Genomic DNA, 230,686 nt, shown 5'->3' with positions numbered 1-230,686 from the left:
ACTTGTAATGAAAAGCAGGACGAATATTAAAAAGAACTACGGAAATTGCTCTTCAAATGATCTTTTTTTGGACTATATTACCTTGAGATTTAAATTATAAAAGATCCTTCGCTGCGCTCAGGATGACAGCATGGGCAGCTAACCAATTAACTACCTATTTATTAAAAGCCGTCATGGTGTGGGCAGGCCCAACGGTTACATAACTTTTAATCAGCTCTACGCTTTTATCAATCAATGCAGGGAGTTCTAATTGTTCATTCTTATCAAACAAACCCAAAACAAAATCAACTTGTCTACCTTTCGGATAGTCGCTACCGATACCGAAGCGCAAGCGTGCATAATTTTGTCCGCCACAAACCTCTTCGATGCTTTTTAAGCCATTGTGACCAGCGCTAGAGCCCTGTAGTTTTAGCCTCAGCTTACCGAGAGGCAATGCAAGGTCGTCAACAATCACCAAAACATTTTCTGGTGCTATTTTTAACTCCTTCATCCAATAGTTTACGGCTTTACCACTTAAGTTCATAAAAGTAGTTGGTTTAATTACATGGAGTTTACGTCCTTTAAAGCTTACTTCCGAATAATAAGCCAAGCGGATATTCTCGAAACTTCCATCTAAATTTTTAACCAGTTCATCGGCGATATCAAAACCAATGTTATGTCTGGTATGTGCATAATCTGGTCCGATATTCCCTAAGCCAACTATAAGATATTTCATGGAGCAAAGATAATAAAAAGGTTGAGGGCGGGAAGGCTGGAGGGCGGAAGGTGAAAAAGTCCGAAGTCAGGAGTCCAAAGTCGGGAGTCCATGCCGCGAATTTATTCATTTATTTTCAAACAGCTTCTTAATGGATTGCGGAGCGGTTAGCGTTAGGCGATTAGCAGATAAACTTGATATAAATAAAAAAGCGGTACAAAATTGCTTTTGCACCGCTTCCAAAATCTGTGAAATCACATTATCTGTGAAATCCTTGTACTATTTTTTACCTTTAGCAGCTTCAGTTTCTGCTTGTTTTAATGCTCTAGACATTGCAACAGAAACGATAGTATCTTCAGGAGTGTTGGTGATTACGTATTTCTCGCCTTTAAGATCGCGAACGCGGAATAAACTACCTACTTCTAATTTCTCTAAGCTTACTTCTACGTTTTGTGGCATATCAGCTGGTAATGCTTTAACACGTAGTTTACGTAATTTCTGGATTAATTTACCCCCCATTTTAACACCTGGAGAAGTTCCTGTTAATTTAACCGGGATCTCCATAACGATTTCTTTCTCGTCGAACAACTGAAGAAAATCGATGTGCATTAGTACGTCGGTAAGTGGGTGAAATTGAGTGTCTTTTACGATAGCTTTAGTTTTAGTACCGTTAACATCAATCTCCACAAAGTTTACATCCGGGGTATAAATAACATCTCTTAAGTCAGCAATAACTACAGCAAAGTGTTGTTGCTCTTTTCCACCATACAATACCGCCGGAACTTTACCTTCGTAACGAAGTTCCTTGGCATCGCGTTTCCCTACGTTCTCTCTTGGAGAACCGCTAATTGCGATTGTTTTCATTTTATTTTATTTTATATTTATTAGTAGTCAGTATTAAGTATCGAGTATCAAGATCTTAAGCCTTCAACCTTCTACCCTTTACCTTATTTAAACTCTTTTTATTGTTTGGCGTTCTGCGGCTGGCGTTTTAAGCGCTCATCCCAATACGCTCAACGTTATACTCTAAAAAGATCACTAATTGAGCCGTGCTCGTTTACATTGGCAATTGCCCTTGCAAATAAACTGGCTGTGCTTAGCACCCTAATTTTCGGACTTTCCTGTTTCAACGGGATAGTGTCCGTAACGATTAACTCGGTTAATACCGAATTTTCTACCGTTTCTATTGCTTTGCCTGACAATACTGCGTGTGTACAAACCGCTCTAACACTTGCGGCACCGTTTTCCATAATCAAAGCCGCAGCTTTTGATAAGGTTCCGGCAGTATCGCAAATATCATCGATCAATACTACATCCTGTCCGGTTACATCACCAATAATTGACATCGATTCGATTTCATTGGCACGTTTACGGCGTTTATCGCAAATAATTACCTCAGCATTAAAAAACTTGGCAAAAGTACGTGCCCTGTACGAACCGCCCATATCTGGCGACGCGATAGTTAAGTTTTTTAAGCCTAAGCTTTTGATATAAGGTACAAAGATTACCGATCCATCTAAGTGATCAACCGGGATATCGAAGAAACCCTGTATCTGTGCAGCATGTAAATCCATCGTCATGATGCGGTGGATACCTGCTGATTTTAATAAGTTAGCCACCAATTTGGCACCGATTGCTACACGCGGTTTATCTTTTCTATCCTGACGGGCCAAACCATAATAAGGAACAACTGCGGTAATATAATGTGCCGATGCTCTTTTAGCTGCATCAACCATTAGCAAAAGCTCCATTAAATTATCGCTGGGCTGATAAGTAGACTGGATTAGAAAAACATCACTACCACGGATTGACTCATCAAAAGAAGGCTGAAACTCTCCATCACTGAATTTGTGAATGGTTACGCTACCAAGTGGCTTGCCGTAATGTTCGGCAATCTTAAGTGATAATCCCTTAGAACCTGTTCCGGAAAAAAGCTTTACCGGGTTAAACTGCAATGGCATGGGTTCGTGTAGTTTACGGTTAAAAAAAATCGGATCATGTCCATTTAAAACATGATCCGACATTAAATTTTAGTTGTCCGACCTGGATTCGAACCAAGACAAACGGTACCAAAAACCGTTGTACTACCCTTATACTATCGGACAAAAACTTATCAAGGATATTCTCCTCGAAAGGGAATGCAAATGTAGGAACCTTATTTTAAATATGCAAGAGTGATTTTAAAATATTTTTAATTTCTTTCCTGCTGTTCCTGTTTGCGATGCAAAGATAAAAAAATCATCATATAGCGTGCAACATTTTCTTTTTTTATGCGACTTTTTTTACTACGAACCACTTAAATCATTTATTATCAAAGACTAAAATTAAACTATGAATTACTCAAGGATCAACACCATTGGAGGCTGGCTCTGTTTTATCGTTGCCGCGCTCACCTATATCTTAACTTTAGATCAATCTGTAAGTTTCTGGGATTGTGGCGAATTTATTTCTTCGGCTTTCCGAATGGAGGTAGTTCACCAGCCCGGTGCTCCAATAGTCTCCATGATCCAAAGGTTGTTTTCGGCACTCGCTTTTGGTGATAAAACCAAAGTAGCTTATTTTATGAATGTGGCTTCGGCTCTGGCAAGTGCAGGTACCATCCTCTTTTTGTTTTGGACAATTACCGCGCTGTCCAGGAAAACGGTCATTAAAAAAGGTGAAGAAATCACCAACCAAAAAATCATCGGCATTATGGGTGCAGGTTTTGTTGGGGCTTTGGCTTATGCCTTTTCTGACAGCTTTTGGTTTTCGGCCGTGGAAGCAGAAGTTTACGCCATGTCGTCGCTTTGTAGCGCTATTGTATTTTGGGGCATATTAAAATGGGAATCGCAGGCTGACGAACCCAAATCAGACCGATGGTTGCTTTTTGTGGCATACATCATGGGGATTTCTATTGGTGTACACATCTTAAATCTGCTAACCATCCCTGCATTGATATTTGTTTATTATTTTAAAAAGAACCCCTCTCCCAATTGGCAAAGCGTGTTAAAAGTATTTCTTATTTCAATCGCCGTATTGGCCGTGGTACAGTTCGGCATTATTCAGTACATGGTATCTTTTGCTGCAAATTTCGATTACTTTTTTGTGAATACAATGGGTCTGGGTTTTGGAACGGGTGTATTATTTTTTGCCGTTTTAGTGATTGGAGGCCTGGTTTACGGCATCCGCTATTCCATCCTCAAAAATAAAAGGGTATTAAACCTGGCCATGTTGTTCACTGTTTTGCTTCTATTTGGATACAGTTCTTTCGCCTTACTCATTATCAGGGCACAGGCCAAACCGAATTTAAACAATACCGATCCAGAGAATGCTTTTAATTTTCTGAGTTATGTAAACCGTTCGCAATATGGAGACAGGCCTTTATTATATGGCGAAAATTATAATTCGGAAAAGATCGACATTAAAGAAAGCGGAAAACTTTACAGAAAAGGAGAAACAAAATATGAATCAGCAGGAACAAAATCTGACTATGTTTTTGGCGATAAAACTTTAGCTCCACGCATGTACAGTGATAAACCCGAGCACATTAGGTTTTACAAAAGTTATATGGGTTTTGATGATGAGCATAAACCTACCTTGATGGATAACCTAAAATATATGTTCTCTTTCCAGACCGGACAAATGTACATGCGTTATTTTATGTGGAATTTTGTGGGCAGGCAAGACAATGAAGACGGGCAATTTGGCGGGAAAGATGGCAATTGGCTCAGTGGCATTAAACCTTTGGATGCGATCAGGCTTGGTGATCAGAAAAACCTTCCGCCATCCATTGTAGAAAACAAAGCATATAATAGATTCTTCTTTTTGCCGCTGATTATCGGTTTGATCGGCGCGGTTTGGCACTTTAAACGTAACCAGAAGGATGCGGGCGTTATTGGTTTATTATTCGTTTTCACTGGAATTGCCATTGTAGTTTATCTGAACTCAGTTCCGATTGAGCCGCGTGAAAGGGATTATGCCTATGTGGGGTCGTTTTATGCTTTTGCGATCTGGATCGGTTTAGGTGTATTTGGATTAAAAGACTTTGTCTTCCAAAAACTAACGCCTATAAGGGCCAGCATTTTTGCTTCGATTATTGCCTTATTCGGTGCGCCAATTATTATGGCCAACCAGGGATGGGACGATCACGACCGTTCTGATAGCCATGTAGCCAGAGATATGTCTGTCAATTACCTAAAATCGTGCGCCCCCAATGCCATTTTGTTTACTTATGGCGACAATGATACCTACCCGGTTTGGTACGCGCAAGAAGTAGAAAACATCCGTCCGGATGTGCGTGTGGTGAATTTAAGTTTGTTTACAGCCGATTGGTACATAGACGGAATGAAAAGAAAGCAAAATCAATCTGCACCGCTTCCTTTAACAATTAAGCCCAATCAATATGTTGCTGGTACACGTGATATTATGTATTATCAGGATTATAAAATCGCCCAGCATATCGAATTAAAAGAAATTTTAGATGTACTCTTATCTGATCATGACGAAGATAAAGTAACCATGACAGATGGTTCTAAATACAATGTGCTACCAACCAAAAACCTTAAACTGGCGGTAAGTCCACAGCAGGTTTTAGATACCGGAACCGTGCCCAAAGAAGATGCAGGCAAAATTGCTAGCAGTATGGAGTGGACTTTTAACCAAAATTATGTTACAAAAGGAACATTGGCCTTGTTTGATATTTTGGCACACAATAATTGGGAGCGACCGATTTATTTTACTGGGGCAATGCCAGATGAGCAATACATTGGGCTAAACAAATACCTGTATGTGGAAGGATTGAATAAAAGGTTATTGCCTTTGAAACCAGATACAGCAATTACGCAAGATTTTGACCGCGTAAACCTGAAACCGATGTACAACAATATGATGAATGTGTATGGCTTTGGCAACATTAAAAATGCCAACCATTTAGACAGGCAATCTGCTGATGATGTAACCATGTTCTCGAATATGTTTAACGGTTTATTAACCGGCTTGATAAACGAAGGTAAAATTACCGAAAGCAAAAAAGCGGCTAATAAATATTTTGAGGTAATTCCTGCTAAATTCTACAGTATGCGCCAGGTAATGAGCACTTATTATTTCACTGAAAACCTTTATCGTTTAAATGATTTAAACCGTGCAAATGCGATGATCAAAAAAACTGCCGATTACTTGGGCAGGGAATTAACCCATCTTGCTGATGTTTCAGAAAGCAAAAACCAGCTATCATCTGAGCAGGATGTACGTTTCTACCTTGGCTATTTAGGACAAATGGTAAAATTAACCGAGGTTTTTAAACAAGCTGAGCTAAGCAAAAGTCTTGAAAAAAAATACAATGATCTGATTGTAAGGTTTACCCCATTTGCAGCGGGTTAAGCTAAAAACATTCTAAATTTTAACCCATAGGCAGATTTCACCTTTCTGCTTATGGGTTTTTGCTTCTCCGATAAATTAAAATCCTTTATGTTAAAGGCATTAAGCCGTTAAAAATTGTTAAATCAATCCAAAAATTTACCTGTTTTATCGACTAGAATAGTTAATTTCGGCAGCATTTTTATGTGAAAACAATTTTTAATATCATTAAACAAACCAATGAATTATTCAAAAGTTAATAATATAGTAGGCTGGATCTGCTTTTTAATTGCTACACTAACTTACGTTTTAACCTTAGAGCCTTCTGCCAGTTTTTGGGATTGCGGTGAATTTATCGCATCGGCATTCAGAATGCAGGTTGTTCACCAGCCTGGTGCACCTTTGTTCTTAATGATCCAACGTTTCTTCTCCATCTTTGCAGCTGGAGATTTAACCAAAATCGCTTACTGGATGAACGTTGGTTCGGCTGTATCGAGCGGGGCAACTATCTTATTCTTATTTTGGACCATCACTGCATTGGCTAAAAAAACGGTGTTAAAAGCTGGTGAAGAACTAACAACCGGTAAATTGATCAGCATTATGGGTGCAGGTGCCGTTGGTGCTTTGGCTTATACTTTCTCTGATAGTTTTTGGTTTTCGGCAGTAGAATCGGAGGTTTACGCACAATCGTCGTTATTCACAGCGATTGTATTCTGGGCTATCCTTAAATGGGAAGCGCATGCCGATGAGCCACGTGCCGATCGTTGGTTACTGTTTATTGCCTATATTATGGGTTTATCAATTGGTATCCACTTGTTAAACCTGTTAACCATCCCAGCACTTGCTTTTATTTATTATTTCAAAAGAACAGATAAAGCAACAACATCGGGAATTATTAAAACCCTTATTGTTGGTATTTTAATCTTAGCGGTAATCCAATATGGTATTATCCAATACCTGGTTTCGTTCGGTGCTTATTTCGATTTATTCTTTGTTAACACATTAGGCCTGGGTTTTGGAACAGGCGTTTTATTCTTCGCTATTTTATTAATCGGCGCCCTGGTTTGGGGAATCCGTTATTCTATTAAACACCAAAAGAAATTATTAAACTTAGGTTTAATCTCTACTGTATTAATCATTTTCGGTTATGCATCTTTCTCGATGATTATCATCAGGGCAAAGGCAGATCCGAACTTAAATAACAGTGCCCCGAAAGATGCATTCTCTTTCTTAAGCTACTTAAACCGTGAGCAATATGGCGATAGGCCATTGGGTTACGGTCCTAACTACAACTCTGAAAGAGTTGGTGTAACCGAAGGAAAAACCATCTGGAGAAAAGGAAAAGAAAAATACGAAGTAGCCGGTAAAAAAACCGATTACGAATATAACAACAACACTTTATTGCCACGTATGTATAGCGATGACCCTAAACATGCGGCTTTTTACAAAGAATGGATGCGCTTAGATGATTCTAAAAATCCCAATCTGGTAGATAATGTTGGTTTCTTGTTCAGCTATCAGATTGGCTACATGTATATGCGTTATTTCATGTGGAATTTTGCCGGTCGCCAGAATGACGAGCAAGGCCAGGGTAGCGGACATGAAGGTACCTGGATTAGTGGAATTAAACCAATTGACGCCATGTTGAGAGGCAATCAAAGCAATCTGCCACCATCAACCGTTGATAATAAAGCATATAACCGTTTCTTCTTTTTACCATTAATTTTAGGCGTTATTGGTGCACTTTGGCATTTCAAACGCAACCAAAAAGATGCCGGAGTTGTAGCATTGCTATTCTTCTTTACCGGTATTGCCATTGTATTATACTTAAATCAAAAACCATTAGAGCCCCGCGAAAGGGATTACGCTTACGTAGGATCGTTTTACGCTTTTGCAATATGGATCGGGCTCGGGGCACTCGCCCTTAAAGAATGGCTATTTAAAAAACTAACGCCAACTGCCGGTGCCATTGGTGCAACGGTGATCGGATTATTAGCTGCACCGGTAATTATGGCCGAACAGGGATGGGATGACCATGACCGCTCTACAAAAATGGTTCCTCATGATATTGCCTTAGATTACCTACAATCTTGTGCGCCAAATGCCATCTTATTTACTTATGGCGATAATGATACCTACCCACTTTGGTATATCCAGGAGGTAGAAAATGTTCGCCCTGATGTGCGTATTGTAAACTTAAGTTTATTCGATACAGATTGGTACATTAACGGCTTAAGACAAAAACAAAATGAATCAGCTCCGTTGCCAATTTCGATGAAACCTGAGCAATATGTACAGGGAGAAAGAGATGTAATGCCATACGATGATTACAAAATTGCTGGTAGTGTTGAGCTTAAAAACGTAGTTGATTTGTTGCTGTCAAACGATGAAAGCGACAAAGTACCTATGCAGGATGGATCAAAATCTAACTTCCTGCCAACTAAAAACCTTAAGATTACGGTAGATCCACAGCAAGTAATCAGTACAGGGACGGTACCTGCTGCTGATGCTGCAAAAATCACCACCACAATGGATTGGAAGTTTAACAAAGGTTATGTTACTAAAGGAACTTTGGCCATGTTCGATATCCTTGCACATAACAACTGGAAACGTCCGATTTATTTCGCTTCTACAGTGCCTTCTGAACAATATAACGGCTTAGACAAGTATTTATACAGCGAAGGTTTGGCCATGCGTTTATTACCGCTTAAAGCTGATACGACAGCATCTGAAGATAGACCAGAGCAATTAAATACACCTGTATTGTACAATAACGTGATGACTAAATTTAAGTGGGGAAATATGAAAACTGCTAAATATTTAGATCCACAGTCATCAGATGATACTTTCATTTTCACCAATCTCTTCAGTAGCTTAACCAGCAGCTTAATTAAAGAAGGTAAAACTGCTGATGCCAAAAAAGTAGTGGATAAATATTATGCAGTAATGCCTGATAAATTCTTCGGCATCCGTACGGTTGTTGTGAAATTTTACATGGCTGAAAACTTATATAAGCTTGGCGAAACTGCCAGAGCTAATGATATTTTAGACAAATCAGGCGATTATATCAATAAAGAATTAAACTACCTGGCTGACATTTCACAATCAAAAGGTTTAACCGGATCGCAGAACATTCAAACTGGACTATACTACCTGGATAGAATGATTAAAACGAGTAAAGCTGCAGGCCAGGATAAATTGAGCGATAAGCTGCAGAAAACATTTAACAGTTTAGAAGGCCGTTTATCGATGTTTTTCCCACAACAGGGTCCACAACAGTAAACGGATCTTAAATAGCTTACAAAGCAGCTGCATTAATTTGTAGCTGCTTTTTTTGTTACCGCTTGCGCTCGTTTTTAACGAGTGCAAAATAGCTTTACGATTGCACCGTAAAGGATGATATAAATCTAAATTTCTGATAGGTCGTAAACACGACCAGCGATCTACACGCTCGTTAGAAACGAGTGTGAGCACAAAAAAATCCTGTTCAGCATTGCCAAACAGGATTCAAATTTATTTTAGTTAATGATTATTCGTTTACAACCCCCATCGCACAGAATTTATCAATCCGCTGTTCGATCAGTTTATCCGTTTTTAGTTTGCCTAAAGCAGCTAAATCTTTCACGATGTAATCTTTTAAAGTTCTGCCCATTAACTCTGGATCTTGATGTGCACCCCCAAGTGGTTCTGGAATAATACCATCGATTAATTTGTTGCCAAACATATCATCAGAAGTCAACTTTAAACATTCAGCAGCTTTCTCTTTAAAATCCCAGCTTCTCCATAAAATAGATGAGCAGGATTCAGGAGAGATTACCGAGTACCAGGTATGCTCTAACATGTAAACTTTATCGCCAATACCTATACCCAAAGCACCTCCTGATGCACCTTCACCTACAACAATACAGATAATCGGCACACGAAGAATAGACATTTCCAATAAGTTTCTGGCAATAGCCTCACCTTGTCCACGTTCTTCTGCCTCTAAACCAGGGTAAGCACCCATAGTATCGATAAAAGAAACAACCGGTTTATTAAATTTCTCAGCCAAACGCATTAAACGTAAAGCTTTACGGTAACCTTCTGGGTTGGCCATACCGAAATTACGGAACTGACGCTCCTTTGTATTTTTACCTTTCTGGTGACCAATAACCATTACCGTTTGGCCATTTATGGTAGCAAAACCGCCAATAATCGCTTTATCATCTTTAACCGTTCTATCGCCGTGCATTTCAATAAAATCATCGCAGATCATATTGATGTAATCGAGTGTTTGCGGGCGATCGGGATGACGGCTCATCTGAACCTTGTTCCAACCGGTTAAATTTTTATATAAGTTATTGGTAGTTTCATCTAATTTACCATCAAGCTCGTCTAAAGTGGCAGACATATCTACCTTAGTTTTTTCGGCAACTTGCTTAACCTTTTCTATCTGCTGAACTAAATCGGCAATAGGTTTTTCAAAATCGAATGATGTTTTTATTTGCTGCATAATTGAACCACAAAAATAAGTAATTATTTTTAGTTTGCAGTGAACAGTTTTTTGTTTGCGTTTTTGAGGGGATAAATCTGTTTAAGAGTTGACAACTTTATCATCATTGTGCCCATGAAAGTTGTCAACTCTAGAATTTCAAATTAGAATTTATTGATGTTTTATTATCAGTCTTTATAATTTGAAAAGCAATTGCAGTAATTCTTTTTTGAAAGCAGTCCTGCCATTTGCTTTAGCCCAGATGAAACCTGTGAAATAAGCAAGCACACCAAAAAATAAAATAGACGGTGCTTAAATCTGGGGCTATCGCGGCTGTCAGGTTTAGATTACGCCTGCCTGTGCTACTATGAGGGGTTTCCCTGCCACCGTCCTAACCCACTAGCCCTGATTGAAGCGGAGATCTTTTTTGGTCACCCTGAGCGGAGTCGAAGGGCAAAAAAGATCGGAGCGTAAAGCAGGACGAACGATAATTATTACACTGCAACTGCGCTCCAAATAAAACCCGAAGAATTATTTTATAAGAGTTGAAAAACGATCCCTTGCCCCTTCTAGAGGGGAAACATACACTTTATTCTTAAAATCCTTAAATCCTCTAAATCCTGGCTAGAACTTAGCGGCCTCGCCTGCTTTTGGTAATGCTTTTTTAATAAACTCACGGATGTGGTTATTGGCCGTTTTCAGATCGTCTTTACGTAAATACATCATGTGTCCGCTCCGGTAACCTTCCCAGCTCATACGGTCTTGCAATTTACCCGCAGCATCTAACTGCCACATGCTGTATTTCGCATTGAAATAATCGCAGGCACCATCGTAATAACCTGATTGTACCAATAAATGCAGGTATGGATTCTGTGCCATAGCCTGGCGGAGGTTATCGCCAGTCTGGTCGCCGGTTTTATCCCATGGGTAAACGGAACCGAACATATTGTACTTTAAATCGGTTTTATAATTCAGCTCGTTGCGGATGTACATATTGATGGCTGGTGTAAAGGAATGCAACCAGGAAGTTAGCTCTGCATTATAATCGGGTCCTTCGCCGGCACTCATTTTATCTATACCGCGATAGCGCGAATCTAACCTACCTACTGTAAAACCTTTATCTCTCAGCAGTTCTTTCCAAAAAAAATCAGTGGGTACATTGAGGTTGTAATCTAAAATCACTTTTTCTGAAAGACCAGTGTAACGGGCCATTTTTGTGGCAATGGCTTTCTTTTTATCGGCACTTAACATCCCACCCTGCGAAATAGCAGGGATTAATTCATTAATGGTAAAATTTTCAACCTCAGGAAGCATGGCTGTTAAATCTTTGCCCTGTAAATCGGCCGCAAGCGCCTTATGATACCAGGCTGTAGCTGCAAAATAGGGCAAACGCAAAGCCGCATCAACGGGGCCACTACGCTCAATACCAAGTTCTGTTGGCGAAACCAAAACCACACCGTTTAAATACATCCATTGGCTGTTTTGCAGCTCTAAAGCCAAACCCGAAACGCGTGTGGTACCATAACTCTCACCAATTAAAAATTTTGGAGAGGCCCAACGATTATTGCGGGTTACAAAAGTATTGATCCACTCGGCCAGGTATTTAATGTCGGCACGTACACCAAAGAACTTATTTGTCGGAACATCTTTACTTACCGCTCTCGAATAGCCAGTATTGACCGGATCGACGTAAATAATATCGGCAACATCTAAAATAGAATATGGATTTTCTTTATAACCATAAGGCTGCACCGGATAACCTTCGTCATCAATATTCAAAACCACAGGACCGGTATAGGCGATGTGCATCCAAACTGAAGCTGAACCCGGGCCACCGTTAAAAGAGATTACTAAAGGGCGTTTATCGCGATTTTGCACATCACTGCGTTCGTAATAAGTATAAAACAAACCTGCAATCGGCTTGCCATCTTCATCCCAAACAGGCAATGTACCTGTTGTGGCTTTATACGGAACAGCCTTGCCATCGATATTTACAGTGTGATTGGTAACTACCGAGCTCTCCACCTTAATTGTCCTTTCGTTTGCTGAAGATTTAGGTTCGTCTTTAACGGTAACCTGGGTAGTGGTTATGGTTTCTTTAGATTGGCTTTTTCTGGGTTGCTGTTGTGCATATGCGAAAATGCCCATGCTTAAAAATGTAGCGAGTATAAATCTGAATTTCATTGTTTTGGTTTGGTTTCTAAATATCAAACTATTGTGGCGTTAATCAAAAAGCACATTAGAAATGTTACCATAAAAGAAAAGTCTTGACGTTTGCCAAGGCTTTTAATTATTCATGTTACAACAGAATTTCTGATGAGTTTAAAATCGACGCAAAATGTAGCACAAACGTTTGCTTAAAATGTTATCCAAAATTTGGGAGCAAAAAAGCCGATACCGCAAATGCGGTATCGGCTGGTAAAAACTGATTTAACCGAGACGGGTTATTGTTTAATTCTCTTTTATCATTTTAAGACCAGAATCTCTTCATCTGACAACACCTTGTTCCAAATTTGCAATTCGTCTAACTTTCCTTTAAATCCGCCAACTGTTTGAAGCGGGAAAAACAAAGTTTCCGATTTACGCATTTTCGTTTTGTCTTTGTCTGTAAACACGATCCAGTTATCATACAACCGTTTTTCGAGTTTACCATTTACATAAAGACTGGTGCCTTTATTGGTTCCGGTTATGACGACGTGTGTCCAGCCATTTTCGGGCAAAGCATATCCAAAATCAATATCATAACCTTCCCTTGAAAAACCAAGTTTGCCCGTACCTGTCTGTTTTAATTTTACAGTAGCATTAGGCGATTTGAATAACACTGCATCATCCAAATTGTTGTTGGCAGGATTTATCCAAAAAGAAACGGTATAATTATATCCTATCTCAGTGTATGGTAACTTTGCATAACTATCTTTTCCTGAAAATGATAAAGCATTTTTTGAATATCCTTCTGCGTAAACAGCGCCAGTAGTTTTAATTTGATTGTCTTTTTTATCAAAGTTAAACTGGGCTGTAAATGGTGCATCTTTTTTAGATAGCTTTCCACTGATGTTTAATGACGGGCCTTCTCCTATCTTCTTGCTCAAAGCGTTAAAATCGTCGAACTTTAAAGTTGTCTCGCTTCCTCCCCACATCTTTTGTGCCAGTACCTGCATGGCAGGGAACACCCTATCGTGTACATCTTTTTCTGTAATTCCGTTGCCTACAATATCATTCCACACCGCAAAAGAGCCACCTAATATAGTAGGATCTCCAGGCTGAAACTGAACGTTTCCGATCATAGAAGGTGTCCATTTGTTATACAGGTTTTTAATATTGAGGTAATCGTAATAATAGCCTGCTGCAGGTACAATATATAGCCATCCGTCAGGCGTACTGATTTGCTTAAAGCCGAGTTTCTTCATTTCAACAGGGTTGGCATAACCATTATACCAGGTATTCATCACCACATTTTCTACTTTCACAGGAGTGGTACCTTTTGCATGTGTTAATGCTCCCCAAAGCCTAACATCTTTTCCAAAACCTTCTACATATTTAATCATACGATCGGTAAAAGCCCTGAAAACTTCCGCATCTTTTTTAGCATATTCATCTGTACCAATGTGGACCGCTTTACCCGTAAATACTGGTGTGCTCCCTGAAATATATTCTTTAAATACATTTTCCATAACCGTATAACTAAGTGGATTATGGAGATCAAGGTGATCCATACCATATGCTTTACTGCCAATTTCGGGAACTACCTTGGTAAAGGCCAGCGCATGTGCCGGTGCATCAATTTCTGGAATAATACGGACCGCATAATTATCGGCTAACTGTTGTAGCGCCATAAATTCCTTTTTGGTATAAGAACCATCTTTTGCCGTCAGCCCCGGGTAGGTTGCATTTTCTAAGCGGAAAGACGAATAGGTATCAGCCCAATTATCATTGAAGTATTTCTTAAAGCCATTGTCATTTAAGTGAATCTGAAAATCGTTCAATTTGTAGTACGACATGAATTTCACATAATCTCTTAAAAACTGCAGACTAAAGAACTTACGGCCAACATCGAGCACAAATCCGCGCACTTTAAACTCCGGATAATCTCTTGCCACTCCTTTGGGAATAGCATTTTTCTGTTCCAGTAATTGCAGCAAAGTTCTGGTTCCCCAGAATAAACCCTGATATTTTACTGCACTAATGGTAATATATTCATCTGTATTAAAGTAATATCCTTCTTCGCCAATGCTTTTATCTGTTGCGCTTAAGGCTAAAAAAATATCACCTTTTTTAGCCTTACCTTTCACAATTAACAGGCTAAAACCCAACTGATCTTTCAACTCTTGTTTTAAAATGCTGGCAGCGTTCTGCAACTGTTTTTCATTGGCGGCATTCAAAACAATTCTGCTTGCCGCAGTTAAAGAGAAATCGCCTTTACCACCATGCCATTCGCGCAAAGCAGGGATTACAAAAGGCTGTGGGTTAACACCACCGTCTGAAAATTTTCCTGGAACAAGAATCTGTTTAGATACATCGTACTTTATCGAATCGCTTACCTGACTAATCAGTTCGAAATACAGGTTGACATTTGTTGCAACCAGTGGCGTGGTAATATCGCCAGATGGATTTACTATTGGTTCGCGATTACTCCCCTTGAATACCAAGGAATAACCTTTCGGGCTTTCGGGAAAAATAATTTTCTTGTCGCCGGCCTTTATTTCTTTAATGTTAGGTACTAATTGAATAACCGTACTGTCGGTTTGACCGAATAAAAGACCTTGAGTAACAATAAGGAAACCAAGAGTAAATAGAGTGCTTTTCATGTATAAATAATGAATTTTTATAATTAGCGTTTAGCGTATTCCGTTGAGCACATTACAGTTTTATACTGAAGATGACGCACTTATCAGTTAAAGATAAACTAAACTTCTTTATACGCTCAAGTAAGTTTTGCGCAAACGTTTGATGAAAATGCAATAGCAAACAATGGAATAAAAAAGCCGACACTGCATAAGCAATGTCGGCTAGTAAAAAACCGGGATGATATAAATTATTTATCCCACCAAACTTTTCCTACCAGCTTATCGCCTCCTGGAACAGCGGTTGATGCAGCTTTATAATTTACCGCGTTAGTAACACCTTCGAAAAGTGGATAAGGAAAACGACGTGGGATTGAACCACCCGTATTGGTATTTGGGTATACAACAGGCACCAGTGCAGGAATACCTGTTCTTCTCCAGTTCGACCAGGCTTCGTAAAAATCGAGCATGGTAATGGTGTGTGCCCAATATTGGGTGCCAATCATCTCTAAACCATTGGCCGCTACATATGGATGGGCGCTTAAATAAGCCGCAGCATCCGTTCCGTTTACAGCCATTGATGCATCATATTGAGAAAGATAAGTCATTGCAGAAATTACACCGGCATTGTAATGCGTAGCAGCAGAACCCCCAATACCATAACGCTGTGCTGCCTCTGCCCAAAGCAATTCCGTTTCGGCATAGGTAAGGATAAAAGTATTACCATCTCTTTTTAACATACCCGGATTTGGGGATGAATAATCGGTAAAATCAGTATAAGAAGGGTCCTGACGAACATCTCTTCCTGCAATACCACTTAGATCTTTACCATTTGGCATCCCTTTTTGTACTGCAGGATTGGTAACAAAAGCAGGGTTTTGATCTTTAGTTCCATCGGTTAAATATAACTTGGTTACGGCCACCTTCCCCAAACGAGGATCGTTATTGGTTTTTAAATAATTGATGAATGTACTGCTCCATCTGGTGTAAAAATTCTCCTGGCCACCATCGCCTAATAAAACCTGGGCATTTCTATTCTGTGTTACACGGGCGCCATTGGTATCATGTTTAAAGAAAGCATTATCGGCATCGCCAGTCATGGTTTTACCAACTGCTTTATTGATGTAGGTCTGAGCTAAAGTGGCATCGGCCTTGGTTAACCGCATGGCCATACGCAGCATTAAACTATTTCCAAAACGTTTCCATTTCGCAATGTCGCCGGCAAAAACAAGATCGCCGGTTACTTTATCGCCACTTGCATTTAGGGCAGTACTCGCCTCATCAACCTCTTTTAACAGATCGGTATAAATAGCTTGTTGGGTATCATATTTAGGATATAAATTTGCTGTATAATAACCTCTTCCAGCATCAAAATAGGGTATATCCCCATATAAGTCCGTTAATCGCTCAAAAATCAGGGCTTTCCATATTCTACCCATCTGATAAACGTTGTTATACTGGGTTTTTCCCTTGGTAAACTCAACTAAATCGGCAGCATACTTAACCTGATCGGGATAAGCTTTTTCCCAGTATGCAGCGGTGTACCCTTCGTTAAGCATATATTTATCACCTGCCCAATAACCAATTACAGATGACATGCCCTGCATCATAGTAGAGGCATAGATTAAATTTCCCCGCCAGGTTTCGTAAGCAAAATCGATGCTTCCAGTGTAATTTAACTGAGCTGTAGATAAAAGAAAGTTTGGATTGTATTGCTCTTGTCCAACTGATGTTGGATCTGTATTAATTTTTTCAAAGTCTTTTGTACAACCGGCTATCAGGGCTAATCCAGATAATAAAAGTGGTACGTATAATTTTATGATCGTTTTCATTTTCAATTCGTTTAAAGGATTATAACTTAACACTTAAATTTAAACCATAGGTACGCACAGGCGGCACTCCGCCCAGCTCCATACCTGGAATGGTTGCATTATAGCTCGACTCGGGATCGATGTTGTCGGTTTTCTTCATCAGGATGAATAAATTACGGCCAACAAAACTCACATTTAAACCTTTAATCTTATTATTGAACATTTTTCCAGGAAAATTGTAGCCTAGAATGACCTGTCTGAATTTGATAAAACTTGCATCCTGCACAAACTGTTTTGATACATTATTGGCAAAAGTGCTGTAATAATTTGCCGCATTTATACCTAAAGCATCACGGTTTTCTAAAGTAGCCTGGTGCAAACCAAACACATAACCATAATAATCAGTAGCAGAGAAAATTTTACCGCCCCATTTGCCATCAATCAGGAATGAAAAGTTAACACCTTTGTAGTTAAACTCGTTGTTCCAACCAGCAGTCCACTTATTGTAGGCAGAACCATAAGGTTTCAACTCTCCTCTTTCAGGAATACCATTGGTATCTTTTATAATATTACCGTTAGCATCGTATTTATAATCGTAAGCCATTACCTGAGCAATAGCCAATCCTTCCAGATTTTGTAAAAAGCCCACATTACTTCTAGATGTTGCCAAAGGTTGTGAAGCCGTACCAGGTGCAAGCGTTAATACTTTATTATCATTATACGATCCATTTAAAGTTGATGTCCAGCTGAAATCTTTATTCTTTAAAACAACGCCCGATACTAAAGCTTCAACACCGCGGTTTTGCAACTTGCCAATATTTAAAAACGCCCCGTTATAACCGGTTGTGGTCGAAGTAGGAACAGCGAGAATCTCATCTTTAGATTTTTTGTTGTACCAGGTAAAATCAACACTTAGGCGATCGCCAAAGAACCTCATTTCTGTACCAACTTCAAGTTCACTTGCGCTGGATGCCTTTAAAGTAGCATTCGGAATTGCAGCATTTACTATGTTACCAAGCGAACTACCATTAATGGTTTCACTGCGCAGATTATAATAAAGCTGTGTTTGGAAAGGGGTAGTTGCCTGGCCAACATTGGCAAAACCTGCTCTTAATTTACCAAAACTCAAGAAAGATGGTTTCCATAATTCTGTGAAAACAAATGAACCGCTGATGGATGGATAAATTGTATTTAATTTATTATCTCTGCCGGGAGTGGCTAGGGTAGAAAACCAATCGTTACGTGCACTTCCTGTTAAATATAAAATATCTTTATAGGTTACTTCTAACGTTCCGTAAACAGATTGGGTTTCCTGATCAGTCTGGTAAACGGCAACTGCTTTCCCTCCGGTATTGGATAAATTATAAACACCAAAAATCTGGAAAGATCCGCCTGTATTTGTGGTTCCAGCACCTTTGGTACGGCGATAACTTGCTCCAAAATTAGGGGTAATTGAAAAATCGTCTATTTTAAAAGATTTACCAATCAACGCATCCACATTGATATCGGAGAATTTACTGATCTGTTCGGTGTAACCTCCATCGGCATCATAAGCGGTACCTGACGGGGTAACTGCAACGTAATTATCGTTATAGGAATCTCTACCTGCACGTGCCTGTAAAAACAATCCGTTATCAAAGGTATATTTTGCACTAATAGAGCTTAATAAACGTTCTCTTTTGGTATTGTGAATAAAATCATAGGCAGCAAACCAAGGGTTAGTAGCATAGGTATTACCTGTATTGTACGAAAGCTCAGTTTCATCAGATTTTTTGCCAGGCTTTAGCGTTTCAATATTTACACTGGTTGGTAAAAATGCTGCATTATAATTCGCATTACCTGCACCATCAGAAACCATTGGTCTATTTTTGGCCTGTTCTAAGATATAGTTAAAACGTGCATCAATCACCAGGTTCTTTATTGGATCGAAAGTACCGGCAAGAGTAAAATTCTGTCTGTTTAAACCAGAGTTGGGTACAACCGATCTATTGGTTAAATCACTTGCCGATAAACGCATTACGCCACCAGTAAACGATTTGTTTAATGCCAGGGTATTGGTAAACGTCCCTCCCGTCCTATAAAAATCTTCAATGTTATCCTCTTGGGCAGAATAAGGCCTGCTCACACCATCAAACTGAACTACATTAGAACCATCTAATCTGGCACCCCAACTTGAACTTCCGGTAGAAGCAGCAGCCAATTGCGTAGCTGGTTTCTGGCCGTTTACACCTTGTCCGTATATATATTGCCAGTTTGTTCTATCCATCACCTGCTCGGCAACATAATTACTGCTAAACTCAATATTGTTCCCTTTGCCACTTTTTGTGGTGATCAGGATTACGCCTGCTTTAGCTCTGTTACCATACAGTGCTGAAGCTGCAGCACCTTTCAAAACAGAAATGCTTTCAATATCGTCAGGATTTAAGTTGCTGATCGCATCGCCCAAATCTGGTGCGTTATCGTATTGACCTCCATTGTTACCAATACCAATTGTGCTTCCAAAACCAACCGGTGCACTTTCCATTGGAATACCATTTACAACATACAAAGGCTGACTTGATGGACCTAAGCTTGAAACACCACGGATGGTAACGTTAGTGGCAGCCCCAGCACCACCCGAAGTACCGGCAATATCTAAACCTGCTACTTTACCAACTAAAGAGTTGGTAATATTATTTTCCCTTGCCTGGGTTAACGTTTCACCACTAACCTGTGTAACCGAGTAACCTAAGGCCCTTCTTTCTTTTTTGATACCCAAAGCCGTAACCACCACATCGGTAAGCTGTTTGGTATCTTCTGATAATACGATATCAATATTGGTCTGCATACCGATAGCAATCTCTTTGGTTTGAAAACCGGCATAAGAAATGACCAGAATAGCATTTTCAGGCGCATTTAATGCAAATTTACCGTTCACATCGGTAGAGGTACCAATGCCTGTTCCTTTAACCCTAACACTTGCGCCAGGCAAAGCCCCTCCAAGGGCATCTTTAACGGTTCCCGAAATCGGGACTTCTTTATTTTTGCTAATTACGATTAAGCCACCATCCGAAACAGAATATTTCAGGTTGGTTCTGTTTAAAATGGCTGCCAATACATCAGTAACCAAAGTATTGGTTACAGTAATGCTTACATCCTTGTTTACCGGAACGTAAGAAGAGCTGTAAACAAAATGGTAACTGCTTTGCTGCTCAATAATCTGTAATACCCTGGCCAATTTTGTTTTCTTAACATCCAAAGAAATTTTTTCCTGAGAAAAAACCGATGCCGAAACATTAAGACAGGTAATGAAAACCATAATACAGGCTAGTTTCATTAGCATAATGAATTTTAGAAGCGCTTTATATTTTGGGCGCCCTTGCAGTAAGTAATAATAAATCATATTTTTGTTTTTTTGGTTGCATAAAGTTCTTGGCAGCAATCTGTTTGCGCATAAACTGCCATTAATTAATCAAAAGAGAAATTACAAGGGCGGTGCTCCAACACCGTCCTTTTTTCTTTCTATTTCGAGATGGTTACCTGTTTTCCTTTTATCTCATATTTAAAATTATTTTCAGTGTCTTTTAAAGCTTGTAAAACCTGTTCGATGCTTTCGTTTGTTATGGTGGCCGTAAAGCGGTATTTTTCTATTGAAGGATCTGTAAATCTGATTTCTACGTTGTACCATTTTTCCAAAACATTCCTAATCTCATCAAAATCCTGATCGTAAATTTCGATCCGGTTCTGCGTCCAGGCAGTTTCTACAATGGTGCTGTCTTTAATCTTGGTGTAATGGTTAATGGTAATTTCGGGCTGTAAAGCAGTAGGTTTAAGCAATTTGCTTTTTTGCTGCGGCGCAACGCTCTTGTAAAAAGTAACTTTCTGACTTGGTTTTAAAGTAATGGTTCCGCCATTTCCATTTACGGCTTCCATGGTAATTAAGCCACGGATTAAAGTTGCTTCTGAAGTTGTTTCATCAGGATATGCCTTCACATTAAAAGCAGTACCCAGTACATTGATGTTAAAATCGGCTGTGTGCACTTTAAAAGGTTTATTTTTATCGTGAGCCACATCAAAAAAAGCCTCGCCCGTTAGGCTAACCTCCCTGAATTGATCGTTAAAACCTTTGGTTACAGATAAAGAACTTTTTGCGTTTAATAACACCGATGTTCCATCCTGAAGTTTAATTTTTTTACGCTCGCCACTTTTTGTGGTAAAAGTATAAACCTCCGCTACCGCATTTTTCGTATTGTTGTACTTAAAGTAGGTGGTATAAACCAATACTGCGCCAAGCACTAAAACTAATGCGGCAGCTATTTTAAGCCATAAATAACGGTTCAGCTTAACTACTTTTTCTGCTGGAAACATAGTTTCCTTCAAACTTTCTGTCTGTTTATTTAATGGGCGTTTATTCCCGCTCAATATCACATAAAGTTTTTTTGCTTCTGCAATTACTGCAGCCTGCTCAGGGTGGGCATTAATGTACTTCTCCCAATATCCAATGCAAAGCTTATCGGTTCCAGCACAATACTGCTGAAAAGTACTATCGACAAGAAAATCTTCTGCATTGAATTTACTTCTATCAACCATTCTTATTTGCCTTTTATATATCAGTGCCCAAAAGCTTTACTTTTTCCTAAGGAAATTTTAACTTTTTTTTAACATAGCGGAATATGTGCTCTGAATGTAGGCAGGAAGAAGAAATTTAATTTGCAGGAATGCTATTTTTAAAGTTTATAAAGGGTCTTGTAAATATTTTATTGTTTAAATAATCTCTTTTTTCCAGGAAAGCAATTGTTGAAGCTCTTTGGTAAATGTTGGCCCTGCCATCCGCTTTACCTCTCTGCGTTTGGTGCCCGCTGCTGTCAGGTTTAGGTGGCCCTGGCTGTATTAATATTGAGGGTTGCAGGGAGCAAGACCGTTAAACCGCCAAGAACCACATATTTCATTATCTAAACCCGGTAGCAACGGAAATCCTTTTTATTGCTTAACGACAATATTTAACTGTAACGTTTATTTGCAATAAAAAGATTGAAGTGCATAACGGGGCTACAGCACCCACGGAGACAGGAATGTTTGTTTTCAAAATATAAATCCACTATCTCAAACAGGCAGACTGTGAGGATAGCAAGACTTCAGAAGTTTAAGTATTAATTTTTTGGGCGTTTTAACAAGTTATCCGCTGATCTTTTGGCTTCCCTTCGACCGGCTCAGGATGACACTAAAAGGATGCCGCTCCTATCGTTAACGCAGATTCTTTGTCCAAATGAGAGGTTTATAAAGGGATTGAGCGCCTGGGAAACTTCGGAGTTTTAAGTCAGGTTATTGATCAAGATTTACGCATTAAATTCTTTTCTAAGGATCTTTAGCGCGTCGTAAATGGTGTTATAGGCTGTTTTAATAGTCTGGTTGCTTTGCTCGGCAATCTGCTCGTAACTTAATCCATCAAAAAACTTCAGATGGATGAGCTGTTTTTGGCGGAAGGTCAGTTTTTCTAATGCATTTTTAAGCTGATGCTGCACCAGTTCGTCGCTTTGCACCTTTACAATAAACTCTTCATAACTCATTTCCATCCAATCGCCATCGGCCCCTGCATTAAAAAGCGCATCGTTAATTTTACGTTTTCTTTCTAATATCCTGAGCAGTTTGCGTTTAAGGAAAGTACGCAGATAGGCTTCAACATTATCAACACGGGTTAAGCTTTCGTGTTTCTCCCAAATGGTGGTAAAAACAAGGTCGGTAGCTTCACTAGCGGTATCGGCATCGGCACAAACTCTGATCCCGAAATTTACGAGCGGGTAATAAAGTGCTGAATAGAGGTCAAAAAACGCATCTTTATCGCCAACCCGTAACCGTTCCCATAATAAGTGATGCGCTAGTTTACTGTTCATTAACCTGTTAGTTGTTATCGCAATATTAACTAAAAACAACAAGATTATTACGTACAGATTTTACTTTAAAGCTACTTTACTAAAAATGTGATATTCTCCGGGTGCCAAATTTCTGTTATAGCTATTTGATGTAAGGTTAATGCTGCTTCCAACTGCATCGACCCAGGTTCCAGATGAACCAAAATCAATAGTGGCCGTCTGGTTCACTACATCAAAATTCCCGACCACTACAACCGTATTTGCACCCTCGTTTAACTTAATGTATTTAATTCCTCCTGTCAGGCTATAAGTTGAGTTTGTTGAATTAAAAATGGCATTGTTCTTTTTCAATCTGATAAATTTAGCGTAAGCATCATATAGTGCTTTACGGCTCGGATCGGCATAATAATCCCATCTAATTGGTTTTTCGCCTGTTCTTCCATTAAAATCGATACTGATATCATAACCCAGTTCTCCAAACTGCCAAATCATTTTTGGTCCGGGGATACTAAACAAAAATGCAGCTGCTAACTCTTCTCTTTTTAATGATGTAGCCAGATTCCCCTTAATCATATAATTACCTGATCCATTGCCATAACTGATGTTTTTAAAATTCAACCTTTCCTCATCATGACTTTCGCCATATCCAACCAAATTCTCTGATTTGGTAAAACCATGATTGGCATAAAACCCCCACTGAAAATTAGAATTATCTAACCAACCCATGCTTGCTTCGTTCATGTTGTAATTCATGTTGTTCCAAAGCATCATTCCATCGTCGGCTAAAACTTTTTCTTCTGCTTCTTCGGCAAAGTGCTCCAAAATCACATAAAAATTAGGATCTAAACTTTTGATAAAACCATTATAGTCTTTCCAAATTGCAATCCGCCCGGCATCGTACAATCTAAACTGGTCATCACCAGTTGTTGATTTCTGTGTAAATCCTTTCGACAGATCGAAACGGAAACCATCAATTTTATATTGCTGCATCCAAAATTTCATCACATCTTTCGAAAATTTCTTGGTGGCCTGGCTTTCGTGATTAAAATCGTAACCTACATTGAATGGATGCTTCGCATCAACATTAAACCATGGGCTATTTGTTGTTGGTTTTGTGCCATCGAAATACAATTGTACCATAGGCGACTGACCGAAGGAATGATTTAGCACCATATCCATAATTACGGCAATCCCCTTTCCGTGACATTCATCAATAAAATTCTGTAACGCCGTTTTGGTACCGTAATATTTATCAGGTGCAAAATAAAATGATGGATTATAACCCCAGCTTAAATTACCTTCGAATTCGTTTACCGGCATTAACTCAATTGCGTTTATACCCAAGCCGATCAGATAATCGAGTTTGGCCAGTGTTGAGGCATAATTATGATCGGTTGTAAAATCGCGGACCAGCAATTCGTAAATTACTAGGTTATCTTTTGTCGGACGGGAAAAACTGGTATTTTTCCAGGAGTAAGTTGGTTGATTCGCTTGCATTACACTCACAATCCCTGTTGTTTTACCAGTTGGATAGGCTTTTAAATTTGGATACGTTGCTGTAGTAATGTATTTATCATTATCAGGATCGAGTATTTTCTCGCAATAAGGATCGGCAACTTTTAAGTTTCCATCTACATAAAACTGATAGGCATATTCTGTATTGGGGTTTAAATTATCTACCTGAATCCACCAATAATTTCCATCTGGTGTATTTTTCATCGCTAGCGTGGCAGTAGACCAATCGTTAAATTCGCCAATTAGCGAGACTGATTTTTTACCTGGTGCATAAAGCGTTACAATAGCCGATGTTCCGTTGTTAATAAATACCGCGCCATCTTTGGCTGCTGCTGGTAAAGCTGCTGTTTGATTTGTTGGCATTGGCTCTATAACACCATCTGTTGATGCTTTTTTACATGCACTATTAAACGCTGTTATCAATAGAAACAGATAGAGGATGTTTTTTGCTTTTTTCGTTTCGTGCAGACACGAACCGAGGCGGTAAATATTTTTTTTCATTTGGTTAGATTATTATTGATTTTACCACAGAGAACACTGAGTTTTCCACCGAGAATATTAGTGGTCTGTGGGGGCACAGACCACGGAATAAACCATGTATTTATTACACCGATCTATTTTCTTCTAACCCAAGTTTAGAAGCCAAGACTTCATCGGTTTTCTTTGGTTCGCGGATAAACACATAACAGATTATAGCAGCGAGAATCATTAACCCTCCACCCAATTGAACAGCTAAAAGTCTATCGTTATTTAACACATTCCGCATTAGCCAACCGAAGCCTAGGGAGGCAATAATTTCTGGTAAAACAATAAAAAAGTTGAAAATACCCATGTAAATCCCGATTTTATCTTTGGGTAAAGATCCGCTCAACATGGCATAAGGCATTGAGAGAATACTTGCCCAGGCAATCCCCACACCAGTCATGCATAAATACAGCATATTTTTATCGTGCACCCAGGCTACGCTGATTAAACCAATGGCTCCACAGATTAAACAAAGGGCATGTGTAGTTTTACGGCCCAGCGCATCGGCAATTTTTGGAAGCACCAGTGCGAAAAGAAAAGTAATAACGCTGTAGTACGCGAGTGTTAAACTTCCAAAATCTGCACCATGCGCATAAACCGGATCGGCAGCATCTTTTCCGCCAAAAACATTCACGGCAACGGCTGTGGTATAATAAAACCACATTAGAAACAAACCTGGCCAGGTAAAAAACTGGACCAAAGAAACAATTTGCATTCTTTTAGGCATATTCCTTAAGGCATGAAAAATTTCCCTTGCACCACCGCCAAAACCTTTATTGCTTTCTTTTACTTTTTCTTTAAAATCTACATCCTGAGGTGGGTATTCTTTAGTGGTAAAAACCGTCCACAATACCGCGGCAAAGAAGAAAAAAGCGCCGATATAAAAAGAGAATTTCACGTTTTCAGGAATACTCCCCTGTTCTGCGGTATTGGTTAAGTGGAATACGTTGTTCATAAGCCACGGCAATGCTGATGCTACACTACCTCCCAAACCGATCATCATGCTCTGCATAATAAACCCGCGGTTAACCTGGCTATCGGGTAATTTATCGGTAACAAAAGCACGGAAAGGTTCCATTGCAATATTCCCAAAAACATCCAGAATCCAAAGTAAACCAGCGGCCATCCACAATACACTGCTATGTGGCATAAAAATTAACGCAATACTGCTTACAATGGCCCCGATCATAAAATAAGGTCTTCTTCTACCCCATTTTGGGTGCCAGGTACGGTCGCTCAGGTAACCAATAATTGGTTGTACCAATAAACCGGTTAAGGGCGCGGCCAAAAACAATAACGGAACCTGATCGGGATTCGCACCCAGGTTTTCGTAAATACGACCCATGTTTGCACGTTGTAAATCCCAACCGAACTGGATACCAAAAAAACCAACGCTCATGTTGATGATCTGTACGAGTGTTAATTTCGGGTTCTCGAATACTGTTTTTAAGCTCATTGTATTTGGTTTAAGCGCTAAGCGCAGGGCGCATGGCGTTATATTTTGATTATACTTAATGTTCAAATGCCGACCGCACGCCGCTTGACGCACCACTAGCGGTTAAAACGCTATCACCTGCGCGCTAACGGGCGTAACGGTTACGGGTATACTTGTTCCTGCCGGGATATTTAATTTTCTGTCTGTTAACAGATCTGTAACCGGAGATGAATGTTTAACTTTTAAAATCTGATCAGGGATTTCGATATTGGCGGTTAAGGTTTGTGTCCGATCGAAATTGGCCACTACCAATAAACGCTGTTTGCCTGAGTAACGGATAAAAGCATACATCCGGTTATTCATATTTCCTGTAACGGGCACCTCATAAATCTCACCATTTATTACCGCATCGCTGGTTGAAGTAACTTTTAATAACTGTTGGTAGTAAGCGCGTAATTTCTGCTCGTTTTCACTTAATTGTTTACTATCAAAAGCGCCATTATTTATCCATTTCTGGTGGCTTGGAACACCCCAATAATCGAAAATAGTGGTCCGGTTATCATCTCCACCAAAACCCTCTTGTCCTTTTCCCGGCTCGCCAACTTCCTGACCGAAATAAAGCATCACCGGCCCCGAGCCCAATGTTGCCGAAACAACCATTGCAGGTAAAGCGAGTTTGGCTTTCCCTGCAAATCCTGCTGATGCAATGCGTTCCTCATCGTGGTTTTCTAAAAAGCGCAACATGTGTTTGCCAAAACCAGCACTCTCTACCTGCCATACCTGTTTAATCGCAGCCACATCTGCAGTTGGTTCATTTCTGATCAGTTTTTTAAGTCCATCGTACAAACCCACTTTATCATACAGGTAGTCGAATTTACCTTCGTCTAAATATTGTTTGTAAACTTTTGGGTTGTAGGCTTCTCCGATAAAAATCAAATCAGGATTCACTTTTTTAACCTGTGGAATTACCCAGCTCCAGAAAGCAATAGGCACCATTTCGGCCATATCACATCTGAAACCATCTACCCCCTTATTGGTCCAATAAGTTAAAATATCACGCATTTTTAGCCAAACGGGTGGAATGGGATCGAAATACTGCTTTTCGCCATTCTGATAATCTACGCCGTAATTCAGCTTAATGGTTTCGTACCAGTCGTCGTATTTAGGCTGTGCAGAAAATACATTGTTACCGGTAGCTTTTGCCGGATTTTCATTAAACTTACCATCCTGTAAAATAGAAATAGGTGTTTGCTTTGCTCCACTTGTTGGTACTGCAAATGGCTGTCCAGGGTTATAATAAAAATCATTTCTGGCGCTAAATGCTTTGGTTACATCATCCTGGGCACCAAAATCGATTACATTTTTTGGTTTTGTATAAGAGTGGTAACTTCTGGCAACGTGGTTGGGCACAAAATCGATCAGCACTTTTAAGTTTTTTGCATGTGTTCTTTTCACCAGCGCTTCAAACTCCTTCATCCTGTTTTTAACATCAACAGCCAGATCGGGATCTACATCGTAATAATCGCGGATGGCATAAGGCGAGCCCGCTCTACCCTTTACCACATCGGCATCATCAGGCTTAATTCCATAGGTAGAATAATCGGTTAAACTCGCATGGGCAAGTACACCGGTATACCAAACATAATTTACGCTGAGTTCTTTTATACCATCTAAAGCTTTATCGGCAATATCATTAAACTTGCCAGAACCATTTTGTTCAATGGTACCGTAAGGAATATTTGTGCTGTTTTTATTCCCAAATAAGCGGGGCAATAACTGATAAATAACGATCTGTTTATCGTTCATTTTTGTACGCTGTTTTTGTGCAAAGGATAGTGTAGCGGGTATTATAAAGATAGAAAAAAGCGTCAACATCCTCCCCCTGCCCCCTCCAAAGGGGGACAAGACCAGGGCGATAAAATTTCTCTTATGAATTGAAGGCTGTGGGTTTTCGCTTCTTCCTTCAACCTTTAAACCCTCTTCCTTTCTCATACCAACGCTGCGTTATTTACTTCAATTTCGGTATTTCCGGCCAATTTATAAAACTGGTTTCTGATACCGATTTCTAAATCAATGGCTGCATTGTTTTTAATGTTGATGCCGTTCTCGGTGATATTGATTTTTAAGGTAGTTCCTCTAAAGCCGATGGTAAACGAAAAAGATTTCCATTTGCCCGGCAAGAAAGGATTAAACTGCAATTTCCCATCACGCACACGCATGCCCGCAAAACCTTCTACCACACTCATCCAGGTGCCTGCCATCGAAGTGATGTGCAGACCATCTTCGGTATCGTTGTTATAATCATCCAGATCTAAACGGGCGGTACGCAAGTAGAATTCGTATGCACGTGCCTCATCATTTAATTTCGCCGCTAAAATACTATGTACGCATGGCGACAATGAGCTTTCGTGTACGGTACGAGGTTCGTAAAAATCGAAGTTCCGTTTCAATGTATCCAGATCGTAATCCTCTTCAAAGAAATATAATCCCTGTAAAACATCGGCCTGTTTAATGAAACACGAGCGCAAAATCCTGTCCCAGCTCCACTTTTGATTAATTGGGCGTTCGCTGGCAGGAAGATCTTTCACCAAAGTTTGTTCTTTATCTAAATATCCATCCTGTTGTAAGAAAATACCCAGTTTTTCATCTTGTGGATAATACATTTTCTCGATGATATCAGCCCAATCGGTAAATTCCTTTTGATCGAAATTTAAGCTTTTTAATAAGCTGTTATATTTTTCTGGTTGTTGTTGTTTTACTATTCCGGCAGCTTCGGTTGCATATTTCATACACCAGGCAGCCAAAATATTGGTGTACCAGTTGTTGTTTATATTGTTCTCATATTCGTTTGGTCCGGTTACGCCAAGCATTACATATTGCTGTTTATCGTTGCTCCAGTTAACACGTTGTTTCCAGAAACGGGCAATCCCGATCAGTACTTCTAAACCAAAATCAGACAGATAGCTTTCATCACCAGTGTAACGGATATAATTGAAAATGGCGAAAGCTATAGCACCATTACGGTGAATTTCTTCGAAGGTAATTTCCCATTCGTTGTGGCATTCCTCACCGTTCATCGTTACCATAGGATACAATGCTGCACCGTCTTTAAAACCTAATTTTGCTGCATTTTCAATCGCTTTACCCAATTGTTTATGGCGATACACCAACAGGTTTTTGCTCACTTCCTGTGGAGCAGTTGCCAGATAAAAAGGCACACAATAAGCCTCTGTATCCCAATAGGTTGAGCCTCCATATTTTTCACCAGTAAAACCTTTCGGACCAATGTTCAATCGGTCATCTTTACCAGTATAGGTTTGAAAAAGCTGAAAAATATTGAAACGGATAGCCTGTTGAGCCGAAACATCACCTTCGATGATGATGTCGCTTTCTTCCCACTTATTTGCCCAGGCTTCGGTTTGTTCTTTTAACAAGGTATCGAATCCTTTAGCAGATGCTTTGGCAATTACCGATTTTGTTTCTTTTAAAAGTGATTCTTTTGGGTAATTTTCTGAAGATAAATTCGCCGCGATTTTAACCAAAGTGATCTCTTCATTCGCTTTAACATCAAGAGAAAAAGTTTGTCCCACAAATTTCTCTTTACGGAAAGCCTCAGGGTTGATGTCTAATTTCTCTGCATTTTTATACAGTTCGATATTACTGCCTGTACAAACTTCAAATGCTGTTTTCTTAGTTCTTAATTTAATGTAAGCTTCTGTTCCAGAAATTTCGTCCGCTACCTTATCCCAGAATTTTTCATCATAGTTGCTGTCCTGATTTTTAACGTCGCCATCAATAAAAGGCATTAACGTTAATCTGCTGTCGAAATTTAATGGCGTAATGCTATAACGGATGGCTCCAACTTCATCATCGGCAATGCTGCAAAAGCGGGTCGATTTAACTTTTAAGGTTTTACCACTTCTTAATTTTGCCGTGAAAGTACGCTCCAGGTATCCGGCATGCATGTTCAACACACGTTTAAAATCGCTTACCTCAGCTGTTGCCAAATCAAGGATTTCCTCATCTATTTTTACTTCGATACCTACCCAGTTAGCCGCGTTCAATACTTTTGCAAAATATTCCGGATATCCGTTTTTCCACCATCCCACACGGGTTTTATCTGGATAATAAACACCTGCAACATAATTCCCAGGTAAAGTATCTCCGGTATAAGTTTCTTCAAAATTGGCACGCTGGCCCATACGGCCGTTGCCTAAGCTGAAAATACTTTCCGAAATTTTATTTAAATGTGGATCAAAGCCTTCTTCGATAATATTCCACTCATCTGCTTTAATGTAATTTTTCATAATCGAGTATTGAGTAGCGAGATTTTAGATTTGAGACAATGTCCTCAACCTTAAACCCTACACCTTAAACCTATAAATTCTCTAAATCTTTAACTGTTAATTTGTCTAATCCGCTTACTACCACATCTGCCTGGCTAAGCACGCTTTTTTCACCGATACCGATGGCTTTCATTCCGCCTCTTTTTGCGGCCTCTACCCCAGCAACGGCATCTTCAAAAACCACGCATTCATCAGTTGCGAAACCTAAAAGTTCAGCTCCTTTTAAAAATACTTCCGGATCGGGTTTTGATTTGGTTACCATGTTTCCATCAACTATTTCATCAAAGAAATGAGCAAGGTCTGTCTTCTCTAAAATAATTCCCGAGTTTTTACTTGCCGAGCCCAATGCCAATTTATAACCAGCTTTGTGAATCGCCGTTAAGAAATCAACCGTTCCGGGCAAAACTTCGGCCGGTGTCATTTTAGTAATCATATCTACATACCAGCTGTTTTTTAAACTGGCAAGTTCTTCTTTTTCGGCATCGGTTTTATCTACTCCACCCCAAACGAGAATCTTATTTAAACTTTCTACGCGACTAACACCTTTCAACTGTTCGTTCTGCTCTTCTGTAAAATCGAAACCCATGGTATTGGCCAAACGTTTCCAGGCTTTATAATGGTAAACTGCAGTATCTACAAGTACGCCATCGAGATCAAAAAGACAAGCCTTTATTGAGGTAGAAGGCGTAAGGTTGAAGGTAGAAGGTTCTATATGACTATTATTTTGCATCTTTATTATAATTTTTAGTACGTATCAGGTTTCAAGGAGTAGCATTTTTTTGGCAATTGGCAATTACCTTCCGCCTTAAACCCTCAACCTTTTACCTTTTCTATCTTAGCTCAAGCACCAAAGTGGTCTTGGCTGGCACTTTTATATTTTGAAAATTGATGTTTTCACTTGTAATTACATTTTTAGCAGTTGTAATTCCTGCCGTTCTTTCGGCAAAGCGATCGGTATTTAATGTTTTTTCTTTTTCAGTGTTGTTTACAATAACCATTACTGTCCCTTTTGGTTCTTCATTGTAGCGGAAATAAACATAAATATCATCTTGCGGAATAAACTGCATCAATTTACCGGTTTGTAATGCTGCGCTGTTTTTGCGGAAATTGGCCAATGTTTTAACAAAATTGAAAGCTTCATTTTCTTTGCCTGTACGGCCATAGGCTATAAATTTGTCCTTTTTATCACCTTCCCAGCCGCCAGGAAAATCGGAACGGATCAGTCCATCGGGATTGGAAAAGTTTTTCATTAAAATTTCTGTTCCGTAATACATCTCGGGAATGCCCCGCATGGTTAAGAGGATGCTCATTCCCATTTTGTATTTATCGAAATCTTCGCCAACCATCGAATAAAAGCGGCTCATATCGTGATTATCTAAAAAGATGCAGTTGGTATTTGGGTTTTTATAAAGAAAATCGTGTGCCAATGTGGCATACAAACGGTTAATCCCGTCTACCCAACCGTTTTTGCCGTTTATTCCTTCGTAAATTGCATCTTTCAAAGTAGCATCGGTAATGCCTTGCAAATGGGTATCAAAACCGCGGTTAACCGTATTGCCACCAGTAAAAAAGGCCTGGTTAGCGACAGCAGTAACCAGTGTTTCGCCAAAAACAGATAAGTGCGGGAATTCTGCCTGAACTTTTAAAGCCCAATCGGCCATATAAACCGGATCGTTATATCCATAAGTATCCAAACGTAAACCATCAATACCAGCGTACTCGATCCACCAGATGTGGTTTTGGGTCAGGTAGTTTTGCACATAAGGATTGGTCTGGTTTAAATCGGGCATTGAAGGTACAAACCAACCATCTAACATCTGTTTACGATCTGCCGCAGAGGCGTGCACATCCATAACGGTCTGATCGCGGTAGCTCGTTTGAGTATACTTTGGCCATTGGTTTAACCAGCTTTTCATTGGCAAATCTTTATAAAACCAATGTTGAGTGCCAATGTGGTTATGCACAATATCTTTAATCACTTTTAATCCTTTGGCATGGGCAATTTCTACATATTTTTTGTAAAGTGCATTTGTACCATACCGCGGGTCTATCTTATAATGATCGGTTACTGCGTAGCCGTGGTAAGAAGCCTGTGGCATATCGTTTTCTACCTCTGGTGTCATCCAAACTGTAGTTACGCCTAAATCTTTCAGGTAATCGAGGTGGTTAATTACACCTTGTATATCGCCGCCATGGCGGTAGTACATGCTGTCGCGGTTTAATGCAGTTTCGGTTAAACCCTGAACCACATCATTGCTTTTATCGCCATTCGAAAAACGATCGGGCATTAAAAGGTATATAAAATCTTTATGGGTTACGCCCTGAATCCTGCCCGCACTTTTATCTCGGTTCTTTAATTCGTAAGTGTAAGTAAATATTTTTTTCCCATTAACAGCAAAGTTAATCGGGAATTTGCCGGCTTTGGCTGATGGAGCAATTGTTAAATCAAGAAATAGATAATTGGAATTTTCTACTTTATTTACCTTTACGAGTTTTACCCCTGGATAAGTTAAGGCCACGGTGGTATTGGCAATGTTTTCGCCATGAACAAGTAGTTGTAATTTAGGATTGTGCATCCCCACGTACCAGAACATTGGTTCTACCCGTTCCAGCTTTTGGGCAAGTAGATTGTTTGTTAGAAAAACAACCAGTAGGGTAAAAATGGTTGTTACCCTTTTAAAAAAGGAAGTATTAGTATGATTATAAATTGGAAACGGATAATTTGGATGGGTATGAGATCTGTTCATGCTAAAACTTTAAAGATTTTAAAAAAGCCCCGCAGTATGTAACTGCAGGGCAGATAATAAGGATTAGTTTTTAACCATTGTAGCTTTTTTAGCAGCTACATCTAAAGTAATAGTATAAGTTCCGGGAACAGTTATGGCAATGTTATCGCCTCCATTGGTCAAAGCAGTTAGGCTACCACCGAGATTAACTGTCCAATCGTGTTTGAACCTGAATTTCAATGCACCAGCGGTTAAGGTTGTTTTAACGGAGTAATTATTTGATTTTCCATCATTTACCACTTTCATGTCGGTATCATTGTTCCAGCCACCCAAAGTTGCGTCTCCAATAATCGACCATTCGTTCGGTGTTGAAAAAACTATGGTTTTGGCATTTAAATCAACTGTTACCTGTTTCACTATGGCATCTGGCGATTTTAAGTTATCGCCGGCGCTACTGCTGATTTTACCCGCACCCGCATCGCCATAGGCAACATCCCATTTTTTGGCAGGTGTGATTTTAAACTCCAGGTTTCCGGCGGTGTAAGCAATCATTCCGGTATAAATACCATTGCTTGATAACGAGATTAAACTGTCTGCAGTAGTAGGATCCCATCCTTGATAAGCTCCTGGAACATAAATCCACGCTGAAGCTAAATAAGGTGTAGCGGTTAAAGTGATCACGTTTGAGTAAGTTAAATCGTTTACGGCTGCACCCGATTTCAACCTCACTTCAACCTGGGCGGCAACGCCAACTTTTCCACCTAAAGCCAAAATCATGTTGTTGATCTCGGTTACGGTTGGCGCATAGCTTTTTGTAGTAACAACTACTTCTTTTGGAGCCGCGAAGTTCGTACCCTTTAAAGCGAACTGTAAGGTGGAGTTTACCGGCACCACATATCCAGATGAAGTAGCCAGTGGATAGCTTAATGTTAATGCAGCCTGCGCACCATTTGCCTGCACCAAACTCAAGGTAGTGGTAGAAGCGGTAAGCGTTCCTGCTGCCCCAATAATTGAAACCGTTTGGGTTTCGTCTTTTTTACACGACCAAAGCGATAGTGCCACAAAGCAAAAGGCCAAGGTTTTGAAAAATATTGATTTCATATCTTATTAAATATTAAGATTAATAACCTGTGTTTTGAACCAGATTCGGATTGGCAATTAAATCTGCTGCCGGAATCGGATAAATATTGCGGTAAGCAGGAATTGACGTTCCGGCTTTAACCCCACCTTTAAATGGCCATAAGTAAGTACCACCGGTAAATTTACCATAACGCACTAAATCTGTACGGCGGTGACCTTCCCAGTATAATTCGCGGGCTCGCTCATCCAAATAAAAATCAACAGTTAATGCAGCTGGAGTTAGATTACCTGAGGCATTGCCATAAGCACGTTGACGTAAGGCATTAACATACTCGAGCGCTTTTGCGGCATCGCCACCTGAACCACCACGTGCAACTGCTTCTCCGTAAATTAAATACTGTTCGGCCAAGCGAAAAATGGCAAAATCCAAAGAGCTGAATGTTCCATTTAGTGATGGAGGTATGGTACTGGTACCAATGATGTTTTTAAATTTTGTAACACGCAATCCATCTGTGAATACGCCAATTTCATCAACTGTATTTTTTGCACCGAAGAAAGTACCGCGTTTATCTAAAGTTCCGTTTGCATCTGGAAATAATGTAGGCAAATTCTGACGGGTCCTGTTGCCGCCCCAACCGCCGTTTGGCACGCCATATGATGCTGTACCCATATCAGCATTAATACCTGCATTGATCAGGAATGTGGTACCGCCATAATTGGTACCTGTTACACCATCATAGTTAATGGTTAATATATTCTCGGTATTGTTAATATTGTTATCGGCTTTAAAAAGATCCATGTAATTGGATTTTAAGCTGTAACCAGCAGCAATCACCTTGCTTGAGTAAGTAATGGCTTCTGTATATTTTGCAGTTCCGGTATAAACCTGCGCATTTAAATATAACCTGGCCAATAAAGCCCAATCAGCACCTTTATCTGCACGGCCATATTCGTTGCTGCGTGCATTGGCTAAATCGCCCTCAATTGCTTTCAGCTCTGATTCGATATAAGTAAAAAGGGCAGCCCTTTGGATCTGTTTTGGGGCTACTTTACCAATTTCATCATTTTCGGTAACAAAAGGAGGATTACCAAAGGCATCTAAAAGCACCCAATATTGATAAGCACGTAAAAAACGGGCTTCTGCACGGTACCTGGTAATATCTGCAGCGTCGGCACCTGTAATGTTGCGTGAAGCCAATTTATCGGCTGTACTTTCGCGAAGAAATTCGTTGCAAACCGTAATCTGTAAAATACTTCTTGAGTATAATCCCCTTAAAAACTGGTTATCTACACTTGGTGTACCGTAATCTAATTCCGGAATACCGGTATCTCCCCAGGCACAGATCGCCTCATCGGTTACCAACTCTTGTGAGGTCCAGAATAAACGCAGGAAATCTGCAAAACCCGAATTCAACCCACCGATATCACTATTGTCCGAACCCGTAGAACTGGTTAATGCATAAGCTGCATATAATTTAACCAAACCTCGTTTATAACCTGCCGGAGTAGCATAAACGGTTGCCGCAGTAACATCGTTGGTAGGCAATACGTTTAAATCTCCTTTTTTGCATGAATTTAATGACAACAATAAAACACCTGATGCCAATATTATTTTAAATGAGTTTTTCATTTTTTGTCTCCTTATTAAAAACCAACATTAAAACCTAAAGTATACGTGCGAGGGCGCGGATATAGGTTATAATCAATACCACCGCTCAACTCAGGATCTATACCATTGTACTTGGTTACGGTAAAAACATTTTGGCAGTTTGCCGATATCCTTAACGAGGCTGTTCCGGTTTTAGATAATTTACCGGCGTTGTAAGAAATACCTGCATTATCCATTTTCAGGAATGAAGCGTTTTTAATATAATAATCGCTTAAGAACTGGTTGTTCTGGAAATTGGTTGCCAGAAAATCTGTAGATGCATTGTTGATTACACCTGCCGGACTTAAGATATTCGCTCTGACACCAAAGTTTGACGAAACGTTATCATATATGTAGTTACCAAAGTTAGCCCTAAGCGACGTAGTAAAGCTCCATTTCTTGTAAGAAAAAGAAGTATTGAAACCCAAAGTAATGTTTGGATCAGGTGATTTATAAAAATACTGATCGCTGGTATTGATCACGCCATCTTTATTCAGATCTTCATAAACACCTTCTAAAGGTTTTCCATCTGCGTTATATACTTGTTTATACACAAAAAAAGATCCAGGGATTTGGTTAACGGCATTGTATTTTAAGGTAACACCGGTTCCACCTGTAATATCGCCCGCACCAACTTTCGAAGCAGGATCAGGATTTAAGGTTAGGTTGGTTACTTTTCTTTTGTTGTATGCAATGTTTACACCGAAATCCCAACTGGTGTTTTCGGTTTTGATTGCCGAGAAGTTTAAGCTTCCCTCAACGCCTTTAACATCCATATTACCCACATTTGTTGTTAACTCGTTGTTAAAGTTTGTACCTACCGGAATATTGATTTTGCTTAGAAGATCAGAAGTCTTTTTGTAATATACATCAATGCTTCCGTATAAACGGCCTTTCATAAAACCATAATCCAAACCTGCATTATAGGTGGTAGTAGTTTCCCATTTCAGGTCAGGATCGTAAGCCGCAGGAGTATAATAGTTGTAAAAAGTATTACCGATCTGGTATTGGCCGGTATTGCTATTGGCATAGTATTTAGATAGGTAATCGTAATAGCCGATGCCATCTTTATTACCTGTTTGACCGTAACTTAAACGAAGTTTTAAATCAGAAACCGATGAGCTGTTTTTCAAGAAATTCTCGTTTGAAATTCTCCAGGTAAAAGCAGCTGAAGGAAAATAGCCCCAACGATTTTTCTCTGCAAATTTTGAAGAAGCATCAGCCCTTAATGTTCCTGATAAAATATATTTATCGGCCAAAGTATAAATGAACCTTCCGTAGTAAGAAAGCAATTTATCGCGATCGGTAGAGAAAGGGAAAACAGGTGTTACCAATGCTTCGCCAGTACCTTTGTAAGAGGTAAAGTTGAAACCGGTTTTTGAGTTATCGTAATATCCGTAACCTGCAGTTACATCAAAACGGCTTTTAATACTTTCTACAGTGTGTGCGTAGTTTAAGTAAAACTCAGAAAGTTTGTTGGTTTCAGTATTCAGAGAATGGGTATATGATCCTGAAGTTGAGATGCTTTGTGCAGCATAAACCGGAATACGAACATCACCATAACCTTTAGACAGATCGTAACCTAAATTTAAATTAGCGTGTAATTCTGGTAAAAAGTGGAAAGAGTAATCGAAACGTGCGTTACCAAAACTTCTTTCGGCATTACCATTGTTATCGTTCAGCCTGATTAAACCTACCGGGTTGCGCGGTGCATTTGGATTTACGGTACCATCGCTTCTTAACCATTCGAAATAGTTACCAAAGCTGTTGTTTGCATTTACCGATTGTGTTGGATCGAACTGAATAGCAGCACCAACAGCACCGGCATTAGCAAAATGCGACTGAGTTAATGCACCTTTTAAGTTTAGGTCGATTTTTAAATGATCCTGGAATAATTTTGGCGAAATGCTGATTGCACCGGTTCCACGAGAAAAATGATCGGTAATCAAAAGGCCTTGCTGATCTAAATAACCAGCAGAAACACGGTAAGGAACCCCTTTAAAAGAGCCTGCAATGCTTAAACTGTTATCAGTAGAAAATGCGTTCTGATAAATTTCATCCTGCCAATCGGTATTTGAACTGCCCAGTAACGAAGTGAATTTTTTACCATCGTCATAACTTGCATTTGGGTTCGCATTTACGAAATCGCGGATCTGGCCTGAAGAAAGGATATCCACCTTTTTAGCAACCGTAGCGATTGAATTGTTGGTGCTAAAATTAAACACCGGTGCTCCTGATGCACCTTTTTTGGTCGTAATTAAAATTACCCCGTTCGATGCCCTCGAACCATAAATGGCTGTTGCATTTGCATCCTTTAAAACAGTAAAGGTTTCAATATCGTTCGGGTTGACCAATGATAATGGGCTTGGCGCATTACCGATAGCGTTACCACTGAAGGGAACCCCGTCAATTACGATAAGAGGATCGTTACTGGCATTTAATGATGCCCCACCACGGATACGGATCTGGCTACCTACTCCAGGTTGACCACTATTAGAGATAATGTTCACACCTGCCACCTTACCCTGAATTAACTGTTCAGGCGTAGTAATGGTACCTTTCTGAAAATCTTTCGAGTTTACAGTGGTAATGGATCCGGTTAGGTTTTTCTTTTCTGCGGTACCATAACCGATTACCACAACTTCATTCAGTTTTTGTGCATCGGGTGCCAATTGAAAATTAACAGTAGCATTTGCCGAAATGCTTACGGCTTTATCAAGGGTTTGATAACCGATAAAACTTGCAGATAACGTTATCGAACCATTCGATAAACCTGCAAGTTTATAATTACCATTGGCATCGGTTGATGTACTTCTTGTAGTTCCTTTTACAACTACAGAAGCGCCAGGCAATGGCAGGCCGGTTTCATCAAGCACTTTACCAGATACCGATCCGGTTTGTGCTTTTACCATTAATGCTGAAAAAACTAACAGCACCAAAAGCCCCTGTTTTAACAGGTAAAATACTCTCATATTTGAAGCTCGTTTAAGTATAAAAATTTGGTTAAATATTATAGTGATTTACACATAGGCCTAATTTACAGCTGTTAATGATATTTCAAAATTTATTTAAAAAATATATTTCTGGCCAAAATATCAACGAGAAAATCAGTATAAAAATTAGCTTTTCGCCAACATTGAAAATCTATATTAAATAGTTTTTAAATTTTCAATAACCTGATAATAAACAAGTTAAAAATGTTAAATTTTAATTTAAAGTGTAAATATTACACTAAGTCTTTTTTGAAGCCTTTTTCGGGAACGTTCCCGAAAAAATCAAGTCAAAATTCAGTCGTCTTTCGGGAACGTTCCCGAAAATCAGTCAGAATTCTGCGTATTTTACACTAAGTGAAGAAATTTTTTGAAAATTTTAAGCTGAAAATCATCCCGTTTTTAAGGACTTTTTTTACCCGTTTACGGTCGAATTCCGCTTGATAATTTTAGACGCTAAAACCACCTCGTTTGGCAGGTTCTTATCGGCATGACCGTCTAAAATAGTAAACAATAATTTAGCCGCTTCCTCTCCTATTTCGGTAGCAGGTTGAGTGATGGTCGTGAGTGAAGGATTTAACAAAGGAGCAATTTCCAAACTGGAGAAACTGATCACCTTTAAATCTTTGGGGATGTTGATATCGAGATCGTAACAAGCATAGTAAGTAGCAAAGGCCAAACGTTCTACTGAGGTAAAAACACCATCTGGTTTCAATTGCGTTAAAGCCTCTTTAATGATAATGCTATTTTCTTCGTAACTGTTACTGCAATCAACTATCAGATTTTCTTCGAAAGGAATCTGATGTTTGGCCAATGCATCAAGATAGCCTTGCATACGTGTTTTACCTATCGATAAACTTTTATTAACCACCAGATAGGCAATTCTACTGCAGCCCTGCTCTATTAAATGTTCCGTTGCCAGAAAACTGCTGTTATAATCATTAGTAATTACCCTTGGCGTATCAATGTCTTCGTAAATCCGATCGAAAAACACCAAAGGCAGCCTTTTACTGCCAAATTTATTGAGGTAATTATGATCGTCAGCTTCTCCCGAAACCGACATTACAATGCCATCAGCCCTGCCGTTGTGCAAATGGCGGATAAAAGTTACTTCTTTTTTATAATCATCATCCGTTACGTAAATCAGAATATGGTAGCCATTTTCTCTGGCTACACGTTCTATGCCGTGAATGGCCTGTGAGAAATAATTATTGGCCAATTCGGGTACAATAACGGCAATGGTTTTACTTTTTTGCTCCCTTAAATTACTGGCGTAGTGGTTGGGCTGATAGTTTAATTCTTTTGCTTTGGCTAGTATACGCGCTTTGGTAGCCCCATTAATGTCACTATTATCCCTAAAAGCCCTCGAAATTGTAGAAGTAGATAAATTTAAAGCTTCTGCTAACTTCTTAATATTAATACTATCCATTTTTGGCTATTAAACCCAATTAATTTGAATAAACGCTGTAAATATAAACTATAATTCTCCGAAATATTTTATAAGCTTTAAAATTATGCATTTGGTGTTCAATTTATAGCCAGTTAATCCGCTATGAAATTCAGGCTCATTTTTTTTTGATTAGCCAATGCCAAAATTCTTTAAATAAATATTCATTTTTTTTAAAACAAAAAGCATCTTTACCGCTTTAATAATTATACGCTTTTAATCATCATCTCATTTACCGGTTGCAAAACAAAACGATATGAAATAAAACTACAAAATGGGAAATAAGAAAATACTCATTGCCGATGACGATGAAGGAATTGTTGATGCTGTGACGATGATTTTAGAGGTGATGGGTTATGATGTTGAATTTACATATGATGGCGGAGCAGTAATAGATGCAGTAAAAAATAAGCCAGATCTGATTATGCTTGATATCTGGATGAGTGGACACGATGGCAGGGATATATGCAAACAGCTTAAAAACGACCCTCAGTTTAAGGAAATCCCGATTTTAATGATCTCGGCCAGTAGAGACATCAGGCAATCTGCCCTGGATGCCGGTGCCAATGATTTTATGGAAAAACCATTCGAAATGGATTCATTACTGAATAAAGTAGAAGTATTGCTGGATTAGCCTGATACTACCTAGAAACGTCACCCTGAATTTATTTCAGGGTCTTTTGCATGATGATCCTGTTAGGCAAAAATTAATAATGGTGAATCAATATTAAAAGAATTGCAGTTAAATGGATCCTGAAACAAGTTCAGGATGACGAACCTTAGGAAGGTCTACATAATAGAAACATAATGGTTAAATTTTCTGTTAACCAAGTTCCTTAAAATAAATCTGTTTAGGCAATTGCTTAAAAACAAACTCCGTTACATGGCAAAGCCAAAGTTTATGGTTCTTAAATTCTCCTCTAAATTTTTCTAACAGATAGTCGCCACCACCGCCCAAATTCTCTTCGCGCACATAAACAAGATCTAAAATTTCGGCATTTTCAATAGGCGTATCAGCCATCAGTAATTTGCATTCATCCCTGGTAATTGCTATCCAGTTCAATAATTCATCGGCACCTTCTACCATTTGCAAATCGGCTATATCTCCGCCCCATTCTGGTATATCGGCATACCATTCGTACTTTGCATTTTTATAAAAACGAATTGCTCTCTCCATATTTTGTAAAGAAAAAAAATCTAGATCAATAATCCTGATAAAAATCACGAAATTTAGATCATTGCATGTCTGATTCAACTCTACCGGTTTTAAGAAAAATAATTCATATCGATATGGATGCTTTTTATGCATCTGTAGAGCAACGCGATTTTCCAGAATACCGGGGAAGGCCCTTAGTAGTTGGTGGCAAGCCCGATAGCCGGGGCGTAGTTTCTACAGCCAGTTACGAAGCGCGGCAATATGGAATCCGCTCTGCAATGTCGAGCAGTAAAGCTTACCAGCTTTGCCCGACAGCAATTTTTGTGTACCCCCGTTTTGATGCCTATACCGCGGTTTCGAAAGCGCTTAGGGAAATTTTTAGTCGGTACACTGATATTATAGAACCCCTTTCGTTGGATGAAGCTTACCTTGATGTAACGGAAGACAAGCTCGGAATCGGATCGGCTATTGATATTGCTCAATCCATTAAAGATGCGATTAAAAATGAGTTAAACTTAACCGCTTCGGCAGGCGTATCGATCAATAAATTTGTGGCCAAAGTAGCTTCAGATATGAATAAACCAGATGGTTTAACTTTCATTGGTCCATCGAAGATTGAGGCTTTTATGGAAAAACTCCCGGTTGAAAAATTTTTTGGGGTAGGCAAAGTTACCGGCGCCAAAATGAAGGCCATGCAGATTAATACAGGTGCAGATTTAAAAAAATTGACTGAAGCCCAGCTTGTTGCCCAATTCGGGAAATCGGGAAGATTTTATTATAAAATTGTTCGTGGTATTGATGAACGCCCCGTTCAGTCGAATCGCGAAACCAAATCAGTTGGTGCAGAAGATACCTTTTCGGAAGATACCAATGAAGATTCGGTGATGCACGATCTGCTGAAACAGATCAGTGAAACCGTGGCCAAACGTTTGGAAAAATATCAACTAAGCGGAAAAACGGTAACCCTAAAAATCAAATTCGCTGATTTTAAACTGATTACGCGCAGCCGGTCTTTTGCTATACCGATAAACAAAGCAGAGGTAATTTATGCAGAGGCGATTAAACTTTTGGAAGAGGCCGCTATCGGCACAACACAGGTGAGGCTTTTAGGCATTACCTTATCACGGTTTTATGATGATGTTGAAATAGAAAAGCCAGAAAGTAATCAGCTGGAGTTTGAGTTTTGATGCTTAATACATGAATTTCGTGATTAAAGCACCGATTTCCATTATTTGAAGCGCAATGCCTCTGCAAATTAGCAAATGCCTTCCCGTTTTATGCTTATACGCTTCGCTGCCTCGTTCCTCGTTGCTGCAGGGTAACGCTTCAACCGGGGCTATTGGGCCAGAACGGTATTTTATTTTCGGGGTTGCTGGGTGCAGAAACCATGTGCATAAACCCGACAGCAGCGGCAGCCTCCGATTTAAGCTCCGGTTTATGTTATATTTTGGTGTGCTTGCTTGTTTCACAGGTTTTCTATCGGAGCTATAGCGAATGGCGGGACTGAGAACCTCCAAGAACCACAGGCCGACCATTTCCTAATTCTAATTGCTACTCAATAGCTTTTTTCTGCTTGCATACATAAGCTGTTTATTCGGTTTGTGAGAACACAGACTAAGGAATAGATTGCTATGGCCAACCCTACATTAAGTTTATGCATTTTTCCATTCGTGCCGTCACCCCGAATTCATTTCAGGGTCTTTATAGCGGGAAAGATGCTGATCCCGAACATTCGGGACAGCATGACGATCGCACTCTTATCAAACACAAAAAAAGCGCAGCAATAATTGCTGCGCTTTTAATTGTTATTTTAAGGGTAAAATTTATTTGCCAGCTAATTTATCGGCAAGCATTTTCATGTAAAAACCGCCCACCACACTCCGGGCTTTAAAGTTATCGCGGATACCCGTATTTGAATCGTAAAAATCGTTCAAAGGCACTCTCGATTCGGTTTCGATAGCATGTCTGTATACAGGATGTACCAAAGCTTCGAATTCTCTTTGTGTTGGTGCAAAAGTAGCGGTCCACAAAATCCAGTCGTTTTTAGTGTAGGCCTTTCTGCTATCCAACGGAATCCCGTATCTATTTTGTTTAGTGAGGTAATATTTGGTTTCGGTTTCGTATATCTTTTGCGGAAACAGATTTAACTTTAAAACTTTATCCCAAACCAGGTTGTACTTCTGGCTCCATGTATTTTTATTATCAAAAGTTAAGGCGTAGTGATCGCCAGCATCGGCCATTTCAATCCATTTTGGCACCATACTTTCGGCAATGGTCCTATATTTTTTAGCTATATCATCATAACCTAATGTTTGAGCCATCTGGGCATAACAGGCTATACCAACAATCGCTTTTACCGATAAGTTGGCATTACGGGCCAGGTGACCAGCAAAATCATCGGTACATAACTGCGTTTTTGGATCTAAGCCCTCTTTGGTTAAATAATCAACCCAGGTGGTTAAGGTTTTCCAATGTGCTTTAGCGTAATTGGCATTTCCCTGCGCTTTAGCAATTGCTGCAGTTAAAATAATCATGTTGCCCGATTCTTCAACTGGCATTGGCTCGCCATAAGTTTGCCCGTTTGCTAACGGATAAGTTCCCAGATCGTGCGCTGCCCAAGGGTGAGGATACTTTCCGCTTTCGCTGAAATAGAAAATACCATTCAACATGCCCTGTAACAGTTCGGGATTATAAATCAGGTACAATGGTGCTGAAGGGTAAGTTACATCAACGGTGTTGATAAAACCACCACTGTTGTTTTCTTTAGATAACCATAAAATTTCTCCTTGCGGGCTCTTTACCAAAGTATGTGCGGCAATGCTCTGGCGATAACCTAAAACACATAAATCGGCATATTCTTTACCACCTGATTTTAAGGCATCGGCATACAAAGTTTTGTTAAAAGCTTCACACTTCTGGATCACGTTTTTGTACTCATCAGCCGCAGCGGTTAGTTGTGCTTCGATGGTTTCTTTACCTGAGGTATTCCACCATGGCCTTAAATTTTTATTGAAGTATTGAACAGCATAAATTTCATCATAGCCCAGTTCAACATATTTTTCTACCGTAGCCTTACCTACCGCTCCAAAAGGGATAATGGTATTCAATGCAAGCATTTTGCCTTGTTTGGCGGTTGAAGCCGAATTGCCTTTTCTAAAAGCATCGGCAGCATCTTTTTCGGCCGTTACAAACTGGATGGCGTTGCTGGTTTTTGGTGCAGCTACGTAAAAGTAACCCCAATCAATGCGCATATCATCACTTGCTTTTTGAAGAATTGGCTGCTCAACCGTTCCCGTTTTTAATACCGATAATTTAGCGGTGCTGTATTTGCTTGCTGTAACTTCTTGCGTAGGGCGATAAACCGCAATGTTTGATGATGCACTGAGGTATACTTTTACCTGGTGCGTTTTACCATCATTTGCTTTTACCTGATAGGAAACATAAGAAACCGGACGTGCAAATAACCCTAAATCGTTCATTAACAAAGGCGAGGTAAAAGTTAATTTTAAATCGATCTTACCGCAGGTAAAGTTATAAATGGTTTGTGTGGCATTAATATCGACACTTTTTTGTTTAGCCAGCTGCACTTTTTCGGCATTGTCTTTTAGCTTTTCTACTAAACCAAAATCGAGAAAGCGGCCACCTGCAGTATTAATGAGGTGAATGGCAATTACATTCGATCCGGCTTTTAAAGCACTTTTATCACTATTGCTTAAGGCAATATATTGGAAATTATTTGTCCAGCCTTCTTTGGTATAGATTTTCTTTCCGTTTAGGTAAACCTCAATATTATCATCGTGGTTTATCTTTAAAAACAGTTCGTTTATTGATGCGGGATTAGCTACGTTAAAGGTTCTTCTTACCCAGATATCGTGCGATTTCCACAATGTTTTCACATTTTTGGCGTCATCTCCTATAGGTGCATTACCTGTTTGCCAACTGCTGGCGGTGTAGTTTGCTGCTTTCCAATCGCCCTGAGGTTCGGTTTCTGAATATTTTACATCGTAACCTTTTTCATCTGAAGCAGGTACAACCGTTTTGTAAGTAGTAGTTTCTTTACCTAAAAAGCGATAAATACCACCATCAACATTAATCATTCCTAAAAGCGAATGATCGGCTCCTGTCCAATGTTGCGTAGCAGATTCGTTTAATTTATCGGTGTTAGACCAAATACTGAAATAGGTATTGTGCGTAATTAAGGGATAAGCCGGGGCTTTCCGCTCCTGTGCCTTTAGCAAACCGCCCACAAACATGCAGCCCAGTATGCCTAAGAATTTTAAAGTGTTGGTTTTGTTCATAATTTGTGTGTGTATTGAAATCTGATTTATATTCTGGTTAGATTAACGCTTAGTTAAACGTTTTACTAATGTATAAAATATAATTTAAATTTTGCAAGAGAACCCAATCTTTTAATTGTCCAAATGACATTTAAAATTAATCCTCAAAAAAATACATGAAGTTTTTAAGCTCCATGTATTTTTCAAATTGTGCATAATCTATATAAACTAAGGCTGTTTTTTGTTGATTGTCCATTCGGCCAATTGAAACACACGGCTTCCCCTGTTCGATTTAATGTAAAGGCGGTAAAATTTATAAGCAACGTAGTTATCGAAGTGGAAAAGTTTAGTCTGTTTTCTGCTGCTATCGTTATTCTCCCAAGGACAAACCGTTACCGTATGCAAGTCGGTATACTGGATACCATCTAACGAGCCCTGCAAAATCCAGAATCTCGGATCGCGGTCTGGTGCATCATTACCCGAGGTAAGGGTATATGCGCCCACCACCTGTGGTGTTTTAAGCTCAAAAGTACACCTTTGCGTACCATCGAAACCAGCCTGCAAAAATTTGGTATTGATATCCTGATCCACCAGCTTTTTGGAACCCTCGCCAGAATCAGCACCGGCACCGGCCTCCAGGTTAACTGAGAATATGCCACCAATGGTTTTCATGTAATTTTCACCACAAATAGAATAATTTATAGTCGGATCGACCACACTAAGCAGCACTTCTTTTGCAGCAGAATAGCCCTGCCCATTTCTGGTTGTTAAAGTAACTTTATATTTGCCAGGGAAACGGTAGGTATGTTTTGGATTGACCTCGACAGATGTACTGTCATCTCCAAATTGCCACAATAAAGTTTTGTAATTTGTAGAGCTACCCGTAAACTGGTATTCTAAGAATTTTACGGTATCTGGCCTTACAAATGAAAAACCTGCTGTTGGCTTAGGTTCGTCTACCATCGGCACAACCACTTCTGCATCTTTCTTACACTTTACTGTGGTAATTACAATAAGTATTAAAAGAGATAGAATACTGAATAATCTTTTTACGTTATTTTTCATATCTGATTAATATTTAAGGCGTTGGAAACAATTGAGATTTTGGTATTACTCTTTTTGATAAAATATTCGGCACTTCAATTTCCAGATAAGCCTGTTGCCCGCCTACATTTTCGCGGTGATGCGCTTCAATGGTGTACCGTTTTCCGCGTTCTAAAAATATGGTGCCCTTACGTGTATCTTTATCCCATTGGGTTGTATAATCATTTACCAAAGCAACACCATTAACATATAGTCTTGAGCCATCATCCCAACGCGTTTGGTAGAAAGTATATGTGCCGCGTACCGGAGCTAAAAATTCGCCTTTCCATCTACTAGCAAAGTTATCCCTGCTTAACTGAGTTCCGCTAGCATTTTTTACATTGTCTGGCCATCCATCACCACTAAAGTTTATGGTTTCATCAACCCTCGTCACAAATGGAGCACGTCCATCGTCAGGATCTAATTGGGTGTTGGTATAATATTTTGCTGTTAAACCAGTACCGTTTCCGGTGATATAAGAGTTATTATCTAAATTTACATTAGGATCTACAATCACTATTAATTTATTCTTAGTTGGGTGAATTACATGATTGCTGGCCTCACTAATGCTGAAAGCGAATGCAAATTTTTTATTTGCAACAATGTTGGCGTCGAAAACCGGCCATGGGATCTGAAGTCTTACGACCGCACGCGAAGCTCCTGTAGCAAACCTAACCAAAGTATCAACGCTATAATCTTTAGCATCCAGGTGTATTGCATCTGCGGGTAAAGTTCCCCTGCCAACTAAAGTAGCAATGGTATCTATATTTTCTTTGATCTTAATATTGAAAGCTGTTGATGGTTGGTTTTCTAAACTTACAATAAGCGGAATTGTTACACCAGCGGGGCCTACAATGTAATCACCCTGGTACACTACATTATAGGTACCACCGCCATTTAAAGTTAAATAGTGTAGATCGGTAGGTTTTAACAGATCGGTAGTATTAATAATAACCATAATGTTAGACTTACCTGCAGCAATTTTATTTCCTTTACCGGGGGCTGAAAGCTTTAGCGCAAAAACAACTTTTTTACCATAATTACGCTCCAGTATTGATCGGCGAACAATAGCAACACCTTCACTGTTATCGGTTCCATAAGCCACGTTGATCACATTGGGATACTCTACCCCTGCAGATGGCATTAGAATTGCATTTGTAATGGTTCCTGCATTAATTAATTGCGTAACAGTATCGTTATTTAAAGTTAAACCTACCTGAAAGGCCTCCTCGGCAACGCCAGTTAAAGAAATTTTAAAAGGAACCTTAATGTATTCGTTATCTATGGAAACATTTCCGGCAACAATACCTTCTCCTGTTACACTTCTGGTATTAGGATCTGGCAATTTTAAATCATCTATTTGTGATTTGCGACAAGAATAAACACCAATGATGGCTAAACTTATCAATGCGATATATATAATTTTTTTCATTTTATAATATTTTAAATGATCAGTAAATCTGTTATTGATCTAACCAAACCCGGCCATCAAGCCCCCATGTTTGTTTATTGGCAATCTTTAACCAGTTTATAATCTGTGCAGGTATATCTGATGTTTGAGGAACAAATATGGCTAGTGTTTCTGGGGCCGGAGGGCAGATTAAATCGTTAAAACTCTCCCATGCATAGGTTCCCTGGAATTTAAAATCATGTGCCTGAGAACTTATATCTGCCATGATATTACCATTACCATCCGTTGCGGGCCAATACCCTACCAGAAAATTAAAGTATGGATGACTTTGATCAATTGAAGTTTGACAGGCATAGTTGCCGATCATTCCATCTGGAACAGAAAATTTAAAAAAGCGGATGTCACTTACATATACATCTGGTACTCCGTGTCCATTTCCATTTAAAAATCCCAATTTTAAAGGATTCGAATTTGCCAACGAACCAGAACCTGTAATATCGAACTCATTATTAAAGCTACCATTGGTATAGGTACGAACAAACCTTTGTCCATTACGCACCTCTATTTTTGCTGTTAAATTTGTCCATTTCCCCTTGGCAAAACTCCCCCCCCTACATTGATGGTAATCTCCATCTTTAGTACCTCGCCACTCAAAATACCAATAGTCTTCTTCTAAATAAATAACCCAGCCTACACTTGGGTGACCGCTAGACCACTCATTACGTTTACCTAAAACACTCGGCCAGAAAAATTTGTCTTCGTTCTTTTTAACCTTAAGTTCTATGGTCACTTTTGTAGTGTCATCTATGTTGTAAACATCTGCGTCAGCAGCATCAACCTGTGCCCTTACATCTTCCCCTTTAAAACGGATTGTTTTGCCTAAATACCTGTTACCGGTAAATGGCTTTGTTAAAATTCGTTTGTTGTAAGTTGGCGCATAATAAATTACAAATGAATTTACTTTTGGCTGGCTAAAAATGGTTTGGTCATCGGCATTTGAGGGTAATGTATATTGCCCACCTGCGCTCGATGCAATAACAACCAGCCATTGCTCATTGTTATAATTAGGACGTTTTTTTAATGCAGCCAGGATTTCACCTACAGCAGTATCGAATTTTTCGATAGCTGCTTTATAGGCAGGAAAAGAAACATCATATCCAGATGCTGCACCTGCCGCATTAACCCCTGTAAAATGGCCTACAACAACCGCCGCAGTATCACTAGTTAAATTGCCTATCAATCCAGCTTTAACGGCATCATCATCTGCCACCAGGCTACTCGCATCGGCTCCTGCATTTAACGATTTAAAAACCGTTGATGAGGTATAGGTAACAATTTTCGATTTTGCACTGGCCTCTTTAATCCTGTTGAAGATGATTGGGTAATTCTGCAGATTGTTATTCGTTAATGCATTAGTTGTAACTTTATGTTTATCTTTTTTAACGCCGGTTAACATGTCTGCCCAATTGGTTGCATCTTCGGTTGCATCAGGATCACTTAAACCTACCCACGAGTAGATAGCGTGCGGCAAAATCGCGTCGATATTTGGCGTATTTGCATCTAAAACCGATTGCCCCCTTGCTCCGTCAACAACCAAATAAAGCACCTTACGGTTTCCATATTTAACAGTTGTGGTATCGCTGGCATTTTTATCTCCAATTGTTCTTTCGAATTCTTTATTACAAGAAAATATGGCCGTGGTAATTATTGCTGCGATTAAGCCAATCAATAATTTATATTTTTTCATCATACTCATCTTAATTTATATCCTGGTTAGCTTCATCTATTATTCGATAGTTACTCTAATAATGTTGTATAATGGTAAATTATCAAAACGACTGAAGCCACCGATTAGCAATAGTGCTTTTTTACCATCTGCCGATTTGGTTTCGATCACATCAGATAGGCTACCATTAAAAGGACCTGTAGAATTGTATCCTTTTGCCAATGTTCCTGTTGGGGTTAAAACCATAAAGCCATTTCTGGTGATGCCATTGTATTTAATAAAATACCCGCTTACTACAATTAACCCATTACTAAGCTGCTTGGCAAAATTTGCTTGTCCACCTTCGAAGGCGAGAGATGTAAATGATTCATCTAAAGTTCCGTTATCGTTTAAAACCGCAACACCTACTGCTGCTTTACCGTTATAACGGGTAAAACTTCCGGTGATCACATATTTTTTTGTTGTTACATTGTAAGTACAAGAATATATGGCATTATCGGCGCCTGTACCTGGTGTAAAAGTAGGATCGATGCCACCATCAACATTTAACCTCACAATGCGGTTAGCTTGCTGACCATCGAAAGTGGTAAAATTACCAAACACAACCAGTTTTTCCAGCTTCTCTGCCTCAGTATGCATGTAAGTATACGCACGTCCGTTTGCACTTTCTTTTCCTTTATTGGTAGCAGTGTTAAAACGGAATGTTTTATCAAGACTGCCATCTAAATTAAAGCGTAAAATCTGCCGGATTTCTGTACTGTCCAATATTACAGTATCTCTTGATAAATCGTAATTAAACTTATCGTAAGTTCTTTTTACATAAAACCTAAAATCGCCGGTTGCTAAAATTTTTCCCTGGTGGGCGTATACATGGTCAATAAAACCATTTGTACCACCGTTAAACCTCGGAAACCATTTTTGTGTAACAGTATCGGTGACCGTTGGCTTTCTTTTTGTTTGAATTTTTATAGTGTCAATTGCTCCGCTGGTAAACAAACTGGTAATGTTGCTGATGTTTTCGGTACGTTGGTTAAATCCGGAAAAGCCACCTGCTACAATAAAACGGCTACCAATTTCTACAATACTGGCTAGGGGACCGTTGGATCCTCTTCCCGTACGGAAAGTACGATCATATTCTCCATCTAATGATGTTCTCGCGATCCGATTGATGGGAACGACCCCCCCTTTGTTATCAAAATTTGTAAAATTACCAACGACAATGTTCCTTCCATCAGGCATTTCGTACACCTGACTTACATAACCGTTGGTACCTGCTATGGCTTTGAAAGTAGGGTCGATCTGAATCAGCCCCTTTACGGTAAAGATTGGACCAATAAATAACTGGTCGCCAATAGCGATTGACGTTACACCCGTACTTCCGGTTTCGGGAACTTTAACCGTAATCTCTGTGGCAGTTACACTAACTACCTCAGCCTTTTCACCGTTAAACATAAAGGTCAATTGATCCTTATATTTATCAAAGCCCGAAGCTTTGATAACTACAGATGTACCTACAATTCCAACAGCAGGAACTGGGACATCAGTTTGTGAAATGGCCACACCTAATGGTGATTTAGCATCAGCATAAGGATCAGGGATCACATCATCTTCCTTTTTACATCCTTGAAAGCTTAAAGCAATCAAAGTGATTATTGTGAATATAAATTTAATTTTTTTCATCGTTTAATTTCTTGAGGTAAACCAGTTATGACTTATTTTGAGGGATCAGAAGGAGCTAAACCACTAAAATATACATCACTAAAAAAATCGCTCTCGTTAAAGCCAAAATAAGCACCGCCTCTTATGTCATTATAGGCCAAAGTATGTACAACGCCATTGGTAGGTTTTATATCAGATGATGCCACCTTGTTGATGTACCAATTATCATTAGGTTTTGAAGCATCAGGGATATAAGTTAGGTTTAATTGGCGGTACCCGATATATTTGATATTGTTTGCGGTACCATAGGTTACCCCAATATTTGAGATATTACCATTAAGAGAATAATACAGACCGCCCGGATAAACACTCTTAACATCAAAATCGATTTGCTGATAATCCTTTAACCTATTCACACCCTTAAACATGTAGCGTTGCAGATATCTCTTCCAGATTACCGGACTAATCTGATCCAGCGTTTTAACGGTATCTTTTCCTGAATAAAAAAGAAAATTATTTAATCCATCGGTTTTAACTGTTCCGATTGTTTTTTTAATTACCTCATCATCAGGTGCAAAAAAAGTAAAGTCCTCATTTGAAAAGGTACTCTCTAAACCTGCCAGTTTTACAATTTGGGCTATGGTATCAAAAGGTACTTTTTTAGCTTGTAAATATTGAAGCATATTCCCATTAAAGTTAGGATTGGCCAGGCCTCCATCACGATAATACTCATCACGTTTACAAGCATTTAATATCAGCAGTACAGCAGCACAAGCAAAAATTAGCTTTTTCATATATCTTTTGTTATAATAATTAATTACCACCATTAACCCAATAATCATTCAATTTCATAAATGGGTTGTTGTTTAGCGCACTTTGGTTAATTGGCCAGGTCCAGGCACCACGGCTAAATTTATCAGATGTAAGCACGTTGTAAGAATACTGACTATTTAAAATTCTCTTCGTTCTAACCAAATCGAAGTAATGGTGCCCCTCACCGATAAGTTCCCTTGAACGTTCGTAAAAAATAAATTCTTTAAGATCTCCATTTGAAGATGTATATGGAGATGCACCAGCGCGGCTCCTTACCATATTTACCAGTTTTATGGCTTCGGCATTTTCATCTATATTTGCAAGCGCTTCTGCCGCCAGCAGGAGTTCTCCACCATACCTAAAAATCATGAAGGTATTATCCGGATTGGCATCTTCCTCACCTACAATGAAAGAGTTCTTCGCATATTTTAATAACATGAACTTACCATTGTCAGCAAAAATATCCTCATTAAACCAGGTTGTGATCCTTTTGTCACCCCCATCCTGAAAAAGTTTCTGCATATATTCGCCCCTGTAATAAGCAAAACTTACGCGGTGGGTATATTCGGGTCTTTTGTATGGGTAATGCAAAAACATATCGGCAATTGGTGCAACATTCAGTACCGCATCTCCATAATTTATACTTTGATAAAATTCAAATAAGCTTTCATCCGAACGCCCCTTGATTACTGTGGACCAGTCTGATAGTGGCAATAACCGATAAGCATTACTTGCAACCAATTCCTTACCCAGATCTGCAGTAGCCTGATAATATTTTCTTGCGTTAGCTCCGTCAAAGCCTGCGTTCCACATATTCATTTCCATCATTAAAGCAATGATGCTGCCTCTACTTGCCCGAACGCCTTTTAAAGCAGGATCGCTATAGGTAAATGGAATTTGATTTTTATAACTATTTAAATCGGCAATACATTTATTTAATACGGATACAAAATTTTCGCGGGGTAAGGGTGTAGAATGAAATGCATCAGTATAATACACTACATCGCCAAATAACCGCACCATGGTAAAGTAACTAAGTGAGCGAATAAATGCGGCTTCAGCCTTAAACTGTCCTTTTTCTGTTTCATTAACTCCTGGAACACCCTCATCTAATTTCGTGATCAAGATATTGGCACCTTGAATTGCCCTGTAATAACCGGTCCAATCGGTTATTCTATCAAAATTATAATAGTCCCAAGGTTGCCCTCTTCTGATCAGGTTTAATAGATCATTTCGACCTAAGAACTCCACATATTCTCGGGAGGGGGCATTGTCAGACTGGCTTTCGTGCAATACCTCGCCCGATCTGTATTCTCCAACCGCACCAACGTAATGTGTTTCGTTTATTTTGCTAAAAACAATCCTCGACAAATCATAAATATTGGCAACAACATCTTCTTTAGTCTGGAAAAAGTTGTTTCCTGTTAGTTTATCTAAAGGCTGTATGTTTAAAAACTTTTTACATGAAGGCAAGCAAAAAGATGCTGCAATAACCAAAGTGTAAATAATAACTTTTTTCATAATAAATATTTTTAGTTGCCTGTATTAAGTTCTAAGTTTAAACCAATGTTGTAGGTGCGTGGCACAGGATAACCGTTAGAAATATCGCGACCTAATGCGGTTACGTTTTCTGGATTAGGGCCACTATACTTAGAAAATGTGATTAAGTTATTGGTAGAACCAAATATCCTTAAATTAGCCAGTCCGAATCTGCTTATCAACTTCTTATCGAACATATAAGAAAGCGTTAAATTGTTAATTTTCAGATATGTACCACTCTCCTGCCACAAGGTTTGATCGGCTCTTAATGGTTGTATATTTCCATAACGGCTAAAATCATAGGGGTATGGGTATTTAGCCACATCACCAGGTCTCTGCCAGATATTTAAATCACCTAATGGTACTACGGCATTTAGTGCATAAGGATCTCTCATGATGGCAATACGATCTGCAAGAGCGTTATTTAAGATTGTTCTATCCGCTGTATAACTGGCGTACATATTTAACCCCCATTTTTTATACCTCATGGTGAACGATAAACCACCTGTTAGCAATGGTTGTGAGTTTCCGGTAATTTCGTAATCTCTGCCATCCAGAATATAATCGCCATTTACATCTTTTAAGATCGGGTCTCCCCCGTAAAAGAAGGTATTATTTGTTTGGTATCTTTTTCCGGTAACCGGATCTACAGGTACATCCGCATCTGTTTTGTAAACCCCTTGGTTAATTCTTAAATAGTTTGATAGGGTATTTCTGCCTACACGGAAAACATTGTGCTGGAGATAACCAGAACCATCGAAGCGGATATATTGCCCATTATACTCTTCAGGCAGTTTTAACAGCACATCGCGGTTATAAGCACCGTTTATTGAAAAAGATAAATCGAAATCCTTGCTGGTAATGGCTTTTATATTTAAGCTAATCTCGGTTCCATAATTGGCGATACCCAAATCGTTACTCGCTAGTTTATTAAAACCTGTAGTATTTGATAAAATACGATCGAACAATAAATTATCTACCTTTTTAAAATAACTATCCACAACAATCGAGAATCTGTTTAGGAAACCAATGTCAAAACCAAGGTTATACTGACTTGTAGTGGTTGGCTTTAAGGCCGGATTTGGAATTAAATCGTAATTGATACCAATGGTTTGCGTATTGTTGTAATTTCCATTTAGGTTATAAATACCATAAATACTTTGAAGATTACCTGTTGGCACAATATTTTGGCCCCACGTTAGCCTTAAACTACCATAGTCTAACCATTTTTGATCGGTTAGCCAGTTTTCTTTGTTGAAATTCCATCTTAAACCTATTGAAGAGTTTTTAGAATATGGATTTTCCAAACCACTTGATGAGGTACCATCTAAACGGTAAGAGAACTCGGCTACATACTTTTTGTCATAATCGTAAGATAGCGATCCTGCGAAAGAGGCAATTGTAGCATTTTTATAGCTACTTAAAACCCCGCCACCTCTTGAGTAATAACCATCGAACCCGACTGGTCCCTGAAGCTGATCGTTTGGAATTCTTTCCTGCCGGCTTATTGATGATTGGGAACCCTGTTTATAAATTTCGTTAAATGTATTGATAAAGAAATTATGCTTTTCGCCTAATGTTTTAGCATAGGTAATTGCATTTCTATTGTATAACTGGAAATTTCTGCCATTATAATCATAAAGCTTGGCAAATGATCCATTGGCAGCAGCTGGTGTAAACGTAGTTTCAGTATCTGATGTATAATCATAACTTAAGGTAGAAGATGCTGCGAAACCTGGTATAAATTCGTAACGCGCATCAATATTTGCTCGTAAATTTCTGGAATTATTATCGTTCAGCGTTTGCAAAGCAGATAATACGCCACCGGATGCCTGATAAAAAGACGGGGGCGGTAAAAGTGTTGATGCCTGTCCGTTTGCAGCTACACCCGATTGAAGTAAGCCTGCACCGTTACCTTTATTTTGCTTACCTACTGAACCATTAACGAAACCGAAAAATCTAAATTTATCATTCGGTTTAAACTCCATGTTCATGTTTAAATTGTAACGGTTATAACCCGTATTTTTAATTACACCTTTTTCGGCATAATAGCCCATATTGGCTTTGTAATTAAATTTTTGATCACCACCGTCTAAAGCCAGGTTATGACTTTGGTTGAATGTAGTTTGATAAAATACATCCTGCCAATCGGTAGAGTTATTATAATACGCATTTAAACTATCGGCAAGAAAAGGGGTATTGCTAATTCCCCTGATCTGATTAATGGTCTCTGCGTTTAAAATAATTTGCTGAATTTTTAATTGGCGTTCTGAATTACCTCCTAATGTTTCGCGTAATTTAGGCGGAGCATTAACGAAAAAGTTCGATACATATTTAATACGCGGCACTTTAGAATTACCTCTTTTTGTGGTGATGATGATTACCCCATAAGCACCCCTGGATCCATACATGGAAGTTGCCTGCGCATCTTTCAGGATTTGGATATTTTCGATATCCTCCTGAGGGATTAGCGAAAGTGGGCTCACCCCGGGACCTTGCGTTTGAAAACCAAACTCTGCTGCCTTATCTGCATCTAAAGGCACACCATCAATAATATATAATGGCGAAGTAGGTTGTAAAAATGAATCGTTACCACTACCTGAAATACTTAAACTTGATAAACCACGAAGCTGTACCGATCCCCTAAAACCAGGGGCCCCGGTATTGTTCTGGATATTTAACCCTGGTACTTTACCCTGTAAAAGGGTTTCAATGTTTGATACCGGAATATCTGATACATCCTTACCGCTAAGCACCGTTACTGATCCAGCAGTTGTCTCTTTTGGTCTGTTTTGGTAAGCTACAATAATAACATCATTCAGATCTTTACGATCCTCGCTAATGGTTACTGTAATATTGGTTTGATTGGTAATTTTAACTGATGAGGTATTATACCCTAAAAATTTAAATAACAGTGTCCCTCCAACAGGTACGTTAACCGAAAACTTTCCATCTCCATTTGTTTGCGTTAAGCCTTTATTTGTGCTTTGCAGAACAACAGATACGCCTGGAACCCCCTGTTTGGTATCTTTATCCAGAACCCTGCCATTTACAATAATATTTTTCTCTTGCGAATAGGCATTCGTACAACATATTATACATACAATAAGTAATGTATATAAAAGTATATTTCTTTTCATAATATTAGCTTTATTGATCAACTATTCGTTAGCAAATTTTGGGTTCTCATTTTTGAAATAAAAGACGATTTCCCAGTCTCCAGCTTTATAAATAGCGAAATCGACACCGAAATTGGCCACCGTGCGCCCGCCCCCAAAACCAATCCGGGAGTAACTCAACTCTGCTTTTGCCCTCGATCCGCCTCTAGCATAAGATGTAGGGATTTCTACCAATGGTATCGGATAAGCAACATCATACTGGACATATTGATCGGTTTTCTGGATATTGAAACCATGAATCATTTTATCCCAAACCGTTTCATTGAAAAACTTAGGATCGATCGGTAAAGAATCTTTACCCAAAACCACTATGCGTAACGAATGGCCATTACCTCCTGATGTTAGCGGACGGATGTAAACAATTGCATCCTTTTTTTCATCGTTACTTTCTAATTTTAACTCAGAAGTAGCGCCGATCACATTATTTAAATAAGGGCGGATGTAATCTCTCAATTTTTTATCAAAAGGATGTTTTGGATCCGGAGCAGGTAAACCAGTGTAGGCGTTAAAATCGTTCGATGGTTCGTATGGACGCTCTCTAAAAGGTCTGATCTGAAAATCTTTAATCAGGCGCTCGCCACCGGTATTTTTAACCTTTACATCAAAAAAACGTGTATCCTGCGAAAAGTTGGTACTATCCGTCGGACGTGGTTTCAATATCTGGTTTGTCGCTGATGGCCATAAGATGAATTCACCTGATGACCGTATTTCGAATATCGGACGTGTTTCGATTTTTCTTTTTGCCTCAATTTCAGCCAGGCTTTTTTCTAAACCAGTATAAGGTGCTGTCCATACATAAGTTGGTGCCGTTGTAAAAAGATCGCTCACCGGCTTTCCATCCCCAAACCTAACGTTTACAATTTCGAACGTAATGGGATTGGTTGAGTTATCGCTGTTAAAGCCACCGATAAGATTGGTTCTTCCGATTATTGGCTCCAGAATTTTATTACTAAAATTCACATTATTGCTGATATAATCTTTCTCATCGGGTAAATCGAAAATCTTTTTACAGCTACTGCAAAGGGTTACAGCAAGTAAAAGGAGCGCAAAATATTTATATATGGTCGATTTCATCGGGCTATTTATTTTAATGTTTCTATTTCGCATCACTTATTTCGTTTTGTTTATGGTAAACTCAGCCAACTGGAATGTGCCACTGTTTCTGAGCTCGGTAATCACAATGCGGTAAAATTTGTAGGCAACCGTATTTGTACACCTAAATACTTTTTGCTGATATCTTTCTTCAAAGAAGAAGTTAGACCTTCTATCCAATTCTACCCAGTTTGAACCATCCATCGAGCCTTCATAAGTCCATGCTTTCGGATCTCTTTCGTTGGCATCATTTGCAGAGGTTAAGGTGTATACGGATGAAACCGCAGGTGTTTTAAGTTCAAACCTCATCCATAGTTCGCCTTGTAAGTCGGCCAGGAATTTGGTGTGATCATCACCATCGATTACTTTTCTCGAATTTTCTCCACTGGTTATACCTCCACCATTTTCGCGGTTTGATGAAAATATACCACCAATTTCAAGATAAAGGTTTGGTGGTGGTGGTACAAAAGTTAATCGGGTAACGAATTCGTCAAAGCCAAATACATGATCTGCACTGATCACGTGTACGACTCCATTTTTGGTTTTAATGTTATTTGATGAGGTTGTACTGGTTGCCCAGTTGCGAATGAATTTGCTTTTTTTGGTATTATCGAAATTAATAATCTCCGGTCCGGCACCAACCTGCCCAGAAGCCGATATTTTGGTTACACTCGCATGCATTGGATAACCAACATGTACACTTTTCAAGTCTAAACCATCCTGAAGTTTTAATGAATCGGTTGTTTTTTTACCTCTGATAATATAGTACGAGGTCATCGTATCTAACTGAACGGCATCAATATTGGCCAAAAAAAGCGGATCTTTATCAGATAGCTTCCTTAACGTATTTAAGTTCCGTAAAGCCAGTTGGAAGCTTGGATTGCTGACTGCAAATAGCGTAACATTACTATCGGTTAATGTTTTTTTCAAACCCATCCTGTCAATCGCTACAATAAGCGAATCGAAAACACCTGGTTTGCTTTTCAAATAATCGTAAGTATTGCCTGCAAAGGTTACATTCTGATCTGCTGCATCGTAAAACCCTCCATTCTTTTTGCAGGCAGAATTAATTAGCGTTAGCAACGATAAGATTGCAAGCGCACCTATATATTTTATTGAATTTTTCATATCCGTTATCATTAGCGCCAGTAAGCATTTTGGGTTAATAAACTATTCTGAGCAATCAGCTTTCTTGATATAGGCCAGTAAATTCCGCCAGAATTGATGAGATTCATAAATTTGGCGTCGTTCTGTTTGATCTTGTTGTAGCGGATCAAATCATACCACCTTGAGCCCTCACCCAACAATTCTCGGTGGCGCTCTTCGAAGATTAATTTTATGACGTCGTTTATATTGATAGAAAATCCTTCATCATATCTTCTCACCATCACAGAAAGTAGTTCACTTACAGCTCCCTGTTGGTCGCCCAAAACTGAAAGCGCTTCTGCTCTTAATAAAACGATATCTTCTAAGCGGGTAAAAACCAAAGCACTGGTAAAATACCTGAAGTTAGGATCTGTTCCTCCTCCCTGAATCACTTTGATTTTACTGAAAATGGGATACTTACCGTTTATGTTTGTAAAATATCTTCCATCATATTTTGCCTGACCTAATGTATCAACAGCAAACCTTTGATCCTTTGCAATATTGAAATATTTCAGAATCGAATCTTTCGGAAGATAAATATCCGGGACTGACTTGGTCATAACCGGTTCAGCTAAAGTTAACTCTTCAATATGCCCGGTAGATGAACCATCCACGTGGCCATAATCTGAGTTAAAACCGAACATCTGCCTGGTGTTTTTATTGTAGAAAAACCCATTGGAATTTGACAAATCAGCACTTCCTGTAAAACCGCCGGCACTTTTGCCGTAATTATCTTCAACAAATTTGGCATATTTAGAAACGCTGGTATAATCGCCATTCCAAGCTGCCAAATGAGCTAAAATAGCATATGCCGTAACTTTTGTTGCCAAAGCCCCACCCCATCTTCCCGAATTTTCATTATAATAATCAGTTGGCTGCTGCACATCGCCACCGCTATAAATAAATGGCAGATCAGCTGCTGCTTTTAAAATTTCCTGCTCAGCCCATGCTAAAATCCTGGCCTGGCTTTCGCGGGGTTTGTTGGTAAATTTACCCTCGTCTGAAGAGGTAATAAATGGTACATCGCCCCAGATTCTCACCATGTAGAAATAGGCAAAAGCCCTTAAAAACCTGGCTTGCGCAATATCCACTGTCATGTTATTGCTTGTATATCGTTTATCTGTTTCTTTTACATGCCCAATATTTTCTATAAAAACATTGGCACCGTTTACGATGGCATAAAACCTTGTCCAATCAGATAACGCCTCCATTACGGGATATGCTGCGTTTAAATTATTGCCGATTACAGCCTTTAAATCCTGCCTTTTTGGACTTAAAAACTCTCCCGTTCTTACATCACCATAAATCCAGTGACTATTGTTATCTGATAAAGCAGCCCGTGTTAAAGCATAAACCCCCAAAATTCCTGATCGGGCATCCTCTACTGTATTCCAGGCATTTTTTTCACCTACAACCCTGGTAGAATCGGTTTCTAAAGCCTTATTACAACTCGAAAAGGCAATTATAGAAACCAGAAGTATGTATAATATATTTTTCATCTTACTTGATGTTTTGTTAGTTCTTGTTTTCATCTTATAGCTCCATTTTAACACCTAGGGTATATGTTCTCGGAATGGGTTGGCCATAACCTGTATCAACGCCATCGTAGCTAACCAGTTCAGGATCTTGACCGGTATAAGGCGTGATGGTGAAAATATTACTCACTGCACCGTATACAAAGAATTTGTTGATTTTAATGTTCTTCTTATTGAGCAAATTACCCAGTTCGTAACCTAATGAAACCTGTCTTAATTTTAAGAATGAAGCATTCTCTAAAAAAAGATCCTGATCTGAACGGTATGGGATTACCGTACTCCAGGGATTGTAAAGTGGATATTTCGAGTAATCGCCACGTTTCTCCCAGAAGGTAATTTCTTTAACAGAATTGATATCGGTATTGCCTTCGCGGTTAACAAAATCAAAATGGTTAGCCATCTCCTGGTTGATTAGCTTTCTTCCTAAATTAAAGTAGATACTTGTGGCCAGACTCCAATTGCCATATCTGAAATTGTTATCGAAACCACCTGCAAAGGTTGGTAATGAATGGCCTTTTAATACTTTATCGTTATCATCAATAGTATTATCTCCATTTTGGTCTTTCCAACGTGGATCGCCGGCCTTTAAAACAATTCCCTTATACTTTAATTTTTGTCCGTTAACCACTGGCACATCAGCATCTGAAGTATAAATGCCATTATTCTCCAATAACCAATATTGATCTACCGGCTCGCCAACTTTTAAAAATCTGTTACCTACTACCAACTGATCTAATCCTCTTGGCAGTGCTTTTAATTCGTTAACATTGTGATTAAAGTTTAAGGCCGAATTCCAGGAGAATTTACTTTTTGCGATTATCTGAGTACTCACTGTAAAATCGATACCCATGTTGTTAACAGACATTCCGCTTTCGATAGATTGTTTATAACCATATTCGGCATAAGCTGGGATACCAATTAGTTGGTTTTTATCGGTTTTGCTATAAAGTTCAACAGAAAGATGAAGACGGTTTTTCAACATCGCCACATCAGCACCAACATTAAGTTGATCTGAGTATGACCAAGGTACACCATAACCTACCCAACCAAATTGATAAGGACGTGTTAAAACACCGAATGCATTATATCCAGGCACCGTTAAGTTACCGGTATAGCCAACTGAGGCTGTATATTGTGGGCCTTGTGTATAATTATCGTAACTAAAGGTACGCCCCATTCTACCAACACTTGCACGCAATACTAAATCATCAACTAAGCTGTTGTCTTTCAAAAATTCATTTTTAATATTCCAGGCGGCAGAAATAGTTGGCGAATAAAACCAACGGCTTGTTGGTTGTGCGTTTGAAGAGCCATCTAAACGCAATATTGCTGATATGAAATATTTATCGGTAAATGAGTAATCGGCTTTTCCATAGAAAGACAATAAGTTATCTTCTGTTTTATCTAAAAACCGATAAGTCAATTCTCTTGGAAAGGCAACTGGTGTTAAATAACCCCCGTTGTCTGAACCATCGTCATTTTTTGGTTTCGAATCGAGCAAATTGATTTTAATATAATCGTTAACACCTTTATAGGCATAAGCATTACTATATTTATAGATATCCCATTGCATGGTTTGCCCTAACGTAAAATGAAAATCATGAACCTTATTCAGATTTAAATCGTAAGTCACTTTGTTATCCATCATTAATCTTTGGCTAAAGCCATAATAATTGGATGCATAACTGTTTCCCTGCAAAAGCGTTCTGGCATAGAAAACATCTCTATACCCCTCACTGTAATCGGCATTAAAAGATGATAAAACTTTAAATTTGCCGAAAGTTCCTTCTAATTTGGCATAGCCTTGAATAGAGTTTGTTTTGTTATCATCAAAACCTTTCTTATATTCTTGCAGGTATGAACCATAGAAATCTTTATTTGGAGGTAAAGGCGCGCTTAAATCAGGAAAATAATTAAGTTGTGCAAATCGGTCGCGCAAGGTTTTATTTCTGTCGCGGTTTAAACGGTTCGCATTAATCATAGTCGAAAACAACAACCATTTGGTTGGCTTCATATTGATATTGAAAGTGGCGCTATAACGATCGATACCCGTTTGATCTGCTACACCTTCACTTTTGGTATTACCTAATGCAAACCTAAAATTCGCCCTATCAGTACCACCAGCAAGCGAGAAATTAATGCCGTATACCAGCGCATTTCTGTAATATAAATCTGTCCAGTCTGATTTTCCACTATACACATTATTTAGCGAATCGCTTAAATATACCGGATACTCTTCATCATCAGAATATCTGCCATTTGTGGTATATATATCATAAAACCGCTGTCTGAAATCATTTTCGTATTTACCATTGATGGTATTTACAAATGGTTTTTGCACCATGCCTATATACGAATTGAAAGATATGGCGCGGTACTTTCCAACTGCTGTTTTTGAGGTTAAAACAATTACCCCATTAACACCTCTTGGCCCGTAAACAGAAGTAGAACCCAAATCTTTAAGTACCTCTACCGATGCAATATTATTCAGATCGATACCGGCCAATAAATTAGTTGCAGGACCGATTCTATTAAAATCGAATTGCTGTATATCAAAAGCAAAAGGATGCTCCCGTACCAACGGGATTCCATCGAGAACCACCAGAGGCTGAGCATCGTACAAATCCTTTTTAGATAATAGCGGCATCGCAGCCCCTCTAATAAACATGTTCTGAATGGACCCAGGCTCACCAGATGGCTCCTGAATATACAGACCAGCAAAATTGCCCTTTAAGTTTTGTTGTAATGAAATGGCAGGGAATAGCGATAGATCTCTGGTGTCTTTTTTCACACCGCCAGATAACCTATCGTAAAGTGTTTTCTTTTTAATCTGGTCTAAACTGTCTTTTCGTAATGAATCTTTCGGTGTTACGATCTTGATTTTTGTTGTATCCTGAAGAATCAAGCAGTTAATTGTTAGGCCTTTATGAAGTTTCTCACCCGTTGCATAAGTCGGTAAAACGTTTAATGTAAACGCGGCAAAAAAAACAAGGCACGCCCATAAGTATCGCATAGTTAATGGATCTTTAATTGGTAAAAAAAATGATTTCTAAAACTTATTTTTTCGGGAACGGCATGGTATGTCCTAGGTTAAAGAGACAGGTACTTCGGTAGTAATAGTTAGGGGTTCTCATAAAATTTAGTATTTGGTTAATTCAAATATATACTATACTAAAACGTTTTAATAACAAATTGTCATTTTTATGAAATTTTCATAAAACATCACAATAATATTTAATTCTATTAAATAATTGTCAGCTGGACAGGTAAAAATATAAATATTATCAGAATATCGTAAAAAATTAACATCCTATAAAACAGTCTATAAGGATATTTTTAGCTACTAATAACAATAAATCGAACAATTTTATGTTGCTATTTCTTAAAGTACTTAAACGTTTTAGTAAAATATGAGATATAGGCAGTAAAGATTAAACCAACAATAATTGGTTATACATAAGGATAGCCATTACCATATTATACATTATGTTATTGGCTTCGATGTAATGGTATTTTATACCATAAAACAGAAAGGTTTAAATTAATTTATTTTTCGGTGGCCACCCGATAGGTAGGATCTTCTATAATATTTACTGCTATAATCTGATCTGCATTTTTCAGCAAGCGCTTACAATCGTCGCTCAGGTGCTTTAATTGGAGTTTTTTATCAGCAGAACGGTAACGTTCGGTTAGTTTATTCAGCGCATCAATACCCGACATATCAAAAACACGGCTATGCTTAAAATCAATGATGATATGCTGTGGATCATGAGCCACATCAAACAGCTCATTAAAATTAGCAATCGATCCAAAAAACAAGGGGCCAAATATTTCGTAGGTTTTTACACCATTTGCATCAACATGTTTGGTGGCACGTATACGTTTAGAACTTTCCCAGGCGAAAACAAGTGCCGAAATAATTACACCTATTAATACAGCAAGCGCCAGGTTATGCAGCCATACTGTAATTACAGCCACCAGAATCCCAATGATAATATCCTGTGAAGGCATTTTATTAATCACTTTAAAACTCATCCATTCAAAAGTGCCAATGGCTACCATCATCATTACACCAACCAGGGCCGCCATGGGTACACGATCTATTACCGGAGCGCCTACCAAAATAATAACCAATATAGTTAAGGCAGCAATAATGCCCGATAACCTTGCCCTGGCACCTGCAGAAAGGTTAACCAGTGTTTGGGCAATCATTGGGCAGCCACCCATACCCGTAAAAAAGCCATTTGCAATATTGGCAATTCCTTGAGCAATACTCTCTCTGTTCCTATCGCCTTTGGTTTCTGTAATTTCATCAACCAGATTCAAGGTAAGCAGACCCTCCGTTAAGCCCACACCTGCCATAATGAGCGAATAAGGAAAAATGATCTTCAGCATATCCAGATTCAACGGCACGTTCGGAATATGAAATGGAGGAAACCCTCCATTTACTGAAGCAATATGCTTAACCAATTTGGTATCAATTCCAAAACATAAAACGATCAGAAAAACCACAATTATAGCCACCAATGATGATGGAATGGCCTTGGTTATTTTAGGGAGAATGATTACTATGGCAACAGTAAGTAATACTAAAGCCAACATGATATATAAAGGAGTGCCGCTCAACCATTCTACTCTGCCGTTAACAAGGGTTTTGAACTGTTCCAGCTGCGACATGAAAATAATAACCGCCAAACCGTTAACAAAGCCGAACATTACGGGCTGCGGAACCAGCCTGACGAATTTCCCAAGTCTAAACAGCCCCACTATAATCTGGATTACACCTGCTAAAGCCACTGCTGCAAAAACATATTCTATACCCTGGGTTTTCATTAAGGCGATGAGCACAATCACTGTTGCACCTGCCCCACCCGAAACCAAACCCGGTCTGCCACCTAAAATAGCCGTAACCAACCCCATAATGAAGGCGGCATATAAACCTGTTAAAGGAGGAAAACCTGCAAGAATAGCAAATGATAACGATTCGGGGATCATCGTCATGGCCACCGTTAAACCCGCAAGAATTTCAGTTTTATAATTTATTTTCTTAGAAAAATCGAAAAGTTGCAGGTAAGGTTTCATCATTTAAATTATTAGCAGTTGCAAATATCTAAATTATGGGAACATTAGTGCTATAATAAACTAGGTGCGCTCAATAAGTTCTGTAGGTTGCGATTCATCTTTGAAAGAATAACAGTTTTTATCATGATCTGCATTCCCCCGGGTTGGATTGATGCGGTGCTGAAAATTACTGCCCCAGATTTCTAAAGCCTTAAAAACATCAGTCAGCTTTTTCCCCGATTCGGTAAAGGAGTATTCTACCTTGGGTGGAACAACAGGATAAATTTTTCGTTCAACGATCTGGTCTTCTTCCAGCTCCCTTAACTGCTGTGTGAGCATCTTTTCGGTTATACCTGCAACACTACGATGTAGTTCACCATACCTTTTCGGACCAGATAAAAGCCTGTTCAAAATAGTCAATTTCCATTTACCACCTATTACATTTAGCGCCGCTTCCATGGAACAGGTATACTCGGCTTGTCTTTTTTTTGTCATATAAAAAATTGATGCGGGGATTTAAAGAATCTGAGGTCATTTCGTACAAAAAAGTGCGTACCGAACCAAAAAGTACATACTTGATGAGCAATGTAATTAGCCGTCTCTTTGATGTATTAAAACATAAAGATAATGAAAAAATTAGAAGGAAAAACCGCAATCATTACAGGTGGAAACAGCGGTATAGGTTTTGCAACAGCGCAAGAATTTTTAGCTCAGGGCGCCAAAGTGATTATCACCGGAAGAAATGAACAATCGGTAAAAGATGCCATTGCCCAACTTGGCGAAAATGCATATGGAATTATTTCGGACAGCGCTTATATGGAAGAAATTACAAAACTGGCCGATCAGGTGAAAACCATTAGTCCAACTTTAGATATTGTAGTGATTAATGCTGGTATTGGAAAATTTAATATGTTAGCGCATATGACTGAAGAGATGTTTGATGAGATTATGAACATCAACTTTAAAGGCGCCTATTTTAGTTTACAGCAATTGCTGCCATTAGTTAATCAAGGCGGATCAATTATTTTAAATACTTCGATAAATGCACACATCGGAATGGCAGGTGCAACAGTCTACGCAGCAAGTAAGGCCGCCTTGTTAACTTTGGCCAAAAATCTTTCTGCTGAACTAACATCGAGAAAAATAAGGGTAAATGCGGTTAGCCCCGGTCCTGTTGGCACACCATTGCACAGTTCGGAAAAATTGGGCTTAAGCGACGAGGATTTACAGCAAATGGGCGAAAGCCTGGTGAAACAGATACCGGTTGGCAGATTCGGACAGGCCGAAGAAATTGCCAAAACAATCGCTTTTTTTGCTTCGGATGATTCATCGTTCATTTTAGGATCAGAACTTATTGCCGATGGTGGTATGTATAATTTATAACCTTAAAATTAAACCAGAGCGACGTAAACCGCTTTGGTTTAAATTTAGATTAAATGATAGATTAGTCAGAAGTCCGGAGTCTATTGTGCAAAAAAATGCCTTTGTGCGCTTTGTGCCCTGGTGGTTATTGCATGGAAAATGTAAGCCGGATGATGGAATTAATTCTGCGCTCATCTTCTAGATCTGCAGTACAAATAAACAACTAAAAAACGGATTGAAAATCCATAGCACTCGGGCCTGGATCGTAAATCCAGACCAACTGTAAATAGAAAACTAACTCGGGATAACTTTTTTGCGTTTAAGTTCGTCAAACAGGTCAAAAAACATCTTTTCAGTGTCTATATATTCGTGAAAGCCCATGCGTCTGGCTTTGGTACTGTCTGAGAAGAAATCGTAATCCCAGGAAAAAACGAAATCACCAAATGCCCATGAAGACACTTCTTTATAACTGTGTTTAACTAAGTCATGTTTTTCTTGCAACTGTGCCCACAAAGCCGATTTATCAGCCATTACGGTTTGCAAAGGCATTTGAAGCGGAGGGGCAGTATCCATTTTAAAATAAGCTGCGATTTTAGGCCAAAGATCATTCCAGCGTATCAGATCACCGTTGGTTATATTAAAAGCTTGATTGGTACATGCAGGATCGGTTGCCGCCCATACCGTTGCTTTCGCCAACAGCCCAGCATCTGTAATATCTAAAAGTTTATCATAAGCCCCTAATTTGCCAGGAAAACGCAAAGGTAACCCCAGTTCTTTCGATATGGATGCATAAACTGCAATTACAGAAACCAAATTCATCGGGTTGCCCAATGCAGTACCCGCAACCACAGATGGCCGGAGCGCAGACCAGTTCCATTTTTTTCCCTTTTGCCGTGCCTCAAGAAATTGTTGCTGATCTACATTAAATTCTGGGGGCATATGTCTACCGTCGGTTTCTTTTGCCGGTGTTTTAAAAGGGCCGTAATGCGCCCCATATACTTTATAGCCCTGCATTAAACTGATGTGCTGTAAGTCTTTTGCAACACCTTCAATGGCATTAACCACATTTACAAGCATCGCCAAATTAGGTGCTACCAACTCCGCCCATGTAGGCTTATCCTGATATGCGGCATAAAAAACATGTGTTACTTTAGTTAAGCGACTCAATTGCTTCTTACTTTCCGCTGGGTCGAGCAGGTCTACAGAAATATACCTTGTTTTATCTGTATCCAGTCCACCCCGACGCGATAAACCAATAATATTCCAATCGCTAAGATTTTCTAAGTAGCTGATTAAATTACTGCCAATTACCCCATTTGCACCCACAACCAACGCTGTTTTACTGTCATTCATCTCTTTTAATTTAAATTGATTCACATACAGTAAAGATCCTGACAAACCAGAGATATGTTTTTGTAAAATAGTATGATAGATTTGTATAAATCTATGATAAAGCGATACATCCAATTTCAACCAATTGTTATTTCAGAATTTGAAGTAAGCAAGTGGCAGCACCCTCTACATCGGCACAACCATTATGAATTGATTTACATTAAAAATGGATCAGGTCTGCATGTCATTAACGAAATCTCCATTGCTTACAAAAAAGGAAATCTCTTCTTAATTGGTCCGGATGATGATCATCGTTTCGAAATTGAAGAAAAAACACATTTCATTTATATCAAGTTTACCGATATATTCATTCATCAAAAAGAGGTTAACCCAACGGGCTTGCAATACCTGGAATACCTCATAAAAAGCCGTGAAACACATTTTCTAGGTTTTAACTTTACGGCAAACGATCAGTTGATTGTTGAAAACATCATCGCACTAATCTTATCACTCAACATAAACATGTTGCAAAATGAAGCTTTAATCTGGACGCAGATCTTAGTGCTTTCCGATATCATGCAGCGCAATATGCCCGAAATTAAAAGCAGTGCACAACGATCAAAAGACATTCAAGCCATCTTCTGTTATCTGCACAAATACATTTACCAGCCTAAAAATTTAAAGGCGAATGTAATGGCGGCACATTTTAATCTTTCAGAAGATTATATAGGCCCCTATTTTAAAAGAAATACCGGCATAACCTTACGCCAGTATATCCACGGTTACCGTCAAAATTTAATTCAGCAACGAATAGAAAGCGGAAGATTTGGGTTGAAACAAATTGCCTCAGAGTTTGGCCTTGTAGACGAAAGCCATGTGAGTAAACTGATGCGGGAAAGTTCAAAATCTTGAGTTAATAATGAAAAATGGAACTAGTCTGAAGTCGGGAGCCAGAGGTCCGAGTCTATCGTGCCAAAGAAACAAACTCAGCTTTGTGCGCTTCGTGCCTTGGTGGTTAGGATGGAAAATGTAATAGATGGATAACGGAATTGATTTTGCGCTCATCCGCTAGATCTGCGGAACAAATAAATAGCTAAAAAACGGATTGCAATCCGTAGCACTCGGGTCAGGATTGCAAATCCTGACCAACAGTAAGTCTATTTGTAAAGAAACCCCTCCTAACTTGGTAGTTTCTGCACCTCCTCTTAGCGTGCTTTGCGGCTAAAACATCAATTCAGCAACTGCTTTTTAAATGTATTCGGACTAATACCAACCTCTTTTTTAAATAAACGCGAGAAATAAGAAAGGTTCTCAAATCCCAATGCATAAGCAATCTCCGAAACCGACCTATTTTCGCCGATCAAACGGTTTTTCGCTTCACTCATCAGGTAAATATGGATGTGTTCTAACGCCGTTTTTCCACTTTCCTGTTTTAAAACATCTGTTAAATAACCTGCCGAAATGTTTAAACGCGCTGCCATATCATGCACTGATGGCAAACCTTTAGTAGCCAATAATCCGTTGGCAACGTATTTATTTATTTCTTCATTAAACCGGGTTACTGTCTTGCCCGAAATTTCTGTGCGGTTAAGAAATTGCCTTTTGTAAAAACGTTGGCTGTATTTAAGCAAAGTATCTACATTGGCCAAAATCAATTCGCGACTGTATTCATCCTGGTTGTTTCGGTATTCGGTTTCAATTTTATGATGCAGCTCCCATACCGTGCTTTCTTCGCTGGGCGAGAGATGCAGCGCTTCATTGGTTTCGTAATCAAAATAGTGGTATTTTTTGATGGTATCATGTAATATATGTCCATTCAAAAAATCTTCGTGAATAAAAATCAAAAAACCATCCTCATCCATCTCCAGGTTTTTCATTTCGATTACCTGATTGGGTTTAAAGAACATCATCGAACCACTTTCGTGGTCGTATTTTGTACGTCCATAAAGGATTTGTCCTGCAATAATTTTTTTAAAACCGATCATATAGAAATCGCTCGTAAATTCCCTGTCGCCCATGGTACACCTATTGTCACACTTGTAAATGCTAAACAATGGGTTCTCGGGCGGCGGAAATGCATTTTCTCGGTGCAGTTCAGCCAAATTTTTATAGTGTTTCATCCCTTCAATAGTAATTAACCACAAGCTACACAATTACCCTGTACAGCCTGTAGTTAAAGGTTTTAAATGATTTATTAATGACCGTGTGCATTGACCGCAACTTCAGCCCACTCATCAAATTCAGCCAAACGTTCTGCATAAACCTGTTTAACAACTGGTAGAGCCACTTTTCCCAACAAGAAGTGTAAAGGAGGTTTAGGACTGTCGATCAATGCCAATACAGCGGATACCGTTGCTTCTGGTTTGCCCCAACTATCGGGTGTTGAAGCATCAAAAAATGCTTTTTTAACTGGAGCATATACTTCTAGCGGCGCTGTTTGGAAAGCTGAAGCACCGGACCAATCGGTAGAAAAACCATTTGGCTCGATTAAACTTACATTAATGCCAAAACTTTTTACTTCCGTAGCCAAGGTTTCACTTAATCCGTTAACCGCATATTTAGAGGCATTATACAAACCCAGCACGGGCAAACTTACCAAGCCCAGGAAGCTAGAAACCTGGATAATGTGCCCGGCTTTTTGTTCGCGCATTACCGGAACAATTGCTTGTGTTACCCACAGCAGACCAAAAAAATTGGTTTCCATTTGTGCACGGGCCTGTTGTTCGGTCGTTTCTTCTATAGCACCAAATAAACCAAATCCCGCATTATTGATCAATACATCAACGCGGCCAAAGTGCTGCTTAACTTTTTCAACTACTGCAAAACAGGCGTCTCTATCGTTTACATCCAATTGAAGCGGCAACACGGCATCGCCATAAGCTTCTACCAAATCATTTAAATCTGCTGTATTTCTTGCAGTTGCAGCTACTTTATCGCCACGCTCTAATAGGGCCTTTGCCCAGATTTTACCAAAGCCACGTGAAGCACCGGTAATTAAAATTATTTTCGACATTTTTTTCTTTGTTAAATATTGATAACAAAGGTATTGTAGCGTGCTAAGACCGATTTATACAAAACACGGGACTATTAGCACATTTTAAGGTTTAGCTAAATTATCAGTTTGAATATTTAACAATAACCCGAAAGATTATCAATCTGTTGTAGCGCTTATTGATGTTTTTACGTTTTATAAGGAACCATTAATCTAAAAATCACTCACCTATGAAAAACCTACTTTTTCTTTTTGTAGCCTTTGCACTTGTTTCATGTAAAAAATCGGAAAGATATGGTCCGCTGAACTTAAAAAACGGACAGGAAGTTGAACTGCTGGTAAGCCCTCGTTATGCTGCAGATAATGATGTGCTTTTAAAGTTACCGGGCAATGTAGATGCGGGCGCCTCTCTTGTAGGTTTTGACCAAAGGGAACCTGGTTATTCTTACCGCGTTAAAGCCAGATTCAACCGCGATAAAGAACCACTTCAAGACGGGCCTGAATACTACTTTATTTTCGAAAAGATAATTAGCAAAGAGCAATACAAAGGGACTGAATCTTTTCCTATTCAACTGATTACTTCATATGTACCTGGCGGACCAGTAATAAGACTAAGCAAAACAGGAAATGACTATTATCTCATTCCAGATAAATTACAGCTCACTTATGCAAACAGCACGGTTGAGAACGAACTTGAAGAAATCTGGCTAAATGTACAGGAAATCCGTGCAAACTGGCAAAAGGGGCAACGGCCAAAATGGAAAGGCATTAAAGCAACAGTGGTACACGATCCGCAGAAGTTTGGGAAGGCCTACCTGGTACAACAGATACAATTTATTGATTAACAGAAAATACAAAAGGAGAATGCTTAGAAAATTCTCCTTTTTGGTTTTAAGTAAAACCTATTATTACTTAGATACTGTAATTAAATGATTCTGTTTCGATTAATCCACGGTGCTGCATTTCAGTCCAAAATTGCGAGGCCAGCTGGAAATCAAATATATCCGGTGTGTATGTTCCCGTTCGGCTTTTTCATGTCACAGTTCGTTTAACTTAAATATATTTTTCATGAGCAGCCACTTTTCTCCAGGTTTTGCCAAGGGTAACGCCTGCTGATATTTCCACATCAGTTCTTCCCACTCTTTCACTTTAGGGTTAGCAATATCCATAGCTGCTTTTTTTTCAAAACTGAAGTCATCCTCCGTTTCCATAATCATAAACAAACGGCTCGAAATACGGTATATTTCCATTTCCAAAACCCCCGATTCGATAATACTCCGCTTAATTTCAGGCCAGCCATTAAGGTGGTAAGCTTCATACTCCGCTATGAGTTTTGGATCATCAACAAGATCCAGTGCTAAACAATATCTTTTCATTTTTCACTTTAAATGTGGGCGGCCCTCCCTATTTCTTGAATTCTATTTTGAACCCAGTTACCAACCAGGCAGGATAATCTGTGGGTTTGCTAATTACAAGGGCATCATCTTCCTGCACCCACTTTAATTTACTTTTACTGCCTAGCAGCGTAACCGAAGTGATGGGCTTCTCCAGGTATTTCGATTTGCGCCCAAGTAAGGTCATCCTGATGCTTTCAGCGGGCACATTCAAGCAGAAAGCAAAAAGATTGCCCTGCTTTGTGGTATACCTGATATCGGTAGATTGATATTCACCTGAATCGGTTAAACCACCAAAGTGGCCCTTTTTCTGGTTTGATTTAATGGTAGAAGGGCCCTCTCCATATACTTTCCATGGCCGCGATGCATAAATACCTTCTCCATTCAATTTGGTCCAGTCGCCAATTTCCGTAACAATTTTAACAACATCCGGCTCCAAATCTCCTTCTGGAGTTTGTACAACATTGATCAAAAGATTTCCGTTTTTACTTACAATATCGATCAAAAGCTGGGCGATTTCATTTGCACTTTTGTATTTCTGCCCGGTTCTATAATACCAATCTCCTATTGAAGTATCGGTTTGCCACGGAAATAGGCTGATCGAATCCAATACCCCGCGTTCTACATCTTGTGCCCATTTACCTTCAGATGGCTCTTTTGGTGTATATACAGCCTCGAGTTTACCTTTATTTTTGGCCATATCCTGATTGTAATAGTGTGCAACCATTGTACGCCCTATATCTTCAAAAGGAAGTTTACTATCCGAATAAAGCAGGTCGGGGTGATAATTATCAACCAGTTCGTTAACATTTTCCAACCATTGTTTATGCCATCCCGGATTATTGGTCAACCATTCTTTCATATCGGCCGAATCTGCAGGTAGATGATAAAGATCAGCATATTTCGGATCGTGCCCATCATAAGCAATCCCTGCAAATTGCCCTGTTTTGTCTGCGCCATGACTTGGCTGAAACCAGTTAAAACTGGCCGCAAGATGCTCAGAAACGCCAAAACGAAGTCCTTCTTTTTTAGCTGCTTTTTGCCATAAGCCCACAACATCTTTGTGTGGCCCCATATTTACCGAATTCCATTTATGTATTTTGGAGTTCCATAGAAAGAAATTATCATGATGCGAGCCCATGGTTACAAAATATTTGGCACCAGCCTTTTTATATAAGGCCATCAACTGCTCAGGGTTCCATTTCTCTGCTTTCCATAATGCGATAATATCTTTGTATCCAAATTTAGATGGCGTACCATAAGTTGCCACGTGGTACTTATTCTGTGCACTACCCTGAACATACATGTTCTTGGCATACCAATCGCCCTGTCTGGGAACCGCTTGAGGCCCCCAATGCGACCAGATTCCAAACTTGGCATCTCTGAACCAGTCTGGATATTTATACTGTTTTAAAGATTCATCGGTAGGTTTGAAAATCCCTTGTTCTACTTTATCAGTTTTTTGTTGTGCCTTGAGGCTTAAGCCTAGGGAACACGCCATAAGGCCAACTAATACTATTTTTTTCATCTTCCTTATATTTGGTTTTAATCAAAAATAGGTAACTCATCCGCTCAATCCTTGAAATAATTAGACTATTTGTTGTAAAAATCCGACATTTAAGACATGATTAAAAAAGCATTATAGAACGCCTTTTCTTTGCTGAACGTAGATTATGAGCTCAGCTGATTGATTTATTTGGAAATTTCAGCCCAAACGATCTTGATCCTCTTTCCTACTTTTCAAATCCATCCAAGAAACTCACCGGCATGTCGCACATACCTATGTTAGGGCAGGTTAAAGATGGGTAATGAAAATGGATGATGAAATAAATTCTAGTCACTTAACGCTGTGTTCTTTGTGCCTTCACGCTGTGATCTCTGTAGTTAAAATGGAGATATTAAATCTTTTGGTCTGCGTAGGCAACACCATAGAGATGGTTTGGCTTTAAATAGATCACATCATTTTGAAAATCAAAAACCGTATTGAATCTTTTCAGAATATCGGTTCCCAGGTAATGAACGTTAACCCCTGGCATAGGTTTGTTTTGCTCCATAACCTGTGCTGGAACATTTTTCAATTCAAAATTACCAATCTTCAAACATTGCAGTTTTACCGTGGTTACCGGGATTTCATTACCTCTTGTACCATGCATAATCACTTTTTTGATCACTTCCATCTTCTCGGTTGGAAAGCGCATTTCCTGCAGCAGATCATTATCAAGCATAGCCGTGCGCTGGTAACCTAAATCGAACAAAAAGAGGCTTTTATTTTTAATCCCGCTTTGCGAAATTGCGCTCTCTATAAAAGGTTTGTTTTTGATATAGGTGATCTTAAACCTGGTGTATTCCTTATCTTGTAAAATCTGCTTGGGCATGGTAGAATGCACCATCATTTTGTTCTGATCATAATCCAAGGCTACAATCATGCCGTCGAATATATCCCACCCCAGCAGACCATCTGTTTCATTGCCCGCCAATTCGATATCATAAATTTTGCTTTTATAGGTATGGTTCCCAATTTTGATATCATAATCGGTATTATAAAGCTTGGGCTTAGATTTAACTTTTTGCTTAAGTGCAGCGGTAGTAAGATCTACTTCGGTTGCGCCTGAATCGAAGTTCAATAAAAGGGAATCAGTTTTGTTGAAAACCACCGGTAAAAAGTTCGTATTGTATTTATTCACAAAAAAAGGAATTGAATCGTGCACTTCAGGTGATATTTTGCTGAAATTTTTTAGCTCCGGACACACAATCTTGGTTCGGCAGGAATCTTTGCCGTTTAACAAAACAATAAATTCTTTTTGCTTCCCAGGTCCTATTCTAAACACGATAGAATCTATATCCGTTTTGAATTTTATGTTTATTGATCTGGTTATTTTACCAGTTGTAAACACATCTAATTTTATCTTGGGATTGATGTACCAGTTCGATGATGCCTTGTATGCTTCGTAGAATTTTGCCTGACTAACTCTGGCTTTAACAATTGGTAATTTCTTTTGAGCTAAAACAGAAAAGGGAAGCAAGAATGCTAAAATGAATAATATTCGTTTCATGAGCGATAATAGATTTAGGGATTGGCATTTAATGGCCTCCATCGGAAACCAGAACTAAAGATAAAAAGAAATATAAGAATTGTGAGGTATCATACATTTAAAGTTTTTGAGTGATTTGCCTTATGCAACCATCTCAAATTAGTTAGCAATGAAACAAGTCGCGTTTAACCCCTTAACTTGTCGTTTTTGCACATTAATACCTGCCAGACTTTATTATACTTTTGAATATACTAAATCAGAAAACAATATGGCAACTCAAATTTTTGTGAACCTATCCGTTAGCGACCTTAACAAGTCGGTAGCGTTTTTCACCAAACTTGGTTATACTTTTAACCCACAGTTTACCGACGAGAAAGCAACCTGCATGATCATCAGCGATACCATTTATGTAATGCTGCTGACCAGAACCTTTTTCCAAACTTTTACCGAAAAAGAAATCATCGATGCCCACAAAGCAATAGAAACCTCCATTGCCATATCGGCTGATAGTAAAGATGCCGTAAACGAAATGGTAGATAAAGCAGTAGCTGCTGGTGCCACAATACCGAATCCGGCTACCGATTATGGTTTTATGTATCAGCATAGTTTTGATGATCTTGATGGGCATCATTGGGAATATGTATGGATGGATCCTAATGGCATGCCTGAGCATCAGGGGTAGTCTTTATATTAAATAAAAAAGGGCAAGCAACTGATTTTCTGTGCTTGCCCTTTATTGTTGGGATTATCCGATATCTGGCAGGTATTGTTAGCCGCTATTCTTTCAAATACCCCTTCTCTTTAAGTCTGTCTATCACTTTTTGACCTATTGCTTACCCCACTCCTGACCTGCAAGCATGGATTCCTGAGTAATCAGAGGGGTTTTTTCAGCGAATTTTTTACCTGCAGGTGTCTCATAAAAAGCAATTACGCCTAGAAGATCTGTCTCTGTTAAATGTTTCTGGTAGATTGGCAAAACCAGGTTAACAAGCCGATCTATTGCATTTTTATTTACTTCAACAGCAAACTCATCCCAAAACTCTTTCGGGACTTTTGATTGCTGTTGCTTAAACATAGAAACCATTTGATCTAAAACACCTTTGTAAGCAGCTTCTGAGCCTGATACTTGTATTAGTTTTGTTAATGATGATTTGTAACTATTAGTCTCCTGACTAAAAGATAAAGTTGTAACAAAGGCGAGTAGCAATGTTAAAATAGATATTTTCATGTTTTTTTCGGTAAAGTTAACGGTTTTCATCTAGGTTAAGGTTTATATTCAATAGGCTAATTAATAATCATAGATAATCTGTGCTATTGAGGAGTTATCCTAAAAGTAGTGCTGAATTTAAAGGGTACTACTTTCCCATTACACTTGGCTGGTTTCCATTCAGGCATTTTTTTTGCTGCGCGAATGTACTCCACATCTAACTTCGAATATTCTTCTGTTTTCTTATTATCTATGCCTGCATTTATTATACAACCTTTTTCATCAATGACGAAAGTGAGATCTACTTTAGGTTGCCAACCACTGTTATTATAGCTCCCCTCATATTTAACCTTATCAAAAAATGAGGAGAGCTTACGCATGCCTCCCGGACAAAGAGGCATTTCATCGACACTTGTAAACACATTACGTTTTAAAGACTTATCATAATGGCTTTGGCACGGAAAAAAAGTTTCGACATTTTTATCCTTCTTCACGTCCAAGCTTAAAAAATATAAAATCAGAATTAAATATTTCATAATATTATTTTTAAACCAACCAAGTCTTAAAAGGTACTTACCAACAAATTATTAGGGAATATACTTAATAATTTTTACACAAAGTATGAATTCTTTGGGCTCACCGAGTAAAATCGAAATGAACTTCTCACGCAGCCCTAAACTCAAAAAACCCACAACTTTCGTTGCGGGTTTTGGCTCCCTCTGCTGCGCTTCCCGACGAATCGGGATCTTACTCCCCAGCGGCCCTCTGATTAATCCCGATGCATCGGGACTCTAACCAACTGAGCTAAAAAGAAGTATTTATTTTAAAAAGTTATTAACGCAAAAAACCCACAACTTTCGTTGCGGGTTTTGGCTCCCTCTGCTGGGCTCGAACCAGCGACCCTCTGATTAACAGTCAGATGCTCTAACCAGCTGAGCTAAGAAGGAGTACTGGTCATTTCCTAAAACGAGGTTATTTGCACTTTATAGCACACATACCCTTGTTCGTTTTGGGAGTGCAATATTAGCGCTTTTAAACTATTTATGCAAAAATTAATTCAATTATTATTTAAGAAAACGATCCTCCCTTTACAGCGGAGGATCGTTTTGCAAATTCCTAGCTGAATATCAATACGTTATTCCGTTTCTATTTAACAATCCAAGGTGCGAGGTTAATATCATCTACACCATTATACTGACGTTGCAATGCCACTTTTAGGTTTTCGCCATTGGTTGTTCTTTCAATATTAGGATACTGAAAACGCTTGGGAATCCTGTTACTATTACCTACGCCAGGGCCTAAATCGAAAGTTGGCACACCTGTTCGGCGGTACTGATAGTAAGCTTCGAAACCCGAATTACGGAAATAAGCCAGGTATTTCTGTGTCAGGATCTGCTTTAAACCATCGGCTGTATTACCGGCATATTTAACCGCAGCCTGCGAATAATAATCGCTTTCGAAAGAGAAATTAACATTAAAATTTTCAAATTCGCCAAGCTTCCCATCCTTTTTCAAAAAGGTGACCACATTAACACCATCTTTAATACCATAGAAACTGATAGAAGCCTGAATCCCTTTTTTATACCAGCTTTCGGCGTCGCCAGTAGCCCAACCGCGGTTAATACCCTCTGCTTTGATAAAACAAAGCTCAGGATAAGCAATAATAAAAGTATTTTCGGCTGTATAACCACTATAATAGCGATAACGGCCAATCAGCGAATACAGCCCCTTCTGTACCTTATCCAACATTACCCCCTGATCTTCACCAGTAGGTGCACCAATAAAATTGCGGTAATCGGTAATGTTGTAACCGTTGGCTTCTGCTATACCTCTTGCCGGCTCAGCTACCATATAGGCCCGGGGATCTTTAAGGCTCGATAGCGTATTTAAATATGTACCCGCCATATTGTAACGCAGGGCATCATTACCAAAATTATCTTTATTGTTCGGATACTTGTTAAAACTCTCGTTATACACAAACTGCAGGTTATCGGCCATACTCTCCATAACCGGATATTTGGTCGGGTTGCCCAATACCGCAGCAAATTGTTGTTTTACCTGTAAGTCCGCATCATCCGCTTTTGTGCTCAAATTGATCAAAGTCCGTAATTTAAAGGTATTTACGACCTTTTGCCAGGCTGCAAGGTCATTTTTAAGGTAGATATCGCCTTTTAATTCTTTATTGCCTGCGGAAATTAAAGCCGATAAATCGTTGTTCGATTCTTCTAGCCAGGTTAACGATTGTTTAAAAATATCTTTTTGGGTATCGTACTTTGGGGTTAAGTTGGCGAAACCTTTTAAGGCTTCAGTCATCGGTAAATCGCCCACTTTCAAACTCATTTTCACAAAATAATACGCTTTAAAGAATTTAGCCAGTGCCAGGTAAGGCTTAGCCACTGCACCGCCTAAACGGTTGGCTTCTTCTTCCATTTTAACCACATTTTTTAACGTCGTGTAATCTAACGAAGCACCTGTCCAATCGTAGTTATTGGTTGCGTAATAGAAATAATTGGCCGCAGTGTACTGGTTCCATCTTTCTGAGCCCGAAAAAGGTGCTTCATACATATCGAACAAAATACCGTTCAATAGTAAGTTTGGCGGAACGGTTTCGGCCTGGTTCGGATTTTTAAAATTTTCTTCAAATTCTTTCTTGCACCCGCTGCACACAGCCACGATGATGAAGAGGAACAGTATTTTATATATTGATTTCATAATAATATTGCTAAAGGTTAAAAAGTAACATTCAGGTTAAAACCTACACTTCTTGTAGTTGGTGTTTGCAGTGTAGAGGTACCTTCTCTGCCCGAGTACTGATCTACATCCACATCATTGTATGTAGAATTGATGAAGTACAGGAGATTACGTCCTACTAACGAAATATTGGCTGATTTGATAAACGTGCGCTCCAATAGTTTCTTAGGCAATTGGTAACCAAAAGTTACTTCGCGCAATTTGGCATAGGTGCGACTCATCATGGTGTTCTCTTTGGCACCGTAAAAAACACCCAGATAATCCTGCAACAGCTGAGGAGTGGTATTTGGCGCAAAAGATAAATCGCCGTAATTGGTAATTACACCCGTAACCGGATCGAAGTTCAGTTTACCGCCATTGGCAATAACCACACCATCGCCTACCCAGGTACCTTTGTAAGTTGGATCGTTTACACGCAAATAATCCTGATATCTGGCTTCGCCCATTTTTCCCTGAATGGTTTCGATCTGACGACCGCCCTGGAACGATTTTAACCTCACATAATCTTGCATTACTCCACCCACTTTACCATCTAACTGGAAACTGAAAGAGAAATTCTCATACCTGAATTTGTTACCGATGCTCCATACCCAGTTTGGATCGGCATGACCTAGCAGCTGATTAACCGGTAACGAAACCGGTGTACCACTTGAAGTATGAATTACCTGTCCACCTGGTGTTTTAGCTAAAACAGAACCATAGATATTGTCGATACGGTCGCCCGTTTTAAAGAATTGATCAACCGATGTTTCACCTGGGGCAAGTTCTTTGTAAATCTGTTTGTAGGTAGACCAGTTGATCATAACATCCCAGCCAAATTTGTCGGTCATGATTGGTGCGCCTGATAAACTCAACTCCACTCCACTGTTTTGCGTTTTACGGCCGTTAATGGTATTGGTTTGGTAACCTGTTGCTGCTGAGATATTTTGTCTGATAATTTTCGGTCCATCGATATACCTGAAATAGGTAGCTTCGAAACCTAACCGGTTTTTAAGGAACTTCAGATCAATACCACCTTCGTAATTGGTTCTGCTCTGCGCTTTTACCGCGTTGAGATCGATAAGATTGTTGGTATAATAGGCACCTGTTTGGTTATTATAGGTTGGCCTGATGCTGTATGGCGAAGAAAGACCATAACCAGGACCACCGTATGACGAAGTATATTCTGCACCATAACCAATTGGGTAAGTTTGCAGCGGTGTTGCACCAATAAATTCCAGTGTGCCCAAACCCGGGTCTTTAACGTTTGCATACGATGCCCTTACTTTTGCAAATGAAATAAAAGCAGGCATTTTTACGTAATCGGAAATTACCGAGCTTAACGAAACCGAAGGATAGAATGCAGAATTGTTGCCTGGAGGAAGTGCCGAGTTTTTATCTACACGGCCAGTGGTATTGATATTCAGATACTTTTTAAAGCTCAAATCTACTGAGTAAAATGCACTTAACACCAACATTTGTGAATTGAAATCGAATGCTTTTACCGGGTTTTTAGAATTCGAGAAGTTATACACATTCGGAACATTTAAATAATCGGTTGTGGTAAAGCTCGAATTGTAACTGAAGTTACGGGCATTACCACCACCAAAAGCACTGATTTCGAATAAGTCGCCAACGTTTTTATTGTACTTTAAAATCAATTGCGTGTTGTTTTCGAACATGCTGCGGCGGTCTTCCCTGTAATCGCCTAAACCTTCTTCACGTCCGTATGGGTGAGCAGAAAACGGCATTTTCTCTGTCCTTAACTGATCGTAAGTCGAAATCTGTGTTTTCAGCAATACATCCAGTCCCTTGGTTACATTATAGTTTAACGAAGCATAACCGTTAATATCGTTCTTTTTATGTCCGCGTAACCACTCATAAGATAAAAAATAAGGATTGTGGTAACGCTGGTACTCGGCGTAAATAGACTGGATTCCTTCTTTGCCCGGCTGCCAGTAGTTTTTCATATCGTCGATATTCCAGTCGGCACCACCCCAAAGCGTCATGTTATAAATTACACTGTTCGGGCCATAGTTTACATCAGGAATATTATCAGAAAACTGGCGGCTATAATTGATGTAGGCTTCGGCCCTTAATTTCGGACTGATATTATAAGAACCACTCACATTAAAGTTGTTGATATTTAGTTGTGTGTTCGGTATAATTCCTTTTTGATAATTATTGGAAATAGAAACCCTTAAATTATACTTATCTGTTGCAGAAGATAAGGCAACATTGTTTGCAGAAAGCAATCCGGTTTGGATAAAACGCTTTAAGTTATCCTTTCCACGGGCTACCCATGGTGTACCCTGGCGCACACCGTTTACAATCGGGCTATCATATTGAGGAATCAACTGACCGTCGAATTTTGGACCCCAGATATCGTAATCACCATCATTTAAGCCACCACCTTTTCCATCACCAAAAGCATAGGCACTGTGTTCGCCTGGCCCATACTCGTCCTGGCTTTTCGGCAAAGCGATAAAGCCTTTGTTAAACTGCGTGCTCGAATTTAGTTCAACAGTAAAACCTTTGTCGCTCAGTTTACCTCTTTTAGTGGTAATTAATAATGCACCATTATAAGCCTGATAACCATAAAGTGCCGCTGCTGCCGGGCCTTTGAGCACGGTATAAGTATCGATATCATCGGGATTGATGTTCCAGGTATCCGAATTGATCGGTACGCCATCTACCACAACTAAATTAACATCGTTACCACGAAGGTAAAGCGACGAACGGCCCAAAAGCTCTGAAGATACACCAACAGTTAAACCAGCAACCTTACCAACCAGTCCGTTTACCGGATTAGCTTCCCTGGCTTTTACCAGATCGGCTCCTTTTACTTCCTGAATGGCATAGCCCAGGTTTCTCTTCTCTTTACGGATACCAAGGGCGGTAACCACTACCTCGTTTAAATTTTTCGAGTCTGTTTTTAAAGTTACGGTCAGGTTTGCGCCCGTAACCTGAACTTCTTGCGGAAGAAATCCGATCGAACTAAAAACAAGTGTTTCGCCTGTTTTGGCATCCAATGTAAAGCGGCCCGATAAATCGGTAGAAGTTGCTTTTTTAGTCCCTTTTACCATTACGCTAACACCTGGAATCGGCTGTTGCGCATCGTCTTTAACCAGACCAGCTATTTTTGTTTGTGCCCAGGAAAAATAAGGCGTGAGGCACAGTAACAGCAAAGCCACCATGCACATTTTCATCTTGTAGAGATGTTTCATTTATCTATAATTTTTTTAGGTTTTATAGATGCAATGATAAGATGTGTATGTTAGCCTAATGCCAACTTTTAGTTAACAAAAACCCTCATTTTTGTTTAGTATTTGTTAACTAAATATTTTCTTAATGCTTTCTTCGGCATAACCTGCGCTGGCAGTCATTCCTTTACCGCCAATAGCTGTACGGATGTGGATGCGATCGTCGAGATCGTAAGTTACAATATGTTTTGTTGCGTGCTGCGGATAAAATCCGGCCCAGGTACTTTGCAGTTTGCGCACATCGAAATCCACGATCCGGACTGCTTCTTCGAGCATGAGCTCATTAACGTGGTGGCTTAAATCGAAACCAAGATCGTCGAAATGGTTTACATCGGCATACACATGCGAATCGCCAATAATGATCGTATTATCTGCGGCCTTTTTAAACAGGATATGGATACCCCATTTTTTCAGCTCTTCATAATGCTCAGGGGTTTTAATGCTTTTAAAAGAAGGGCAATAGTGCTCAAAACTCTCGTAACGCCTGGTGGTTAGCCCTGTTAAAATATTACCTGCTAAAGCCACTTCTGGCATAGGTATACTGCGCATCATCTGCAGCTTACTTACCACAATGCCGCTTTCGCTAAACAGCTGGGGATAAAGCAGTTTAAATTCGTAACCGTTACAGATAATGGCTTTCTCTGCCGTAAAAAGTTCGGTATTGTTTCTTAAACCTACTTCAACACCAGTACCTTTGCTTTCGCAGGCGGTAACCGTACTGTTGTATTTAAGTGTGTATTGTGCAAATTTAGTCTGCATATATTCGTGCAGGCGGTAAATCATTTGATCTGGTGCTACACTAATTTCCTGGGGGAAAAAGATGGCTTCTTTGGCATAAGAGGATTTAATAGCAGGATATTTCTTTAAAACCGCTTTTTGACTAAGCAATTCGGTTTCGTATCCAATGGTGTCGTAATGTGCTTTCAACTCGTGGATCAAGGTCTGCTCATCGTTATCTGATGCGATGTAAACGCTACCATTTTGCTGCACTGAAATATCGAATTCCTGCTGAATGGATTTATAAATATCTAAACCAGCCACACCATATCCGAACCACTCGGCTTCCATACCTGAGGGTACCACCTGACCAAAATTGCGTACCGTAGCGCCAACCGGAAAATTGTCTTTTTCGAGCTGTAGCACCGATTTGCCCGAAAGTAAAGCATGGTAAGCATGGAATGTTCCTAAAACCCCTCCACCAATTACAATAAGATCGAAATGTTTATTCATTGTTTATTTTTGCTGATATCAGGATGTTTTTAATCGTCCAGGCATCAATGTTAAGTTAATATTGTTTAGCTACTTTATATTTTAAAAATTATGCGTCATTCCCGCGAAGGCGGGAACCACGGAGTGCTCAGCGAAGCTAATCTTAAAGCCCATTGCATTACGATTCATAAGCTCTCTTCTCATGGTTCCAGTCAAGTTGGTAATAACAATCTCTTGCGAACCACCGTGCCCTGTACTTCTACCATTTAAGAAACATATAAGCTTAAATGACCTTATATTCCTTACATGGTAAAAATGATATGCCCAAAAAACGTCTTTTCACTTTCCTGCTAAAATTATACGCCCAGCAGCCTGCATCTTTTTGTTTGTAACCAAAGTTTTTCTCCTAAAATAGATCAGCGAAAGTATACTACACACTCCTCCAAATAATGGTATGGCAAACAAACACTGTTTAAAAAAATGCATCCAGCTGGCATTCGTATCACCGAACTCATGAAACAGCAGTATTGAAAAGCTACCTACATAACCAATTGAATCGGCCACATACATAATAAAACCGATGTTGCTTTTATAGTGAAAATTGGCAATCATCCGTTCAAAGAAAATGGCATTATAGGGAATGTAGGCCATATACAGTCCCATCCCCAGTAAAGCCATCCAGCTAACAGGCCCAATGTAGCCCCTATCAAAAAAGAATGTACTTACGCCAATTAGCAAACAGCCCGAAATAATCATGATGTGGATCACGGTAAAAGCTTTGAGGTTATCTTTAATCAGGATCAAAAGCCCCATCATTACCAATACCACAACCGAAATCAGGGTATCAATCTGCGTGTAGATATGGTTATTATGAATACCCAAGCCATTCCAGATTTCTACTTCGAAATTATCGCGCATATCGCGGATACAGGTAAGCAGTACGTAAATGATAATGGTTAAGATGATACCAGGCAAAAATGTGGTGATAAACTTTCTGCGCTGTTTCGCATCCATAGGCACCCGCCTGGTACGTAACTCCTGATCTTCTTTTGAAGGCGGTGGAATAACCTCCAGGCAAAAAACAAACAGGAACAACGGAAGCAGAAAAACCAATCCGGTAAGAAAAGGCATCCAATAATCGCTTACCGATGCAAACGACATCAGCGTTCGGGCTACCGTTTTAACAAAACCTGAGGCAAATATTAAACTGATCGACATTAATGCCCCCATAAATTCGGTTGTTTTTCTTCCTTCCAAATAACTGAATACCAAACCCCAGATCATACCCAAAGGGAAACCGTTGAGGAAAAGAAATACAATATTGTAGGGAGCAGGCACCATTGCAAACCCGAGCAGGGCAACCCAAGAAAAAAGAATCAGAAAAATAATGCTTCTTGCCCGGTTACTTTTCCCCGATTCAGAAATAAAACGGATACCATAAAACTTACTTAAGGTATAACCTACCATTTGTGCAATAACCAACCAAACTTTATAATCTATATGCAGAAATTCCTGATGCTCAAAAGTAGCAGAGGCAAAAGCTTTACGAAAGGCATACATACTGGTATAACAACCAAATGCTGCTATACCACCAAGCATTGTAATTAACCAATAAGGCCAATTAAGTGCTTTTTTACGGGCAAGATGAAGTAAACTCATCCTAATAGCTGTTTATGTTGTTTATCATACCTAACACCACTAACTTGATTGACCTATGTATTTATTCAATAAACAATAGTAAACATTGTTTATTATTAGTAAACAACATCAAGATTATCAAATTGTTAAGTTTTTACCGTGTAGGACTTGCATTTATTTCGTAAAAGCCTCTAATACTGGCCTTCCTCTCCAACTTTGCGGTTGTTGCAATCTCATTAACCATGCCAGTGTTGCGGCCGTATCGTAGGTAATAATTGCATCTTTTAATTCGTGGTTTTTACGAATGCCAGGGCCCGAGATAATCCACGGGATCTGCACTTCATCAAGCGATTTACCTCCATGGCCTTTACCTTTACCACCGTGATCGGCAGTAACCAGAATAACGGTTTCATCAGCTATGCCTGCATCGTTGACCGCTTTTAGAATTTTACCTATCCGCTGATCTACCAACTCCAGTTGTTTATAATAAGCCGGTGTACGGTGACCGATTGAATGCCCCGTACCATCAGGTTCGTCTAAATGCAGGAAGGTAAAATAAGGTTTTTCTTTTTTAATAATCGCAACAGTGGTATCGGTGCAAAAATCATCTTTATCGTTTCCGCTAACGATGATGTTTACTGCTTCTTTTTCAAATAAATACCCAATACCGCTCCAACTATACACAATAGCCGTTTTAGCCTGTTTTTTTTGATCTCTGATTACGCTAAATATTCCTGGGAACAAACCATAAGATGTTTTGGCAATAGATGGAATTTCGGGCACTTTACTGTCCCATTCGGTGTAACCATGTTCGGTTGGCCCAGCGCCCATTAATAAGGAAGCCCAGTTTACAGCGCTGGAAGATGGCAATACACAACGTGCCTGTGTAGTCCATGAGCCGTTGGCCATTAATGCTTTAAGATTAGGCATATTCGCTTCGGGCAAAGCGTAACCACCAAAACCATCGCAACCAATTAAGACAACATGTTTAATTTTTCTTGATTGCGCCTGGGCAAATACACACAAACAAAGTAACACTAAAGTACTTTTCAAAAATCTTTTCATATTCATATTTTTCTATTACCAAACCTAAGATTGGTTTATAAAGATGAAGATAAATATTCGTTAAGTATTAATAAACTTTGTTTATAAAGATTCTATTCAAAAAAATAAATTACCAGCATTAGCGCCTTGCTATCACCAATATTAACCGGGGTGTGAGAAAGTCTTCCATCGAAAAGCATAGAGTCTCCTTTTTCGAGTATAATTTTCTTTTTCGAAAACTGATATTCTACCTTACCTTCTATCATATATTTAAATTCGAAGGCTTCTGTTTTCACCATTGGGCGATGCGCATTCACCTCGAGCTCGAGCAGTACAAAATCGGCAGTCGAAAATTTAATATTCTTGGTTAAAATACGCGAGTAGTTAAAACCTGTGGCCTGTTCTTTTTCGAACTTCTGGTACAGATCTTTTCGCTTCACCAGAACGGGGGCATCTTTTTTATGAAAATTGATATCCTTAAAAAAACTGTTCAGATCTATCTGCAGACTTTTAATAATATCCATTAATACCATTAAAGAAGGGATGGTACGGCTATTTTCGATTTGAGAGATCAGCCCCTTACTTACCTCTGCTTTATTTGCAAGTTCCTGAACGGTAATCCCCAGCTCTTTACGTCTTTCTTTAATTTTAAGGCTAATCTGTAAAAGAATTTCTTCTTGCATATGCTAAAATCGTGTTAATAACGCTAATGTATTATTTTATTCCTACAATCTAAATCAACAATCGCATAAGTTACGGAATTACATTTTTTAACATGCTTATAAAAAAATCGCCACCATAAAGGCGGCGATAGCAAAAATTTAACGGTAATGTCCGGGTACCCAATACCGACCACCATGAGGGCCAATATTATAATGCCCGCGTACCCAATGTGCCCTTGGTGCATGTGCGCTTACCACGCATGCACTAAAATTAACCGCCATAACCAATAAGAGCAATGCATTTACAATCCTTTTCATAACCTAACCTTTTAAAAGTGAAAAATAAATCAAGCTTTATGCTGTGTGTTTTATTTTGACGGGGGAAGGATAGGAAAGGTTTAATCAGATACATCAGAAAGATTTCAGCGTTTTCGAATGGTCGTCATCTCAACCGGAGCAACACGAAGCGTTCCAAAAGAACTCCTTCGGAGGAGAGCTCTATCTAGACAGATTTCTCCACTGCGGTCGAAATGACGATTTATCGTAAGTTCCAAAAAAAACGGCCCAACCTTATTTAGGTCAGACCGTTGTATATTGATATTAAAAAAGATTAGAAACTATATCTTAATCCCAATTGCATCTGGTAACGTGAGGCAAAGAAATCTTTTGAATAAGAGGTTACATCTTTCTGAGCAAAGGTATATACCGGATATGTGGTTGGTGTACCTGCTGTTGCCACCTTAATACCCACACTCGCCATTGAGTTATAAGTATTAGGAGAAAAATATTGAATCCCCCAATCTTTATTTACCAAATTGGTCAGGTTAATAATATCGTAAGTTAAAGTAAGTACATGTGGATGCTTTCCTTTTGCAACCTGAATATCCTGAGAGAAGCGGAAATCAGCCTGAACATTCCAAGGGGTGCGTGCACCGTTTCGCTCAGTGAAATTGCCACGACGGGTACTTAGGTACTTATCGCCATCAACGTAGGCATTAAAATCGGCTCTTTGTTGTGCTGCTGTAATAAGCGGTGTTGTAGATGTTGCTGGTATATCGGCAGTAAAAAATTTAGATGCTTCGTCAGCTGTTGGCACATATAACAAGCTTACAGTTTGTCCTGTTCCGTTGATTCTTGTGTTCACTAAACCCAATGAATACGGCGAGCCTGACTGGCCGCTGAAGAATAGCGAGAAGTTAGATACATATTTGCCGTTTTTAGCCCAATCTAACCTGTAATTAATGGTCGAAATAATCCTGTTACGGATATCGAAGTTAGAATAAGCCAAGCCTGGGTTATTTGGGTTAAGCGCCTGGTTTAACTGCCAGTTAGACTCCATTGAATTACGGATACCATTGGCAATATCTTTCGATCGTCCGTAGGTATAAGCCACCATCATATCTAAACCGATAGGAAGCGATTTACTCACCTGAGCGGTTAAGCTATATTTATATCCTTTATCAGTGTTTGATAATAAGTAGGCATTGGTATATAGAGGATTAATTTTGGCACCTGAGTAAATTGGCTGTTGTTTCTGCGTATCGTAAACCATGTAAGTAGGATTATCTACATAGTTGATCTGCTGAAACTGCACATCTTTAATCACCTGACTAAAGATTCCCTCTACTGTAAATTTCCACTGATCGTCTGTTTTATAATCGAAGGCTAAATTACTTCTCCATGCTTTTGGCATTTTAAAGTTGTTATCCACCAAATCTACCTGTGTTGCACCTTTAGCATCTTTAACATTAACGCCTTGGTTGGTTACATAACCTGCTTCGCCATTACCCGTTAAAGCATCTTTAATCGGATCTGAACCTGCTGCGGGCTTTACGATTTTGGTGGGATCGGCATTGGCATAAACATACGATTTATCGAAAGCACCATAATTTACACCATTATTGTAATAAGCATAACCGATCCAGGCAAAAGGAACACGACTGGTAAACAAACCTGTACCACCGCGCATGACCAAACTCTGGTTACCCAATACATCGAAATTAAAGCCAATACGTGGAGAAATTTGGATCTTGTTCAGAAATTTTCCGGTAATTGATGATGGTTGGGTATAAGTATAGGTTGTACCGTAATTTGCATCAACCGGAGAATTGGTTGTTTTCGAACTCAATGATGGCATATTAGGTAAATCAGCCATATCAAAACGTAATCCAGGTGTTAATTTAAACCGGTCGCCAATTCGGATTTCATCCTGACCATAAACACTGTACATGTTCACATTAAATTCTGCAGTTGGGTTGGCAATAATGTTATCGCGACTGTTATCATCATAGTTATAGCTGGTACGTACCCTGTTCGGCTGATTAGCCAGGAAATCGGCAATACTACTATAAGCTACACGGCCATTCCATGAGTTTACAAAACCATAGTTGATTTTATAAAACTCGTTGTGCGTACCAACAGTAAATGTATGAATACCCGAGCTGTAAGTATAGTTATCGGTAAATTCGAAAGTATTCTGTTTCATGTTGAAGATACTGGCCTCACGGTCGGTACCTAAAAACAATGTTCCACCTTTCGAAGCAATCTCGATCTGTGGCAAAGCCGGATTAGAAAGTGGATCACGGTAATCGTGAACGGTAGAATAACCAACGATTAAGTTGTTGGTTGCTGAATTTCCGAAACGGGTTTTAAGATCGGCAACTGTAGAAGATTGGTTGTTGTTCTGTTTAAAATCGATACCACCAAACCTGAAGTTAGACTGATCTCTTTCTAAGTTTGTGGCTTTCGAAATGATGGTATTATTTCTGATGGTTAACTGGGTACTCTCGCTGATGTTCCAATCTAAACGGTTAAAGAACTTGTTAGACTGCGAATAGATGTTGTAATCGCCAAACGAACCTGCATCAACACCATAAGCTGTTTTCATGCGATCAGAAATCTGCTGTGCCTCAGTTACAGTAAGCAATTTCATGTCAGACGATCCTGCACCTAAAATAACCGGATCCTGACGGCGGGTAATCTCTTCGTTGGTAAAGAAGAACAATTTATCTTTTATAATCGGGAAACCTACGCGGAAACCAGTCTGGTAATCGTGAAAAGCGGATGGCTCTTTGCTGTTATCACCGATTTTATTTCTACCGATCAATGAAGCATTACGGCCATAACCGTAAACCGATCCAACTACCTCATTGGTACCACCACGAGTAACAGCGTTAATACTGCCCCCTAAAAAGTTACCCACTTTAACATCGTAAGGAGAAAGCAAAACAGTAACATCCTGGATCGCATCGAGTGAAACCGGATTGGTACGTGTACTGCTTCCAGGCATACCAGAACTTCCGCTCTGACCGCCCAATGAAGGACTGAAACCAATGGCATCGTTATTAATTGCACCATCAATAGTCACGTTGTTGTATCTAAAGTTTGTTCCTCCAAAGGTATTATCCTTACTACCTTGAGGGGTAACCCTTGTTACATCCTGTAAGCTGCGGTTCATGGTTGGCAGCGTTTTGATCTGACCTTCACCGATACTTGTACCTGCACCAGATTTTGTTCCGCCTTTTTGGCCTTTAACACTTACTTCGGCCAATTGATTACCCTGCTCCTGGAGATCAAGATCGAGCCTTACATCCGAACCTAAGGTTAAATAAATATTCTCTTTTACTACTGGGCTATAACCCACAAAGGTTACGGTAATTTTGTATGGCCCGCCCGGGTTTAAGTTGCCGATACGGTAAAGTCCGTTTTCGTTTGACGAACCTTTAGATACGGTACCTGTTGGAACGTGCAGCATCACAATGGTTGCACCTGGGATGATACCCTTATTATCCTTAATCTTTCCATTAATGCTAGCTGTTGTAACCTGCGCCTGGGCAAATGTGACCAAGAGCAGCAGAATACTTACTAGGGATAGTATGCGTGATTTCATTTTCTGTTGTTTTATTTTTATGCAAAACAACAGTCCTAATGTTAATTCAATATTAACACTAAATTAAGTTTAACATTACTTTAACAATTTGAAAATCAAAACAATACAATAAGAAAACAATTCCTTAACAACCAATATTTCAGGCCGGAATATAATGAAGAATAGAAAGCCCAAAGATGAAAATGAAAGATGAAGATTTGATGAAGTTTGATTAGTCCGAAGTCCTTAGTCGGGAGTCCAAAGTCGATTAACCGATCAAACAATTAACCACAGAACAAATTTCTTTCTCCCTGCTAACTAATGAACCCATGACAAATGAACCAATAGTTTACACTTTTAACAAACCACGGAATGCTCTTGCGGCATAATACGATTGTGCACCATTATGGTATATAAACACGTGATCGTAGCGGCGATCACCAAAAAGAGCACCACCCAGCTCTCTGATCGATGGAGGAGTAACAATCCAACTCGACGTTTTAGCATCGAATTTTCCGAGTTGCTGCAAAAAGCGGTACTGTTCTTCTGTTAAGAGCTCCACACCCATCGTAGCAGCCATATCAATGGCATTATTTTCTGGCTGGTGCTCTTTTCTTGATTCCAACCCTTCCAAATCATAACAAATACTTCTACGGCCTTTAGGGCTTTCTGCCGAACAATCATAAAAAATATATTCGCCTGTTTCTTTGTCATAATCAACAACATCGGGTTCGCCACCTGTAACCTCCATTTCGTCAAGCACCCATAGTTTTTCAGGTCTGGCAACTAACCTTTCTTCTACTTTAGCCCATTCAATACCTTTATGTCGGTCTATGTTTTTCTCGAAACGGACTTTTAAAGTATGGAGGAGTTCTTCCGTCTGCGCTGCCGACAACTCTTTTTTATTGCTATTTATTTTACTCATCAGTTTTATTTTTAGTTAAAAATTCTTTTACCCACTAGATCAGGTATCCCTTCCTAATTTCAAAAATACCAATCCATTTGGAGCGCAGTGCCTGTACAAAACACTAAGTTTCTTCCCTTTTTCTGCTTTTACGCTTCGCTGCCTCGTACCTCGTTGCTGCAGGGTAACGCTTCAACCGGCGCTAAATGGCTAAGACAGCTTTTCATTTTTGGGGGTTGCAGGGCGTACAAACCCTTGCTCCTAAACCGGATTGCAGCGAACACGAAGTGTAACGGAGTAAAGCGAAAAGCCGGACCGAGAGCCTCCAAGAACCACAAGCCCTTCATTTCCTAATTTTAAAGAACTAGCTGTTGCACACAACACTTATACGCTAAAAAATCCTTCGACTCCGCTCTCCACAGGAGTCCTTTGGACAGGATGACAAACGCAATTTATGCCAGTAAGATGGAAACATCAGATACCACTGAAAAAACTAATCATTCAACCCTTTTCCATTCTGAATCTGCGGTATAAATTTCTCTACCCTTGCCTCACGGGTTTTAGCTTGCTTGGGTGCCGCAAAATGAAGCAGATAAGCCCTTTGCCTTCCTGGAGTTAAGGCTTCGAATGCCGCTTTTAAATCTGGAATGTGATCCAATTTATGCTGAAACTCAACCGGAACGGTATATTCCGTAGTCTTTTTCAAATCTACTTTCAAACCAGCTTTTTCTACCTCAATGGCTTCATAAATATAGGTCTTCAAAATAGCTTTAAGCTCCACTATTTCGAGGGCATTGGCAAAGCGTGCCTGCCTGCCCACTTGTACGTTCTTCGTTTGCTGGATCAGGATCCCGGCGGTATCATTCAATAAAACGCCTTTAAAAAATAAAAATGCGCAGTATTCTTTAAAATCATGTATTAAAACGATGTTGCTGTTGTGCAAGGTATAACAAGGTACCCCCCATTTTAATTCTTCGGCAAGCCCACAATCCAGGGCAATTGCCCGCAACAGCAATAGTTCTTCCTGCCACTTTTTCGCTTTGTTAAAATAAAAATCAACTTTTGGATTCGTTTTCATATCAGCTGGTTTGTTGTATTTTCCGCCTTCCATTTTAAATATTAAACTTTTGATTATTAATTTAAGCGAAATTAACCTTCCTATCTACAGGCCTGAAGTACCACGATACTACAGTTAACACAAGTAGCAATATTGGCCCGAAGTATGCAGAAGTACTGGTATCGCCAATTGCAATGTGCGAAAAAACAGCACCTGACATGGCAAAGAAAAAACCTGCATAAGCCCACTCTTTCAGTAAAGTAAATTTAGGAATTAACACGGCAACCACACCTAAAATTTTCCAAATTCCCAATATAGTCAGAAAATAAAGCGGATAACCCAATTGCGTAAACAATGCCACTTCTTCTTTCATTTTTATCAACTGTACTATTCCTGTTGATAACATACCTAGCGACAGCCAAATGGTGGCAATCCAATAGATAATTTTGTTTCTCTTTGTCATGACGTATTATTTTATTTGTTTTACAATGTTCTCTAAACGGTTATGCGCCATATTAATACCCTGAGCAAAAGGCAAGGCAAGTATTTGATCTCTTAATGCTACTGATTTATAAACTACATGCATAGTAAGTTTACTACGATCATCGGTTAATTTATCGAACTTTAAAAACTCAAGCTGAACCCCAAAAGGTGTGTTCTCCATTTCGAATGTCCGCGTTATTTTTTCATCGGGCACAAACTCGTGTATAACTCCGGTAGCAACAAACGCTAAGTTCCCTTTAGCATCAGTAGTTTCGAACTGGTAACTGCCGTACTTTTTGTTTTCAAGTTTCAACACCTTCGTCCCCATCCATTGCGCGATAATTTCAGGTTCAACATAAGCCTTAAAAAGCAATGCTACAGGTAGATCAAATTCTCTGGTAATGATCATTTCCTGTTTGTCATTTTCAGCTTCAATTTTTGTTTTCTGCTCCATGTTATGCTATTTGCTTGGTTTATAATTTTTCATGATATCTTCCAGTTTGTTAAATCTGTCGTCCCACATCTTGCGGAACGGCTCAATAAAATCGGCAATCTCTTTCATTTTTTTTGCGTTAGTGTGGTAATGAATTTCTCTGCCGTTTTGTTTTTGCTCCAACAACTCGCACTCCGTGAGGATCTGCAGGTGTTTTGAAACAGTTGGCCTTGCGGTGTCGAAATTGGTAGCTATTGCACCAGCTGTCATCGATTGTGAAGCAACTAAAAGCAATATTGCCCTTCTTGTAGGATCGGCAATGGCCTGAAATACATCTCTTCTTAAATTCATTATGTAGCTATTTGACTACAAATATAAGCGTAGTCATTTAACTACGCAAATTTTTATGATTTTTTTTTAATAGGACCTTTCTTCAACAGATCGTCATAAGTTCGGTTTCATCCGTTATATGTATTAAAGCATCAGGATCCTGCTTATAAAATTGAATATATTTGATCAGCGTATGCAAAAAGAGGAGAAAGCCCCCTCAACAAACCTGAAAAAACCATGAAAACGTATAAAATATACCAGATAGATGCTTTTACAAAAGAGAGATTTAGCGGAAATCCGGCGGGCGTAGTTGTGAATGCCGACGGGCTTACTGATGCTCAAATGCAACAGATTGCCAAAGAATTAAATAATTCTGAAACAGCCTTTCTTTTTTCTCCCGACGACAATGATTCTGATGGCTTAATCAGGTATTTTACACCAACATCCGAAGTTCCCATTTGTGGCCACGCCACAATAGCCGCGATGTATGCAAAAGCTATTGAATACAATTTAGACGCTTGTATTTTGAGGTATAAAACTAAAGTTGGTACACTTCCTTTTGAGATCATTAAAAAAAACGAGGACTATCAGATAATAATGACCCAGGGTAAATTTGAACTCAGCCCCATATTCGATACTGCTACCACTCAACAAATATTATCAGCACTCGGCCTCAATTATAACGATACTGATGAAAAATGCCCGGTACAGATTGCTTCTACAGGACATTCGAAAGTGATGATCGGGATAAAAAGCAGAGAAAAGCTGAACAACCTTATCCCTGATTATAATAGTTTGATTGCTCTAAGCAAACAGATTAATTGCAATGGCTATTTTGTATTCACATTTGACTCAGATGATGATAACGTATTAACATACGGAAGAATGTTTGCCCCTGCAATCGGAATAAATGAAGATCCTGTTACAGGTAATGCAAATGGACCTTTAGGCGGATATCTTATACAAAACAAAATCTTCGATTTTGAAGATAACCTCTTCGAATTCAATGGCAAACAAGGAGAAAAGATAAACAGACTCGGAAAAATAAGTGTTAGTGTTGGAATTGAAAATGGTTTACCATCGCTAATTAAGATAAAAGGTGATGCTACAATAGTATTTAAAACTGAAATTAAAATATAACAATTAAAGGCTTTACTACATTCAGTATAACTTCACCTACCCCCTAAACGCAAAAAACCCACAACTTTCGTTGCGGGTTTTGGCTCCCTCTGCTGGGCTTCCCGACGAATCGGGATCTTACTCCCCAGCGACCCTCTGATTAATCCCGATGCATCGGGACTCTAACCAGCTGAGCTAATTCATTTAAATCATTAATTTCTAAAACAATTTTTTCAATAATTAATCGACTCTTTGTCTTTTTAACCGCTTTCTCAACCTTCATAGCGAAACCACGATTCTCGCCCAAAGCAATAGATTTCTTCAAAATCCATGGACGGTGTTTTGAAGTATAGGTCGTTCTTTCGCTATTGTTATGTTCATATAGTCGTTTTTCGGCATCTTCCGTATAGCCAACATAGTACTTATCAGAAGAACTGGAATATAAAATATATAAGTAAAACATAAAAAATATTAAAACAAGAAAACCCTACCAGGCGTGGTAAGGCTTATTCTTTGAAATTGCTCCCTCTGCTGGGCTCCCTTCGTCTGCGCTCAGGATAAACTTCTCGCCCAGCCCCAAACGCAAAAAACCCACAACTTTCGTTGCGGGTTTTGGCTCCCTCTGCTGGGCTCGAACCAGCGACCCTCTGATTAACAGTCAGATGCTCTAACCAGCTGAGCTAAGAAGGAGTACTGGTCGTTTCCCAAAACGAGGTTTTCTGTACTTTACAGCACACATACCCTTGTTCGTTTTGGGAATGCAATATTAGGGCTTTTAAATTATTTATGCAATATTTGCAGTGAAAAATTTTAAAAAAAAATTAACACATAGACATGAGCCTGATAATCATAGGTACTGTAGCTTTTGATGCTATTGAAACTCCTTTCGGAAAAACAGATAAAATTGTAGGTGGAGCAGCAACTTACGCAAGTTTAGCGGCTTCTTACTTTTATAATAAAGCAAAAATTGTAGCAGTAGTGGGCGATGATTTTCATCAATCAGATATTGACACCTTCACCACACACGGTATTGATACCGAAGGACTACAGATTAAGGCAGGTGAAAAATCATTTTTCTGGTCGGGCAAATACCATAACGACATGAATAGCCGCGATACTTTAATAACGGAATTGAATGTATTGGAAAATTTCGACCCAATTATCCCGGAGAGCTATCAAGACTGCGAATACCTGATGTTAGGCAACCTAACCCCACAGGTGCAACAAACGGTAATTAAACGCCTTAAAAACCGCCCAAAATTAATCGTAATGGACACCATGAACTTCTGGATGGACATTATGATGGATGATTTATTAGAAACCATTAAAATGGTAGATGTATTAACCATAAATGATGCCGAAGCGCGTCAGTTATCGGGTGAATACTCATTGGTTAAAGCTGCTAAAAAAATCCTTGCCATGGGGCCAAAGTATCTAATCATTAAAAAAGGTGAACATGGCGCATTGTTATTCCACGAAGATCAGATTTTCTCAGCTCCGGCTTTGCCTTTGGCAGAAGTATTTGATCCAACCGGCGCTGGCGATACTTTCGCAGGAGGTTTTATCGGTTATTTGGCTAAAGTTGGTACAATTAACTTCAATAACATGAAAAACGCGATCATTTATGGCTCTGCACTGGCTTCTTTCTGTGTAGAGAAATTTGGAACGGAAAGGTTATTAAATTTAACCGATGAAGAAGTTGCAGCAAGAATTCAGGAATTTGTAAGCTTAAGTGCTTTTACAATTGAAGCTTAATAAGTCTTCAGTTAACAGCAGGCAATTTTCAGTTGCCAGTTGTAATTAAATAAACTTTAGCCGTAGATTTAAAGATTAATTTCTTTTAAATCTGCGGCTTTTTTTATTAAGTAAAATCTTTACACCAAACCATCTACGCTTAGCAAAATCAATTTGGTGTAGCCAGTATGGCTATCGGTATAAATTTCTCAAAAACAGCTTCAGTGTGGGGTGCATCGGGCAGTTCGTCTGTTAAATCTTGTCCGGCCCAGTGCTCATAATGTTTACCGTTCCGCCACAGCCTGCTATCGGTCATATCGTAGATCAAACCTTTATAAGCCACCCATATCTGAGGTTTATCCTGTCCGTTGCGTAAAGCGAGTTGCTGTTTGGTATAGCTCGGTAAATCCATTTAAATTAATTTCGGGTTGAAGATAATTAAAAAAGACTGTCCTTCGACTACGCTCAGGATGACATCTTATTTAAAGGAGCCATTGTCTTCTGATCGGAGTCGAAGACCTTTACTGGGTATTTCAATTTATTACTCTCATTTGAAGCACAAGGCTTGTACAAAGCACTAATTTTCTTCCCGTTTTACGCTTATACGCTTCGCTGCCTCGTACCTCGTTGCTGCAGGGTAACGCTTCAACCGGGGCTAGTTGGCCACTACAGCCTTTCATTTTTCGGGTTGCAAGGTGCACAACCCCTGTTCTTAAACCCGACAGAAGCGGCAGCTCCCGATTAAGCACCGATTTATATTATATTTCGGTGTGCTTGCTTGTTTCACAGGTTTTCTATCGGAGCTATAGCGAATGGCGGGGTTGCAAACCGCTAAGAACCGTTGAACGCTCATTTTCTAATAAAAAGACCATCCTTCGACTACGCTACCATTGACAGGTTCCAATAGAATGGTCGTCAACTCGACTGTAGCGCAGTCCCGAACTTTCGGGAGAGAGACCTTTATACCAAGTTATTAAAATCAAATTCAAAAGATTTCTCCACTGCGGTCGAAATGACGATACTTCAAGACCATTTACGAGCTTTTCCATCTGTCACTCATATTGATTTTTATACAATAAATTATCCCTCAGGATGACATATTATGCAATAAGCTCTTTAATTTTCCAATCTTAAGCCTTCTTTCTTCGAGACTCTGCTTTTAAAAACTTCGTACAGGTAGATATTCATTAACAATAGCCCCATTAAATAAAAATGATCTTCGAAAGGGATAGTACCCACTCTAAAACCCAGGTTTTGCTTATCGTTATACATCACCACAGGTATAGAAGTTAAAAAACCATTTACAATATAGAAAGGGATAAGCGAAACCAGATAAGCCCTATAGAACTTGTACATAAACCTGAATTCGACATTTACATATTCTACATAGGCCAGCACCATAAATAAAAAGCCAAAATTGATCAGCGTATACCACCTGTTATAACCAAAAAACAAAATGGCCACACAAAGCCCGAGGAACAAATTACTTATTGCGAGGCTATACTTTTGCAGGTCGTTTTTGGGGAAATAGGCATTCAAGCATTCGTAAATAAACACACAGGCATAAGGAACTGTTAAAAAGAATAGAATCTCTTCTAAAGGTAGTCCCAAAAGGTTTACCCCAATAAGGTAATCGGGATTAAAAGACCAAACATTGAGCTTGGTAAACAGGATATCCCAAATTAAAAACACCAGACCTGTAATTAATATCGAAGGCAATACAAACTTCCATTTGCTAAAAAAATGAACCTTTTTATCGAATGATAAAGCCAGGGGAAAGAAGATTACAGCAAGATTGATGAGCAGATAGGTATAATTCATTCTAAAGGTGTTTTGTCAAAATTTTAACTTCAGCTGGTGTACATTTTTTACTGTCGATCATAAATTTAGCTACATTTTTAATCAGTTCGCGATCGGCTAGACCAAAATTTTCATTTTGATAATGTTTAAGGATCTCTTTTTTATCATGAGCTAAATCTTTACTAAAACCGAGAAAAGAGGGCGTATAAAACTCAATAGAAAACCGCATAAAGCGAATTTCCATATTTTCCTTATCCATATCAATTGCTTTTTGCATGGTTTTAAGCGATCGGCCTACATACTTAATCTTGTTATATGGATTCCATGAGTGCTTGGCCTTAAGCGCCTCCAACGTTCCGGTGTAACCAGTAATTAAGGCGGTTTTATTGGCCAGCTTGTTCAGTTTGGTAAATAATGAGTCGGTTAGCTTCGAATTTTCTACCGCTTTAACCATATTAGTTTTTAATATCGCAATTTCTTGGGTAGACAACTGGGCGTAAGTAATATTGCTTGCTGCAACCAGCAGAAAAAGTATAATGCGTAGTTTAATCATGAGATGCCCCAAAGGTAAGAAATCTATCAAGAGTTCTCTTCGCAGATATTCACTCTTCAACATTAAGGAATTAAGGACATTAAGATTATCCCGCTTAACTTTCTTAATTCCTTAATGGTAAAACATATGCTTTATTAATTACCTATACGTTTTAAAGAATCTTCACGATATTCAGAATAATTAGAATAACAAAAACAAAACGCAATAAAATTCCTTTATTTACACCATGGAGAAAAAAACCATGGTTACCATTATCGGTGCTGGCTTTGCAGGTTTGGCTGCAGCCGCTTTACTGGCTAAAGATGGTTGTGATGTTACGGTGATCGAAAAAAACGAAATGGCCGGTGGCAGGGCCAGAACCTGGCAAAAAGACGGATTTCTTTTCGATATGGGCCCCAGCTGGTACTGGATGCCGGACGTTTTCGAAAACTACTATAACCTATTTGGCAAAACTGCCGCTGATTTTTATACGCTAAAAAGATTAAATCCTTCTTACCGCATTTATTTTGGCAAACAGGATACTATTGATGTTCCCGCAACATTAGCTGATTTATATGCTTTATTTGAAAAACTAGAGCCAGGAAGCAGCAAAAATTTAAAACATTTTCTTGATCAGGCGAAATACAAGTACGATGTAGGCATGAATGAGTATGTTTTTAAACCTTCGCATAGTGTGATGGAATATTTCGATCCAAGATTGGCGGTTAGCGGAATTAAATTGCAGCTTTTGGGCAATATGCGGAGACATGTTTATCGATTATTCAAGAATGAGCGTTTGAGGAAACTTTTAGAATTCCCGGTTTTATTTTTAGGAGCCACGCCACAAAACACACCTGCTTTATACAGCTTGATGAATTATGCCGATCTCGTTTTAGGTACCTGGTACCCAATGGGCGGCATGCATAAAATTGTGATGGCTATGCAACAAATAGCTGAAAGTGAGGGTGTAAAATTTATTTTCAATACCGAGGTAACCAAAATTGAAGTAAAAAACAACCTGGCAGAGTACATAATTACCAACAAGGGCAATTTTAAAAGTGATTTTGTGGTGGGCAATGCCGATTATCGCCACATCGATCAACAGCTTTTTGATAAACCTTACCGTAATTACAGCGAAAAATATTGGAATGAAAGAACAATGGCCCCCTCCTGCCTTTTGTTTTATATCGGATTAAATAAAAAACTAGACAATATATTACACCACAACTTATTCTTTGATGAGGATTTCGATCAACATGCCGAAGAAATCTATACCAATCCACAATGGCCATCAAAACCCCTATTTTATGCATGCTGCCCTTCCGTAACCGATAAAAGTGTTGCACCGGAGGGCTGTGAGAACCTTTTCTTTTTAATTCCAGTAGCACCTGATTTAGCAGATAGCGAAAGTAAAAGGGAAGAATATTTTAATTTATTGATCGGACGCTTTAAAGATTTAACCGGAAATGATATTAGCGGTAACATTTTGTTTAAGCGCAGTTACGCCATGAACGATTTTGAGGAAGATTACCATGCCTTTAAAGGAAATGCGTATGGATTAGCAAACACTTTGAAACAGACGGCTTTTTTAAAACCTAAGATGAAAAGTAAGGTAACAAATTTTTTATACACCGGACAATTAACCGTTCCAGGGCCTGGTGTACCACCTGCAATCATCTCTGGGCAAGTGGTAGCAAAAGAAATAAAAAAAAAGTTAAAAAAAGCTTGACAAATTTAAAATTTCCCTTATCTTTATAACCACAAAACAAAAATACTGCAATAAAGCTTCAAAACACATAATCGTTCGGGGTTTGCATTTGTTTCGAAATAAGAGAGAAGGCGAATTGTTGAAAGAAAAAATAAGAATCAACTAACCAAATATATGATAAGCAAAAAGGCCTGAATTTTCAGGCCTTTTGCTTTTTACAGTATTTTGAGAATTTCCTTTTAAAATTATAGCGTCACACCTGATTTCATTTTATAATAAACGCTTCTTATACCGCCATTTCGAGCGAAGTGCAACGCTATAGAGATGACGTTTCTCATCTAGGAGTGACAACAAAAAAAGGCCCAGATAAATCTGAGCCTCTAGTTTTTCGATCGATGTATCTTAAACCACTTCTGTAGTGGCAATTTCTTTTGAATAGGTTTTTAAATATTTTTTAAGAATACCTCTTGCTACGTGGATACGCGTTTTTACTGTTCCAATCGGAATAGCTAACATATCTGCAATTTCGTGGTACTTATATCCTTCAAAATAACGGATAAAAGGCACATAATACTCTTCAGGTAATTGTGAAAGGGCTTTATCAATATCTCCTAACACAAATTTACTCTCTGCCTGGTTTTTAGTTGCACTATATGAAAGATTTGCAGAAGATATATCTTCGCTCTGCGTAATTAAAGTGTTTGTTTTCACCAGTCGGCGATAGTTGTTAATGAAAGTATTTTTCATGATGGTAAACAACCAACCTTTTAAATTCGTACCTTCTTTAAACTTATTGTAATAAGTGATCGCTTTCAGCATGGTATCCTGAACCAAATCATTTGCGTCTTCTGCGTCTTTAGTAAAATTTAAAGCATAAGATCTAAGCGATACCGAGTGATGATTAACCAGATGATTGAATTCAAATTTTGTCATGATATTTAGCTTTAGGTAGATAAAAAAAACAAATGAATTATTGTTTGTTCGCTTAAACCTAAACAAACTTAGTACCAAAATTTTCTGGCATGGTGTTAAAAGCGTATAACTACATAAAGGCAGGCTTTCGTCACAGAATATTTACTTCTCTTTCTAAAGTGACTCCAAAAGTGGACTTTACACTGTCTATAATCTGTTCAGAAAAATGATACACTTCTGTGCCAGTTGCATGTCCATGGTTAACTAAAACCAAAGCCTGGTTTTTCCAGGTACCTGTTTGACCGACCACTTTACCCTTCCAGCCACATTGCTCAATTAACCAGCCAGCCGCCAATTTAATTTTATCATCAGCTGTGGGATAATGTACCACATCGGGGTGTTTCGCCACAATATCAGCAAATTCATATTTTTCAATCACCGGGTTCTTAAAGAAACTACCTGCGTTGCCAATAGTAGACGGATCGGGCAGTTTGCTTACGCGGATATGCGATACAGCTGCAGAAACATCGGCAATATTCGGGTTTTCGACCCCTCTGTTCAGCAGCTCAGTTTCAATTGCACCGTAAGAGGTATTAATTTTCGCTTCCGCCGATAAACGGAAAGTAACGGATGTAATAATATACTGGCCCTTCAACTCACCTTTGAAAATACTTTCGCGGTAACCGAAATGGCAATCATCATAAGTAAAGGTTTTAATTTTACCGGTTTTGATCTCAAAAGCACTACAGCTTTCGAAAACATCTTTAAGCTCGACCCCATACGCACCAATATTCTGTATTGGCGATGCACCCACCGTACCAGGGATCAGGCTTAAATTTTCTACACCTGCAAAATGATGCCCAACACAGTAGTTCACAAAATCGTTCCATACTTCACCGGCACCAGCTGTTACCAACACTTTATCATCAATCGTTTTGGATTGAATGCCTTTGATGCTGATTTTAACAACTAATCCCTTATAATCCTGAGTAAATAAGACATTACTGCCTCCACCTATAACCAAGAGCTTTTGAGATTTTACGATTTCGTTTTTAAACAGCCTGGTCAAATCTGCTTCAGAAAATATCTCGGCAAAGTAACTTGCCTTAACATCGATACCAAACGAATTATATGGTTTTAACGAAACATTTTCCTTTATTTGAAGCATATTGATTCTGGGTTATGCTGCAAAAGTAAAATAAAAAATAGTTAAGGAACGATTTTGGTAATCCCCTTATCGAAATTAAAGCTTAAAGTGTCCGCTTTTTCTCCTTCAACTACTACTCCCGAAAGTTTCCAGCCAACAAAAGCCGGTTTGGTTTTGGCAATGTCCAATAAACGATATCTTTCTTTGGTGAGTTTTGCACTGATCAACCCCACGCTATCCGACTCTGCCTGGCTTAAATGCTCAATCTGGCTCTCTAACGCAGCTAAGGCATCATCTAATTCGTTTCCTTTCTTAACACTATCGGCATAAGCCTGAGGTGCGATATTGTAGAGGCTATCCAATTTTGAGCCGTCGAAATTCAATTTCTGGCTACTATTTTCGTACCTGACCTCTACCAGTGCAATGGCACGGTTTTGATCTGTTTTTTTATGGCATGAATATAAGGCTAAGCAAATGATTCCGAAAAGGATAAACAGGCAATAACTTTTCATATTGTGTAATTTAGTTTTTTAATACTGTTTTCCTTACAAACAACAAACCAAAAGCCTTTCCTTTTTCTTTGCCTCTATTCTTATGATGAACCTTATGTGCTTTCCGCACGGCCTGCAAATAAGTGTTGTTGCTTTTAAAAGTTTTAAACCGCCTGTGCACAAACCAATCGTGTACCACAAAATAAATCAGGCCATATAAAGTAATCCCTAAACCAATAAAAAACCGGTAACTTAAATTATCTCGATCGGCATACATCAAAAACAAGGATACTGCAGCAAATAGTCCGGCAAACAGATCGTTCCATTCGAAGAATGATTTAGCTTTTTGGTGATGGCTTTTATGCATAAACCATAGTGGCCCATGGAATAAATACTTGTGTATAAACCAAGACAAACACTCCATTGCCATGATGGTAAACAGTACGATCAAGATGTTGATTAATGCTGACAAATTTTCTAAACGATTGGTTTGTAAAGATATATAAACAGCTCAAGAAACAAAATTATGTCATAAAATTGTAAGCTTACTGCGCTTTTCAACAAACCTTTCATGACAAATCATTTTTTAGCACTATTTTTGACTAAAATATTAAAAAAGTCAGAAAGTAGAAAAGTAAAATGATTGTAGCCGATAAAAAGAGAGAGCAAATTATTGATGGTGCTATAAAACGCTTTATCCATTTTGGTATTGGTAAAACCACAATGAACGATATAGCAGAAGATCTTTCCGTTTCCAAACCATCGCTTTATTATTATTTCCCGGATAAGAAGCATTTAATTATTGGAGTAATAGAAAGGGTATTTAATGACTTCTTTGAGTTGATCAAAAAGAAATACAATCCAGATCAGCCTTTAGAAGATATCCTTTTTAGCACCATAGAAGTGAGGAACACTTTCTTTCAAAAATATTACATGTTAAGAATTACCGAAGGTATTCCTGATTTATTGAACGACGATGTGATTAAAGGAAAGTTACAAACGCTTAAAAGTTCAGAAAAAGATTTCTTCGCAGAAATTTTTAGCCAGGCAAAAGGAAAAGGAGAAATTGAACACGATGATACTGCACATGTTGCAGAACTTTACCTGGAAAGTTTGATGGGCCTTTGCACCATGTGCATTATGGAAACCGGAAAAGATCTTTTCCCCGATAAAAAAGCATTAAACAAAATGACACTGAAGCAAAAAAACCTCACCACCATATTTGTGAGAGGTTTACGATGTTCAGACTGAAATATGGCGGCCGCAACAAATGATAAACCAATTGTAAACGAGCCACAAATTTTAAATAGATAAGAACCCAAAAATAAAAAAACAATACATTATGCTTAGAGTAAAAATGGTAAGGTTAATGCTCATACTGCTAATCGGCTCGGTTTTACCGCAGCTGGTACTTGCACAGCAGCAAGTTACCTTAAAAGATGCGCTAACCTATGCGCTCCAAAACAACACCAAGATTCGAAACTCGAAACTGGATATTGAAGGCGGAAGATACAAGGTGGAGGAAGTTAGGGCGCAGGCCTTACCTCAAATTACAGGAAATGTTGGTTTAACTTATAATCCTATTATCGGCCAGCTTGTTGCTAATTTCGGCGGACAGACACAGGCGATCAAATTAGGACAGAACTGGAATTCGACTGCAGGTGTTCAGCTTTCGCAACAATTATTCAATCAACAGGTTTTTACTGGCTTACAGGCTGCGAGATCGAGTGAGGAATATTATAACCTTACTTCAAAATTAACTGAAGAGCAGATTATCGAGCTGGTGGCCAACAATTACTACCAGGTTTTGGTAAACAGACAACAGTTAAACGTAATTGATACCAATATTAAAAATGTTAAAATTGTTGAAAAAATTGTTTCCAACCAGTTTAAAAATGGTTTAGCAAGAAAAATCGATGTTGACAGGATCAATGTAAACCTAACTAATCTGAATACACAACGTGAGCAGGTGATTAATGCCATTACCCAATTGGAGAATCAGTTAAAATTCTCGATGGGTATGCCGGTTTCAACGCCGATCAGCTTACCATTTACCGAACTAACAGAGGTAACTACTTTACCTGTATTTACAGACTCTATCGATCTGGCAAACAGAACAGAGGTTAAACTTTTAGATAATCAGGATAAACTTTTATCACTGCAAAGAAAGGCATACGTTGCCGAATATTATCCATCATTGGCTTTAACGGGTAATTATACCTACTCGAGCCAAAGTGATGGTTTCGATTTCCTAAAGTCTAATGCTGCTGCAATCGGATATGGCGCATCGGCCGTTGGTTTAACTTTAAGAGTGCCAATTTTCAATGGTTTTTTAACACGTTCAAAAATCCGCCAGGCAGATGTGGATATTAAGAAAGCAAGAGAGAGCAGAAAAGAATCTGTAAACTCGTTAAACCTGGCCTATGAGAACGCAAAAATCCAATTGCGCAACAACATCAACACCATTAAATCGCAACGTAAAAACGCGGATTTGGCGCAGGAAATTTACAAAAGCACACAAAACAATTATAACAATGGCTTAGCTTCTTTAACCGATCTTCTGGATACAGAAAATGCACTTACTGAGGCACAGAACAGCTATACACAGGCTTTATTAAATTACAAAATAGCCGAAATACAATTAATCAAATCAAACGGGAATATTAAATCGCTAGTACAATAGAAATGAAAAGAGTAATTACCATAATTATCGTAGTTGTTGTTGCCCTTGGTGCAATAGCTTATGTTTTAAGCAACAATAAAAAGAAGAACGAAGAAAAAACTGCTTTCATTGCTAAAGGTGGTGGCGCTGTTGCCGTTCGGGTTGCTCAGGTAGAGAGAAAAGCTGTGGATTTAGATTTTAGTGCAAACGGAAACTTTATCCCTAAACAAGAACTTAACTTCTTATCAGAAAATGCAGGTCGTGTTACGGCTATTTATGTTGATGAAGGTGACCGCGTAAGCAAAGGTCAGGTTTTAGCCCGTGTTGATGCTGAAATTATCAATACAGACAGAGAAACTGCTGAAGCAACTTACCAAAATGCAGTGAGAGATGAGGCCAGATACCAAAGCTCATTCTCAACTGGTGGTGTTACGCAACAACAGTTAGATCAGGCTAAATTGGCTACAAAGAATGCAAAACTTCGCTTACAGGCTTCACAAAGAAGATTAAGTGATGCCAACATTAAATCACCTATTAATGGTATAGTAAACAAAAGATACATCGAAGTTGGTGCTTTTGTAAATACCCAGGGCACTCAATTGTTCGAACTTGTTGATGTTTCTAAATTAAAACTGAAAGTAAATGTTAACGAATCGCAAGTTGCCAATCTTAAAATCGGCGATCAGATCCAGATCAAATCTTCAGTTTTTCCAACTGATAATTTCTCCGGAAAAGTAACTTTCATCGCTGCTAAAGCCGATGCTACCCTAAACTTCCCGATTGAAATTGAAGTAGAGAACAGTCACAAAAACACTTTAAAAGCCGGTATGTACGGAACTGCAATATTCAAGTTCCCTAAACAGGCCCCAAGCATCCTTATTCCACGTACTTCATTTGTAGGTAGTGTAAGTAGTAATCAGGTTTTTGTATTGGATAAATCTAACAATACTTCTAAAATCCGTAATGTAGTAGCCGGCCGTATTTTAGGAGATAATGTTGAAATTCTTGATGGCTTAAAAGAAGGTGAAACTGTAATCACCAGCGGACAGATTAACTTAACTGAAGGTACAGCAGTTAGTATCGTAAAATAAGTTAGAGGGGATTTTTCGGCTTTAAAACGCGATACGCCAATCGCAAAACGCAATACTAATTAAAATGAAGATAACAGACATATCTATAAAAAGGCCTTCGCTGGTTATTGTGGTGTTTACCGCACTTACTTTGCTTGGGCTACTAAGTTACTTTTCGTTGGGTTATGAATTACTTCCAAAATTCTCTAACAACGTAGTATCTATTTCAACCATTTACCCTGGTGCTTCACCAAATGAGGTTGAAAATACCGTAACCAAAAAAATTGAGGATGCGGTATCATCGATGGAAAACATCAAGAAAATCAACTCTGTATCGTTTGAGAGTTTATCTACAGTTACCATCACCTTAACTGATGCGGCAAACATCGATATTTCCTTAAATGATGCACAAAGAAAGGTAAATGCTATTCTTTCTGATCTGCCTGAGGATGTAAAAACGCCGTCATTAAGTAAATTCTCTTTAGATGATTTACCGGTAATTACCATGTCGGCATCAGCCAATATGGATGACATTACCTTTTATGATTTAATTGATAAACGTATTGCTCCGGTAATTTCGAGGGTGAGCGGTATTGCGCAGGTTAACCTGGTTGGTGGTTCGGAACGCGAAATTCAGGTTTCGTTAAATGCTGATAAGCTACAAGGCTACAACCTTTCAGTTCCACAGGTGCAGCAATTAATTTTAAGTTCCAACTTAGATTTCCCTACAGGAAGTGTTAAAACCCAAAACCAGGATGTACTGATCCGTTTGTCGGGTAAATACAGAAGTATGGAAGAGTTGAGAAACCTGGTTTTAACAACGACTAAAGATGGTGCACAGATCCGTTTAGGTGACGTTGCCGACGTTCAGGATTCGCAAAAAGAGACTGAAAAGCTGGCACGTATCGATCGTAAAGCATCTATCGCCATCCAGATCATTAAACAAAGTGATGCAAATGCGGTAGAAGTGAGTAAAGGTGTACATGCCATTATTGCTAAACTTAAAGGTGAATACGCAGCAAATAAATTAGACATCAGAATTGTTAATGATAGTTCAATCTTTACTTTAGAATCGGCCGATGCGGTAATCCACGATTTAATCCTGGCGGTTATTTTGGTGGCTTTCGTAATGCTTTTCTTCTTGCACAGTTTACGTAACGCGTTAATTGTAATGGTATCGATTCCGGTTTCGTTAATTGCTACCTTTATCGGGATCAGCTTGTTCGGCTTTACCTTAAACTTAATGTCTTTATTGGGACTATCACTCGTGGTAGGTATCCTGGTGGATGATGCGATTGTGGTACTGGAAAATATCCAGCGACACATGGAGATGGGTAAAAACAAAGTAAGAGCAGCATCTGATGCAACAAGAGAAATTGGTTTTACTGTAGTATCGATTACTTTCGTAATTGTGGTGGTGTTTTTCCCGATTGCGGTAAGTACAGGCTTGGTATCGAACATCTTACGTCAGTTCTGTATTGTGGTAATTATCGCAACATTACTCTCGTTAGTAGCTTCGTTTACTATTGTACCACTTATCTTCTCTCGTTTTGGTAAGTTAGAACGTATTGAAGGTAAAAACCTATTTGGCCGTTTCATTCTTTGGTTCGAAAAACAATTAAAGAAATTTACCCTTTGGATTACCAGCATTTTAACATGGTCGTTAAACCACAAAGCTTTAACATTAGTTATGGTTGTGGTGATGTTCTTAAGCTCATGCGGTTTGCTGGTAGGTGGTTTTATCGGATCGGAATTTTTCCCTAAATCAGATAAAGGTGAGTTCCTGGTACAGTTAGAGTTACCAAAAGACGCTTCTTTAGAGCAAACCAACTTTTTAACACAAAAAGCTGAGGCTTTCTTAGATAAACAACCAGAAATTACACAGTTAATTACTACGGTTGGGCAATCAACCGGTGATTTCGGTGGTACACAGGCTACAGCCTATAAATCTGAGATTAATGTTAAGCTGGTTGAACGCGATGAGCGCAAAGGTGTTTCTTCAGATATTTTCGCAACTAAAATGAGCCGTGCACTGGCTAAAGAATTAATTGGAGCAAAAGTTAAAACCGTTCCGATCAGTATTTTGGGTATTGCAGAAAACGCACCGATCCAGTTGGTGGTAATGGGTTCTGATTTAGACAGCGCATTGAAGTATGCTGAAGGTGCTCAAAAAGTGCTTGCCGCTATCCCTGGAGCTACAGAGATTAAATTATCAGTAGAAAAGGGAACTCCGGAGATTAACGTTCAGGTAGACCGCGATAAGATGTCGGCTGTTGGCTTAACTTTACAAACTGTAGGTTCTACCATGCAAACAGCATTTGCGGGTAATACCGATGGTAAATACCGTAAAGGTGAGTACGAGTACGATATCAATATCCAGTATCAAAACTTTAACCGCCAGAATATTGACGACGTGCGTAACCTGATTTTTGTAAACAGCGATGGTAAACAGATCAAGTTATCACAGTTTGCAACCATCACAGAAGGTTCAGGCCCGAGTCAGTTAGAGCGTTTAAATAAATCTACTTCGGTATCTGTTAAGGCACAGTCAATCGGTAGGCCAACAGGAACTGTGGTTGCTGAGTTCCAGGCGAAACTGGAAGAGCTGCAAAAAAATGGTAAACTTAAAGCCCCAATTGGCGTAAGTTATAGCTGGGCGGGTGATCAGGAAAATCAAAGCGAAGGTTTTGGTACTTTAGGTATCGCTTTATTGGCTTCGATCATTTTGGTTTACCTGATTATGGTTGCACTTTACGATAGTTTTATCTATCCATTAGTGGTAATGTTCTCGCTGCCTTTAGCGGTAATCGGGGCATTGTTAGCTTTAGCTTTAACCAATAACTCAATCGGTATCTTTACCATTTTAGGTTTAATTATGTTAATGGGTCTGGTAGCGAAAAACGCGATTATCCTCGTCGATTTTACCAACCACTTAAAGGCTGAAGGTAAAGAGACTAAAGAAGCGCTTGTACTGGCCAACCACGCACGTTTACGCCCAATTTTAATGACCACCATCGCCATGGTATTCGGTATGCTTCCAATTGCATTGGCAAGCGGTGCAGGTGCCGAATGGAAAAATGGTTTGGCCTGGGTTATTGTAGGCGGATTAACCAGTTCGTTATTCTTAACCTTAATTGTGGTGCCAGTGGTATACTTAATATTCGACAGAATGTTAGAACGTCTAGGCTTTAACAAAAAAGGAAAAACAATCGATGAGTTAATGGTAGAACCATACAAACACAAAGATGTAAACGAATACGATTTAGATCACGGACATTAATAAACATCCAGATTAACAATCAATTTAGCCCCGATCCCAAAATCGGGGCTTTTTTTTGTGGATTTTGTTTTTAGCCACGGAAGCACAGAAAAATTATTCAAAAACGGGTATCCCAATCCGCCGCCATGGTTCGTGTACCCACGAACCATTTCTTTTTTTTGCCACGGAAACGCGGAGGCACGGAAAATTACGCCTAAGGAATGTCGTCAATCAATTTTACCAACCCAATACCCTCGCCATGGTTGGTGTCCTCACGCACCATTTCATTTTTCACTTGCCGTACTTAGAAATTTAAATGCCCAGATAATTATACAATGTTGTCTTCAAACAAATTATGTAGCAACATTGTATATTAGGGATTATGTTTAAACTCATTTTAAGTCTGTTCCTGATCTATTCTACCCTTCTGGTTAATGCGCAACACCCGCCTGTTTTTTCGGCGATGACTACTGATTCGAGCTTCATTAAGGTTTACAACTTAGATATCACGCTGGTAAAGTACAGTTACAAACCCAATGGCATTAAATTTTTGGTTGTACATGATAATGAAGATACTGGCGTAAAAGCAGGTTTTGATTATATCCGTTGGAGTGGCGGCGAACTTATCGACAGTCAATATGGCGGTGTAAGAGATTATTATTTCACCTATATGGATGATCAATATCGTATAGACCCAAACGCCATATATACCGAAGTAGGTGTTAATACAAGGTTAAAAAAAGATCTTTTTAGCTCTAACGAAGTTGAAAAAACAATACATAATGCAGGCAAACAAATTGTCGAGTTTTACGATCCAAAAACCACGGGTTATTTTTTAACCTTGCATAATAATGCCGATGGTGGTTTTGGTATTTCTTCTTATTTACCAGGTTATGATTTAGCCAGCACCGCCGATTCGGTTTACATCAACTTTCAGATGGATGGCGATGATCTTGTTTACGTAACCGAGCCAAGGTTGTTCAGCAGCTTAAAAAAGGCAAATGTGAATGTGATTCTTCAATCTAAATTTGTTTCTAATGATGGCTCGCTTTCGGTTTATGCCATGCAAAATAATATTCCTTATATTAATGTTGAAGTACAGCATGGTCATCAGGACGAAAATTTAAGGTTAATCGAACTGGCTATCTCAGCCCTAAAAGAACACGGATTGGTGAAGAAGGAGTAGGTTATTAAGCGTTTTTCATAACTATCCTTACTAAATTTTGATATTTATGTACAGGTAGCGCGCTCCAAATGAAATAATTGTTTTAAAATTAGGAAATGATTGGCCTGTGGTTCTTGGAGGGCAACAGTCCCGCCTTACGCTTTACTCCGTTACACTTCGTGTTCGCTTCAGTCGGGTTTAAAAACAAGGGTTTGTGCACCATGCAACCCAACAAATGAAATACTGTCGTGGCCATCTAGCCCCGGTTGAAGCGTTACCCTGTAGCAACGAGGTATCCCGAACTTTCGGGAAAACGCATAAGCGTAAAAGGAGAAGGCATTTACTGTTTTGCAGGGCATTGTGCTCCAAAACGAAATCAATTGTTTTTTATGGAAAAGAATGGCTTGTGGTTCTTGATAGTTTGCAGGCCCGCTATTACTCCCGACTTAACGTCGGGATTCATTGCAATCGGGTTTAGAAACAAAGGTTGGTGCACCCTACAACCTCAAAAATGGAATGCTGTTGTGGCCTATTAGCCCCGGTTGAAGCGTTACCCTGGAGCAACGAGGTACGAGGAAGCGAAGCGTAAAACGGGAAGAAGCTTCTTGTTATGCACAGAACTTTAGCTCCAAATAATAAATACATTTTATCTAGAACCAAAAGCCCTTTAATGCCGCTCCTCAGTTAACCAATTCAAACAATTAACTACCTCGCGGCTAATTTATCGCTTTTATTTTTGTGATCAAGAAAGTAATCAGCAAACCAAAAACAGAAATTATCCCGAAAGAATAACGAAGGCTTGATAGTTGCGAAACATAACCTATTAATGGCGGGCCAAACAAAAAGGCAAAATAACCGATACTCGAAACCATGGTTATTGCTTTACCAGCAGGTACTTTTTTATTGTTCCCAGCTATGCTATACACCATTGGCACAATACTCGAAACACCCAAGCCAATAAGCATAAAACCAAAAATAGCAACAATTAGGTTCGGAAATATTACGGCAAGCGCCATCCCTATCGATATAATGGCACCGCTGATCTGCAGGAGGTTTTTTCGCCCGAATTTACCGATTAAAAACACCCCTAAAAACCTTCCGCTGGCCATCATAAACATGAACGATGCATAACCAATAATAGCCTTATTATGAGGTAATTTTACCACATCTTCGAAATAAATAGCACTCCAATCGAACATTGTTCCTTCGGTGGCCATACTGCAAAATGCGATAACACCCAATAACACTAAAATACCTTGCGGCATGGTAAAAAACTTCGTTTTCTCAACTACGGCATCTGGTTTATTATAGTTAAGCAACTTTTTCCCGTTAAGCGCAACATTGCTTAAGGATATCAGTGCAATAATCCAAAAATGGGTATACATACCTAATTTTAGGTTAACCAGTCCCAGGGCAATTAAAGCCCCGGTTAAATTACCAATACTCCAAGCCCCATGGAAAGAACTCATAATGGGTTTGCCGTAATAATTTTCACCTGCTACCCCTTGAGTATTTAAAGCGATATTACAAAGGTTCCCGGTTATACCAAACAGCACCAAAAAAGCAGCCAACTGCCAACCAGTTGTGGCTAATGCTAAAAAAGTTAATGCAATTGCATAAAGTGGCGCAGTTGCCCTGAGCATTTTCTTACTACCAAAGTGAGTAGTCAGTTTGGCTGAAAAAAACATCGTAATAATTTGTCCTGCAGGTAGGGCAAAGAGAATAGAGCCTAATTCTGCATCGTTTAAGCCCATTGATGCTTTAAAAGTTGGAATCCTACTGGCCCAACTTGCAAAACAGACCCCTTGCATAAAGTAAAAGGCAGATATGGCAAATCGTACTTGTTTCGGAGAGCTTTGCGCTAATACAGGTTTATCTTTTTGTTTACTTAAAATTTCCTGTTCTTGCGTGCTTTCTTCCAAAATGATGTTTTAAATTATAGATTGAACTACAAAGTTCTTTAAATCTATTGGAAATACCGACAAGTTTTTAATATTTTTCAAAATATTTACATCTTGTGGGGTTAAAATCTTAGATTTTCCATTTTTCCAATTCATATGCACTATCCCAAAACATCCATTCTAAACGGGTTGCCATTTCGAAAGCTGCTAGCATTTTTTGTTGGGTTGCTCCATTAGCTTGCGTTGCCATTTGATTGGCAATATCGATCGCTTTTTCTACTGCAGCTGCAAACTCAACGCCTGCATACATATCGATCCACCTTTTGTAAGGATTTTCATCGCCATCTTGTTGTGCAAAAATATGATCGCCAACGGCTTTATAAATCCAGAAACATGGCAAAACAGCTGCTACTGCAATTTCTACATTGGCATAGGCAGCCTGACTAAGAATATAATTGGTATACAAAAGTGTAGATGGTGTGGGCTGCACTTCACTAGCTAAACCAAATTCTACAAAATAACTTTCGTGCAAACTACGCTCTGCAAAAATTGCACCTGTAGAAAACCCGGCAAAGGCCATCACCAAATCTGCATCCTGCATACGGCTACTAATGGTGCTTAAGGTTCTGCCAAATTCCAAAAGGTAGTAGGCATCTTGTGCCAAATAAAAGATAAACTTTTCTATTGACAGCGTGCCAGTGCTCAATTCTGTGTTAAAAGGCATTGCTAAAATCTTGGCATAAATGGGTTGTACCTTTTCCCATGCCTGCTCGCTCCACTTCATTGAATAATTAATTTTAAAGGTCTGAAAAAGTGGTTTAACGGGCCGTTGCCCTTGCCCGTTTTTACCTCGCTACCAGTTTGTAAGGCCTGACTGATGTAGTTTTTTGCATTGTTAATTGCGATAAGTAAAGTGTTACCCTTGGCCATTTCGGCGGCTATAGCGGATGAAAGTGTACAACCTGTTCCATGTAGATTTTTAGAAGCAATAAAGGCACTTTCTAATACCACAGGGGCATCGTTTCCCGAGATAAAAACATCGTGAATGATTGGGCCTATTAAATGTCCGCCTTTTATTAAAACGGCTTTTGCACCCTTTTCGATGATTTTTCTACCCGCAGCAACCATGTCGGCGAGGTTATTGATCTCTTGCCCGGAAAGGATAATGGCCTCGTCTATATTTGGGGTGACCAATGTTACCAAGGGAAATAATTTTTCAACTAACTGGGTAACGGTATCAGCTTCGATTAACCGATCGCCACTGGTGGCTACCATAACAGGATCTAAAATAACAGGAACGGATTGATTATAGTTTTTTAATTCCTTCTCGATTACCTGTACCACCTCAGTACGGTTGATCATGCCGATTTTAATGGCCACTGGCGCTATATCTTCCAATACTGCCTGTAACTGATCTTCAATCATTTTGGCTGGAATACCATGCACTGAGCGCACTCCTACTGTATTTTGTGCCGTTACAGCCGTGATTACAGAGGTACCAAAACAGCCCAAAGCAGAAAAGGTTTTTAAATCAGCCTGGATGCCCGCGCCGCCTCCACTATCTGAGCCAGCTATTGTTAATACATTAATATAATTCATTACTTAAAGACTTCATTTTGTTTTACAACTTCAGGAGTCTTCAAATGCAGTATGCATTTTGCGCAATTTTGCAGACAAACTAATTTCCTACGCCGGCATTATCCGGATCAGGTTCATTTATAGGCCATAGGGTGTAAGGTTTAGGGCATAGGGTTTTTCACCTTCCGCCATTTACCTTTTGCCTTTCACCTATAAAATGGGTATGTTCTCAGCCAACTTATTTGAAGGCACCCCTAAAGTTTTATTTTGTAGCGCAATATAGGGCTTTTTTTATTCTTGTTTATATAAAGGAATTATATAAGAAGAGTTGTCAACTTAATAGCGAGAAGCCCATTAAAGTTGACAACTCAAAAAACAAAAACCCCGATTTTACACCGGGGCTAAAACATAATAATTAATAAAGGGATAGAGAGAGACTATATTTTATCGGGCTGATAGAACCGAACGGTACCATCTGCCTCGTTTGACACAATCAACAAACTTCTTCCATTGGGGCTATCTTTTGGTTTAACAAACAATAAACCTTCAGGAGCATCTCCAGTAGAGAATAGTTGAACAAATTTTGGTGAGGCTGGTATAGTTACATCATAAACAGCAATCATATCTGCACGTTCCATACCAATAAAAGCCAAGGTTTGTCCATTTACCTGCGCAACGGTTACACTTTCCACCTCTACACCTTTATTGTCAGACCGATCATCATCATATTTACCTGCATCAATTACATGTTGCTCTAAATCTTTACCAATGTTCGCTACCAAAGCTCCAGTATTTGCGTTAATAATACTAACAGATCTTCCACCTGTTGAGTACAATTCCTGATATACTTTATTAGTACCTACCATGGTATAACCAGCGGTATTTGTTACCGTAAGCCTCCCTAAATTAGCGTCTAACTGTAAGGTTGCTGCGTTCGGAAATTTAGCTGCATCTAATACAAGATCTTTTACACGCACCTCTTCCTTTGCATCTTTTGGTGTATAATCCTGCCTGGTATCCCCTTCATTGGCCAAGGCCAGATAGGCAGTACCACCAGCAGTAAAATATGAGATTGCATCTGGCAGGTAAAAAGCCTTGATTGGCCATGTACCTAAAACTTTTTTACTGTCCTTATCGCTTACATCAAATGCATTGTCGGCCAGGCTGATGTCTCTAGTGCCTAACGGATTGATTTTGGTAATGCTTCCGCCAACAATATCCACTTCAGCCACACCATTGTTCTCCTGTAAGGTAATGTATGCTTTTTTAGAATCAGGGCTTACTGCAATATATTCTGGTTCAATATCTTGTGTAAAACTTGCGTTTAAACCATAAATCCGGAAACCACCTGCAAGCAAAGCTGCTTTTTGCGATTCAAAAGCGGCGAAATCTAGTGTCTTTACAGCATAGTTGTCTTTGATGTTAATGATCGAAATGGTTCCTTTAGGATCAACGGTATAGGCAAGATTTGGTTCACCTTCGTTAGCCGATAAAATATAGCTTCCATCAGGGCTGAAAGTTACCATATCAGGCATGGCACCAACTGTTATTTTTTTAACCTCTTCTAAAGTTGATGTTTTTAATACCACTACATCACCATTTCCCTGCTTATCTGCACCATCTAAAGCGATTGCTAATAAACCATTACTTACGGCCACGCTATTAATACCAGCGTTATTTGGGTATAATAAGGTTTTTAATTTTGTAATGGTTGGGTATTTACTCATATCAACTACATCAACCTTGGTTCCGCCATCGTTACTCACCACAAATAATTGCTTGGTTAAGGGATCGTAAGCCGAAATTTCTGAAGCAAATTCTCCACCTAAATCAATAGAGGCGGTTTCTTTAAAACTGTCGATTTTTTCAGGAACGATCGCTTCAACAGGGGGATCTACAATCGGATCGTCAGTTGGATCTTTTTTGCAGGCAGTAAATGCCAATGAAGCAATAAGGATTGCACCAAATAGTTTTTTACAGTTCATGGTTTTTTAATATCTGAACCGCAAAAATAGAAGCCCACAACGCTAATTTTAGGCGTTAATTGTTATCATTTTATTAAGAAAATATAAAGCGATTACAATAAAGTCTTGTGATCAAACAATCCAGATATTCACCCAATTTGAGGGTTCAAGAAAAGAAATGTCATTGTTAAAGAGTTGTCAACTTTAATAGCCAGTTGGCTAGAAAGTTGACAACTCTAAAATTAAAAAAGCCGACAATTTCTTATCGGCTTTAGATTTTTGCATGAGGGATAGGAGTGTAAATCCTTTTGTTGTTAGCTTGAGCGTAGTCGAAAGCACAACAAAAGATTGAAACGTATAGCCCGACCCTTGCGCAGCTTGGGGCATGCCCAAATATTTAACTTTAATTAATCGACAGTAACATCGATCGATTAAATATGTATGGCTCTATTATCAGTTGCGGCAAGTGCTGCTTCTTTTAAGGCTTCGGTATAAGTTGGGTGGGCATGGCAGGTACGTGCAATATCTTCTGCTGATGCACGGAATTCCATTGCAATAACTGCTTCTGCAATCATATCTGCCGCACGAGGGCCGATCATGTGTACACCTAAAACTTCATCAGTAGCGGCATCGGCCAAAACTTTAATGAAACCATCGGTATCCATACTCGCTTTTGCGCGTCCGCTGGCTTTGAAAGGGAATGAGCCTGCTTTATATTTAACGCCTTTTTCTTTTAACTGCTCTTCGGTTAAACCTACAGAAGCAACCTCTGGCCATGTATAAACTACACCAGGGATTAGGTTATAATTGATATGTGGTTTCTGACCCGCAATGGTTTCGGCAACATAAGTACCTTCATCTTCTGCTTTGTGAGCCAACATGGCGCCGGTAATTACATCGCCAATAGCATAAACACCTTTAACCGAAGTTTCTAAATGTTCGTTAACCGGAATTTTTTTACCTCTTTCTTCAACAGTGATACCAATTTTATCTAAACCTAAACCTTCGCTATAAGCCGTACGGCCGACAGCAACGATGCAATAATCGGCTTCTAAAGAAATGGATTCACCTTTAGGGGTATCAGCTGTAACAGTTACCGTTTTACCTTTTGTAGTAGCGCCGGTAACCTTGTGGCCCATGTAAAATTCCATGCCTAAAGTTTTCTTTAACACACGTTGAAGTTCTTTACCCAAACCAGCATCCATAGTACCGATGATAGATGGTAAAAACTCAACAACAGATACTTTTGTACCTAAACGGGCATATACCGAACCTAACTCTAAACCGATTACGCCACCGCCGATTACCACCATCGTTTTTGGCACTTCTTTAATATTTAAAGCCTCGGTTGAGGTAATAATGCGTTTTTTATCGATTGGTAAAAATGGTAAAGCTGTTGGTTTAGAACCCGTAGCAATAATTACGTTTTTAGCAGATAGGGTTTCTGTAGAACCATCGGCTTTAGTTACCAGAATGGTATTTTTATCAACAAAAGAGCCTACACCTTCGAAAGAATCGATTTTATTTTTCTTGAACAAATAAGTGATACCTGCTGTATTTTGGGCAACAACATCGTCTTTACGGGCGATCATTTGTTTCATATCAACCTTTAAATCTTTTAAGTTGATACCATGGGTAGTAAACGTGTGAGCAGCGTTATGAAAATGCTCTGAAGAATCTAATAAAGCCTTAGATGGAATACAACCTACATTTAAGCAAGTACCTCCAAAAGTTTTATATTTTTCAACAACTGCAGTTTTTAAACCTAACTGAGCACAACGGATTGCGCCTACATAACCGCCCGGCCCTGAACCGATAACAACGACATCGTATTGCATAATTTTTTGAGAATTTTGATTAGCCAAATGTAGGGAAAAAAGGCGGAAAGCTGAAAGTCCATCGTTCAATAGAAATCGGTTTCTTAGTCATTGGTTCATAAGTTATTGGCTTATAGCGATAGCTTATGGTTCAATATTGAGGCTCAATAGGATAATTCATTAAAAGTTCAAAAGTCGATGGACTGATGAGCGTATGAAAATATTTTACTTTAAGACTATAAAAACAAACGATCAAAAGATCAACTTAGACACCCTGCCCGAAGGTAAGTAAATTATTATCCGGATCAAGCATCGCGAATTCTTTCTGCCCCCATGGTTTTGTTTGCAAGCTCCCATTCGGATGAATACTTTGTTTAGTTTCGAGCATAAATTTGTACAGCCCTTCTATATCATCTGTACGGATATAAACCTGCCCATAATTTTCTTTCGGATCTAGTGTTTCGAACAGAAAAAAGTGAATCTGAACCTGATCCTTTTGTATCATCAGGTAATCTTTAAAATCGGCACTTCCAATGTCATCAAAACCTAATTTATTCACATAAAAATCTCTCGTGATTGCTTTATCACGCATAGGAAGTTTTGGGTTAATATCTGTTAGCATATTTTTTTATTTCAAAAATCGGTATTTTCCCGAAAAGCTGCACTTGATCAAGATCAGGAAATTCACTGATTTGCCCTTACCCTGCTCAATGTTTCAGGGGCAATCTTAAGGTATGAAGCAATCATTTTAACCGGAAAAACTTGTACAATGAGTGGCTTGGCATTTTTGATGTAATTATATTTTTCAACTGGGCTTAGCGAACGATCAAATAAATATGTCCTGTTATTGGGCTGGTCAAAAATTCTACCCAGGCTTAAAAAGGACTGTGATTTGGCAATTAAACGATGCAAATTAGTTAAACTAAGCTCCAGCACTTCGGATTTTTCGAACGCCTTGATTGTTGTATCTGAAGGTTTTTGCTCAATCAGGCTTGAGTGATTATACATCCACTCTTTTGGTAAGTGCAGATCGATAATTGTTTCTGTGATATCGTTAGAATGAAATTGATAAAAAGATCCCGATAAAATGAAATAAACGGATTGACAGATTTCGCCAAGGTGCAAGAGCACGTCATTTTTACGGAACGACCTTCTAACAGCATATTCTTCAAAAAGAAGCAGATCTCGAGATGAAAATAATCCGACACTGGCTAAAATTTCCTGGGCTGACGTCATAAACTAAATTATTGCAGAGGATGGAGCACCAAAACAACTTATTGATTAGCGGTTTTACTGGTGATTAGATAGGCAACAATCAAATTTGGAATCCAGCATAACCAGGCAACAACCAGGTAGGCTTTTGAAAAATCGCCATAAACCATCGTCAAAATTGGCAGCCAAATCCTCAATGTTACAGCAGCAAAACAAGCCGCATAACTATAGACCATCATTTTTTGATGTTTTTGAATTTCTGCACGTTTGATGTATAAATAAGCTTTTAAAGTAGTGTAAAACCAAATGATGCCTAAGCAAATAAATCCAGTGGAAGAAACCCATCCTCCTGTTGCAAAAAAGCCAATATAAATACCCGCTAGTGCGCTAAGCAGAGCAGCGACCACATAAACTTTACCCACTTTTTGGTGAAGCGCCATACGCCTATTTCTCATTTTCGGACTAAATTGCATCCAACCGATAAATAAAGCGATTCCTCCGAAAATGATATGCGTATAAAAACCGATGTTCCAGAAAGTATTGGTCAACAAATCAACCGACTTTGAATTTAACAATCCAAATTCCCTATCGATCAAAAAGTAAATCGTTGGATAGAGTCCAATCAGCAATGCGAAGCTTGCAAATAAAATCCATAATCCTTTTTTTACCATAATTGATTCAATTGCTTTCCACTAATCTAGTTAATTTTTCAAGAACTAAATTAATTCCTTTTGTATCATAAATTCTTTGGCATTCGCAAAGCTGAGAAACAATTCGTCAGCTATTTTTAGTTTTTGATGCGCCCTTACATTGCTCTGAATGGCGTAACAGGTAATGCCCGCAGCCAACGCAGATTTAACCCCATTTAAAGTATCTTCAAAAACAAGGCACTCATCTTTTTCAAAACCTAATCGCGCTACACAGAGATTGTAACTTTCAGGATCAGGTTTAGATTTACTTACATCTGTTCTGGTAATAAATAAACTGAAATACTTAGCCAAACCATTACGCTCAAAAACGGCTTCAACGTCAATTTTCGGACTAGCCGTAACCACAGCCAGGGTAAGCCCTTTTTCATAAGCAAACTTGATAAACTCTAATGCAAAGGGCATTAACTGAATATCAGTTGTTCTAAAACCATCAAAAGTTATCTTTTCTCTTCTGTTAATGAAGCCTTCTAACTCTTCTTCAATTTTATACCTGTCTATTATGGTCTTTGCATTTTTGGGCAGGGGAATTCCGGCGTAATTTGTTAACCAATCCTTAAAATCCAGCGTAACTTCATATTCACACAAAAACTTATTCCAACAATCGAAATGAAACTTCTCAGAATCAATTAATGTACCGTCTAAATCAAACAGTATTGCTTTTATTTTACTCATTATAAATTTTTAACAGAATTATTATTGTGGAATAATCTCAAATAAGAAAAATTGTTGTACCTGTGATTTACCGAAATTATTATCTACACAAAAAATTAACGATTGGTGTCCGTTTGGTAATTTTGGCCCAAAGGTTACACCTTCAAAATTATCGATGTGCTGGTTTAAGGAATCAAAGTCGAAAAGCAATTTTTTGGTTAATGGCTTTGGAGGATTTTGCACAAAAGCGCTATTATCGATTTCATTTTCAGCACCCTGTAAATCAACCAGGTAAAGCTTCAAAAAGGTATGATCATCGTGGCCTTTTGCCCAGGCCCTTTCCATTACCAAAAGCGTATGACTATTTATAGCCAGTATTTCGGAAATTCCATTTACATTCCAATCGTTTTCAACAGTAGGCTTAACTGGCATTGCACCCAGATTATAAGCATATTGGGCAATATTCTTTTTTGTAGCTACATCAAATTTTAAAATCCGCGTTAAGGCTTTGTCATATTCAAAAGCAGCCTGAGGTCCATCCTGATAAAGTGGTTCTTCTAAACTGGCGTATAATGTTTTGTACTGATCGGCATAAGTTAAACCTTCAAATAAAGCATTTTTGCGTGGCCCGCTTTCGGTTTTTGTAAACTGAAAGCCTTTAGGCATTGGAATAGTATCCAGAAACTTTCCTGCGGTAGAAATAAAGGTTAAGCTGGGCTGAACGATCGTCGTATCCCCATCCTTAAACAACCTTTCTCCCTCACTACTCCAAAGCAATTGTTTGGTTAAGGGGTTATAACGAACCGATTCGCCATCAGGTTTTACCCTTTTATCAGTGCCATATTTAGGGTATGGTTTTCCATTTTCCTGTAAGATATAAGTAACACCGGTTACCCGAACGGTATCGATCTTATTTTCTTTGATATCAATCTTTGCGGTATAAATTCTCGCCGGACTATGTTGTGATGGATCATCACTGATCATGTAATATTGGTTTTGCTTTACATCATAATCAATCCCTGACAAACCACCAATAACCGTATTTTGGAAAATTGGATTTAAGGGCATAATGTATTCATCCAGAAACTTTACAGATGAAATGCGGGTTTCATTTTGCTTAACCGAAGCATATTTAGTTGCAGAACAAGATGAGAGCACAATGGCAAGAACTGAATAAACAAGGAAGAGCTGCGATGCGGGTTTCAAATCGAAATGTTTAGGCCGTAAAAATATAGAATTTTGGCGGCTCGAGATACCTCACCCTAAATTTATTTTTCCAGTGGTGTCAGATGTTACCATCGACACTATTTATTCAATTTCCTATGGATATAAAACAAAAACAGTCGGATGGTAACATCCAACTGCACATTACTGGAATCGTAAGTGGTGTCAGATGTTACCATCTGACACTGGTAAAACTAAGATTAAAACAACTTACCAATTACACGGTAGGTAACGTTTGTTCCATCTACTATTTCTTCATAATAAACATCATCGGGAGAAACAAAATACTTTTCGTTTTTAATGGTTACCTCTCTGCATCCTTCTGGCAGTTGATTAATTATATCGCCTATATTCTGCGTATCAACCGGGCCATCAGTTGTGTTTAAAATACCGTCTTTTCCGGCCACCACATATACGGTTTTACCATCAGCATTTTCCTTTTGGGTATAATAAACGCCTTTGTATTCGTAATAATCAACCCCGTTAATGGTAACCAGATTGGCATCCGATGGTAAATTCGGAACCTCAGCACCAACTGGTGGGGTTACCACTTCGTATTGACTGTTGTTTTGTTGATAAAACAATCCACCAGAATAATAGAACTGGTTAGCGCCATAATAAAACGGATAATAGCCATAAGGCAATACGCCAATCCTGAAACCTAAAAAGGGCCTGTAAAAATTATAATAACTATAATATGGTCTGTAATAAGGCCTTCTATAACCCGGGCGATAACCGTAACCAGGCCTACCATATCCTGAACCTGGGCGATAACCTGGTCTGTTATAGCTGTAATTAGGTCTTGGTGGGCGACCGCCATTGCTTGGTGCATAACTACCTCTACCTGGCGCATGCATAGATGGTTGTCTGGAAATAGAACCACCGCCTCTTGATGGGCTTATCGAAGCAGATCGAGCGCCCCCAGAAGAACCTCCACTCCTACTTGGCCGCTGTGCAGAAACGCTTTCGATACTCAAGGTTGCAATCATCACTGCTGCAGCGAAAACAACCAATCCTTTATTTAATAACCTGTTCATTTTTTTGTATTTAATTCGATTATCTATATGACGGTGAAAATTCTTAAAAGATTATCCCTTAACACTATTTAACTAAATTTTGATAAAGTGATGACGAAGCAGGTTTTAATGGCAAAATACATCACAAATATTCCATTTTACATGATTCCATCTTTGCTAACAAACCTTTTACGGGCTATTTTTTCTAATCAACCACGAATCACCTATATTTAAATTTTATTCCTAAAAACTAACTTAAATGAACCTTACAAGAATTTTCAGTCTTTTATTCTGTCTGTTTATTTCTAATGAATTAATAGCCCAGCAAACCGATTCGGCATATGTTAGAGAAAACTACACTAAAATAGAACGCCAGATCCCCATGCGCGATGGGGTTAAACTCTTCACTTCCATTTACATACCCAAAAATCAAACCAAAAAATATCCATTTTTAATTAACCGAACACCCTATACCGTTGCGCCTTATGGTGAAGATAAATATAAACTGAGTTTGGGCAATTTTCCTGCGATGATGCGTGAGGGATTTATTTTTGTATATCAGGATGTGCGCGGCCGATGGATGAGTGAGGGCACTTTTACCGATATCCGTCCTCAACTGGTTGGAAAAAAGTCTAAAACAGCTATTGATGAGAGTACGGATACTTACGACACCATCGACTGGTTGGTTAAAAACGTGAAAGGCAACAATGGCAATGCGGGTATTTATGGCATTTCCTACCCTGGTTTTTATTCTACCACTTCTTTGCCAAATGCACACCCCGCGCTAAAAGCTGTTTCGCCTCAGGCGCCAGTTACCGATTGGTTTATGGGTGATGATTTCCACCACCGTGGTACATTATTCTTAATGGATGCTTTCAGTTTTATGGGCAATTTTGGTGTGCCGAGGCCTAAACCGATTACACCAGATAAAGGCCCTAAAGGTTTTCAGTTCCCGATTCAAGACAATTATCGCTTTTACTTAGAAGCCGGATCTGTTAAAAATCTAAAAGACAGATACTTTGCAGATAGTATTAAATTCTGGAACGATTTATTTAAACATCCAAACTTAGACACCTTTTGGAAAGCACGTTTAATTACCCCACATTTAACCAATGTAAAACCTGCGGTAATGGTAGTGGGTGGCTTTTTCGATGCTGAAGATGCCTATGGAACTTTTGATACTTACAAAGCTATTGAGAAACAGAATCCCGGCGCCAACAATATCCTGGTAGCAGGGCCTTGGTTCCATGGCGGTTGGGTACGTAGCGATGGTTCTTATTTCGGCGATATCCCTTTCGGCAAAACCACCAGTATCGATTACCAACAGCAATACGAACTGCCTTTCTTTAAACATTATTTAAAAGGTGAAGGCGATTTTAATGCAGCAGAAGCCAATATTTTCGTAACCGGAAGTAACGAATGGAAAAAGTTTAAAACATGGCCACCACAAGAAGTAGAAAGCAAAAACCTGTATTTACAACCTAACGGAAAGCTCAGTTTCGAAAAAGTGGGCAGAACCGATAGCTGGGATGAATATGTGAGCGATCCGAATAACCCCGTACCTTACCAGGATGGCGTTCAGGCCAGACGTACCCGCGAGTACATGATCGATGATCAGCGTTTTGCTGCCCGCCGTCCGGATGTAAAAACTTACCAAAGCGACGCTTTAACAGAAGATATTACCTTAACCGGTCCTGTTTTGGCCAATCTCGTGGTTTCGACTACTGGAACAGATGCCGATTATGTAGTTAAACTGATTGATGTGTATCCTGAAGATGCGCCAAATCCAGAACCTAACCCTAAAAACCTGATTATGGGTGGTTACGAAATGCTGGTACGGGGAGAAATTATGCGTGGAAAATACCGCAACAGTTTCGAAAAACCTGAGCCTTTTGTTCCGGGTGCCATCACAAAAGTAAATTACCCTTTGCCAGATGTGGCGCATACCTTTAAAAAAGGGCATAAAATTATGATTCAGGTTCAAAATTCATGGTTCCCTTTAGCTGATCGCAATCCGCAAAAATTTATGGATATCTATCAGGCAGAGCCGCAGGATTTCCAAAAAGCTACACACAAAATTTACCACGATGTACACAACAGTTCGTTTATTACCGTTTCGGTGTTGAAATAACAAAATCCGTCATTGCGAGAAGGCTTTTTCAGCTGACGAAGCAATCTTAAAGCGATGGCATAAGATTGCTTCGTGCTTCACAATGACGAAAATAATACTATAGTGCCTTGGTTCGTGTCACCAAGAACCAAACACATAAACAACTAACTTATTATAATAAAATGAAATACATAAAACTACTGATTATCCTGTTTTCGGCATCCTCTGCCTTTGCACAAAGTGATGCAGGATACCCAAAAGCCAATTACACCAAAAAAGAAGTTTATATCCCAATGCGCGATGGAACTAAACTTTTTACAGCCATCTACACACCTAAAGATGCAGCCAAGGATAAAAAATATCCGATGATAATGCAGCGTACCTGTTATAGCGTTGCCCCATACGGCGAAGATAAATTTCCTGTAAAACTAGGCCCGTCAGAATCGATGATGAAAGAGGGCTATATCATGGTGTATCAGGATGTGCGCGGTCGCTGGAAAAGCGAAGGCACCTGGACCAATATGACCCCAGTTATCGATGATAAAAAAAGCAAAAAAGAGGTTGATGAAGGTTCTGACACTTACGACACCATTGATTGGCTGATTAAAAACGTAGCGAACAACAATGGCAAAGTTGGCCAGTGGGGAATTTCTTATCCAGGCTTTTACACTGCTGCAGGAATTTTGAGCAATCACCCTGCTTTAAAAGCCTCATCGCCACAGGCACCAATTTCAGATTTCTTTTTTGATGATTTCCACCACAACGGATCATTTTTGCAGAGCTATTTCATGACTTTTCCGGTATTTGGTGTGCAGAAAACCGATACTACCTCTAAAGCCTGGTACAACAACCAGTTAATCCTTCCAAAAACAAAAGATGGTTATCAGTTTGCTTTAGATTTAGGTCCTTTAAGCAATGCAGACAAATATTACAAGGATAATTTTTTCTGGCAAGAAACCGTTAACCACCCAAACTACGATGAGTTTTGGCAAAAACGTGGATTGTTGAAACATTACAACACCATTAAACCTGCAGTGATGGTAGTTGGTGGATGGTACGATGCTGAAGATTTGTCTGGCCCGCTAAACATCTATAAAACCATCGAAAAGAAAAACCCTAATGCTTATAATACTATTGTAATGGGACCATTTGGACATGGAAGATGGAGCCGCGAAACCGGTCATACCATGCATAGCAATGTGTATTTCGGAGATAGCATTGCTACCTTCTACCAGAAAGAAATTGAAGCTAAATTCTTTAATCACTTCTTAAAAGGAAATGGCGATAAAAATTCTGGCCTGCCTGAAGCCTATATGTTTGATACTGGTAAAAAACAATGGGAAACTTTTGCCAAATGGCCAACAGAAAAAGCGACTAAACAAAAGTTATATCTGGGTGCCGATGGTAAACTTAGCATGACTGCACCTGGTACAGCTGGGTCAGTAAATTACATCAGCGATCCATTAAAGCCTGTTCCATATACTGAAGATTTAACCACAACACTGGGCTTTACACCACACAATTACATGAGCGAAGACCAACGTTTTGCAGGGAGAAGACCAGATGTATTGGTATATCAAACCGATGTATTGGATAACGATATTACCTTGGGAGGCGAAATTATGTCGCACCTTAAAATTGCAACCACGGGTACCGATGCAGATTTTATTGTTAAACTGATCGATGTTTACCCTGCGGATGAACCAAACAACCCTTACATGCCAAACAAGAATATCATTTTGAGCAACTACTGGCAAATGGTGCGTTCGGAAGTTATGCCTGCACGCTTCCGCAATAGTTTCGAAAAACCCGAGGCCTTGGTAGCCAACCAGAAAACGGATGTGAACTTTCAGCTACAGGATGTATTACACACCTTTAAAAAAGGGCACCGGATTATGATCCAGGTGCAGAGTACAGCATTCCCTTTATTTGCGCGTAATCCACAAAAATTTGTAGAAAACCCATACAAAGCAACAGAAGCCGATTATATTAAAGCTACACAAACTGTATTTAACGATAGTTTTATCGAAGTTGATGTGATAAAATAATTTGATAAGCTCACGCTCGTTTCTAACGAGCGTGCAATTACCAAAAACATAACAAATGAAAAAGTTACTATTCATCCTCGCCATTAGCATCAGCATTTCGGCTGTTCAGGCACAGATGCTTGGCAAAAACCAGGTAAACTCAAGGGCCGATAGCCTCCGCGGAACACTTACCCCTTTACGTACCTGTTACGATATTAATTATTACCACTTAGATGTGAAGATCGATATCGACCAAAAATCAGTTAGCGGAAGCAATGAATTTGCTTTTACCGCCACACAGGATTTCACCAAATTACAGTTTGACCTTTTTGATAACCTAAAAGTAGATAAGGTAGTATACAAAGGTGCCAGTTTACCTTTTACCCGAGAATACAATGCAGTTTTTGTAACCTTCCCGAAAGCAGTTAAAAAAGGAAGCAAAGATAGCTTTATCGTTTTCTATTCTGGCAATCCTACTGTAGCCAAAACACCACCCTGGGATGGCGGTTTTATCTTCAAAAAAGATGAAGCAGGCAATCCTTTTGTTTCTGTGGCCTGCCAGGGTTTAGGCGCCAGTGTATGGTGGCCAAATAAAGACCACCAGAGCGACGAGGTAGATAGTATGTTAATCAGCATTAGTGTTCCTAAAACTTTGCAGGAAATATCGAATGGAAGGCTGAGAAATACTGTAGATAAACCGGATGGTTATAAACAATACAATTGGTTTGTCGCTAATCCCATCAACAACTACGATGTAACCTTTTATATTGGCAAATATGCGCACTGGCAAGACAGTTACGATGGTGAAAACGGAAAACTCAGCATCGATTACTGGGCGCTGCAAACCGATAGCGCCAAAGCACGTCCACATTGGGATGCCGATGTTAAACCCATGCTAAAATGTTTCGAATATTGGTTTGGTCCTTACCCATGGTACAAAGATGGCTACAAACTGGTTCAGGCACCACATTTAGGGATGGAACACCAAAGCGCGGTAGCTTATGGCAATCAGTTTAAACCAGGTTATTTAGGCAAAGATTTAAGCGGTACCGGCCATGGTTTAAAATGGGATTTCATCACCATCCACGAGAGCGGCCACGAATGGTTTGGCAATAATATCACCTCAAAAGATATCGCCGATATGTGGATTCACGAAGGTTTCACCAATTATTCGGAGGTACTGTTTACCGAATGTACCGAAAATAAAGCGGCTGCAAACGAGTATGTAATCGGATTACAGAAAATTATCCAAAACGATATTCCGGTTGTTGGCCCTTACGGTGTAAATAAAGAAGGCTCGGGCGATATGTATCCAAAAGGTGCAAATTTGATTAGTACCATTCGCCAGTTAATCAATAACGATGAAAAGTTCAGACAGATTCTTCGCGGGCTAAGCAAAACATTTTACCATCAAACGGTAACCACTGCTCAGATCGAAAATTACATAGCCAAACAAAGCGGGCTTAAACTGGATAAAGTTTTCGATCAGTATTTACGTTTTACCAAAATCCCAGTTTTGGAATATAAAATCGACAATGGCACTTTATCTTATCGTTGGATAACTGACGTTAAAGGTTTTGATATGCCCATACGCGTAACATTAAAAACAGGTGCTTACACCTTGATTAAGCCTACAAACGATTGGAAAACACTTAAAGTGGATGCCAGCATAAATGCAGATACCTTTAAACACGATCCATTGTTTTATATCAAAATAAAAAAAGGATAACGCTTACCCCACGGACAGACTTGCGAAGTTTCAAAGGCCACCAGCACAGGCAACTTCGCAAGTCGCCTCAGCACGAGAATAGCCTGAAGTGAAGGATCGACCAAATAAATTTCATCTTATGCAACTTTTCAACAAAACCATCGTCTTATAAGAAAAAGCTCATTATTTATCTAAAAAAATAAAATCTATACCCCATGAAAAAAGTATTTGCAATATTATTGGCATCCTTAACATTAACCTCTAGTATTAATGTAATTGCAAAAAATCAGATCAGCATCAATACTTCAAAAGATAATAGCGACGACAGAGCGGTAAAAAACTTCAACGGAGTTGCTGCAGCAGGCCCAATAAACGTAATTGTAACTTTGGGCAATAGCGAAAGCTGCCGTTTAGAAGGCGATGCAGATGCATTGGCCTCAATTGTTACCGAAGTAAAAGGCAACGTTTTGGTTATACGCCCGCAAACCAGTATCACGAGCTGGACTAGAAAATACGAAGGCAAAAAAATCACGGCTTACGTAACAGCAAAAGAGTTGGCCAGCTTAACCGTAAGTGGTGATGGCAACTTAAGTGTTAACGGAAAAATCAGCACAGGTAGTCTAACTACAACTGTAAGCGGTTCGGGAAGCATTAAAGCAACCGCCGATGTAGACAACTACAATGGTGTAATTAGTGGTTCTGGTGCAATAAACATTACAGGCGGTGCAGATCATGCAAAAGTAGTAATCAGCAGCTCAGGCACCTTTGCTGGTAAATCTTTTTCTACAAAAACTTTAACCAGTACCATCAGTGGTTCAGGAACCGTAAATATCGCCGTAAGCGCAAGCATTAGAGCGGTAATCAGCGGATCAGGAAGCGTAAATTACTCAGGTAATCCAAGTGTCGATAAAACTGTTGTTGGCTCAGGTGGAGTAAGAAAAGTATAAATTGGAAACTTTTTAACAGAGAAACACCTGCAAGGAATTGTAGGTGTTTTTTGTTGGCCAGTATTTGAAACTCGCTTTGAAAAACACATAAACTAAATTATGCCTTCAAATATTTATATTCGCCTAACAACATTTCATAATCCCCAAAGAATTTTCATATGCTCATCGACACCTTAAAAACACTTTTCAATCGGGACTTAAACAAGCTAAAATCCGAAATCGGGTCGTATAAAATCGAAGCAAACTTATGGGTTATAGATAAAAATATTGCAAACTCAGCTGGAAATCTTTGTCTACATCTGATCGGAAACCTTAACACTTATATCGGCGCAACCCTGGGAGGCAGCAATTATATCCGAAACCGCGAATTGGAGTTTTCTTTAAAGGATGTTCCTAAACAGGAGCTTATCAACATGATTGAAGCAACTATAATTGTGGTTAACGAAACACTTGATAAAACGACTGAAGAACAACTCAATAGTGAATACCCAATGTTAGTATTTCAGGAGAGAACCTCAACCGAATTCTTCCTGGTTCACCTTACCACGCATTTAGCCTATCATTTAGGGCAGATTAATTATCACCGAAGGTTATTGGATGAATAATTTTATTGTCATTAGAAACAGAAGCCAAGCGCTGGGCGTATAGCGTAAAGCGATCTACGATAGATAGTCATTGCAAGGAGGCTTTTTCAGCCGACAAAGCAATCTATTAAGAAAATACAATACATAGATGAAAATTACCCATGACACAACAACTCTTTGCTCAAAACGCAACCAAAATATTAAAAAGCGATGAATCTGTTCTCGGTTTAGCGGTGGGTGGCTCCTGGCTCAGCAACGAAATAGACGAATTTTCAGACCTCGATCTCATTTTGGTTACCAAAGAAAAACTATCAACAGATAAATCGAAAATGCTGCAATATGCCAGCCGTCTTGGCGATTTAATTTCTGCATTTACAGGAGAGCATGTTGGCGAACCCCGCGTATTGATCTGCCTTTACGACAAGCCATTGCTCCATGTCGACATTAAGTTTTTAACTCTTGATGAATTTTCTTTAAGAGTAGAAAACCCTATGCTATTAATCGACAGAGACAATCAATTACAGCAAATTCTTGATCAAACTGAAGCTAAATTCCCTTTACCAGATTATCAATGGATTGAAGACCGCTTTTGGACCTGGATGCATTATGCCCTCTTAAAAATTGGAAGAGGTGAGTACCTGGAAGCTCTAGATTTCTTCGGCTTTTTAAGGATGGTAGTGTTTGGTCCTCTACTGCACATCAAAAACAACAACCTACCACGAGGTGTGCGTAAAGTAGAATCGCAGCTTCCCGCCAAAGATTTTAATTTACTTAAAGGTACCATTGCGGAATACAATAAGACATCTTTAATTACTGCGTTAGAAAATACGATAGCACTTTATAAAAACCTGAGCGGTGATCTTTATACTGAAAACATCAAACAGAACAAAAAGGCAGAAGATGCGGTAATGCAGTATTTAGCCAAAATAAAACACAGCCGTTCAGAATGACAAATTAGATATATAACATTCTCCGTATTTTCGTGACTATTTTTTCATCAATAAGCCAAAAACAGTATTCTGCGTTGATCTCTTTAATCTGCGGGACAACTATGGCGCATCAACTCCAACCAGTCGCACCTAAAACAAAAAAGGAAGCCTAAGCCTCCTTCCATATCTTTTAAAACTGAACCCCGATCAGCCACATATTTTCGATGTAGTTAATCTTCTGACTAGCCTTGTCGTACTCATCCCAGCCAGTGGTATGCACATTAGTTAAATTGGTAGCGCCGAACTTCGTGGTATTTTGTAGGTAAACGTTTTTCCATACATAAAACTTAAGTCCAACTTTTGCAGAAACACCATAACCCGAAATACTGAAGTGGTTATTTCTGCCCTGTCCGAACAAACGTACATCAGAACGCGGAACCATCATGCCACCACCTAAACCGGTTTCTAAGGTTAAAGAAGTATTGCCGCCCGGAGCCACCCAAATATCGTCATAACGCTCAATTTCGATATTTGCGTAATTAAAACCATCAGTATGCTCGTAGGTTAACATGCTCTCTTTAACATTAATGTTTTGTCCGTTATAATCGCCTGCCAAATTACCTGTAGGTGTATTGGTAGGAGAAATATTTGGACCGATGTGACCAGTGATCACTACGGTTTGTGGAATATCCATCACATATTTCATGTGGTCCCAGCCGATAGAAATGCTATAATTATCTTTTATAAAATAACCCACACGGATATTATATTGTGGTACTGTAATCAGACTGGGATTTAAATAGTCCCAGCTTAATTTAGATTGTCTGTCATGCGCAACAACATCCTTTAATGTAAAATCATAATTTGGCCCCTGAAAACGGATATCACTTTTACCATACCAAGAGCTATTATAACCCCAGTGAAAATAAAAATCGCCTTTACGCGAAAAATTCCTTTTATGCTCTGGATTGAATAAACTTTTTGAGGTTGGCGTATTACTGGTTGAAGAGGCTTTAATCTCTTGTGCCTGCATCCGCCTGCCAAACAAGAGTGCTAAAAATAGAATGGTAAATCTTTTCACGTGGCAAATTGAGCAAAAAGACCAGTCATTTACAACAGGTTTAACATTTTGTAGGAGTTGTTGTACAAAAAATGACTTTAAAACATTAAAACCTGGTGTAAACGGCTAATTGAATAATGTTATTAACGGTATTGTTCGAAGCGCCATGTGTAGCCTGATTCATGTACCCAGCTTCCAGATCGAACTGCTTCGAAAAACGATAACCTGTAGCGAGATATAGCCTGTTCTGATCGAAAACACTATTGTTAATTTTATCCTTATTCTGAAGGTTTAAAAACACCTCGTTCTGCAAAGCTACAAATGGCCCTTTAGTAAACGTTGGTTGTGTTTTTTGTAGTGGTTGTATCAACCTAAAAAAATACCTGAAACGCTGTGAAAATACATCTTCGCCAGTACGCCCGATAAAACGTTGCTCGACTCTTAAACGGTGGCTGGCAAAAATTGATTTTATTTTGTGGCTATAAATGTACTGTTCAAATATGCGGTGTTCGTGCAAAGTTAAATCAGGCGTTCCTTCTAGCTCAGTATGCGTAGTTTGCCACAAATATCCTAGGGCTACATTATGTTTGTTGTTGATAAAATATTGTAAAGCCGGCCGCACTAAAGTATTTCTCAAATAACCCCAATCATCTGCCGAACGCAGTTGAACATCGAACTGAAGCCCCCATTTATCATTGAATTTGGTGTTATTTAAAAACATAAACCACCCCGAATTTTGATGTTGGGTTTGTGCATTAAGCTTTCCAGATACCATGATGAGCAGCACCATAGCAGACAATATTATTTTTTTCATAAGACGATAAACCGGTTTTATCTGTGTGCCGCTAAATTAAGAGAAATATAGTAAAGTGAAAAAAAGAGTTGTTAATTAATTAGAAAGTCAGGTGTTGGAGGTCCGAAGTCCAAAGCCTGAAGCTCTGTTTACAATAGTCAACAAGTGTGATCCAAGCTTCGTGTGCTTAGTGTCTTTGTGGTTAAACATCAAATGAGCTCAGTGTTCCGCTGTACAAAACTCAATGACCTCTGTGTTAAAACCGACATCTATATTTCGCGTTTCTTTGCGAAACACTTTGCATCCTTTGCGGCTAAATACGCCCAATATTTAAATTTCATTTAACGTTAAGCGATTAAAAATTTATCTTCGTTAAAGATTTCGGCATTATGGTATTTTCAATACCCTTAAAAACTGCGCTGATTTTAACATTACAAAACGTAAAATAGAACAAAAATGATTATCGAACCTAGAATGAGGGGCTTTATCTGTTTAACCGCACACCCTGATGGTTGCGCACAAAACGTAAAGAATCAAATTGAATATGTAAAATCTAAAGGAGCTATAGATGGCCCTAAAAAAGTATTGGTAATTGGTGCATCAACCGGTTTCGGTTTAGCTTCGCGTATTGCCGCTGCTTATGGGTCTAACGCTTCTACAATTGGCGTATTTTTCGAAAAAGCACCTTCTGAAGGCAAAACTGCATCACCAGGCTGGTACAATAGTGCAGCTTTTGAGAAAGAAGCCCATGCTGCGGGTTTATATGCAAAAAGCATTAATGGCGATGCATTCTCTAAAGAAATTAAAGAAAAAACAATTGAATTGATCAAAGCTGATCTTGGTCAGGTTGATTTAGTAATTTATAGCCTGGCATCGCCAGTGAGAAAACATCCGGATACGGAGGTGCTTCACCGCTCTACCTTAAAACCTATCGGTGGAACTTATACCAATAAAACCGTCGATTTCCACACTGGTAATGTGACCGAAATTTCTATCGATCCTGCTACCGAAGAAGATATTGCCAATACAGTTGCGGTAATGGGTGGCGAAGATTGGGCCATGTGGATTGATGCCCTGAAAGCAGAAAACCTACTTGCCAATGGTGCAACAACAGTAGCATATTCGTACATCGGCCCTGCTTTAACTGAGCCGGTATACCGTAAAGGAACCATCGGCAGAGCCAAAGATGATTTGGAAGCAACTGCTTTTAAAATCAGCGATAAATTGAAAGATATTGAAGGCAAAGCTTATGTATCGGTTAATAAAGCACTGGTAACACAGGCAAGTTCTGCTATTCCGGTAATCCCGTTATATATTTCATTGTTGTACAAAGTAATGAAAGCAGAAGGTATTCATGAGGGTACAATTGAGCAGATCCAACGTTTATATGCAGAACGCTTATATACTGGCAACCCTATTCCTGTTGACGAGAAAGGAAGAATAAGAATCGACGATTGGGAAATGCGTGAAGATATCCAGGCTAAAGTTGCAGAACTTTGGAAAGAAGCAACAACCGAAACTTTACCTGCAATAGGTGATTTACCAGGTTACAGATCTGATTTCTTAAGCTTATTCGGTTTCGAAATTGATAAAGTTGATTATCAAAAAGATGCCCAAGAAGTAGTAGAAATTGAAGGTTTAGTAAACTAACTACCTAGATTCGTCACCCTGAACCTCCATCGTCATTTCGACTGGAGCAAAGCGGAATGGAGAAATTTAATAACTAATTAAAACGGCTGGCCCTATAGCCAGCCGTTTTTATACCCAACCTATATGAATTTCGATTTACAGCCTACATTAGCGAACAATTTAATTAAAGTTGTTCCACTAAAAGAAGAGGATTTTGAAGTCCTTTTTGCGGTAGCTTCAGATCCCCTGATTTGGGAACAGCATCCGAACAAAGACCGCTATAAAATAGAGGTTTTCGAAAATTTCTTTAAAGGTGCAATAGAATCGAAGGGTGCTTTTATCGTTTATGAAAAAGAAAGCAATAAAGTTGTGGGCAGTTCCAGGTACTACGAATTGGACGAAACAGAACATTCAGTTGCTGTTGGTTACACTTTTATTGCCCGCGAGTTTTGGGGCAAGGGGCATAATAAGGCTTTAAAAACTTTAATGTTTGATTATGCTTTTCAATTTGTAGATAAAGTAATTTTACATATCGGTGCTACTAATTTCCGTTCACAAAAAGCAACAGAAAAATTAGGCGCCGTTAAAATCGCTGAATTAGAGGTAGCCTATTATGGTGAGCCCTTAAAATGGAATTTTGTTTATCAGATCGATAAAGATAAGTGGGAAAATAAACCATCTTAAAGCTTTAACCACTAATTTTTTACGGAAAGAGTCTGCCACGGAAACACTGAAACCACGGAAAAGGTATAAACATTCAATCGTCCTCGTTTGTCACAAAGTGATTCCTTTGGAATAAAGAGGATGACCAAGGGTTTGCATTGTAATGCAATAAGTAGCTAATTAATAGCAGGTTTTAACCACAGATTTTACAGATCAACACAGATACGATGTCCTCCTCATCTGTGTTCATCCACTTCATCTGTGGTAAAAAAGAAAAAACTGGTGGCAGCAAATCAGGAAAAAATTAATTCCGTGTAAACCCGTGCTTCCGTGGCAAATACTAATTTTAACTACAGATTTTTTCAGAAAAAGCCTGCCACGGAAACACTGAAACCACAGAAAAGGTATAAACCTCAACCCAACATCTGTGCTCATCCTCTCCATCTGTGGTGAAAAAAAGACAATCGCCTCAAAAAACACACAAGGCTAAAGAATAGATCTTAATTCCTTGTAAATCTGTGCTTCCGCGGCAAACACATTTATAATCCTGTGTGGTTCGTACCAAATGACAAGAGCATAACCGAATAAAATCGTGTTTATGCTTTAGTATTGTTATCTTTGTATAATTCTCCATTCCACTCACCTTTCAAAACAAAACAATTAAATAAAATATGGCTAAATCTCAGGCAACATACAGTAAAAAAGAGAACGAAAAAAAACGATTAAAAAAACAAAAAGACAAACAAGAGAAAAAAGAAGAGCGTCAGGCTAATGCAAAAAAAGGTTTAGCGCTTGAAGATATGATGGCTTATGTTGATGAAAACGGAAACATCTCTTCTACTCCACCAGATCCGAAGAAAAAGAAAGTAATTAATACAGAAGATATTCAGATCGGTATTTCAAGACAAGAGGACATCATCGATGAAAATCCTGTTAAAAAAGGAACAGTTACTTTCTTTAACGACAGTAAAGGTTACGGTTTTATTAAAAACACTGAAACACAAGACAGTATTTTTGTTCACGCAAACGGTTTAATCACCCAGATAAAAGAAGGTGATAAAGTTACGTTCGAAGTAGAAATGGGTCAAAAAGGACCAACTGCTGTTAAAGTATCAAAGGTTTAACAACCACAATTCAATTCTTTTTGCAATTTCTAATTGCAAAACATGATTAAAATTCTGCAGAGAACTCTGCTGCGCTAGGTTTTATAACCATTTATAATTCCGTCTATTTAAGCATAAAACCTTGCGCATAATTTTACTCTCTTTCTATTTATTTTAGAAAATCAGGTTTCAATGTGCATTGGCCAATCCGGTCCTGCCATCGCTATTTTCCTCATTTCGCTGCGCTTTCATTCCGGGCTTTCCGCTTTGTCGGGTTTAAGTGGCTGGAACAATAGCTTTTTTAATGGATGAAGTATCTGAATGAATATTTGTATGATAAGAAGAATAATATTTTTTCAGGTTAAAATTATTGCAGTCGCAATTGTTTATGCCTGATAGATTTTTTCAATAGTAGCATAATCCTTTGTTAATAAACCCGATAACAACGGCAGCCCCCGATTTTCTTCGGGGCTAAAGTGTATAGCGGGACAGCTTTTGCCCTGAAATACTGATGTTCATTTCCAAAAAGAAAAAAAAATAATAATCTCGGTGTGGAATTTGTGCATGGCTTACATCATTACAGTACACACAAAGAAAAATTGAATTATGAAAAAGTTAATAGCACTTGCACTGGTTGCATTTTTAGGATTATCATCAGCGATGGCTCAACAAGTAGATTTACGCAGAAAAATCAATGTTAGCGGAACAGCAGAAACAGAAGTAACACCAGATATTATTTATATCGGTATTTCGCTTAAAGAATATTTAAACGGAAAGAAAAAAGTAGACATTACAGAATTGGAAAAACAATTGTATGCGGCAGTACAAAAAGCGGGCATTGCAAAAGAAAATTTAACCATCAGCAATTTAAGCAGCTGGAACTATGCTACAGAAAAAAAGAAAAACCCTGATTTCTTAGCCAGCAAACAATACCGCTTAAAAGTTAGCGATCTAAACAAGTTTAATGCAATATTAGAGTCGATAGATGCTAAAGGAATTGCTAATACGAATATTGAAAGCTACGATTACTCTAAAATTGAAACCTTAAAAAAAGAGCTTAAAATTAAAGCTTTATTAGCAGCGAAAGACAAAGCGGCTTACATGGTTGAGGCCTTAGGCGATAAATTAGGTGGTGTAATTGAGATACAAGACGGTGGAGACAATGTAATACAACCCGTTTACAGAAATTATGCAATGAAAGCTGAAATGGCCGATGCCGCTGGCGCTCCTGAAATCGATTTCAAAAAAATTAAGCTAAATTTCACGGTAAACGCCATTTTCGAGATCAAATAACATTTTTAATAGTTAAATTAATGCTTTTTAAAACCTACCAGAACATTTTGGTAGGTTTTTTGTTACGTAGAGGTCGAACACTAAAAAATTAGATATTATGAAAAAATTCATCTACACGTTAGCCTTGGTTTTCTCTTTAGGCATTAGTTTTAATTCAGCTCAGGCTGCTGATAAACCTGCAAAAAACCCAACAGAATTAACTGCCGAACAAGCAGTGAAACTGGAAAGAATTAAAACCCGTGTTGAAGAGATCAGAGACATGGATAAATCGAACTTAACAAGAGCAGAACGTAAAGCTTTACGTAGCGAGTTAAGAGAATTAAAAGGCCAGGCCCGCGCAGTTTCTGGAGGTGTTTACCTTTCAGTTGGTGCAATCATTATCATCATTTTATTGTTGATCTTGATTTTATAATCAATACGCATTACATCTATCTATATAAAAAACAAAAAGCTTTGCATTACTGCAAAGCTTTTTTTATGCCCATCTTGCGAAGTTTACTCAGTCTTGCGCGAAAGGGAACTTCGCAAGTCTCCGCGCACGGCCTAAGCAAAACTAACGAAGTTCAATGCGCACAAGCCCATTGAAACTTCATTAGTTTCCCTGATTAATCAATAATATCAAAACCGGTATATTTCACTAAAGCTTCCGGAATTTTAATTCCGTCTTCGGTTTGGTAGTTTTCTAAAATAGAAGCTACAATACGCGGTAGTGCCAATGCGCTTCCGTTTAATGAGTGAGCCAGTTGTGCCTTACCTTCTTTTCCTTTAAAACGTAATTTTAAACGGTTACTCTGATAAGTTTCGAAATTTGATACAGAAGAAACTTCTAACCAACGCTCCTGGGCAGCACTCCAAACCTCCATATCGTATGTCATGGCAGAAGTAAAGCCCATATCGCCACCGCATAAACGCAACACACGGTAATGTAATCCCAACTCCTTTAATAAAGACTGAACATATTGGCTCATATCTTCTAAGGTTTCGTAAGATTTATCAGGATGTGTAATCTGGACCACTTCAACCTTATCAAACTGGTGTAAACGATTTAAACCACGTACATGTGCACCATATGAACCTGCTTCTCTACGGAAACATGGTGTATAAGCGGTATTTTTAATAGGAAGGTCTTCTTCCTTAACAATTACATCACGGTATAAATTGGTTACCGGAACTTCGGCTGTTGGAATTAAATATAAATCATCAACAGTTGAATGATACATCTGACCTTCTTTATCTGGCAACTGTCCGGTGCCAAAACCCGAAGCCGCATTAACCAAATGAGGTACCTGCATCTCTTTATAACCTGCTTCAGTAGCATGATCTAAAAAGAAATTAATCAAGGCACGCTGTAACTTTGCCCCTTTTCCTTTATAAACCGGAAAACCTGCACCAGTAATTTTCACACCCAACTCGAAATCGATAATATCATATTTCGCAGCCAATTCCCAGTGCGGCAAAGCCTTGTTTGGTAATTTAGCAGGCGCTCCATGTGTTAGAACAACCTCGTTTTCTTCTGCCGTAGATCCTTGTTTTACCAAATGGTATGGTAAATTTGGCAGCTGAACAATTAAATTATGCTGGGCAGCTTCCAGCTCATTTAATTTATCGCTCAGGTTTTTAATATTTTCTTTATGAGAAGCCGTTTGTGCTTTAATTGCCTCAGCCTCTTCTTTTTTACCAGTACGCATTAAATCGCCAATTTGTTTGGCAGCTGCATTCGCTTCAGCAGAAATATTATCCAGGGAAGTTTGTGTAGAACGGCGATCCTCATCAATTTTGATGATTTCATCTACCAGTTCCGGCTGTTTAAAATTGCGGATACTTAAACGTTCTAAAACTTTCTCTCTATTTTCGCGGATATAGTTAACTTGCAGCATTATTTAATTTTTTAAGCAAAGATAATAATTAAGTCGTCATTGCGAACGCTTGCGGCAATCTCCCAACAAAAAGATTGCTTCGTCGTTCCTTCTCGCAATGACGGACACAGAAAAATATGGATGGCAAACTATTTCTCGTACCAACGCCCATAGGCAATTTGGAGGATATGACCTTTAGGGCAATCCGTATATTAAAAGAATGCGATTTAATCCTCGCTGAAGATACCCGCACCAGTGCTCCAATGCTTAAACACTTCGGCATCGATAAAAGGGTTTTTTCTCACCACCAGCACAATGAACATAAAGCCACTTCAGAAATCATCAAGTTTCTAAATGAAGGGCAGAAAATTGCTTTAATATCTGATGCCGGAACACCTGCCATTTCCGATCCGGGTTTTTTCTTGGTACGCGAAGCGATTAAAAACGATATTGCAGTAGAATGTTTACCAGGCGCAACGGCTTTTGTGCCTGCTTTGGTTAACTCAGGCCTACCTGCAGATGCATTCTGTTTTGAAGGTTTTTTGCCAGTTAAAAAAGGCAGACAAACAAAGTTTAAAAAATTGGCCGAAGAAGACCGCACCATTATACTTTATGAAAGTCCACACCGTTTATTAAAAACTTTAGAGGAATTTGCACAGTATCTTGGAGCTGATAGACAGGCGTCGGTAAGTAGAGAGCTTACCAAGATGTTCGAAGAAACTGTTCGTGGAACTTTGGTGGAAATAAAATCACATTTTGAAAACAATACTTTAAAAGGAGAATTTGTAATTTGCATAGCGGGGAAACCCAATATTAAAAGCAAAAACAAATATGAAGCTGCTGAAGAGTAGCATCAAAAACGTAACCAACACAACAATTTAAAAATATTATGATTAGCATAGATAGATTTCTGAGTGACGAACAAGACCCAAAAGCGGTTGAAAAAGTTATTGGAAAATTAAACGACCTTTTAACAGCAGGCGAAGAACTTTTATATTTAGCTGTACAGAAAAAACCAGCGGTAAATTTGTTACCAGATAGCATCGCGATTTCGAATAAACGCATTTTTTATTGCGAGCCAGGTAATTTAGGCTTAACCATGAACTTTAAAGATATTTCGTGGAAAAGCATTAAAGAGGTTTCATTTAAAGAAGAATTTTTTGGTTCTAAATTTATCTGTGTACCACAACATGGCGAAAACATCGTAACCGAATTTATTCCGAAAGTACAGGCGCGTAAATTACATCAGGCTGCGAACCAGCAATTGGATGAGTACAAGGAAATGCTCCGTCAGCAAAAACTGGAAGAAAACCGTGCTACAGCGTCTCCCATTAATTTAAATGCGCAGCCCCTTGCCGAAATCCCTGCTTACGAACCAACTCCTGAGCCAGTGCAACCTGTTATTCAGATCGCTGAAGTTGTAGAAGAGCCAGAAGATGAAACCACATTAAAATTACGCAAGCTTAAAACTTTGTACGATAAACACCTGATTACTCAGGAAGAATACGAAGCTAAAAAAGCAAATATTTTAGATAGTTTGTAAGTAAACCCCTGTCATGCTGAGGCACGAAGCATCTTTAACACAACCGTACTGCACTTACGTTAACAAAAACAAGGTCAGTTTTCTGTCGCATAGAGATTCTTCCTGCGTCAGAATGACAAGTAATCTTATATGAAATCTAAACAAACTTACCTCCTCGCCCTCTTAAGTGCATTTTTGCTTTGGCTAGCCTGGCCACCAATGCCTTTTACCACACCTTTGTTGTTGATCGGTCTGGTGCCTTTATTCATTGCACTCAATTCTATTTCAGGCAATGCTAAAAAAAAGCAGGGAAAAAGAATCTTCTTGACTGCAGGCTTAACTTTTTTAGTTTGGAATACGGCATCAATTTATTGGGTGTACAATGCGATAAGTGCCTATAATGGTCCGGCAGTAGCCCTTCCCGTTTCTTTAATTCCTTATGGATTAGGTGCACTTTTAATGACTTTTGCTTTTTGGTTATACTATCGATTGGGCAAATACGTAAATAAAAAGACCGCGTACCTTGGGTTAATTGCCTTTTATATCGCATTAGAGTATTTGCAACAAACCTGGGATTTAGCTTTTCCTTGGATGACTTTAGGTAATGGTTTAGCAGGAATGCATCAGCTGGCACAATGGTACGATTATACCGGTATTTATGGAGGTTCATTGTGGATTTTAGTGAGCAATATCCTCGCTTTTGAAGCCTATAAGAAATTTAAATCGCAAACAGGTTATCTACGGTTTAGAACCGCAGGAATCTGGGCTTTGGTGGTAATTATTCCAATCGGCATTTCATTAACAAAATACTTTACCGCCGAACAAAAAGGTACACCTAGTAATGTAGTGGTGGTTCAACCGAATATCGATCCTTATCAAAAACTGGAGAATATTCCCCCAGCTGAACAGATTAAGATACTAACTCATTTATCTGATTCGATCGGACAAACCAACACTGAATATTTTATCTGGCCGGAAACCGCTATACCAAATTATGCAGATGAGGATAAGATCAGAAACAATCCTGACTTCATTAGTTTACAAAACTTCTTAAACAAATATAAAAACGGCACCCTGATTACAGGAATAGAAAGTGTTAAGTGGTACGAAGATAAAAGAACGGTATCAGCAAAGCTACATCAAAACGGAATGTATTTTGACAACTATAATTCTGCCATGCAAGTTGAAAACTCTGCTAATGTTCAGTTTTACCATAAATCTAAGTTGGTTCCTGGCGTAGAGAAAATGCCTTTCCCAAAAGTATTTTCTTTTTTAGATGGTGTTTTTGCGCAATTGGGTGGAACAGTTGGTGGTTGGGGTTGGCAGGAAAAGCCAAGTGTACTTTATGCACAAAGCGGCATTGGCGCTGCTCCAGTAGTTTGTTACGAAAGTTTATGGGGAGACTGGATCGGTGAGCAGGTTAAAGATGGTGCGCAATTTATTGCTATTATCACTAATGATGGCTGGTGGGGAAATACCTCTGGTAAAGACCAGCACATGATGTACGCTAAGCTCAGGGCAATTGAAACCCATCGTGATGTGGCCCGTTCTGCAAATACTGGAATCTCCTGTTTCATTAATCAGCGTGGCGACGTAACACAAAGCACCAAATGGTGGACAAGGACTGCAATAAAGGCCAACATTAACCTAAATGACGAGATTACTTTTTACGTAAAAAGTGGAGATATTATTGCAAAAATATTATGTGTTTTAGCGGTTATCTTAGCCTTGATTATTCCTTATAGAAAATGGGTAAAAAACTGAAAATACTCGTTTGCTTTCTGTTATTATTTGTTGAACTTAAAGTTAAAGCCCAAGTTTATTTAGATAGTTTGAATAAACAATCAAATGCGATGTTAGTCGCGTATAACAATAATGATTACCAAACGCTATTCAAATATACACATCCCAAAATTATTGGGCTTATGGGCGGGATTGACTCTGCAAAAACAGTGCTTAGAAAGGCGATGAATTTTGTTGCAGATAAAGGTGTATCTTATATCAAGATCAACACCGGAACCCCTCAACAAATAATCAGATCTGCACATATAGTTCAATGTATACTGCCGCAAATTTCTGAAGTGAAAATTAAGGATAAAAAAGCTAGGGCTATAAATTATCTCCTTTGCATATCTTATAACTCTGGTAAAAATTGGTATTTTATAAATGCCGACGAGGAAAAAGAAGCATACCTTAAAAAGCTAATACCAGAAATAAGTAAAGAATTAATAATTCCAGAAATGGAATTAACATACCATTAAATTTCTAATTATAAAAACATGCAACAGTTTAAAAACCTTAGGTGGTCTGTTTTATTATTACTGCTCACATTAAATTTCGGTTGCGATCAGATTTCTAAAAAAATTGTGCGTACAGAGATCAGCGATTACGAACACATCAGCATTATAAAAGACCGTTTTACCTTAACCAAAGTAGAAAATAGTGGTGCATTCTTAAGTCTTGGCGATAATATGCCCTATATTTTCAGACTCATTATTTTAACAGGCTTGCCATTACTATTTTTGGGTTATGGATTATATTTCCTCTTTGCCAAACGCAATTTACCAATGAGTATGCAAATTGCTTTGTGTTTTCTGATAGGCGGCGGAATTGGCAACTTATACGATCGGATTGTTCACGGATCAGTGACCGATTTTATGCATATGGACTTTTACCTCTTCCAAACAGGTGTTTTCAATTTTGCTGATATTTCGATCATGATTGGTGTAGGTATATTGCTTTTCCAGTCGATTAGAAGTAACAGACTAAAACAAGAGGTAGATTAGGTTAGCAAGCAAGATCCATGGCTAATTAAGAATACAAAATAAATACGCATAAAAATACAAATATGTATTTTTTGTATTATATTTATGTAATACTCAATTGCAGCATATTACGATCTAAACCAAAAACCTAAACTATGAAACACTTATTAACAAAAACTATGCTGATTGCATTGCTCTCAGTAATGGTAATCTCGTGCTCGAAAAAGAATGAGCTACCAGCAGATCAGGAAAAAGAAACCGTTCAAAATCAAAAAGTTCTTGCCTACATCAAAAATCTTGGATTTACAGATGCACAGATTGTAGAAAGCGGAGATAATTACGTTGTAGACGGCGATATCGTGTTTAGCAAAACCATGGAAGTTCCTGCCGATAATGGAAAACCGATAACAGAACAATATTATAATGGATATATTGTAACCAATAGCACTAATATACGCGTTAAAGTCGACCCTTCGATAAACGGCATGATCAGCGAAATCAATTCTGCAATTAACCAATGGAATACCGTACCAAACTCGAAAATCAAATTTGTAATTACTACAGGTACTATTTATGATATCCTAATTAAAGTAGATAATACCATTGGAAGTTCTACATGCGGACAGGCTTATTTATCAACCTCCAACGGTAAGGCTGGCAATACGGTTTGGATTAACCAGAACCTGATCCAAAACAATTCTTTTGCACAACGTACGAGAACCATAACACATGAATTTGGGCATACCATTTCATTTAAACACACTAACCAATCTACAACCATTAATGTACCTGGGGTTGGAGGAACCGATGCATTATCATTAATGAACGGCGGACAATGTGGAAGCGGCGCTACTGTTTTATCAGCAAAGGATAAACAGGCTACCGCAGTATTGTACCCTTTATAATTAAAAATCAGATAAATAACCTAAAAAGATCGTAATGCAATGGAAGCTGTTTCTCTGAAGCAGCTTCTTTTTTTGAAACAATATTTGAAAATGATTTGAATACAGGAATTTCTTAACAAAGAATTGCCACCTTTAAACAAACATATTTTTATCTTTAGGTGTTAAACAATCTAAAAATAAAATCCAATCATGAAAAGAAATGCAACAGCCGTATGGCAAGGCTCTATTAAAGAAGGTAATGGTAACATCACTACACAAAGTACCACTTTAAATAATACTCAATATTCTTTTAATTCCCGCTTTGCAGAAGGTGTTGGCACAAATCCAGAAGAATTAATTGCTGCTGCGCACGCAGGCTGTTTTACAATGAAATTATCAGCTAACCTAACTGAAGCCGGATTTACAGCAGATAAATTGGAAACCAAATGCGAAATTAACCTGGATCCATCAAAAGGCGAAATTGTAGAATCACACTTAACCCTAACCGCTTCTGTTCCTAATTTAACACAAGAAAAGTTTGATGAACTGGTAGCAGATGCGGAAAAAAACTGCCCAATATCTAAATTATTAAACACAACGATTACCGTTGATGCGACTTTAGCGTAAAATGTGATGGCGGACCGGTAATAGATCGTCATTTCGAGCGGAGTGCAACGTAGTCGAGAAATCTGTCTAGAGAGAGATCTCCATTCCACTGCGCTTCAGTCGAGATGACGACTCGTCTACAATTCACAGCTTAAACAATTAACCGTTTAACCAACAAGTAAACAGTTTTCAATTGGCAATTCACAATTGAACAATCAAAATAACTTTTAAACGTTTAAACCTTTCAACAGCCTAAGCCATATATTTCCCTACAATCGGCATTCTTCTGCCCATGCCAAATGCTTTTGGCGATACCCTTAAAATAGGTGGTGTTTGATAGCGTTTAAATTCTGCAATGTTTACCATTTTTAGAATCCGCAGCACCAATGCTTCATCAAATCCTTGAGCAATAATGGCTTTTGAGCCTTGTTTCTTTTCGATGTGCTGATATAATATTTTATCAAGTATTTCATATTCAGGCAAGGAATCAGAATCTTTTTGATCGGGCCTCAACTCTGCAGATGGTGGTTTAACAATGGTATTGACCGGAATAATTTCTCTTTCTTTGTTAATGTACCTTGCCAGCTCAAAAACCTGCATTTTATACACATCGCCTATTACCCCAATAGCGCCACACATATCTCCATATAAAGTGCCATAACCAACAGCACACTCGCTTTTGTTCGATGTATTCAATAAAATATAGCCAAACTTGTTACTCATGGCCATATTAATAATGCCACGGATGCGGGCCTGCACATTTTCTTCAGCAAGGTTAAAGGGCAAACCCTTAAAGGCTGGTGCTAGTATATGATCGAAAGCTTCTGCAACTTCTTTAATAGGCACAATTTCGTGCATACAACCAATATTGTTAACCAAATCTAAAGCATCTTGAACGGAATGATCGGAAGAGAATTTAGAAGGCATTAAAACGGCCATTACATTCTCAGGGCCTAACGCACGACAGGCCAAAGCGCAAACCACAGCGGAGTCGATCCCACCTGATAAGCCCAAAACGGCTTTACTGAAACCAGATTTACTGAAATAATCTTTTATACCTAAAATCAACGCGTCGTGAATCTGCTCAATATCGGTCAATCTTTCCGATTGGGGATATTTATTACGCACATTTTCAACCTCTTCCAGATCAAAAACCTGAAGGTCTTCTTCAAAATATTTCATCTCTGCTTTCATGGCTCCATCAGCATCAAAAACTAAAGAACCGCCATCAAAAATAATTTCTGTCTGTGCGCCAACCTGGTTTACATAAAATACAGGCAGGTTGTACTTTTTTGCATTATCGGCCAATACTTTAATGCGTTCATCATCATGGGTGTAAGAGAAAGGAGATGCAGCAATATTAATCATCACATCTGGTTGCTCCTTAATCAGCTCATCCATTGGATTAGAAACATATAGTGGATTATCGTTGATATTCCACAGATCTTCGCAAATGGTGAGGGCAATTTTTTTACCCTTAAAATCGATACAGTTAAATTGCGTGGCAGGTTCGAAATAACGGTATTCATCAAATACATCGTAAGTAGGTAAAAGTGCTTTTTTAACCACGGCTTTAACTTTCCCTTCTTCGATGAAATAGGCAGCATTAAACAGGTCTTTTCCCTGTAACACTTCGTTTTTAATAGGTAGGCCCACAATACAGGCGATATCTGTACAGTGTTTGGCTATCTCCTGAGCGGCAGTTTCGCACAATAAGATAAACTCATCAAACTCCAAAAAATCTCTTGGCGGATAGCCACAGATAGCAAGCTCGGCAAAAACAACCAGATCTGCGCCTTTATCTTTCGCCAATTGAATATTTTCGGTTATTTTTTTCGTGTTCGCCTTGAAGTTCCCGATATGGTAATTGAGTTGTGCTAGTGCTATTTTCATATTTAATGTATCAAGTAGTGAGTATCAAAACAAATATCCAGATTAAAAGAATACACCGAAATTAAGTGCCAAATAATGGTTTCTAACATCTCTGGCTTTATCTGTTACAATATTAGTGAAACCGTTATTAAAAGTTAAACCAGCTACGATACTGGTATTACCCGAAATATCAAATTCGCCGCCGCCACCGATGATTAATCCGGCACGGTAAAGTTTAATGTTATCGGATACATTTAAATTATCGCCAACAACCGTTCCGCCTGTTACAGCATCTTGCTTAGCACTGATGTTGATTGAATTAGACAATCCAAACTGACCATACCAGCGTTTTCCATCAGCCTTAACTGTTTTTAGTTTAATGGTTAAAGGCAAGTCTACATATTGTAGTTTGTATTTTAAATCGTAAGCTTTCGGTGCAGCGCTACTGCTCGCGCTATAGTAAGGCAGAACATTTGCCTCTGTACTTTTACCATTTATCGAAGTGATGGTTAGCGCAGTAGAAAAACTATAATTCGGGGCAAAATTAAAATCACCAATTAATCCATAAGAAAAGCCCAAAGCTATTCCGTCTGTTTTTCCTTGTTCAGGTTTAACCCAACCAAAAGTCGGCGTAGCGGTTAAACCTAACCTAAAACCGTAATTGGTTAAAGGAGAATTTTGCGCCCATGCGCCAATACTTAAAAGAGATAAAATTAAAACGGTCGATATTTTTTTCATGCTATAGGGTGTTTATATATATTTGTTGTACATGATGTATAACGTAAAACACTGGCAAATTTATCTAATTTTTCTTTTTGCCGTCACATTTATTTCCTGCAGGCAAAGCAACAGGCCCGATGTAAGCAATATACAGGTAAACATTAAAATCGAAAGATTTGATAACGAGCTATTTGCCGGAAAAAACAAAAATGTTATTGAGGTAGATAAACAGCTTAGTTCAAAATATGGTGTGTTTTATGACGATTTTATCCACCGGATTCTGGACAGTAAATACGCTAACACCGAATCGTTGGCCAATTTGTACCGCGACCAAGCTTATACCGATTTAAGCAAAGAAGTAGATAGTGTTTTTCCAAACTTAAAAGTGCAGGAAGAAGGATTAAGCGAGACTTTTAAATACATTAAATATTATTATCCGAACGCGAAGATTCCTAAATTTATTTCTTTTGCTTCCGGTTTTGCTTACCAAATGCCCGTAGGCGATAACTATCTGGGTATTGGTTTGGATATGTTTTTGGGAAAAGACAGCAAATTTTATAGGGCTATTGTTCAGAGTGTGCCCTTATACCTTTCGAGGAGGTTTGCACCTGAATATATTGTGCCGCGTGTAGCAGAAACCTACGCCCACGAAGAACTTTTTGCAGAGCCTGATGACAATAGAACCCTGTTGTCTAAAATGATCTTCCAGGGAAAGATTTTATACTTCTTAGATCAGGTTTTACCTGAAAGCTTAAGCGATTCTACCAAAATCGGATACACCCAACAACAGTTAGACTGGGCACAAAATTTTGAAGGCGATATTTGGGCATATTTTTTGGAGAACAATTACCTGTACGAAACCGACTATCAAAAAATCCAGGTGTTTTTATCTGAAGGACCTTTTACGCCAGGTTTAGGTGAAAATAGAGATTCGGCACCAAAATTGGGTGTATGGATGGGTTGGCAAATTGTAAGAAAATATATGAAAGAACACCCTGATGTTACTTTACAACAATTAATGGTAGATAACGATACACAGAAAATTTTAAATCAATCGAAGTACAAACCGAAACAACAGAGATAGTTATCAGTTTGCGGTTTTTAGTTATCAGTTTACAAGCCAGAACAATGCCACAATTAAGCAATAAAATCGATCAGTTGAACTTTAAAGTAATCATCTAAATTAACCCTATGAAAGTTGGCATTGTATTATCAGGCGGAGGCATTAGGGGAATAGCACATTTAGGCGTTTTAAAAGCCTTTAGCAATTTAGGCATTACCTTTAGTCACATTAGCGGAACAAGTGCAGGAGCAATAGCCGGGGCCTTTTTTGCCGCTGGCATAGATCCGGAGGAAGGTTTGAATATTTTCCTTAAAACGAAACTCTGGCGCTTCGTTCGTCCGGCGGTGGGTTCTCTGGGTTTAATCAACATCGAAAACACTTCTCTGATTTTAAAGGAATATTTTCCGGAAGATTCAATTGAAAAGCTAAAAATACCTTTAACCATTGCTGCCGTAAATTTTAGCGAAGGCCGATTGGTTTATTTTACAAAAGGACCGCTTATTAGGGCTATTCATGCCTCTAGCTGTATACCAGGCATTTTTAAACCCATTATGATTGATGGCCAGATGTATGTAGACGGCGGCATTTTAAATAATTTCCCGGTTGAACCTTTAATGGATGACTGCGATTTCATTATAGGTTCGTCTTGTAACCACCTTAAACCAGTTGATAAAATTACCGGGATTACCAATTTAATGGGGCGTGCCGGTATAATGTCTATTAACCACGACATGGAAAGGAAAGCAAAATTCTGTAACGTATTAATCGAACCAAAAGGTTTAGGGGCTATTAGTACATTCGATATGAAACGTGCAGAAGATATTTATTGGCTGGCACACGAAGAAGCCTTGATTACGATTAAAAATAGTCCAACCATTTCTGAATTAATTACAAAATAACAACTGGATTCACTTGCTTATTTCTTGCCGTACGTAATATTTAAACTACAATAAAATAGTTTATATTAAACAAATTAATGAGTGTAAAAAATACACATATGCAATAAAAATATTACAATTCTCTTGGCGTTGATATAATATTATTTTACTTTAGGATTATACTTTGCAAATGCAGAGAAAATTAAACCTAAATGTCTATCTATGTTTTTCAACCTGATTATTCTTTTTCAAAGAAGAATTCCTGTTTTTACGATCTTCTAACTTGATTTCCATTCAAATACAGATCATTAATTTTTACCTAAAAAAAACCTAAACATGAAATTCTTAAAATTAAATAAAACCCTATTAACTGCCCTGGCGCTAACCACAGTATTATTCGCATGTAAAAAAGAAAAACCTACAGAGACGGCAGATTTACAAAAACCTGAATTATCTGCTGTTAATCCCCTTGGCGACATCCAGATCTGTACAGAGAGATCATTGGATGGAACTACCCCGAGAGGCGCCGTTCTAAAGTCAACAAAATGGATTCCGGGAACTACGATTAAAGTAAGCTTAAACGGAAGCACAGCAGCCATCAGGGCTAAAGTAATCCAATATGCGAAAGCGTGGGAACAATATGCCAACATCAAATTCAACTTTGTAACAAACGACAATACAGCCAAAATCAGGGTAAGTTTTGTAAGCGGGGATGGATCTTGGTCGTACATTGGGAAATCAACGCCCAGCACCGGTGCAACTATGAACTATGGTTGGTTAACTGCAACTACAGCAGATTCTGAATATAGCCGCGTGGTAATCCATGAATTCGGCCATGCCTTAGGATTGATCCATGAGCACCAACATCCATTAGTGGCTATTCCATGGGATAAACCTGCTGTTTATGCCTATTATGCTGCTGCACCAAATTACTGGAGCCAGGCCGATGTAGACAATAACTTATTTGCAAAATACAGTACCACACAAACCAATTATAGCGCTTACGATAAATATTCGATCATGCACTATTCGGTTCCAAACGAATTAACCATCGGTGATTTCGAAGTGGGATGGAATACCGTATTATCACCTACTGATAAATCATTTATCGCTTCAGTATATCCATTTTAGAAAATAAATTATTACATATAGTGGTTTTAAGTAACCACTATGTGTATTTTGCTGTTATAAAATAAAAACAGATATGCTGATCGCTTTGCGGATTTCCTTTATCAAACCATTTTTAGCCTGCTTAACACTCTTTTTATTCTATCAAACTGCATCGGCACAAGATACCCCCCATAAATGGGAGGTAAAGCCTTATGCAGGCATTCAACAATCAAGATTTGATTGGTCTATTGCAGGTAATGCGGCCGGAACCAATCCGAATGTATTATCAGAACTCATCTGGAAAAATCTTAAAGGGCCTGGTTTTGGCTTAGACATTAAATACAATATTACCGAGCGGCTTAGTATTAAAGCCGCTAACCAATATAGCAGCATAACCAAGGGAGAGGCAGAAGATACCGATTATGCAGATGATAACCGGCAAAGTGCTTTTTATTTCGATCTGCTCAACGCAGATAAGGGTTATTTATACGATGCCGATTTACAGCTCAGTTACCAACTGTTCAAATTTGGCGATTTTAACATCAATCCAATTGTTGGACTTTCATATCATCAGCAAAAATTTCATTTGTTAGAAAGTGCAACTAATCCTGACAGTAAAGGCTTAAACTCTACGTATGTAGCAAGATATAAAGGATTCGATTTTGGAGCAGAACTTGTTCTTAAAATGCAGAAATTCAGTATAGGTGCCACAGTTTTAAGCGGTTTTTATATTTATTCGGCAAAAGCCAACTGGAATTTAATTCCTGATTTTGCAAAACCTGTAAGCTTTACACATAAGGCAAATTCCTTTTCATTAAGTGGCGATATCAATCTGGCTATACCATTAAACAAAAGTTTACGGTTAGAAGTTGACTATAAAATCAATAACATCAACACTTATTCTGGTGTAGATAAAGCTTATTTTAATAGTAGACCAACAGAGGAAACTCAATTTAATGGAGCAAGTTTCAGAAAAAATGCAGTATTGCTGGGCTTAAATTTTAGCTTTTAATTTTTTAAGGCCACCAAACGCTCGCCTTCCAGTACTGGAATTGTTTTGCAAATATTTAACTGCAAACAGAAAACAACATCTTCTTCTATATTCAACTGGGCCAAACGATGGCTATGTGATGATTTGTGAAGGTATTTCCTCAGATCTGCTTTAGCTAAGGCATACAAATCTTCTGCAGCCACGCTAGAATCATCAAAATGTTCGAAATTTTGACGGAGATTATTTACCACAGCACCCGCAAAAAGAGTATCCTCTAAATTGAACTGATCTTTCCAACCGGCGCAAAGCAAAAGTACACTCTTATCCTGGCTTTTCAAATAATCGCAAAGTGAATCTAAGTTCAGGAAAGACCCGATTACAACCTGATAAGCCCTTTTCTGAGCCAAATGCAAGGCCTTAGTTCCATTGGTAGTAGTTAAAACGACCGTTTTTCCGTTTACTTTTTCATGGGTATAAGAAAATGGCGAGTTGCCGAAATCATAGCCTGCTACTACCTCTCCATTTCGTTCTGCTGCCAATAAAAATCCGCTATCGCGATAGTTTAAACAATCTTTTACCTGAGCTACGGGAATAATCGCTTCAGCACCATTATCTATCCCGTAGGTAATAGATGATGTGGCTCTTAAAATATCGATAACCACCACAATGCTTTGTTCGATATCATATAAATCAATCAAGGCTGGTGTTAAACAAACTTCTATTTTTTTTGACATTTGACGAGATATGAGGTGTGAGATATGGGATATGAGATTTTAGCGGTCAAACCGTCTCAAATCTCATGTCTATTGTCTCAAATCTTATTTATAAAAAGGAAACTTAACCACTTTAGCTTTAATTGGCGTATTGCGGATTAAAATAAAAACTTCAGTTCCTTCTTTAGCGAAATCTTTTGCAATGTAGCCCATACCTATTGCTTTTTGCAAAGAAGGTGCCTGGGTACCAGAAGTCACTTTACCGATAATATTTCCTTCGGCATCAGCAATTTCATAATCATGGCGTGGAATACCACGATCGATCATTTCAAAACCAACCAATTTCTTTTGAATACCAGCTTCTTTTTGGGCCAATAATGCCTCTGAATTGGTAAAAGATTTGGAAAATTTAGTAATCCAACCTAAACCTGCTTCAATAGGCGAGGTAGTATCATCAATATCATTTCCATATAAACAGAAACCCATTTCCAAACGCAAAGTATCGCGGGCACCTAAGCCTATTGGCTGAATGTTGTATGGCGCACCTGCTTTAAAAATAGCATCCCAAATTTGATCGGCGTATTGGTTTTCGAAATAAATCTCGAAACCTCCAGCGCCGGTATAACCTGTTGCAGAAATAACTACATTATCAACACTAGCAAAGGTACCTTTAACGAAAGTGTAATACTCCATTGATGCCAAATCAACATCAGTTAATGTTTGTAAAGCATCTGCTGCTTTTGGTCCTTGAATGGCTAAAAGAGAGGTTTGATCAGAAATATTGTGCATTTCTACATCTTTCGAATTGAATTGCTGAATCCAGTTCCAATCTTTTTCGATGTTTGATGCGTTTACCACTAACATATAGGTTTTGTCATCTATTTTGTAAACCAAAAGATCATCAACAATACCGCCATCTTTATTCGGCAAACAAGAATACTGGACTTTTCCATCATATAATTTAGAAGCATCGTTACTGGTTACGCGTTGAATAAGATCTAATGCGTTTTCACCTTTCAGAATAAATTCGCCCATGTGGCTTACATCAAAAACACCAACGCCGTTACGAACAGTTGCATGTTCGGCATTAATACCTTCGTAAGTAACAGGCATATTGTAACCTGCAAATGGAACCATTTTAGCGCCTAAAGCGATGTGTTTTTCTGTTAATGCGGTGTTTTTCATCCGTAAATTTTATTTTTTATGATAATGAAGCCAGTATAGCTGATATTCTGTGAATGATGACGGCTTTATTCGCTATTCTTCTTGGGGTGCAAAAGTACTAAGAAAAAGATAAAATTTTGAGGTTAATTTTAAGGAGATTTTGGATGGTTTTTCTATTCGTCCGTCATGATAAACTTGTTTCAGCATTTATTAAAGAGATTTCCAGAGTTGACAACTTTTCTTTCTAAGTGCATAGAAAAGTTGTCAACTCTATACGGCTAGGCACTCACCAATTCTTCGTAAATCTTCAGCATTTTACTGGAGATTAAATGAACACCATGGTCGTTTTCTACTGTTTTACGGGCGTTCTCTCCTATTTCTACCCAACGTTTAGGGTTAATGATACATTGTAAAATCGACCGGTAAAATTCATCTGCAGAATCAGCAATTAAAATGTCATGGCCATGCCTGCAATTAATTCCCTCTGCGGCAGTAGTGGTAGCTATGATGCATTTTTTCATAGCCATACCTTCAATAATCTTTACCCGCATTCCGGTGCCAGAAATTAAAGGGACAATCATAATTGCCTTCGAATTCATAAATTCTACTGCATCAAAAACCTCACCTTCTACAATCAGATTTTCTGAATCGTATTCGAAGAAATGTTTCTGCATGTTTTTTCCTGCGATATAAAAACGAAGATCTTTATTTAGTTTTTCGATATCTGGCCAGATATCATCCAAAAACCATTCTAATCCTTCCTGATTTGGTCGCCAGTCCATGGCACCTAAATGAAACAGTGTAGGAAAACTGGTTTTGGTTTTATCTACTTTATATTTTTCTAAATCGATGGCAACGGGGAAAACCGACATCGGAATTTCGCAGCCGAACATTAATATACTTTGTCGATCGGGCTCCGAAATGGCAAAAATATGGTGGAAACGGTTAATCTGATCAGTTTCGTATGCTTTAAGCCGCTGGGCTAAAAAAGCTAAATATTTACGCCTAATAAGAAACTTTTCTGAATGAGAAAGACGTTCCCAAAGGGTAAATTCGATATTGTGTGCCCTATAAATAAGCTTAGCATTACTGTTTGCCTTAACCACATCCAGATAAGGAACAACAAAAAGCCCCTCAAATTGAATAATATCAAACACATTTTCCCGTAAAAGATTTTCTAACTGGCGGGCGGCATCTTCGCTGTAATAACGGGAAACATTATAAGATTCGTTAGTGAAAATATTAAAAAATGCCGACCATACATTTACATCTGTATCTAAATCGTAGGTATGATATTTAATCTGTTCAAAAATAGGATCGTAAATATCTTCGATATCGATTCTTCCTTTTGTTGGGTTGAGGCTAAACAAAGTAATATCTGCACCAAGTTGCAGCAAACCTTTTATGGTATTATAAACCACGATAGGATAACCACTATTTGGCGGAAAGGGAACCCGCTTAGTAATCAACAGAATTTTCACAATGTTGTGAAAATACGAAATTTTAGGCGTTTTTTGAAAACAGTTCTAACTGGGGATCGCTCACATTAAAAGTTTTGCGGTGAAAAGGCGATAACCCGATTTCAATTACAGCCTTGCGGTGTGCAATTGTTGGGTATCCCTTGTTCTGCTGCCAATTGTAATGCGGATAATTGGTATGCAGATTGGTCATAAATTCATCGCGGTGGGTTTTCGCCAATATAGAAGCGGCGGCGATATTTAGATATTTACCATCGCCCTTCACAATGCAACTGTGTGGAATTTGCGGATAGGTTTTGAAACGGTTGCCATCAATTACCAGGTATTTCGGTTGGGTATGTAATTTTTCAATCGCCCTGTGCATGGCCAAAAACGAAGCATTTAAAATATTGATCCTGTCTATCTCTTCATGATCACAAGAAGCTACGGCCCAAGCTAAAGCTTCCTGTTCTATTATAGGTCTCAGAGCGGCCCTTTGCTCATGCGATAACTGTTTAGAATCATTTAATCCTTCTAACACAAAACCTTTTGGCAATATTACCGCCGCGGCAAAAACAGGACCAGCGAGGCAACCTCTTCCAGCTTCATCACACCCAGCCTCTAATAATTCTTCCTGATAGCAGTTTAACAACATATTGCAAATTTAAAGAATAACGTCAGATTATTGAAAATTGGTTGATAAAGATGTAATTTAGTTTTAAACACCACAAGCGTCAAGCATGTTAAAAATCTTAAATACCTTTTGTTTCTTTTTAATTTGTAGTTCATTGTTTGCACAAAATAAAGAATTAGAAAATTTATCAATTGAAGAACAGGATTCATTAATGGAGAAGAACTCCCAATGTATGCATAGAGATAAATTTAGTGCTGAACAAAGGAAACTATTTTATCCTTTTAATCGAACAGAATTTATATCCATAATATCTTTTCAAGATACGATATCAGAATTTTCAAGTCATTTACCAGTGAAAAAAGGTATTTTGAATAGCGGGTTGGTTAAAGAAGAAATTAGACTTCCTAAAGCAGATATTGATAAACTGACAGATCTATTTTTTAATTATGGTTATATATCCAAAAAATATGGCGTAATTATAAATAGAATGGCTTGTTATGATCCACATAATGCTATATTATTCTTTAACAATGAAAGAAAAGTAATTGCTTATATAGAAATCTGTTTCGATTGCCTGGGCATGAAATTTAGCTCAAAAAAAATAAAAGTTGGAGAAAATTGCACTGAAAAATTTAGTATGCTCAAAAATTTCTTCATATCAAAAGGAATCAAATTTGTTTCAATAGATCATACAACTGAATTATGAGAGCTCACAACGAAACCTTAGCCCTTCGTGTCGCCGAACGGTTGATGCATATAGCCGATGTAGAAGAAAAACTGATGTTTAGTGGGCTTATTTTTATGGTGAATGGCAAAATGTGTATTGGTGTTTCTAAGAACAGCATGATGGTGAGGCTCGACCCTAATACTTTGGAAAATTTATCAGATAAAGATGGCTGGCAGCAGATGGTGATGGGCGGTAGGCCAATGAAGGGCTACGTTTCGGTATCAGAAGATGTTTTAGGCCGGAATGATGAGCTTGATTTCTGGGTTAATCTTGCGCTGGCCTTCAATCCTTTTGCGAAAGCATCTAAAAAGAAATAGTCAAATAACTAGCCATTATCTCACTAGCCTTTAAAAACTAGCAAGAGCCATATTTTTTGATTAATTTTGTAGTTCTAATCAAATTTTATGAAAAAAGGGGCTGCTATAGCGGTATTTCTGCTATCGATTTCATTTACTGTTCTGGCTCAAGTTAAAAGAACTGCAACATCAACAGAAACTAAAGAAACAAATTCACAACAATTAAGGGTTAAGGCGCCAGAAGGGCATTATTGTGATTACTGTAAACTAAATTATCCCGAATCACATTTCCCTTGCATTATGAAATCGATTAAAGGCAAACTGGACGTGACCACGGGAGAGGTAAGTTTTGTTGCCGGACAACCTATCGGTGGTATTGTGGTTAAAGGAGGTAAAAATCCGGGTGGCAATTCAATTAGCCTGCTAACTAACGAAAATGGCGAAATAGAATTTAACAATGCAAGTGCCGGAAACTATAAGTTTATCATTTCTGTGCCTTCAACCAACCCGAAATCACGTGTAGCGGGCTCACCTATCGGCGGTATAATAGTTAAAGGAGGTAAAAATCCTGGAGGCAATTTAATTACTTTAATTACTAACGAAAATGGCGAAATAGAACTCAACAACCTTCCTACAGGCACCTATAAATTTACAGCAATGGGCGCTTCATCAACAGAGAAAAGTAATCCGTTATACAAATCGAGTTATTCGGAAAAGGTAAATCCACTATATAAAAACTAAAATCGTTAAATTTACGCCACCGTCCATTTTTTGGCACTATTATGGAATCTTTCAAATCTGTGCATCTTTAAATTGTTACACATTTAAAACACACATTATGAAACGTTTAAATTTAATATTGAGCCTTGCCTTTCTTTTGATTGGGATTCAATTATTTGCCCAAACCAATAAGGAAACTACACTGAAAATTGTAGCAGATAAAAATTATACTTTTGTTGCCAATACCGCCCTGCCGATGTCGAATAATGATATTAACAGAGTATTAGCGATGATGCCAGGCAGTCAGGGTGGTGGCTCTATAAACCTGACGGGTTCGCAATACGATGTTAAGGTTACCAAAGATAGTATTGTTGCTTATTTACCTTATTACGGAAGATCTTTTTCTGCCCCTATGGACCCTACTCAGGGTGGCATTAAATTTACCTCTAAAGATTTTACCTATCTAGAATCGAAGAATAAAAAAGGATTATACACCATCCAGATTAATACAAAGGATGTAAAAAGAGAAAACTATCGGTTTACCATTAATATCTCAACCAATGGGTATGCATCTTTAACAGCGAGCAGTGTAAATAAACAACCTATCATTTTTAACGGTTATTTAGACGAACCGAAGAAACAGGATTAAGAGTAGAAAATCTGACTCGATAAATCGTCATTTCGAGCGGAGTGCAACGCAGTCGAGAAATCTATCCCATAGATCTCTCAGTTTTGCTGCGCTTCAGTCGAAATGACGATTACTCTTTCACAATCTGCTATAAGTACGATCCTTTCTATTTCTTAATCAGCTCAATCTGAAAAATATGTGGCCACTTTTTACCGGCTACAAAAAGTCTTTTTGTTGCTTTATCATAAGCAATGCCGTTTAACACGTTATTCGCTTTTGCATCTTCGGTTTTAAAGTAATCGGCAGGTAACAAGCCTGATAAATCGATCTTGCTTTCTACAGCACCAGTTTCTGGGTTAATAATCAGGATATCATTGGTGGTGTAAACATTTGCGTAAATTTTCTCATCAATAATTTCCAGTTCGTTTAAATTTTGAATTGGCCCTTTGTTATCAAAAACATCAATCGACCCAATTTTTTGATAAGTATCTTTATTTAAGAAAAAGATTGTGTTAGAACCATCGGTATTATATACTTTTTGCCCGTCAAAAGCCAGACCCCAGCCTTCTCTGCCTGTGGTGTACGAAAATTCAGATAGTTTTTTAAAGGTTGCTTTATCATATACAAAGCCAACTTTTTCGCGGTAAGTTAGCTGAATAATTTTGTTTCCGATTACGGTTATGCCTTCTCCAAAATATTGTTTATCCAGATCTGCTTTCTGGAGGATTTTCCCTGTAGAAGGATCTACTTTACGTAAACTCGAGTGACCATAGTCGCCAGCACTTTCGTAAAAAAAGCCATCATGGTATTCTAAACCTTCTACATAAGAAGAGGTATCGTGAGGTAAGGTTTTAATCACTCTATAGGTATATTCTGTTGGCGCCTGAGCTGCTAAAACATTAATGTTCGAGGTTAAATCTTCAGATTTTCCAGCACCAAATATTCTGGCTGTTACCAGATGGTTACCTAATTTCAAGCCTTCGGTTTTAAGTTTGATGGCCGAAGTATCGGCCTTTGAAACGACTCTAATGGTATCAATTAAGTAAACTACAGAATCTACTTTTTGCTCAGCACCGAATTGTACTTTAACATCAAACTCGTTTCCTGACGGCACATTAAGACCGGTCATCGGTGAAATAAAACTACGGTAGGTGGTAGAACTGTCTTTACACGAACTTACAAATGCAAGTGCAATTCCGATAAATATGAAACTTTTAATAGAGTTAATCTTCAGGCCAAAACGCATCTTCAATATGGTTTAAATTATAATTTTTATTTTTTGTAAATGTAATTGCAATAATATCAAAACGGATATCATTTTGATGGTTCATTAATTCAATATAGGCATTAGCAGCCAATTCCATCTGTATTTGCTTGGCTTTGTGTACAAATTCTTCCGGTTCGCCAAAAGCAACCGAACTCCGGGATTTAACTTCGACAAAAATCATGATCCCGTTTTTATAAACGATTAGATCCACCTCGGCTTTACCATGGGTCCAGTTTTCATCTAAAATCTCATAACCTTGGTCTTCCAGATATTGCCTTGCAATATTTTCGCCCGCTTTACCTAAATCGTTGTGAAGGGCCATAAGACATAATTATTGAATGAGTGAGTTGTTGAATGATTAAATGTTCATTTTCAAATGTATTATAATATGATAATATTGAATGTTTCGAATATATCTATCCTTCAATCATTTTCTCATTCAGTCATCCTTTCATTCAATCCTTATTTCACAATAACAGAACCCAGGAACTTAGAAATTTCTCGCTCAACCCCTTTAATTACCCCATAACGTTGCATTAAAATCATTTGGTTATCCTCATTCTTTTCCTCTTTAATTTCTTTCAACAGGTTCATCAATATTTTTTCGACTTTACGCTTTTTAAGGTGAAAAATGCCACCTAAAATAGTCGCTTTTAAATTCATCGTTTCATCTTTAACATAGATAAGATGTTTATTTAACCAGTTCTCGCTTAAAGCATATTCTGAGGTTGAAAGTGTAATGGCCAAATCGGCAATATCTCTATCCTCATGTTTAACAAAGTGGTTCGATGTGGGTAATCGGCCGTTGTCGATTTCAGATTTATAATAATCGATAATTCTTTTGCAAAGTGGATCATCAAATTCTACATCGCTCAGGTTCTGCATGATGAATGAGCCAATGTACATATCATCAATTTTATCCCAGTTTACAAATTCGTGCCCGAAAGCCAGTAATAAACGTACAATTTCCTTTTCCTGATGCTCATTTTCTTCTACAGGTGCTTCAGTACCCATTGGGCCTGCACTGTCATCCCATAAATCATCGGGGGGGCCAAGTGGCTCTGGTGCACCTGATGAATATGGTTTTGGACTTGATGACGGATTTGCCCGCTGGCTGTTATCAAAGTTTTTTTTAAGCTTTGCCGAACGCATTTTATTTAACTCACTCAGCAAGATATGCTCATCAATTTCGAGCAAACTACTACACTCCCTAATAAAAACGGAGGCCTTAATCGGGTCAGGGATTTTGGCAATACTTTCTACAATATCGCGGATAATGCCTGCTCTTTTAATCGGATCGTTGCCCGCATCTTTAAGCAATACATTCGCCTTATATAAAATAAAGTCTTTTCTATTCTGCTCGAGATAGGTTTTAAAAGCACCTGCCCCAACATGGTGCATATAAGAATCGGGATCGTGGCCATCTGGGAAGGAAACGATTTTCACATTCAGTCCTTCTTCCAAAATCATATCCAAACCACGGAGGGAGGCTTTAATACCTGCAGCATCGCCATCAAATAAAATGGTAATGTTCTGGGTAAAACGCCCGATCAGTTTAATCTGCTCTACGGTTAACGAAGTACCCGATGAGGCCACTACGTTTTCTATTCCGGCCTGATGTACCGAAAGCACATCGGCATAACCTTCGGCTAAGTAACAGTTATCTAAATCTCGGATGGCTTTTTTGGCATGGAATAAGCCATAAAGCACATTCGATTTGTGGTAAATTTCACTTTCTGGAGAGTTTACATACTTAGGAACATTTTTATCGGTTTTTAAAGTCCTACCTCCAAAACCGATGATCCGGCCTGTAAAGTTGTGGATCGGAAACATTACCCGCCCGCGAAAGCGATCGTAAACTTTGCCGTTATCGTTTTTGATCGATAATCCGGTGGCTTCTAAAAACTCTAATTTATGTCCAGCGTTGATTGCGCTTTGCGTCATCGCATCCCATACATCCGGAGAATAACCCACCTCAAATTTTTTAAGGATGTCTTCTCTAAAGCCACGTTCTTTAAAATAACTTAAGCCGATGCCCTTTCCTTCATCTGTTTCCCAAAGCTGTTTCACAAAAAATGCAGCAGCATACTGCGAAACTACATAAAGGCTTTCTTTGGCACTTTGTGCTTCGGCATCTTGAGGGCTCAGTTCGGCTTCCTCAACTTCTATATTGTATTTATTGGCTAAAAATTTAAGCGCTTCGGGATATGAATATTTTTCATGATCCATAATAAAGCGAACTGAATCCCCCCCTTTGCCACAACCAAAACATTTGTAAATGCCTTTAGTTACGGATACGTGAAAGGAAGGTGTTTTTTCGCCATGGAAAGGGCAATTACCAATTAAACTGGTTCCGCGTTTTTTTAAGTGCACAAAATCCCCAACTACCTCCTCAATACGGGCGGTATCCATTATCTTATCTATCGTTTCGCGGTTTATCATACTTATTATTGTCCGTCATTGCGAGGAGGCACGACGAAGCAATCTTTTTTGCCATTATACTTTTAATCAGTTGTCGCCTTGCAGGAAAGATTGCTTCACTCCATCGCACAATCCCCTTCTTCAGTTCGCAATGACGATATATTTTAATCTACAATGGTGTAACTGATATTTACCATTCTTTCACTATCTCCCATAAATCCTTCCATTCAGAATTCATGGATTCTATTAATTTTATCTTTTTTTTACGGCTCCCGCCCTTAATTCTCTTTTCTTCTCCAATTGCTTCCTCTATCGAATCATAAGAACAAAAATAAACAAGTTTGTCCATGTTATATTTAGCAGAAAAAGATTTCGGATATTCCTTGTCTTTATGTTCTTTTATCCTGGACATTAAATCTGAAGTAACTCCAACATATAACGTAGTATGAGTAAAGTTAGTAATAATGTAAACTGTCCCTCCTCTTTCCATTATTATTTTGATGTGTTAAACTGGAAAGATTGCTTCCACTCCAAAGCACATTCCCTTTCTTCAGTTCGCAATGACGAATATCTTTCTATTTTACCAAAGGCAATAACTGATCGGCAACCAGTTTATTACCTGTTTCGTTTAAGTGCACCCGATCAACGGTTAAAATGCCCTTTTCTTTATCCTCCGGATTATTTTTCGCCTCGTATTCGGCGAAAATTTTCCTCAAATCACATACTGGAAGATTATTTTTTGCAGCTAATGTCCTAATCCCTTCAGCATATTTATTCAAATCGGCATCTAGCTCATTCGTACCATCTTTTTTCTCGCCAACAACCGATGGGGTAACCAATACCACTTTGCTACCCACACCCTGAATCTTATTAATCAAGGCCTGATAAAACTTTAAATATTTATCATAATCGGTTCCCGTATGAGAAGATTGTTTATGCCAAACATCATTAATGCCGACATAAATCACCACTAAATCAGGTTTCTTGTTGAGCACATCATCTTCTAAACGCAGGTATAAATCGTAAACCTTGTTCCCGCCAATTCCGGCCCCAATTATATCATATTTAGTGGAATCGAGCGATTTTTTGATCAGGGTTACATATCCGTTTTTAGAAACACCCTGTTGGGTAATCGAGTCGCCAAAGAAGATAATCCGTTTTGGTTTAAATGTCATTGATGTTAATGCAATTAAGCAAAAGCTTAGTAAAATACTTGTTTTTAACAGTGTTTTCATTGTGTATAATTGGTTAGGTTATTTTTGATCGGTCTTTTTAAAATCCAGGTCCTGAAAATCGAAACTAAAATCGGTTAGCGGCGAAATCGCTTCTATTTTAAAACCATCGGCCAAAGCATTGTGATCTAAACTAAAATTAACAAAAGCATCGGCATCTAAACTTCTATCATACCATTTCACAATAAAAGTATTTCCTTTGTAATAAGTCATGTCGCCTTTCAATTTTGGAGCGTTTTTAGCCTGAAAATGCATCTTGCCGTTCACCTCACCAATGGTTACATCGCCGAACCAGGCATCATGGAAAGTGCCATAATAGTTTTTGGCATCTGGCTTTGTGGTCGACAGTTTTTGTTGAGCAGCAATATCGTTCCAAACTTTGCTTACCATTTCGCCAGCTTGTTTTTCGTTTCTGAGCCTGTTATCGTTATAAGTTTTAATCCGATCCTGTCCTTTAATACCAAGATAACCATCTTTAATCGAATTGGTGATCGAATTAAAAGCAGCACCAGATTGCTGATTGGTTAATACAATAATGCCCAATTTCATCTCTGGAATAATCGTTACCTGTGTTACAATCCCTGACAGACCGCCTGTGTGTGTTGCCTGAAAATTGCCATTTACATTGCTTAAAAACCAACCTAAGCCATAACTACTAAAAGCAGCTGGATTACCGCCTGCAATAATGGTCTGCGGCGTCCAAAGTTCTCTTGCTATAGCAGCGCTGAATAATTTCTTGTCAAGAGTTTCGCCATATTTACCGCCATTGATCATGGCCATTACCCATTTGCTCATATCGGTAACGTTCGAATAAATTCCACCGGCGGCATTTGCGATCTCTCCGAAGCTTAGTCCTACCGGAAGCAGTTTGCCTTCGTAGGGTGCATGGCCATCAATTACATTCGATTTATCTTTTAAGCGGTACCAGGAAGCTGCCGTTTTGGTCATGCCTAAAGGTTTAATGATCCTGCTTTCTATAAAATCTTCGTAAGTAATGCCTGAAACCCTTGCTACCACATCGCCAGCAACAATATACATCAGGTTATCGTAATCGTATTTGGTACGGAAAGAGGAAACCGGTTTCAAATAACGGAGGTTATGGATCAGTTGTTTTTTATCGACGGTTGAAGAATCTGGCCAGATCATTAAATCGCCCGCACCTAAACCCAAACCACTGCGGTGCGTGAGCAGATCGCGGATGGTAAATTCGCTGGTTACGTAGGCATCGTACATTTTAAACTCCGGAATTACATCGGTAACTTTTGTATCCCATGTAATTTTCTTTTCATCAACCAACATTCCTAATGCAGCAGCCGTGAAAGCTTTTGTATTTGATGCCACACCGAAAAGGGTATTTTCATCAACCTTTTTATGGGTTTTGATTGAACTTACACCATAACCTTTTAAATGGATTATTTTACCGTCTTTAATTACAGAAACTGCAATTCCGGGAACATTAAAGGTGGTGAGTGTTTTTTCTACAACACTATCGATCTGTTTTGAAGTGAGCACCTGTGCATGCACATGAAGACCTAAAAACAGTGATAATGCTAATGATATTTTAAATTTTAACGGCGAAAGGAATTGCATATTTATCGGTTTAAATAATCGTTTAAAGATAATAACCTGAGTTCGATTAATATTTATTCATAATGATTATTTTTTACTCCTTATCCCAAAGCGATCGTCATTCTGAATTTATTTTACAAGTAGAAAAGTGTTTTCAATTGTCTTTTAGCTACTACGTGGTCATGATCTTTCATAAAATAGACCCTGAAATAAATTCAGGGTGACGGCTCTCTAGATATTAAAGACATTATCAAACCCTTATTTCCCCTTTTCGAGTTTATAATCTTTGTGTACGATTAAAAAACTAGCCCGTTCTTCCTTTTTGAAAGGATAATCCCAGTTACCCTGGTAGGTAATTTTGGTTGGTAATTTGTCGTCTCCAAAATAGCCCATTTCTATATTCATCTGTACATCAAAATCGAACAGCATGTTGCTGTATTTCATATCAACATAACGCCCCAGAATATTGAAATTCCGCTTATCGAAAATAGTAACCAATTCCTTGATCATGATGCCATCTTTTGTCCAGCTGCTTAAATCGGGTTTAACTGAAACCTTAAAACGATAAACCGGAATAGAATCAAGATAGGTACCGCTGGTGAAACCATAATCGTAATACTGGCGCATATTGGCCGAAAATATTTCGGTTTTACTGCCAATAAAAGGAACTTTTATCGGACGGCCAGGATTAAAGATTAATGTTTTGAGCTTGTCTTTATAACTTTCATTTGTTCCGCCCTTTCCGTCAGGCTTGGGTGCATTGGGTACAAAATCGGTATTATAGGCATTCATAAAAATGTAATCGAACATCTCTACCGTATAAAGTTGGTATTTGCCATTTTTCTTATAAATTTTCCCCGTATCCTGTTTTACCAGATATTCCATTTTATAAGGACCGCTATTGTTATGTCTTATTTTGCGGTAAATTTTTCCATCAACCTTGTTCTTTTTATCGTAACTATAAATCCTGTTTTCAGCAATGAAAGTATAACGCTTCATATCCCTAAAAGATTGATAAAAGGAAGTATCATACATCACCTTTCTGATAAATGTCTCTACATTCAATTTTTCGGCCTTAATATTTACTGCAGAATCGAGCGTAATGGTTTTAATTGTATCAGGATTGAAACGGTTAATTTCCTGAGCAAAACCTGTATAAAAGAGTGATATTAATAATAAAAACAAAAATACTTTTTTCATGGAAGGTAGATGTAAAAGGTAACATGGATAATGTATCATGAAAGATGTAAAACGGGAGAAAGATTAGTTCCGTCCATCTTACACCCTCCACCTCATCATTAATTCCCTAATTGTTTTAAAGCAATATAGGCCATTAATCCTGTTGATATTTTCAAGGCATCTTCATCAATATCAAATCGCGGGGTATGTACTGAGTATTGCGTGTCTTTTGCAGCATTCCCAGTACCTAAACGATAAAAACAGGCATCTGTTACCTGTGAGTAGAAAGAAAAATCTTCAGCAGCCATCCAGATATCTAAATCAACCACATTGTCTTTACCCAAAAAATCTTCAGCAAAAGCCCTTGCATTTGCGGTTAATTTTTCTTCGTTAATTAAAAACGGATAACCTCTATGGATATCAAAATCACAGCTTCCCCCCATACTTTCGGCAATTCCTTCAGCCATTTTTTTCATGCGTTTATGTGCTTCATCTCTCCAGTTTTCATCTAAGGTTCTAAATGTCCCCTCGATTTTTACCTCATTTGGAATAATGTTAGTTGCGCCATTGGCATTTATCTTACCAAAAGATAAAACCGATGGTGTACGTGGATCGGCATTGCGACTAACAATCTGTTGCAAAGCAATAATGATATGCGATGCAATTAAAACCGGATCGATATTTTGATGAGGCTGTGCGCCATGACCACCTTTCCCAGTTACAGTAACATACAATTCATCGGTTGAGGCCATGTAAATACCTGAACGGAAGCCTACTTTACCAGCATCAATTAACGGCATTACATGCTGACCAACAATATAATCAGGTTTTGGATTCTCCAATACACCTTCTTTAATCATGATACTCGCTCCTCCTGGCAACAATTCCTCTGCGGGCTGGAAGATCAATTTGATGGTGCCACCGAATTCATCTTTCATTTGGTTTAGGATATGAGCTGTTCCTAAAAGTGACGAAGTGTGAACATCGTGTCCGCAGGCATGCATTACACCATGGTTTTTAGAACGGTAAGGTTTGTCGTTTGCTTCGTGAATAGGCAATGCATCCATATCGGCACGTAAAGCAATTACTTTATCAGATGGCTGGTTACCCTTAATTAGACCTACCACACCCGTATTGGCACAGTCGGTATATTCAATTCCCCATTTTTTTAATTTATCCTTGATGAACAATGAAGTTTCGAATTCTTTGAAGGATAATTCAGGATTGGCATGGATATGTTGACGATAGCCTACTACATCGTTAAAAATGTTCGCGGCTAGTTCTTGGATTTTATTTTTGATCATTACTTGTTGTGGTATCTAAACTTGGTGCATTAATTTTTTCCCTAAAAATAAACAGTGTCGGGAAGTTTGGTCTGAGTTCATTTATAAGGCGCTGCGCTTCCAAGCGGGTTCTAAAATCGCCAACCCGAACATAATAGTTAGGCTCTTTATAAACGAGGTAGGTATTATATTTAGGATAAAGCCCTTTAAACCTTGCCTGTTCGTTAAAAACCTCTCGGCGGTCTGACCCATAGAAAATCTGTACGCGGTAACCGTAAGCCGAAACAATGGGTTTGCCCGGTTTCACCTCTCCAGAAGTTTTATAAACCTCCAAACGTTTGGCAATTAAACTATCAATTAAGGGATCTTTTATAACCGTAACCTCTCCTTTTTGTGCGAAAGCAGTGGTAAAAAGAAACAAACAGCCTATAAAAGTTAATATTGTTTTCATGTGTAAAAAACCTTGGCATTTAGTGAGCAGATGAATAAAATATCATCTCATTTCTTCTTAACAACAAGAATGCCGAAATCGTTGCAAAAATCGGCATTCTTTATGGGTTAAGCAAATGAAGTGTTATCTTATCCCTTTGTAACACGTTTTGCCGAGATGAAATAGACATACGGTGTTTTATTATTCTCAATAATTTTAACAATTTCTAACCAATGTTTTATTATCACCTGGGTTTTATCCCAGTATCGGTATCCTTTTGGCAATTTTAGAAAAAAAGCACCAATATTATATTTGCTTAGTAATGCTGACTGCTGCTTAGTCGTGTAAATTCTTACATCTTGTGAGATAAAAACGCCAGATTTTCTCCCCCAATCTGGAATCCAATCTTCATCCTTTATTCCTTTATAAAATTCCTTTTCAATAGATGTTATTTCAATACTATTACCAAGAGGATATTGAAGCTTATCTAAACCCTCAGCAAAGTATTTTGAAAGATTTTCATCTACTAAAACTTTTATCATGCTGCCGTCTTAATACTAAATAGTTCGATTGCACTATGAACATCTATTTCCTTAAGATCATATAGTCTTGATAAGAATGTTATTGTTTCTCCTGCATTATAGAGTTCGTAAAGCGTTTGAGCTAAAACATTTGTTTCTTCGACAACAGGTTGGCCAAATTGATGGTGAGGATCTACTATAATGTGCTTTTCTTTTCCCAATGGATAAAACCTTTCAGCTATATCTGTAGTAGAAAATTCTATTTTCTTACAAAACTGTTCGATTATTTGCTTAAAAACAGCTTGTCTTGTATTATCTGCCTCAACAATAGTCCCATCATGCATCGTAAACAATATACTTTTTCCATCGGATAGTAATTTGGAAGAAGCAAAAGGATACGCTGTATTCAACTGTTCGGCCATATCCTGATGAGCTTTAAAGATCCTATTCGTGCTTATATTCAGCGCTCTAAGTTGATAAAAAACATAAAATTCAATTAAGGTATAGAAATTTGTAGCCTTATCACGCCCTTCACCCCAAGAATATTTATTACTATATTTCTTAGAAAATTTATTATCCCAGAATTCAGTCATCCATCGACGTACTTTTCCCACTGGTAGCTTTAGTATAAATGCTACTTCAGGAATAGTATAAATTCCTCCACCAAGTTGCTGATTTAGATTTTTTGATTCCATAACTTACAGACAACAAATATAATGCTAAAAATATTAGCCGTTATATTAATTTACCTTTTTATAAAGATAATTTTTTTTATTGTGACTAGTCCTAAAATAAGTTGACACTTATTTTAGGAAGGGACATTGAAATACAAAAGCCAGATTCCTATCGAAATCTGGCTTTAAGAATTATGACCATTAAGCGATTAATTATTTCGCTTTCTTAGCTTCGAGTGTAAATTCGTAAACTTTTGGATCGTATTTCATCATCGCTCCTGTAGCAGCATCAACAATAAACCCTGGAATAAACAAGAAATTCACCACAGATACCGCATTAAATGTAGATTGGGGCTGAAATGTTTTGGTTTCATAACCATCAAGTTTTAAACTGATGGTTTGTCCGGTGAATCCTTTTTTTAATGGTACAGCCATTGGTGTAACGCCTGTTTTGACTCCATCTACTTCGATAGTAGCGGCAGGTGGATTTGAATTGATTTGAACGGTTTGGGTGGTTCCCGTAAAAATAGTGGCGCAGCTCGATAGCAGCAATGTCGCTGAAACAGCGGCAATGTTAAAAACTTTTTTCATTTGTGTGTGTGTTGTGTGTGTTCTTACTCTTTTGGCTTTTCAGTTCCGCCCCGTTTTTTATGGTTTCCGGACTCCATTTTTAAGTTTATTGGTCATTAAGAAATTGCCTACCAATTTCAAATTGACCGTCACTAAATATAAGTGTTAATTTTAGAATTAAAAATTTAGTTATAAAAAAAGCCCCAACAAATGTTGGGGCTTGGTAAAGCATTATATATCTTGATTATAAATTAGCGCCGTGGCAATTTTTGAATTTTTTACCGCTACCGCATGGGCAAGGTTCGTTTCTGCCAACGGTTGCTTCTTTACGGATTGGTTGTTGTGGAACAGCCTCACGCGTATCGCCAAATTCAATACCTGGTTCTTCTCTGCCAAATTCTTGTTTAGTAGTTTGCAACTTCGGTTGTTTTACCGGGGCTGGTGCTTCTCTAACCTGATCTGGTTCTTGCTGAACCGGGATACCACCTTTATATAAGAAACTTACTACTTCTTTATTTACCGCATTAAGCATGTTTTTAAATAGGTTGAAAGCTTCCATTTTATAAATTACCAATGGATCTTTTTGTTCGTAAACTGCGTTTTGTACAGATTGTTTTAAATCATCCATTTCGCGTAAATGCTCTTTCCAGCTATCATCGATCAAGGCAAGGACAATAGTTTTTTCGAATGAACGAACCACTTCTTTTCCCTTGTTGTCGATTGCTTTCTTCAAATCAACCGCCACCTGAATACCACGGATCCCATCAGTAAACGGAACCACAATCTGTTCGATGTGCTCGCCACGTTCCTGATAAACCTGGGTTAAAACTGGTAATGATTGTTGAATAATGGCTTCAGATTTACGTGCGTAAAATGCTTCAGCTTCGTCGAATAACCTTTCAGTTAACTGAGGGATGTTGGTTGAAGTAAATTCTTTTTCGGTAATGGCCGTATCTAAAGAGAAATTTTTGATTACTTCAAGTTTAAAACCATCGTAATTTCCTTCTTGTTTATATTCGCTTACGATATCTTCAGCAACATCGAAAACCATATTATTCATATCTACATCTAAACGCTCGCCAAATAAAGCATTTTTACGTTTAGCGTAAATTACGGTACGTTGCGAGTTCATCACATCATCGTACTCCAATAAACGTTTACGGATACCAAAGTTATTTTCTTCTACTTTTTTCTGTGCACGTTCGATAGATTTGGTAATCATAGAGTGTTGGATCACTTCACCATCTTCGATACCCATACGTACCATGATACCAGAAATACGCTCTGAACCAAATAAACGCATCAAGTTATCTTCCAATGAAACGAAGAACTGAGATGAACCCGGATCGCCCTGACGACCTGCACGGCCACGTAACTGTCTATCTACACGACGAGATTCATGGCGTTCGGTACCTACAATGGCTAAACCGCCAGCTTCTTTAACACCTGCACCCAATTTAATATCGGTACCACGACCAGCCATGTTGGTTGCAATAGTTACGGTTCCGGCCTGACCAGCTTCGGCAACAATATCGGCCTCTTTCTGGTGCATTTTCGCATTTAATACATTGTGTTTAATTCCACGAAGCTTAAGCATACGGCTTAACAACTCTGAAATTTCTACCGATGTTGTACCCACCAATACCGGGCGACCGGCTTTTGGCTCTAGTTGCCCAGTTTCAGGGTTAACCGCAGGGATTAATGCGCCTTTAGCATCAAGCTTAGGCACAGCCCTACCTGTTGGGTCGTATTTGACTACCGGTTTGCCATCTTTTTGTTTTATGTTACCTTCTTTATCCGTTTCATATTCTGTTTCATAATGAGAATACGGAAAAACAAGAAACTGAATTTCTGAAGCAACAGCATTATATTTTTCACGAACGGTACGGTAAACGTAATCCTGCTCATCTTTTCTGGAAATATTTCTGTTGGTTGGAATTTCTACTACATCTAATTTATAGATCGACCAAAACTCGCCAGCTTCCGTTGTTGCAGTACCCGTCATACCACAAAGTTTGTGGTACATACGGAAATAATTTTGTAAGGTTACGGTTGCATACGTTTGGGTAGCATCCTCAACTTTTACATTCTCTTTAGCCTCAATTGCCTGGTGTAAACCATCAGAGTAACGACGGCCATCCATAATACGACCTGTTTGCTCATCAACAATTTTAATCTTTCCTTCATCGATGATGTATTCTACATCAATTTCGAATAGAGTATAAGCTTTTAACAATTGGTTAACCGAGTGGATGCGTTCTGCTTTAACAGAATAATCGCGCATTAGGGCATCTTTTTGAACTACTTTTTCTTCTAAAGGCAGATCAGATTTCTCTAAATCTGCTACTGCGGTACCTACATCAGGCAATACAAAGAAATTCGGATCTTCACCTGATTGGGTAATCAGTTCGATACCTTTTTCCGTTAATTCAACCTGGTTATTTTTCTCATCTATATAGAAATACAATTCAGAATCTACTTTAGGCATATTCTTAGATTGGTCTGCCATATAGTGGTTTTCGGTTTTTAACAACAAACCACGAACACCGCTTTCGCTTAAAAACTTAATTAAAGCTTTGTTTTTTGGCAAACCACGGTATGCACGCAATAAGGCTAAACCACCTTCACCTTCTTCAGTTCCGCTGTTGCCTGCGTTGATTAATTTCTTCGCTTCGTTTAATGCCTGGGTTACATAAGCTTTTTGTGCATTAACCAAACGTTCGATACGTGGTTTTAATTCATAAAACTCATGCTCATCGCCACGTGGAATCGGACCAGAGATAATCAAAGGGGTACGGGCATCATCAATCAAAACTGAATCGACCTCATCCACCATTGCAAAATGCTGCTTGCGCTGCACCAATTGATCAGGTGTCTGCGACATATTGTCACGCAGGTAATCGAAACCGAACTCGTTATTGGTTCCGTAGGTAATATCTGCGGCATAAGCTTTTCTTCTTTCCTCAGAGTTTGGCTCATGTTTATCAATACAATCTACACTTAAACCATGGAATTCGAATAATGGACCATTCCACTCACTATCACGACGGGCTAAGTAATCATTCACAGTAACAATGTGAACACCTTGTCCGGCCAATGCATTTAAATAAGCTGGTAATGTACTTACCAGGGTTTTACCCTCACCGGTAGCCATCTCGGCAATTTTACCGCTGTGCAATACGATACCACCAATTAACTGTACATCGTAATGTACCATGTTCCAAACTACCTCGGTTCCTGCAGCATCCCACCTATTCGCCCATTGTGCTTTATCGCCAACAATTTTAACATTGTTTTTTCTTGCAGCATAATCTCTATCGAACTGTGTTGCGGTAACCTCTAAATAATCGTTTTCGCTTAAACGACGAGAAGTTTCTTTAATCACAGCAAAAGCTTCCGGTAGGATTTCCAAAAGTACTTTCTCCAATTCTGTATCGCGCTCTTTACCTAAGGCATCAACCTGATCATAAATCGCTGTTTTTTGGTGAAGATCTAAATCTTCGCTCTCTGCATCAGCTTTTAGTGCTGAAATTTTCTCATCAATTTCGGTTAAAAAGGCCGAAATCTTTTCTTTAAATTCTATGGTTTTACCACGTAACTCATCGTTGCTAAGCGCAGACAGTTTACTGTAGTGTTCGTTAATTTTAACAACCAATGGCTGAATAGCCTTTATATCTCTTTCTGATTTACTTCCGAAAACCTTCGCTAAAAATCCTAACATTATAATATTTTAAATCGTATTTTATTATTAAAAAATGGTGTGTCACAACAACCAAGCCATTGTCTTTCTTAAGTCAGTTTGGCAGTTGTTGGTATGAATGAGGCTAAAAACCTCTCAAAAAATCTTGTAGAAAAGAAAACTAGGGACTGTTGTTCTTCGGTTTTTTTCTGATTGTTAAATCGGCAATTACCTGATTTACGCTCACATATTTTGCAACTTTTAACGGGGTTTGGGTCCCAATTAAAGCCAGCTTGGTATATGATAACAAGTATGGATTACGGTCCTCATTAAGTTGAACCGACTCTTTACCCGTTGAATTAACACTGATATTATGTTCATTACAATATTCGTTTAATATCCTTAGCCCTTCAACGCGTTCGGCTTTTGCCAAATGTGTTAAGCTAAAAAATACAAGCGATATGGTAACCAGGTGTTTCATTAATAGCGGCAAAGCTAGTTTTAATCTTTTATAAAAAGAAATTACATCATCGCAAAAAGCGTTCCTCAATTTCTTAACCTTATTTCGCGTTTGTTTTTTAACAAGATTCGAACATAGATTAAATTGAATATAAAAGCATAGCATAATTGTTATATTGTTTTATTTTCATAAAGACGTTAGGATTTCTTAGCGTCTTTTTTAATTTTATGCCATGTCGAGGAAAGTAATTACGCTATGTTATCGAAAAATAATTGATGCAACCAATACCAGCGCTTGGGACAAGTTTGTACATGAAGATAGTTTTACCGAGTTTAAAATGCAGGCCCAATATTATAATCAGGAAGAGCGGTTTACTACTTTTGCCGAAATGGTACTGAATGTTCCAGAGGCAGAGAAGTTACATTTTTTGATAAGTGCAGCTATTACTGGTTATTTGCGCCAGTTAAATGGAATTATCCCTGATGTACTGGATAATTTAGGCAGGCGTTTCCTGACTTTTGAAAACTTTAAATTCGAATTGATCAATTCGGACATTAACAACCTTGAAAAGCACAAAGTAGCCATCAATTTTTTCTCAAAACCGCTGGTTTGGCACGATACAATAGATAATTTGCTTTTGGTATCGCCATTTAAAGAAAGTAATGAAGATGAAGTTTTCACTAATCTTTTTCAGATCCAGCCTTTTGTAAGTATTCACGCCTTAAAAAATGTTTGATTAACGATGGAACGCACGCCTGGAAAAATATTTTTAGCCGATGAGCGGGGGTTAACAGAAACTTCGGCACTAAGAAGATACAGCACCTTTAATTTCGAGAAATATTACAATGAATACAGAGCACCTTTTGGTAACTTATTTTTATGCAACGATGAATCGATAGTTGGCGGAAAGGTTACGTTTTTTCTATGCAAGGAAGATTCACTCCAGGTATTTATGCCCATTACTGGTGGAATTGATATTGTTGCCAACGGAAAAGAATTTGCTTTAGAAACAGGGCAAGTACAGGTGTTGAATACGGGTAAGGGTGAAGTTTTAGAAATCAGCAATCCCTATCAAAACGATGTGATTAATTATATACAATTTGGGATTAAAACCGATATGTTTTTAATGCGGGCAAGTGAAATGCTTTTCGGTTTCGATTTTGAGAAAAACCAGAACCAGCTGCTCGAAATTATTTCCAGTCCCAAATTACCTTTTAAGCTAAGTGCAGGTATTTTTGCTGATCGCGAAGAAGCAGTTTATAAAATGCAAAGTCCAAGCCATCAGTTCTATGCTTTTATTATTGATGGGGCTTTCGAAATTGAAGGCCGCTTGATGCATGCAAGAGATGGTTTAGCCCTCTGGGATATTGGACAAATAAAGCTGGAAGCATTGAGTAATAATGCAATTGCAGTGGTTTTGGAGTTTGGATTTTAGTTTTTTTGTCATTCTGAATATAGTGAAGAATCTTTAATTTACTAATAGATTCTGAAACAAGTTCAGAATGACGGATAGAATGAAAAGATTTCTTCGTTTAAAATACATCTTCTCTGTGGAGTCAGATGTTACCATCTGACTTATTACCTATCTAAAAAGATTTGGTTCAGTGTAAGATGGGAACATCTTACACCACAAACAAAAGCCTACTATTTAAAAACTACTTCTGTAGCACCATAACCAAACTTTTCTTTTCTGGCATCCATGTATGTTTTTACATACGGGTTTTTACTGATTAGTTTATGGATTTTATCCCTCAAAGTACCATTTCCTGAACCGTGGATAAAAACGATTTTATCGAAATGATGCACAACCGCAGCATCCATCGCTGTTTGAAAATGATTGATCTGGATCTGCAACATTTCATCCGCTTCTAAAAAATGATGATCATCTCTCAGCTTTTCGATATGCAGATCGATTTCTTTTTGAGGGGCTGCTACCGTTTTTTTTTCTTCAGTTGATTTGAAAAAACTTTCCTTTAATTTCTGTGGATCAATGCTTACCGGAACAAGATTATCCAAGCGGATTAGCCAGCCCTTATTTCTCAATTGAGGCAATTCCTTTTGTTCGGTGCTAAAATCTTTTGCCCTAAACTTCTTACGGATTATCAAAGGATCGATAGGTTTCACATCAGCTTTGCTAAATACCAAAACCTGAAAGTTAAATTCTGGCCAAAGATCAAGATCAGCCAATGAAGCAGAATAAACTAAAGCAGAGCCGTAAGATTCGATTATTCCATGAAAAGCACCTGCATATTTCTCTTTACGCTCAGTGGTTAAGCTTACCAGTAAAATATTTGGAGAATGGTTTTGCAGGTGAAAATGTACCACATTACCGGCCTTATCATCGGTTGCAACAGCTATATAAATACCGTTTTCGATTTTGTTAATGCTGGGGATATTTACCTGGATAGGTTTGGGAGTATCTAACGCTTCGGCTACCACACCATGACCATGTACAGAAGTTAAATTACTCACCGCAACAGGTATCTCGAAACCATCTTCATCGGTAACACCCAAAGTTTGGCTATCGATAATTTTAGTTACATAACCTTCACGTTTTTCATCAACAAAACGCACAAAATCTCCCAGTTTAAATTTCATAGCCCCTAAATCCCCTAAAGGGGAATCTCCATATTATTTAGTAATAGTTATTAGTTTATCCAAATTTCACCTTGCCGTTCAGCTCCCCCTTCAGGGGCTGGGGGTTAATGGCGAGTATCGTTTCCGTGGTAAATGCTCAGGTAACTTTCATATCTCGAAACGGCAATTTCGCCCTCGTTTACCGCGGCTAAAACAGCACAGCCGGGCTCGTTAATGTGCCTGCAGTTGTTAAAACGGCAATTGTGCGAGGTTTTAAAGATTTCTCTGAAAAAATGACCTAATTCTTCTTTTTCGATGTCGATAACGCCCAATTCTCTAATTCCGGGAGAATCGACAATGAAACCGCCCTGTGGCAGTTCGAACATTTCGGCAAAAGTAGTGGTATGCTGTCCTTTGTCGCTCCAGTCCGAAACTTCCCCTGTTCTTAAATCACGATCGGGCAATAATGCATTAATCAAACTCGATTTCCCCACACCGGAGTGACCAGATATCAGTGTAATTTTATCGGTAATCAATTCCTGAATAACCGGAATATTAATGCCTTTTAAAGCCGAAACTTCGTAACAGGCATAACCAATATTCTCGTATATATCTTTAAACTCCTGAAGAATTTCTAAACCTTCTTTACTAAACAGATCGAGTTTATTAAACACCAAAACCGCAGGTACATCGTAGGCCTCGGCGGTAACCAGGAAACGATCAATAAAACCTAGGGATGTACGGGGCGAAGCTAACGTAACCACCAGCATGGCCATATCCAAATTTGCAGCCAATATCTGCGCCTGCTTACTCAGGTTGATCGATTTGCGGATAATGTAGTTTTTACGCGGTAGCATTTCGTGTATCAAACCCTGGTTGCTATCCCGTTCCAGATCAAATTTCACCCTGTCTCCAACCGCAATCGGGTTGGTGGTTTTAAGTCCTTTAATTCTGAATTTCCCTACAATCCGGCAATCATAGCGTTCGCCATTATCGGCCAAAACACTATACCAGCTCCCTGTAGATTTAATAACTAATCCCTGCATATTTGCGGTAAAGGTATGAATATGATTTCATTGGTAGAAGCGGCTGGCCAGGATAAAAGTTGGTATATTAATGATGAAGAATAAAAAGGAATACAGACATTTCGGCAATATATTTTGTTATCCATTAAATATCTTACATAAATCCAACGCTTTAAAAGGCAAAAAACCTAAATTTGCGACAACAAAAATCAAAAATATAATGAGTTTCAGAATAGAACACGATACCATGGGCGAGGTGCAGGTACCAGCCGACAAATACTGGGGTGCACAAACCGAACGCTCACGCAATAACTTCAAAATCGGACCAGAAGGTTCGATGCCAAAAGAAATTATCCACGCTTTTGGATACCTGAAAAAAGCAGCTGCGCTTGCCAATACCGAACTAGGTGTATTATCAGCAGAAAAAGCCGATTTAATTGCCAAAGCTTGTGATGAAATTATTGCCGGACAGTTAGATGATCAATTTCCTTTGGTAATCTGGCAAACCGGTTCGGGTACACAAAGCAACATGAATGGTAACGAAGTGATTGCAAACCGTGCTCATGTAATTAATGGCGGTTCATTAGCTGACGATAAAAAAGTACTTCACCCTAACGATGATGTAAATAAATCACAGTCATCAAACGATACTTACCCAACTGCAATGCACATTGCAGCCTATAAACTTACGGTAGAAAATACCATTCCAGGTTTAGAGAAACTAAGAAATACCTTAGCTAAAAAAGTAGAGGAATTCAGTACAATTGTTAAAACCGGGCGCACCCACTTTATGGATGCTACGCCACTTACCTTAGGACAGGAATTTTCGGGTTATGTACAACAGATCGATAACAGCATCAGGGCCATTAAAAATGCTTTGGTTATGGTTGCCGAGCTGGCTTTAGGTGGTACCGCCGTTGGTACAGGCTTAAATACACCGCAAGGATATGATGTTTTAGTGGCCAAAAAAATTGCTGATTTAACAGGTTTACCATTTGTTACAGCTCCAAATAAATTTGAAGCTTTAGCAGCGCATGATGCAATGGTAGAGCTTTCTGGTGCTTTAAAACGTACTGCGGTTGCTTTAATGAAAGTAGCAAACGATGTAAGAATGTTAAGTTCCGGCCCACGTTGTGGTATTGGCGAAATTGTAATTCCTGATAACGAACCGGGATCTTCAATTATGCCAGGTAAAGTTAACCCTACGCAACCAGAAGCTTTAACTATGGTTTGTGCACAGGTAATCGGTAACGATGTTGCCGTTTCGGTGGGTGGGATGAGCGGCCATTTCGAGCTTAATGTGTTTAAACCGCTTATTGCGGCTAACGTATTACAGTCGGCCCGCTTAATTGGAGATGCCTGCGTTTCTTTCACCGATAAATGTGCCGAAGGAATTACCGCTAACTTGCCGGAAATTGAGAAACATTTACAAAATTCTTTGATGTTGGTTACGGCTTTAAACCCGCATGTGGGTTACGAAAACGCAGCTAAAATTGCGAAGAAAGCACATAAAGAAAATAAAACTTTAAAAGCTGCTGCTGTAGAGTTAGGCTTGTTAACCAACGAACAGTTTGATGAATGGGTTCGCCCGGAAGACATGGTTGGCAGTTTGAAATAAGTTCGAAAGATCGTCATTCCCAATTCAATTGGGAATCTTAAAGCGTATTGCATTAAGATTCCCGCCTGCGCGGGAATGACGTTACTTTTAAAAATTATAGGTCTAAAATCAACACGGTTTTTAAATTACAGAAAATGAATTCAATACTTCATACACTGATCAACCTGCTATCAATCATTTCACCGGTTATCATATTTGGAACCTGCTGCTATTTTTTAGCAAAAAAACCTGCTGTTGAGGCTATTTTAATGACCATTGGTTCAGGAATCGGTTTACTTGCAACCTTGTTTTATAGTATACTAGTGCCCTTTTTAGTAAATGACCGTCATTTAGCATACACTGAAATTTCGCAATATTACACTGTAATAGGCATCATTAGCTTTATAGCCAGTTTATGTTTCGCAGCGGGCTTTTTAATCCTGATTATCAATACCATTAAAAAGAATACTGTAACACACGATCAGTTTCCTAAAAGCATCGATTAATAATAATGAACAAGCTGCACCCGGGTTTAAAGATTTTCTACATCATCCTTTTTACATTATCTATCTTACATGTAGCTTGTAGTCCGCGGCCTAATATACAGGGCAAAGGTGAAGATTTTATGCAAGGTGTTTGGAATGAAGATTCCGTCGCTTTTAGCAATAAACTGAGCAACTACACACAACACCATTTCAAATTTTCCTGTGATTCTGTTTATATTGATATGGTTACCCACAGCAAAGTAAATTTTTATGAAGATTCTTGCTACAACAATGGCATTTGGAAAGAGTATGCCAAAGGTGTTTACGTAGTTAAGGGCGATACCCTATTTGTTGGCGCCACCTTTACTCACGCTAACTATAAACAAAAAATATCGGGATGTTATCGCATTGGCCGATACGACAAAAACTTTCTGATCAAAAAGAAATCTGCAGATACGTTATTGTTAGAAAGTTTAAGCGACCAACGCGAAATCAAATTAATCCTCAAAGAAAAAATCACCTGCATACAAAAAGAATTATAAAATGATTTTAACATCAATTAAAAAGAAATTAACCATAGCGTTAGTTTTTGGTTTTTTAGCCTATCTACCAATTCAGGCAAATGCCTGGGGAACTATTGGTCACCGGGTAGTTGGCGAAATTGCCAATAGTTACTTAAAAACTAAAACTCGCAAGGCTGTTCAGGCCATTTTAGGTTACGAAACTTTGGCCATGAGTGCCAACTGGGGCGATTTTATTAAATCAGACTCTGCCTACAATTACATGTATAACTGGCATTTTGTTAATCTTCCTGCGGGGCTGAATAAAGATGGCGTTTACAACTTTTTAGAAACTGAAAAATCGCCGAACCTTTATAATAAAATACCTGATTTAATTGCTGTATTAAAGAAAACAAGCAGCACTGCAGCTGAAAAGAAACTGGCTTTACGCATGTTGGTGCACTTGGCAGGCGATTTATGTCAGCCTATGCATGTTGCCCGTAAAGACGATTTGGGTGGTAACCGCATTTCGGTGTTATGGTTCAATGAAAAATCGAACATTCACAGGGTTTGGGATGAACAGCTTATCGAATATCAGCAGTTGAGCTATACAGAATATGCGAAAGCAATCAATCATCCTTCAGCAATTCAGCTGTATAACTGGCAAAACACAGGCCTTAAAGATTGCATTTACGAATCGTACGGCATTTGCAATAAAATTTACGAAAACACCAAGCCAGATGCTAAATTAAGCTATCGCTATAATTTTGACTGGGTTGATACCCTTAACGAACAGTTATTAAAAGGCGGTGTGCGTTTAGCTAAAATATTAAACGATATCTACGGATAAAAAAAATGAATAAGGCTTGTTATAAATATAGATTGTCATCCCGAGCCTGTCGAATGACTATTGTTTACTTTAAAGCACAGTAATATTGAAAATTTTAATGGTCTGCCTTGGCAACATCTGCCGTTCACCGCTGGCCGAAGGCATTATGCGCCACCTGGCAGATAAACAGCATTTAAACTGGGGAATTGCTTCGGCAGGAACAGGCAATTGGCATATTGGCAAAGCCCCAGATCACAGGAGTATTTCAGCAGCGAAATCGCTAGGTTACGATATCAGTAAACAGCGGGCACAACAATTTAACCACTCCATGTTTGCTAAATACGATCTGATTTTGGTTATGGACCGGAATAATTTAGCTGACGTTAAAAGCCTTGCTAAAAGCGAGGAAGAGCGAAAAAAAGTTAGACTTTTTCTTGATAACGACGAAGTTACAGACCCATATTGGGATAATGCCCTGTTTAACCCTGTTTGCAGGCAGGTTGAAGAAAGATGTATAGAAATTATCAAACAACTTTCTTAAATTTAAAGCTCAATATCCATCACTAACCAAGTCAGCAAAATGAAAAAGTACCTGTACCTATGTTTATTAATCGTATCCGTTTTTTTATTCCAAAGCTATACAACCGCTAAGAAATCGGCAAAAGTTTTAGTTTTTTCCAAAACCAAAGGCTTTAGGCACAACTCTATTGAAACCGGAAAAGAAATTATCCAAAAATTAGGTGCCGAGCATCACTTTGATGTAGATACCACGGAAAATGCCGATCTGTTTACAGAAGATAACCTTAAAAAATATGCCGCTGTTATTTTTCTAAATACAACAGGCGATGTTTTAGACAATAAACAACAGGTAGCCTTCGAAAGATATATCCAGGCAGGTGGAGGTTATGTGGGCATCCATGCCGCAACCGATACTGAATACGATTGGCCTTGGTACGGCAAATTGGCCGGCGCTTATTTCATCAGTCACCCAGCCGTACAGGAAGCTAAATTTATCATTAAAGACAAAAAACATCCTTCAACCAAATTCTTTACCGATTCAGTTTGGATGAGAAAAGATGAGCTATATAACTTTAAGGATATCAATCCAGATATTAAAGTGCTGATTACCTTAGATGAGAAATCGTATACCGGCGGTAAAAACGGCAATTTCCACCCTTTTAGCTGGTACCACAATTTTGATGGCGGAAGGGCTTTCTATACCTGTATGGGCCATACTAAAGAAGGCTGGACAGAAGATAAATTCCAGAACCATTTATGGGGAGGCATTGAATATGCCATAGGTGGACAAAAGAAACTAGACTACAGTAAGGCTCATTCAAAATTTTAAATCATAAACTGAGCTTGTAGATTCGTCAGCAAGCTCAGTTGTTATCTTGTAAAGATCTAACCATTGATATTAATAAATTATTGATTTTCTCATATCGACTGCTTCTTTATCCTATTAGTGTTAACCAAATAAATATAATTCAGCATACAGAAAGAAGCCACGGCCCCGAAAGTATGCCATAAAAAGTGTGTGCCTATTGTAAACACATCCCATTTATCGGCAATACGGAAAGTTAACGCGAATATGAAAGCAATTAGGGCAAAGCCAACCCATTTACCGTTTTTCCACTCTGTTTTAATCAGGTACCCAAATACCGGAAATAAAACCAGTGCGGCCATAAAAGCATAATTGATATTGATGAAAATCTGGAAATCGCCATTGCTAAAGAGCCGTCGCACGTAAAACTGAAAGAAAGCATAAACAGCTACAATTAAAACGGCAAAATACCACTTGGTTAGTTTGGAAAGAAAGTAAACCCCGGCTGAAAGGCATAAGAGCATAATCGGCATCCAGTCCATCATAATAAAAATCGGCCAACGCCTCAATCCATGATAAGTGGTACCTCCAATTCCGCCTATATAAAGTAAAACTAAAGCAACGGTTAGAAAGCTATGCTGTTTGAAATTTCCCCAAATTTTTATTGTCCAATACACCGCGATAGCTAAAAAAAAGCAACTTGTTATGGTGTTAAATGGCTCAGGAAAAAGCTGATTAAGATTCGTTTCGGTATATACTGTACCTCCATCGGGAGGATTCTGGATAAAAGCGCTCATAATTAATTAACGTAAACTAAAATTAAATGTTTGGTGAATCCATGTAACGATGAAGATGTAAAAATAATTTCGTGTTTACATTTTCAAGAGGTTAAATATTGATTAACTCTTTTTCCTTCAGCTGGTATTTTTTTGTACTTTAGTTAGATCTAAGCTATAATAATGATGAAGCCCATATTAATTCTTTTTCTATTCTTAACAACAGCAATTTATGCCCAAACACCGCCTAAACCTTACGGTGCGCTACCATCAAAAAGGCAACTGGCGTGGCATGATATTGAAGTTTACGGCCTGATCCATTTTACGCCAACTACATTCGAAAACAAAGAATGGGGCTTTGGCGACGCCGACCCAAAAACATTTAACCCAACAGATTTCAATGCCGATCAAATTATTAAAGCAGCTAAGGCTGGTGGATTAAAAGGCATTATCTTGGTTGCAAAACATCACGATGGTTTCGCCCTATGGCCAACCAAAACTACTGATTACAATATCAGCAAAAGCCCGTTTAGAGCAGGAAAGGGAAATTTGGTTAAAGAGGTGGAGCAGGCTGTACGTAAAAACGGCTTAAAGTTTGGGGTATATTGCTCGCCATGGGACAGGAACAATGCGCTTTATGGTACCGATAAATATTTGGCCATTTATCAGGCCCAGTTAAAAGAACTTTACAGCAATTTTGGCGAACTTTTTATGAGCTGGCACGATGGTGCAAACGGTGGTGATGGCTATTATGGTGGTGCAAAAGAAAAACGCTCGATAGATAACACCACCTATTACGATTGGAAAAATACCTGGGCCATTACCCGTAAAATGCAGCCAATGGCCAATATTTTTAGCGATATAGGTCTGGATATCCGATGGGTGGGCAATGAAGATGGTCACGCCGCGCCAACCTCTTGGGCTACTTTTACACCGATGGCACCTGATGGAAAAAATGAAGCCGTTCCCGGTCAGGCAAATTATCCGCAAAGCCCTGAAGGAATACGAAACGGTAAATTCTGGATGCCAGCAGAATGTGATGTTCCTTTAAGAAAGGGATGGTTTTACCATGCCAATGAAAAACCTAAAACCCCAGAAACATTGTTCGATCTATATTTAAAAAGTGTTGGCCGTGGCGCAGGTTTAGATCTGGGTTTAGCACCCGATACCCGTGGGCAACTTCACAAGGATGATGTTGCTGCACTGAAAACTTTTGGAGACATGGTTAAACATACTTTCGAGAATAACCTGGCCAAAAATGCCCAAATTAAAGCGAGCAACAGTAGAGGCAAAAAGTATGCTGTTACATCCCTGCTTGATGGTAAAAGGGAAAGTTACTGGGCCACGGAGGATGATATTCATCAGGCAAGTTTAGAAGTAGATTTAAAAACAACTAAAACATTTGATATCATTAGCCTGCAAGAGTATATTCCTTTGGGTCAGCGAATAGAAGCTTACAATATAGAGGTATTTGAAAAAAATGCCTGGAAAAAAGTTTATGATGGTACCAGCATTGGCGCGAAACGTTTGATTAACTTGGAGAGTCCTGTTACAACTGATAAAGTAAAAATCAACATTACCAAATCGCCCGTTTGTATTACTTTAAGTGAAATTGGGCTATACAAAAAAGCAGTTTAAACTTAATCAGGTTTGTAAAGAATTTCGAAAACTTGGGCCAATGCATTAGAAGTCTGTTTGCTGTAACGATAAGCGCTATCAGCCTTAATATCTCTGTACATCAGCATTACGGCACGATGGGAAGCTTTACTCAGTTTTATTTTTTCCTCTCGTTCTTTAGCATCTTCAGACTTTAAATTTAAGGCCTGCATTTGTTTAATTACAACAAGATTCCTTTCCATCGGTATAATGCCATCCTGCTTTATAGAGGTAAGCTTAACATCCTTTGGTAAGGAAATCTTTAAATTCATAATGCTGTTAAGCGCGCCCATATTACGGTTAAAAGTATCCCTTAATTTGCGATACTCTTCAGTTCCGTACTTTGGACTAAAGTGAAGAACCCCGCTAAAAAACATCAGAAATAAAAGTACCGAAACTGCATATCTTGCCCAGCTTTTGATTTCGACAGTTTTATCCCATTTATAGTTAAGCAAATAGGTAAAAATAAAGCCAGATACAAAGCCACCAATGTGCGCTGCATTATCTACTCTTTTGCCAAATGCACCGTTTATGAGCACCAATAATGATACAATTAGTGTACTTGCCAATAAGGCCTTGGTTGCCTTGGGCTCAAAAGATTTAGTAATTAATAAAGCAATAAAAGCGCCATACAAGCCCATAATTGCTCCTGAAGCACCCATCATCACCCCTTCCTGATGAAAAATCAAACTCACCAAGCCGCCACAAATGCCGCTCACCAAATAAATAAAGAGGTATTTTTTCCAGCCCAGTTTATTTTCGATCATTAAACCCAGATAAATCAGGGCATACATATTAAAAAACAAATGCGATTTAGATCCGTGAATAAACTGATAGGTAATTAAACGCCAGTATTCGCCGCCCAGTACAAGATTACGCTGATTAACCCCAAAATTTAATGAAATCCTTCTTATTTCCTCAATATAATCATCATAAGAAGCACTTCCGGTTTTTAATGATAGATTGATCATTAACACAACCGAAAAAAGGAAAATTGCTACATAATAAAAAACATTAATCAGGACAACGGTCGGCGTTGCGGTATAACCTTTTTGGGGGAAGAACAGGAACAGTAAATTTTTGATCTTATTTTTTGTTGCCAAAGGGGCTTTTTCAAAATAATGATCATCCTGCATTGCTATAAGCTGGTGGAATTTATACAAATTTTCTTCCCAAACATCTTTCAGATGAAACTCTACATATTCAAATTCATGAAAAATTTTTCGAGATTTAAGTCGTTCTTGCCATAATCGTTAAAAAACATCTGGATCCCTACACACTCACTCTTTACCACTGCAAAATTTCCATGGATACGGATAGATATTTCTTCACTATATGACTGGAAAGATATTGGTGTATAAGCAATTAACCCACTTTCGGATACATGACTAAGGCTCCAGCCGAGATTTTCGATGGCCTGCTTAGCAACAATTAAATATTTATCTGCCGGAAAATCGGCCAAAGGAATATATTTTTCAATTTTAGGCGAGTAACCCCAACTGATTGACATAGCGCGTTATAGTTTTTTCGCTACTAAGATAATATAAGGTGATAGATTTTTGCTTTCGAATGGGACAATCTTTGTAAATACTTTTCCGGTTAGCCAAACTACTTTCTTAAATAGGCGAACGCCCGCCGATTTCTGGCTTTCATTTTCTAGCCATACGCTAAAACGACCAAAATAACCCGATTTTACTTCTTTAAGTCCGGCCTGCTCGCAGATTGACTTTAACAGTTCGGGATTCATGCTATCGATATTGTGCTTATCGTAATTTTCTCTATCGAAATTCTTTTGAAACCAGCCATTAACCGCCTTAAAATTTGGTAGTGTGATAAATAAAGTACCGCCCGGTTTCACAAAAGCGATATGGCGGTTAATAATATCAGCGGTATCGTTAAAATGCTCAATTAAACCGCAGCTTAGCACAAGATCGTACTGCTTTTCGGCAGTATAATTAAAAAGATCAGTCTCAATGATATGGATATCTTTTTCGGTTAATCCGTTCTTTTCTAAAAGCTCATTTACAACCGGTGGATGAACAAAATAATCAAGAAGGGTGACATCAAGTTGAAAATATTTTTTCAGGAATACGGCATAATACCCCGGAAAACCGCCCAATTCGATGGCCGTTTTAACGTTATCTTTCTGAATAACATCAGCCAGTTGCTGATGAAATAAATAATTTGAAGGTAACTGAACCGCTAGCCCTTTTTTACTTTCCCAATAATTTACCCAAAAAGCCCTGTCGGTTAATAAATTTGCCATGTTTTAAATAATTCCAACCCCAAAGAAACGGAAAAATTTGGTTAATTATTAAAGTCGTTAACTGTTTAAACTGTGAAATTGGTCAAAAGCATAAGTTATTAAAAATGTTACCCTGAAATTTTATCGTCATTTCGACCGCAGTGGAGAAATCTTTAAACTTGCGAAAAAGATTTCTCCATTTCGTTGCACTTCAGTCGAAATGACGATTCTATCCGTTCAATTAACCGATTCAAACTTTAACCAATTAACCTTACTTCAAATCTTTCAAAATCTCAGCCACTGCTTTTTCAAGTTGAGGATCTTTATCTGCCAGGCGGTCTTCGAAAGTATTTTTCACAAAAATATCTGGCTTAACGCCTTCCTTCTCTATGTTTTGGCCATCCATGGTATAACAGCCCCACGATGGTAAACGGTAAGAAGAACCATCAACCAAACCTTTGGCAGAAGTAAAAATAATCCAACGGTAGGTTTCTGTACCGATAATCTTACCCAATTTTAATTGTTTAAACCCTGCAGCCGTCATTTCAGCATCACTTAAAGATTGTTCGTTAATTAGCAACACGATTGGCTTCGCTGCCGGGCCAAAATTACTTTGTGGCGCCATTTTACCGCCGCGGTATTTCCATTGTAAATAAGGGCGCTGGGAAAGGAATTTTAGCACGTCATCATGTACGTTGCCTCCGGTATTATAGCGCAGATCGAGGATAATGGCGTCCTTATTTTCTTCTTGTGCAACCATATCCAATAAGAAAGTTTCCAATTCGCCACCACCCATGTTTTTCATGTAAGAATAAGCAATCCTTTTGTTGCTCCATTTATCAACATTTTTATGGTTTTGAGCGATCCACTCATCGTAAAGATTTCCGCGCAAAGTACCCGAGCTTTCTGGATGTATATTTACAAAAACATCTTTTCCGTTACGCTTAAAGGTCAACGTGATTTCTCTATCCAATGATGGTTTACTAAAATAATAATCGCGGTCTATTTTTTCATCTACCTTAACGCCGTTTACTTCTGTAAGAATATCTCCTGCCAGAATATTGGTTCCGGTGCGGGCAGCATTACTTTTAGCTGCAATACGTTCAACTTTTAAAGGATTTTCATTATCGAAGATAATTCCCGTTTCATTGGTGATGTAAGTGAGATTTTTACGTTCCTCTGCCCCTGCGCTGTTAAAGCCCATGTGCGAAGAATTCAGTTCGCCCAACATGTCGTTCAATAAAATCCTCAGGTCACTACGGTTGTTCACATAGGGCAGATAAGCTGCGTAACGCGTCCTCATCTTATCCCAGTCTACGCCATGGAATTTTTCGTCATAAAAATTCTCATCTAAACCTACCCAAGTTTCGTAAAACATCTGATTAAACTCGGCATTCAGGTTTCTGGTAAATTTATAACCGTGGTCTACGCGGTCAAGCTTGTTCCCTTCCAAGGTATATTTATTAACTGCACCTCTTGATAAAACGAAAAATTTATCACCTGATGAAATAATAGAATAGTCGCCTCCATCGGCAACTTTTTCTGTTTTATTAGCCTCGAACGGCTCAATGGTAGTGCGGTAAAGACCTGGCGCGCCTCCCTCATGGTTAGACGAGTAAAACACATAGGTTTTATCGCCTTTGGCAAAAGCATCCGTTCCAAATTGGCCACCAAATGCAGGACCAACAAGCTCTATGCGATCTAAAATATCCTGCGTATTAATGGTAATTACATTTGCTGGTTTTGTCGTAGGTTTTGCCTCAGCCTTCTTTTTAGCTGTATCTGCTTTTGCTTTTTTATCATTTTTATGATCAGTTATTGCAGGCTTAACTTCAGTTGGTGCAGGTTTGGTTTCTTTAAACAGGTCATCAAACTTATCAGAACGGTAAGGTTCATCATAATTATTCAATGCCATACGGTAAATGTGTGCATTCTGCATTCCCGTTGGGTAAGAAGGCTTGGTACGAGCACTGGTAAAAAAAATGTATTTCCCATCGGGCGACCACGCAGGTCCTGTTTCGGTAACACCTGTATTGGTTAAATTGATGGTTTTATTACCCTTGATGTGATGCACCATAATATCCTGCTCGAAATTCCGGTACACCGTAAAAAGCACATATTCATCATTTGGCGAAAAGCTTGGCGCTGCACTTTGTAGGGCCCAAAACTCATCGGTCACCAACGTTTTGGCATCAAAAGTTTTAAGATCCATCATTTTGAGTTCGTTTCTACCGCTCAGATACACCGCCATGGTTTTGGTTTTGTTCAAGGTAATATCACGTACATTTGCTTTATCCTTCGTAAGCTGTTTTACCGATCCTTTTCCATCACCGGTAATGGCAAACCAGTTCTGATAGCCGTTTGCCGTTTGGCTGAACAAAATCGTTTTGTTATCGGCCAGCCATTTGCACTCTAAAGCACGCTCACCACTGTTGGTAATCTTACGGATAAATTTTCCATCTGCATCGCTTACAAATACTTCACCGCGAGAAATAAAAGCCATCTTTTTGCCATCGGTAGAAACATCGAAGGCTGAGATATTTCCACGCACATCGTACTCTTGCTCTTTACTCAACACCTGGTTACGTGAAGTACTGATATTGATTTTCTCTGTTTTTTTAGAAGCTACATCGTAAGTGTATAACTGGTAATCTTTCTCAAACACAACTGTAGTTCCATTGGCCGAAACAAAGGGACGTTTAATGGAAGTATCAAAATTGGTCAAACTTGTTTTCTTGCCACCAATAAATGTGTACAGATTATATTCCTCATTGCCTTCATCTGATACAAAAAACACATTTCCTTTCTGATCAATACTGGTCCAGAAATCTTTCCCGATATAATCGGTATAACGCTTATAGCTTTTCGATTTTGGGTTATATGATTGGATATCAGGATTGTAGGCTCCTTTGTAATGTTTCCGGTTTGCAAACCGGTAACTCTCCCAGGTATCGTTAAAAAACAGTTCACCACTTGGCGATTCGGCAATGTGATGCGTGGTATTGAAGTAATTATCGAATAAACGGACAGCCGTGCCACCGTTTACACTTACTTTATAGCTTGAAAAAGAATTATAGCGACCAGATGTGAAATAAATTGTTTTCGAATCCCAGCTCCAATTGTCTACTTCATCGGCAGCATCGTTAAAAGTTAATTGTTTAATATCACCACCTGTTAAAGGCATAACATACACGTCGTAATTACCAAACTGGTTTGATGAAAAAGCCATCCACTTCCCATCAGGAGATATTTTCGGATTAATTTCTTCGCCCTGCATGGCTGTAACCCTCGAAGCCACACCTCCTTTTACGGGTACTTTCCAAATATCACCATCATAGCTGAATACTATTGTTTGTGCATCGGGCGTTAAAGCAGGGTATGCAGCAAAGTAGGTTTGGCCTTGAGCAAATGAATGGATAGACAACAAAAATGCTAGTGTCGCTAGCGATTTTAACAGGGATTTGATCATAATTTATTTTGTTTGGCTTTGATGCATGAACCCGGCTTGTTTAAAATAATCATTAAATTCAGACATGATTATTTTAAACATCAAAGGCTCCATCCTACAATTAAAAAGCAATAAAAATATTAGGATGAAAATACACAACAGATTTTATATTCGTAAACAATAAAATGTATTTTTGATTGATTTGAAAGTAGTACACCTAAATACTTATGATGGAAATGGCGGAGCAGGACGTGCCTGTTTGCGTTTAAGTGATGCCTTAAATGCGAGTGGAATCGATTCAAAAGTATTGGTTTACTATAAATTTGGTCAAAATCCGAAGATAGATACCTTTAGTAAGTCGCCCTTTCAAAAAGCCAAAGCCATTTACAATATCCTATCTGAAAGATATTTTGCCAAATGGTTGAGTAAATCGGTAAAAACTCCTTTCAGTTTGCAATGGTTCGGCCGTTCGGTGATTAATCACCCAGATGTTAAAAATGCCGATATCATCCATTTACATTGGATAAACCACGGTTTTTTAAATCCTAAATTTTTAGCCCAGCTTGATGAGTTGGAAAAACCGATTGTATGGACTTTTCATGACAGCAACGCTTTTACAGGTGGATGCCATGTGCGTTACGGATGCGAAAATTTTCACCAGCAGTGCGGTAATTGCCCCATTTTAAAAATCAGCGGCAAAAATGATATTTCGCATAAAACCTGGGTGCGTAAGCAAAAAGCTTATACAGAATTGAATTTCCACATTGTGGCGCCTAGCAAATGGATGGCTGCATCGATAAAGTTCAGCAGTTTATTAGGCACAAGGAAAGCTACAGTTATCCCGAATACGATTGAAACAAAAATTTTTAAACCTTATGTTAAATCGGAAGCGAAAAAAATCTTAAAGATCAATCCTGATAAGTTTGTACTGATGAGCGGATTTATGCCCTCAAAAAACGACAAACATAAAGGAACCCCCTATTTAATCGAAGCATTAGAAATTTTATCGCGTAGGCCTGGAATACAAAAAGAAAACATTGAATTGGTTATTTTTGGAAATAAGGAAAATGCCGAAATGCCCGAATTTCCTTTCAAAACCACTTTTTTAGGCACAATTAATAAAGATGATCATTTGGCAAAATGTTATTCTGCTGCTGATGCCTTTATTACGCCATCATTGGAAGATAACCTCCCCAATACCGTGATGGAAAGTTTGTCGTGCGCTACACCCGTTGTTGCTTTTACCACAGGTGGCATACCTGATATGGTGAAACACATGCAGAATGGCTATCTCGCAGAGTATCAAAATGCGGAAGATTTAGCAAACGGCATTGAGTGGCTGTACCACCGTCCAAATAAAGAAGAAATCCAAAAAGCAGCAAGATTGAGTATTTTAACAGATTTCTCGGAAGAAGTAATCGCTGCCGAGCATATCCATCTTTACGAAACACTGATTGATTTACAACCGAAATAAAATCTGAACAAAAAAGAGTGTTACTGTAATTAGCAGACCCATAACGATACGCCAGCAGCAGGTTGATTTACAACACATTATGCTTCCCCTAATAGTATTGGATTAATTAAAAATTTTTGGCAGATAGATTTTCAATTCGGGTAGAAAAATTCAAGCAATCTTTATTAAATTTACTCCAATCCAAAAAAGCAATCCCTTGCCAAAGCTAACTGTCATCACCATTGTATACAATAACGTTCGCGATATCGAACGTACCATTCAATCTATCCTTAAACAGACCTATAAAAAAATTGAATATATTGTGATAGACGGCGCATCTACCGATGGTACTTTGCAGGTTGTTGAGCGTTACAAAGATCAGATTTCGAAAATTGTATCAGAACCAGACAAAGGCATTTATGATGCCATGAACAAAGGTTTAGCATTAGCAACAGGCGATTATGTTTTGTTTATGAACTCGGGTGATGAGATTTATGATGAACAAACAGTAGAAGATGTTTTTGCCTCTGCCCCCGGTGCCGATATTTATTACGGGGAAACAGAAATGTACAATGATAACTGGGAAAATTTAGGCCGCAGAAGGCACGAAGCACCCGAAGAATTTGATTGGACCAGCTTTAAATACGGCATGAACATTAGCCATCAGGCCATTTACATTCGCCGCAGCATTATTACACCGTACGATTTAACTTATAAGTATAGCTCAGATATTGATTGGATTATCAAAGCAGCTAAAAAAGCATCTAATATTGTGAACGTTCACCGCTATGTAGCCAAATATCTGGTTGGTGGCATGAGCAAGAAAAAACACCGCGAGAGCTTAAAAGAGCGGTTTAAAATCTTTACTAAATATTATGGTTTAGTACCGAATATCTTTAATCATATTATTATTGCATGTAATTTAGCCTTGTATTTTGTTAAGCACCGTAGAACGAACGATTAGTATTCTTATCGGACGTCATTCGAACTCGTTTCAGAATCTATCTAACTAGACAGTATTATTACCTGAAGATGCTGAAATAAATTCAGCATGACGATCGAGTTAATTAATATCGCAATCTCAAATTTCTAAAAACAATAATTTTCCTGAACTGTCTTTAATATATTACCTATTAAAAAATTAAAGATTATGGGACAATTAAGTAACCGCACTATTGCTGTACTTACAGAAAGCGGATTTGAAGAAGTAGAATTAACCGAACCAGTTAAAAGGTTAAAAGAAGAGGGCGCAACCGTTCACATTATCTCCTCAAAAAGTGGAAAAATAAAAGCCTGGGACCATGATCATTGGTCGATAGAAGTTGATGTAGACAAAACCATTTCGGAAGCAAATGCCGAAGATTATAACGGTTTGTTGCTACCGGGCGGTGTTATCAATCCTGATCAGCTTCGTGTTAACGAAGATGCGATAGCCTTTGTAAAATCTTTCTTTGCCGATGGGAAACCAGTTGCAGCAATCTGTCATGGGCCTCAAACCCTAATTAATGCAGATGTGGTTCAAGGCAGAAAAATGACCTCAGTAAAAAACATTTCACAGGATTTAATCAATGCAGGCGCACTTTGGTCAGATGAGGAAGTGGTTGTAGACCAGGGTTTGGTTACGAGCCGTACACCAGAAGATTTACCTGCTTTTAACGATAAAATTGTAGAAGAATTTGCCGAAGGTGTTCACGAAGGGCAGCACGCCTAAAAACTTTGGACGCTCTTTCTAGATTCACTCAAAAACGGTTGGCAAATTTGTCAGCCGTTTTTATTTTTGTCTTTTTTTGTGCCGTCAGATGTTACCATCTGACGGAGCGTTATTCGCAGTAAAATAGAATTACCCATCTGAGCCCTTTTCCATGTTGGATGGTAATATCCAACACCAAAAAATTTATAACTTAACCTGTCTGATGATATTTTTGATATTCAGTTCGATAATATCAGTCATGGTTTTACAGCGCAAATAATTTACATCCTTAAAATACTCACTCATACTCTGTTTTAGCAACGCGATATTTTCCGGTGTGGTGAGTTCTTCTTTGTTCGAAACGTCGCGGAGATCGGTTAACCGGTGGCGTTCGCTTCTTACACGGTGTACAATAGACGATCGCTCTTCTTGTTGGTACTGCAATACGGTTTTCTCCGTCAGCTGCTCCATACTCATTTTCACATAAGGCAAGTTCTCTTTAAAAAACTGGGGCAGATAAACCTTTAAATTCCCTTCGTAAAACTGTTGATCAAAATCTATTGCACGGATACGAAACTGGATATCATCAAAATCGGGTGTAATCTGTACTACAAAATTATAGGCCCGCATATCGCCCAAAAGCATAATCAAACAACGTTCGTTAAACTTTACAAATTCTTTTGCTATCCTGGTGGGATTAAACTCGGGTGTATATAATTGTCCTTTTGTAAAAACATCACCCGGAATCCCTGCAATATGCTCTTCTACCAAAGTATCGCCATCAACAAGATAATTTACCTGATTGGGCGAAAGGATTTCTTCCATTTCCAAGCCATAAATCCGCGAAGCATCGGCTTTTTTAATATAGAAATAATCGTAAACATCATTTAAACGGTTTACAATGCGGATACGGAAGGGATGGGTATTTCCGAAGGTGCAATATTCAATTTTATCGATGTACTTGTGTTCAACGATTCGCAAATTACCTGATGCTTTTAAGTTCGCATAAATTTCCTTTAAACCATCATGCAAAGTTTCAATTAAATCCTGTGCATAAATCGGTCCTTCCCAGAGCGAGTCTTTACCAAACTTATCCATTAAAGGAAAAGCTTCGTTAAACTGCATTAAATCGTTATAACCGATGGGCAATTTCGCTTCGCGTTGGTAAGTACGTAAATATTTCTGCAAAGCAGGCGTTACCGGAAAAATCGGCTTCTTTTTCGAAATTCTTACATCGTTATTTTCCATGTAGAGGCAATGTACTATTTTATGGAAATATGTATAAATTTTTTACCACAAAGTTCACGAAGAAATATCCAGAGGAAACAGAGGATAGTTTAAACGTGAAATAATATATTCGTCACGGAAGTACGGAATACATGGAATATTATCTACCCCTGAGTCTGTAGCGAACAAAATAGTCGGCTTAACTCGTCTCTCTCTCTGTGAAAACTCGGTGTTCTCAGTGGTTATTAATTTTTCGGATAACTGAATGGCAATCCACTCAGATACCTGCTGATTTTCCGATAGGGATAATTCCCTGCGCCGTGATCGGCAAACTGTACAATAATGGTGTTTGTTTTCGGATCAACGTACAGCCTTTGGCCGAGCATGCCTTCAGCAGCATAATCGCCATTATCACCTTCTTGTGGAATCCACCAAAGATAGTGATGGGCTGATTTTTGCCAGCCTTTTGCAGATGCAGGTTTTTCGGCACCTATATCTATCGATTGATTTACCCAGCTTTCCGGAACGATCTGTTTCCCGTTATATTTGCCTTTATTTAAATATAATCGACCAATTTTGGCGAAATCGATAGCTGTAACCTGAAAGCGACTTGCAGTGTTTGTTAAACCATTAACCTGATCTAATCCCCAGGTGGCGTTATATTGCGTACCGATCTGCTTCCACACATTCGCTTCAAAATATTGGGCTACCGATTTTCCAGTTGCCTTTTGCAAAACCCAGCCCAACACAATCGGATCAATGCTTTTGTACTTCCAAACCGTGCCGGGTTTATTCACCAGTTTAACTTTCATCAAATGGGCTTTCATATCATCGGTATAATAATACTTGGCTTCATCAGAAAAAAATGCCTTAACAATTCCCCCTAGTGCATCCTGAAACTCCAGGCCCGATTTCATATCTAAAAGATTTTTTAATGTAATCTCTTCAAAAGCAGGATTTGATTTTAACTCGGGAATATACTCGGTTACTTTCTCGTTTAAACTTTTAATACTATGATCATTTAATGCTTGCCCGATCATAATAGAAATCATGCTTTTGGCACCAGAAAATATGGTGGTTAAGGTACTATCACAATAGCCCTTATCATATTTTTCGTATAAAATACTGTCATTCCTTATCACGATAAAAACATTGATCTGCCCATTTTTTAAATACTCTTTCAAGGGAATAGATTTATTGTTTCCATCCAGGACATGAACGGTATCTAAATCGTTGTGTTGCCTGGCCGATCTGATAAAATGAAAGGCAGAATCACTTTTATGTGAAATTTCCTGCGGGAAAATTTTATATGTTTCAGCACCAGGCGTTCTATATTTTAATACATTTAACAGATAAGGCTTCCAGAGAAACAGTGCGAACAGCGATAAAAAAAATGCATAGATCAGGAACAGTAATATTTTTTTGAAAGTTTTCATGGCAGGCGTTATACCAGCAAATATAAAATATTTAGGAAATTATGCCTGCTTTAGCAATTCATTTGTGGTAAAAAGAAGTTGATGTTTAGGTTTATATTTCCACCTTTTATGGCTCCACAACCAATACTCGGGCTTAGCCTGGATAATTTCTTCCAAAAAACGGGTGTGCATTTCAGTAATTTCGAACTCAGCGGTCCCGGCTGGATTTAAACAAAGAGGTACACAGTCTACCATGTAAAAACCACGTTTAAGCACATTGACTTTGAAATAAAAGATAGGTTGGTTGGTACGTTTTGCAATTTTTTCAATCCCTAACTGAACAGAGCTGGCTTGATGCATAAAACTTGTCCAATAATGTGATTCATCTTTCGCAGGTGCCTGGTCATTCCCAAAACTAAATATGCTCGGCTTACCCTTACTTGCCTGCAAAGCCCGCATGGTTTGCCGCATGGCAATTAATTTATTGCCGAATTTGCTTCGTACTTTTTTAAACCAAGTATCGAATACTGGATTGGTTAAGGGTTTGTAAATTGGATAATGGTCTGCAGAAAAGTTAAGCCCTATACCCAAAGTTCCCCACTCCCAGTTACCATAGTGTGCTGCACAGATCAACACACTTTCTCCCCGATCTAAATATTCCTGAACCTGCGCTTTGTTTTTAAAGATGAAACGCCTTTCGATTTCTTTTTTTGAGATACTGCTCATTTTAATAATCTCGAAGACCAGTGATGCAAGGTATCGGTAAAAGCGCTTTTCGATAACCAAAATCTCTTCTAATGTTTTATCAGGAAGCGCATTTAATAAATTTTCCCGAACAACTTTACGTCGGTAGCCGAAAATAGAATATAGTAGTAAATAAGTTCCATCAGCCAAAATGTATAAAACAGATAATGGAAGCAGAGATAATACGCCTAAAAAAAATATTCCCAAATGGGAAATCCCCTTTTTAATCATACCAAAAGTTTTAAAGTGCTAATTTAAAAAGCACCTTAAAAAATTATGCCACGAAAATGTTAGATTCCATATTTAGACAAATGGATTAGCCTAAACCATGGCGTCCATTATATTTTGATCTTTTTTGGTGATTTCTGAAATCTTTTGCTCAGGCTTATATTTCCATCTGCGGTGGCTCCATAACCAATAAGCTGGTGCTTCTTTGATCATATCCTCCAAAAAGTGCGTATGCATTTCGGTGATTTCGAACTCAGCAGTTTCTGCCGGATTTAAACAGATCGGTACACAATCCACTTCGTAATAGCCTCTTTTTAAATAATTAATTTTCAGATAAAAAACCGGGCGGTTAGTTTTTCTGGCGATTTTTTCCACCCCTAGCTGTATGGAAGATTCCTGATTTAAAAAGGTAGTCCAGTAATTCGATTCATCTTTTGAAGGTGCCTGATCGCTTCCAAAAGTAAACATTGTCGGTTCATTTTTACTCGATTGAATAGCCCTTAAAGTTTGACGCATAGACACCATATGGTTGCCAAATTTGCTTCTCATGGTCAAAAACCAATTATCAAAAGCTTCACTGCTCAACGGTTTATAAATTGGGTAATGTTTGCCAGAAAAGTTTAAACCAATTGCCATGCACACCCATTCATAATTGCCATAATGTGATGAACAGAAAAGCACACTTTCGTTATTGTTAAGATAGGCTTCTACCAGATCGGTATTTTTAAATTTTACCCTTTTATTTAATTCCTTTTCAGAAATGCTTTTCATTTTAATCACTTCGATAAAAAGTGAGGCGAAAAATTTATAAAAACGTTTTTCTATGGCATTGATTTCAGCAGTATTTTTCTCGGGGAATGCATTAACCAGATTTTCTTTAACCACTTTCCGGCGGTAACCAAAAACATAAAATATTAACACATAAAAAGCATCCGCCAATCTGTATAAAATAAATAGCGGTAACAGCGAGAGCATATTTAATAAAAATATACCCATTTTGGATAACCCTTTATTAATCATGATTTGGGATGATTAGTTTGCTTGCAAAAACACAAAATTAAGGCTGAGTGCAAAATTAATTGCCATGCAATTGTTAGTTTTTTATTCCCAAAGGTTTTATGAAAAAATGCTGACAAAAAACCGCGTGTCTGATTAACAATTTAACTGACCAGCAACCACTTAGATGGAGTTGTCTCCACTTGCCATTAAAATCGGAACTCTGGTGAGTTAGACGAATTACTAACCCAGCTGATAAGCACAGTCCCAACGCCCCTAAACCTTATTGCAGCGGTATCCCCCGATTTAAGCACTATTTTTTATTTTTTTTATGGTGTGCTTGCTTGTTTCACAGGTTTCATCGGGGATTTAGCGAAAAGAAGGACTGACAATAAAAAATGCACTAAAACTGCTTTCCTTATTATTTTTATCACTGCTTAAGAAGCTAACTCTTAGAGTTGACAACTTCCTGGTCCATTCATTATTAAAGTTGTCAACTCAATAAACTATTTAAACGCAAAAAAGCCCCAATTTACATCGGGGCTTTGGTAATCTATTTTTTTAAGTCCCCTTTAGGGGATTTAGGGGTTTAAGCGAATTGCTTTCCTTTAACTTTACGTTCTTGTTCTGTTAAGAAGATTTTACGTAAACGCATGCTTTGCGGTGTAACCTCGATGTACTCATCAGCCTGGATATATTCCATAGCTTCTTCTAAAGAGAATTTAATTGCCGGTGCAATACGGGTATTATCATCAGTACCAGAAGCACGCATGTTGGTTAATGCTTTACCTTTTACCACATTTACTACTAAATCGTTATCACGGATGTGCTCACCCATAATCTGACCTTCGTAAACATCAGTTCCCGGATCGATGAAGAAACGACCTCTATCTTGTAACTTATCGATTGAATAAGCAGTAGTTTGTCCTTTTTCCATTGAAACCAATACACCGTTTAAACGACCAGGAATTGTACCTTTCCAAGGCTCGTAAGCTTTAAAACGGTGAGCCATAATCGCCTCTCCTGCTGTAGCAGTTAAAACGTTGTTACGTAAACCAATGATACCACGTGCCGGGATTTCGAATTCTAAGTGTTGTAAATCGCCTTTTGGCTCCATAATTAATAACTCGCCTTTACGTTGAGTTACCAATTCGATTACTTTACCAGAAACTTCTCCTGGAACATCAACGATTAAGGTTTCAATCGGCTCATGTTTTTTACCATCAATTTCTTTAACGATAACCTGTGGCTGACCTACCTGAATCTCATAACCTTCGCGACGCATCGTTTCGATTAATACAGATAAATGGAGAATACCACGACCATAAACCAACCAAGCATCAGGAGAAGCTGTTTCAACAACTTTTAAAGCTAAGTTTTTCTCAGTTTCTTTGATTAAACGTTCTTTAATACGCTGAGAAGTCACTAATTTACCTTCTTTACCAAAAAATGGAGAGTTGTTAATGGTAAACAACATGTTCATTGTTGGCTCATCAATGCTGATAACCGGTAATTGTTCTGGTGCTTCAAAATCAGCGATTGTATCACCAATATCAAAACCATCAATACCTACAACTGCACAAATATCACCTGAACTTACTTCTGTAGTACGGATTTTACCTAAACCTTCGAAAGTATAAAGTTCTTTTACTCTTGATTTTACGATTTTACCATCGCGTTTGATTAAAGTAACCGGTTGGTTTTCTTTAATTGTACCACGGTGTACACGACCAATTGCGATACGACCAACGAAAGATGAATAATCTAACGAAGTGATCTGCATCTGTAAAGTACCCTCGTTAATTGGTGCAGGTGGAATGTTTGCCACAACTGCATCTAACAAAGCGAAAATATCGGTAGTTGGTACTTTCCAATCTGTACTCATCCATCCTTGTTTAGATGAACCGTAAATTACTGGGAAATCCAACTGATCTTCAGTTGCTTCAAGGTTAAAGAACAATTCGAAAATCTGCTCATAAACCTCTTCCGGGCGACAGTTTTCTTTATCCACTTTGTTTACAACCACAATCGGTTTTAAACCAAGGGCTAAAGCTTTTTGCGTTACGAAACGCGTTTGAGGCATTGCACCTTCAAAAGCATCGCAAAGTAAAAGTACACCATCTGCCATTTTCAGAACACGCTCTACCTCACCGCCGAAATCCGCGTGACCAGGAGTGTCAATAATGTTAATTTTTACGTCTTTGTATTGAACCGATACGTTTTTAGATACAATCGTGATACCACGCTCGCGCTCTAAATCGTTGTTATCCAATATCAAATCTCCTGTTTGTTCGTTGTCACGAAAAATAGAACAAGAATGTAAAATCTTATCAACCAAAGTAGTTTTGCCGTGGTCAACGTGTGCTATAATAGCTATATTTCTAATCTTTTGCATAAAATGCGCCTCAAATTTGGCGCAAAGATAGTGTTTTGAAATGGATTTTCTACTATATCTCTCACTATTTAATATGATGATAATGTTGTAATTATCTCATTTTAAACAGAACAGCAAGTACCATATTTTTCACCTTTATTACCTTCCGTTGCATGGTTAGAAAATCCTGAACAAGTTTAAAACTAAATTTAGTTTTCGATTCAGTTATAGTACATGACGAACAGATTTAAACCAGATCCTCTTGTTAAAAGCATAATTTTTATATTAGCAGCAAGGAAATGAATATCATTACTTTTACCTGCCTATAAAAATTAACAGATGAAAATTGAATCACATACCATAAACAATACCAATATTGCCGAAGTTCTTTCCGAAGAAATAATTATTAATAACGCAGAAGACGGACTAGACTTATTGGGAAACTTATACTACCAGGGTTTTGATAAAATTATTATATACGAACAGAACATTACACCTGCTTTCTTCGAACTGAAAAACGGAATAGCAGGAGAAATCCTCCAAAAGTTTTCAAATTACCGGGTAAGCCTGGCCATTATTGGCGATTTTAGCCCATATCAAAGTAAAAGCACCAAAGATTTTATTTATGAAAGCAATAAAGGCAAACACATCAACTTTTTAGGTTCAGCAGCTGAAGCCCTAACAAAACTAGCAGAATAAAATTTATATGCTTAACCAATCCTCATAAGAAATCACACCCAGTTCTGGCTTAGCCTCTCCTTCCAAAATGGCAATAAACTCCAGTGCATGCCCGTCAGGATCATTAAAGTAAATTGCCAAAGCGGGCATCCAGGCAAAAACCATTGGTTTGTGATTTCCATTGTTTAGAAAATTATAGGGCTTTAGGTTTTTAGATTCGAGAAAGTTAACCGATTTATTCAGTACATCTTCAACATCGCAACGAAAGGCAAAATGTCTGATATCAATTTCATTTTTTGGCTTCTCCCAGATGCCGAGCATGGCTTCCTGGGGTTTTCCGATCCAGAAAAAGGCAATTTTGCGTTCTTCTTCGTAGTGGCACTGTGTTAAACCCAAAGTATTGCTGTAAAAATTGATAGATCTTGCTAGATCTTCAACATAAATATGTGTTTCAAACAGTCCTTTTATCATATTGTGAAGTTAGAGATAAGTTATAGCCACAAAAAATCATGTTTTTCGATACCGCCATCAATAAAATCGATATCTGGAGCCTAATGGGTTACCAAAAACTCAAATGCTGTATTAAGAATAAATAACCCCATCGAAATGAACAAAAGGTTTTTAAAATATGCAGGCAGGTGTAGCATTGCTTTTATCGCATTGATTGGGCTTTATTTTCTAATCGCCTTTTGTTGCTCACGCATTACCGTAAACGCCAATCCTTCAAACGCTAAAGAAATTGCCATCTACATCATGACGAACGGCGTACACACCGATATCATCGTTCCGGCTGTTAGTACAGAAATGAACTGGACAAAAGAAATCAGTTACCAAAATACGCTTGAAGCCGATAGCACTTATCAATTCCTGGCTATAGGCTGGGGCGATAAAAAATTCTACCTCGAAACGCCAGAATTTTCTGACCTTAAACTAAGTAACGGCTTACGGGCAATCTCTGGACTGAGTACATCTGCTATGCACACCACCTATTACAAAAACATACGGGAAGATGCCAACTGTAGGAAAATTATCATCAGCAAAGCGCAATATCGACAACTGATCGATTATATTTTAAATAGTTTCAAAAAAGACGAAACGGGACATTTGATCAAGGTTGAATCGAACATCCATTATGATATTGGTGATGCCTTTTACGAAGCAAAGGGAAGTTACAGCATTTTTAAAACCTGCAATACCTGGGCAAATGCAGCATTAAAAGCTTGCGAACAAAAAAGCTGTTTGTGGACCATTTTCGATACCGGTATTTTTTTAAAATACCAGTGATAAAATACCGTGAAATAACTATACAGGTATTTTACACCTTTAAGCAATTCTGCGTACAAATTTACCCGCCGCATTAATCAGACAGCACAAAGCGTTAATTTTATTCCTAAACGAAGTATTAACCTTAACGCTATGCTGTTCAACTCTTTTAGCTTTGCTGCTTTTCTGCCCATAGTTTTTATCCTGTATTGGATTCTGGGAAAAGAGCGTTTAAGATCTCAAAATATATTATTGCTGGGTGCCAGCTATTTCTTTTATGCCTGTTGGGATTGGCGGTTTATGTTCTTACTCATTTTTTCCACATTATTGGATTATTTCACTGGGTTAAAAATGATGGAAAGCAAAAACAACAGGACTAAAAAATTTTTGTTATGGCTGAGTATTTCCATTAACCTAGGTTTTTTAGGCATATTTAAATACTATAATTTCTTTGCCGATTCTTTCGCTGATGCCATCGCAAATTTTGGCCTTCAGGTAAACCCATGGACATTAAAAGTCATTTTACCCGTTGGCATATCATTTTACACTTTTCACGGCCTGTCGTACGTAATCGATATTTATAAGAACCGTATACCGGCAGAAAAGAACTTTATCGATTATTCATTATTTGTGAGTTTTTTCCCGCTACTGGTTGCCGGGCCGATAGAACGGGCAACGCACCTGCTTCCTCAGATCAAAAAAGAAAGATCTTTTGATTACAGCAGGGCGATTGATGGCTTACGGCAGATTTTATGGGGCTTATTTAAAAAAATCGTCATTGCCGATCAATGTGCCAATTATGCGAATATGATTTTTAATCATTCTGGTGAATACTCGGGAAGTACTTTATTGCTCGGCGCCATCCTTTTTGCCTTTCAGATTTATTGCGATTTCTCTGGCTATTCTGATATCGCTTTAGGTACAGCACGTTTATTTGGGATAGAGTTGTTAAGAAACTTTGCCTACCCCTATTTCTCCAGGGATATTGCCGAATTTTGGCGCAGGTGGCATATCTCGCTCTCCACCTGGTTCAGAGATTATTTGTATATCCCTTTAGGCGGAAGCAAAGGTGGAACCTGGGCAAAAGTAAGGAACACATTTATCATTTTTCTGGTGAGCGGTTTTTGGCATGGGGCCAACTGGACGTTCATCATCTGGGGTTTATTAAATGCGCTGTACATCATGCCCTCCATTGTTTTCAATACCAACCGTTCGAATTTAGATACAGTTGCGCAAGGAAGAACTTTTCCAAGCCTAAAAGAATTCGCCGCGATTATATTAACCTTTGGTTTAACCGTTTTCGCCTGGATATTCTTTAGGGCAAATTCTGTTCAGCATGCTTTTAATATGATATCTACCATTGGTTCCGAATCATTTTTCAGTGTTCCTCAAATAGTGCCGGTTAAACTATTTCTATTACTCGCCTTGTTTATTTTAATCGAATGGAATGGCAGGATGGAGCAATATGCCATTGCCAAATTTGCCTTATCGTGGCCAAAACCAGTAAGATGGGGTATTTATTACGGTCTTGTTCTGGTGATATTCTTTTTTGCAGGGGCGGAACAGCAATTCATTTACTTTCAATTTTAACTATGAAAAAATTCACTAAATACATCGCCGTTTTTATATTGCCAATTATGCTTTTGGCTGTTCTTTTTGAAGTTCTGATCAGAAGGATCCCAAACGATTATGGGTATAAAAAAAGCTATCTCGATCATCACGCTAAAGAAGTAAACATTTTATTTCTGGGCAGCTCACATGTATATTATGGTATTAACCCAAAGTATATTAAATCGAGTTTTAATGCGAGTTACATTTCACAATCTTTCGACTATGATCTGGAGATTTTAAAAAAATATAGTAACCAATGGACCCATTTAAAATATATCGTTATTCCTGTTGATTACTTTTCGTTTTATGGCCGCCTTGAGAACAGCCCTGAAGCATGGCGGGCAAAAAATTACCGCATTTATTACGATATCAATACCGATCATAAAATATTTAACAATACTGAAATGTTAAGCAACAAACTCGATATTAATTTGAGTCGATTATACAATCACTACCTAAAGGGCGAAAATGACATTAGTTGCAGTAACCTGGGCTGGGGATCGAGCTACAAGGCAATTAACCACAAGGATTTAGTGAAAAGTGGTGCAACTGCCGCTGCACGGCATACTGCGAAAGATAATCTGCAATATCCAACTAATGTGCATTTATTGGATGAAATTATCGCCTTTGCAGAGCACAAAAATATTAAGGTGGTATTGTTTACCAGTCCGGCCTATAGATCTTATGTATCGCATTTAAGCAAAAAACAGTTGAATACTACCCTTTCTACCATCAAAAAATTGAATACCTCACATACTACAATCAAGTATTTCAATCTTTTACAGGATAGCTCATTCCATGCGCAGGATTTTTACGATGCCGACCACCTTAACGAAATTGGCGCAAAGAAATTAAGCTTAAAAATGAATGTGCTTTTGGCTAAGATATAAGCTATTAAACCTCAAATGCCCAATCTAAAAAGGCAGGCATTACACTTTCCCAGGTTGGAACATCGTGTTTGCCACCAACTTTTTCGTAATAAAAAACATTTTCAGGCCGTTTATAACCTTTATTCAGGAGTATTTTAACAACATCAATCGTATCATCTATAGAATCGATGATCATATTTTTATTCCGATCAGCCTGCTCATCTTCTGTTCCGGTCATTAACCAGAATTTCATATCCGGCTTGGCAGAGGTATTTTTTAGCTTTGCATGCATAATTCGATCTGCATCAGTATATCCTTCGCTCAGGTCTTTTTTTCTCCACCAAAATGCTCCAGAAAAAACACCGATGGCATCAAAAGCAGCAGGATTATTCCAGGCAATATCAAAAGCAGACAAACCGCCCAAAGAAAACCCTGCAAAACCTACTTTACCAGTTATTGGCATTGCAATTTTCTTTTTAACAAAAGGCAAAAGCTCTTTGATCACAAAATCGGTGTATAAATCGGCTTTCGCTCCACGCCCTTTAAAATCGGGCACACCTGCTACACCATATTCCATTAACCGGTCTTCTGATGCTTTAATGGCCACAACAATTAACCTGTGGTTTCTTTTACCATGATGGGCTTCTTCCAAAATCCGGCTAAAATTCATTTTGGCCACATCCTGTCCATCATTTAATAAAAGAAGCTCTATTTTTTCATTCCCTAAAATACCTTGAGGTGTATAAATATCTATCTCTACCTCATGCTTTAAATAAGCTGAGGGTATTTTAAAGTTGCTGGTATTAACTTTTACCGATAAAATTGTGGTGTACATCATAATCAAAATCCCCTATCACATGGCTATCGCCTCAGAATTAGGGTGCAAAGGTACAAATCTCCGTAAACTATTAATTATCATGGGTTAATTTTTACAATACGTCTTTAATTTGCTTCATTTTACTGCCTAAACAATTCTTTTTGTAGATTTTAATTTATACCTTAAATCATTCAATTTTTATTATGGTTAAAGAAGAACATAAGAAATGGTACAGCCCGAATTTAAGTGGCGAAATCGACATGCTCATCTTTGGTCACGGTGGTATCCCTATCCTACTGTTCCCGACAAGCATGGGCCGATATTTTGAAACCAAGGATTTCAAACTGATAGATTCTGTTGAAGGATTTATCAACGAGGGAAAAATTAAGATCTATTGTCCCGATGGCGTCGACAAATTAAGCTGGTACAACAAAAGTATTCATCCTGCCGACAGGGTTAAAAACCACATCTGGTACGACAAGTATTTATTGGAAGAGGTAGCCCCTCTGGCAAGGCACGAAACCGGGCACAGCAAAATTATTACCGCCGGCTGTAGTTTCGGAGGCTATCATGCTGCTAATTTTGCTTTCAGGCATCCCTGGTTGGTTAGCCATATGTTTAGTATGAGCGGGGCTTTCGATATTTCTGGCCAGTTGGATGGTTTTTATAATGATGATGTTTATTTTAACAATCCGGTTGATTATCTGCTGAATAATAGTAACCCCGAACTGCATTATATGAAAATTGTTTTGGGTACAACAGACCGCGATATGTGCAGGCCTGACAATGAGCGTTTATCTGATATTTTAAACAAAAAGGGCATCGACCACTGGCTTGATATCAGGCAGAATGCGGATCACGATTGGCCTATCTGGAGAGAAATGTTTCCTGATTATATTGCACAGCTTTAGTTTAGTCCAAAGTCGGCAGTCTTAAGTCCCGAGTCGATTTAGGATATAATTATCAAACAATTAACCGATTAACCAGTTAAACATTTAAACTAAAATTTACCAATGAAGAAAATAGGGATTTTATTTGGACAGGAACGCTCTTTTCCTGAAGCCGTAATCGAAAGAATTAATCAAAAAGCAGAAAAAGGCATTACCGCCGAAGCTGTTAAAATCGACAAAATATTTCAGAATGCACCATTAGGTTATTCGGTAATCATCGACCGTATTTCGCAAGATGTACCATTCTACCGCGCATCACTAAAAAATGCCGCTATTACCGGAACTGCCGTAATTAATAACCCATTTTGGTGGAGTGCCGACGAGAAATTTTTCAATAATGCGCTGGCCGAACAGATTGGCGTACCCGTACCCAAAACGGCCTTAATCCCATCACGGGAGCACCCTACGGGAACCACCGGAGAATCTTTCTCTAATTTAACCATGCCTTTAGATTGGGATGCCATTTTTGAATACACTGGTTTTCCGGCCTATATGAAACCTTATGATGGTGGTGGCTGGAGAGATGTTTATAAATTACATGATAAAGAAGACTTTTTTGATAAACACAGCGGCACACAACAACTGGTGATGCTTTTGCAGGAAGAAATCATCTTTGAAGAATATTTCAGGTGTTATTGCATTGGCGGTAAATATGTTCGTATTATGCAGTACGAGCCACGGAATCCGCATCACTTGCGTTATGCCACTGAAGGCAAAGCGCCAGATGCTAAACTGCTTAAAACTGTAGAAGAGTACACCCTAAAACTATGCAGGTATTTAGGATACGATTTCAATACGGTAGAATTCGCGGTGCGTGATGGAGTGCCTATTGCGATTGATTTCTGCAACCCTGCCCCTGATGCTGATATTAAAAGCGTTGGTCAGGAAAATTTTGACTGGGTAGTAGAAACTACGGCAAATTATGCCATTGAAAGGGCAAAGGCGCAAAAAGACGGGCAAGACAATTTAACCTGGGGCGAATACATTAAATCGTCGGTTGGTGGTAAACCGCTAATAACTAAGGCTGCACCAAAAGTGGCTAAAACAGCCGCACCAAAGAAAGCTAGCGCTACAGAAAAAGCTAAAGCTGCAACAACAGAAAAAACACCTGCAAAACCTAAAAAAGCTGCAGAAAAAAAATAATTGGGATTTAATTTTTAATCAATACAAGGATGAACGAGTTTACGCTGGGCATAGAAGAAGAATACATGGTAATTGATCCCGTTACCAGAGAGCTTACTTCTCACGACCAAAAAATTGTGGAAGCCGCACAAAAAATCCACAAAGACCAGGTTAAGGCAGAAATGCACCAGGCCGTGGTAGAAGTTGGAACGGGCATTTGTAAAACGACCACAGAAGCACGTAAAGAAATTTCCCAACTGCGTTATACCGTTTCACAACTCGCCGGGGAGCAAGGCTTAAGGATTGGAGCTGCTGGTACCCACCCCTTTTCGCATTGGGAAAAACAGTTAATTACAGAACATCCCCGCTATAATGAAATTGTGAACGAACTACAGGAAGCTGCACGTTCTAACCTCATTTTTGGCCTGCACGTACACGTAGGTTTCCAATCGCGTGAGCTGGCCATTCATATTGCCAACCAGGTGAGGTATTTTCTGCCCCATGTTTTTGCCTTATCTACCAATTCTCCATTCTGGGAATCGCGGAATACCGGTTACAAATCTTTCCGTACAAAAATTTTCGACAAATTTCCACGCACAGGCATTCCCGATATTTTTAATAGCATCGAGGATTACGATAATTATGTAAAACTGCTCATCAAAACCAATTGCATGGATAATGCGAAGAAAATTTGGTGGGATATCCGTGTGCATCCGTTTTTCGACACCGTTGAGTTCCGCATTTGCGATTGCCCGATGCTGATTGATGAAACGATGGCTTTTACCGCATTATTTCAGGCTTTGTGCGCCAAGCTGTACAAACTGCGTTTGCAGAACATGGAGTTTATCAGCTATTCGAGAGCACTAATTAACGAAAATAAATGGCGTGCTGCCCGTTATGGAATTGATGGAAATTTAATCGATTTCGGGAAAGAAATGGAAGTAAACTGCCGCAACCTTATTTTAGAATTATTGGATTTTGTAGACGATGTGGTGGATGATTTAGGCTGCCGTGACGACATTAATTATGTGCATAAAATATTGGAGCACGGTACAGGCGCAGACCGGCAGTTGGCAGTTTACCAACAAACTGGTAACTTTGAGGCGGTGGTAGATTACATTACTACTCAAACACTTATAGGCGCAAAGTAATTTTATAATGGATAAAAGTAGCTTAAAGGTGGCCGTTATTGACATGAATAACGGTGCACCTAATCAGGGTATGCGGGGAATTCAGGAAATTTTATCCCGTTTTAAAAACGATAACAATATCGATTTAACCTTTGATATATTTGATTTAAGGCAAAAAGGAGAAATACCAGGCATCGGTTATGATGCTTATATTTCTAGTGGTGGCCCAGGGAGCCCGATTGAAAGTAAGGGCGAACAATGGGAAAATGATTTCTTTAATCTCTTAGATCAGATAGAAGCTTTTAACCATAAAAACGACGAACGAAAAAAGTATGCTTTTTTAATCTGCCATTCTTTCCAATTGGCTTGTAGAAAATATGAATTGGGCAACGTAACTGAAAGACGGTCGAATGCTTTTGGCATTTTCCCGATTACCTTGACTGAAGATGGAGAAAAAGATGAAATTTTTAATGGTATTACCAACCCTTTCTTTTCGGTCGACAGCAGAGATTGGCAAGTGATCGAGCCAGATTTTGCTTCTTTCGAGAAAAAAGGCGCAAAATTATTGGCCATCGAAAAAGAACGTAAACATGTCGATTTAGAACGCTGTATGATGTCGATCCGCTTTTCCGATGAAATCATTGGTACACAATTCCATCCAGAAGCTGATCCGGTAGGCATGAAAATGTACTTACTTCAGGAAGAAAAGAAAAAAGCAATTGTTGATATGCACGGGGAACAAAAATACCTGGATATGTTAAATAGTTTAGACGATCCGGCAAGGATTGTGCTCACGCAAAGTGTTATTTTACCTAATTTCTTACAAAAAGCAATTGGGGATTTGCAGGAAGTATAAAAATAAGAGGTCATTATTACGTTAAATCGTCATTTCGACCGTAGTGGAGAAATCTTTCATAAAACAAGTCAGAGATTTCTCCATTCCGCGATGCTTTAGTCGAAATGACGCTTTCTCTTTAGCAATGACGAAAAATATATAAACTTATGATACCTGCTCAACGCCAAAAATACAACCAGCAATTTACAGAAGAGAAATACAAAACCTTCATCGCTAAACTGCAAAATGGCTATCCCGAAATTCCTTTCAGGGTCGCAGAAACGCCGGTATTTATTCCGAAAGCATTGAAAGAAAAATTGATTGTGGCAGGAGAAGAAATTATAAACCTGATTAAGCAACCCAATTTTAAAACGCTTACTCAAAAGGCAATCCCCTTAAACTGGAATGTGCCTAATGAAAATGAACAGCCCCACTTTTTAACCTTCGATTATGGTATTTGTAAAAATCAAGCCGGAGAACTTACACCCATGCTAATCGAAATGCAGGGATTTCCTTCCTTGTATGGCTTTCAGCATCATTTGGCAAAAACGTTTCAGGCTGGTTTTGAGATCGACAGTTCTGTGAATCATTTCTTAAACGGCTTTAACGAAGAAGCGTACATCAAGCTGCTTAAAGAAGTCATTATTGGCTCCCACCAGCCAGAAGAAGTAGCACTGATGGATGTAGATGCACCTAACCAAAAAACGGCCATTGATTTTTTTGTGACCCAAAAAATGCTGGGTATTAAAATTTTGGCCCTGGAAGACATCAAAAAAGTAGGTAAACAACTCTTTTACGAAGAAGATGGCAAAAAGATCCAGTTGAAAAGAATTTATAACCGCCTGATATTTGATGAAGTAGCGAACAATACGGAGATTTTTAAAAACAGTTTCGATCCGCGTGAAGAACTGGATGTGGAGTGGGTAACGCACCCTAACTGGTTTTACCGCATCAGTAAATACACCATGCCTTTCTTAAAAAGCGAATTTGTGCCCGAAACACGTTTCTTGAACGAGGTAAAGGTTATTCCAAAAGATTTAGAAAACTATGTACTTAAACCATTATTCTCTTTCGCTGGTATGGGCGTAATTATAGATGTAAGCGAAACGGACGTCACCAATATAAAAGATCCCGAAAACTGGATTTTACAAAGAAAAGTAAATTACGAACCAGCTGTACAGGCACCTGATGGTGGCGTAAAGGCTGAAATCAGGATGATGTATTTATGGCCTGATGGCGGTGAGCCTCAGCTTTGCATTAATCTGGCCAGGTTAAGTAAAGGAAAAATGATTGGCGTACGCTACAACGCCGATTTCGATTGGGTTGGTGGTACTATAGGTTTTATGGAGGAATAACTTTTTTAACCGCAAAGCTCACGAAGACAAGACGCAGAGAACACAAAATAAGTATCCTTGTCAGTCTGAGCGAAGTCGAAGACTAACCACCGGGATCACGAAGAAAAAGGCACAGAGGTACACAGAGAAATAATTTTTCCGTGTTCTCAGTGCTTCCGTGGCAAAAAATGTATTAAATGTCCTCGGTGTAAAACGCTGTTCTCTCTGTGGTAAAACCGTACTTCAATAATTTACATTTAACTGAACACCTTCCCCTTAAAACCCTTTATATTTGCATTATGGATGTTCAAACGATTTTAGTCTTTTTACTTTTTGCGGTAGCATTGGTATATGTTGGCCGTTTGGTTTTTAAATCTTTACAGGTAAAAAAAGATGGATGTGGTGGTAATTGTAAATGTGGTGTAGATTTTTCCGATATTAAGCCCGTAAAAAAATAACATTCCGCCTTTATGATTCATCAGTTCCAGAAATACTTACAGGAAAAAATAGAAATAACTGATGAACAGTTCGAAAGCATATCATCTGTTTTAAAGGTTAAAAAATTCGAGAAAAACGAAATAGTTCAATATACAGGGGATAATTTTAAACACGGGTATTTTGTAGGCAAAGGTTTATTACGCGCGTACTCAATTGATGCGAAAGGCAAAGAACACATCCTTCAGTTCGCCCCCGAAAACTGGCTGGTTTCTGATCGCAATAATATGAATAATGAGCCGTCAATATTTTTTATCGATGCCATCGAAGCAACCGAAGCCGTATTAATGCCCAACAATTTCATGGAAGAAGCCGCCAGGCAAGTACCATGTTTGCAACCCATGCAAATTAAACTGCTCAACAATTCGATCCGCTTTATGCAGAAAAGGATCAATATGTTATTAAGTGCAACTGCTGAAGAAAGATACCTCGATTTTATAAAACTCTATCCTAACCTTACCCTCCGCGTACCACAATGGATGATTGCCTCTTATCTGGGCATTACTCCTGAATCGTTAAGTCGTGTGAGAAAAGAACTGGCCAATAAACATTTCAGGCCATAGACTGAATAGTGAGTGAGTGAATTTTGAATGAGTGAAGGGCTTATTCAAATCTGACATTAAAACTTTACAACATTCAATCATTCTTTCATTCAATCAATCTATCCTTCTCTCATTCAATTAATTCCCTTTCTTACCATACATCAATCTGTAGTAAAAACCTGCGCTGTACTTTTGTGTTGTAAATATTAAACATCTCAAAAAACAAAAGATATGGCAACTACAAAATGGACATTAGATCCAACCCACAGCGAATTACAATTTAAAGTAAAACACTTAATGATTACTACTGTAACTGGTAGTTTAAAATCTTTCTCAGCAGAATTATCATCTGAAGGTGATCAATTTGAAAATGCAGAAATTTCTTTCAAAGGTGATATCGGTTCAATCGATACCGGAAATACAGATCGCGACAATCACTTAAAGAGCGGAGATTTCTTCGATGCTGAAAAATTTGCACACATCGAATTTAAATCTAATTCAGTAGAAAAAGACGGCAGCGATTATACTGTTAAAGGTGACTTAACCATTAAAGGTGAAACCAAACCGGTTAAATTAACTGCAGAATTTGGTGGCATTGCTACCGATCCATGGGGAAATACCAAAGCAGGATTTACTTTAAGTGGAAAAATTAACCGCTCAGAATTCGGTTTAACCTGGAACGCAGCATTAGAAACCGGTGGCGTAATGGTAAGTGAAGAAGTTCGCATTTTAGGCGAATTACAGTTTGTGAAACAAGCATAGTGCGTAGAGCTAAGCGTATGGCGGCACTATGCGCTTAGCCCCATGCCTTATCTAACTATAAAAGGTAATGGAAACAAAACAAATAGAAAAAGTACTAAAAGCGCCAGCACCACATATGGTTGGCGATGGCTTTAGGGTACACAATTTTTTCCCAAGTGGATATAAAATCAACATGAGTCCGTTTTTCTTAATGGATTATGGCTCAAAAATCGAATTTTCTGCCAGGAAAGAACCCAGGGGAGTTGGCGTACATCCACATCGGGGCTTCGAAACGGTAACTATTGCCTATCATGGTGCGGTTGCCCATCACGATAGCTCTGGAAACAGCGGTGTGATTTACCCCGGCGATGTACAATGGATGACTGCTGCAAGTGGTATACTACATAAAGAATATCACGAAGCGAACTACAGCTTAGCTGGTGGTCCTTTTCAAATGGTTCAGCTTTGGATTAACCTACCTGCTAAAGATAAAATGGGTAAACCAAGATATCAGGCAGTTAAGCAGGCTGATATGGCTCATTTTGATCTTCCCGAAAATGGAGGAAAAATCGAGATCATTGCTGGTAACTATCGGGATATAAAAGGCAACGCAAATACCTTTACCCCCATAGAACTCTATAATGCCAGACTAAATAAAGGTGGTGGAGCTACTTTTAACTTTCCTGAGCATTTTAACACCGGATTTATGGTGATTGAAGGTTCAATCAAAATTAATGGGTCCGAAACCGCATCCGTAGATGATTTTATCCACTTCAAAAACAAAGGTGAAGAGATTAAGATCGAAGCGCTAGAAAATAGCGTGGTTTTGATTTTAAGTGGAGAACCTATAGATGAGCCAATTGTTCAGTACGGCCCGTTTTTAATGAATACTGAAGCCGAAATCCATCAGGCAATTGAAGATTACAACCAAGGTAGGTTCGGTTATTTAGAGGAGTAAAGAAGTTTAAATAAATTATATTTTTGAGCCGGCATTTTTTATAAAATTTGTCGGCTTTTTTTGTACCCGCATATACAGGGCAACCCAGCCGAAAACATCCTCTTGCTAGATAAACAAAACTAAAAGATCCTGAAACAAGTTCAGGAGGACGAAGCGCATATCTTAATTTACGCAAGAAAACCTTTAACTACCTTAACTTCTTAATGATGAAAAGATCCGGGAACACCACTTATGCATCGATGAACAGTAAGTAAATCAGCATCTTAAAACAGGAATATCGATCAATCAGCTCAACCACTCTCCCATTAATCATTCATCCAATCTTCATATTCGTTAGTGACATTTGATTAATAAATCAGAACAGAAAAATGTCCGGAAAACAAATATTTCAAACTGAGACCAAAAGACGCTGGCATACATTTACATGGGTAAGCCGTACGTTTTTTTTAGTCTTCATTATCGCAATCATCTGTGTAGTGTACACATTGTCTTCAGTACAGGCACCTAATTTGCCTTTTATCAACACAAATACACCGTTAACACAAAAACAATTAGAGAAGTTAAAAAAATCGCAGCAGTATAAGGATTTCACCATCGAAAAATCTAAACTGCAAAAGATCAAAAAAGATCGCGAATACCGCATTTTAAGCCATCGTGGTAACAGCAAGCGCATCAACATGGCCTTTTATGTAAGCTGGGCAGCAAGTAAAGAATCATCAATATCAGATTTAAAGCGCAACATTAGCCATTTGGATATGGTGGCTACAGAATCGTTCTTTTTAAATGGCGATTCTATTGTAAATAAAGTAGATACTGCGGCATTAAAAGTAATACATGCTGGCAAAAAATCGGCTATTGCGGTGGTTTCAAATTACAATAAAGATCATTGGGATGGCGCAGCAGTAAGAAGATTATTAAACGATCAATCTGCCCAGCAAAAATTGATCTATGATCTTATAGCGATTACCAAAAAATACGGTTATAGTGGAATTAATATAGATTTCGAAGAGCTCAACCTCCAAAATAGCGATAGTTTTAACGCTTTTATGAAAAATCTATACACTCAGTTTCACGCAGAAAAACTGATTGTTTCTCAGGATATTTCACCCGAAAATGACGATTATAAGCCAGAAATCCTTCAAAAGTATAATGACTACCTTGTATTAATGGCGTATGATCAGCATACCGAACAAAGTAACGCAGGCGATATTTCCCATCAGGAATGGGTAGAAGAAAAGCTTGATGATATTTGCAGTAAGGTTGATGCCAGCAAAGTAATCCTTGCCTTAGCTTGCTACGGTTACGACTGGCCAAAAAATAGCATTGGGCAACCGGTTACTTACGAACAGGCGATGACAATGGCGGTTAATTATAAAAGCAAAATAAACTACAATCCTGCTTCAGCCAATTTAAACTACACTTACAACGATGGCAGTGGAATTAAACATGAAGTTTATTTTACTGATGCGGCAACCTATTTTAATTTAATCCGCAAGGCTGATGATTGGGATATTGCCGGCGTAGCCTTATGGCGTTTAGGTTCGGAAGACAAACGTTTATGGTCGTTTATTTCTAATGACCTTAGTTTGGATACGCTAAAGAAAAAACCTTTCGATTTACGCAAAATTGCGTCATTAAATATGGGTGGAATCTCATATTTGGGCGATGGTGAAATTCTGGACCTGATTTCTACCCCTACACCCGGTAGTGTTAAGTTCACTTTAAACAAAGATAACTTTTCCATTGCCGATCAAAAATACATCAGACTTCCAGAGCAATATGTAATTAAAAGGTTTGGAGAGGCCGATAAGAAAATCGCCTTAACCTTTGATGACGGGCCAGACCCGGTTTATACACCGCAGGTGTTAAATATTTTGAAACGGGAAAAAGTACCAGGCTGTTTCTTTGTGGTTGGCATTATGGCTGAACAGAACATGGAATTGTTAAGACAGGAATATAATGATGGTTATGAAATTGGAAACCATACTTTCTTCCATCCTGATATGTCGGCCATTGGGCCACGACGGGTAAAATTCGAACTAAATGCCACCCGTAGGTTAATTGAAGCGGTTACCGGTCACAGCACAATCCTGTTCCGTGCACCATTTAATGCAGATGCCGAACCCCAAAATATTTCAGAAATTCTGCCTGTTGCACAGAGCCGTAAAGAAAATTACATCAATATCGGGGAATATATAGATCCTGAAGATTGGCAGCCAGGCAAAACTGCAGATCAGATTTTTAACGAAGTAGTGAAACAGCAAGACAACGGTAATATCCTTTTATTACATGATGCTGGTGGAAACCGTGAAGCTACCGTTGCCGCTTTACCAAGGATTATAAAATTCTTCAAAGCCAAAGGGTATACCTTTACTACGGTCGGCGATTTAATGGGCAAAAAAAGATCAGAACTAATGCCTGCGGTCAAATCTATGGCAAATAGTGGTTTTTCTGGTTCCGGTGATTACTTTTTCATCAATTTCTTTTACTATGGAAACATGATTTTAAACACCGTATTCTCTGTAGCGATTGTACTTGCTATCTTAAGAACCATATTTATTGCCTATTTGGCCATCAGACAGCGAAAAAGAGCGAAACAGAATGTCAGCAAATTGATAGTAGATCCTTCAGAAAAAGTGAGTATTATCATTCCGGCTTACAATGAAGAAATTACTGCTGTACAAACCATTAATAGTCTTTTAAAAACCACCTATCCCGATTTTGAACTGATTTTTGTTGATGATGGTTCAAAAGATAAAACCTTCGAAATCATTAACGAACACTTTGGCAACCACCCTCAAGTAAAAGTTTTCCGTAAAGCAAATGGAGGCAAAGCATCTGCACTAAATTATGGCATATCAAAAGCAACTTCAGAATTTGTGGTCTGTATAGATGCCGATACACAGCTAAAAGATGACGCTGTTACTCAACTGATGCGCTATTTTTATAGTGACCAAATTGCGGCAGTAGCTGGTACTGTGAAAGTTGGGAATGCCAACAATATCATTACCAAATGGCAGTCTATTGAATATATCACTGCACAGAATATGGATAGGCGTGCTTTCGACTTATTAAATACAATTACTGTTGTGCCCGGAGCAATAGGTGCTTTCAGAAAAAATGTAATTTTAGAAATCGGCGGGTTTACCATTGATACACTTGCAGAAGACTGCGATTTAACTATGCGGATTTTGAAAGCAGGGTACCGCATAAAAAATTGTGATACTGCAATTGCTTATACCGAAGCGCCAGAAACAGTGAATATGTTGCTTAAACAACGTTTCCGCTGGAGTTTTGGGGTAATGCAAAGTTTCTGGAAAAACAGAAAAACACTGCTAAACAAGAAATACGGCTACTTTGGAATGGTAGGAATGCCGAATATCTTGATCTATCAGATCATTTTGCCGCTATTTTCTCCACTTGCCGATCTTTTTATGTTCATCTCGTTAATTAGCGGTCTATTTTCATTAAGTGCCATAAATAATTTGACCCTGACCGGATTTTCCGGAATTTTAAGCTTGCATAACGGTTTTGGTCAGGTACTTTTCTATTATATTATCTTTATTGTTGTAGATATGATTTTTGCTGCTATCGCCTTCCGCATGGAAAAAGAAAAATACACCAAATTACTTTACATATTCCCACAGCGGTTTTTCTGGCGACAATTAATGTATATTGTACTATTCCGTTCGTTCAGAAAAGCCATAAAAGGTGAACTGGAAACCTGGGGAACGTTAAAGCGGACAGGAAACGTTAAAGAGCAGTTGGCGTAATTCTTCTCATCAAGATATCGTCATTGCTAGAAGGTTTTTTCAGCCGACGAAGCAATCTTTATTGCAAAATCACACTAGCATAAAAGATTGCTTTGTCGTTCCTCCTCGCAATGACGACCCTTATATTGGAATCTGTCAATGGTGGCTTGTCGAAGGGCTGGCTAAAATGCAATGTAAAGCATTCCGAAAAGCTCAATGTGACAGCTCCGAATCAAAATTTAATATTATTAAACGTAAACAATTCATAACAAGCTATTTAAAAAAACATTATTATTGTTTATGGAAAACGCTAACCAAACTCCATTTTCCTTTAAACAGGTTTTATTGATTGCACTTATTGCCGGAACATTAGATGGATTGGCTGCAGTTATATTTTTAGGAAAGATGAATTTTATGGGGGTATTTCAATATATCGCCAGTGCCATTATGGGACCAGAAGCTTTCGCAGGAGGTATTAAAACAGCTTTTATAGGACTAGCATTTCACTACCTTATTGCTTTTTGCTTCACCCTGATTTTTACTATTGCATCAATAAAAACACCTGTTTTACGAAAGAATATCATCCTTTCAGGAATACTATATGGCATTATCGTTTGGATGATCATGACCCTCCTGATTGTTCCATTAACCAAAATACCTGCAGCACCGTTTCATTACGAACGGGCGATTTTAAATGTGGTAATTCTGATTTTTTGCATAGGCTTACCGATTTCTTACTTAACCGCCCGAAAATTCTAGTAGGATTAAGGTTTTTCTATCAGGCAAACGGCATAAGAAACAACACCTTCTTCCCTGCCAATGAATCCCATTTGCTCATTGGTAGTGGCTTTTATCGAAATATCCTCAGTAGAAATTCCAATGGCTTCAGCAATATTTTGCTGCATAGCAGGAATATGAGGGTTAATTTTTGGTGCTTCCAAACAAAGCATCGCATCAATATTGCCAATTTGCCATCCTTTTTCGACCAGCAATTTAACCGTCTCCTTCAATAAAACGAGGCTACTGATGCCTTTCCACCTATCATCTGTATTCTTGAAATGGAAACCAATATCGCGAAGGTTGGCTGCCCCTAAAAGCGCATCGCAGATGGCGTGAAGCAAAACATCGGCATCCGAATGCCCAAAAGCACCTTTATGATGATCTAATGTAACTCCACCAACAACAAAAGGATGCTGATCTTTTAACTGATGTACATCGAATCCGAAACCTACTCTAATTTTCATGGGTATTTAGGTTAATTGTTTAAACAGGTTAATCGGTTAATTTTAAACTGATAGCTTAAAATTACTTTTTAACAATCTTTTTGTCTCCAAAGTTAAACAATAGACCAAAACGTAAGGTATTTGCAAGTGGACTTGTTTGTGCATTTGCAATTAAATAAGAAAAATCTATATTAAAAACGTTGTATTTTAATCCAAGGCCCAAGGTAAAGTAACGGCTATCACCTTTCATTGGGCTTTGGTAGTTGTAACCTGCTCTTACTGCAAACTGTTGGTTATACCAATATTCTAAGCCTGTTGAAATTCCAACCTCCTTTAATTCTTCACTAAAACCACCTGGGGCATCACTAAACGAACCAAAAATTCCGGCAGGTACTGAACGGTTAGGGTTTTTTCCGCTCACAATGTTATTGTTCGAATCGTATATCGGCTGCGTTGGCACCAGCAACTTATTAAAATCAAGGGCAAAAGTTAAGGTGCTGAAATCGTCTACAGTGATTGTAGACGCGCCTCCTATTTTAAAATTGGTAGGTAAAAAGAAATTTTCTCCACCGTCAGAATAGCTCATTTTTGTTCCAATGTTCGAAATATTAGCGCCTGCAGAGAGAACAGTCTGCCTGCCAAACATTGTAGTTGTTGTTTTGTATAGGCCCGACACATCTACAGCTACTGCATTTCCGCTACGAACCTGCCCTGATGATGAAAATTGACCTGAGGCTAAATTTGAATAAATATACCTTAATGACGTTCCCAATGAAAATTCTTCACCAAAATTACGGGCAAAAGAAACATCAAAAGCCAATTCATTCGGATTGGAAATTCCCAGGTCTTGTTGGTTGATGTCGGTAAGCTGAATAGAGCCTAAAGAAAAATACCTTAATGAGGCACCAATGGTATTACGATCATCCAATTTATAAAAGCCACTTAAATAAGCAAGATTAATATCAGGTACTAAACTTTTTAACCATGGGCTATAAGAAACAGAAAATCCGTAAGGTTTATCTAAAAATGCAAGTTTAGAAGCATTAATACTGGCTGAATTTACATCACCAGGAACGGCAACGCCAGCATCCCCCATTGCACCGGCACGGGCATCGGGCGTAATGAGCAGAAATGGAACTGCTGTTACAATATTGTTTGCCTCGCTACCATTTGTTTGTGTATTGCCTATGGTTACCTGAGCATTTGTTTTACCAAACACCAAGGCCATTGAGAGTGCAGAAAAAGCAAGTTTACTGATGTACTTGAAATTCATCCTTTAAAGGTACGTAATTTTAGATCTTGGTATTTAGTAATAACTGGAGAATATATCAGTAACGTAAAACCAAAATTTATATTTCACCAAATTACGAATTCTATGATTATTTACTAATTAAACCTACGATTTTTACATACAGGTGTGACTGTAAAAAACCTAAACACATAACTAATAACCATTTAGCATCATAATTGAGCTGTTTTCTTTTTTCTATAAAAAAATTATTAGTTCGATTTGTCAACTTAATAATCTTTAAATCAAATATGGTTAATTTATTGCAATCTCTATAAACCATAATAATACTCTTTTTATATATGCGTGTTTAAGTAGTCGCTAAAAACATAAAAAATTAATATGGAGATGACCTTAGCCGTAGTAAAAGTGATTCCTCCTATTGGGTAAATGGTTTTCTAACAGCACTTCTCGATCACCTATCTTTCTTTTTATCATGCTTATTTATAATTATTTAACCTAAATTTAACTGAAAAAGTAGGTAGACACAATACGCTTTAAAATAATACGTTATCACTCAAAAATATAATCGATATTTTATTATCACATTATTTATATATTCATTTAAAATTGTTTAATTTTATCGGTTGAATCCCTATAGGGACGATTTTCCCAACGAACTATATGAAAAAACTGTTACTATATTCTTTTACTTGTTTGTCATTAGCTGCCCTACTTACGAGCTGTAGCTCAAAAGGAGGGAACAGTTCTAGCAAAACGGGTATTCCTTATGCCGATAGGAAAAGCAAAAACAACCAATCTGGTGCTTTTGCTGTAGCTACTCAATACAAGAGAGCTCCAGGGCCTGGCTTAATTCCAATTGAAGGTGGAGTTTTAGTTGTTGGTGGTAGTGCCATCGAAGTACCGGGTGTTGAACCAAGTATCTACAACTATAAAAGACAGGTTACAGTTCCGTCATTTTATATGGATGAAACTGAAGTATCTAATACCGATTGGTTAGAATACTTACACTGGATCAGATATAACTTTCCTGAAGACCGTGAATATTATTACAATGAACTTCCCGACACTTTGGTTTGGCGTCAGGCATTATCATATAACGAACCTTATGTAGACAATTATTTAAGGCATCCGGCTTATCGTGATTACCCTGTAGTAGGCGTTTCATGGGAGCAAGCTTCCCGCTATTGCGAATGGAGAACATCCAGGGCAAACGAATTCATTTTACGTGAAAAAGGAATCTTAACTGATTATAAAACGCTCGCTGGGAACGGAAAGGGAAACACGGCTACTACGGCAGCAGCAGCACCGAAACCAGATAAACCTTATAATACAGATGCTTATTTAAACAACCAATACAATGACATAGGTAAAAATGCACCTATTGATTACAATACCAAATCTGGTGCAGCTACATCAACTGCTGGGGGAACAGCAGCCGCAACTACCGGAGGCAAAAACAATCAGCCTAGAAGAACTGCTACATTAGAAGATGGTGTAATTATGCAACCTTATCGTTTACCAACAGAAGCTGAATGGGAATATGCTGCTTTAGGTTTAATTGGCAATACGGAATACGAGAACATCAATCAGAATAAAATCTATCCTTGGAATGGTTTAGGTGTTAGTTCAGCCAAAAAGAAAACCAGAGGTATGATTCAGGCCAACTTTAAAAGAGCACCTGGCGATTATATGGGTGTTGGTGGTTCATTAAATGATAAAGGAGATTTAACTGTTCCGGTTATTCAATATACACCGAACGACTTCGGCTTATATAATATGGCAGGAAACGTTAATGAGTGGGTTAATGATGTATACAGAACGGCTACATTTAGTGACGCAGATGCATTTAACCCTTATCGTGGTAATTATTTCACCAATAAAAAACTAGAGGATTCGCAAAGCGGAAAAATTGCATTAGATAAATATGGTAATCCGATTAAGGAAAATGCTTACGCTGGAAGAAAACAAACCTGGGCAGAAAAACAGGCACAGGCGAAACGTTCTGATTCGATTTCAAAATCGACTGATCCACAATCTCCAGTAGCATCAACCAGTTATCAGGCCGATCAAAGAGGTTATCGTGATAGACAAAACACTTTATTAAATGAAGAAGGTGTAACGCTTGTAAACGATAAATCCAGAGTTTATAAAGGTGGTTCCTGGAATGATATGGCTTACTGGTTAAACCCGGCAACACGCCGTTTTATGCAACAAGATGAATCATCAGCAGAAGTTGGCTTCCGTTGTGCCATGACTATGCTAGGCGCTCCAGAAATTAGTACTGCAGGTAAAAGAAGTTTTAAAAACCCTCCTCAAAAACCTTATAGGGTAAGTAGAGGTAAATAAAAAAGAAAAGTCCCGACATTAAATCGGGACTTTTTTATGCTTTAAATTTTGTAGTCCATTTCGAATAATTTAAATGAAACTCGTCATCTCGACTGTAACGCAGTGGAACGGAGAGATCTATCTAGACAGATTTCTCGACTTCGTTTCACTCCGCTCGAAATGACGTACCTCGAGGCAAAAATTACTTAAACTGAATCAAGATCTGGTTCTTCTCTACCTTATCGCCCTGCTTAATCAAAACTTTCTTTATCACACCATCGGTTGATGATTTCAAAATGTTTTCCATTTTCATCGCTTCCAGCACCAATAGGTTATCCCCTTTCTTTACCTCAGTGTTCTCTTCAACCAAAACCTTTAGTACCAAACCAGGCATCGGTGCTTTAATTTCTGAAACTTTGTTAGCGGTTAAACTATCCAGCCCCAGCTGTTTTAACAAAACATCAAACTGATCTTCGATGCTAATCTGATAAATATTACCGTTAACCTTTATTTTACAGGTTTTATCTGCTTTGTTCAGCTCAACCAGCTCTGTATTAAACGATTTATTCTGGTATAAAACATGCGTATTATTATTCCCAATGGAACTCAGATCGAACTGGATAGGTTCTCCGTTTACCAAAAAAGACGAATCCTTATTTTCAACCTCGAATAAAAACTGATCGTTTACTTTTACTTTATACATTTGGTTATTGGGTTAAAGCATACTGAACCAAATTCGCACCCATTTTAAGCGCCTTAGTCCTCGTTTCTTGTGTATCTTCAGGATAGGTACCGAAATCCTCCCAACCATTCCCTAAATCGCACTCAAAGGTGTAATAGCACACGACTCTACCTTTATAAATCAATGCAAATCCCTGAGGTCTTTTATTATCATGCTCGTGGATTTTTGGCAAACCTCCCGGGAACTTAAATTTCTGGTTATATAATGCGTGATTGGCAGGCAATTCGACAAAACTCAATTCCGGGAATACCTTTTTCATCTGCGGGCGGATAAATTTATCCAATCCATAATTATCATCTATATGAAGAAAACCACCGCCTGTAAGGTACTGCCTTAAGTTTTTAATTTCCTGATCATTAAAAACTACGTTTCCGTGGCCAGTCATGTAAACAAATGGATAATTGAATATTTCTTTCGAGCCTACTTCTACAATACTTTCTTCAGCATAAAAATTAGTCTTCAAATTGGCATTGCAGTAGGCAATTAAATTGGGTAAGGCCGTCCTATCTGCATACCAGTCGCCACCACCGTTATACTTTAATTTGGCCATGCGGTAGGTTGGTGGAATAAAAGCAAAAAACATTGAGCTAAAAGCTAAAAGACTAAAGCTGAAAGACCAAAGCTGAAACCTGGAAAACTGAAAACTGAAAACTGAAAACTTCAAATTGATTATCGGTTAAGGTAATTGATTTCAAAACAAACAGATAATGCGGCCGTTTCTGTGCGCAATCTGTTATCACCTAAAGTTAATGCTTTAAAGCCTTTGTTCAAAGCTAAATTAACTTCATCAGGTGTGAAATCTCCTTCAGGACCAATAAGAATTAAATATTTTTGATGTGGAGTTACTAGTTTGGATATATATTGTTTCTCCCCGTTATCGATACAATGTGCGATTAATTTATCACCATCAAATGGTTCTTTTAAAAAAGTATCAAAAGAAATGGCATCATTTAATTTTGGATGATAGGCTTTTATCGATTGCTTAACAGCAGAAGTAATCACTTTGTTGAGGCGGTCTTCTTTAACTACCCTGCGCTCCGATCGATCTGTAATTATTGGAGTAATTTCATCAATACCCAGCTCTGTAGCTTTTTCTAAAAACCATTCGATGCGGTCGATATTTTTAGTCGGCGCAACAGCAATATGCAGGTAATGATTTCTTTTATGAAACTCCGTTTCTACATTTAAAATGGATAAGGAGACTTTTTTCGGATTATCAGAAGTGATTTCAGCAGTGTAAAAGCCACCTTTCCCATCAACCAGGTTAACGATCGAGCCTATGGTAAGGCGAAGCACCCTAACGCAATGTTTGCTCTCTTCTTCGTTAAGCGTATAAGTATTTTGGGTGATGTCTGGTGTATAAAAAATATGCATTGTTGAAATTAATGATTATCAACCATATCTGCTTTATTGATCACCAATTCTAACTTGATTGTTTCGATATTCTGCTCTGTTTTTTTAAGGATGGTAAACAGATATCCATATGATTCGTTGCTTTCGCCTACCTCAGGGATACGTTCAAAAACATGAGAAACCAAACCACCTATGGTATCGAAATCTTCATCCTCCGGTAAATCGTGAGGTAAATGTTCATTTACATCATATACAGTAGCGAATGCATTTACGATAAACTCATTGTCAGACACTTTTTCTACCAGTGGTTTTTCTTCATCGTATTCATCCTGGATTTCTCCAACAAGCTCTTCAACAATATCTTCTAAGGTAACCATGCCCGCTGTACCTCCAAATTCATCTAATACAATAGCAATCTGTATGCGGTTACTTTGCAGCTCACTCATCAGATCGTTAATTTTCTTGGTTTCTGTGACGAAGTATGGTTTTCTGATGATATCGTTTAATGTCCAGTGCTGATTACCCGCTGCTACCAATGGTAAAATATCTTTTGCATGGATAATCCCTACAATTTTATCCATAATCTCATCGTAAACGGGTAAACGTGAATACCCCTCCTTAATAATCGTATCAATCACTTCTTCTTTTGGAGAAGTTAATTCAATACCCGAAATCTTGGTGCGGGGCACCATGATATTTTTCACCACTCGCTCATTAAAATCGAATACGTTTTTAATCAGCTCATGTTCGTTATTATCCAATGCGCCGCTTTCTTTACCCTGGTCTAATAAATACTGAAGTTCTTCGGTACTATGAAGCGATTCATGTCCACTTGAAGTGTCGATCCCGAATGGTTTAAGGATAATCGCAGCAAGACTGTTTAATGTCCAGATGAATGGTCTAAATACCACATAAAATATCTGTAATGGTACAGAAACAAATAAAGTTGTTGCTACAGGTCGCTGGATAGCAAAAGATTTTGGTGCTAATTCACCAAATACAATGTGCATAATCGTGATCAACGAGAAGGCAACAATTGTAGATGCAGTATGGATGGAAGCATCGCTCAATCCCCACTCCAAACTATCGAAAAGGTTTTTGAAAATGGTATGCATAACGCCTTCACCTACCCAACCTAAGCCAAGTGATGCAAGCGTTATACCTAGCTGTGTGGCGGCTAAATATCCATCAAGATTATGAATAATCCCTTTGGCCATTTTGCCAACACGGCTGCCTGTTTTTGCTTTAATTTCAATCTGTGATGCCCGGACCTTTACAATTGCAAACTCTGCTGCAACAAAAAATCCGTTAAGTAACACCAAAAATAATGCAAAGAATAATCGCCAGCCTACAGAAGTGGTATCGGGTTCTTGTAAAGCAACCAAAACTACGTTTGTGGGCAGGATTGCACTTAGCTCAAAATTTAAAAACAAACATACCGTGGGTAAATCCATTAAGCCAATTCTCTAAATGTTGTGTTATAAAGTTCTATGCTTTCTTTAATTACTTTATGCGCATAACGAACACCAAGTAAATGTTCGATAGTTACATTTTTATCTTCTAATGCTTTATAATCCTGAAAGAAACGAACAATCTCTTTCATTTGGTGTGGAGGTAATTCATCTAAATCGTTGATGTAGTTTACCGACATATCATGAGCAGCAACCGCGATAATTTTATCATCTTGCTCTCCGTTATCAACCATGTGCATTACACCTACAACCTTCGCTTCGATCAATGTCATTGGATAAACATCTACCGAGCAAAGCACCAGAATATCTAATGGATCTTTATCATCGCAATAAGTTTGCGGAATAAAGCCATAATTTGCCGGGTACATTACTGATGAAAAAAGTACCCTATCTAACTTAATCAGACCTGATTCTTTATCTATTTCGTATTTTGCTTTTGATCCTTTTGGAATTTCAATAATTGCGTTTACAATTTCTGGAACATTGTGCCCAGGAGATACGCTATGCCATGCGTGATGATCGTCTTTTGCCATTTTTAATTTAAATCTGTTTTATCCTCTTCAGGACCACTCACTACTTTACTTTTTACAAAGGTAATTAATAATGGTATAGTTGTAATAAGGATAAAGCCAATAATAATATATAATAAATAATCGTTAATTTCTTTTTCAAACCTTCTGCCCAAAAAATAACCGAGCAAAGTTAAGGAGCAGATCCAAAGTACGCCACCAACAACATTGTATAACGCAAACTTTTTAAACTCTAATTTTACAACTCCTGCAAAAATCGGTGCAAAAGTTCTAACAATTGGCACAAACCTGCCCATTATTAATGCAAAGGCCCCTTGTTTGTGATAATAATCCTCTGCGGCTTTTAAATATCTCTTCTTAAAAAAGAAACTGTCTTTTCTGGTATACAATACGGGGCCAGTTTTACGCCCGAACCAATAGCCGGTAAAATTTCCAGAAATGGCTGCGAAACACAAGCCCGCCAAGAGCACCGCAATGTTCACATCAAGCTTGCCTGTTGCCACAAACATTCCCGCTAAAAACAATAAATAATCACCGGGAAGAAAAAAACCAAAAAACAGGCCTGTTTCTGCATAGATAACGAATACGACTAGATAGAAACCACCCTCCCTCAATAATTTCTCGGGATCAAGTAGCTGATGCAGGTTATTCCAAAAATCGTGCATATTCAATTATTCGTAAAACTACAAATAATTATTAAACAACAGCATACCTATATCAGGTTTAAAATAATTGCAGGATAAATACCCAACACTAATGTAATTGCTACAGAAACTAACAACACAACTTTGTATTGTACAGGGGCTGAAAGCTCTGTTTCTGTACCGTCTTTAAACCACATGGCTACAATTACCCTAAAATAATAATAGAAGCCAACCAGCGCATTTAAAATCGCAAATGCAACAAGTAAGGTTTTATATTCGGTCATTACATTCAGGAACATTAAATATTTTCCGATAAAACCAGCTGTCAGCGGAATACCGGCTAACGAAAGCATAGCTACTGTTAAACATAATGCTATTAGTGGATTACGTTTAGCTAAACCATTGAAACTTTCGAAGCTATCACTACCCGTTTTTTGTTTTACCAATATTAATACCGCAAAAGCGATAATTGAAGCGAAAGTATAAGCCGCTGCATAAACCAATACGTTATTTTCAGAGTTTTTGGTTAACACAATAAGCGAAAACAACAGGTAACCTGCGTGCGAAATACTCGAATATGCCAACATGCGTTTGAAGTTCTTTTGGAACAGCGCAGTTACGTTTCCGATAAATAAGGTTAAACAAACAATTACCATAAGTGGTGCAACCCAAAAATCATGAAGTGGAGCAAGTGCACCAGCAAATAATCTTAAAAAAGCAGCAAAGCCTGCAGTTTTAACTACAGTACTCATGAAAGTGGTAATTAAAGAAGGGGCGCCTTCGTATACATCCGGGGTCCAGAAGTGGAAAGGAGCAGCACCAACCTTAAAACTTAAACCAATCATCATCAGGATAACACCCGGATAGAATATTGGAGAAATTGCCTGACTATTTACCAGATAAGCTTGTATTTTATCTAAATCGAATGAGCCTGTAGCGCCATAAATTAAGGTGATCCCAAATAACAGGAAGCCTGTTGAAAAAGCACCCATTAGGAAATATTTTAAAGAGGCTTCATTAGAGGCAAAATCCTTTTTACGGATACCAGCCAAAATGTATAAACTCACCGACATGATTTCTAAGCCTACAAACAACATGGCCATATTTTTATACGATACCATCATGATCATTCCCGCAAGTGCGAAAAGAATCAAGGTATAATATTCGGCTATGTTATCGCTTTTAGCATGGAAATAGTTCTGTGTTAATAAAAAGATTAAAAGTGTGCCAATAATACAGATCCCCGAAAATGCCAGAGCGAAGTTATCGGTCTGCATCATTCCGAAATGAACAGCATTGCCATTCCATGCACAAAAAGTAAATCCCAGTGCAGTAAGTAAGCCAACAACGGTAAGTGGTAGTAATGCTTTATTTGCCTTAAACAAACCTGCATAAAGCACTATAAAAGCTGTTATACTAATGGTTATAATAATATTCATTGCTTAATTTACTGTGTTTAATTTTTGATTTACCTGTTCTAATAAATGTTGTACAGATGCCTCTGTTAAGTGCAAAATTGGCTTCGGATAAACACCCAAAACAATAATTAATGCACATATAGTATAAAGAACAAATTTTTCGGCCCCTTTAATATCGGTAAAAGTGATGGTTAAGCTGTTGGTTTCGCCCAACATTACATTTTGGTACATGCGTAACATGTAAACCGCACCAAAGATAATGGTTAATCCTGCAATAGCTGCAGCCCAAATGCCGTAGTTGTAAACGCCCATTAGCAATAAAAACTCACCAATAAATCCGTTTGTTCCCGGCAAAGCTACCGT

Annotated in this window: 192 protein-coding genes and 2 tRNA genes (1 of these 194 cut by a window edge); 70 read left to right on the top strand and 124 right to left on the bottom strand. The window is 38.5% G+C overall.

The features are described from left to right. Positions 1 to 154: 154 nt before the first annotated feature. The 3 genes from pth to ACTJKN_RS13340 form a co-directional block, all read right to left on the bottom strand. Positions 155 to 715 (bottom strand): aminoacyl-tRNA hydrolase, encoded by a 561-nt coding sequence (gene pth, locus ACTJKN_RS13350; RefSeq protein ID WP_029278331.1) that lies wholly within the window; start codon positions 713 to 715, stop codon positions 155 to 157. A gap of 258 nt (positions 716 to 973) precedes the next feature. Then, a complete protein-coding gene (locus ACTJKN_RS13345) occupies positions 974 to 1,558 on the bottom strand; it encodes a 50S ribosomal protein L25/general stress protein Ctc (protein WP_131027883.1) in 585 nt (194 codons plus the stop codon). A gap of 155 nt (positions 1,559 to 1,713) precedes the next feature. Continuing rightward, on the bottom strand, positions 1,714 to 2,655 hold the full coding sequence (locus ACTJKN_RS13340) for a ribose-phosphate pyrophosphokinase (RefSeq protein ID WP_029278327.1): 942 nt from the start codon (positions 2,653 to 2,655) through the stop codon (positions 1,714 to 1,716). 370 nt (positions 2,656 to 3,025) lie between these two features. Here ACTJKN_RS13340 and ACTJKN_RS13335 point away from each other — a divergent pair, with 370 nt between their 5' ends. Together ACTJKN_RS13335 and ACTJKN_RS13330 are read left to right on the top strand one after the other, a co-directional pair. After that, a complete protein-coding gene (locus ACTJKN_RS13335) occupies positions 3,026 to 6,052 on the top strand; it encodes a glycosyltransferase family 117 protein (RefSeq protein ID WP_440825653.1) in 3,027 nt (1,008 codons plus the stop codon). 216 nt (positions 6,053 to 6,268) lie between these two features. After that, positions 6,269 to 9,310 carry a glycosyltransferase family 117 protein gene (locus tag ACTJKN_RS13330; RefSeq protein ID WP_440825651.1) on the top strand — a complete coding sequence of 1,014 codons (3,042 nt, stop codon included), beginning with the start codon at positions 6,269 to 6,271 and terminating at the stop codon, positions 9,308 to 9,310. A 247-nt stretch (positions 9,311 to 9,557) separates the two neighbouring features. On the opposite strand, the gene ACTJKN_RS13325 is transcribed toward ACTJKN_RS13330, so the two are convergent. The 17 genes from ACTJKN_RS13325 to ACTJKN_RS13245 all read right to left on the bottom strand — a co-directional run bounded on the left by ACTJKN_RS13325 (position 9,558) and on the right by ACTJKN_RS13245 (position 40,634). Next, positions 9,558 to 10,520: an acetyl-CoA carboxylase carboxyltransferase subunit alpha gene (locus ACTJKN_RS13325; RefSeq protein ID WP_131028302.1), complete on the bottom strand. Its 963-nt coding sequence runs from the start codon at positions 10,518 to 10,520 to the stop codon at positions 9,558 to 9,560. 603 nt (positions 10,521 to 11,123) lie between these two features. Then, positions 11,124 to 12,683, bottom strand: a complete 1,560-nt coding sequence (locus ACTJKN_RS13320) for a S10 family peptidase (RefSeq protein ID WP_440825649.1) — start codon at positions 12,681 to 12,683, stop codon at positions 11,124 to 11,126. A 281-nt stretch (positions 12,684 to 12,964) separates the two neighbouring features. After that, positions 12,965 to 15,304, bottom strand: coding sequence for a family 20 glycosylhydrolase (locus ACTJKN_RS13315; protein WP_440825647.1), 2,340 nt, complete (start codon positions 15,302 to 15,304; stop codon positions 12,965 to 12,967). Between the two features lie 227 nt (positions 15,305 to 15,531). After that, complete coding sequence (locus ACTJKN_RS13310) at positions 15,532 to 17,112, bottom strand: SusD/RagB family nutrient-binding outer membrane lipoprotein (protein ID WP_440825645.1); 1,581 nt, start codon at positions 17,110 to 17,112, stop codon at positions 15,532 to 15,534. 19 nt (positions 17,113 to 17,131) lie between these two features. Continuing rightward, positions 17,132 to 20,407, bottom strand: a complete 3,276-nt coding sequence (locus ACTJKN_RS13305; RefSeq protein WP_440825643.1) for a SusC/RagA family TonB-linked outer membrane protein — start codon at positions 20,405 to 20,407, stop codon at positions 17,132 to 17,134. Between the two features lie 185 nt (positions 20,408 to 20,592). Beyond that, the gene (locus ACTJKN_RS13300; RefSeq protein WP_440825641.1) at positions 20,593 to 21,660 is read right to left on the bottom strand and encodes a FecR family protein; all 1,068 of its coding nucleotides are present in this window, start codon (positions 21,658 to 21,660) and stop codon (positions 20,593 to 20,595) included. Positions 21,661 to 22,406: 746 nt separating this feature from the next. Beyond that, positions 22,407 to 22,961, bottom strand: coding sequence for an RNA polymerase sigma factor (locus ACTJKN_RS13295; RefSeq protein ID WP_440825639.1), 555 nt, complete (start codon positions 22,959 to 22,961; stop codon positions 22,407 to 22,409). A 60-nt stretch (positions 22,962 to 23,021) separates the two neighbouring features. Next, positions 23,022 to 24,956, bottom strand: a complete 1,935-nt coding sequence (locus tag ACTJKN_RS13290; RefSeq protein WP_440825637.1) for an alpha-amylase family glycosyl hydrolase — start codon at positions 24,954 to 24,956, stop codon at positions 23,022 to 23,024. A gap of 103 nt (positions 24,957 to 25,059) precedes the next feature. Next, positions 25,060 to 26,436 carry an MFS transporter gene (locus tag ACTJKN_RS13285; RefSeq protein WP_440825635.1) on the bottom strand — a complete coding sequence of 459 codons (1,377 nt, stop codon included), beginning with the start codon at positions 26,434 to 26,436 and terminating at the stop codon, positions 25,060 to 25,062. Positions 26,437 to 26,538: 102 nt separating this feature from the next. Continuing rightward, the gene (locus ACTJKN_RS13280; RefSeq protein ID WP_440825633.1) at positions 26,539 to 28,407 is read right to left on the bottom strand and encodes an alpha-amylase family protein; all 1,869 of its coding nucleotides are present in this window, start codon (positions 28,405 to 28,407) and stop codon (positions 26,539 to 26,541) included. Next, a complete protein-coding gene (locus ACTJKN_RS13275) occupies positions 28,404 to 30,722 on the bottom strand; it encodes a glycoside hydrolase family 65 protein (RefSeq protein WP_440825632.1) in 2,319 nt (772 codons plus the stop codon). Before ACTJKN_RS13275 ends, ACTJKN_RS13280 begins: the two co-directional genes overlap by 4 nt. Before the next feature lie 70 nt (positions 30,723 to 30,792). After that, the gene (gene pgmB / locus ACTJKN_RS13270) at positions 30,793 to 31,491 is read right to left on the bottom strand and encodes a beta-phosphoglucomutase (protein WP_440825630.1); all 699 of its coding nucleotides are present in this window, start codon (positions 31,489 to 31,491) and stop codon (positions 30,793 to 30,795) included. A 100-nt stretch (positions 31,492 to 31,591) separates the two neighbouring features. Beyond that, a complete protein-coding gene (locus ACTJKN_RS13265) occupies positions 31,592 to 33,508 on the bottom strand; it encodes a glycoside hydrolase family 13 protein (protein ID WP_440825628.1) in 1,917 nt (638 codons plus the stop codon). Positions 33,509 to 33,571: 63 nt separating this feature from the next. After that, a complete protein-coding gene (locus ACTJKN_RS13260) occupies positions 33,572 to 34,588 on the bottom strand; it encodes a SusE domain-containing protein (protein ID WP_440825627.1) in 1,017 nt (338 codons plus the stop codon). Positions 34,589 to 34,607: 19 nt separating this feature from the next. After that, positions 34,608 to 36,197 carry a RagB/SusD family nutrient uptake outer membrane protein gene (locus ACTJKN_RS13255; protein WP_440825625.1) on the bottom strand — a complete coding sequence of 530 codons (1,590 nt, stop codon included), beginning with the start codon at positions 36,195 to 36,197 and terminating at the stop codon, positions 34,608 to 34,610. A gap of 14 nt (positions 36,198 to 36,211) precedes the next feature. Further along, positions 36,212 to 39,187: a SusC/RagA family TonB-linked outer membrane protein gene (locus ACTJKN_RS13250; RefSeq protein ID WP_440825623.1), complete on the bottom strand. Its 2,976-nt coding sequence runs from the start codon at positions 39,185 to 39,187 to the stop codon at positions 36,212 to 36,214. Positions 39,188 to 39,620: 433 nt separating this feature from the next. Continuing rightward, positions 39,621 to 40,634 carry a LacI family DNA-binding transcriptional regulator gene (locus ACTJKN_RS13245; protein ID WP_440825621.1) on the bottom strand — a complete coding sequence of 338 codons (1,014 nt, stop codon included), beginning with the start codon at positions 40,632 to 40,634 and terminating at the stop codon, positions 39,621 to 39,623. A gap of 292 nt (positions 40,635 to 40,926) precedes the next feature. On the opposite strand from ACTJKN_RS13245, the gene ACTJKN_RS13240 reads away from it, so the two are divergent. Beyond that, positions 40,927 to 41,286, top strand: coding sequence for a response regulator (locus tag ACTJKN_RS13240; RefSeq protein WP_029278891.1), 360 nt, complete (start codon positions 40,927 to 40,929; stop codon positions 41,284 to 41,286). Positions 41,287 to 41,475: 189 nt separating this feature from the next. On the opposite strand, the gene ACTJKN_RS13235 is transcribed toward ACTJKN_RS13240, so the two are convergent. Then, complete coding sequence (locus tag ACTJKN_RS13235; protein WP_440825619.1) at positions 41,476 to 41,829, bottom strand: DUF6717 family protein; 354 nt, start codon at positions 41,827 to 41,829, stop codon at positions 41,476 to 41,478. A 65-nt stretch (positions 41,830 to 41,894) separates the two neighbouring features. Between ACTJKN_RS13235 and dinB the strand changes: the two genes are divergently transcribed. Then, entirely contained in the window at positions 41,895 to 42,995 is a 1,101-nt protein-coding gene (dinB, locus tag ACTJKN_RS13230) for a DNA polymerase IV (RefSeq protein WP_440825617.1), read from the top strand. A gap of 636 nt (positions 42,996 to 43,631) precedes the next feature. On the opposite strand, the gene ACTJKN_RS13225 is transcribed toward dinB, so the two are convergent. The 14 genes from ACTJKN_RS13225 to ACTJKN_RS13160 all read right to left on the bottom strand — a co-directional run bounded on the left by ACTJKN_RS13225 (position 43,632) and on the right by ACTJKN_RS13160 (position 66,824). After that, positions 43,632 to 46,106 carry a glutaminase domain-containing protein gene (locus tag ACTJKN_RS13225; RefSeq protein ID WP_440825615.1) on the bottom strand — a complete coding sequence of 825 codons (2,475 nt, stop codon included), beginning with the start codon at positions 46,104 to 46,106 and terminating at the stop codon, positions 43,632 to 43,634. A gap of 207 nt (positions 46,107 to 46,313) precedes the next feature. Beyond that, complete coding sequence (locus ACTJKN_RS13220; RefSeq protein ID WP_440825613.1) at positions 46,314 to 47,150, bottom strand: PKD domain-containing protein; 837 nt, start codon at positions 47,148 to 47,150, stop codon at positions 46,314 to 46,316. A gap of 13 nt (positions 47,151 to 47,163) precedes the next feature. Continuing rightward, the gene (locus ACTJKN_RS13215; RefSeq protein WP_440825611.1) at positions 47,164 to 48,600 is read right to left on the bottom strand and encodes a PA14 domain-containing protein; all 1,437 of its coding nucleotides are present in this window, start codon (positions 48,598 to 48,600) and stop codon (positions 47,164 to 47,166) included. A 31-nt stretch (positions 48,601 to 48,631) separates the two neighbouring features. Then, positions 48,632 to 50,329 (bottom strand): DUF4983 domain-containing protein, encoded by a 1,698-nt coding sequence (locus ACTJKN_RS13210; protein WP_440825609.1) that lies wholly within the window; start codon positions 50,327 to 50,329, stop codon positions 48,632 to 48,634. A gap of 36 nt (positions 50,330 to 50,365) precedes the next feature. After that, positions 50,366 to 51,985, bottom strand: a complete 1,620-nt coding sequence (locus ACTJKN_RS13205; protein WP_440825607.1) for a DUF5008 domain-containing protein — start codon at positions 51,983 to 51,985, stop codon at positions 50,366 to 50,368. Positions 51,986 to 52,017: 32 nt separating this feature from the next. Next, positions 52,018 to 52,758 (bottom strand): fasciclin domain-containing protein, encoded by a 741-nt coding sequence (locus ACTJKN_RS13200; protein WP_440825605.1) that lies wholly within the window; start codon positions 52,756 to 52,758, stop codon positions 52,018 to 52,020. A gap of 19 nt (positions 52,759 to 52,777) precedes the next feature. Further along, the gene (locus ACTJKN_RS13195) at positions 52,778 to 54,298 is read right to left on the bottom strand and encodes a RagB/SusD family nutrient uptake outer membrane protein (protein WP_440825603.1); all 1,521 of its coding nucleotides are present in this window, start codon (positions 54,296 to 54,298) and stop codon (positions 52,778 to 52,780) included. Between the two features lie 11 nt (positions 54,299 to 54,309). Next, positions 54,310 to 57,456 (bottom strand): SusC/RagA family TonB-linked outer membrane protein, encoded by a 3,147-nt coding sequence (locus ACTJKN_RS13190; RefSeq protein WP_440825601.1) that lies wholly within the window; start codon positions 57,454 to 57,456, stop codon positions 54,310 to 54,312. 21 nt (positions 57,457 to 57,477) lie between these two features. Beyond that, the gene (locus ACTJKN_RS13185) at positions 57,478 to 58,569 is read right to left on the bottom strand and encodes a DUF5007 domain-containing protein (RefSeq protein ID WP_440825599.1); all 1,092 of its coding nucleotides are present in this window, start codon (positions 58,567 to 58,569) and stop codon (positions 57,478 to 57,480) included. Between the two features lie 36 nt (positions 58,570 to 58,605). Continuing rightward, complete coding sequence (locus tag ACTJKN_RS13180) at positions 58,606 to 59,715, bottom strand: discoidin domain-containing protein (RefSeq protein ID WP_440825597.1); 1,110 nt, start codon at positions 59,713 to 59,715, stop codon at positions 58,606 to 58,608. An 11-nt stretch (positions 59,716 to 59,726) separates the two neighbouring features. After that, positions 59,727 to 61,232 (bottom strand): RagB/SusD family nutrient uptake outer membrane protein, encoded by a 1,506-nt coding sequence (locus ACTJKN_RS13175; RefSeq protein ID WP_440825595.1) that lies wholly within the window; start codon positions 61,230 to 61,232, stop codon positions 59,727 to 59,729. Positions 61,233 to 61,266: 34 nt separating this feature from the next. Then, positions 61,267 to 64,173, bottom strand: coding sequence for a SusC/RagA family TonB-linked outer membrane protein (locus ACTJKN_RS13170; RefSeq protein ID WP_440825593.1), 2,907 nt, complete (start codon positions 64,171 to 64,173; stop codon positions 61,267 to 61,269). 641 nt (positions 64,174 to 64,814) lie between these two features. Further along, on the bottom strand, positions 64,815 to 66,350 hold the full coding sequence (locus tag ACTJKN_RS13165; protein ID WP_440825879.1) for a SulP family inorganic anion transporter: 1,536 nt from the start codon (positions 66,348 to 66,350) through the stop codon (positions 64,815 to 64,817). A 60-nt stretch (positions 66,351 to 66,410) separates the two neighbouring features. After that, a complete protein-coding gene (locus tag ACTJKN_RS13160; RefSeq protein ID WP_440825591.1) occupies positions 66,411 to 66,824 on the bottom strand; it encodes a winged helix-turn-helix transcriptional regulator in 414 nt (137 codons plus the stop codon). 132 nt (positions 66,825 to 66,956) lie between these two features. On the opposite strand from ACTJKN_RS13160, the gene ACTJKN_RS13155 reads away from it, so the two are divergent. Then, positions 66,957 to 67,712: an SDR family oxidoreductase gene (locus ACTJKN_RS13155; protein ID WP_440825589.1), complete on the top strand. Its 756-nt coding sequence runs from the start codon at positions 66,957 to 66,959 to the stop codon at positions 67,710 to 67,712. 273 nt (positions 67,713 to 67,985) lie between these two features. On the opposite strand, the gene ACTJKN_RS13150 is transcribed toward ACTJKN_RS13155, so the two are convergent. Beyond that, on the bottom strand, positions 67,986 to 69,044 hold the full coding sequence (locus ACTJKN_RS13150) for an SDR family oxidoreductase (protein WP_440825587.1): 1,059 nt from the start codon (positions 69,042 to 69,044) through the stop codon (positions 67,986 to 67,988). A gap of 93 nt (positions 69,045 to 69,137) precedes the next feature. On the opposite strand from ACTJKN_RS13150, the gene ACTJKN_RS13145 reads away from it, so the two are divergent. Continuing rightward, positions 69,138 to 69,935, top strand: coding sequence for an AraC family transcriptional regulator (locus tag ACTJKN_RS13145; protein ID WP_440825585.1), 798 nt, complete (start codon positions 69,138 to 69,140; stop codon positions 69,933 to 69,935). Positions 69,936 to 70,252: 317 nt separating this feature from the next. Here the strand turns inward: ACTJKN_RS13145 and ACTJKN_RS13140 are convergent, their stop codons facing one another. Further along, positions 70,253 to 71,143, bottom strand: a complete 891-nt coding sequence (locus tag ACTJKN_RS13140; RefSeq protein WP_440825583.1) for a helix-turn-helix domain-containing protein — start codon at positions 71,141 to 71,143, stop codon at positions 70,253 to 70,255. A gap of 74 nt (positions 71,144 to 71,217) precedes the next feature. Continuing rightward, complete coding sequence (locus tag ACTJKN_RS13135) at positions 71,218 to 72,036, bottom strand: SDR family NAD(P)-dependent oxidoreductase (protein WP_440825581.1); 819 nt, start codon at positions 72,034 to 72,036, stop codon at positions 71,218 to 71,220. Positions 72,037 to 72,245: 209 nt separating this feature from the next. Here ACTJKN_RS13135 and ACTJKN_RS13130 point away from each other — a divergent pair, with 209 nt between their 5' ends. Next, positions 72,246 to 72,860 (top strand): hypothetical protein, encoded by a 615-nt coding sequence (locus tag ACTJKN_RS13130; RefSeq protein ID WP_440825579.1) that lies wholly within the window; start codon positions 72,246 to 72,248, stop codon positions 72,858 to 72,860. A gap of 192 nt (positions 72,861 to 73,052) precedes the next feature. On the opposite strand, the gene ACTJKN_RS13125 is transcribed toward ACTJKN_RS13130, so the two are convergent. The 3 genes from ACTJKN_RS13125 to ACTJKN_RS13115 all read right to left on the bottom strand — a co-directional run bounded on the left by ACTJKN_RS13125 (position 73,053) and on the right by ACTJKN_RS13115 (position 76,462). Next, the gene (locus ACTJKN_RS13125) at positions 73,053 to 73,391 is read right to left on the bottom strand and encodes an L-rhamnose mutarotase (protein ID WP_440825577.1); all 339 of its coding nucleotides are present in this window, start codon (positions 73,389 to 73,391) and stop codon (positions 73,053 to 73,055) included. A 28-nt stretch (positions 73,392 to 73,419) separates the two neighbouring features. Then, positions 73,420 to 74,937 carry an alpha-L-fucosidase gene (locus ACTJKN_RS13120; RefSeq protein ID WP_440825575.1) on the bottom strand — a complete coding sequence of 506 codons (1,518 nt, stop codon included), beginning with the start codon at positions 74,935 to 74,937 and terminating at the stop codon, positions 73,420 to 73,422. 370 nt (positions 74,938 to 75,307) lie between these two features. Beyond that, positions 75,308 to 76,462, bottom strand: a complete 1,155-nt coding sequence (locus tag ACTJKN_RS13115) for a hypothetical protein (RefSeq protein WP_440825573.1) — start codon at positions 76,460 to 76,462, stop codon at positions 75,308 to 75,310. A 247-nt stretch (positions 76,463 to 76,709) separates the two neighbouring features. On the opposite strand from ACTJKN_RS13115, the gene ACTJKN_RS13110 reads away from it, so the two are divergent. Further along, positions 76,710 to 77,123, top strand: a complete 414-nt coding sequence (locus ACTJKN_RS13110; RefSeq protein ID WP_440825571.1) for a VOC family protein — start codon at positions 76,710 to 76,712, stop codon at positions 77,121 to 77,123. Positions 77,124 to 77,267: 144 nt separating this feature from the next. On the opposite strand, the gene ACTJKN_RS13105 is transcribed toward ACTJKN_RS13110, so the two are convergent. From ACTJKN_RS13105 to ACTJKN_RS13030, 16 genes are all read right to left on the bottom strand, one after another. Continuing rightward, on the bottom strand, positions 77,268 to 77,699 hold the full coding sequence (locus ACTJKN_RS13105) for a DUF2059 domain-containing protein (RefSeq protein ID WP_440825570.1): 432 nt from the start codon (positions 77,697 to 77,699) through the stop codon (positions 77,268 to 77,270). 53 nt (positions 77,700 to 77,752) lie between these two features. Then, a complete protein-coding gene (locus ACTJKN_RS13100) occupies positions 77,753 to 78,184 on the bottom strand; it encodes an energy transducer TonB (protein ID WP_440825568.1) in 432 nt (143 codons plus the stop codon). Positions 78,185 to 78,518: 334 nt separating this feature from the next. Then, positions 78,519 to 78,595: transfer RNA gene (locus ACTJKN_RS13095), tRNA-Asn, on the bottom strand. Positions 78,596 to 78,794: 199 nt separating this feature from the next. Beyond that, the gene (locus ACTJKN_RS13090) at positions 78,795 to 80,360 is read right to left on the bottom strand and encodes a SusD/RagB family nutrient-binding outer membrane lipoprotein (protein WP_440825566.1); all 1,566 of its coding nucleotides are present in this window, start codon (positions 80,358 to 80,360) and stop codon (positions 78,795 to 78,797) included. A gap of 17 nt (positions 80,361 to 80,377) precedes the next feature. Next, a complete protein-coding gene (locus tag ACTJKN_RS13085; protein ID WP_440825564.1) occupies positions 80,378 to 83,605 on the bottom strand; it encodes a SusC/RagA family TonB-linked outer membrane protein in 3,228 nt (1,075 codons plus the stop codon). A 105-nt stretch (positions 83,606 to 83,710) separates the two neighbouring features. Next, positions 83,711 to 84,871 carry a TIGR03364 family FAD-dependent oxidoreductase gene (locus tag ACTJKN_RS13080; protein ID WP_440825562.1) on the bottom strand — a complete coding sequence of 387 codons (1,161 nt, stop codon included), beginning with the start codon at positions 84,869 to 84,871 and terminating at the stop codon, positions 83,711 to 83,713. Between the two features lie 318 nt (positions 84,872 to 85,189). Continuing rightward, the gene (locus ACTJKN_RS13075; RefSeq protein ID WP_440825561.1) at positions 85,190 to 86,509 is read right to left on the bottom strand and encodes a DUF5690 family protein; all 1,320 of its coding nucleotides are present in this window, start codon (positions 86,507 to 86,509) and stop codon (positions 85,190 to 85,192) included. A gap of 153 nt (positions 86,510 to 86,662) precedes the next feature. After that, complete coding sequence (locus tag ACTJKN_RS13070; RefSeq protein ID WP_440825560.1) at positions 86,663 to 87,553, bottom strand: alkaline phosphatase; 891 nt, start codon at positions 87,551 to 87,553, stop codon at positions 86,663 to 86,665. 92 nt (positions 87,554 to 87,645) lie between these two features. Beyond that, the gene (locus ACTJKN_RS13065) at positions 87,646 to 88,215 is read right to left on the bottom strand and encodes a helix-turn-helix domain-containing protein (RefSeq protein ID WP_440825558.1); all 570 of its coding nucleotides are present in this window, start codon (positions 88,213 to 88,215) and stop codon (positions 87,646 to 87,648) included. Between the two features lie 138 nt (positions 88,216 to 88,353). Further along, positions 88,354 to 88,512, bottom strand: coding sequence for a hypothetical protein (locus ACTJKN_RS13060; protein ID WP_167343702.1), 159 nt, complete (start codon positions 88,510 to 88,512; stop codon positions 88,354 to 88,356). Positions 88,513 to 88,804: 292 nt separating this feature from the next. Beyond that, entirely contained in the window at positions 88,805 to 92,083 is a 3,279-nt protein-coding gene (locus tag ACTJKN_RS13055) for a carboxypeptidase regulatory-like domain-containing protein (RefSeq protein WP_440825555.1), read from the bottom strand. A 328-nt stretch (positions 92,084 to 92,411) separates the two neighbouring features. Beyond that, positions 92,412 to 92,987, bottom strand: a complete 576-nt coding sequence (locus ACTJKN_RS13050; protein ID WP_440825553.1) for a DUF4256 domain-containing protein — start codon at positions 92,985 to 92,987, stop codon at positions 92,412 to 92,414. 472 nt (positions 92,988 to 93,459) lie between these two features. Next, positions 93,460 to 94,077 carry a YdeI/OmpD-associated family protein gene (locus ACTJKN_RS13045; RefSeq protein WP_440825551.1) on the bottom strand — a complete coding sequence of 206 codons (618 nt, stop codon included), beginning with the start codon at positions 94,075 to 94,077 and terminating at the stop codon, positions 93,460 to 93,462. Positions 94,078 to 94,105: 28 nt separating this feature from the next. Next, positions 94,106 to 94,486: a DoxX family protein gene (locus ACTJKN_RS13040; protein WP_440825549.1), complete on the bottom strand. Its 381-nt coding sequence runs from the start codon at positions 94,484 to 94,486 to the stop codon at positions 94,106 to 94,108. A gap of 6 nt (positions 94,487 to 94,492) precedes the next feature. Continuing rightward, complete coding sequence (locus ACTJKN_RS13035) at positions 94,493 to 94,960, bottom strand: SRPBCC domain-containing protein (protein ID WP_440825547.1); 468 nt, start codon at positions 94,958 to 94,960, stop codon at positions 94,493 to 94,495. Between the two features lie 6 nt (positions 94,961 to 94,966). After that, positions 94,967 to 95,290: an ArsR/SmtB family transcription factor gene (locus ACTJKN_RS13030; RefSeq protein WP_057931288.1), complete on the bottom strand. Its 324-nt coding sequence runs from the start codon at positions 95,288 to 95,290 to the stop codon at positions 94,967 to 94,969. A 216-nt stretch (positions 95,291 to 95,506) separates the two neighbouring features. Between ACTJKN_RS13030 and ACTJKN_RS13025 the strand changes: the two genes are divergently transcribed. Next, positions 95,507 to 96,409 carry a PhzF family isomerase gene (locus tag ACTJKN_RS13025; protein WP_440825544.1) on the top strand — a complete coding sequence of 301 codons (903 nt, stop codon included), beginning with the start codon at positions 95,507 to 95,509 and terminating at the stop codon, positions 96,407 to 96,409. Positions 96,410 to 96,548: 139 nt separating this feature from the next. Here the strand turns inward: ACTJKN_RS13025 and ACTJKN_RS13020 are convergent, their stop codons facing one another. Together ACTJKN_RS13020 and ACTJKN_RS13015 are read right to left on the bottom strand one after the other, a co-directional pair. After that, positions 96,549 to 96,851 carry a GIY-YIG nuclease family protein gene (locus tag ACTJKN_RS13020; protein WP_440825542.1) on the bottom strand — a complete coding sequence of 101 codons (303 nt, stop codon included), beginning with the start codon at positions 96,849 to 96,851 and terminating at the stop codon, positions 96,549 to 96,551. Between the two features lie 150 nt (positions 96,852 to 97,001). Continuing rightward, a tRNA-Asn gene (locus ACTJKN_RS13015) sits at positions 97,002 to 97,078 on the bottom strand. Between the two features lie 144 nt (positions 97,079 to 97,222). On the opposite strand from ACTJKN_RS13015, the gene ACTJKN_RS13010 reads away from it, so the two are divergent. Beyond that, entirely contained in the window at positions 97,223 to 98,143 is a 921-nt protein-coding gene (locus ACTJKN_RS13010) for a PfkB family carbohydrate kinase (protein ID WP_440825540.1), read from the top strand. 148 nt (positions 98,144 to 98,291) lie between these two features. Here ACTJKN_RS13010 and ACTJKN_RS13005 read toward each other — a convergent pair whose 3' ends face one another. From ACTJKN_RS13005 to ACTJKN_RS12995, 3 genes are all read right to left on the bottom strand, one after another. After that, entirely contained in the window at positions 98,292 to 98,534 is a 243-nt protein-coding gene (locus ACTJKN_RS13005; protein ID WP_426327404.1) for a cytochrome b5 domain-containing protein, read from the bottom strand. A gap of 704 nt (positions 98,535 to 99,238) precedes the next feature. Continuing rightward, entirely contained in the window at positions 99,239 to 99,943 is a 705-nt protein-coding gene (locus ACTJKN_RS13000) for a lycopene cyclase domain-containing protein (protein WP_440825537.1), read from the bottom strand. A gap of 1 nt (position 99,944) precedes the next feature. Continuing rightward, the gene (locus ACTJKN_RS12995; RefSeq protein ID WP_440825535.1) at positions 99,945 to 100,538 is read right to left on the bottom strand and encodes a hypothetical protein; all 594 of its coding nucleotides are present in this window, start codon (positions 100,536 to 100,538) and stop codon (positions 99,945 to 99,947) included. Between the two features lie 163 nt (positions 100,539 to 100,701). On the opposite strand from ACTJKN_RS12995, the gene ACTJKN_RS12990 reads away from it, so the two are divergent. Further along, on the top strand, positions 100,702 to 102,183 hold the full coding sequence (locus ACTJKN_RS12990; protein WP_440825533.1) for a phytoene desaturase family protein: 1,482 nt from the start codon (positions 100,702 to 100,704) through the stop codon (positions 102,181 to 102,183). A gap of 381 nt (positions 102,184 to 102,564) precedes the next feature. Here ACTJKN_RS12990 and ACTJKN_RS12985 read toward each other — a convergent pair whose 3' ends face one another. From ACTJKN_RS12985 to ACTJKN_RS12970, 4 genes are all read right to left on the bottom strand, one after another. Further along, the gene (locus ACTJKN_RS12985) at positions 102,565 to 103,095 is read right to left on the bottom strand and encodes an RNA polymerase sigma factor (RefSeq protein WP_440825531.1); all 531 of its coding nucleotides are present in this window, start codon (positions 103,093 to 103,095) and stop codon (positions 102,565 to 102,567) included. A gap of 130 nt (positions 103,096 to 103,225) precedes the next feature. Further along, positions 103,226 to 104,242, bottom strand: coding sequence for a UDP-N-acetylmuramate dehydrogenase (gene murB / locus ACTJKN_RS12980; RefSeq protein ID WP_440825530.1), 1,017 nt, complete (start codon positions 104,240 to 104,242; stop codon positions 103,226 to 103,228). A gap of 41 nt (positions 104,243 to 104,283) precedes the next feature. Beyond that, a complete protein-coding gene (locus ACTJKN_RS12975; RefSeq protein ID WP_440825529.1) occupies positions 104,284 to 104,733 on the bottom strand; it encodes a hypothetical protein in 450 nt (149 codons plus the stop codon). 10 nt (positions 104,734 to 104,743) lie between these two features. Further along, a complete protein-coding gene (locus ACTJKN_RS12970; protein ID WP_440825877.1) occupies positions 104,744 to 105,142 on the bottom strand; it encodes a sterol desaturase family protein in 399 nt (132 codons plus the stop codon). 209 nt (positions 105,143 to 105,351) lie between these two features. On the opposite strand from ACTJKN_RS12970, the gene ACTJKN_RS12965 reads away from it, so the two are divergent. The 5 genes from ACTJKN_RS12965 (at position 105,352) to ACTJKN_RS12945 (ending at position 112,889) form a co-directional block, all read left to right on the top strand. Next, complete coding sequence (locus ACTJKN_RS12965; protein ID WP_029279769.1) at positions 105,352 to 105,963, top strand: TetR/AcrR family transcriptional regulator; 612 nt, start codon at positions 105,352 to 105,354, stop codon at positions 105,961 to 105,963. 91 nt (positions 105,964 to 106,054) lie between these two features. Further along, a complete protein-coding gene (locus tag ACTJKN_RS12960; RefSeq protein ID WP_440825527.1) occupies positions 106,055 to 107,395 on the top strand; it encodes a TolC family protein in 1,341 nt (446 codons plus the stop codon). A 2-nt stretch (positions 107,396 to 107,397) separates the two neighbouring features. Further along, a complete protein-coding gene (locus tag ACTJKN_RS12955; RefSeq protein WP_440825525.1) occupies positions 107,398 to 108,465 on the top strand; it encodes an efflux RND transporter periplasmic adaptor subunit in 1,068 nt (355 codons plus the stop codon). Positions 108,466 to 108,529: 64 nt separating this feature from the next. After that, entirely contained in the window at positions 108,530 to 111,724 is a 3,195-nt protein-coding gene (locus ACTJKN_RS12950) for an efflux RND transporter permease subunit (protein WP_440825523.1), read from the top strand. Between the two features lie 361 nt (positions 111,725 to 112,085). After that, complete coding sequence (locus ACTJKN_RS12945; protein WP_440825522.1) at positions 112,086 to 112,889, top strand: hypothetical protein; 804 nt, start codon at positions 112,086 to 112,088, stop codon at positions 112,887 to 112,889. Between the two features lie 695 nt (positions 112,890 to 113,584). On the opposite strand, the gene ACTJKN_RS12940 is transcribed toward ACTJKN_RS12945, so the two are convergent. The 11 genes from ACTJKN_RS12940 to ACTJKN_RS12890 all read right to left on the bottom strand — a co-directional run bounded on the left by ACTJKN_RS12940 (position 113,585) and on the right by ACTJKN_RS12890 (position 124,962). Then, entirely contained in the window at positions 113,585 to 114,790 is a 1,206-nt protein-coding gene (locus tag ACTJKN_RS12940; protein ID WP_440825521.1) for an MFS transporter, read from the bottom strand. A gap of 109 nt (positions 114,791 to 114,899) precedes the next feature. Further along, positions 114,900 to 115,553, bottom strand: coding sequence for a TenA family protein (locus ACTJKN_RS12935; RefSeq protein ID WP_440825519.1), 654 nt, complete (start codon positions 115,551 to 115,553; stop codon positions 114,900 to 114,902). After that, a complete protein-coding gene (thiD, locus tag ACTJKN_RS12930; RefSeq protein ID WP_440825518.1) occupies positions 115,550 to 116,368 on the bottom strand; it encodes a bifunctional hydroxymethylpyrimidine kinase/phosphomethylpyrimidine kinase in 819 nt (272 codons plus the stop codon). Before thiD ends, ACTJKN_RS12935 begins: the two co-directional genes overlap by 4 nt. Positions 116,369 to 116,784: 416 nt before the next feature. Next, on the bottom strand, positions 116,785 to 118,332 hold the full coding sequence (locus tag ACTJKN_RS12925) for a choice-of-anchor I family protein (RefSeq protein ID WP_440825516.1): 1,548 nt from the start codon (positions 118,330 to 118,332) through the stop codon (positions 116,785 to 116,787). 410 nt (positions 118,333 to 118,742) lie between these two features. Beyond that, positions 118,743 to 120,149 carry a dihydrolipoyl dehydrogenase gene (gene lpdA / locus ACTJKN_RS12920; protein ID WP_086548980.1) on the bottom strand — a complete coding sequence of 469 codons (1,407 nt, stop codon included), beginning with the start codon at positions 120,147 to 120,149 and terminating at the stop codon, positions 118,743 to 118,745. A 244-nt stretch (positions 120,150 to 120,393) separates the two neighbouring features. Further along, positions 120,394 to 120,750 carry a bleomycin resistance protein gene (locus ACTJKN_RS12915; protein ID WP_440825513.1) on the bottom strand — a complete coding sequence of 119 codons (357 nt, stop codon included), beginning with the start codon at positions 120,748 to 120,750 and terminating at the stop codon, positions 120,394 to 120,396. 62 nt (positions 120,751 to 120,812) lie between these two features. After that, positions 120,813 to 121,364 carry a Crp/Fnr family transcriptional regulator gene (locus ACTJKN_RS12910; RefSeq protein ID WP_440825511.1) on the bottom strand — a complete coding sequence of 184 codons (552 nt, stop codon included), beginning with the start codon at positions 121,362 to 121,364 and terminating at the stop codon, positions 120,813 to 120,815. A gap of 38 nt (positions 121,365 to 121,402) precedes the next feature. Next, positions 121,403 to 122,011 carry a DUF2306 domain-containing protein gene (locus ACTJKN_RS12905; RefSeq protein ID WP_440825509.1) on the bottom strand — a complete coding sequence of 203 codons (609 nt, stop codon included), beginning with the start codon at positions 122,009 to 122,011 and terminating at the stop codon, positions 121,403 to 121,405. A gap of 45 nt (positions 122,012 to 122,056) precedes the next feature. Next, positions 122,057 to 122,722, bottom strand: a complete 666-nt coding sequence (locus ACTJKN_RS12900) for an HAD family hydrolase (protein WP_440825508.1) — start codon at positions 122,720 to 122,722, stop codon at positions 122,057 to 122,059. Between the two features lie 21 nt (positions 122,723 to 122,743). Then, positions 122,744 to 123,907 (bottom strand): esterase-like activity of phytase family protein, encoded by a 1,164-nt coding sequence (locus ACTJKN_RS12895; RefSeq protein ID WP_440825506.1) that lies wholly within the window; start codon positions 123,905 to 123,907, stop codon positions 122,744 to 122,746. Positions 123,908 to 124,125: 218 nt separating this feature from the next. Then, the gene (locus tag ACTJKN_RS12890) at positions 124,126 to 124,962 is read right to left on the bottom strand and encodes a DUF6515 family protein (RefSeq protein ID WP_440825505.1); all 837 of its coding nucleotides are present in this window, start codon (positions 124,960 to 124,962) and stop codon (positions 124,126 to 124,128) included. A gap of 238 nt (positions 124,963 to 125,200) precedes the next feature. On the opposite strand from ACTJKN_RS12890, the gene ACTJKN_RS12885 reads away from it, so the two are divergent. From ACTJKN_RS12885 to ACTJKN_RS12860, 6 genes are all read left to right on the top strand, one after another. Further along, the gene (locus ACTJKN_RS12885; protein ID WP_440825503.1) at positions 125,201 to 127,072 is read left to right on the top strand and encodes a CocE/NonD family hydrolase; all 1,872 of its coding nucleotides are present in this window, start codon (positions 125,201 to 125,203) and stop codon (positions 127,070 to 127,072) included. Between the two features lie 161 nt (positions 127,073 to 127,233). Next, positions 127,234 to 129,099, top strand: a complete 1,866-nt coding sequence (locus ACTJKN_RS12880; protein WP_440825501.1) for a CocE/NonD family hydrolase — start codon at positions 127,234 to 127,236, stop codon at positions 129,097 to 129,099. A gap of 55 nt (positions 129,100 to 129,154) precedes the next feature. Further along, positions 129,155 to 130,807 (top strand): M1 family metallopeptidase, encoded by a 1,653-nt coding sequence (locus ACTJKN_RS12875; RefSeq protein ID WP_440825499.1) that lies wholly within the window; start codon positions 129,155 to 129,157, stop codon positions 130,805 to 130,807. 194 nt (positions 130,808 to 131,001) lie between these two features. Further along, complete coding sequence (locus tag ACTJKN_RS12870; RefSeq protein ID WP_440825497.1) at positions 131,002 to 131,733, top strand: head GIN domain-containing protein; 732 nt, start codon at positions 131,002 to 131,004, stop codon at positions 131,731 to 131,733. A 158-nt stretch (positions 131,734 to 131,891) separates the two neighbouring features. After that, positions 131,892 to 132,338: a DUF1572 family protein gene (locus tag ACTJKN_RS12865; RefSeq protein WP_440825496.1), complete on the top strand. Its 447-nt coding sequence runs from the start codon at positions 131,892 to 131,894 to the stop codon at positions 132,336 to 132,338. Between the two features lie 140 nt (positions 132,339 to 132,478). Beyond that, a complete protein-coding gene (locus ACTJKN_RS12860) occupies positions 132,479 to 133,267 on the top strand; it encodes a hypothetical protein (protein WP_440825495.1) in 789 nt (262 codons plus the stop codon). A 169-nt stretch (positions 133,268 to 133,436) separates the two neighbouring features. Here ACTJKN_RS12860 and ACTJKN_RS12855 read toward each other — a convergent pair whose 3' ends face one another. Together ACTJKN_RS12855 and ACTJKN_RS12850 are read right to left on the bottom strand one after the other, a co-directional pair. Further along, positions 133,437 to 134,327, bottom strand: a complete 891-nt coding sequence (locus ACTJKN_RS12855) for a hypothetical protein (protein WP_440825493.1) — start codon at positions 134,325 to 134,327, stop codon at positions 133,437 to 133,439. 85 nt (positions 134,328 to 134,412) lie between these two features. Next, entirely contained in the window at positions 134,413 to 135,120 is a 708-nt protein-coding gene (locus ACTJKN_RS12850; protein ID WP_440825491.1) for a DUF2490 domain-containing protein, read from the bottom strand. Between the two features lie 435 nt (positions 135,121 to 135,555). On the opposite strand from ACTJKN_RS12850, the gene fabV reads away from it, so the two are divergent. The 5 genes from fabV to ACTJKN_RS12825 all read left to right on the top strand — a co-directional run bounded on the left by fabV (position 135,556) and on the right by ACTJKN_RS12825 (position 140,199). Further along, positions 135,556 to 136,749, top strand: coding sequence for an enoyl-ACP reductase FabV (fabV, locus tag ACTJKN_RS12845; protein WP_440825489.1), 1,194 nt, complete (start codon positions 135,556 to 135,558; stop codon positions 136,747 to 136,749). Positions 136,750 to 136,872: 123 nt separating this feature from the next. Further along, complete coding sequence (locus ACTJKN_RS12840; RefSeq protein ID WP_440825488.1) at positions 136,873 to 137,412, top strand: GNAT family N-acetyltransferase; 540 nt, start codon at positions 136,873 to 136,875, stop codon at positions 137,410 to 137,412. Positions 137,413 to 138,062: 650 nt separating this feature from the next. Next, on the top strand, positions 138,063 to 138,515 hold the full coding sequence (locus ACTJKN_RS12835) for a cold-shock protein (RefSeq protein ID WP_029277369.1): 453 nt from the start codon (positions 138,063 to 138,065) through the stop codon (positions 138,513 to 138,515). A 585-nt stretch (positions 138,516 to 139,100) separates the two neighbouring features. Further along, complete coding sequence (locus ACTJKN_RS12830; protein WP_029277365.1) at positions 139,101 to 139,787, top strand: SIMPL domain-containing protein; 687 nt, start codon at positions 139,101 to 139,103, stop codon at positions 139,785 to 139,787. 97 nt (positions 139,788 to 139,884) lie between these two features. Continuing rightward, a complete protein-coding gene (locus tag ACTJKN_RS12825) occupies positions 139,885 to 140,199 on the top strand; it encodes a seryl-tRNA synthetase (RefSeq protein WP_029277363.1) in 315 nt (104 codons plus the stop codon). A gap of 193 nt (positions 140,200 to 140,392) precedes the next feature. Here ACTJKN_RS12825 and serS read toward each other — a convergent pair whose 3' ends face one another. After that, on the bottom strand, positions 140,393 to 141,664 hold the full coding sequence (serS, locus tag ACTJKN_RS12820; protein ID WP_440825485.1) for a serine--tRNA ligase: 1,272 nt from the start codon (positions 141,662 to 141,664) through the stop codon (positions 140,393 to 140,395). Positions 141,665 to 141,780: 116 nt separating this feature from the next. Between serS and rsmI the strand changes: the two genes are divergently transcribed. The 7 genes from rsmI to ACTJKN_RS12785 all read left to right on the top strand — a co-directional run bounded on the left by rsmI (position 141,781) and on the right by ACTJKN_RS12785 (position 147,441). Next, positions 141,781 to 142,494 (top strand): 16S rRNA (cytidine(1402)-2'-O)-methyltransferase, encoded by a 714-nt coding sequence (gene rsmI, locus ACTJKN_RS12815; protein WP_131533856.1) that lies wholly within the window; start codon positions 141,781 to 141,783, stop codon positions 142,492 to 142,494. Between the two features lie 38 nt (positions 142,495 to 142,532). Then, a complete protein-coding gene (locus ACTJKN_RS12810) occupies positions 142,533 to 143,186 on the top strand; it encodes a PH domain-containing protein (protein WP_057931336.1) in 654 nt (217 codons plus the stop codon). A gap of 129 nt (positions 143,187 to 143,315) precedes the next feature. Next, entirely contained in the window at positions 143,316 to 144,929 is a 1,614-nt protein-coding gene (lnt, locus tag ACTJKN_RS12805; protein WP_440825482.1) for an apolipoprotein N-acyltransferase, read from the top strand. Further along, complete coding sequence (locus ACTJKN_RS12800; protein WP_440825480.1) at positions 144,914 to 145,426, top strand: hypothetical protein; 513 nt, start codon at positions 144,914 to 144,916, stop codon at positions 145,424 to 145,426. The genes lnt and ACTJKN_RS12800 overlap by 16 nt, the downstream gene beginning before the upstream one ends. Positions 145,427 to 145,444: 18 nt before the next feature. Next, entirely contained in the window at positions 145,445 to 145,951 is a 507-nt protein-coding gene (lspA, locus tag ACTJKN_RS12795) for a signal peptidase II (protein ID WP_440825478.1), read from the top strand. Positions 145,952 to 146,085: 134 nt separating this feature from the next. Beyond that, a complete protein-coding gene (locus ACTJKN_RS12790) occupies positions 146,086 to 146,835 on the top strand; it encodes a M57 family metalloprotease (protein ID WP_440825476.1) in 750 nt (249 codons plus the stop codon). 189 nt (positions 146,836 to 147,024) lie between these two features. Next, the gene (locus ACTJKN_RS12785; protein WP_086548955.1) at positions 147,025 to 147,441 is read left to right on the top strand and encodes an OsmC family protein; all 417 of its coding nucleotides are present in this window, start codon (positions 147,025 to 147,027) and stop codon (positions 147,439 to 147,441) included. Between the two features lie 231 nt (positions 147,442 to 147,672). Here ACTJKN_RS12785 and ACTJKN_RS12780 read toward each other — a convergent pair whose 3' ends face one another. Continuing rightward, positions 147,673 to 149,313 (bottom strand): NAD+ synthase, encoded by a 1,641-nt coding sequence (locus ACTJKN_RS12780; RefSeq protein WP_440825474.1) that lies wholly within the window; start codon positions 149,311 to 149,313, stop codon positions 147,673 to 147,675. 42 nt (positions 149,314 to 149,355) lie between these two features. After that, on the bottom strand, positions 149,356 to 150,030 hold the full coding sequence (locus tag ACTJKN_RS12775; RefSeq protein ID WP_440825473.1) for a porin family protein: 675 nt from the start codon (positions 150,028 to 150,030) through the stop codon (positions 149,356 to 149,358). 31 nt (positions 150,031 to 150,061) lie between these two features. Between ACTJKN_RS12775 and gldB the strand changes: the two genes are divergently transcribed. The 4 genes from gldB (at position 150,062) to ACTJKN_RS12755 (ending at position 154,075) form a co-directional block, all read left to right on the top strand. Further along, a complete protein-coding gene (gene gldB / locus ACTJKN_RS12770) occupies positions 150,062 to 151,096 on the top strand; it encodes a gliding motility lipoprotein GldB (protein WP_440825471.1) in 1,035 nt (344 codons plus the stop codon). A 107-nt stretch (positions 151,097 to 151,203) separates the two neighbouring features. Next, the gene (locus ACTJKN_RS12765; RefSeq protein WP_057931344.1) at positions 151,204 to 151,974 is read left to right on the top strand and encodes a patatin-like phospholipase family protein; all 771 of its coding nucleotides are present in this window, start codon (positions 151,204 to 151,206) and stop codon (positions 151,972 to 151,974) included. Between the two features lie 315 nt (positions 151,975 to 152,289). Beyond that, positions 152,290 to 153,084, top strand: a complete 795-nt coding sequence (locus tag ACTJKN_RS12760; protein WP_440825469.1) for a M12 family metallopeptidase — start codon at positions 152,290 to 152,292, stop codon at positions 153,082 to 153,084. Positions 153,085 to 153,157: 73 nt separating this feature from the next. After that, complete coding sequence (locus ACTJKN_RS12755) at positions 153,158 to 154,075, top strand: hypothetical protein (RefSeq protein WP_440825467.1); 918 nt, start codon at positions 153,158 to 153,160, stop codon at positions 154,073 to 154,075. Here ACTJKN_RS12755 and ACTJKN_RS12750 read toward each other — a convergent pair. From ACTJKN_RS12750 to ACTJKN_RS12735, 4 genes are all read right to left on the bottom strand, one after another. Further along, on the bottom strand, positions 154,072 to 154,788 hold the full coding sequence (locus ACTJKN_RS12750; protein WP_440825466.1) for a 2-phosphosulfolactate phosphatase: 717 nt from the start codon (positions 154,786 to 154,788) through the stop codon (positions 154,072 to 154,074). The two genes, ACTJKN_RS12755 and ACTJKN_RS12750, sit on opposite strands and share 4 nt — an antisense overlap. An 84-nt stretch (positions 154,789 to 154,872) precedes the next feature. Then, a complete protein-coding gene (gene gcvT / locus ACTJKN_RS12745) occupies positions 154,873 to 155,952 on the bottom strand; it encodes a glycine cleavage system aminomethyltransferase GcvT (protein ID WP_440825464.1) in 1,080 nt (359 codons plus the stop codon). Positions 155,953 to 156,209: 257 nt separating this feature from the next. Next, positions 156,210 to 157,412 carry a glycosyltransferase family 4 protein gene (locus tag ACTJKN_RS12740; RefSeq protein ID WP_440825462.1) on the bottom strand — a complete coding sequence of 401 codons (1,203 nt, stop codon included), beginning with the start codon at positions 157,410 to 157,412 and terminating at the stop codon, positions 156,210 to 156,212. Between the two features lie 22 nt (positions 157,413 to 157,434). Next, positions 157,435 to 158,043 (bottom strand): ribonuclease HII, encoded by a 609-nt coding sequence (locus tag ACTJKN_RS12735; RefSeq protein ID WP_440825460.1) that lies wholly within the window; start codon positions 158,041 to 158,043, stop codon positions 157,435 to 157,437. Positions 158,044 to 158,128: 85 nt separating this feature from the next. Here ACTJKN_RS12735 and ACTJKN_RS12730 point away from each other — a divergent pair, with 85 nt between their 5' ends. The 4 genes from ACTJKN_RS12730 to ACTJKN_RS12715 all read left to right on the top strand — a co-directional run bounded on the left by ACTJKN_RS12730 (position 158,129) and on the right by ACTJKN_RS12715 (position 160,414). Beyond that, the gene (locus tag ACTJKN_RS12730; RefSeq protein ID WP_440825458.1) at positions 158,129 to 158,728 is read left to right on the top strand and encodes a hypothetical protein; all 600 of its coding nucleotides are present in this window, start codon (positions 158,129 to 158,131) and stop codon (positions 158,726 to 158,728) included. After that, entirely contained in the window at positions 158,725 to 159,066 is a 342-nt protein-coding gene (locus ACTJKN_RS12725) for a TfoX/Sxy family protein (RefSeq protein WP_440825456.1), read from the top strand. The genes ACTJKN_RS12730 and ACTJKN_RS12725 overlap by 4 nt, the downstream gene beginning before the upstream one ends. Before the next feature lie 87 nt (positions 159,067 to 159,153). Continuing rightward, positions 159,154 to 159,786 carry a hypothetical protein gene (locus ACTJKN_RS12720; RefSeq protein WP_440825455.1) on the top strand — a complete coding sequence of 211 codons (633 nt, stop codon included), beginning with the start codon at positions 159,154 to 159,156 and terminating at the stop codon, positions 159,784 to 159,786. 97 nt (positions 159,787 to 159,883) lie between these two features. Beyond that, positions 159,884 to 160,414: a DUF4251 domain-containing protein gene (locus ACTJKN_RS12715; RefSeq protein ID WP_440825453.1), complete on the top strand. Its 531-nt coding sequence runs from the start codon at positions 159,884 to 159,886 to the stop codon at positions 160,412 to 160,414. Between the two features lie 145 nt (positions 160,415 to 160,559). Here ACTJKN_RS12715 and ACTJKN_RS12710 read toward each other — a convergent pair whose 3' ends face one another. The 14 genes from ACTJKN_RS12710 to ACTJKN_RS12645 form a co-directional block, all read right to left on the bottom strand. After that, a complete protein-coding gene (locus ACTJKN_RS12710) occupies positions 160,560 to 161,639 on the bottom strand; it encodes a glutaminyl-peptide cyclotransferase (RefSeq protein WP_440825451.1) in 1,080 nt (359 codons plus the stop codon). Beyond that, the gene (locus ACTJKN_RS12705; protein WP_057931358.1) at positions 161,617 to 161,982 is read right to left on the bottom strand and encodes a YraN family protein; all 366 of its coding nucleotides are present in this window, start codon (positions 161,980 to 161,982) and stop codon (positions 161,617 to 161,619) included. Before ACTJKN_RS12705 ends, ACTJKN_RS12710 begins: the two co-directional genes overlap by 23 nt. Positions 161,983 to 162,122: 140 nt before the next feature. Beyond that, positions 162,123 to 164,102 (bottom strand): DNA primase, encoded by a 1,980-nt coding sequence (dnaG, locus tag ACTJKN_RS12700; RefSeq protein WP_440825449.1) that lies wholly within the window; start codon positions 164,100 to 164,102, stop codon positions 162,123 to 162,125. Between the two features lie 169 nt (positions 164,103 to 164,271). Then, positions 164,272 to 164,571, bottom strand: a complete 300-nt coding sequence (locus ACTJKN_RS12695) for a GIY-YIG nuclease family protein (RefSeq protein ID WP_440825447.1) — start codon at positions 164,569 to 164,571, stop codon at positions 164,272 to 164,274. A gap of 85 nt (positions 164,572 to 164,656) precedes the next feature. Continuing rightward, positions 164,657 to 165,316, bottom strand: a complete 660-nt coding sequence (locus ACTJKN_RS12690) for an SGNH/GDSL hydrolase family protein (protein ID WP_230148812.1) — start codon at positions 165,314 to 165,316, stop codon at positions 164,657 to 164,659. Positions 165,317 to 165,334: 18 nt separating this feature from the next. Then, a complete protein-coding gene (locus ACTJKN_RS12685) occupies positions 165,335 to 166,903 on the bottom strand; it encodes a serine hydrolase (RefSeq protein ID WP_440825445.1) in 1,569 nt (522 codons plus the stop codon). A 237-nt stretch (positions 166,904 to 167,140) separates the two neighbouring features. After that, positions 167,141 to 168,082 carry a hypothetical protein gene (locus ACTJKN_RS12680; RefSeq protein WP_440825443.1) on the bottom strand — a complete coding sequence of 314 codons (942 nt, stop codon included), beginning with the start codon at positions 168,080 to 168,082 and terminating at the stop codon, positions 167,141 to 167,143. Positions 168,083 to 168,180: 98 nt separating this feature from the next. After that, positions 168,181 to 169,365, bottom strand: coding sequence for a M20 metallopeptidase family protein (locus ACTJKN_RS12675; protein WP_440825441.1), 1,185 nt, complete (start codon positions 169,363 to 169,365; stop codon positions 168,181 to 168,183). After that, the gene (locus ACTJKN_RS12670; RefSeq protein ID WP_051691684.1) at positions 169,352 to 169,795 is read right to left on the bottom strand and encodes an SPOR domain-containing protein; all 444 of its coding nucleotides are present in this window, start codon (positions 169,793 to 169,795) and stop codon (positions 169,352 to 169,354) included. The genes ACTJKN_RS12675 and ACTJKN_RS12670 overlap by 14 nt, the downstream gene beginning before the upstream one ends. A 128-nt stretch (positions 169,796 to 169,923) precedes the next feature. Beyond that, positions 169,924 to 170,316 (bottom strand): hypothetical protein, encoded by a 393-nt coding sequence (locus ACTJKN_RS12665; protein WP_276899002.1) that lies wholly within the window; start codon positions 170,314 to 170,316, stop codon positions 169,924 to 169,926. Then, complete coding sequence (locus tag ACTJKN_RS12660; RefSeq protein ID WP_440825438.1) at positions 170,313 to 170,990, bottom strand: DUF433 domain-containing protein; 678 nt, start codon at positions 170,988 to 170,990, stop codon at positions 170,313 to 170,315. The genes ACTJKN_RS12665 and ACTJKN_RS12660 overlap by 4 nt, the downstream gene beginning before the upstream one ends. Positions 170,991 to 171,182: 192 nt before the next feature. Then, the gene (locus ACTJKN_RS12655) at positions 171,183 to 171,560 is read right to left on the bottom strand and encodes a PEGA domain-containing protein (protein WP_440825436.1); all 378 of its coding nucleotides are present in this window, start codon (positions 171,558 to 171,560) and stop codon (positions 171,183 to 171,185) included. A gap of 223 nt (positions 171,561 to 171,783) precedes the next feature. After that, the gene (locus ACTJKN_RS12650) at positions 171,784 to 175,260 is read right to left on the bottom strand and encodes a preprotein translocase subunit SecA (protein ID WP_440825434.1); all 3,477 of its coding nucleotides are present in this window, start codon (positions 175,258 to 175,260) and stop codon (positions 171,784 to 171,786) included. A gap of 139 nt (positions 175,261 to 175,399) precedes the next feature. Beyond that, positions 175,400 to 175,699: a hypothetical protein gene (locus tag ACTJKN_RS12645; protein WP_440825432.1), complete on the bottom strand. Its 300-nt coding sequence runs from the start codon at positions 175,697 to 175,699 to the stop codon at positions 175,400 to 175,402. A 211-nt stretch (positions 175,700 to 175,910) separates the two neighbouring features. Here ACTJKN_RS12645 and ACTJKN_RS12640 point away from each other — a divergent pair, with 211 nt between their 5' ends. Both ACTJKN_RS12640 and ACTJKN_RS12635 read left to right on the top strand, forming a co-directional pair. Beyond that, on the top strand, positions 175,911 to 176,414 hold the full coding sequence (locus ACTJKN_RS12640; protein ID WP_440825430.1) for a hypothetical protein: 504 nt from the start codon (positions 175,911 to 175,913) through the stop codon (positions 176,412 to 176,414). 6 nt (positions 176,415 to 176,420) lie between these two features. Next, on the top strand, positions 176,421 to 177,113 hold the full coding sequence (locus ACTJKN_RS12635) for a hypothetical protein (protein ID WP_440825428.1): 693 nt from the start codon (positions 176,421 to 176,423) through the stop codon (positions 177,111 to 177,113). A 209-nt stretch (positions 177,114 to 177,322) separates the two neighbouring features. Here the strand turns inward: ACTJKN_RS12635 and ACTJKN_RS12630 are convergent, their stop codons facing one another. Together ACTJKN_RS12630 and rsgA are read right to left on the bottom strand one after the other, a co-directional pair. Next, on the bottom strand, positions 177,323 to 178,276 hold the full coding sequence (locus tag ACTJKN_RS12630) for a Smr/MutS family protein (protein WP_440825426.1): 954 nt from the start codon (positions 178,274 to 178,276) through the stop codon (positions 177,323 to 177,325). 104 nt (positions 178,277 to 178,380) lie between these two features. Continuing rightward, positions 178,381 to 179,301, bottom strand: coding sequence for a ribosome small subunit-dependent GTPase A (gene rsgA / locus ACTJKN_RS12625; RefSeq protein WP_029275512.1), 921 nt, complete (start codon positions 179,299 to 179,301; stop codon positions 178,381 to 178,383). 199 nt (positions 179,302 to 179,500) lie between these two features. Here rsgA and fumC point away from each other — a divergent pair, with 199 nt between their 5' ends. The 6 genes from fumC to ACTJKN_RS12595 all read left to right on the top strand — a co-directional run bounded on the left by fumC (position 179,501) and on the right by ACTJKN_RS12595 (position 184,039). After that, positions 179,501 to 180,898 carry a class II fumarate hydratase gene (gene fumC, locus ACTJKN_RS12620; RefSeq protein ID WP_440825424.1) on the top strand — a complete coding sequence of 466 codons (1,398 nt, stop codon included), beginning with the start codon at positions 179,501 to 179,503 and terminating at the stop codon, positions 180,896 to 180,898. Between the two features lie 134 nt (positions 180,899 to 181,032). After that, the gene (locus ACTJKN_RS12615; RefSeq protein WP_440825422.1) at positions 181,033 to 181,383 is read left to right on the top strand and encodes a hypothetical protein; all 351 of its coding nucleotides are present in this window, start codon (positions 181,033 to 181,035) and stop codon (positions 181,381 to 181,383) included. Positions 181,384 to 181,388: 5 nt separating this feature from the next. Next, positions 181,389 to 181,904 carry a fumarate hydratase gene (locus tag ACTJKN_RS12610; protein WP_440825420.1) on the top strand — a complete coding sequence of 172 codons (516 nt, stop codon included), beginning with the start codon at positions 181,389 to 181,391 and terminating at the stop codon, positions 181,902 to 181,904. Position 181,905: 1 nt separating this feature from the next. Further along, complete coding sequence (locus ACTJKN_RS12605; RefSeq protein WP_440825418.1) at positions 181,906 to 182,712, top strand: S1/P1 nuclease; 807 nt, start codon at positions 181,906 to 181,908, stop codon at positions 182,710 to 182,712. An 85-nt stretch (positions 182,713 to 182,797) separates the two neighbouring features. Further along, positions 182,798 to 183,232, top strand: a complete 435-nt coding sequence (locus ACTJKN_RS12600) for a low molecular weight protein-tyrosine-phosphatase (protein ID WP_440825416.1) — start codon at positions 182,798 to 182,800, stop codon at positions 183,230 to 183,232. 39 nt (positions 183,233 to 183,271) lie between these two features. Beyond that, positions 183,272 to 184,039, top strand: coding sequence for a ThuA domain-containing protein (locus tag ACTJKN_RS12595; protein ID WP_440825414.1), 768 nt, complete (start codon positions 183,272 to 183,274; stop codon positions 184,037 to 184,039). 89 nt (positions 184,040 to 184,128) lie between these two features. Here ACTJKN_RS12595 and ACTJKN_RS12590 read toward each other — a convergent pair whose 3' ends face one another. After that, complete coding sequence (locus ACTJKN_RS12590) at positions 184,129 to 184,812, bottom strand: hypothetical protein (RefSeq protein WP_440825412.1); 684 nt, start codon at positions 184,810 to 184,812, stop codon at positions 184,129 to 184,131. A 162-nt stretch (positions 184,813 to 184,974) separates the two neighbouring features. On the opposite strand from ACTJKN_RS12590, the gene ACTJKN_RS12585 reads away from it, so the two are divergent. Continuing rightward, on the top strand, positions 184,975 to 186,429 hold the full coding sequence (locus ACTJKN_RS12585; protein WP_440825410.1) for an alpha-L-fucosidase: 1,455 nt from the start codon (positions 184,975 to 184,977) through the stop codon (positions 186,427 to 186,429). A 2-nt stretch (positions 186,430 to 186,431) separates the two neighbouring features. On the opposite strand, the gene ACTJKN_RS12580 is transcribed toward ACTJKN_RS12585, so the two are convergent. The 4 genes from ACTJKN_RS12580 to ACTJKN_RS12565 all read right to left on the bottom strand — a co-directional run bounded on the left by ACTJKN_RS12580 (position 186,432) and on the right by ACTJKN_RS12565 (position 192,161). Continuing rightward, a complete protein-coding gene (locus tag ACTJKN_RS12580) occupies positions 186,432 to 187,550 on the bottom strand; it encodes a rhomboid family intramembrane serine protease (protein WP_440825408.1) in 1,119 nt (372 codons plus the stop codon). A 92-nt stretch (positions 187,551 to 187,642) separates the two neighbouring features. After that, positions 187,643 to 187,957 carry a hypothetical protein gene (locus ACTJKN_RS12575; protein ID WP_440825407.1) on the bottom strand — a complete coding sequence of 105 codons (315 nt, stop codon included), beginning with the start codon at positions 187,955 to 187,957 and terminating at the stop codon, positions 187,643 to 187,645. A gap of 6 nt (positions 187,958 to 187,963) precedes the next feature. Next, positions 187,964 to 188,713, bottom strand: a complete 750-nt coding sequence (locus tag ACTJKN_RS12570; RefSeq protein ID WP_440825405.1) for a class I SAM-dependent methyltransferase — start codon at positions 188,711 to 188,713, stop codon at positions 187,964 to 187,966. A gap of 250 nt (positions 188,714 to 188,963) precedes the next feature. Further along, positions 188,964 to 192,161: a S41 family peptidase gene (locus ACTJKN_RS12565; RefSeq protein WP_440825403.1), complete on the bottom strand. Its 3,198-nt coding sequence runs from the start codon at positions 192,159 to 192,161 to the stop codon at positions 188,964 to 188,966. A 172-nt stretch (positions 192,162 to 192,333) separates the two neighbouring features. Between ACTJKN_RS12565 and ACTJKN_RS12560 the strand changes: the two genes are divergently transcribed. The 3 genes from ACTJKN_RS12560 (at position 192,334) to ACTJKN_RS12550 (ending at position 195,304) form a co-directional block, all read left to right on the top strand. Then, entirely contained in the window at positions 192,334 to 193,614 is a 1,281-nt protein-coding gene (locus ACTJKN_RS12560; protein WP_440825401.1) for a glycosyltransferase, read from the top strand. Between the two features lie 196 nt (positions 193,615 to 193,810). After that, positions 193,811 to 194,557, top strand: coding sequence for a glycosyltransferase family 2 protein (locus ACTJKN_RS12555; RefSeq protein WP_440825399.1), 747 nt, complete (start codon positions 193,811 to 193,813; stop codon positions 194,555 to 194,557). 186 nt (positions 194,558 to 194,743) lie between these two features. After that, positions 194,744 to 195,304, top strand: coding sequence for a type 1 glutamine amidotransferase domain-containing protein (locus ACTJKN_RS12550; RefSeq protein ID WP_215130039.1), 561 nt, complete (start codon positions 194,744 to 194,746; stop codon positions 195,302 to 195,304). Positions 195,305 to 195,487: 183 nt separating this feature from the next. On the opposite strand, the gene ACTJKN_RS12545 is transcribed toward ACTJKN_RS12550, so the two are convergent. The 5 genes from ACTJKN_RS12545 to typA form a co-directional block, all read right to left on the bottom strand. Further along, entirely contained in the window at positions 195,488 to 196,531 is a 1,044-nt protein-coding gene (locus tag ACTJKN_RS12545) for a hypothetical protein (RefSeq protein ID WP_440825397.1), read from the bottom strand. Between the two features lie 224 nt (positions 196,532 to 196,755). Next, positions 196,756 to 197,946, bottom strand: a complete 1,191-nt coding sequence (locus ACTJKN_RS12540) for a serine hydrolase domain-containing protein (protein ID WP_440825395.1) — start codon at positions 197,944 to 197,946, stop codon at positions 196,756 to 196,758. 39 nt (positions 197,947 to 197,985) lie between these two features. Next, positions 197,986 to 198,900, bottom strand: a complete 915-nt coding sequence (locus tag ACTJKN_RS12535; RefSeq protein WP_440825394.1) for a lysophospholipid acyltransferase family protein — start codon at positions 198,898 to 198,900, stop codon at positions 197,986 to 197,988. 90 nt (positions 198,901 to 198,990) lie between these two features. Beyond that, positions 198,991 to 199,917 carry a lysophospholipid acyltransferase family protein gene (locus ACTJKN_RS12530; protein WP_440825392.1) on the bottom strand — a complete coding sequence of 309 codons (927 nt, stop codon included), beginning with the start codon at positions 199,915 to 199,917 and terminating at the stop codon, positions 198,991 to 198,993. A 565-nt stretch (positions 199,918 to 200,482) separates the two neighbouring features. Further along, positions 200,483 to 202,288 (bottom strand): translational GTPase TypA, encoded by a 1,806-nt coding sequence (gene typA / locus ACTJKN_RS12525; RefSeq protein WP_230142195.1) that lies wholly within the window; start codon positions 202,286 to 202,288, stop codon positions 200,483 to 200,485. A 318-nt stretch (positions 202,289 to 202,606) separates the two neighbouring features. On the opposite strand from typA, the gene ACTJKN_RS12520 reads away from it, so the two are divergent. Further along, positions 202,607 to 202,966, top strand: a complete 360-nt coding sequence (locus ACTJKN_RS12520; protein ID WP_440825390.1) for a DUF4180 domain-containing protein — start codon at positions 202,607 to 202,609, stop codon at positions 202,964 to 202,966. A gap of 3 nt (positions 202,967 to 202,969) precedes the next feature. On the opposite strand, the gene ACTJKN_RS12515 is transcribed toward ACTJKN_RS12520, so the two are convergent. Next, positions 202,970 to 203,416 (bottom strand): VOC family protein, encoded by a 447-nt coding sequence (locus ACTJKN_RS12515; RefSeq protein ID WP_440825388.1) that lies wholly within the window; start codon positions 203,414 to 203,416, stop codon positions 202,970 to 202,972. Between the two features lie 135 nt (positions 203,417 to 203,551). Between ACTJKN_RS12515 and ACTJKN_RS12510 the strand changes: the two genes are divergently transcribed. From ACTJKN_RS12510 to ACTJKN_RS12500, 3 genes are all read left to right on the top strand, one after another. Then, the gene (locus ACTJKN_RS12510) at positions 203,552 to 204,229 is read left to right on the top strand and encodes a TIGR02117 family protein (RefSeq protein ID WP_440825386.1); all 678 of its coding nucleotides are present in this window, start codon (positions 203,552 to 203,554) and stop codon (positions 204,227 to 204,229) included. A gap of 132 nt (positions 204,230 to 204,361) precedes the next feature. Continuing rightward, the gene (locus tag ACTJKN_RS12505) at positions 204,362 to 205,798 is read left to right on the top strand and encodes an MBOAT family O-acyltransferase (protein ID WP_440825384.1); all 1,437 of its coding nucleotides are present in this window, start codon (positions 204,362 to 204,364) and stop codon (positions 205,796 to 205,798) included. 2 nt (positions 205,799 to 205,800) lie between these two features. Continuing rightward, positions 205,801 to 206,709: a DUF1574 family protein gene (locus tag ACTJKN_RS12500; RefSeq protein WP_440825382.1), complete on the top strand. Its 909-nt coding sequence runs from the start codon at positions 205,801 to 205,803 to the stop codon at positions 206,707 to 206,709. Between the two features lie 4 nt (positions 206,710 to 206,713). Here ACTJKN_RS12500 and ACTJKN_RS12495 read toward each other — a convergent pair whose 3' ends face one another. After that, complete coding sequence (locus tag ACTJKN_RS12495; protein ID WP_440825380.1) at positions 206,714 to 207,526, bottom strand: alpha/beta hydrolase; 813 nt, start codon at positions 207,524 to 207,526, stop codon at positions 206,714 to 206,716. Positions 207,527 to 207,708: 182 nt separating this feature from the next. Here ACTJKN_RS12495 and ACTJKN_RS12490 point away from each other — a divergent pair, with 182 nt between their 5' ends. The 11 genes from ACTJKN_RS12490 to ACTJKN_RS12440 all read left to right on the top strand — a co-directional run bounded on the left by ACTJKN_RS12490 (position 207,709) and on the right by ACTJKN_RS12440 (position 220,123). After that, entirely contained in the window at positions 207,709 to 208,416 is a 708-nt protein-coding gene (locus tag ACTJKN_RS12490) for an esterase family protein (protein WP_230142212.1), read from the top strand. Positions 208,417 to 208,518: 102 nt separating this feature from the next. Next, the gene (locus ACTJKN_RS12485; protein WP_440825378.1) at positions 208,519 to 209,598 is read left to right on the top strand and encodes an ATP-grasp domain-containing protein; all 1,080 of its coding nucleotides are present in this window, start codon (positions 208,519 to 208,521) and stop codon (positions 209,596 to 209,598) included. 29 nt (positions 209,599 to 209,627) lie between these two features. Beyond that, positions 209,628 to 210,728, top strand: coding sequence for a carboxylate-amine ligase (locus ACTJKN_RS12480; protein ID WP_029274724.1), 1,101 nt, complete (start codon positions 209,628 to 209,630; stop codon positions 210,726 to 210,728). A gap of 7 nt (positions 210,729 to 210,735) precedes the next feature. Then, a complete protein-coding gene (locus ACTJKN_RS12475; protein ID WP_440825375.1) occupies positions 210,736 to 211,563 on the top strand; it encodes a type 1 glutamine amidotransferase in 828 nt (275 codons plus the stop codon). 146 nt (positions 211,564 to 211,709) lie between these two features. Further along, entirely contained in the window at positions 211,710 to 212,897 is a 1,188-nt protein-coding gene (locus ACTJKN_RS12470) for a hypothetical protein (RefSeq protein WP_440825374.1), read from the top strand. A gap of 278 nt (positions 212,898 to 213,175) precedes the next feature. Beyond that, positions 213,176 to 213,334, top strand: coding sequence for a FeoB-associated Cys-rich membrane protein (locus ACTJKN_RS12465; RefSeq protein WP_440825372.1), 159 nt, complete (start codon positions 213,176 to 213,178; stop codon positions 213,332 to 213,334). Between the two features lie 12 nt (positions 213,335 to 213,346). After that, the gene (locus ACTJKN_RS12460) at positions 213,347 to 213,934 is read left to right on the top strand and encodes a Crp/Fnr family transcriptional regulator (protein WP_029274727.1); all 588 of its coding nucleotides are present in this window, start codon (positions 213,347 to 213,349) and stop codon (positions 213,932 to 213,934) included. A gap of 210 nt (positions 213,935 to 214,144) precedes the next feature. Further along, positions 214,145 to 214,675, top strand: a complete 531-nt coding sequence (locus tag ACTJKN_RS12455) for a YceI family protein (protein ID WP_440825369.1) — start codon at positions 214,145 to 214,147, stop codon at positions 214,673 to 214,675. Positions 214,676 to 214,742: 67 nt separating this feature from the next. After that, positions 214,743 to 215,612, top strand: coding sequence for a pirin family protein (locus ACTJKN_RS12450; RefSeq protein ID WP_440825368.1), 870 nt, complete (start codon positions 214,743 to 214,745; stop codon positions 215,610 to 215,612). 368 nt (positions 215,613 to 215,980) lie between these two features. Continuing rightward, entirely contained in the window at positions 215,981 to 219,385 is a 3,405-nt protein-coding gene (locus ACTJKN_RS12445; RefSeq protein WP_440825366.1) for a glycosyltransferase, read from the top strand. Positions 219,386 to 219,664: 279 nt separating this feature from the next. Beyond that, positions 219,665 to 220,123 carry a hypothetical protein gene (locus tag ACTJKN_RS12440; RefSeq protein WP_440825364.1) on the top strand — a complete coding sequence of 153 codons (459 nt, stop codon included), beginning with the start codon at positions 219,665 to 219,667 and terminating at the stop codon, positions 220,121 to 220,123. 5 nt (positions 220,124 to 220,128) lie between these two features. Here the strand turns inward: ACTJKN_RS12440 and ispF are convergent, their stop codons facing one another. Together ispF and porV are read right to left on the bottom strand one after the other, a co-directional pair. Further along, positions 220,129 to 220,608, bottom strand: a complete 480-nt coding sequence (gene ispF, locus ACTJKN_RS12435) for a 2-C-methyl-D-erythritol 2,4-cyclodiphosphate synthase (protein WP_440825362.1) — start codon at positions 220,606 to 220,608, stop codon at positions 220,129 to 220,131. Between the two features lie 61 nt (positions 220,609 to 220,669). After that, the gene (porV, locus tag ACTJKN_RS12430; RefSeq protein ID WP_440825360.1) at positions 220,670 to 221,860 is read right to left on the bottom strand and encodes a type IX secretion system outer membrane channel protein PorV; all 1,191 of its coding nucleotides are present in this window, start codon (positions 221,858 to 221,860) and stop codon (positions 220,670 to 220,672) included. 639 nt (positions 221,861 to 222,499) lie between these two features. Here porV and ACTJKN_RS12425 point away from each other — a divergent pair. After that, entirely contained in the window at positions 222,500 to 224,185 is a 1,686-nt protein-coding gene (locus tag ACTJKN_RS12425) for an SUMF1/EgtB/PvdO family nonheme iron enzyme (protein ID WP_440825358.1), read from the top strand. Positions 224,186 to 224,366: 181 nt separating this feature from the next. Here ACTJKN_RS12425 and ACTJKN_RS12420 read toward each other — a convergent pair whose 3' ends face one another. From ACTJKN_RS12420 to ACTJKN_RS12385, 8 genes are all read right to left on the bottom strand, one after another. Continuing rightward, positions 224,367 to 224,867, bottom strand: a complete 501-nt coding sequence (locus tag ACTJKN_RS12420) for an acetyl-CoA carboxylase biotin carboxyl carrier protein subunit (RefSeq protein ID WP_440825356.1) — start codon at positions 224,865 to 224,867, stop codon at positions 224,367 to 224,369. 4 nt (positions 224,868 to 224,871) lie between these two features. Then, entirely contained in the window at positions 224,872 to 225,489 is a 618-nt protein-coding gene (locus ACTJKN_RS12415; protein WP_276898893.1) for a DUF4159 domain-containing protein, read from the bottom strand. An 86-nt stretch (positions 225,490 to 225,575) separates the two neighbouring features. Beyond that, the gene (locus ACTJKN_RS12410) at positions 225,576 to 226,280 is read right to left on the bottom strand and encodes a 16S rRNA (uracil(1498)-N(3))-methyltransferase (RefSeq protein ID WP_440825354.1); all 705 of its coding nucleotides are present in this window, start codon (positions 226,278 to 226,280) and stop codon (positions 225,576 to 225,578) included. An 8-nt stretch (positions 226,281 to 226,288) separates the two neighbouring features. Beyond that, entirely contained in the window at positions 226,289 to 227,713 is a 1,425-nt protein-coding gene (locus ACTJKN_RS12405; RefSeq protein ID WP_440825352.1) for a hemolysin family protein, read from the bottom strand. Next, the gene (locus tag ACTJKN_RS12400; protein ID WP_025146339.1) at positions 227,713 to 228,264 is read right to left on the bottom strand and encodes an inorganic diphosphatase; all 552 of its coding nucleotides are present in this window, start codon (positions 228,262 to 228,264) and stop codon (positions 227,713 to 227,715) included. The genes ACTJKN_RS12405 and ACTJKN_RS12400 overlap by 1 nt, the downstream gene beginning before the upstream one ends. 2 nt (positions 228,265 to 228,266) lie before the next feature. Next, positions 228,267 to 228,926 carry a DedA family protein gene (locus ACTJKN_RS12395; protein WP_029274742.1) on the bottom strand — a complete coding sequence of 220 codons (660 nt, stop codon included), beginning with the start codon at positions 228,924 to 228,926 and terminating at the stop codon, positions 228,267 to 228,269. Between the two features lie 47 nt (positions 228,927 to 228,973). Further along, positions 228,974 to 230,344, bottom strand: a complete 1,371-nt coding sequence (locus ACTJKN_RS12390; RefSeq protein ID WP_440825350.1) for an NADH-quinone oxidoreductase subunit N — start codon at positions 230,342 to 230,344, stop codon at positions 228,974 to 228,976. Positions 230,345 to 230,347: 3 nt separating this feature from the next. Next, positions 230,348 to 230,686 carry the final stretch of a complex I subunit 4 family protein gene (locus tag ACTJKN_RS12385; protein ID WP_440825348.1) on the bottom strand. 1,125 nt of this gene lie beyond the right edge of the window, so 339 of the gene's 1,464 nt are visible here — the last part of the coding sequence; the start codon falls outside the window, past its right edge; its stop codon occupies positions 230,348 to 230,350.

The organism is Pedobacter sp. 22163 (assembly GCF_052045595.1).
Lineage (GTDB): Bacteria > Bacteroidota > Bacteroidia > Sphingobacteriales > Sphingobacteriaceae > Pedobacter.
The sequence above is the reverse complement of the archived record's forward strand: the minus strand, read 5'-3'. Positions and strand labels throughout refer to the sequence as shown.

Excerpts from the sequence above, each read along its gene's own strand:
- ACTJKN_RS13240 (WP_029278891.1), top strand. The coding sequence starts at position 40,927 with ATGGGAAATAAGAAAATACTCATTGCCGATGACGATGAAGGAATTGTT.
- ACTJKN_RS12500 (WP_440825382.1), top strand. The coding sequence starts at position 205,801 with ATGAAAAAATTCACTAAATACATCGCCGTTTTTATATTGCCAATTATG.
- ACTJKN_RS13060 (WP_167343702.1), bottom strand. The coding sequence starts at position 88,512 with ATGAAAAGGATTGTAAATGCATTGCTCTTATTGGTTATGGCGGTTAAT.
- ACTJKN_RS13045 (WP_440825551.1), bottom strand. The coding sequence starts at position 94,077 with ATGGAAGGCGGAAAATACAACAAACCAGCTGATATGAAAACGAATCCA.
- ACTJKN_RS12885 (WP_440825503.1), top strand. The coding sequence starts at position 125,201 with ATGAACCTTACAAGAATTTTCAGTCTTTTATTCTGTCTGTTTATTTCT.
- ACTJKN_RS13340 (WP_029278327.1), bottom strand. The coding sequence starts at position 2,655 with ATGCCATTGCAGTTTAACCCGGTAAAGCTTTTTTCCGGAACAGGTTCT.
- ACTJKN_RS12830 (WP_029277365.1), top strand. The coding sequence starts at position 139,101 with ATGAAAAAGTTAATAGCACTTGCACTGGTTGCATTTTTAGGATTATCA.
- ACTJKN_RS12935 (WP_440825519.1), bottom strand. The coding sequence starts at position 115,553 with ATGAAGTGGAGCGAGCAGGCATGGGAAAAGGTACAACCCATTTATGCC.
- ACTJKN_RS13265 (WP_440825628.1), bottom strand. The coding sequence starts at position 33,508 with ATGAACAGATCTCATACCCATCCAAATTATCCGTTTCCAATTTATAAT.
- lnt (WP_440825482.1), top strand. The coding sequence starts at position 143,316 with ATGAAATCTAAACAAACTTACCTCCTCGCCCTCTTAAGTGCATTTTTG.
- ACTJKN_RS13200 (WP_440825605.1), bottom strand. The coding sequence starts at position 52,758 with ATGAAAAAGCTAATTTTTGCTTGTGCTGCTGTACTGCTGATATTAAAT.
- ACTJKN_RS12870 (WP_440825497.1), top strand. The coding sequence starts at position 131,002 with ATGAAAAAAGTATTTGCAATATTATTGGCATCCTTAACATTAACCTCT.
- ACTJKN_RS13140 (WP_440825583.1), bottom strand. The coding sequence starts at position 71,143 with ATGAAACACTATAAAAATTTGGCTGAACTGCACCGAGAAAATGCATTT.
- ACTJKN_RS13165 (WP_440825879.1), bottom strand. The coding sequence starts at position 66,350 with ATGAAACCTTACCTGCAACTTTTCGATTTTTCTAAGAAAATAAATTAT.
- ACTJKN_RS13135 (WP_440825581.1), bottom strand. The coding sequence starts at position 72,036 with ATGTCGAAAATAATTTTAATTACCGGTGCTTCACGTGGCTTTGGTAAA.
- ACTJKN_RS12970 (WP_440825877.1), bottom strand. The coding sequence starts at position 105,142 with ATGGCAATGGAGTGTTTGTCTTGGTTTATACACAAGTATTTATTCCAT.
- ACTJKN_RS12585 (WP_440825410.1), top strand. The coding sequence starts at position 184,975 with ATGATGAAGCCCATATTAATTCTTTTTCTATTCTTAACAACAGCAATT.
- ACTJKN_RS12995 (WP_440825535.1), bottom strand. The coding sequence starts at position 100,538 with ATGTTGAAGAGTGAATATCTGCGAAGAGAACTCTTGATAGATTTCTTA.
- ACTJKN_RS12670 (WP_051691684.1), bottom strand. The coding sequence starts at position 169,795 with ATGAAAACAATATTAACTTTTATAGGCTGTTTGTTTCTTTTTACCACT.
- ACTJKN_RS12565 (WP_440825403.1), bottom strand. The coding sequence starts at position 192,161 with ATGATCAAATCCCTGTTAAAATCGCTAGCGACACTAGCATTTTTGTTG.
- ACTJKN_RS13085 (WP_440825564.1), bottom strand. The coding sequence starts at position 83,605 with ATGAAACATCTCTACAAGATGAAAATGTGCATGGTGGCTTTGCTGTTA.
- pth (WP_029278331.1), bottom strand. The coding sequence starts at position 715 with ATGAAATATCTTATAGTTGGCTTAGGGAATATCGGACCAGATTATGCA.
- ACTJKN_RS13090 (WP_440825566.1), bottom strand. The coding sequence starts at position 80,360 with ATGAAATCAATATATAAAATACTGTTCCTCTTCATCATCGTGGCTGTG.
- ACTJKN_RS12775 (WP_440825473.1), bottom strand. The coding sequence starts at position 150,030 with ATGAAAAAAATATCGACCGTTTTAATTTTATCTCTTTTAAGTATTGGC.
- ACTJKN_RS12950 (WP_440825523.1), top strand. The coding sequence starts at position 108,530 with ATGAAGATAACAGACATATCTATAAAAAGGCCTTCGCTGGTTATTGTG.
- ACTJKN_RS12420 (WP_440825356.1), bottom strand. The coding sequence starts at position 224,867 with ATGTATAAAGTAAAAGTAAACGATCAGTTTTTATTCGAGGTTGAAAAT.
- ACTJKN_RS13115 (WP_440825573.1), bottom strand. The coding sequence starts at position 76,462 with ATGAAACGAATATTATTCATTTTAGCATTCTTGCTTCCCTTTTCTGTT.
- ACTJKN_RS12450 (WP_440825368.1), top strand. The coding sequence starts at position 214,743 with ATGGAAACAAAACAAATAGAAAAAGTACTAAAAGCGCCAGCACCACAT.
- serS (WP_440825485.1), bottom strand. The coding sequence starts at position 141,664 with ATGCTGCAAGTTAACTATATCCGCGAAAATAGAGAGAAAGTTTTAGAA.
- ACTJKN_RS13075 (WP_440825561.1), bottom strand. The coding sequence starts at position 86,509 with ATGAGTTTACTTCATCTTGCCCGTAAAAAAGCACTTAATTGGCCTTAT.
- ACTJKN_RS12470 (WP_440825374.1), top strand. The coding sequence starts at position 211,710 with ATGATACCTGCTCAACGCCAAAAATACAACCAGCAATTTACAGAAGAG.
- ACTJKN_RS12825 (WP_029277363.1), top strand. The coding sequence starts at position 139,885 with ATGAAAAAATTCATCTACACGTTAGCCTTGGTTTTCTCTTTAGGCATT.
- ACTJKN_RS12735 (WP_440825460.1), bottom strand. The coding sequence starts at position 158,043 with ATGTTGTTAAACTGCTATCAGGAAGAATTATTAGAGGCTGGGTGTGAT.
- ACTJKN_RS13120 (WP_440825575.1), bottom strand. The coding sequence starts at position 74,937 with ATGAAAAAAATAGTATTAGTTGGCCTTATGGCGTGTTCCCTAGGCTTA.
- ACTJKN_RS12915 (WP_440825513.1), bottom strand. The coding sequence starts at position 120,750 with ATGCTAACAGATATTAACCCAAAACTTCCTATGCGTGATAAAGCAATC.
- ACTJKN_RS13130 (WP_440825579.1), top strand. The coding sequence starts at position 72,246 with ATGAAAAACCTACTTTTTCTTTTTGTAGCCTTTGCACTTGTTTCATGT.
- ACTJKN_RS12535 (WP_440825394.1), bottom strand. The coding sequence starts at position 198,900 with ATGATTAAAAAGGGGATTTCCCATTTGGGAATATTTTTTTTAGGCGTA.
- ACTJKN_RS12875 (WP_440825499.1), top strand. The coding sequence starts at position 129,155 with ATGAAAAAGTTACTATTCATCCTCGCCATTAGCATCAGCATTTCGGCT.
- ACTJKN_RS13255 (WP_440825625.1), bottom strand. The coding sequence starts at position 36,197 with ATGAAAAACTCATTTAAAATAATATTGGCATCAGGTGTTTTATTGTTG.
- ACTJKN_RS13195 (WP_440825603.1), bottom strand. The coding sequence starts at position 54,298 with ATGAAAAAAGTTATTATTTACACTTTGGTTATTGCAGCATCTTTTTGC.
- ACTJKN_RS13100 (WP_440825568.1), bottom strand. The coding sequence starts at position 78,184 with ATGAAATATTTAATTCTGATTTTATATTTTTTAAGCTTGGACGTGAAG.
- ACTJKN_RS12415 (WP_276898893.1), bottom strand. The coding sequence starts at position 225,489 with ATGTTTTTTGCTTTTATTCCACCAACCTACCGCATGGCCAAATTAAAG.
- gldB (WP_440825471.1), top strand. The coding sequence starts at position 150,062 with ATGATGTATAACGTAAAACACTGGCAAATTTATCTAATTTTTCTTTTT.
- ACTJKN_RS12465 (WP_440825372.1), top strand. The coding sequence starts at position 213,176 with ATGGATGTTCAAACGATTTTAGTCTTTTTACTTTTTGCGGTAGCATTG.
- ACTJKN_RS12750 (WP_440825466.1), bottom strand. The coding sequence starts at position 154,788 with ATGTCAAAAAAAATAGAAGTTTGTTTAACACCAGCCTTGATTGATTTA.
- ACTJKN_RS12405 (WP_440825352.1), bottom strand. The coding sequence starts at position 227,713 with ATGGATTTACCCACGGTATGTTTGTTTTTAAATTTTGAGCTAAGTGCA.
- ACTJKN_RS12990 (WP_440825533.1), top strand. The coding sequence starts at position 100,702 with ATGGAGAAAAAAACCATGGTTACCATTATCGGTGCTGGCTTTGCAGGT.
- ACTJKN_RS13295 (WP_440825639.1), bottom strand. The coding sequence starts at position 22,961 with ATGAACAGTAAACTAGCGCATCACTTATTATGGGAACGGTTACGGGTT.
- ACTJKN_RS13035 (WP_440825547.1), bottom strand. The coding sequence starts at position 94,960 with ATGGAGCAGAAAACAAAAATTGAAGCTGAAAATGACAAACAGGAAATG.
- ACTJKN_RS12575 (WP_440825407.1), bottom strand. The coding sequence starts at position 187,957 with ATGTCAATCAGTTGGGGTTACTCGCCTAAAATTGAAAAATATATTCCT.
- ACTJKN_RS12545 (WP_440825397.1), bottom strand. The coding sequence starts at position 196,531 with ATGGAAAATAACGATGTAAGAATTTCGAAAAAGAAGCCGATTTTTCCG.
- ACTJKN_RS12640 (WP_440825430.1), top strand. The coding sequence starts at position 175,911 with ATGTCGAGGAAAGTAATTACGCTATGTTATCGAAAAATAATTGATGCA.
- ACTJKN_RS13020 (WP_440825542.1), bottom strand. The coding sequence starts at position 96,851 with ATGTTTTACTTATATATTTTATATTCCAGTTCTTCTGATAAGTACTAT.
- ACTJKN_RS13320 (WP_440825649.1), bottom strand. The coding sequence starts at position 12,683 with ATGAAATTCAGATTTATACTCGCTACATTTTTAAGCATGGGCATTTTC.
- ACTJKN_RS12635 (WP_440825428.1), top strand. The coding sequence starts at position 176,421 with ATGGAACGCACGCCTGGAAAAATATTTTTAGCCGATGAGCGGGGGTTA.
- fabV (WP_440825489.1), top strand. The coding sequence starts at position 135,556 with ATGATTATCGAACCTAGAATGAGGGGCTTTATCTGTTTAACCGCACAC.
- ACTJKN_RS12455 (WP_440825369.1), top strand. The coding sequence starts at position 214,145 with ATGGCAACTACAAAATGGACATTAGATCCAACCCACAGCGAATTACAA.
- typA (WP_230142195.1), bottom strand. The coding sequence starts at position 202,288 with ATGCAAAAGATTAGAAATATAGCTATTATAGCACACGTTGACCACGGC.
- ACTJKN_RS12570 (WP_440825405.1), bottom strand. The coding sequence starts at position 188,713 with ATGGCAAATTTATTAACCGACAGGGCTTTTTGGGTAAATTATTGGGAA.
- lpdA (WP_086548980.1), bottom strand. The coding sequence starts at position 120,149 with ATGCAATACGATGTCGTTGTTATCGGTTCAGGGCCGGGCGGTTATGTA.
- ACTJKN_RS13220 (WP_440825613.1), bottom strand. The coding sequence starts at position 47,150 with ATGAAAAATAACGTAAAAAGATTATTCAGTATTCTATCTCTTTTAATA.
- ispF (WP_440825362.1), bottom strand. The coding sequence starts at position 220,608 with ATGAAAATTAGAGTAGGTTTCGGATTCGATGTACATCAGTTAAAAGAT.
- ACTJKN_RS12610 (WP_440825420.1), top strand. The coding sequence starts at position 181,389 with ATGAACAAGCTGCACCCGGGTTTAAAGATTTTCTACATCATCCTTTTT.
- ACTJKN_RS12800 (WP_440825480.1), top strand. The coding sequence starts at position 144,914 with ATGGGTAAAAAACTGAAAATACTCGTTTGCTTTCTGTTATTATTTGTT.
- ACTJKN_RS13040 (WP_440825549.1), bottom strand. The coding sequence starts at position 94,486 with ATGACAAAGAGAAACAAAATTATCTATTGGATTGCCACCATTTGGCTG.
- ACTJKN_RS13105 (WP_440825570.1), bottom strand. The coding sequence starts at position 77,699 with ATGAAAACCGTTAACTTTACCGAAAAAAACATGAAAATATCTATTTTA.
- ACTJKN_RS13050 (WP_440825553.1), bottom strand. The coding sequence starts at position 92,987 with ATGAGTAAAATAAATAGCAATAAAAAAGAGTTGTCGGCAGCGCAGACG.
- ACTJKN_RS13310 (WP_440825645.1), bottom strand. The coding sequence starts at position 17,112 with ATGAAAACGATCATAAAATTATACGTACCACTTTTATTATCTGGATTA.
- ACTJKN_RS12480 (WP_029274724.1), top strand. The coding sequence starts at position 209,628 with ATGAACGAGTTTACGCTGGGCATAGAAGAAGAATACATGGTAATTGAT.
- ACTJKN_RS12790 (WP_440825476.1), top strand. The coding sequence starts at position 146,086 with ATGAAACACTTATTAACAAAAACTATGCTGATTGCATTGCTCTCAGTA.
- ACTJKN_RS13150 (WP_440825587.1), bottom strand. The coding sequence starts at position 69,044 with ATGAATGACAGTAAAACAGCGTTGGTTGTGGGTGCAAATGGGGTAATT.
- ACTJKN_RS12730 (WP_440825458.1), top strand. The coding sequence starts at position 158,129 with ATGTTAAAAATCTTAAATACCTTTTGTTTCTTTTTAATTTGTAGTTCA.
- ACTJKN_RS12725 (WP_440825456.1), top strand. The coding sequence starts at position 158,725 with ATGAGAGCTCACAACGAAACCTTAGCCCTTCGTGTCGCCGAACGGTTG.
- ACTJKN_RS13215 (WP_440825611.1), bottom strand. The coding sequence starts at position 48,600 with ATGAAAAAAATTATATATATCGCATTGATAAGTTTAGCCATCATTGGT.
- ACTJKN_RS12650 (WP_440825434.1), bottom strand. The coding sequence starts at position 175,260 with ATGTTAGGATTTTTAGCGAAGGTTTTCGGAAGTAAATCAGAAAGAGAT.
- ACTJKN_RS12510 (WP_440825386.1), top strand. The coding sequence starts at position 203,552 with ATGAACAAAAGGTTTTTAAAATATGCAGGCAGGTGTAGCATTGCTTTT.
- ACTJKN_RS13335 (WP_440825653.1), top strand. The coding sequence starts at position 3,026 with ATGAATTACTCAAGGATCAACACCATTGGAGGCTGGCTCTGTTTTATC.
- ACTJKN_RS12715 (WP_440825453.1), top strand. The coding sequence starts at position 159,884 with ATGAAACGTTTAAATTTAATATTGAGCCTTGCCTTTCTTTTGATTGGG.
- ACTJKN_RS12440 (WP_440825364.1), top strand. The coding sequence starts at position 219,665 with ATGGAAAACGCTAACCAAACTCCATTTTCCTTTAAACAGGTTTTATTG.
- ACTJKN_RS12395 (WP_029274742.1), bottom strand. The coding sequence starts at position 228,926 with ATGCACGATTTTTGGAATAACCTGCATCAGCTACTTGATCCCGAGAAA.
- ACTJKN_RS13275 (WP_440825632.1), bottom strand. The coding sequence starts at position 30,722 with ATGAAAAATTACATTAAAGCAGATGAGTGGAATATTATCGAAGAAGGC.
- ACTJKN_RS12840 (WP_440825488.1), top strand. The coding sequence starts at position 136,873 with ATGAATTTCGATTTACAGCCTACATTAGCGAACAATTTAATTAAAGTT.
- ACTJKN_RS12755 (WP_440825467.1), top strand. The coding sequence starts at position 153,158 with ATGCTGATCGCTTTGCGGATTTCCTTTATCAAACCATTTTTAGCCTGC.
- ACTJKN_RS12890 (WP_440825505.1), bottom strand. The coding sequence starts at position 124,962 with ATGAACAGGTTATTAAATAAAGGATTGGTTGTTTTCGCTGCAGCAGTG.
- ACTJKN_RS12540 (WP_440825395.1), bottom strand. The coding sequence starts at position 197,946 with ATGAAAACTTTCAAAAAAATATTACTGTTCCTGATCTATGCATTTTTT.
- ACTJKN_RS12655 (WP_440825436.1), bottom strand. The coding sequence starts at position 171,560 with ATGAAAAAAGTTTTTAACATTGCCGCTGTTTCAGCGACATTGCTGCTA.
- ACTJKN_RS13235 (WP_440825619.1), bottom strand. The coding sequence starts at position 41,829 with ATGGAGAGAGCAATTCGTTTTTATAAAAATGCAAAGTACGAATGGTAT.
- ACTJKN_RS13290 (WP_440825637.1), bottom strand. The coding sequence starts at position 24,956 with ATGAAAAAAAATATTTACCGCCTCGGTTCGTGTCTGCACGAAACGAAA.
- ACTJKN_RS12505 (WP_440825384.1), top strand. The coding sequence starts at position 204,362 with ATGCTGTTCAACTCTTTTAGCTTTGCTGCTTTTCTGCCCATAGTTTTT.
- ACTJKN_RS12490 (WP_230142212.1), top strand. The coding sequence starts at position 207,709 with ATGGTTAAAGAAGAACATAAGAAATGGTACAGCCCGAATTTAAGTGGC.
- fumC (WP_440825424.1), top strand. The coding sequence starts at position 179,501 with ATGAGTTTCAGAATAGAACACGATACCATGGGCGAGGTGCAGGTACCA.
- ACTJKN_RS12695 (WP_440825447.1), bottom strand. The coding sequence starts at position 164,571 with ATGGAAAGAGGAGGGACAGTTTACATTATTACTAACTTTACTCATACT.
- ACTJKN_RS12925 (WP_440825516.1), bottom strand. The coding sequence starts at position 118,332 with ATGAACTGTAAAAAACTATTTGGTGCAATCCTTATTGCTTCATTGGCA.
- porV (WP_440825360.1), bottom strand. The coding sequence starts at position 221,860 with ATGAATTTCAAGTACATCAGTAAACTTGCTTTTTCTGCACTCTCAATG.
- ACTJKN_RS13025 (WP_440825544.1), top strand. The coding sequence starts at position 95,507 with ATGAAAACGTATAAAATATACCAGATAGATGCTTTTACAAAAGAGAGA.
- ACTJKN_RS12390 (WP_440825350.1), bottom strand. The coding sequence starts at position 230,344 with ATGAATATTATTATAACCATTAGTATAACAGCTTTTATAGTGCTTTAT.
- ACTJKN_RS13175 (WP_440825595.1), bottom strand. The coding sequence starts at position 61,232 with ATGAAAAATATATTATACATACTTCTGGTTTCTATAATTGCCTTTTCG.
- ACTJKN_RS12530 (WP_440825392.1), bottom strand. The coding sequence starts at position 199,917 with ATGATTAATAAAGGGTTATCCAAAATGGGTATATTTTTATTAAATATG.
- ACTJKN_RS12590 (WP_440825412.1), bottom strand. The coding sequence starts at position 184,812 with ATGAGCGCTTTTATCCAGAATCCTCCCGATGGAGGTACAGTATATACC.
- ACTJKN_RS12835 (WP_029277369.1), top strand. The coding sequence starts at position 138,063 with ATGGCTAAATCTCAGGCAACATACAGTAAAAAAGAGAACGAAAAAAAA.
- ACTJKN_RS12975 (WP_440825529.1), bottom strand. The coding sequence starts at position 104,733 with ATGAAAAGTTATTGCCTGTTTATCCTTTTCGGAATCATTTGCTTAGCC.
- ACTJKN_RS12720 (WP_440825455.1), top strand. The coding sequence starts at position 159,154 with ATGAAAAAAGGGGCTGCTATAGCGGTATTTCTGCTATCGATTTCATTT.
- ACTJKN_RS12945 (WP_440825522.1), top strand. The coding sequence starts at position 112,086 with ATGTTTAAACTCATTTTAAGTCTGTTCCTGATCTATTCTACCCTTCTG.
- ACTJKN_RS12985 (WP_440825531.1), bottom strand. The coding sequence starts at position 103,095 with ATGACAAAATTTGAATTCAATCATCTGGTTAATCATCACTCGGTATCG.
- ACTJKN_RS13080 (WP_440825562.1), bottom strand. The coding sequence starts at position 84,871 with ATGAATAAACATTTCGATCTTATTGTAATTGGTGGAGGGGTTTTAGGA.
- ACTJKN_RS13225 (WP_440825615.1), bottom strand. The coding sequence starts at position 46,106 with ATGAACAAAACCAACACTTTAAAATTCTTAGGCATACTGGGCTGCATG.
- ACTJKN_RS13110 (WP_440825571.1), top strand. The coding sequence starts at position 76,710 with ATGGCAACTCAAATTTTTGTGAACCTATCCGTTAGCGACCTTAACAAG.
- ACTJKN_RS12550 (WP_215130039.1), top strand. The coding sequence starts at position 194,744 with ATGGGACAATTAAGTAACCGCACTATTGCTGTACTTACAGAAAGCGGA.
- ACTJKN_RS13330 (WP_440825651.1), top strand. The coding sequence starts at position 6,269 with ATGAATTATTCAAAAGTTAATAATATAGTAGGCTGGATCTGCTTTTTA.
- ACTJKN_RS12910 (WP_440825511.1), bottom strand. The coding sequence starts at position 121,364 with ATGACGTCAGCCCAGGAAATTTTAGCCAGTGTCGGATTATTTTCATCT.
- ACTJKN_RS13250 (WP_440825623.1), bottom strand. The coding sequence starts at position 39,187 with ATGAGAGTATTTTACCTGTTAAAACAGGGGCTTTTGGTGCTGTTAGTT.
- ACTJKN_RS12965 (WP_029279769.1), top strand. The coding sequence starts at position 105,352 with ATGATTGTAGCCGATAAAAAGAGAGAGCAAATTATTGATGGTGCTATA.
- ACTJKN_RS12955 (WP_440825525.1), top strand. The coding sequence starts at position 107,398 with ATGAAAAGAGTAATTACCATAATTATCGTAGTTGTTGTTGCCCTTGGT.
- ACTJKN_RS13145 (WP_440825585.1), top strand. The coding sequence starts at position 69,138 with ATGATAAAGCGATACATCCAATTTCAACCAATTGTTATTTCAGAATTT.
- ACTJKN_RS12900 (WP_440825508.1), bottom strand. The coding sequence starts at position 122,722 with ATGAGTAAAATAAAAGCAATACTGTTTGATTTAGACGGTACATTAATT.
- thiD (WP_440825518.1), bottom strand. The coding sequence starts at position 116,368 with ATGAATTATATTAATGTATTAACAATAGCTGGCTCAGATAGTGGAGGC.
- ACTJKN_RS12680 (WP_440825443.1), bottom strand. The coding sequence starts at position 168,082 with ATGAAAAAAGTATTTTTGTTTTTATTATTAATATCACTCTTTTATACA.
- ACTJKN_RS12485 (WP_440825378.1), top strand. The coding sequence starts at position 208,519 with ATGAAGAAAATAGGGATTTTATTTGGACAGGAACGCTCTTTTCCTGAA.
- rsmI (WP_131533856.1), top strand. The coding sequence starts at position 141,781 with ATGGATGGCAAACTATTTCTCGTACCAACGCCCATAGGCAATTTGGAG.
- ACTJKN_RS12705 (WP_057931358.1), bottom strand. The coding sequence starts at position 161,982 with ATGGCCCTTCACAACGATTTAGGTAAAGCGGGCGAAAATATTGCAAGG.
- ACTJKN_RS12515 (WP_440825388.1), bottom strand. The coding sequence starts at position 203,416 with ATGATAAAAGGACTGTTTGAAACACATATTTATGTTGAAGATCTAGCA.
- ACTJKN_RS13205 (WP_440825607.1), bottom strand. The coding sequence starts at position 51,985 with ATGAAAAAAATTAAATTTATATTCACAATAATCACTTTGATTGCTTTA.
- ACTJKN_RS12850 (WP_440825491.1), bottom strand. The coding sequence starts at position 135,120 with ATGAAAAAAATAATATTGTCTGCTATGGTGCTGCTCATCATGGTATCT.
- ACTJKN_RS13300 (WP_440825641.1), bottom strand. The coding sequence starts at position 21,660 with ATGGTTGATAGAAGTAAATTCAATGCAGAAGATTTTCTTGTCGATAGT.
- ACTJKN_RS13005 (WP_426327404.1), bottom strand. The coding sequence starts at position 98,534 with ATGGATTTACCGAGCTATACCAAACAGCAACTCGCTTTACGCAACGGA.
- dinB (WP_440825617.1), top strand. The coding sequence starts at position 41,895 with ATGTCTGATTCAACTCTACCGGTTTTAAGAAAAATAATTCATATCGAT.
- ACTJKN_RS12665 (WP_276899002.1), bottom strand. The coding sequence starts at position 170,316 with ATGATAAAAGTTTTAGTAGATGAAAATCTTTCAAAATACTTTGCTGAG.
- ACTJKN_RS12905 (WP_440825509.1), bottom strand. The coding sequence starts at position 122,011 with ATGGTAAAAAAAGGATTATGGATTTTATTTGCAAGCTTCGCATTGCTG.
- ACTJKN_RS13000 (WP_440825537.1), bottom strand. The coding sequence starts at position 99,943 with ATGAATTATACCTATCTGCTCATCAATCTTGCTGTAATCTTCTTTCCC.
- ACTJKN_RS13180 (WP_440825597.1), bottom strand. The coding sequence starts at position 59,715 with ATGAAAAATTCAATAAAATATATAGGTGCGCTTGCAATCTTATCGTTG.
- ACTJKN_RS13160 (WP_440825591.1), bottom strand. The coding sequence starts at position 66,824 with ATGACAAAAAAAAGACAAGCCGAGTATACCTGTTCCATGGAAGCGGCG.
- ACTJKN_RS12960 (WP_440825527.1), top strand. The coding sequence starts at position 106,055 with ATGCTTAGAGTAAAAATGGTAAGGTTAATGCTCATACTGCTAATCGGC.
- ACTJKN_RS12780 (WP_440825474.1), bottom strand. The coding sequence starts at position 149,313 with ATGAAAATAGCACTAGCACAACTCAATTACCATATCGGGAACTTCAAG.
- ACTJKN_RS12685 (WP_440825445.1), bottom strand. The coding sequence starts at position 166,903 with ATGCAATTCCTTTCGCCGTTAAAATTTAAAATATCATTAGCATTATCA.
- ACTJKN_RS13030 (WP_057931288.1), bottom strand. The coding sequence starts at position 95,290 with ATGAATTTAAGAAGAGATGTATTTCAGGCCATTGCCGATCCTACAAGA.
- ACTJKN_RS13260 (WP_440825627.1), bottom strand. The coding sequence starts at position 34,588 with ATGAAATCAATATTTTTCAAAACCTTGGCCTTTTGCTTTGTGGCACTA.
- ACTJKN_RS12865 (WP_440825496.1), top strand. The coding sequence starts at position 131,892 with ATGCTCATCGACACCTTAAAAACACTTTTCAATCGGGACTTAAACAAG.
- ACTJKN_RS13185 (WP_440825599.1), bottom strand. The coding sequence starts at position 58,569 with ATGAAATCGACCATATATAAATATTTTGCGCTCCTTTTACTTGCTGTA.
- ACTJKN_RS12810 (WP_057931336.1), top strand. The coding sequence starts at position 142,533 with ATGATTAGCATAGATAGATTTCTGAGTGACGAACAAGACCCAAAAGCG.
- ACTJKN_RS13325 (WP_131028302.1), bottom strand. The coding sequence starts at position 10,520 with ATGCAGCAAATAAAAACATCATTCGATTTTGAAAAACCTATTGCCGAT.
- ACTJKN_RS12785 (WP_086548955.1), top strand. The coding sequence starts at position 147,025 with ATGAAAAGAAATGCAACAGCCGTATGGCAAGGCTCTATTAAAGAAGGT.
- ACTJKN_RS13305 (WP_440825643.1), bottom strand. The coding sequence starts at position 20,407 with ATGAAACTAGCCTGTATTATGGTTTTCATTACCTGTCTTAATGTTTCG.
- ACTJKN_RS13315 (WP_440825647.1), bottom strand. The coding sequence starts at position 15,304 with ATGAAAAGCACTCTATTTACTCTTGGTTTCCTTATTGTTACTCAAGGT.
- ACTJKN_RS12495 (WP_440825380.1), bottom strand. The coding sequence starts at position 207,526 with ATGATGTACACCACAATTTTATCGGTAAAAGTTAATACCAGCAACTTT.
- ACTJKN_RS13210 (WP_440825609.1), bottom strand. The coding sequence starts at position 50,329 with ATGATGAAAAAATATAAATTATTGATTGGCTTAATCGCAGCAATAATT.
- ACTJKN_RS13010 (WP_440825540.1), top strand. The coding sequence starts at position 97,223 with ATGAGCCTGATAATCATAGGTACTGTAGCTTTTGATGCTATTGAAACT.
- ACTJKN_RS12760 (WP_440825469.1), top strand. The coding sequence starts at position 152,290 with ATGAAATTCTTAAAATTAAATAAAACCCTATTAACTGCCCTGGCGCTA.
- gcvT (WP_440825464.1), bottom strand. The coding sequence starts at position 155,952 with ATGAAAAACACCGCATTAACAGAAAAACACATCGCTTTAGGCGCTAAA.
- ACTJKN_RS12400 (WP_025146339.1), bottom strand. The coding sequence starts at position 228,264 with ATGGCAAAAGACGATCATCACGCATGGCATAGCGTATCTCCTGGGCAC.
- ACTJKN_RS12765 (WP_057931344.1), top strand. The coding sequence starts at position 151,204 with ATGAAAGTTGGCATTGTATTATCAGGCGGAGGCATTAGGGGAATAGCA.
- ACTJKN_RS13125 (WP_440825577.1), bottom strand. The coding sequence starts at position 73,391 with ATGAAAAGATATTGTTTAGCACTGGATCTTGTTGATGATCCAAAACTC.
- ACTJKN_RS12675 (WP_440825441.1), bottom strand. The coding sequence starts at position 169,365 with ATGATCAAAAATAAAATCCAAGAACTAGCCGCGAACATTTTTAACGAT.
- murB (WP_440825530.1), bottom strand. The coding sequence starts at position 104,242 with ATGCTTCAAATAAAGGAAAATGTTTCGTTAAAACCATATAATTCGTTT.
- ACTJKN_RS12425 (WP_440825358.1), top strand. The coding sequence starts at position 222,500 with ATGAAAAAACTGTTACTATATTCTTTTACTTGTTTGTCATTAGCTGCC.
- rsgA (WP_029275512.1), bottom strand. The coding sequence starts at position 179,301 with ATGCAGGGATTAGTTATTAAATCTACAGGGAGCTGGTATAGTGTTTTG.
- ACTJKN_RS13245 (WP_440825621.1), bottom strand. The coding sequence starts at position 40,634 with ATGGATAGTATTAATATTAAGAAGTTAGCAGAAGCTTTAAATTTATCT.
- ACTJKN_RS12690 (WP_230148812.1), bottom strand. The coding sequence starts at position 165,316 with ATGAAAACACTGTTAAAAACAAGTATTTTACTAAGCTTTTGCTTAATT.
- ACTJKN_RS13065 (WP_440825558.1), bottom strand. The coding sequence starts at position 88,215 with ATGCAAGAAGAAATTCTTTTACAGATTAGCCTTAAAATTAAAGAAAGA.
- ACTJKN_RS13155 (WP_440825589.1), top strand. The coding sequence starts at position 66,957 with ATGAAAAAATTAGAAGGAAAAACCGCAATCATTACAGGTGGAAACAGC.
- ACTJKN_RS12520 (WP_440825390.1), top strand. The coding sequence starts at position 202,607 with ATGAAAATTGAATCACATACCATAAACAATACCAATATTGCCGAAGTT.
- ACTJKN_RS12880 (WP_440825501.1), top strand. The coding sequence starts at position 127,234 with ATGAAATACATAAAACTACTGATTATCCTGTTTTCGGCATCCTCTGCC.
- ACTJKN_RS13345 (WP_131027883.1), bottom strand. The coding sequence starts at position 1,558 with ATGAAAACAATCGCAATTAGCGGTTCTCCAAGAGAGAACGTAGGGAAA.
- ACTJKN_RS12460 (WP_029274727.1), top strand. The coding sequence starts at position 213,347 with ATGATTCATCAGTTCCAGAAATACTTACAGGAAAAAATAGAAATAACT.
- ACTJKN_RS13055 (WP_440825555.1), bottom strand. The coding sequence starts at position 92,083 with ATGAAATCACGCATACTATCCCTAGTAAGTATTCTGCTGCTCTTGGTC.
- ACTJKN_RS13280 (WP_440825633.1), bottom strand. The coding sequence starts at position 28,407 with ATGAGAAAGGAAGAGGGTTTAAAGGTTGAAGGAAGAAGCGAAAACCCA.
- ACTJKN_RS12615 (WP_440825422.1), top strand. The coding sequence starts at position 181,033 with ATGAATTCAATACTTCATACACTGATCAACCTGCTATCAATCATTTCA.
- ACTJKN_RS13285 (WP_440825635.1), bottom strand. The coding sequence starts at position 26,436 with ATGAGCTTAAAAACAGTATTCGAGAACCCGAAATTAACACTCGTACAG.
- ACTJKN_RS12410 (WP_440825354.1), bottom strand. The coding sequence starts at position 226,280 with ATGCATATTTTTTATACACCAGACATCACCCAAAATACTTATACGCTT.
- ACTJKN_RS13070 (WP_440825560.1), bottom strand. The coding sequence starts at position 87,553 with ATGAAAAGATTTTTGAAAAGTACTTTAGTGTTACTTTGTTTGTGTGTA.
- dnaG (WP_440825449.1), bottom strand. The coding sequence starts at position 164,102 with ATGATAAACCGCGAAACGATAGATAAGATAATGGATACCGCCCGTATT.
- ACTJKN_RS12860 (WP_440825495.1), top strand. The coding sequence starts at position 132,479 with ATGACACAACAACTCTTTGCTCAAAACGCAACCAAAATATTAAAAAGC.
- ACTJKN_RS12630 (WP_440825426.1), bottom strand. The coding sequence starts at position 178,276 with ATGAAATTTAAACTGGGAGATTTTGTGCGTTTTGTTGATGAAAAACGT.
- ACTJKN_RS12595 (WP_440825414.1), top strand. The coding sequence starts at position 183,272 with ATGAAAAAGTACCTGTACCTATGTTTATTAATCGTATCCGTTTTTTTA.
- lspA (WP_440825478.1), top strand. The coding sequence starts at position 145,445 with ATGCAACAGTTTAAAAACCTTAGGTGGTCTGTTTTATTATTACTGCTC.
- ACTJKN_RS12645 (WP_440825432.1), bottom strand. The coding sequence starts at position 175,699 with ATGAAACACCTGGTTACCATATCGCTTGTATTTTTTAGCTTAACACAT.
- ACTJKN_RS12660 (WP_440825438.1), bottom strand. The coding sequence starts at position 170,990 with ATGGAATCAAAAAATCTAAATCAGCAACTTGGTGGAGGAATTTATACT.
- ACTJKN_RS13190 (WP_440825601.1), bottom strand. The coding sequence starts at position 57,456 with ATGAAAAGAAATATACTTTTATATACATTACTTATTGTATGTATAATA.
- ACTJKN_RS12475 (WP_440825375.1), top strand. The coding sequence starts at position 210,736 with ATGGATAAAAGTAGCTTAAAGGTGGCCGTTATTGACATGAATAACGGT.
- ACTJKN_RS12710 (WP_440825451.1), bottom strand. The coding sequence starts at position 161,639 with ATGCGTTTTGGCCTGAAGATTAACTCTATTAAAAGTTTCATATTTATC.
- ACTJKN_RS12605 (WP_440825418.1), top strand. The coding sequence starts at position 181,906 with ATGATTTTAACATCAATTAAAAAGAAATTAACCATAGCGTTAGTTTTT.
- ACTJKN_RS12445 (WP_440825366.1), top strand. The coding sequence starts at position 215,981 with ATGTCCGGAAAACAAATATTTCAAACTGAGACCAAAAGACGCTGGCAT.
- pgmB (WP_440825630.1), bottom strand. The coding sequence starts at position 31,491 with ATGCAAAATAATAGTCATATAGAACCTTCTACCTTCAACCTTACGCCT.